Origin of the sequence: Faecalibacillus intestinalis (assembly GCF_003024685.1) — a bacterium.
Taxonomy (GTDB): domain Bacteria; phylum Bacillota_I; class Bacilli_A; order Erysipelotrichales; family Coprobacillaceae; genus Faecalibacillus; species Faecalibacillus intestinalis.
In genome coordinates, this window is record NZ_PYLQ01000003.1 from 1 (window position 1) to 209761 (window position 209761).

Annotated in this window: 209 protein-coding genes, 3 tRNA genes, 8 pseudogenes, 1 riboswitch and 2 other annotated features; of the genes and pseudogenes, 194 read left to right on the top strand and 26 right to left on the bottom strand. The window is 29.4% G+C overall.

Going from position 1 to position 209761, the window contains the following annotated elements; translation table 11 throughout:
- Positions 1-373 precede the first annotated feature (373 nt).
- Positions 374-547 (top strand): HAD family hydrolase, encoded by a 174-nt coding sequence (locus C7U54_RS03040; protein WP_107029274.1) that lies wholly within the window; start codon positions 374-376, stop codon positions 545-547.
- A gap of 49 nt (positions 548-596) precedes the next feature.
- On the top strand, positions 597-1346 hold the full coding sequence (locus C7U54_RS03045; RefSeq protein ID WP_022001173.1) for an arginase family protein: 750 nt from the start codon (positions 597-599) through the stop codon (positions 1344-1346).
- Between the two features lie 12 nt (positions 1347-1358).
- Here the strand turns inward: C7U54_RS03045 and C7U54_RS03050 are convergent, their stop codons facing one another.
- The gene (locus C7U54_RS03050; protein WP_022001172.1) at positions 1359-2108 is read right to left on the bottom strand and encodes a MurR/RpiR family transcriptional regulator; all 750 of its coding nucleotides are present in this window, start codon (positions 2106-2108) and stop codon (positions 1359-1361) included.
- Positions 2109-2250: 142 nt separating this feature from the next.
- On the opposite strand from C7U54_RS03050, the gene C7U54_RS03055 reads away from it, so the two are divergent.
- The 22 genes from C7U54_RS03055 (at position 2251) to C7U54_RS03150 (ending at position 19194) form a co-directional block, all read left to right on the top strand.
- A complete protein-coding gene (locus C7U54_RS03055) occupies positions 2251-3723 on the top strand; it encodes a glycoside hydrolase family 1 protein (RefSeq protein WP_193448602.1) in 1473 nt (490 codons plus the stop codon).
- Between the two features lie 77 nt (positions 3724-3800).
- Positions 3801-4019, top strand: coding sequence for an aminotransferase class V-fold PLP-dependent enzyme (locus C7U54_RS03060; RefSeq protein WP_022001170.1), 219 nt, complete (start codon positions 3801-3803; stop codon positions 4017-4019).
- Positions 4016-4243, top strand: a complete 228-nt coding sequence (locus tag C7U54_RS03065) for a hypothetical protein (protein WP_022001169.1) — start codon at positions 4016-4018, stop codon at positions 4241-4243. The genes C7U54_RS03060 and C7U54_RS03065 overlap by 4 nt, the downstream gene beginning before the upstream one ends.
- Entirely contained in the window at positions 4233-4475 is a 243-nt protein-coding gene (locus C7U54_RS15365; RefSeq protein WP_206603581.1) for an AzlC family ABC transporter permease, read from the top strand. Before C7U54_RS03065 ends, C7U54_RS15365 begins: the two co-directional genes overlap by 11 nt.
- A complete protein-coding gene (locus tag C7U54_RS15370; protein WP_022001167.1) occupies positions 4468-4647 on the top strand; it encodes an AzlC family ABC transporter permease in 180 nt (59 codons plus the stop codon). Before C7U54_RS15365 ends, C7U54_RS15370 begins: the two co-directional genes overlap by 8 nt.
- A gap of 36 nt (positions 4648-4683) precedes the next feature.
- Positions 4684-4911, top strand: a complete 228-nt coding sequence (locus C7U54_RS14850; RefSeq protein ID WP_199676964.1) for a hypothetical protein — start codon at positions 4684-4686, stop codon at positions 4909-4911.
- Positions 4904-5218 carry a branched-chain amino acid transporter permease gene (locus tag C7U54_RS03075; RefSeq protein ID WP_022001165.1) on the top strand — a complete coding sequence of 105 codons (315 nt, stop codon included), beginning with the start codon at positions 4904-4906 and terminating at the stop codon, positions 5216-5218. The genes C7U54_RS14850 and C7U54_RS03075 overlap by 8 nt, the downstream gene beginning before the upstream one ends.
- Before the next feature lie 93 nt (positions 5219-5311).
- On the top strand, positions 5312-6112 hold the full coding sequence (locus tag C7U54_RS03080) for an SDR family NAD(P)-dependent oxidoreductase (RefSeq protein ID WP_107029276.1): 801 nt from the start codon (positions 5312-5314) through the stop codon (positions 6110-6112).
- Between the two features lie 74 nt (positions 6113-6186).
- Complete coding sequence (locus C7U54_RS03085) at positions 6187-7467, top strand: amidohydrolase family protein (protein WP_107029277.1); 1281 nt, start codon at positions 6187-6189, stop codon at positions 7465-7467.
- A 10-nt stretch (positions 7468-7477) separates the two neighbouring features.
- Positions 7478-8263 (top strand): HAD-IIB family hydrolase, encoded by a 786-nt coding sequence (locus tag C7U54_RS03090; protein WP_107029278.1) that lies wholly within the window; start codon positions 7478-7480, stop codon positions 8261-8263.
- A 114-nt stretch (positions 8264-8377) separates the two neighbouring features.
- Entirely contained in the window at positions 8378-9169 is a 792-nt protein-coding gene (locus C7U54_RS03095) for a MerR family transcriptional regulator (protein WP_022001161.1), read from the top strand.
- A gap of 12 nt (positions 9170-9181) precedes the next feature.
- Entirely contained in the window at positions 9182-9814 is a 633-nt protein-coding gene (locus C7U54_RS03100) for a GyrI-like domain-containing protein (RefSeq protein ID WP_022001160.1), read from the top strand.
- Between the two features lie 221 nt (positions 9815-10035).
- Positions 10036-10641, top strand: a complete 606-nt coding sequence (gene rpsD, locus C7U54_RS03105; protein WP_107029279.1) for a 30S ribosomal protein S4 — start codon at positions 10036-10038, stop codon at positions 10639-10641.
- 49 nt (positions 10642-10690) lie between these two features.
- Positions 10691-11041: a DUF3783 domain-containing protein gene (locus C7U54_RS03110; protein WP_107029280.1), complete on the top strand. Its 351-nt coding sequence runs from the start codon at positions 10691-10693 to the stop codon at positions 11039-11041.
- A 61-nt stretch (positions 11042-11102) separates the two neighbouring features.
- A complete protein-coding gene (pyrF, locus tag C7U54_RS03115; protein WP_022001157.1) occupies positions 11103-11813 on the top strand; it encodes an orotidine-5'-phosphate decarboxylase in 711 nt (236 codons plus the stop codon).
- A gap of 2 nt (positions 11814-11815) precedes the next feature.
- Positions 11816-12448, top strand: coding sequence for an orotate phosphoribosyltransferase (gene pyrE, locus C7U54_RS03120; RefSeq protein WP_107029281.1), 633 nt, complete (start codon positions 11816-11818; stop codon positions 12446-12448).
- Positions 12449-12563: 115 nt separating this feature from the next.
- On the top strand, positions 12564-13382 hold the full coding sequence (locus C7U54_RS03125; protein WP_107029282.1) for an ABC transporter permease: 819 nt from the start codon (positions 12564-12566) through the stop codon (positions 13380-13382).
- Positions 13383-13391: 9 nt separating this feature from the next.
- Positions 13392-14219: an ABC transporter ATP-binding protein gene (locus C7U54_RS03130; protein ID WP_022001154.1), complete on the top strand. Its 828-nt coding sequence runs from the start codon at positions 13392-13394 to the stop codon at positions 14217-14219.
- A gap of 10 nt (positions 14220-14229) precedes the next feature.
- Positions 14230-14622, top strand: coding sequence for a glycerol-3-phosphate cytidylyltransferase (tagD, locus tag C7U54_RS03135; RefSeq protein ID WP_022001153.1), 393 nt, complete (start codon positions 14230-14232; stop codon positions 14620-14622).
- Positions 14623-14636: 14 nt separating this feature from the next.
- The gene (locus tag C7U54_RS03140; protein WP_107029283.1) at positions 14637-16868 is read left to right on the top strand and encodes a bifunctional glycosyltransferase family 2 protein/CDP-glycerol:glycerophosphate glycerophosphotransferase; all 2232 of its coding nucleotides are present in this window, start codon (positions 14637-14639) and stop codon (positions 16866-16868) included.
- A gap of 38 nt (positions 16869-16906) precedes the next feature.
- A complete protein-coding gene (locus C7U54_RS03145) occupies positions 16907-18085 on the top strand; it encodes a CDP-glycerol glycerophosphotransferase family protein (RefSeq protein ID WP_107029284.1) in 1179 nt (392 codons plus the stop codon).
- A gap of 8 nt (positions 18086-18093) precedes the next feature.
- Positions 18094-19194: a CDP-glycerol glycerophosphotransferase family protein gene (locus tag C7U54_RS03150; RefSeq protein ID WP_107029285.1), complete on the top strand. Its 1101-nt coding sequence runs from the start codon at positions 18094-18096 to the stop codon at positions 19192-19194.
- Here the strand turns inward: C7U54_RS03150 and C7U54_RS03155 are convergent, their stop codons facing one another.
- Positions 19195-19845, bottom strand: coding sequence for an HAD family hydrolase (locus C7U54_RS03155; protein ID WP_107029286.1), 651 nt, complete (start codon positions 19843-19845; stop codon positions 19195-19197).
- Between the two features lie 115 nt (positions 19846-19960).
- Between C7U54_RS03155 and C7U54_RS03160 the strand changes: the two genes are divergently transcribed.
- The 3 genes from C7U54_RS03160 to C7U54_RS03170 are packed head-to-tail and all read left to right on the top strand — an operon-like array spanning position 19961 to position 21973.
- Positions 19961-20296 (top strand): type II toxin-antitoxin system PemK/MazF family toxin, encoded by a 336-nt coding sequence (locus C7U54_RS03160; protein ID WP_022001148.1) that lies wholly within the window; start codon positions 19961-19963, stop codon positions 20294-20296.
- A gap of 52 nt (positions 20297-20348) precedes the next feature.
- Entirely contained in the window at positions 20349-21224 is an 876-nt protein-coding gene (locus C7U54_RS03165; protein ID WP_158561895.1) for a DUF975 family protein, read from the top strand.
- Between the two features lie 14 nt (positions 21225-21238).
- Positions 21239-21973 carry a CPBP family intramembrane glutamic endopeptidase gene (locus C7U54_RS03170; RefSeq protein ID WP_022001146.1) on the top strand — a complete coding sequence of 245 codons (735 nt, stop codon included), beginning with the start codon at positions 21239-21241 and terminating at the stop codon, positions 21971-21973.
- Between the two features lie 20 nt (positions 21974-21993).
- Here C7U54_RS03170 and C7U54_RS15075 read toward each other — a convergent pair whose 3' ends face one another.
- Positions 21994-22710, bottom strand: coding sequence for a peptidoglycan recognition protein family protein (locus C7U54_RS15075; RefSeq protein WP_107029289.1), 717 nt, complete (start codon positions 22708-22710; stop codon positions 21994-21996).
- Between the two features lie 75 nt (positions 22711-22785).
- Positions 22786-22983, bottom strand: a complete 198-nt coding sequence (locus tag C7U54_RS03180) for a helix-turn-helix domain-containing protein (protein WP_022001144.1) — start codon at positions 22981-22983, stop codon at positions 22786-22788.
- 100 nt (positions 22984-23083) lie between these two features.
- Between C7U54_RS03180 and C7U54_RS03185 the strand changes: the two genes are divergently transcribed.
- The 5 genes from C7U54_RS03185 (at position 23084) to C7U54_RS03205 (ending at position 25451) form a co-directional block, all read left to right on the top strand.
- Positions 23084-23341 carry a hypothetical protein gene (locus C7U54_RS03185; RefSeq protein WP_032091374.1) on the top strand — a complete coding sequence of 86 codons (258 nt, stop codon included), beginning with the start codon at positions 23084-23086 and terminating at the stop codon, positions 23339-23341.
- A gap of 58 nt (positions 23342-23399) precedes the next feature.
- Positions 23400-23475: transfer RNA gene (locus C7U54_RS03190), tRNA-Lys, on the top strand.
- 245 nt (positions 23476-23720) lie between these two features.
- Positions 23721-25202 (top strand): HAD hydrolase-like protein, encoded by a 1482-nt coding sequence (locus C7U54_RS03195; protein WP_107029290.1) that lies wholly within the window; start codon positions 23721-23723, stop codon positions 25200-25202.
- Between the two features lie 74 nt (positions 25203-25276).
- Positions 25277-25367, top strand: a tRNA-Ser gene (locus tag C7U54_RS03200).
- Positions 25368-25374: 7 nt separating this feature from the next.
- Positions 25375-25451: transfer RNA gene (locus C7U54_RS03205), tRNA-Asp, on the top strand.
- A 31-nt stretch (positions 25452-25482) separates the two neighbouring features.
- Here the strand turns inward: C7U54_RS03205 and C7U54_RS03210 are convergent.
- On the bottom strand, positions 25483-26016 hold the full coding sequence (locus C7U54_RS03210) for an NUDIX hydrolase (protein ID WP_107029291.1): 534 nt from the start codon (positions 26014-26016) through the stop codon (positions 25483-25485).
- 253 nt (positions 26017-26269) lie between these two features.
- Here C7U54_RS03210 and C7U54_RS03215 point away from each other — a divergent pair, with 253 nt between their 5' ends.
- From C7U54_RS03215 to greA, 16 genes are all read left to right on the top strand, one after another.
- Complete coding sequence (locus C7U54_RS03215; RefSeq protein ID WP_107029292.1) at positions 26270-27250, top strand: RluA family pseudouridine synthase; 981 nt, start codon at positions 26270-26272, stop codon at positions 27248-27250.
- 48 nt (positions 27251-27298) lie between these two features.
- Positions 27299-28216, top strand: coding sequence for an ROK family protein (locus C7U54_RS03220; protein ID WP_107029293.1), 918 nt, complete (start codon positions 27299-27301; stop codon positions 28214-28216).
- Positions 28217-28307: 91 nt separating this feature from the next.
- Positions 28308-29441 (top strand): tRNA 2-thiouridine(34) synthase MnmA, encoded by a 1134-nt coding sequence (gene mnmA / locus C7U54_RS03225; protein WP_107029294.1) that lies wholly within the window; start codon positions 28308-28310, stop codon positions 29439-29441.
- Positions 29441-31690, top strand: a complete 2250-nt coding sequence (gene recD2 / locus C7U54_RS03230; RefSeq protein ID WP_107029295.1) for an SF1B family DNA helicase RecD2 — start codon at positions 29441-29443, stop codon at positions 31688-31690. The genes mnmA and recD2 overlap by 1 nt, the downstream gene beginning before the upstream one ends.
- A 186-nt stretch (positions 31691-31876) precedes the next feature.
- Positions 31877-32071 (top strand) — a binding site (T-box leader).
- A gap of 40 nt (positions 32072-32111) precedes the next feature.
- Entirely contained in the window at positions 32112-34718 is a 2607-nt protein-coding gene (gene alaS / locus C7U54_RS03235; protein ID WP_107029296.1) for an alanine--tRNA ligase, read from the top strand.
- Between the two features lie 51 nt (positions 34719-34769).
- Positions 34770-35024 carry an IreB family regulatory phosphoprotein gene (locus C7U54_RS03240; protein WP_022001134.1) on the top strand — a complete coding sequence of 85 codons (255 nt, stop codon included), beginning with the start codon at positions 34770-34772 and terminating at the stop codon, positions 35022-35024.
- A complete protein-coding gene (gene ruvX, locus C7U54_RS03245; RefSeq protein ID WP_022001133.1) occupies positions 35024-35443 on the top strand; it encodes a Holliday junction resolvase RuvX in 420 nt (139 codons plus the stop codon). Before C7U54_RS03240 ends, ruvX begins: the two co-directional genes overlap by 1 nt.
- 3 nt (positions 35444-35446) lie before the next feature.
- Positions 35447-35740 carry a DUF1292 domain-containing protein gene (locus C7U54_RS03250; RefSeq protein ID WP_052011100.1) on the top strand — a complete coding sequence of 98 codons (294 nt, stop codon included), beginning with the start codon at positions 35447-35449 and terminating at the stop codon, positions 35738-35740.
- Positions 35741-35823: 83 nt separating this feature from the next.
- Positions 35824-36927, top strand: coding sequence for a lactonase family protein (locus C7U54_RS03255; RefSeq protein ID WP_107029297.1), 1104 nt, complete (start codon positions 35824-35826; stop codon positions 36925-36927).
- A 77-nt stretch (positions 36928-37004) separates the two neighbouring features.
- On the top strand, positions 37005-38075 hold the full coding sequence (gene mltG / locus C7U54_RS03260; protein WP_107029298.1) for an endolytic transglycosylase MltG: 1071 nt from the start codon (positions 37005-37007) through the stop codon (positions 38073-38075).
- Position 38076: 1 nt separating this feature from the next.
- The gene (locus tag C7U54_RS03265) at positions 38077-38667 is read left to right on the top strand and encodes an O-methyltransferase (RefSeq protein ID WP_107029299.1); all 591 of its coding nucleotides are present in this window, start codon (positions 38077-38079) and stop codon (positions 38665-38667) included.
- Between the two features lie 5 nt (positions 38668-38672).
- Complete coding sequence (locus C7U54_RS03270; RefSeq protein ID WP_022001128.1) at positions 38673-39605, top strand: peptidase U32 family protein; 933 nt, start codon at positions 38673-38675, stop codon at positions 39603-39605.
- Positions 39592-40845, top strand: coding sequence for a peptidase U32 family protein (locus C7U54_RS03275; RefSeq protein ID WP_107029300.1), 1254 nt, complete (start codon positions 39592-39594; stop codon positions 40843-40845). Before C7U54_RS03270 ends, C7U54_RS03275 begins: the two co-directional genes overlap by 14 nt.
- A complete protein-coding gene (udk, locus tag C7U54_RS03280) occupies positions 40835-41464 on the top strand; it encodes a uridine kinase (RefSeq protein ID WP_022001126.1) in 630 nt (209 codons plus the stop codon). Before C7U54_RS03275 ends, udk begins: the two co-directional genes overlap by 11 nt.
- A 3-nt stretch (positions 41465-41467) precedes the next feature.
- Positions 41468-41929, top strand: coding sequence for a DUF4234 domain-containing protein (locus C7U54_RS03285; RefSeq protein WP_107029301.1), 462 nt, complete (start codon positions 41468-41470; stop codon positions 41927-41929).
- Positions 41930-41988: 59 nt separating this feature from the next.
- A complete protein-coding gene (gene greA, locus C7U54_RS03290) occupies positions 41989-42474 on the top strand; it encodes a transcription elongation factor GreA (RefSeq protein WP_022001124.1) in 486 nt (161 codons plus the stop codon).
- A 9-nt stretch (positions 42475-42483) separates the two neighbouring features.
- On the opposite strand, the gene C7U54_RS03295 is transcribed toward greA, so the two are convergent.
- Positions 42484-42834, bottom strand: coding sequence for a hypothetical protein (locus C7U54_RS03295; protein WP_032091361.1), 351 nt, complete (start codon positions 42832-42834; stop codon positions 42484-42486).
- Between the two features lie 54 nt (positions 42835-42888).
- Between C7U54_RS03295 and C7U54_RS03300 the strand changes: the two genes are divergently transcribed.
- Positions 42889-43515, top strand: coding sequence for a DUF421 domain-containing protein (locus C7U54_RS03300; protein WP_107029302.1), 627 nt, complete (start codon positions 42889-42891; stop codon positions 43513-43515).
- Here the strand turns inward: C7U54_RS03300 and C7U54_RS03305 are convergent, their stop codons facing one another.
- Complete coding sequence (locus C7U54_RS03305; RefSeq protein ID WP_107029303.1) at positions 43516-44295, bottom strand: ZIP family metal transporter; 780 nt, start codon at positions 44293-44295, stop codon at positions 43516-43518.
- A 48-nt stretch (positions 44296-44343) separates the two neighbouring features.
- Positions 44344-45597, bottom strand: a complete 1254-nt coding sequence (locus C7U54_RS03310; protein WP_107029304.1) for a hypothetical protein — start codon at positions 45595-45597, stop codon at positions 44344-44346.
- 111 nt (positions 45598-45708) lie between these two features.
- Here C7U54_RS03310 and pnp point away from each other — a divergent pair, with 111 nt between their 5' ends.
- Together pnp and C7U54_RS03320 are read left to right on the top strand one after the other, a co-directional pair.
- Entirely contained in the window at positions 45709-47850 is a 2142-nt protein-coding gene (pnp, locus tag C7U54_RS03315; protein WP_022001119.1) for a polyribonucleotide nucleotidyltransferase, read from the top strand.
- Positions 47840-48394: a Maf family protein gene (locus C7U54_RS03320; RefSeq protein WP_107029305.1), complete on the top strand. Its 555-nt coding sequence runs from the start codon at positions 47840-47842 to the stop codon at positions 48392-48394. Before pnp ends, C7U54_RS03320 begins: the two co-directional genes overlap by 11 nt.
- 102 nt (positions 48395-48496) lie before the next feature.
- Here C7U54_RS03320 and C7U54_RS03325 read toward each other — a convergent pair whose 3' ends face one another.
- The 4 genes from C7U54_RS03325 to C7U54_RS03340 form a co-directional block, all read right to left on the bottom strand.
- Positions 48497-50986: an ABC transporter permease gene (locus C7U54_RS03325; protein ID WP_162297485.1), complete on the bottom strand. Its 2490-nt coding sequence runs from the start codon at positions 50984-50986 to the stop codon at positions 48497-48499.
- Positions 50979-51656 carry an ABC transporter ATP-binding protein gene (locus C7U54_RS03330; RefSeq protein ID WP_032091355.1) on the bottom strand — a complete coding sequence of 226 codons (678 nt, stop codon included), beginning with the start codon at positions 51654-51656 and terminating at the stop codon, positions 50979-50981. Before C7U54_RS03330 ends, C7U54_RS03325 begins: the two co-directional genes overlap by 8 nt.
- 84 nt (positions 51657-51740) lie before the next feature.
- Positions 51741-52727 carry a sensor histidine kinase gene (locus C7U54_RS03335; RefSeq protein ID WP_158574236.1) on the bottom strand — a complete coding sequence of 329 codons (987 nt, stop codon included), beginning with the start codon at positions 52725-52727 and terminating at the stop codon, positions 51741-51743.
- On the bottom strand, positions 52720-53391 hold the full coding sequence (locus C7U54_RS03340) for a response regulator transcription factor (RefSeq protein ID WP_022001114.1): 672 nt from the start codon (positions 53389-53391) through the stop codon (positions 52720-52722). The genes C7U54_RS03335 and C7U54_RS03340 overlap by 8 nt, the downstream gene beginning before the upstream one ends.
- A 129-nt stretch (positions 53392-53520) precedes the next feature.
- Between C7U54_RS03340 and C7U54_RS03345 the strand changes: the two genes are divergently transcribed.
- Positions 53521-53721 carry a hypothetical protein gene (locus C7U54_RS03345; protein WP_241522562.1) on the top strand — a complete coding sequence of 67 codons (201 nt, stop codon included), beginning with the start codon at positions 53521-53523 and terminating at the stop codon, positions 53719-53721.
- Positions 53722-53763: 42 nt separating this feature from the next.
- Here C7U54_RS03345 and C7U54_RS03350 read toward each other — a convergent pair whose 3' ends face one another.
- Positions 53764-54177, bottom strand: coding sequence for a hypothetical protein (locus C7U54_RS03350; RefSeq protein ID WP_107029308.1), 414 nt, complete (start codon positions 54175-54177; stop codon positions 53764-53766).
- A 48-nt stretch (positions 54178-54225) separates the two neighbouring features.
- Here C7U54_RS03350 and C7U54_RS03355 point away from each other — a divergent pair, with 48 nt between their 5' ends.
- From C7U54_RS03355 to C7U54_RS03370, 4 genes are all read left to right on the top strand, one after another.
- Positions 54226-55275 (top strand): serine/threonine protein kinase, encoded by a 1050-nt coding sequence (locus C7U54_RS03355; protein WP_107029309.1) that lies wholly within the window; start codon positions 54226-54228, stop codon positions 55273-55275.
- A gap of 83 nt (positions 55276-55358) precedes the next feature.
- Positions 55359-55568 (top strand): hypothetical protein, encoded by a 210-nt coding sequence (locus tag C7U54_RS03360; protein ID WP_107029310.1) that lies wholly within the window; start codon positions 55359-55361, stop codon positions 55566-55568.
- 24 nt (positions 55569-55592) lie between these two features.
- On the top strand, positions 55593-55955 hold the full coding sequence (locus C7U54_RS03365) for a hypothetical protein (RefSeq protein ID WP_107029311.1): 363 nt from the start codon (positions 55593-55595) through the stop codon (positions 55953-55955).
- Positions 55952-56467, top strand: a complete 516-nt coding sequence (locus tag C7U54_RS03370) for an LptM family lipoprotein (RefSeq protein ID WP_022001108.1) — start codon at positions 55952-55954, stop codon at positions 56465-56467. The genes C7U54_RS03365 and C7U54_RS03370 overlap by 4 nt, the downstream gene beginning before the upstream one ends.
- A 32-nt stretch (positions 56468-56499) precedes the next feature.
- On the opposite strand, the gene C7U54_RS03375 is transcribed toward C7U54_RS03370, so the two are convergent.
- Positions 56500-57042: a TetR/AcrR family transcriptional regulator gene (locus tag C7U54_RS03375; RefSeq protein WP_107029312.1), complete on the bottom strand. Its 543-nt coding sequence runs from the start codon at positions 57040-57042 to the stop codon at positions 56500-56502.
- A 112-nt stretch (positions 57043-57154) separates the two neighbouring features.
- Between C7U54_RS03375 and C7U54_RS03380 the strand changes: the two genes are divergently transcribed.
- From C7U54_RS03380 to C7U54_RS03390, 3 genes are all read left to right on the top strand, one after another.
- Positions 57155-58030: an SDR family oxidoreductase gene (locus C7U54_RS03380; protein WP_107029313.1), complete on the top strand. Its 876-nt coding sequence runs from the start codon at positions 57155-57157 to the stop codon at positions 58028-58030.
- An 84-nt stretch (positions 58031-58114) separates the two neighbouring features.
- A complete protein-coding gene (locus tag C7U54_RS03385) occupies positions 58115-59233 on the top strand; it encodes a 6-phosphofructokinase (RefSeq protein ID WP_022001105.1) in 1119 nt (372 codons plus the stop codon).
- Positions 59234-59346: 113 nt separating this feature from the next.
- Positions 59347-59838 carry an AAA family ATPase gene (locus tag C7U54_RS03390; RefSeq protein ID WP_107029314.1) on the top strand — a complete coding sequence of 164 codons (492 nt, stop codon included), beginning with the start codon at positions 59347-59349 and terminating at the stop codon, positions 59836-59838.
- Here the strand turns inward: C7U54_RS03390 and C7U54_RS03395 are convergent.
- Together C7U54_RS03395 and C7U54_RS03400 are read right to left on the bottom strand one after the other, a co-directional pair.
- Positions 59829-60215 (bottom strand): transposase zinc-binding domain-containing protein, encoded by a 387-nt coding sequence (locus tag C7U54_RS03395; protein ID WP_158562093.1) that lies wholly within the window; start codon positions 60213-60215, stop codon positions 59829-59831. The two genes, C7U54_RS03390 and C7U54_RS03395, sit on opposite strands and share 10 nt — an antisense overlap.
- An 85-nt stretch (positions 60216-60300) precedes the next feature.
- Positions 60301-61185, bottom strand: coding sequence for a MurR/RpiR family transcriptional regulator (locus tag C7U54_RS03400; protein ID WP_107029316.1), 885 nt, complete (start codon positions 61183-61185; stop codon positions 60301-60303).
- Positions 61186-61343: 158 nt separating this feature from the next.
- On the opposite strand from C7U54_RS03400, the gene C7U54_RS03405 reads away from it, so the two are divergent.
- The 10 genes from C7U54_RS03405 to C7U54_RS03445 all read left to right on the top strand — a co-directional run bounded on the left by C7U54_RS03405 (position 61344) and on the right by C7U54_RS03445 (position 68709).
- The gene (locus C7U54_RS03405) at positions 61344-62756 is read left to right on the top strand and encodes a glycoside hydrolase family 1 protein (RefSeq protein WP_032091338.1); all 1413 of its coding nucleotides are present in this window, start codon (positions 61344-61346) and stop codon (positions 62754-62756) included.
- A 271-nt stretch (positions 62757-63027) separates the two neighbouring features.
- Positions 63028-63438 (top strand): hypothetical protein, encoded by a 411-nt coding sequence (locus C7U54_RS03410; protein WP_107029317.1) that lies wholly within the window; start codon positions 63028-63030, stop codon positions 63436-63438.
- A gap of 143 nt (positions 63439-63581) precedes the next feature.
- Entirely contained in the window at positions 63582-63944 is a 363-nt protein-coding gene (locus C7U54_RS03415) for an RpnC/YadD family protein (RefSeq protein ID WP_107029318.1), read from the top strand.
- 358 nt (positions 63945-64302) lie between these two features.
- Positions 64303-64554, top strand: coding sequence for a nitroreductase family protein (locus C7U54_RS14865; RefSeq protein ID WP_206603582.1), 252 nt, complete (start codon positions 64303-64305; stop codon positions 64552-64554).
- A complete protein-coding gene (locus C7U54_RS14870; protein ID WP_206603583.1) occupies positions 64532-64813 on the top strand; it encodes a nitroreductase family protein in 282 nt (93 codons plus the stop codon). The genes C7U54_RS14865 and C7U54_RS14870 overlap by 23 nt, the downstream gene beginning before the upstream one ends.
- A 70-nt stretch (positions 64814-64883) precedes the next feature.
- Entirely contained in the window at positions 64884-65099 is a 216-nt protein-coding gene (locus tag C7U54_RS03425; protein WP_107029319.1) for a hypothetical protein, read from the top strand.
- A gap of 271 nt (positions 65100-65370) precedes the next feature.
- A complete protein-coding gene (locus tag C7U54_RS03430) occupies positions 65371-65844 on the top strand; it encodes an LURP-one-related/scramblase family protein (protein ID WP_022001735.1) in 474 nt (157 codons plus the stop codon).
- Between the two features lie 119 nt (positions 65845-65963).
- On the top strand, positions 65964-67853 hold the full coding sequence (gene htpG, locus C7U54_RS03435; RefSeq protein WP_107029320.1) for a molecular chaperone HtpG: 1890 nt from the start codon (positions 65964-65966) through the stop codon (positions 67851-67853).
- A 53-nt stretch (positions 67854-67906) separates the two neighbouring features.
- Entirely contained in the window at positions 67907-68443 is a 537-nt protein-coding gene (locus C7U54_RS03440) for a nitroreductase family protein (RefSeq protein ID WP_107029321.1), read from the top strand.
- Positions 68443-68709, top strand: a complete 267-nt coding sequence (locus tag C7U54_RS03445) for a hypothetical protein (protein ID WP_022001738.1) — start codon at positions 68443-68445, stop codon at positions 68707-68709. Before C7U54_RS03440 ends, C7U54_RS03445 begins: the two co-directional genes overlap by 1 nt.
- 28 nt (positions 68710-68737) lie before the next feature.
- On the opposite strand, the gene C7U54_RS03450 is transcribed toward C7U54_RS03445, so the two are convergent.
- The 3 genes from C7U54_RS03450 to C7U54_RS03460 form a co-directional block, all read right to left on the bottom strand.
- Positions 68738-69742 carry a DUF2812 domain-containing protein gene (locus C7U54_RS03450; RefSeq protein WP_107029322.1) on the bottom strand — a complete coding sequence of 335 codons (1005 nt, stop codon included), beginning with the start codon at positions 69740-69742 and terminating at the stop codon, positions 68738-68740.
- 54 nt (positions 69743-69796) lie between these two features.
- Positions 69797-71470 (bottom strand): Na/Pi cotransporter family protein, encoded by a 1674-nt coding sequence (locus tag C7U54_RS03455; RefSeq protein ID WP_107029323.1) that lies wholly within the window; start codon positions 71468-71470, stop codon positions 69797-69799.
- A gap of 79 nt (positions 71471-71549) precedes the next feature.
- Positions 71550-72497 (bottom strand): Na/Pi cotransporter family protein, encoded by a 948-nt coding sequence (locus tag C7U54_RS03460; protein ID WP_107029324.1) that lies wholly within the window; start codon positions 72495-72497, stop codon positions 71550-71552.
- 94 nt (positions 72498-72591) lie between these two features.
- Here C7U54_RS03460 and C7U54_RS03465 point away from each other — a divergent pair, with 94 nt between their 5' ends.
- From C7U54_RS03465 to C7U54_RS03495, 7 genes are all read left to right on the top strand, one after another.
- Complete coding sequence (locus C7U54_RS03465) at positions 72592-74331, top strand: ABC transporter ATP-binding protein (protein WP_107029325.1); 1740 nt, start codon at positions 72592-72594, stop codon at positions 74329-74331.
- Between the two features lies 1 nt (position 74332).
- On the top strand, positions 74333-75097 hold the full coding sequence (locus C7U54_RS03470) for an HAD-IIB family hydrolase (protein WP_107029326.1): 765 nt from the start codon (positions 74333-74335) through the stop codon (positions 75095-75097).
- Positions 75098-75130: 33 nt separating this feature from the next.
- Positions 75131-75385, top strand: coding sequence for a hypothetical protein (locus tag C7U54_RS03475; protein WP_107029327.1), 255 nt, complete (start codon positions 75131-75133; stop codon positions 75383-75385).
- A 50-nt stretch (positions 75386-75435) separates the two neighbouring features.
- Positions 75436-75640 (top strand) — a binding site (T-box leader).
- 47 nt (positions 75641-75687) lie between these two features.
- On the top strand, positions 75688-76452 hold the full coding sequence (locus C7U54_RS03480; protein WP_022001745.1) for a transporter substrate-binding domain-containing protein: 765 nt from the start codon (positions 75688-75690) through the stop codon (positions 76450-76452).
- 25 nt (positions 76453-76477) lie between these two features.
- Positions 76478-77161, top strand: a complete 684-nt coding sequence (locus C7U54_RS03485; protein WP_107029328.1) for an amino acid ABC transporter permease — start codon at positions 76478-76480, stop codon at positions 77159-77161.
- Complete coding sequence (locus tag C7U54_RS03490; protein WP_022001747.1) at positions 77154-77879, top strand: amino acid ABC transporter ATP-binding protein; 726 nt, start codon at positions 77154-77156, stop codon at positions 77877-77879. Before C7U54_RS03485 ends, C7U54_RS03490 begins: the two co-directional genes overlap by 8 nt.
- A complete protein-coding gene (locus C7U54_RS03495) occupies positions 77879-78991 on the top strand; it encodes an aminotransferase class I/II-fold pyridoxal phosphate-dependent enzyme (protein WP_022001748.1) in 1113 nt (370 codons plus the stop codon). Before C7U54_RS03490 ends, C7U54_RS03495 begins: the two co-directional genes overlap by 1 nt.
- Here C7U54_RS03495 and C7U54_RS03500 read toward each other — a convergent pair.
- The gene (locus C7U54_RS03500) at positions 78983-80284 is read right to left on the bottom strand and encodes an oligosaccharide flippase family protein (RefSeq protein ID WP_107029329.1); all 1302 of its coding nucleotides are present in this window, start codon (positions 80282-80284) and stop codon (positions 78983-78985) included. The genes C7U54_RS03495 and C7U54_RS03500 overlap by 9 nt on opposite strands.
- Positions 80285-80344: 60 nt before the next feature.
- On the opposite strand from C7U54_RS03500, the gene C7U54_RS03505 reads away from it, so the two are divergent.
- Genes C7U54_RS03505 through C7U54_RS03520 form a run of 4 tightly spaced genes read left to right on the top strand, consistent with a single transcriptional unit; the run spans position 80345 to position 85142 of the window.
- Positions 80345-80635, top strand: a complete 291-nt coding sequence (locus C7U54_RS03505) for a post-transcriptional regulator (protein ID WP_022001750.1) — start codon at positions 80345-80347, stop codon at positions 80633-80635.
- A gap of 34 nt (positions 80636-80669) precedes the next feature.
- Complete coding sequence (gene recJ / locus C7U54_RS03510; RefSeq protein ID WP_022001751.1) at positions 80670-82298, top strand: single-stranded-DNA-specific exonuclease RecJ; 1629 nt, start codon at positions 80670-80672, stop codon at positions 82296-82298.
- A gap of 51 nt (positions 82299-82349) precedes the next feature.
- Positions 82350-82868, top strand: coding sequence for an adenine phosphoribosyltransferase (locus C7U54_RS03515; protein WP_022001752.1), 519 nt, complete (start codon positions 82350-82352; stop codon positions 82866-82868).
- Positions 82869-82913: 45 nt separating this feature from the next.
- The gene (locus tag C7U54_RS03520; RefSeq protein ID WP_107029330.1) at positions 82914-85142 is read left to right on the top strand and encodes a RelA/SpoT family protein; all 2229 of its coding nucleotides are present in this window, start codon (positions 82914-82916) and stop codon (positions 85140-85142) included.
- A gap of 347 nt (positions 85143-85489) precedes the next feature.
- Here the strand turns inward: C7U54_RS03520 and asnA are convergent, their stop codons facing one another.
- Positions 85490-86497 carry an aspartate--ammonia ligase gene (gene asnA, locus C7U54_RS03525; protein ID WP_107029331.1) on the bottom strand — a complete coding sequence of 336 codons (1008 nt, stop codon included), beginning with the start codon at positions 86495-86497 and terminating at the stop codon, positions 85490-85492.
- 169 nt (positions 86498-86666) lie between these two features.
- Between asnA and proB the strand changes: the two genes are divergently transcribed.
- The 8 genes from proB (at position 86667) to C7U54_RS03565 (ending at position 96036) form a co-directional block, all read left to right on the top strand.
- Positions 86667-87788: a glutamate 5-kinase gene (proB, locus tag C7U54_RS03530; RefSeq protein ID WP_107029332.1), complete on the top strand. Its 1122-nt coding sequence runs from the start codon at positions 86667-86669 to the stop codon at positions 87786-87788.
- Positions 87789-87792: 4 nt separating this feature from the next.
- Positions 87793-89022 carry a glutamate-5-semialdehyde dehydrogenase gene (locus tag C7U54_RS03535; RefSeq protein ID WP_107029333.1) on the top strand — a complete coding sequence of 410 codons (1230 nt, stop codon included), beginning with the start codon at positions 87793-87795 and terminating at the stop codon, positions 89020-89022.
- 105 nt (positions 89023-89127) lie between these two features.
- Positions 89128-89592, top strand: a complete 465-nt coding sequence (locus tag C7U54_RS03540) for a MarR family winged helix-turn-helix transcriptional regulator (RefSeq protein ID WP_158548221.1) — start codon at positions 89128-89130, stop codon at positions 89590-89592.
- Complete coding sequence (locus C7U54_RS03545; RefSeq protein WP_107029335.1) at positions 89579-91801, top strand: ABC transporter ATP-binding protein; 2223 nt, start codon at positions 89579-89581, stop codon at positions 91799-91801. Before C7U54_RS03540 ends, C7U54_RS03545 begins: the two co-directional genes overlap by 14 nt.
- Positions 91794-93644: an ABC transporter ATP-binding protein gene (locus tag C7U54_RS03550; protein WP_107029336.1), complete on the top strand. Its 1851-nt coding sequence runs from the start codon at positions 91794-91796 to the stop codon at positions 93642-93644. The genes C7U54_RS03545 and C7U54_RS03550 overlap by 8 nt, the downstream gene beginning before the upstream one ends.
- A 76-nt stretch (positions 93645-93720) precedes the next feature.
- Complete coding sequence (locus tag C7U54_RS03555) at positions 93721-94437, top strand: GntR family transcriptional regulator (RefSeq protein WP_022001760.1); 717 nt, start codon at positions 93721-93723, stop codon at positions 94435-94437.
- Positions 94438-94497: 60 nt separating this feature from the next.
- Positions 94498-94956 carry a COG2426 family protein gene (locus C7U54_RS03560; RefSeq protein WP_022001761.1) on the top strand — a complete coding sequence of 153 codons (459 nt, stop codon included), beginning with the start codon at positions 94498-94500 and terminating at the stop codon, positions 94954-94956.
- A gap of 39 nt (positions 94957-94995) precedes the next feature.
- On the top strand, positions 94996-96036 hold the full coding sequence (locus C7U54_RS03565) for a molybdopterin-binding protein (RefSeq protein ID WP_022001762.1): 1041 nt from the start codon (positions 94996-94998) through the stop codon (positions 96034-96036).
- On the opposite strand, the gene C7U54_RS03570 is transcribed toward C7U54_RS03565, so the two are convergent.
- Entirely contained in the window at positions 95999-96880 is an 882-nt protein-coding gene (locus C7U54_RS03570; RefSeq protein ID WP_107029338.1) for a LysR family transcriptional regulator, read from the bottom strand. The genes C7U54_RS03565 and C7U54_RS03570 overlap by 38 nt on opposite strands.
- Positions 96881-96990: 110 nt before the next feature.
- Between C7U54_RS03570 and C7U54_RS03575 the strand changes: the two genes are divergently transcribed.
- The 16 genes from C7U54_RS03575 to C7U54_RS03645 all read left to right on the top strand — a co-directional run bounded on the left by C7U54_RS03575 (position 96991) and on the right by C7U54_RS03645 (position 121848).
- Positions 96991-98268 (top strand): adenylosuccinate synthase, encoded by a 1278-nt coding sequence (locus C7U54_RS03575; protein WP_107029339.1) that lies wholly within the window; start codon positions 96991-96993, stop codon positions 98266-98268.
- A gap of 15 nt (positions 98269-98283) precedes the next feature.
- Positions 98284-99831, top strand: coding sequence for a glutamine-hydrolyzing GMP synthase (gene guaA, locus C7U54_RS03580; RefSeq protein ID WP_107029340.1), 1548 nt, complete (start codon positions 98284-98286; stop codon positions 99829-99831).
- A 72-nt stretch (positions 99832-99903) separates the two neighbouring features.
- Positions 99904-100347, top strand: coding sequence for a LacI family DNA-binding transcriptional regulator (locus C7U54_RS03585; protein ID WP_022001896.1), 444 nt, complete (start codon positions 99904-99906; stop codon positions 100345-100347).
- Positions 100344-100916: a sugar ABC transporter substrate-binding protein gene (locus C7U54_RS03590; protein WP_022001895.1), complete on the top strand. Its 573-nt coding sequence runs from the start codon at positions 100344-100346 to the stop codon at positions 100914-100916. The genes C7U54_RS03585 and C7U54_RS03590 overlap by 4 nt, the downstream gene beginning before the upstream one ends.
- A 443-nt stretch (positions 100917-101359) precedes the next feature.
- Positions 101360-103006 (top strand): helix-turn-helix domain-containing protein, encoded by a 1647-nt coding sequence (locus C7U54_RS03595; RefSeq protein ID WP_107029341.1) that lies wholly within the window; start codon positions 101360-101362, stop codon positions 103004-103006.
- Between the two features lie 176 nt (positions 103007-103182).
- The gene (gene lepB, locus C7U54_RS03600; protein ID WP_107029342.1) at positions 103183-103731 is read left to right on the top strand and encodes a signal peptidase I; all 549 of its coding nucleotides are present in this window, start codon (positions 103183-103185) and stop codon (positions 103729-103731) included.
- 46 nt (positions 103732-103777) lie between these two features.
- Entirely contained in the window at positions 103778-104920 is a 1143-nt protein-coding gene (locus C7U54_RS03605; protein ID WP_107029343.1) for a DUF7601 domain-containing protein, read from the top strand.
- Between the two features lie 76 nt (positions 104921-104996).
- Positions 104997-105881, top strand: a complete 885-nt coding sequence (srtB, locus tag C7U54_RS03610; RefSeq protein ID WP_107029344.1) for a class B sortase — start codon at positions 104997-104999, stop codon at positions 105879-105881.
- A 1-nt stretch (position 105882) separates the two neighbouring features.
- A complete protein-coding gene (locus tag C7U54_RS03615; protein WP_107029345.1) occupies positions 105883-106545 on the top strand; it encodes an FctA domain-containing protein in 663 nt (220 codons plus the stop codon).
- A complete protein-coding gene (locus C7U54_RS03620; protein WP_107029346.1) occupies positions 106545-109298 on the top strand; it encodes a DUF7601 domain-containing protein in 2754 nt (917 codons plus the stop codon). The genes C7U54_RS03615 and C7U54_RS03620 overlap by 1 nt, the downstream gene beginning before the upstream one ends.
- A 35-nt stretch (positions 109299-109333) precedes the next feature.
- Positions 109334-110737 (top strand): Rrf2 family transcriptional regulator, encoded by a 1404-nt coding sequence (locus C7U54_RS03625; RefSeq protein WP_107029347.1) that lies wholly within the window; start codon positions 109334-109336, stop codon positions 110735-110737.
- Positions 110738-111040: 303 nt separating this feature from the next.
- On the top strand, positions 111041-118771 hold the full coding sequence (locus C7U54_RS03630) for a Cna B-type domain-containing protein (protein ID WP_107029348.1): 7731 nt from the start codon (positions 111041-111043) through the stop codon (positions 118769-118771).
- 12 nt (positions 118772-118783) lie between these two features.
- A complete protein-coding gene (locus tag C7U54_RS03635; RefSeq protein WP_107029349.1) occupies positions 118784-120229 on the top strand; it encodes a SpaH/EbpB family LPXTG-anchored major pilin in 1446 nt (481 codons plus the stop codon).
- Positions 120230-120268: 39 nt separating this feature from the next.
- Positions 120269-120622: a sortase family protein gene (locus C7U54_RS15080; RefSeq protein WP_241522563.1), complete on the top strand. Its 354-nt coding sequence runs from the start codon at positions 120269-120271 to the stop codon at positions 120620-120622.
- A 7-nt stretch (positions 120623-120629) separates the two neighbouring features.
- Positions 120630-121118, top strand: a complete 489-nt coding sequence (locus C7U54_RS15085; RefSeq protein WP_241522564.1) for a class C sortase — start codon at positions 120630-120632, stop codon at positions 121116-121118.
- A 1-nt stretch (position 121119) separates the two neighbouring features.
- On the top strand, positions 121120-121848 hold the full coding sequence (locus C7U54_RS03645; RefSeq protein WP_107029350.1) for an isopeptide-forming domain-containing protein: 729 nt from the start codon (positions 121120-121122) through the stop codon (positions 121846-121848).
- A gap of 86 nt (positions 121849-121934) precedes the next feature.
- Here C7U54_RS03645 and C7U54_RS03650 read toward each other — a convergent pair whose 3' ends face one another.
- Entirely contained in the window at positions 121935-122099 is a 165-nt protein-coding gene (locus C7U54_RS03650) for a transposase domain-containing protein (protein WP_158560162.1), read from the bottom strand.
- A gap of 41 nt (positions 122100-122140) precedes the next feature.
- Here C7U54_RS03650 and C7U54_RS03655 point away from each other — a divergent pair.
- From C7U54_RS03655 to C7U54_RS03690, 8 genes and pseudogenes are all read left to right on the top strand, one after another.
- Positions 122141-122341: pseudogene (locus C7U54_RS03655) on the top strand (transposase domain-containing protein); the annotation flags it as partial.
- Positions 122342-122652: 311 nt separating this feature from the next.
- Entirely contained in the window at positions 122653-122988 is a 336-nt protein-coding gene (locus C7U54_RS03660) for a ParB N-terminal domain-containing protein (RefSeq protein ID WP_107029352.1), read from the top strand.
- Positions 122955-123152 (top strand): annotated as a pseudogene (locus C7U54_RS03665) (phospholipase D-like domain-containing protein); the annotation flags it as partial. The gene C7U54_RS03660 and the pseudogene C7U54_RS03665, both read left to right, overlap by 34 nt.
- 178 nt (positions 123153-123330) lie before the next feature.
- Positions 123331-124764: pseudogene (locus C7U54_RS03670) on the top strand (phospholipase D-like domain-containing protein).
- Positions 124765-124781: 17 nt separating this feature from the next.
- Positions 124782-125453 carry a response regulator transcription factor gene (locus tag C7U54_RS03675; protein ID WP_396135295.1) on the top strand — a complete coding sequence of 224 codons (672 nt, stop codon included), beginning with the start codon at positions 124782-124784 and terminating at the stop codon, positions 125451-125453.
- Complete coding sequence (locus C7U54_RS03680; protein WP_107029354.1) at positions 125453-126496, top strand: HAMP domain-containing sensor histidine kinase; 1044 nt, start codon at positions 125453-125455, stop codon at positions 126494-126496. The genes C7U54_RS03675 and C7U54_RS03680 overlap by 1 nt, the downstream gene beginning before the upstream one ends.
- A 32-nt stretch (positions 126497-126528) precedes the next feature.
- On the top strand, positions 126529-127575 hold the full coding sequence (locus C7U54_RS03685; protein ID WP_107029355.1) for an FUSC family protein: 1047 nt from the start codon (positions 126529-126531) through the stop codon (positions 127573-127575).
- A gap of 6 nt (positions 127576-127581) precedes the next feature.
- Entirely contained in the window at positions 127582-128154 is a 573-nt protein-coding gene (locus tag C7U54_RS03690; RefSeq protein WP_005335451.1) for a CDP-alcohol phosphatidyltransferase family protein, read from the top strand.
- A 177-nt stretch (positions 128155-128331) separates the two neighbouring features.
- On the opposite strand, the gene C7U54_RS03695 is transcribed toward C7U54_RS03690, so the two are convergent.
- Positions 128332-128796, bottom strand: coding sequence for an ImmA/IrrE family metallo-endopeptidase (locus C7U54_RS03695; protein WP_107029356.1), 465 nt, complete (start codon positions 128794-128796; stop codon positions 128332-128334).
- Between the two features lie 192 nt (positions 128797-128988).
- Between C7U54_RS03695 and C7U54_RS14675 the strand changes: the two genes are divergently transcribed.
- From C7U54_RS14675 to C7U54_RS03730, 7 genes and pseudogenes are all read left to right on the top strand, one after another.
- On the top strand, positions 128989-129132 hold the full coding sequence (locus C7U54_RS14675) for a hypothetical protein (protein WP_162297484.1): 144 nt from the start codon (positions 128989-128991) through the stop codon (positions 129130-129132).
- A 46-nt stretch (positions 129133-129178) separates the two neighbouring features.
- Positions 129179-129523, top strand: a pseudogene (locus C7U54_RS15495) (GNAT family N-acetyltransferase); the annotation flags it as partial.
- A 324-nt stretch (positions 129524-129847) separates the two neighbouring features.
- Positions 129848-130528: pseudogene (locus tag C7U54_RS03705) on the top strand (class I SAM-dependent methyltransferase); the annotation flags it as partial.
- A gap of 59 nt (positions 130529-130587) precedes the next feature.
- Positions 130588-131097 (top strand): GNAT family N-acetyltransferase, encoded by a 510-nt coding sequence (locus C7U54_RS03710; protein ID WP_107029357.1) that lies wholly within the window; start codon positions 130588-130590, stop codon positions 131095-131097.
- A 380-nt stretch (positions 131098-131477) separates the two neighbouring features.
- Positions 131478-131972, top strand: coding sequence for an HD domain-containing protein (locus tag C7U54_RS03720; protein WP_008981870.1), 495 nt, complete (start codon positions 131478-131480; stop codon positions 131970-131972).
- Positions 131973-132055: 83 nt separating this feature from the next.
- A pseudogene (locus C7U54_RS03725) lies at positions 132056-132277 on the top strand (GNAT family N-acetyltransferase); the annotation flags it as partial.
- A 48-nt stretch (positions 132278-132325) separates the two neighbouring features.
- Positions 132326-132523, top strand: coding sequence for a DUF6019 family protein (locus C7U54_RS03730; protein ID WP_004613229.1), 198 nt, complete (start codon positions 132326-132328; stop codon positions 132521-132523).
- A 205-nt stretch (positions 132524-132728) separates the two neighbouring features.
- On the opposite strand, the gene C7U54_RS03735 is transcribed toward C7U54_RS03730, so the two are convergent.
- Entirely contained in the window at positions 132729-133397 is a 669-nt protein-coding gene (locus tag C7U54_RS03735; protein WP_227359133.1) for an aldo/keto reductase, read from the bottom strand.
- 172 nt (positions 133398-133569) lie between these two features.
- Here C7U54_RS03735 and C7U54_RS03740 point away from each other — a divergent pair, with 172 nt between their 5' ends.
- The 23 genes from C7U54_RS03740 to C7U54_RS15385 all read left to right on the top strand — a co-directional run bounded on the left by C7U54_RS03740 (position 133570) and on the right by C7U54_RS15385 (position 151965).
- On the top strand, positions 133570-134439 hold the full coding sequence (locus tag C7U54_RS03740) for a DUF362 domain-containing protein (protein WP_022001578.1): 870 nt from the start codon (positions 133570-133572) through the stop codon (positions 134437-134439).
- 139 nt (positions 134440-134578) lie between these two features.
- Entirely contained in the window at positions 134579-135703 is a 1125-nt protein-coding gene (locus C7U54_RS03745) for an aldo/keto reductase (RefSeq protein ID WP_107029358.1), read from the top strand.
- Between the two features lie 272 nt (positions 135704-135975).
- Positions 135976-136113, top strand: a complete 138-nt coding sequence (locus C7U54_RS14550; RefSeq protein WP_155522445.1) for a hypothetical protein — start codon at positions 135976-135978, stop codon at positions 136111-136113.
- 48 nt (positions 136114-136161) lie between these two features.
- Positions 136162-136317 carry a hypothetical protein gene (locus C7U54_RS14555; RefSeq protein WP_155522446.1) on the top strand — a complete coding sequence of 52 codons (156 nt, stop codon included), beginning with the start codon at positions 136162-136164 and terminating at the stop codon, positions 136315-136317.
- Between the two features lie 288 nt (positions 136318-136605).
- On the top strand, positions 136606-137013 hold the full coding sequence (locus C7U54_RS03750; protein WP_022001580.1) for a DUF3842 family protein: 408 nt from the start codon (positions 136606-136608) through the stop codon (positions 137011-137013).
- Positions 137014-137165: 152 nt separating this feature from the next.
- Positions 137166-137969, top strand: a complete 804-nt coding sequence (gene larE, locus C7U54_RS03755; protein WP_107029359.1) for an ATP-dependent sacrificial sulfur transferase LarE — start codon at positions 137166-137168, stop codon at positions 137967-137969.
- Positions 137932-138678 (top strand): nickel pincer cofactor biosynthesis protein LarB, encoded by a 747-nt coding sequence (larB, locus tag C7U54_RS03760; protein ID WP_227359135.1) that lies wholly within the window; start codon positions 137932-137934, stop codon positions 138676-138678. Before larE ends, larB begins: the two co-directional genes overlap by 38 nt.
- Complete coding sequence (larC, locus tag C7U54_RS15500; RefSeq protein WP_256186556.1) at positions 138678-139472, top strand: nickel pincer cofactor biosynthesis protein LarC; 795 nt, start codon at positions 138678-138680, stop codon at positions 139470-139472. The genes larB and larC overlap by 1 nt, the downstream gene beginning before the upstream one ends.
- Positions 139473-139474: 2 nt before the next feature.
- Positions 139475-139873 carry a nickel pincer cofactor biosynthesis protein LarC2 gene (gene larC2 / locus C7U54_RS15505; protein WP_022001584.1) on the top strand — a complete coding sequence of 133 codons (399 nt, stop codon included), beginning with the start codon at positions 139475-139477 and terminating at the stop codon, positions 139871-139873.
- A gap of 10 nt (positions 139874-139883) precedes the next feature.
- Positions 139884-140591: a class I SAM-dependent methyltransferase gene (locus C7U54_RS03770; RefSeq protein ID WP_146137616.1), complete on the top strand. Its 708-nt coding sequence runs from the start codon at positions 139884-139886 to the stop codon at positions 140589-140591.
- Positions 140591-141529 (top strand): ABC transporter permease, encoded by a 939-nt coding sequence (locus tag C7U54_RS03775; RefSeq protein ID WP_022001586.1) that lies wholly within the window; start codon positions 140591-140593, stop codon positions 141527-141529. The genes C7U54_RS03770 and C7U54_RS03775 overlap by 1 nt, the downstream gene beginning before the upstream one ends.
- Positions 141507-142319 carry an ABC transporter permease gene (locus C7U54_RS03780; protein WP_022001587.1) on the top strand — a complete coding sequence of 271 codons (813 nt, stop codon included), beginning with the start codon at positions 141507-141509 and terminating at the stop codon, positions 142317-142319. The genes C7U54_RS03775 and C7U54_RS03780 overlap by 23 nt, the downstream gene beginning before the upstream one ends.
- Positions 142316-143833 carry an ABC transporter substrate-binding protein gene (locus C7U54_RS03785; protein ID WP_107029362.1) on the top strand — a complete coding sequence of 506 codons (1518 nt, stop codon included), beginning with the start codon at positions 142316-142318 and terminating at the stop codon, positions 143831-143833. The genes C7U54_RS03780 and C7U54_RS03785 overlap by 4 nt, the downstream gene beginning before the upstream one ends.
- Positions 143830-144561: an ABC transporter ATP-binding protein gene (locus C7U54_RS03790; RefSeq protein WP_022001589.1), complete on the top strand. Its 732-nt coding sequence runs from the start codon at positions 143830-143832 to the stop codon at positions 144559-144561. The genes C7U54_RS03785 and C7U54_RS03790 overlap by 4 nt, the downstream gene beginning before the upstream one ends.
- Before the next feature lie 13 nt (positions 144562-144574).
- Positions 144575-145303, top strand: coding sequence for an ABC transporter ATP-binding protein (locus C7U54_RS03795; RefSeq protein WP_158560045.1), 729 nt, complete (start codon positions 144575-144577; stop codon positions 145301-145303).
- A gap of 100 nt (positions 145304-145403) precedes the next feature.
- The gene (locus C7U54_RS03800) at positions 145404-146024 is read left to right on the top strand and encodes a TetR/AcrR family transcriptional regulator (protein ID WP_107029364.1); all 621 of its coding nucleotides are present in this window, start codon (positions 145404-145406) and stop codon (positions 146022-146024) included.
- Positions 146024-146785, top strand: a complete 762-nt coding sequence (locus C7U54_RS03805) for an ABC transporter ATP-binding protein (RefSeq protein WP_081918938.1) — start codon at positions 146024-146026, stop codon at positions 146783-146785. The genes C7U54_RS03800 and C7U54_RS03805 overlap by 1 nt, the downstream gene beginning before the upstream one ends.
- Positions 146785-147966, top strand: a complete 1182-nt coding sequence (locus C7U54_RS03810) for an ABC transporter permease (protein ID WP_107029365.1) — start codon at positions 146785-146787, stop codon at positions 147964-147966. Before C7U54_RS03805 ends, C7U54_RS03810 begins: the two co-directional genes overlap by 1 nt.
- Positions 147953-149098, top strand: a complete 1146-nt coding sequence (locus tag C7U54_RS03815) for an ABC transporter permease (protein ID WP_107029366.1) — start codon at positions 147953-147955, stop codon at positions 149096-149098. The genes C7U54_RS03810 and C7U54_RS03815 overlap by 14 nt, the downstream gene beginning before the upstream one ends.
- 142 nt (positions 149099-149240) lie before the next feature.
- Positions 149241-149483 (top strand): DUF3781 domain-containing protein, encoded by a 243-nt coding sequence (locus C7U54_RS03820; RefSeq protein ID WP_107029367.1) that lies wholly within the window; start codon positions 149241-149243, stop codon positions 149481-149483.
- Positions 149484-150041: 558 nt separating this feature from the next.
- On the top strand, positions 150042-150485 hold the full coding sequence (locus tag C7U54_RS03825) for a MarR family winged helix-turn-helix transcriptional regulator (protein ID WP_107029368.1): 444 nt from the start codon (positions 150042-150044) through the stop codon (positions 150483-150485).
- On the top strand, positions 150485-151831 hold the full coding sequence (locus C7U54_RS03830; RefSeq protein ID WP_107029369.1) for an MATE family efflux transporter: 1347 nt from the start codon (positions 150485-150487) through the stop codon (positions 151829-151831). Before C7U54_RS03825 ends, C7U54_RS03830 begins: the two co-directional genes overlap by 1 nt.
- 5 nt (positions 151832-151836) lie before the next feature.
- Positions 151837-151965 carry a hypothetical protein gene (locus C7U54_RS15385; protein WP_277738083.1) on the top strand — a complete coding sequence of 43 codons (129 nt, stop codon included), beginning with the start codon at positions 151837-151839 and terminating at the stop codon, positions 151963-151965.
- A 74-nt stretch (positions 151966-152039) separates the two neighbouring features.
- Here the strand turns inward: C7U54_RS15385 and C7U54_RS03835 are convergent, their stop codons facing one another.
- The gene (locus C7U54_RS03835; protein WP_107029370.1) at positions 152040-153050 is read right to left on the bottom strand and encodes a WYL domain-containing protein; all 1011 of its coding nucleotides are present in this window, start codon (positions 153048-153050) and stop codon (positions 152040-152042) included.
- A 115-nt stretch (positions 153051-153165) separates the two neighbouring features.
- Between C7U54_RS03835 and C7U54_RS03840 the strand changes: the two genes are divergently transcribed.
- The 52 genes and pseudogenes from C7U54_RS03840 to C7U54_RS04095 form a co-directional block, all read left to right on the top strand.
- On the top strand, positions 153166-154029 hold the full coding sequence (locus C7U54_RS03840) for a hypothetical protein (RefSeq protein WP_107029371.1): 864 nt from the start codon (positions 153166-153168) through the stop codon (positions 154027-154029).
- Positions 154030-154040: 11 nt separating this feature from the next.
- Positions 154041-154700 (top strand): SIMPL domain-containing protein, encoded by a 660-nt coding sequence (locus tag C7U54_RS03845; protein WP_107029372.1) that lies wholly within the window; start codon positions 154041-154043, stop codon positions 154698-154700.
- Positions 154701-154957: 257 nt separating this feature from the next.
- Entirely contained in the window at positions 154958-156970 is a 2013-nt protein-coding gene (locus C7U54_RS03850; protein ID WP_107029373.1) for a hypothetical protein, read from the top strand.
- A 232-nt stretch (positions 156971-157202) separates the two neighbouring features.
- Entirely contained in the window at positions 157203-157424 is a 222-nt protein-coding gene (locus tag C7U54_RS03855) for a helix-turn-helix domain-containing protein (RefSeq protein WP_107029374.1), read from the top strand.
- Positions 157424-158023, top strand: a complete 600-nt coding sequence (locus C7U54_RS03860; protein WP_107029375.1) for a DUF1819 family protein — start codon at positions 157424-157426, stop codon at positions 158021-158023. Before C7U54_RS03855 ends, C7U54_RS03860 begins: the two co-directional genes overlap by 1 nt.
- An 11-nt stretch (positions 158024-158034) precedes the next feature.
- Positions 158035-158589, top strand: coding sequence for a DUF1788 domain-containing protein (locus C7U54_RS03865; RefSeq protein ID WP_107029376.1), 555 nt, complete (start codon positions 158035-158037; stop codon positions 158587-158589).
- Positions 158590-158602: 13 nt separating this feature from the next.
- The gene (gene brxC / locus C7U54_RS03870) at positions 158603-162139 is read left to right on the top strand and encodes a BREX system P-loop protein BrxC (RefSeq protein ID WP_107029377.1); all 3537 of its coding nucleotides are present in this window, start codon (positions 158603-158605) and stop codon (positions 162137-162139) included.
- 14 nt (positions 162140-162153) lie between these two features.
- Entirely contained in the window at positions 162154-165711 is a 3558-nt protein-coding gene (pglX, locus tag C7U54_RS03875) for a BREX-1 system adenine-specific DNA-methyltransferase PglX (RefSeq protein ID WP_107029378.1), read from the top strand.
- A 15-nt stretch (positions 165712-165726) separates the two neighbouring features.
- Positions 165727-166365, top strand: coding sequence for a hypothetical protein (locus C7U54_RS03880; RefSeq protein ID WP_107029379.1), 639 nt, complete (start codon positions 165727-165729; stop codon positions 166363-166365).
- 31 nt (positions 166366-166396) lie between these two features.
- A complete protein-coding gene (gene pglZ / locus C7U54_RS03885; protein WP_107029380.1) occupies positions 166397-168982 on the top strand; it encodes a BREX-1 system phosphatase PglZ type A in 2586 nt (861 codons plus the stop codon).
- A 106-nt stretch (positions 168983-169088) separates the two neighbouring features.
- Complete coding sequence (brxL, locus tag C7U54_RS03890) at positions 169089-171128, top strand: protease Lon-related BREX system protein BrxL (RefSeq protein WP_107029381.1); 2040 nt, start codon at positions 169089-169091, stop codon at positions 171126-171128.
- Between the two features lie 66 nt (positions 171129-171194).
- Positions 171195-171458: a hypothetical protein gene (locus tag C7U54_RS03895; RefSeq protein WP_107029382.1), complete on the top strand. Its 264-nt coding sequence runs from the start codon at positions 171195-171197 to the stop codon at positions 171456-171458.
- Positions 171451-172332, top strand: coding sequence for an FRG domain-containing protein (locus C7U54_RS03900; RefSeq protein WP_107029383.1), 882 nt, complete (start codon positions 171451-171453; stop codon positions 172330-172332). The genes C7U54_RS03895 and C7U54_RS03900 overlap by 8 nt, the downstream gene beginning before the upstream one ends.
- A gap of 133 nt (positions 172333-172465) precedes the next feature.
- Positions 172466-173563, top strand: a pseudogene (locus C7U54_RS15095) (NADH:flavin oxidoreductase).
- A gap of 402 nt (positions 173564-173965) precedes the next feature.
- Entirely contained in the window at positions 173966-174397 is a 432-nt protein-coding gene (locus C7U54_RS03910; RefSeq protein WP_048923777.1) for a hypothetical protein, read from the top strand.
- 17 nt (positions 174398-174414) lie between these two features.
- Positions 174415-175257, top strand: coding sequence for a spermidine synthase (locus C7U54_RS03915; RefSeq protein WP_107029384.1), 843 nt, complete (start codon positions 174415-174417; stop codon positions 175255-175257).
- Positions 175258-175288: 31 nt separating this feature from the next.
- Positions 175289-175361: riboswitch (Fluoride riboswitch) on the top strand.
- A gap of 34 nt (positions 175362-175395) precedes the next feature.
- Positions 175396-176034, top strand: coding sequence for a chloride channel protein (locus C7U54_RS15390; RefSeq protein WP_206603585.1), 639 nt, complete (start codon positions 175396-175398; stop codon positions 176032-176034).
- The gene (locus tag C7U54_RS15395) at positions 176031-176582 is read left to right on the top strand and encodes a chloride channel protein (RefSeq protein WP_206603586.1); all 552 of its coding nucleotides are present in this window, start codon (positions 176031-176033) and stop codon (positions 176580-176582) included. Before C7U54_RS15390 ends, C7U54_RS15395 begins: the two co-directional genes overlap by 4 nt.
- Positions 176583-176650: 68 nt before the next feature.
- On the top strand, positions 176651-177625 hold the full coding sequence (locus C7U54_RS03925; protein WP_107029385.1) for a sensor domain-containing diguanylate cyclase: 975 nt from the start codon (positions 176651-176653) through the stop codon (positions 177623-177625).
- 69 nt (positions 177626-177694) lie between these two features.
- The gene (locus tag C7U54_RS03930; RefSeq protein WP_107029386.1) at positions 177695-178996 is read left to right on the top strand and encodes an amidohydrolase; all 1302 of its coding nucleotides are present in this window, start codon (positions 177695-177697) and stop codon (positions 178994-178996) included.
- Between the two features lie 11 nt (positions 178997-179007).
- Positions 179008-179259, top strand: a pseudogene (locus C7U54_RS03935) (kinase to dihydroxyacetone kinase).
- A gap of 94 nt (positions 179260-179353) precedes the next feature.
- Positions 179354-180706, top strand: a complete 1353-nt coding sequence (locus C7U54_RS03940) for a Wadjet anti-phage system protein JetA family protein (protein ID WP_107029387.1) — start codon at positions 179354-179356, stop codon at positions 180704-180706.
- Positions 180699-181337 carry a DUF4194 domain-containing protein gene (locus C7U54_RS03945; RefSeq protein WP_022002533.1) on the top strand — a complete coding sequence of 213 codons (639 nt, stop codon included), beginning with the start codon at positions 180699-180701 and terminating at the stop codon, positions 181335-181337. Before C7U54_RS03940 ends, C7U54_RS03945 begins: the two co-directional genes overlap by 8 nt.
- A complete protein-coding gene (locus C7U54_RS03950) occupies positions 181306-184542 on the top strand; it encodes an ATP-binding protein (protein WP_162297486.1) in 3237 nt (1078 codons plus the stop codon). The genes C7U54_RS03945 and C7U54_RS03950 overlap by 32 nt, the downstream gene beginning before the upstream one ends.
- Positions 184535-185728, top strand: a complete 1194-nt coding sequence (locus C7U54_RS03955; RefSeq protein WP_162297487.1) for a Wadjet anti-phage system protein JetD domain-containing protein — start codon at positions 184535-184537, stop codon at positions 185726-185728. Before C7U54_RS03950 ends, C7U54_RS03955 begins: the two co-directional genes overlap by 8 nt.
- A 368-nt stretch (positions 185729-186096) precedes the next feature.
- On the top strand, positions 186097-186807 hold the full coding sequence (locus tag C7U54_RS03965) for a DUF969 domain-containing protein (protein ID WP_107029390.1): 711 nt from the start codon (positions 186097-186099) through the stop codon (positions 186805-186807).
- Position 186808: 1 nt separating this feature from the next.
- On the top strand, positions 186809-187747 hold the full coding sequence (locus tag C7U54_RS03970; protein WP_107029391.1) for a DUF979 domain-containing protein: 939 nt from the start codon (positions 186809-186811) through the stop codon (positions 187745-187747).
- Between the two features lie 11 nt (positions 187748-187758).
- Positions 187759-188403 (top strand): pyroglutamyl-peptidase I, encoded by a 645-nt coding sequence (pcp, locus tag C7U54_RS03975; protein WP_022002525.1) that lies wholly within the window; start codon positions 187759-187761, stop codon positions 188401-188403.
- A gap of 128 nt (positions 188404-188531) precedes the next feature.
- Complete coding sequence (locus C7U54_RS03980; RefSeq protein WP_022002524.1) at positions 188532-189467, top strand: GTP 3',8-cyclase MoaA; 936 nt, start codon at positions 188532-188534, stop codon at positions 189465-189467.
- A gap of 1 nt (position 189468) precedes the next feature.
- The gene (gene moaC, locus C7U54_RS03985) at positions 189469-189948 is read left to right on the top strand and encodes a cyclic pyranopterin monophosphate synthase MoaC (RefSeq protein ID WP_107029392.1); all 480 of its coding nucleotides are present in this window, start codon (positions 189469-189471) and stop codon (positions 189946-189948) included.
- A complete protein-coding gene (locus C7U54_RS03990) occupies positions 189933-190874 on the top strand; it encodes an MOSC domain-containing protein (RefSeq protein WP_022002522.1) in 942 nt (313 codons plus the stop codon). The genes moaC and C7U54_RS03990 overlap by 16 nt, the downstream gene beginning before the upstream one ends.
- Positions 190849-191544, top strand: a complete 696-nt coding sequence (gene modB / locus C7U54_RS03995; RefSeq protein WP_241522565.1) for a molybdate ABC transporter permease subunit — start codon at positions 190849-190851, stop codon at positions 191542-191544. Before C7U54_RS03990 ends, modB begins: the two co-directional genes overlap by 26 nt.
- Positions 191545-192192 (top strand): ATP-binding cassette domain-containing protein, encoded by a 648-nt coding sequence (locus C7U54_RS04000; protein ID WP_107029393.1) that lies wholly within the window; start codon positions 191545-191547, stop codon positions 192190-192192.
- Complete coding sequence (modA, locus tag C7U54_RS04005) at positions 192189-192968, top strand: molybdate ABC transporter substrate-binding protein (RefSeq protein ID WP_107029394.1); 780 nt, start codon at positions 192189-192191, stop codon at positions 192966-192968. Before C7U54_RS04000 ends, modA begins: the two co-directional genes overlap by 4 nt.
- Position 192969: 1 nt before the next feature.
- Positions 192970-193986, top strand: coding sequence for a molybdopterin-binding protein (locus tag C7U54_RS04010; RefSeq protein WP_107029413.1), 1017 nt, complete (start codon positions 192970-192972; stop codon positions 193984-193986).
- 2 nt (positions 193987-193988) lie between these two features.
- A complete protein-coding gene (locus C7U54_RS04015) occupies positions 193989-194339 on the top strand; it encodes a winged helix-turn-helix domain-containing protein (protein WP_107029395.1) in 351 nt (116 codons plus the stop codon).
- The gene (locus C7U54_RS04020; RefSeq protein WP_048923032.1) at positions 194332-194562 is read left to right on the top strand and encodes a DUF3343 domain-containing protein; all 231 of its coding nucleotides are present in this window, start codon (positions 194332-194334) and stop codon (positions 194560-194562) included. Before C7U54_RS04015 ends, C7U54_RS04020 begins: the two co-directional genes overlap by 8 nt.
- Positions 194563-195582 (top strand): selenide, water dikinase SelD, encoded by a 1020-nt coding sequence (gene selD, locus C7U54_RS04025; protein WP_107029397.1) that lies wholly within the window; start codon positions 194563-194565, stop codon positions 195580-195582.
- A gap of 9 nt (positions 195583-195591) precedes the next feature.
- The gene (gene yedF / locus C7U54_RS04030; RefSeq protein WP_193448603.1) at positions 195592-196161 is read left to right on the top strand and encodes a sulfurtransferase-like selenium metabolism protein YedF; all 570 of its coding nucleotides are present in this window, start codon (positions 195592-195594) and stop codon (positions 196159-196161) included.
- 7 nt (positions 196162-196168) lie between these two features.
- A complete protein-coding gene (gene yqeB / locus C7U54_RS04035; RefSeq protein WP_107029399.1) occupies positions 196169-196978 on the top strand; it encodes a selenium-dependent molybdenum cofactor biosynthesis protein YqeB in 810 nt (269 codons plus the stop codon).
- The gene (locus tag C7U54_RS04040) at positions 196965-198089 is read left to right on the top strand and encodes an aminotransferase class V-fold PLP-dependent enzyme (protein WP_107029400.1); all 1125 of its coding nucleotides are present in this window, start codon (positions 196965-196967) and stop codon (positions 198087-198089) included. The genes yqeB and C7U54_RS04040 overlap by 14 nt, the downstream gene beginning before the upstream one ends.
- Positions 198079-199464, top strand: coding sequence for a selenium cofactor biosynthesis protein YqeC (gene yqeC / locus C7U54_RS04045; protein WP_107029401.1), 1386 nt, complete (start codon positions 198079-198081; stop codon positions 199462-199464). The genes C7U54_RS04040 and yqeC overlap by 11 nt, the downstream gene beginning before the upstream one ends.
- 113 nt (positions 199465-199577) lie before the next feature.
- Positions 199578-200972: a uracil-xanthine permease family protein gene (locus tag C7U54_RS04050; RefSeq protein WP_107029402.1), complete on the top strand. Its 1395-nt coding sequence runs from the start codon at positions 199578-199580 to the stop codon at positions 200970-200972.
- 13 nt (positions 200973-200985) lie between these two features.
- Positions 200986-201783: an FAD binding domain-containing protein gene (locus tag C7U54_RS04055; RefSeq protein WP_107029403.1), complete on the top strand. Its 798-nt coding sequence runs from the start codon at positions 200986-200988 to the stop codon at positions 201781-201783.
- A complete protein-coding gene (locus tag C7U54_RS04060) occupies positions 201773-202240 on the top strand; it encodes a (2Fe-2S)-binding protein (RefSeq protein ID WP_107029404.1) in 468 nt (155 codons plus the stop codon). The genes C7U54_RS04055 and C7U54_RS04060 overlap by 11 nt, the downstream gene beginning before the upstream one ends.
- Positions 202240-204522 carry a xanthine dehydrogenase family protein molybdopterin-binding subunit gene (locus C7U54_RS04065; RefSeq protein ID WP_107029405.1) on the top strand — a complete coding sequence of 761 codons (2283 nt, stop codon included), beginning with the start codon at positions 202240-202242 and terminating at the stop codon, positions 204520-204522. The genes C7U54_RS04060 and C7U54_RS04065 overlap by 1 nt, the downstream gene beginning before the upstream one ends.
- A complete protein-coding gene (locus C7U54_RS04070) occupies positions 204522-205115 on the top strand; it encodes a nucleotidyltransferase family protein (RefSeq protein WP_107029406.1) in 594 nt (197 codons plus the stop codon). Before C7U54_RS04065 ends, C7U54_RS04070 begins: the two co-directional genes overlap by 1 nt.
- Complete coding sequence (locus tag C7U54_RS04075; RefSeq protein WP_107029407.1) at positions 205108-205533, top strand: GNAT family N-acetyltransferase; 426 nt, start codon at positions 205108-205110, stop codon at positions 205531-205533. Before C7U54_RS04070 ends, C7U54_RS04075 begins: the two co-directional genes overlap by 8 nt.
- Before the next feature lie 66 nt (positions 205534-205599).
- Complete coding sequence (locus C7U54_RS04080) at positions 205600-206268, top strand: response regulator transcription factor (RefSeq protein ID WP_022002504.1); 669 nt, start codon at positions 205600-205602, stop codon at positions 206266-206268.
- The gene (locus C7U54_RS04085; RefSeq protein ID WP_107029408.1) at positions 206265-208211 is read left to right on the top strand and encodes a HAMP domain-containing sensor histidine kinase; all 1947 of its coding nucleotides are present in this window, start codon (positions 206265-206267) and stop codon (positions 208209-208211) included. The genes C7U54_RS04080 and C7U54_RS04085 overlap by 4 nt, the downstream gene beginning before the upstream one ends.
- Positions 208212-208334: 123 nt before the next feature.
- A complete protein-coding gene (locus tag C7U54_RS04090) occupies positions 208335-208997 on the top strand; it encodes an adenylate kinase (RefSeq protein WP_107029409.1) in 663 nt (220 codons plus the stop codon).
- A gap of 98 nt (positions 208998-209095) precedes the next feature.
- A partial coding sequence (locus tag C7U54_RS04095) for a family 4 glycosyl hydrolase (protein WP_455737472.1) occupies positions 209096-209761 on the top strand: 666 nt, incomplete at its 3' end.

A 209761-nucleotide genomic window follows, 5' to 3' on the forward strand; every position in this document is an offset into this window, starting at 1 on the left:
ATTGCCTTTACTAATGAAATGAGTGCTGCCACATGTAGGACATGAAAATCTAGATGGCTTGAATCTAATATCGATTTCATAATTAGATTCTTTATGATCTACAGTAAATGTTTCAACAACATCATCCTTGATATCAAATAGTTTTAATAATTCGTTGTTCATAATAATAATTTAATCAGGACCAGACAGTAAAATTGTATCAAAAAAGGGGATGATTCACATCCCCGCGAGAATTTAGAGGGTACTCCGCCTAATAATTTAGAGTGAACCTCTAAGCACCGGATAATTTAATATACCCTTTTTTCTAAAATGGAAAGAGACTTTTTTAATTGATTAAAAATGATACACTACCATTTGTAGTGGAGAAAGTCGTATGGAATATAAACTAATAGCTTTTGATATGGAAGGAACATTATTAAATTCTAATAAACAAATTTCAAAGAAAACTCAAGAAGCAATTGCTAGAGCGGTTGCGTATAATAAAATTGTGATTTTAAATACAGAAAGAAACTCTGCAGAGCTTGAAAAATATTTATTAAAAGAGTAACGGAAGTTACTTTTTTTGTGCTAGGATAAAAACAAAGGAAGTGTTTAAGATGTTTAAAAAACAAAATAACATGACGGTCATGGATTTTACAGGAATTTATGAAAATGAAAAGTTTTATAAACATAAAAATATTAGATGGCTTGATTTACATGAATTACAAGGTGTTTATGGTTATTGTAGTCAAGAAGCAAGAAGAACAATAGAAGCTAAAATAAGTAATCTATCTCCTGAAGGCATACATTTTATAGATTCTGGTAATTTTCATTATGTTAGTGAGTTTTGGATAGAAAAAATGAAACATGATTTTATTTTAGTTGTTTTTGATCATCATAGTGATATGATGCAACCGCTGTTTGATGATATTTTAAGCTGTGGATCTTGGATTTTAAATAGTTTAGAAAATAATAAATATTTAAAAAAAGTGATTTTAATAGGTATTGATGAAAAACAGGTTTCATTGATTAAACGTCAAGATCAGGTTCTCTATTTAACAGATGATGATTTAGAAAATAGAGAAGTGTGGAAAAAAGTTGATGATTTATTACGTCAATATCCTTTATATATTTCAATTGATAAAGATGTTTTGAGTCAAAATGTTATTCAAACAGATTGGGATCAAGGTTCTATGCAACTCATGGAATTTAAAATATTACTCGCTTATTTATTTAAAAACAGTCAAACAATTGGAATTGATATTTGTGGAGAATGTGCTAATGAAGTAGGACAATTAAATGAAATTAAAGAAGATGATGCTTTTAATGAAAAAATACTTTCATTTTTAAAAAAAGAAGAGGATTAAGTAAAAAAAATCTTAATCCTCTTTTAAAGTATTATGAAACATATTTAAAAGTAATTCTACAAAGATTACAACAATCGATTGTAAATCAACAATTGATTGTTTAGATAAAGTATATCCTGGAAGAATAAGTGTATTTTCAATCAATAATTTAGGCTTTGGATTTAAAGTAATCATATACGTATTTTTAGAGGCGTTTGTAAGGTCAAAAAAACGAGAAACATTATTTTGATTGCCTTCAATAGAAAAATAAATCAAGAGATCATCTTCATGAATTGTATTATAAAGATGACTTGCTTGCATATAATCATAAGCAAAATAAGTATTAATACCTAAATCTTGTAATCCTAAAACTAAATGTTTTGCTGGTAAAGATGAATAATGAACTCCAATGATATAGATGTTTTTGGTGTTTTTTATTTGTTTAATAAGTTGGTTGAGCTTATTTTGACCAATGTTATTGAATTGACGAATGACTGATAAATATTTAGATGTTAATTCATCAAATAGATTTTCAGGATTTACTTCAACATGTTCTTGATGTAAATAATGAAGCATGTCAAAACGAAAATCTTTATAACCTTTATAACCTAAAACTTGACAAAATCTTAAAATTCCAGAAGTTGAAACCTGGCATAGTTCAGCAATTTTAGTAATCGTCGCTGTTTCAATAGCTGTAGGGTTTTGAACAATATAATCGTAAACTTTATGTTCTGTTTTAGAAAAATCATTTTTATGTAAGTGGATGGTTTCCATTAAGTTCATAGTCTCACCTCATGTTTATTTTATATAAAAATGATAAAATTGTCAAAATAATATGTAACTATTGACAAAAGAGAATAATAAGATTATGCTTTGTTTGTAAAAATTATCAAAACAAAATGTAAAAAGTAACAAGGAGACTATTATGAAACAATTACCAGAAGGATTTTTATGGGGTGGCGCAACTGCTGATTTCCAATATGAAGGAGGATTTAATGAAGGAGGAAGGGGACTTTTATCACATGACTTTGAAACAGATGGATCAATGGAAAATCCAAGACATCATACACTTCAAATGCCTGATGGAACAATTTTAAAACCAAGAAGTTCATTTTTCTATGCTGATCCTGTTCCTAATGAAGCAAAGCCAGTTTTTTTAGATGATGAATATTATCCAAGTCATCAAGCGGTTGATTTTTATCATCATTATAAAGAAGATATTGCTTTAATGGCAGAAATGGGATTTAACGTTTTCCGTTTTAGTATTTGTTGGAGTCGTATTTATCCTTTAGGGGATGAAGAAATCCCTAATGAAGAAGGATTAAAATTTTATGATGAAGTTATTTCAGAGCTTGAAAAACATCATATGGAACCACTTATTACTATTTGTCATGATGAAATGCCAATGCATTTAGCTTTAAAATATGGTGGATGGTCAAATCGTTATGTTATTGATTGTTATGTAAAATATTGTAAAACACTCTTTGAAAGATATGGAAAACGTTGTAAATATTGGTTGACATTTAATGAAATCAATGCTGTTAGAGGATTTGGGCCATGTGGAACAAGAGAAAGTGATGGAAAAGTGAGATATCAAGCAGATCATCATATGTTTGTTGCTAGTGCTAAAGCTGTTATTTTAGGACATCAAATGATGCCAGGTAGCATGTTTGGAACAATGTATGCAATGAGTGAACTTTATCCAGCAACGTGTAAACCAGAAGATATGTTTAAACGTCTTCAAGCAAGAAGAGAAAACTGGTATTTTATTGATACGATGGCAAGAGGTTATTATCATCCTTATGCTAAAAGTGTGTGGAAACATCATGGTTTTGATTCATTAGAAATCACAGAAGAAGATAAAGAAATTTTAAAAGAAGGACAATTAGACTTTGTTTCATTTTCTTATTATCGTTCAAATACAGTAAAAAAAGATGATCCATGGTTTAATGTTGGAGGTTCTTCAAATCCTTATTTAGAAAATACACCTTGGGGATGGCCTGTTGATCCACTTGGGCTTAGACATTGTATGAATGAAATTTATGATCGTATTCAAAAACCAATTTTTATCGTAGAAAATGGTATGGGAGCTATTGATCAAGCAGATGAAAATGGATATGTTGAAGATGATTATCGTATTGATTACTTACAAAAACATTTATCAGCTATGGCTGATGCGATTAATGAAGATGGTGTTGAATGTTTAGGATATACGATGTGGGCACCAATTGATCTTGTTTCTTTATCAACTGGAGAAATGAAAAAACGTTATGGATTTATTTATGTTGATATGGATGATAAAGGAAATGGAACTTTAAAACGTACAAAGAAAAAATCATTTAATTGGATGAAACATATTATTGAAACAAATGGGAAAGCCCTTGATGAAAAGCTCTAGCAATCAGCTAGAGTTCTTTTCATTATTGACACTTCTTTATAATTCCTATAATATTAGTAGGAAAAGAGAGGTACCTTATGATTTATTTAGACTATGCAGCCAATACACCAATAGAAAAAGAAGTACTTGATACGTATTATCAAGCAACCATGAAATATTTTGCTAATCCTAATGCAAATCATACACTAGGATCACAAGCAAAAGAAGTTATTGATCAAACAACAAAGCACATTGCTGAACAATTACATGTCTTACCTGAAGAAGTATTATTTCTTGGCGTAAACATAATGATTTGACTTTTATCAATTGTGCATGTCGTTTTACTGAAGGATGTTCTTTAATTAATGATGGAACAAGTAAAAGAAAAGAAGTCAAAGAACTCATTAAAACAATGAAACAAGTAAACCCAAATGTTGATCAAAATATTTTTAAAGCTTTAGATAATGTTAATTTAGATTGTATTTTAGGAACGAAAAAGGATAAAGCTTATCATAGCTTTTTAGAGAATTATGAAAAATAAAGAAATTATAAAAAAAGCTTTTGAAAAATCGATACCTATTATGTGTAGTTATCTTTTTGTATCGATTGCTTATGGAGTGATGATGAACGAGGCGGGCTTTGCTTGGTATGTAGCAATACTTGTGAGTTTTTTGATTTATACGGGTGCTTTTCAATTTCTTTTGATTACTTTATTAATTGGGGGGGGGAACTTCTTTACTTACAATTGGTGTTACAGCTCTTTTAATGAATAGCCGACAACTTTTTTATAGTTTATCTTTTATAGATGTTTTTAATAAAATGAAGCAAAAATGGTATATGATTTTTACCATGACTGATGAAACTTATGCGGTTAATTGTAATCTAGAAGATCAAGATAAAGAACAAGTTATGTTTTATGTTGCGCTTTTTTCAAGATGTTATTGACTTATTGGAACTGTTTTAGGAGCGGTACTTGGTCATTTGATTCCGTTTGATTTAACAGGGATTGATTTTTGTATGACAGCCTTGTTTATTATTATTTTTATGGATCAATTAGAGAAAAATAAAGATCATTTTCCTGCTGTTGTAGGAATTGTTATCGCTATTATTTGTTCGATTGTTTTTGGCAGTCAAAACTTTATGTTCCCTTCATTGATTATTTCTTCAATGATTTTACTTGTTAAACAAGGAGGAACATCTTATGAATAGTTATGTACTTTCAGCAATTATTCTTTCTGCTTTAATTACTTTTTTATTAAGAGCTTTTCCTTTTCTTTTATTTAAAGAAAAAGAACTTCCTAAATGGTTAGAAAAACTAGAAAAGCATTTACCAATGACTATTATGGCAGTTCTTATTGTTTATTGTCTAAAAGATTTAAAAACGCAATTAACAACACTTTTTATTCCTTATCTTTTAGCGTGTTTAACAGTTGTTTTTACTTATAAATGGAAGAAAAATACTTTTTTAAGTATTATTTTATCAACTCTTGTTTACATGATTTTTATCCGTCTATAGTTTGTTAAAAATATCACAAGCTATAGATTTTTTGCTTTGATAGTGCTATAATTATGTTAACGCTTAAAAATTGTATTTAAGGAGGAAATGTAAATGGGATTTTTAACAGGTAAAACAGCAATTATTACAGGAGCAGGACGTGCTGTCTTAGAAGATGGAAGCTGCGGTTCTATTGGTTATGGAATTGCGACAGCTTATGCTAAAGAAGGAGCAGATCTTGTCATTACAGGACGTAATGTTAAAAAATTAGAAGCTGCTAAAGAAGAATTAGAAAGATTATATGGTATCAAAGTTTTAACAGTTCAAGCAGATGTCAATGCTGGTGCTGATAATGAAGCCGTTGTCAACAATGTTGTTAAACAAGCAATGGATACTTATGGAAGAATCGATGTTTTGATCAATAATGCGCAAGCATCAGCATCAGGGGTAACATTAGCTAATCATACAACAGAACAATTTGATCTAGCAATGTATTCAGGACTCTATGCAGCCTTCTATTATATGAAAGCATGTTATCCATATTTAAAAGAAACAAAAGGATCAGTTGTCAACTTTGCTTCAGGAGCAGGATTATTTGGAAACTATGGACAATGTTCATATGCTGCTGCCAAAGAAGGAATCCGTGGATTAACACGTGTAGCTGCTAATGAATGGGCAAAAGATGGAATCAATGTCAATGTGGTATGTCCTTTAGCTTGGACGGCACAATTAGAACAATTTGAAAAAGCATATCCAGAAGCCTTCAAAGCAAATGTTAAAACACCACCAATGGGACATTTTGGAAATAATGAATTAGAAATTGGACGTGTCTGTGTACAACTTGCTAATCCTGATTTTAAATATATGACAGGAGAAACACTTACATTAGAAGGTGGACTTGGTTTAAGACCTTAATAATTAATCACTCATAAGAGTGATTTTTTTTATGTATTCTTTTATAATGAATATATAGGAAAGAGGGAATGGTTATGAAGTATGCATTAATTAATGGAAAAATTTTAAATGGTCATCAGGATATGGAAGTAGAAACAGGGAAAGCAATTTTTATTGAAAATGAAAAAATTGTGGCTATTGAACCTTATCGTAATTTAGATAAATCTTATCAAATTATTGATTTACAAGGAAAATATATTTTACCAGGACTCATCAACATGCATGTTCATCTTGCAGGAAATGGAAAACCACAAAAGAAACAAAAAGATAATGAAAAGACAGTTAAAATGTTGATGTCTAATCCATTATCACGAAAAATTACGTATAAAGTGGTTTCTAATTTCGCTAAGATCGAATTAATGAGTGGGGTAACAACAATTCGTACAGTTGGAGGAATTGCTCATTATGATTCTAAATTAAGAGATGAAATTTTAAAAGGAAAAGTTATTGGTCCAAGAATTGTTGCCAGCAATGAGGGAATTTCTGTTCCTCATGGTCATATGGCAGGATCAGTCGCCATTGCTGCTCATAATAATGAAGAAGCTCTAGCTTTAGTGGATAAAGCAAAAAGTCAAAATGTTGATTTGATTAAACTTATGATTACTGGTGGGGTTTTAGATGCAAAAGAAAAAGGAGTGCCTGGCGAATTAAAAATGCCTTCTGAAATGGTAAAAGCTGTTTGTGATAGAGCACATCAACTTGGTTATAAAGTAGCTGCTCATGTTGAATCATCTGAAGGGGTACGAGTAGCTTTAGAAAATGGTGTTGATTCGATTGAACATGGAGCAAAATTAGATGATGAAATGATTGCTTTATTTAAAGAAAAGAAGGCTTTTTTATGTACGACGATTTCACCAGCACTTCCGTTTGCATTGTTTGATCCAAGTATTTCCAATGTTTCAGAAATAGAAAAATACAATGGTGAACTCGTTTTCAATGGTATTATTGATTGTGCAAAGCAAGCATTAGAAAATGATATACCTGTTGTTTTAGGGAATGATGTAGGATGTCCATGGGTGAGTCAATATGACTTCTGGCGAGAACTTTATTATTTCCATAAATATATTGGTGTTTCTAACCGTTTTGCTTTATATACAGCAACATCACTTGCTTCTAAATACACTGGTCTTGAAAATATTACAGGAAGTATTGATGTTGGTAAGGATGCAGATATGATTGTTGTAAGTGAAAATCCTTTAGATGATTTAAAAGCTTTAAGATATGTTGAAAAAGTATTTACACGTGGTAAATTAATTGATCATCCAAAGGTAAAAATCAATAAAACAGTAGAAACAGAATTAGATAAGTATTTATAAGGAGTTAGTTATGAACAAAAAATTTTTCTTTTTTGACATTGATGGAACACTGGCAGTAGGAACACCAGGAAGACAATACATCCCTGAATCCACAAAAAAAGCAATTCGCATGTTAAAAGAACAAGGACACTTTGTAGCTATTGCGACAGGAAGAAGTTATGCAATGGCAGTTGATCATATGAGAAGTCTAGGTTTTGAAAATATGGTGAGTGATGGTGGTAATGGAATTACCATCAACAATGAACTTATTACAATTAAACCATTAGATTATCAAAAATGTATAGACTTAATAGATGAATGTAAAGAAAAAGGATTTATTTGGGCTATTTCACCAGATAATAAAACAAGAAGATTGGCACCGGATTCTCGCTTTTATGATTTTACACACGATGTTTATATGGATACTGAGGTTGTAGATGGATTAGATCCTAGAAATTATGATCAAATCTTTAAAGTTTATGTGGCATGTTTTGCTCCAGAGGAACAAAAATTAGAAACACTAAAAGAATTACCTTGGTGTCGTTTCCATAAAGAATATTTATTTGTAGAACCAGGTGATAAATCAGTTGGTATTAAAATGATGGTTGATCATTTTAAGGGTAATTATAAAGATGTTGTTGTCTTTGGTGATGAAAAAAATGATTTAAGTATGTTTAGAGACGAATGGACAAGTATTGCGATGGGAAATGCTATCGATGAATTAAAAGAAAAAGCAACTTATGTAACGACACCATGTGATCAAGATGGTATTTATAATGCTTGTGTTCATTTTGACTGGATAAAAGAAAAAGATTAAAAGTAATAAAATGACGGAGTGAACACCACTCCGTATTTTTTAATCATAGAAAAATTGTTGACTCTCCCCTTAGGGGACAATTCATAATTTGAAAGAGGAAAGGAGAATCAAATCATGTTAAAAATCGGAGAATTTTCAAAGTTGTCTCATTTAACAATCAAAGCACTTCGTTTTTATGAAAAAAGAGGTCTTTTGATTCCGCAAAAAGTAGATGAACAAACAGGGTATCGTTTTTATGAAACGAGTCAACTAAAAGAGGCAGCACGAATTAAGTCGTATCGTCAATTAGGATTATCAATTGAAGAAATACAAGCAATTAATAAAGGTACTAATCTAAAGGAAGTGCTTATTTCTAAAGCAAAAGTATTAGAAAGTCAAAAAGAAGAAATTGAAAGCCGTCTTTTGATGATTCATCATCTTTTGGATGATAATGAAATACAATATCAAGTAATAGAAAAAATGATACCGAAAACAATTGTCTATTATAGTGAAGTAAAGGTAAAAAGTTATTCGGATATGATGAAAATTATTCCAAGCTTAAAAAAAGAATGCAAGGAATTGAATCCACATGTAAAATGTACAAAGCCACCATATGAATTTTGTGAATATTTGGATAATGAACATAAAGAAAGTGATATTTGGATCCGACATAATGAAGCAGTGGAATGTATGGGCGAAGAAAGTACACGAATTATGTTTAAAAAGATACCAGAAACAAAGGTATTAAGTATCTTTTATAAAGGAGCTTATGATGAAATTGGTGTGGCGTATAGTTTTCTTATGAAATATGTAGAGGATAATGGTTATCAAGTATCGGGACGATCAAGAGAATGTTATATTGATGGTATTTGGAATAAAGAATCAGTTGATGAGTGGCTTACAGAAATTCAAATACCTATTGTTTAGGAGAAAAGAAAGATGATTTTTGATTTAAAAAAAGAATATAAAGAATATTATAGGCCTAAAAATAAACCGGAAATTATTAATATACCTTCATTCAATTATATCGCAGTAAGAGGAAAAGGCAATCCTAATGAAGAAGATGGAAGTTATCAACAAGCCATTCAGGTACTTTATGCAGTGGTGTATACTTTAAAAATGAGTTATAAAACAGATTATCAAATTAAAGGTTTTTACCAATTTGTTGTACCGCCACTTGAAGGTTTTTGGTGGCAAGAAAATGTTGATTATTTACATAAAGAAAATTTTAACTGGATTTCAGTAATTAGACTTCCTGACTTTATTACAAAAAAAGATTTTGATTGGGCAGTAAAAAGAGCCACTATTAAAAAGAAGATAGATTGCTCAAAAGCGGAATTTTTTACTTTTGAAGAAGGATTATGTGTGCAAATGATGCATCAAGGATCTTTTGATGATGAAATAAATACAGTAGAAATAATGAATCAATTTCTTCAAGAAAAGGGTTACCGTAATGATTTTAACAAATCAAGGCTACATCATGAAATTTATTTATCAGATGCAAGAAAAAATGCTCCGGAAAAATGGAAAACAGTGATTCGTCATCCAATATGTAAAATCGACAAAAAATAAAGATTTTATGGATGAAAATAATGTTTGACATTGGTATAAATATATAGTATGATGACAAGGCAGTAAATGAATAGCAGCACATAGAGGATTGAAAAAATGCGTTAATATCAAATGATTGCAAAGTACCTGGCTGCAATGGGAAATGCTTAATATTAACACTTATCGATTGATCTATGCAATGTTATTGCTTTATGCAAATAAAACAATACGGAGGAAAATTTATGGCACGTTATACAGGACCACAATGGAAAATCTCTCGTCGTTTAGGATTCTCAATCTTAGAAAACGGGAAAGAATTAAACAGAAGAGCTTATGCTCCAGGTCAACATGGACAAAAAAGAAAAAAACAAACTGAATATGGATTACAATTAGCAGAAAAACAAAAAGTAAGACATATGTATGGAGTTAATGAAAAACAATTCCACAACACATTTAATCAAGCAGGTAAAATGGAAGGTATCCATGGTTACAACTTCTTATGCTTATTAGAAAGAAGATTAGACAATGTTGTTTATAGATTAGGTTTTGCTTCTACAAGAAGACAAGCTAGACAATTAGTAAACCATGGTCATTTCTTAGTAAATGGTGTTAAAACTGATATCCCATCATACAGAGTAAATATTGGAGATGTTATCGAAGTAAGAGAAAGATCATTTAATTTAGCAGTTATTAAAGAAGCTTTAGAAAACAAAGTTGCAACTCCAGCTTTCGTTGAAGTTGATACTAATAAATTAACTGGTAAATTAACTCGTTTACCTGAAAGATCTGAATTAAACTCAGAAATCAATGAATCATTAATCGTTGAATACTACAACAGACTTGGTTAATAAGAAAAACAGCTTTTATAGCTGTTTTTTTGTATATAAAGGAGAATTTATGAACGCAAAGCTCATTATTTATCGTAAGGAAAAGATTCAAAATTATGAATCATTAAAACAATTATGTTTGTTGATGAACATTGAAATAATTTTATTGAATGAACAGATGACACAAAATAAAGTTAAAGATATTTTAAATAAAAAGATTAAAAAAACAAAAAAGAATAATTTAGAACCAGCAGTTGTTGTTTTTTCAAACGTTGCATCTTTACAAATGGATCAAATATTATCAAAATTAAAAAATAATTCAACACTTTGTTTAAAAGCTGTTGTAACAGCAATAAATTATAATTGGACATTTGAAAAGTTAGTTTTACATTTACTAGAAGAATATCAAAAAAATAAATAAATCGTGTAGAATAGAGGTAGTAATTTTGGTATAATAGTAAAAGAATAATAAGGAGGTTTTTATGAACGAAAGTAGAATTTGTATTGCTCTTGATTTTAAGACAAAAAGTGATGTTGAAAACTTCTTAAAACAATTTGAGGGAGAAAGTCTTTATGTAAAAGTAGGGATGGAATTGTTTTATGGAGAAGGAATTGAAATCATTAAAATGATTAAAGAAATGGGACATAAAATCTTTTTAGATTTAAAATTACATGATATTCCAAATACTGTAAAAAGTGCCATGAGACAACTTGCTAAGTTAGATGTCGATATGGTCAATGTTCATGCTTCAGGTGGTATTGAAATGATGAAAGCTGCTATTGAAGGATTAGAAGAAGGCAAAACAAGTGGTAAAAGACCATTATGTATTGCTGTAACATGCTTAACATCTTTAGATCAAGATGTTTTAGATAATCAGTTACTTATTCATGAACCATTAGAAAATGTTGTATTAAAATGGGCTGAAAATGCAAAAGCTGCAGGATTAGATGGGGTTGTATGTTCACCATTAGAATCAAAAATCATTCATGATCATTTAGGAAAAGAATTTTTGACAGTTACACCAGGAATCCGTCTTGCAAGTGATAATGTCAATGATCAAAAACGTGTAACAACACCAGCTATGGCAAAAGAACTTACTTCAAGCTATATTGTTGTTGGTAGAACAATTACAGGAAGTCAAGATCCTTTGGCGACATATAAAAAAGTTTATCAAGATTTTCAAGGAGAATAGAAATGAAAAAAATTATTGCTAAAGATTTATTAGATATTAAAGCTGTCTTTTTAAGACCAAATGAACCATTTACTTGGGCAAGTGGTATTAAATCACCAATTTATTGTGATAATCGTTTAACTTTATCTTATCCAAAAGTAAGAAAAGATGTTGAACAAGGACTTGCTCAACTTGTAAAAGATAATTTCCCAGAAGCAGAATGTTTAATGGGAACAGCTACTGCTGGGATTGCACATGCTGCTTTAGCTGCTGATATTTTAGATTTACCAATGGGGTATGTTCGTGGAGGAGCTAAATCTCATGGACGTAATAACCGTATTGAAGGTGTTGTTAAAGAAGGAATGAAAGTTGTTGTTGTTGAAGATTTAATTTCAACTGGTGGTTCTTCTTTAGAATGTGTTGAAGCTTTAAGAGAGGCTGGATGTGAAGTTTTAGGATTAATTGCTATCTTTACTTATGGTTTAGATAAAGCAACAGTTAATTTTGAAAATGCACATTGTCCTTTTGTGACTTTATCAAATTATGATACTTTAATTGAAGTAGCAAAAGAACATGACTATATTAAACATGAAGATATGGAAAAATTAAAAGCTTGGAAAGTTGATCCAAGTGATGAATCATGGATGAATAAATAAGTATTTTTAGGGAATGATGGTTATTTAAAGCCATTGTTCCTTTTTTTTGTTTTTATTTGCAAAAAATAGTGGTATGATGTAAAAGTAATAGTAGGTTTACTTTTTGGAGGTAAGTATGTTTAAAAGTATTCGATATGTATTAAAAGAAAACTTTACAAATTTGTATCGTATATATTGTATTTCAAAATATGAATTGCTTTCTGATATGCGAGATTCAAGATTAGGTGTTTTTTGGAATTTTGCTAATCCAGCAATTCAAATTATGACGTATTATTTTGTGTTTGGTTTAATTATGAATAGAAAGGCTGTAGGAAAGATTCCTTTTATTCAATGGATGTTATGTGGGATGGTGGTATGGTTTTTTATTAGTCCATGTATTACTAATGGTGCCAATGCCATTTATGCTAAACGTAATGTCATTACAAAAATGAAATTTCCGGTATCCGTTTTACCAGCTACAGTTGTTGGAAAAGAATTGTTTAATCATTTTTGTTTGATGGCTATCTTAGTTGCCTTTTTGCTTACACAAGGGATCATGCCTTCACTTTATTGGCTTGAACTTATTTATTATCTTTTTGCAGCAATTTGTTTAACAATTTCACTTGCGATGATTACATCTGTTTTAAATATGTTAGCTCGTGATACAAGAAAGCTTATTTTAGCGTGTATGCGTTTATTACTTTATTTAACACCAATTTTATGGCCAATTTCACGTTTACACAAATATGGGTGGCAAATGACAGTAAGATATATTATGAAAGCTAATCCAATTTATTATGTTGTATGTGGTTATAGAGATTGTTTCTTATATCATCATGGAATCTTATTTTATTGGAAACAAATGCTTTTCTTTTGGGTGTTTGTCATTGTGATTTTTACAATTGGTAGTATGATGATGTATAAATTTAAACATAAATTTATTGATATGATTTAGGTGGTAATAATGGAAGATTATGCAATTAAATTTGAACATGTTTCAAAAATATATAAATTAAAAAAGAAAAATGATGGTAAATCAAAAAGCTCAGTTACACAAAGATTCTATGCTTTAAATGATATTACTTTTACAATTCCTAAAGGAGAAGTTGTAGGAATTTTAGGAACAAATGGTTCGGGTAAATCAACATTATCATTGATTTTAGCAGGTATTTCACAAATTGATGAGGGTACAATGGATATCAATGGAGAACAAGCTTTAATTGCAATCAATACAGGATTGGATATGCAACTTACAGGGCTTGAAAATATTAATGTTAAAGGAGCATTGCTTGGACTTTCTAGAAAAAGAATTCAAGAAATTACGGAAGGTGTTATTGAATTTGCTGAAATTGGTGATTTCTTATATCAACCCGTTAAGAAATATTCAAGTGGGATGAAATCAAGATTAGGTTTTTCAATTTCACTTTATTTAAATCCTGATATCATCATTGTCGATGAAGCTTTATCGGTTGGGGATAAAGGATTTGCTCAAAAGTGCTTAGATAAAATGAATGAACTTAAAGATCAAGGAAAAACAATTGTCTTTATTTCTCACTCTTTGCCACAAGTAAGAGGATTCTGTCAAAAGGCTATGTGGATTGAAGGTGGACGTTTAAAAGAATATGGTGACGTTGAAGAAGTATGCGATGAGTATGCCGAATATGTTGATTTTTATAATAGTTTAAAGAAAAAAGAAAAGAAAAAATTAAATGATGAAAAATTTGAAAGTCGAATTGTTCAAAATCCTAAAATTGGTTTTTGGGAAAAATTATTAGATAAAATGAAGAGATAGGAGAAATAGGATGAAGAAAGTTATCACATATGGAACTTTTGATTTGTTTCATGTTGGTCATTTAAATATTTTAAGACGTGCTAAAGAATTAGGAGATTATTTGATTGTAGCAGTCAGCAGTGATGCTTTTAATGCCCAAAAAGGTAAGAAAGCTTATCATAGTGATCAAGATCGTATGGCTATTTTAAAAGCTATTAAATATGTAGATGAAGTTATTTTAGAAGAATCATGGGATCAAAAAATAAAAGATGTTCAAGAACATGATGTTGATGTTTTTGTTATGGGTGATGATTGGAAAGGCCAATTTGATTTCTTAAAAGATTATTGTGAAGTAGTTTATTTACCTCGTACAGAAGGTATTTCTACAACTAAAATCAAAGATGATTTAAAAGATAAATTATAATAAAGGAGAGTTGTATGAAAATTAGTGTGATTGTCCCTTATGAAGGATATTATCAATATTTAAAAGATTGTTTAGAAAGTTTAAGTGAACAAGAAAATGTTGAAATTGAAACATTATTAGTGGGAAGTCAAGATGACCAAAAATTTCAACAATTAGTAGATACATATAAAGATAAAATATCTTTGAATGTTATTCCTTGTTCAATAGAAGAAGGCGTTGCTAAAAAAAGAAATCTTGGTTTAGAAAATGCAACAGGAGATTATATTTATTTCATTGATAGTGATGATTATATTATGCCTCAAACATTATCTTGTTTGCTTCAAGATGCTATGCAAAAAGATTTAGATTTAGTTGTTGGTAGAAGATGGATCACATGGTTTAAAAAACAAGTTTTTGAAACCATGGGTGATGAAAAAAATGAAGAATTAAATTTGAAGGATAAAGATGATGATCGTAATCATAAATTCTTAGAAAAAGATTATTCTGACATAGATGATAGTGATGAACAAAGAAGAATTGATTTATTAATTAGAGCGAAAAAAGGGATTCGAAATATTTCAGTTTTAAATATTTTAATTAAACGTTCTTTAATTGAAGAAAATCATTTACGTTTTAATGAAGGTTTCATTTATTATAGTGATTTACCTTTTGTAGAAGGACTTGTTATGTATGGTCATAAGATAGATTTCAATGACAAAACACTCTATGCAAAAAGAAAACATAATGATCCAATCAATACACCTGCCTTGTCGCAAATTAAAGATGAAACTAAATTTGATGAATTTATTAATGTCTATAAGTATGCTATTTCTTTAGTAGATAAAGAAAGTAGAATTCGTTATTATTTAGATTCTAAAATGATTAAATATTATAGTAATTTCTTTGCTAAGAAAATTAGACGATCTAAAGATGATTTTTGGAGAGATGAAAGATTTGATCAAATGTCTATTTTAATGCAGGATGTAAGAGATGATTTATTGAAAAATATGTCTCATTATCAAAGAAAAATGGTGAAACTTGCTAGAAATCATGATCTACAACAAACACAAAAAGTAATTGCTAAACATCTTGCTAAAAATAAGATGAAAAAGATATTAAAAAATAAAAATGAAATTAATAAGTATTTATATCGTCATAAATATATCAATGAACCAATTGAAGAAAATTGGATCATGTTTGAAACTTTTATGGGTAAAAGTTATGCGGATTCACCAAAGTATATTTATGAATATTTAGCTAAAAATTATCCAGGAAAATATAAATTTATTTGGGTTTTAAATGATTCTAAAGAAAAACTGCCTTATGAAGGAATCATTGTTAAAAGATTTACGAAGAAATATGCTTATTATTTAGCTAAATCTAAATATTTTGTTTTTAATATCAGACAACCTTTATGGTTTAGAAAAAGAGAAGGTCAAATTTTCTTAGAAACATGGCATGGAACACCACTTAAACGTCTCGCTTTTGATCAAGAAGAGGTGACTGCAGCTTCTCCAACTTATAAATCTCAATTTTATCGTCAAAAACAAGAATGGGATTATTTAATTGCAGCAAATAAATTTTCAAGTGATATTTTTAAAAGTTGTTTTATGTATACCAATGGAACAATGCTAGAAATTGGATATCCTCGTAATGATTTATTGTATGCACCAAATAAAGATCAAATTGCATTAGATTTGAAAAAGAAGCTTCATATTCCATTAGATAAGAAAACAATTTTATATGCACCAACATGGAGAGATGATGAATACTATGGAAAAGGGCAATATAAATTTAAGTTAAAATTAGATTTAGAAATGATGAAAGAAGAGTTAGGAGATGAATATGTCATCCTACTTAGAACACATCATTATATTGCGGATGCGTTAGATGTTACAGGAGTTGAAGATTTTGCCTATAATCTATCTAAATATGATGATATTACTGAAATTTACTTAATTTCTGATATTTGTATTACAGATTATTCAAGTGTTTTCTTTGATTATGCTAATTTAAAAAGACCAATGTTATTCTATACTTATGATATAGATAAATATCGTGATGTTTTAAGAGGTTTTTATATTGATATGGAAAAAGAACTTCCTGGTCCACTAGTTTATTCGACTAAAGAAGTGATTGATCAAATTAAACATCTTGATGAAATGAATCAAAAATATGCTCAACGTTATGAAGTATTCTATGATAAATTCTGTTCTATTGATGATGGAAATGCCTCACAAAGAGCAGTTGAAGCAGTTTTTAAATAAGGGGGGGGTTACCCCTTATTTTTATAAGGAGGTTTAAAATGCTTAGATTAATAAAAAATATCTTAGGTAAAACAATTAAGTTTATCTATCGAATGACTTATAAGTTAATACCAACTCATAAAAAAACAGTCTTGTTTATTGCCTTCCATGGTAGGGGGTATAGCGATAATCCTAGAGCTATTTATGAGTATATGAGACAACAAGATCAATTTAAAGATTATCGTTTTATATGGGCTATTAAGCATCATAAAAAGAAAAATATTACTATTGAAAATGCTAAAGTGATTGAATATTTTTCAATTCCTTATTTCTTTTATCTTGCAAGAAGTCAATATTGGATTGCAAATTGTAAATTACCAATGTATGTTTTAAAAAAGAAAAATCAAATATATTTACAAACATGGCATGGGACACCGCTTAAAAAATTGGCTTTCGATATAGAAGTTCCTGAAGGAACTACTTTTTATCGAAGTGGCATGAATGAAGAAATGATGCATGAAACATACGCACAAGATGTTAAAAAGTATAACTATATGATTTCTCCAAGTGCTTTTACAACTGAGGTTTTCCAAAGTGCTTTTAGAATTAATAGAGAAAGATTGATTGAAACTGGCTATCCGCGAAATGATTTTTTAACAAATTATACAGAAGAAGATGTTTTAAATATTAAGAAAAAATTAGGAATTCCTCTTGATAAAAAGGTACTTCTTTATGCACCAACGTGGAGAGATAATTCTTATATAACCAAAGGGTATACTTTTAAATTAGAAGTTCACTTTGATAAATGGCAAAAAATATTAGGGGATGAATATGTTATTGTATTTAAACCTCATTATTTAATTGTTAATGATTTTGATATTGATCAATATCAAGGATTTGTTTATTTTGTAGAAGCTAATGAAGATATTTCTAATTTATATATTATTGCAGATGCTTTAGTTACTGATTATTCAAGTGTTTTCTTTGATTATGCTATTTTAAAAAGACCTATTTATTTTTATATGTATGATTTGATTCATTATCGAGATGAATTAAGAGGTTTTTATTTAGATATTTATCATGATTTACCTGGAGATATTATTGAAGATGAAAATCAACTATTAGAAGAAATTAAAAAAGGTTACGATTATCAACGTTTAGATAAGTTTAATCAACGTTTTAATAATCATGAAGATGGTAAAGCTTCTAAACGAGTAGTTGATATTGTTTTTAAGTAGGTGCTAAGATGGGATTACAAAAATTAATATTAAATATTATTTTGGGATTTTTAAATATTTTTGTTAAGAGATTTAAAATAAAAGAAAATCAAGTTGCCTTTGTTTCTTTGGAATCTAAATATTTAGATTCTGATATGAAATTGATTTATGATGTTTTAAAACAAGATAAACAATTAAATCTCAAAAAAGTTGTTATTGAGTATGATCAACAAGGAATAAAACAAAACTTTTTATATATGCTTAATTGTATTCAACAGCTTTTTATAATTAATACATCAAAAGTGGTTATTATAAGAGATAATAATTATGTTGTTTCTACGTTTAAAAGAGAAGGAGTCAATGTGATACAAGTATGGCATGCTTGTGGTGCGATAAAAAAATTTGGGAATGCACTTGCTAGAAAATATCCAATTAAAAATTATGATTATGTGATAGCAAATAGCTCTTATTGGAAAAAACCGTATAGTGAAGCTTTTTCTGTTAAAGAAGAAAATGTGGTTGTTACTGGTATGCCAAGGGTAGATTGTTTATTTGATGATAATTATTTAAAAGTATCTAAAAATAAATTGTTAGCTAAGTATCCAATGCTGAAGGATAAAAAAATTATTTTATATGCTCCTACTTTTAGGGGAAATATTTACCAAGGTTTTTCAATGCTTCCATTTGATGGTGAAAAGTTAATAAATTCTTTTGATGAAAATACGTATCTCATTTATAAATTACATCCATTGTTAAAAAATGTTTGTCTTCCGCAACACCCTCGTATTATTGATATGTTTAATGAAGATACACATGAATTGTTTGCTTTAAGTGATCTCTTGATTTCAGATTTTTCATCGATTGTTTTTGATTATTCTATTTTAAATAAAACAATGTATTTTTATGTTCCAGATTTAAATGATTATTTAAAAGATGTTGGATGTTATGTAAATACAGATTTATTTCCAGGAAAGATTTGTAAAAATATTGATGAGTTGATTCAAGGAATACAAAAGAATGAAGTGGGAAATTTAGAAGCTTTTAAAAATGTATTTTTTGAATATCAAGATGGTAAAAATACAAAACGTGTTGTTGAATTGATTTATGATATATTAAAAAAGTCTCTTTAATTAGAGACTTTTTAAATACGCTGTAACTTCAGTTAAATCTTTTAAAATTTTAAATGTTTTTTCTTCATATTGTTTTTCTGGATATTTCATATCAGGAATGCAAATTACTTTGATGTTTGCATCATAGCTTGCTTGAATTCCTGCTTCACTATCTTCTAAAACAATAGCTTCATCAACATTAACGCCAAGTTTTTGACAAGATTTTAAGAAAACTTCAGGATTTGGTTTTCCTTTAGTAACTTCGTCACCACAAATAGAATCATCGAAGAATTCTGTAATTTTAGCTTGTGCTAAAATTTTATCTACACGATCACGATTACTTGAAGTAGCAACAATTGTTTTATAATTATTATCTTTTAAATAATGTAATAATTTAACAAGTCCTTTTTTTACAGGAACTCCTTCTGTTTCAAAACGTTCAGCCATTAATTGATGTACATCTTGAATCACGTTTTCAATAGGAAAATCATTTCCATAAACATCATAAAATCTTTGATAGATTCCTTTAATAGGTTTCCCTAATAATGTTTTATAAAATTCTTCATCCATTGTTAAATTCATATCTTTTAATCTTTCTTGATAACATTCAAAAGTAACACGTTCGCTATCAATCATTAAACCATCCATATCAAATATTATTGCTTTAATCATTTTAGTATCTCCTCTTTTTATTATTCGTGATATATCATAGCATAAATCAAGGTGTTAAAGAAGCGATTATCATAATTTGAAAAACGACTCATAAAATTCAATAGGAGGTTATTTTATGATTAGTAGGGGAGATATTTATTATGCTGATCTTTCACCGGTTATAGGAAGTGAACAGGGTGGAATAAGACCTGTTTTAGTATTACAAAATAATAAAGGAAATAAATTTTCAACAACTGTTATTGTTGCTCCGATTTCGTCAAAACTCACCAAAAATCCTATTCCCACGCATGTCATTATTCGTTGTGATTCTTTAGAAAAGAAATCTGTTATTTTACTTGAACAAATAAGGACGATTGACAAAGTTCGATTTCAAGAAAAATTAGGTACTTTAGATGATTATTTTATGAAGAAAGTCAATGAGGCTATTAAAACAAGTTTGGATTTAAAATAGTTTTCATCAAATATAATATTTGTTATAATGCCTTTATAGGATGGTGAAAGAAATGAATATATATGATATCAAAAATAAAGCAAATGAAGTATTAAGACAACCTAATCAGTTATTTAAGGTTATTTTATATGTTGGTATTATTCAAGCTTTGTTTTCGGCTTTATCAGGATTATTTGATGGCATTTTAGGAAGTATTATAAGTTTAATTTTAAGTATTTTAACAGTTACTTTGGGACATGGAATTATTGTAGCGTCTTTAAAGGTTGTTAATAATAATGGAAATTTAGTTGATGAAAAAGAAGATTCACTTGTAGGAATTAAACGATTTGGTCAACTTTTTCCAACATATTTTTTGTATAGAGTTGTTGTTGCCTTAGCGGGTATTGTTGTAGGGGTTATTGGAATGCTTTTGATGTATACAATGATTACAGATGCACAATTTTCAAATTTATCTCAACTTGTTTTAATGTATGTTAATAAATCAACGATTTCTCAAGATGAAATTGTTAATATTGTTGCTTCATTATCAAATGTGTTTTCATTTGTTTTTATACTCGTAATTATTATTTCGATTTTATCTGTTTATTTATCATTAAAATTTGGATTATTTAACTACATTTTACAAAAATATAATTATACTGGATTAACAGCCTTAAAAGAATCCAGTCGCTTAATGAAAGGAAATAAATGGACTTTGTTTAAATTAGAATTTTCTTTCTTTGGATGGATGATTTTAGCTGGTTTGGTTTCAGGTGTTGTGGTAATGTTTGTAGAAACGATTATGCCTATTCCTTTTTTAGCAACATTTATAACAGTGGTTGTTTCTACTTTCTTTAGTGCTTATTTTTATGATGTAAAGCGTAATACATGTTTGGCTGTTTTCTATGAAGAATTAGATTATGCTGATAAAAATAGTGTTGAGCTATAGTTGAAGGGATGTTTATGATGACTGAAAGCTTTGCAGGAAAGATTAATGGAAAACAAAAAGCAATTGGATTTATTCTTTTATTTCCGTTATATTTATATGTTATACCAAGGTTTGCTAATTTTGGTATTTATCTTTTATTAAAGTATACAAATATTACAAGAGATACGACAGTTTTAGGAATCTACTTAAATTTGATTTGTTCATTATTGAGTTTTGTTTTGGTTGTATGGCTTTTAAGAGATTTTTTGATAGATAATATAAAAAGATTTAAAGAACATTTTACAGATAATTTTGTTTATTCTATTACAATTGGTATTGTAATGATTTATGGAATTTCAATTGTTGCTAATATGATTATTAATTTTGTATTGGGTGGAGGGTCAAATGATTCTGCCAATCAATTATTATTTGAAGATTATCTAAATAACGGTGCCTTATTGATGGCTTTTCAATCGGTTATTTTAGCACCTATATTAGAAGAACTTTTATTTAGAGGACTTGTTTTTAGAAGTCTTAGAGATAAAAGTAAATGGTTAGCTATTTTTGCAAGTTCATTCTTATTTGGCTTTTTACACATTTATTCTGCTTTATTTGCTGGTGATCTATCGCAACTAATTTATTTGTTTTCCTATGGTGGAATGGGGTTTGCTTTTTCCTATGCTTATGAAAAAAGAAAAACAATTTGTGTACCTATTTTAATGCATATGATCAATAATTTGGTTGCTATTATATTATTAGTTTTTATGTAAAACTCCTTATAGGAGTTTTTTTATACTTTTATACCTTTTATTAGATAAGACCATGTTTTTTTACCAACGATGCCATCTACTTTTAAATTTCTATTATTTTGAAATTTCTTAACAGCTTTTTCGGTATTGATACCAAAGATACCATCAATTTTTAAGTTGAATCCTACAAAGTTAAGGCGTTCTTGAATGAGTCTTGTAATTTTTCCTTGGGCATCTCTTTTAACAGTAGGATACGTGCGAAAACCTTGTTTTTTAATTTCTTGATTTAAACGTTGCAACCAAGTATCTTCTAAAACAATATGATTTGAAGAAATAATTGTAGAAAATGGAAAATGGGTTCCTGGACAATCTGTAGAAGCAACATCTTTATGTCTTTTAATGCTAGAAAGGTGATATTTATTTTTTATATAAGAAACTAAATCAATTAAGGCATTGAGTTGTAAAGGATTCATTTCTTCTTTCATGAAATCTCCTTCAGCACAAATACCGATTGAATCATGATTTGCACCTTTAGCATGCGCCCCGATTGTATCTTCAGGTCTACCTTGATAAATCGTACCATCTTTTCTTACTAAGAAATGATATCCAATTCCACTCCAACCTTTTTTTAAATGCCACTGATGGATATCTTCTACACTACATGTTTTTGCTTGTGCATGATGCAAAATAATTCTATTTGTTTTATTTCTTTTGAACAATGGAGAAGCCCAGTTGTATTTTTTACGAATGATTTGCATAGTTCACCTCCCTATAGTACTTATATGCTTAAGATATAAGATGATATAGGTAAAATAAAAAATAGTTTATTAAAACTATTTTTGTACAAAGGTAATTACATCATTAGGTTGACAATCAAGAATCAAACATAATTTCTCAAGAGTGAGAGCTGTAATATTACTATTCTTTTTTAATCTGTCTAAAGTTTTATGATCAATACCACTTTTTAGAAGAACATATTGAGAAATCTGCTTTTCTTCCATTGTATGCCATAACGGTGAATAATCAATCATTGTTATGTCCTCCTTATATGTATAATTATATAGAATTATTCTTGCAAAAATATTGTGAATATATACACAATAACGTATAATATGATTTAGGTGATCAAAAATGGCAATGTATACTTTAAAAGGGATTGGTGAAATATCAACAGATGCTTTTGATGAAAAAATTACTTTAAGAAATTTATTACAACATTTTAGTTTTTATGATTTTATTATTGTAGATACAAAACAAAATATTCTTTTTCAATATAATTCAAATGATGATTGGTTTCATAATCTAATTAGTTTAAAGAAGTTTTATAATCAAGAAGTTATTACAGTATATAAAAAAGAAAATCATTTTTATATTTCAATAGATTTTTAAGAAATTTAATGATTTTCCTTGATTTTAAAAATAGATTGTATTAGAATATCATTGTTATCTCTCCGTAGCTCAGTTGGTAGAGCATCTGACTCTTAATCAGAGGGTCCACGGTTCGAGACCGTGCGGGGAGACCAATTGATAAAATGGCTTAAACACTAGGTTTTACTAGAGGTTTGAGCTTTTTTTATATCTTGTTTTAGATACTTTGCTTGGTTAAACTAGGGCATATTAGGTTGAACTAAAAGTGTGCAAAAAAATGAAATATAATCTTATAACAAAATATTTAATGAAAAAATGTAATTCTAAGTGAAAGTTCTACATTTTTTTATCATATATTTAATAAAATGTATGCTATAATTACAAAAGGGAGGGTGATTTTATGTTTTATAGTCAAACATGTGAAAATATAAAATTGATTATTTTTACGTTAGATGGTGGCTTATTAGATCTCAATAGACTAAGATATAATTATTATCGAAGTACATGTGAAACCTATCATAAAGTTGCTACTCGTGAAGATTTTTCTAAAATGCTTGGAAATATGAATACGATGTATGATCATTCTTTACTGTCTGATTATATTTCTGCTAAAGATTTTAATAGAATGGTTGAAAAGGATTTATTTGAATATATTAAATTAAAACCTAATATTAAAAGAGAAGGTGTTGATGAGTTGATTCAATATTGTAAACAAAAAGATATCAAGATTGCAGTATATACGACTCATAAAACAAAAAGAGCTATTCAATATTTACAACTTGCAAAGATCTATGAAAAAATTGATTTTTTAATTGGTGGAGATTCACGACTTAAACCTTTACCTGAAGTGGATATTTTAGAGGTGACGTGTCAACGAATGAACATTGATCCTTCTCATACAATGGTGGTTGCTAATTTTGAATCAATGGTTGAAGCGGCTAATCAATTACTTGCAAATGTTATTTACATGCCAGATTTAGTGCCAGCCAGTGATAAGATAAAGGCCAGTGTTTATAAAATAACTAAAAATCATTTAGAAATTATGAATATGTTTTTATTTTCTAAGTATGATTCTGTGGAATTGTTTTCACCGCTTCTTGGAATGAATGCACAAATGGATTTGGAAACTTTGACACATACTCGAGATCAATTATTGGATAAATATAAAGATGACGAGCAATTAATTGCATTGGTTAATAGAACATATGATTATTTCAATGAAATCTTATCAAAACAATTTTTAATTAATGAGTTAGAAAAACAAGAAACAAAGAGATTTTCATTTGATGATGAACAAAATGATAACGTTCAAGAGGTTCATGATAAATTTAATGATGTTGTTTTAGAACAAGAGCAAGAAGATGAAATTTTACCTGATGAACAGGATGATACGTTTCTATTTTCTAAGGCATCTTCTTTGGATCCCCAAAGAATGAGTGAATTAATGGATATTATAAATGGAGATGCCGTAGATGAAAAAAGTCATGAGGAGAATAAAACAAATGAAGAAAATAAAAATAATACGTTAGAACAAGAACATTGGTTAAATAAAGTAATTGATGTTGTTTATAATTTATTGATTTCGGTTATTATTGTATTTTTTGCTTTAATTGTACAAATTTTATTTCAAGGAGATTCTTCTAAACTTGCACAAATTATCAATATGATAATCGATGGTTATGTAGGAATTATAAATTTTATTTTTGGTGTGTTGTTTGATATTTTACATAGTTTTATAAGTGTAATACCATCATATAAAATGTTTGTTTATCATAATTCATCGCTATCATCAATGGCGGTAATTGCGCTATTGACTATTATTTCAAATTTTATTTTAATAACTTTAATTAAGAAAATTGTTCAAATGTTGAAAAAAGACTAAAAAATAGTCTTTTTTTTAAAAAACTATTTACAAATGTAAAATTAGATGATATTATAAATGGGCACTGATGCGATGGAGACATACTCAAGAGGCTGAAGAGGCGCCCCTGCTAAGGGTGTAGGTCGGGAAACTGGCGCGAGGGTTCAAATCCCTCTGTCTCCGCCATTTTTTTGGTCTGGTAGTTCAGTTGGTTAGAATGCCGCCCTGTCACGGCGGAGGTCGCGGGTTCGAGTCCCGTCCAGACCGCCAAATAAAAAATAAACTGCTTATACAGCAGTTTTTATTTTATATATTTATCATTGTATGCTTTCATAACAGCGATGATCGTTTTAGAATCATGGATTTCATTATTCATGATTTTTTTATAGGCTTCATCTATTGGCATAGAGATAACGTCTATAAATTCATCTTCATCTCCTTCAAGGGGATTTTCAACTTTAAATAGACCTTTTGCTTCATATAAATGAATAACTTCATCACAATATCCTGTTGTTGGATATATTTCATTAATAAGTTCCATGGATTTACAACTATAACCAGTTTCTTCTTCCAATTCTCTTTTACCGGCAGGTCCAGCTTCTTCCCCTAATTCTAATTTACCAGCAGGAATTTCTAAAGTATCTTTATTGTAGGCATATCTAAATTGTTTGACGAGCAAGATACAATCATCGACGACTGCTAAAATACCTACACCGCCATGATGTCTTACGATTTCTCTTGTTGCGAGCCTTTTGTTAGGACATTCTACCTGATCTTTATAGACTTTGATGATTTTTCCATCGTAGATCATTTCACTTTTAACTTTTTTTTCCATCTTTTTTACCTCGTTTATATTTTATAATTCTATTATACGGTATTTTGAAATGAATAAAATAAAAAAAGTATGCGGGGGTGCATACTTTTTTTCGTCTATTATTTACGTAAGGATGATAATAGGGGGTATGTTAGAGTGAATGCATTTCACTTAACAAGTATATTATAACATGCTTATTTTAAATGTAAAGGGTTTCATAAAAATAAAAGCTAACTTTAGCTTAGTCTATGTTATAATGACGTTGGTGATAGAAATGAAAAAAATAGTAATTAAAGAAAATGATACAAATCAAAGAATCGATAAATATTTAAAAAAATTATTATGTAATGCACCTAGTAATTTTATATATAAGATGTTTAGAAAAAAAGATATTAAAATTAATGGTAAAAAAGTAAATGAAAAATATATTCTACAAAAAGATGATATTTTAGAAATGTTCCTTTATGATGATAAATTTAATGAATTTACAAAAGAAAAAGATATTTATGATTTAAAAAGAGAATTTAAAGTATTATATGAAGATCAAAATATTTTAATTGTTGATAAACCAGTAGGTTTATTAGTTCATGGGGATGCTAAAGAAAATGTAAATACGCTTTCTCATCAAGTTTTAAGTTATTTAAAAGAAAAAGGTGAATTGGATGTAGGCAGAGAGAGTACGTTTACTCCAGGACCAGTCCATCGTTTAGATCGTAATACAAGTGGGATCGTTATTTTTGGAAAGACTTTAGCTGCTTTACAGGATTTAAATGAAATGATGAAAAAACGACATCATATTGAAAAATCATATATGACGATTTGTAAAGGAAAGCTTACTAAACAACAAGAACTCGTAGGATATGTTAAAAAGATAGATAATGAAGATCGTGTACGTTTTGTTAAAAAAGATGATAAAGATGCTCTAATGATGAAAACAATTGTAAAGCCAATAAGAACTACAAATGATTTTTCTTTAGTTGAAGTTAAAATTATTACAGGAAGAATGCATCAAATAAGGATACATTTATCAAGTATTGATCATCCGGTTATAGGTGATCGTAAATATGGTGATTTTGCTTTAAATAAACAAATGAAACAACAATTTGGATTAAATAATCAACTTTTACATGCCTATAAAATTAATTTTGTTGATCCGTTTGGTTCACTTAGTTATCTAAAAGGAAAAATAATTATTTGTTCTAAGCCAACACAATTTAAAAAAATCGAAAAAAGTTTATTTGAAAGCGTTCTCTAAATACATATTTTATTGTATAATTTATTTATAGTTTTAGGAGGAAATAGAATGAAATATTATATCGGTATCGATTTAGGTGGAACAAATGTAAGAACACTATTAGTAGATGAAAATGGTGAATCTTATAGTGAAGTTAAAGGACCTACTGAATGTGGAAATGGTCCGGATTATGTATGTGATAAGATAATAAAACAAATCGAATCATTAGATACATCTGTATGTGGTGGTTTGCAAGGTGTTGAAGGTATTGGAATTGGTGCTCCAGGGCCAGTAGATACAGAACTTGGTATCATGATTATGGCAAGTAACTTACCAGGATTTGAAAACTATCCAATTTGTCATAAATTAAAAGAAAAATTTGGATTACCAACTTTTATTGATAATGATGCCAATGTTGCAGGTTTAGCGGAAGCTGTATTAGGTGCAGGAAAAGATTATAAAACAAATTATTTTATTACTTGTTCAACTGGTGTTGGTGGAGCATTTGTTGTTGATAAAAAATTAGTATCCGGTGGTAGAGGTCACGCTGGTGAAATTGGAAACATGATTCTTGTACCAGGTGGTTATAAACAAGGTGCTTTAAATCCAGGAGCTGTTGAAGGAGAAATTTCTGGTACTGCTCTTACAAGAAAAGGTAAAGAAGCTAAAGGCGATTTAGTAAAACATGCAGGTGATGTTTTCAAATTAGCCGCTGAAGGAGATGAAGCTTGTCAAAAAATTGCTGAAGAATTTATTGATGGTTTCTCTACATTACTTGCTAATGTTGCTCATACTGTAGATCCACATTGTTTTGTATTAGGTGGAGGAGTTTTCAAATCTAAAGCTTATTTCTGGGATGAACTTGAAAAAAGATTTAATAGTAAAATTCATGTAGGTATGAGAAATCATATTCCTCTATTATTTAAAGAAATTGATGATTGTGGTGCAATCGGTGCTGCCATGTTACCAATGTCTCAATTAGATTAATAAAAAATAGCCCCTTTAAGGGGCTATTATTGTGTCTTATTGTTTTACTTTAATTTTGTTTTTGATATAATACACGAGAAGGAGGACGATTATGAAAAAAAGAGTCGTTTTAGGATTAAGTGGAGGTGTTGACTCTGCTGTAGCAGCTTATTTACTTAAACAACAAGGATATGAAGTTATTGGCGTATTTATGCGAAACTGGGATAGCCAATTAAATAATGATATTTTAGGTAATCCCACAAATGATAACGATATTTGTCCTCAAGAACAAGATTATAATGATGCTAAAGCAGTAGCTAAACATCTTGGAATAGAAATTAGAAGAGTCGATTTTATTAAAGAATATTGGGATAAAGTTTTTACGTATTTTATTGATGAATATGCTAAAGGAAGAACACCAAATCCTGATATTTTATGTAACAAACATATTAAATTCAAAGCGTTTTTAGAATACGCTGAAGAACTTAATGCAGATTTTATCGCAACAGGACATTATGCGCGTGTTGAACATCATGAAGGTAAAGATTCAGTGATGTTAAAAGGAATTGATCAAAATAAAGATCAAACATACTTTTTATGTCAACTTAATCAAAAACAATTACAAGCTTCTTTATTTCCTTTAGGAAATATTACAAAACAAGAAGTTAGAAAAATTGCTGAAGAATTAGATTTACCGGTAGCTCATAAAAAAGATAGTACAGGAATTTGTTTTATTGGAGAAAGAGACTTTAAACAATTCTTACAAAATTATATTCCAGCAAAACCTGGAAAGATGGTTGATATTCAAACTGGTAAAGTGATTGGTGATCATATTGGAATTATGTACTATACGATTGGTCAAAGAAAAGGTTTAGGTATTGGTGGTTCAGGTGATGCTTGGTTTGTTGTTGGGAAAAACTATGATCAAAATATTTTATATATTTGTCAAGGTGACCAAAATGATTGGTTAATGTCTACAGGTGCTTTAATTACAGATGTTAACTGGATACCAAGTATTAAACCTCAAGAAGCTATTAAATGTAATACAAAGTTTAGATATCGTCAAAAAGATAATCCGGTAACTCTTACTTTTATTGATGAAAATACTGTAAAATTAGAATTTAATCAACCTGTTAAATCTGTAACTCCAGGACAAGCAGCTGTTTTCTATGATGGAGATGTTTGTTTAGGTGGAGGAACGATTGAAAAAGTCTATAAAGACGGAAAAGAGATTGAATATCTATAATGTTAAAATATACAGGATATATTAGAAAGATTCGCTATTATAGCGAATCTTCTCATTATATAGTTGCATTATTAGAAGTAGAGGAAGATCAGGAACTTTTGACAATGAATGGTTATATGTCAAATTTTAATGATTATGATAAATATGCTTTTTATGGTGATTTTGAAATTCATCCTAAATATGGTCAACAATTTAAGTTGGATCATTATGAAATAGTTTTAAGTACAGATGAAGAAGAAATTATTAAATATTTATCAAGTCCCTTATTTAAGGGAATTGGTCCTACACAAGCAAAATACATTGTTGATGCATTAGGAGAAAATGCACTTTCTTTAATCAAAGAAGATAAACATCATTTAGATTTAGTTAAAGGAATGACAGTGGCTAAAAGAGAACTTATTTATGAAGTATTGACTTCTAATGATTATGATCAAGAAGTCACACAATTCTTTATGGGACATGGTATTTCTTTAAGGCATATTGGTATTATTCAAGAAACTTATAAAGAAAAAACATTAGAAATCTTACAAAATCATCCATATCAATTAGTAGAAGACATTGATGGTATTGGTTTTAAAACAGCAGATGAACTTGCTTTAAAAACAGGAGGAACTTTAAATAATCCGGATCGTTTAAAAGCAGGAGTTATTTATAGTATTAAACAAAGTTGTTTTTCATCAGGAAGTACATATGTACTTTATGATGAAATAAAAAAAGCTTTTCATAAAATTATTTATCATATTGATGATGAGGTTTTTGATGAATATCTCAATACTTTAGTAGAAGAAGGAAGAGTCATCAAAGAAGGAGAATATTATTATGATGAAGAGCTTTATGAAAGTGAAGAAATCATTGCAAATTTTTTACACAAAATAAATGATTATCCAGAAGAATTTTATGATGAAAATGAATTAGAAAGACTGCTTGATAACTATCAGGATAAATTTGGTATTGTCTATTCAACAAAACAAAAAGAAGCAATCGAATACTTTTTAAAATATCCAATGATGATTTTAACCGGAGGACCAGGAACGGGGAAAACAACGGTTGTTAAAGCACTGATTCAAATCTATCGAACACTTTATCCAGAAGATGTAATTTCTCTGGTAGCACCTACAGGAAGAGCAGCGAAAAGATTAAGTGAATTAACAGGTTTGGATGCTTGTACGATTCATCGAGAACTTAAATGGGATTTACATAAAAATTCATTTGCGATGAATCGAAATAATCCTTTAAGTAGTCAAGTTTTAATTATTGATGAGTTTTCGATGGTTGATAGCTTACTTTTATCTAAATTGTTTGATGCAAGCAGACGTGTTCATAAAGTGTTGTTTATTGGTGATTATCATCAACTTCCTTCAGTAGCACCAGGAAATGTTTTAAAAGATTTTATTGAAAGTCAATTAAAAGTTATTGAATTGGATGAGATTTATCGTCAATCAAAAGATTCAGGAATTGTGCAATTGGCACATCAATTAATTCATCAAGAAGTGAATGATTTATCGTTGTTTGAACAATATAAAGATATTCATTTTTATAATAGTACCAATTTTGAAATTATTAAAAATGTGACAACAATTGTAAAAAAAGCAATAAAAAATGGCTATGATCAAAATGATATACAAGTTTTAGCACCAATTTATCAAGGCGTTGCAGGAATCAATGCTTTAAATTTGGCTTTACAGGAAATTTTTAATCCTAAGAATCATCAAGAAGAATATCGTATTGGACAGAAAGTTTATCGAGAAGGAGATAAAATCTTACAATTAAAAAATAGACCAGATGATGATATTTATAATGGAGATATTGGTGTTTTAGTTGAAATTAATCGTAAAGATGGTTTTGAATATTTAGAAGATACGCTTATTGTTGATTATGATGGTAATTTAGTCGAATATACATCAAAAGATTTTATGACTTTTACATTGGCTTATTGTATGTCAATTCATAAAGCTCAAGGAAATGAGTTTAAAATTGTTATTATGCCTGTTTTAAATGATTATTATATTATGCTTAAAAGAAATTTGATTTATACAGGTCTAACAAGAGCTAAACAAGCTTTATTTATTTTAGGTAATCCACAAGCTTTTCTTTATGGTATAAAAAATATTTCTGATAGTAAAAGAAAAACAACATTAGTAAATAAAATCAATCAAAATAAAAATGTTGAAACATATGAAGAATCTTCATATAATCAAGAACTTAAACAAAATATTACAGATTTTTTAAATGATGATGAAACTGTATAATTTTGTAAAATAAAGACATACTCAAATAGAGGTGATAAAATGAAACGCAATAATATTATTATGGCATTAACTCTTACATCATTAGCACTTCTATTTAGTGAAACTGAATGTGGTTGCCATGTTATGGAAACAATTAAAGAAAAAATGTAAGATATTGAAATACTTTTGTATTTCGTGTATAATGCAAATAAATCGTTGAAAAAGATCAGTACTATATAGAATATTTTAGAGAGAACATGGTGGGTGAAAATGTTTATAGGATATATAGGAAAGCTACTTTGGAGAGTAATTAATGATTACCGTAGAACTGCGTTAAAGTTTAATTAAGGGCATGTATTTTTACATGAACTAGGATGGTACCGCGATAAAGTCGTTCCTAGATAAGGACGACTTTTTATATTGTCAAAAAAGGAGAAAAGAAATGAAACAATTAACCGGAAATCAAGTTAGACAAATGTTCTTGGATTATTTCAAATCTAAAGGACATATGATCGAACCAGGTGCATCACTTATTCCTCATAACGATCCAACTTTATTATGGATCAATGCAGGGGTTGCTGCACTAAAAAAATATTTTGATGGTAGTGAAAAACCAGCATGTAATCGTATTGCAAATGCACAAAAATCAATTCGTACAAACGATATTGAAAATGTTGGTAAAACAGCAAGACATCATACTTTCTTTGAAATGTTAGGAAACTTCTCAATTGGAGATTATTTCAAAGAAGAAGCAATTCCATTTGCTTGGGAATTTTTAACAAGTCCAGAATGGATTGGTTTTGATAAAGAAAAATTATATGTTACTGTTTACACAGATGATGAAGATGCTTATCGTATTTGGACAGAAGTATGTCATGTAGATCCAAGTCATATTTTAAAAACATATGAAAACTTCTGGGAAATTGGAGAAGGTCCAGGTGGTCCTGACTCAGAAATTTTCTATGACCGTGGAGAAAAATATGATCCTGAAGGTTTAGGAGAAAAATTATTCTTCGAAGAAATGGAAAATGATCGTTATATTGAAGTATGGAACGTTGTTTTCTCTCAATATGATTGTAATCCAGCGATTGATCGTAAAGAATATAAAGAACTTCCACAAAAAAATATTGATACTGGTATGGGACTTGAAAGATTAGTAAGTATTATTCAAGGTGGAGAAACAAACTTTGATACTGATTTATTCTTACCAATCATTCATGCTACTGAAAAATTAGCCAATGTTTCTTATGAAGAAAATAAAATGGCTTATCGTGTTATTGCTGACCATATTCGTACTGTAACTTTTGCTTTAGCTGATGGAGCAATGTTTGACAATGCTGGTAGAGGGTATGTTTTAAGACGTATTTTAAGACGTGCTGTTCGTTATGGTAAACAAATTGGTATTGAAAAAGCATTTATGTATGATTTAGTACCATTAGTTTGTGATATGATGAAAGAGTTCTATGATTATTTACCAGAAAAACAAGATTTTATTTCAACAATGGTTAAAAAAGAAGAAGAAGCTTTTCATAAAACATTATTAAATGGTGAAAAATTATTAAAATCATTAATTGATAAAAATGAAAATGGAGAAATCAGTGGAAAAGATGCTTTCAAACTTTATGATACATATGGTTTCCCATTTGAATTAACATTAGAAATTGCTGAAGAATCAAATTTAACAGTTAATGAAGAAGATTTTAAAGAAGAATTAAAAATTCAACAAGAAAGATCTCGTGCATCACGTGATAACAATGAATCAATGGCAAGTCAAAAACCTGATTTAATGGCTTTTGTTGAACCTTCTACATTTGTTTATGATCCTACACCAATCCAAGGAAAAGTTATTGGATTATTCAAAGATGGTGTTAAAACAGATGAAATCACTGATAAAGGAGAAGTTATCTTTGATACAACTCCATTCTACGGTGAAATGGGTGGACAATGTGGTGATACTGGATCATTAGATAATGAGACAACACATGCAAATGTTGTTAATACTTTAAATGCACCAAATAAACAACATATGCATTTTGTTGAAGTAAAAGAAGGAGCTATTCATTTAGGTGATACTTTTACATTATCAATTGATCAACAAAAACGTCGTCAAATTACAGCAAACCATAGTGCAACACATATTTTACAAAAAGCTTTACAAGAAACTTTAGGTGATCATATCAGCCAAGCAGGTTCTTATGTTGATGATAAAGTTTTAAGATTTGACTTTACTCATTTTGAAAAAATTTCTGCTGAATTATTAAAAGAAATTGAAGAAAAAGTTAATCAAATTGTTTTTGAAGGACGTCCTGTTGTTATTAAAAATATGACAAAAGAAGAAGCTTTAGCATCAGGGGCAATGGCTTTATTTGATGAAAAATACGGAGATGTTGTTCGTGTTGTCAACATTGGAGATTACTCTATTGAATTATGTGGTGGTTGCCATGTTTCAAACAGTTCTGAAATTGGTTTATTTAAAATCGTGAGTGAAGAATCTGTAGGTAGTGGAATTAGACGTATTGTGGCACAAAGCGGTTTAGCTGCTTATAATGCAATGGTTCATGAAAAAGAAACAGTAGATACAATTGCTTCAACATTAAATCTTAAAAATAGAAAAGATGTTGTAAACAAAGTAGAAGCATTAAAAGAAGACTTAAAAGAAGCAAAAGCAGAAATTGAACAATTATCAGCTAAATTAAATGCAATTCAAGCTGCATCAAAAGCAAATGATATTGAAGAGATCAATGGAGTTAAAGTTCTTTATGTTGAAGAACAATTAGAAAATTCCAAAGCAAAACAATTAACATTTGATTTTAGAGATCAATTAGAAAGTGGAATCGTTGTTTTAGTTTCAAAATATGAAGAAAAATGTTCATACTTTGTTTCTGTGTCAAAAGATTTAGTTGGTCAATATAAAGCAGGAAATATCATTAAAGCAATCAATGAAGTTGTTGACGGTCGTGGTGGTGGAAAACCTGACTTTGCTCAAGGTGGATGTGCTATCAATGATAATATTTCTAAAATCAAAGGTGCTTTAAAAAATATTTTGTAATTTAATACAGTATAAGGTATAATATATATTATAGAAAAGAGGGTGAGTTAGATGGAAGATTTAACAAAAACAAGAGTATTTAGTTCAGAAGATATGCGTAGAGAAATGATACGCAGTAATCTTAAAACAGTTATCAATGCTTTAAATGAAAGAGGATACAATGCTGTACATCAAATCGCGGGTTATCTCATATCTAATGATCCTGCATACATCTCTTCTCATAAAAATGCAAGAAATATTATTCAACAAGTTGAAAGAGATGAAATTATTGAAGAATTAGTAAAATCTTATTTGGAGAAAGAATAATGAAAAAAGTATTAGGTCTTGATTTAGGGTCTAGAACTTGTGGTATTGCCATGTCAGACATTCTAGGAATGATTGCTCATGGTGTTGAAACGTTTCGTTTTAAACCTGATGATTATTTAACATGTGCAAAACATGTTAAAGAAATTGTTGAAGAAAATGAGATTGAAACGATTGTTTTAGGTTTACCAAAACATATGAATGGTGATATTGGTGAAAGAGGACAAATTTCAATTGAATTTAAAAAACAATTAGAAGAAATGATTGAAGGAATCAATGTGATCTTAGTTGACGAGAGATTAACAACGGTAGTTGCTGAAAATCAACTTCTTTTTGCGGATGTATCAAGAAAGAAAAGAAAACAGGTAATTGATAAAATGGCGGCAGTTGCTATTTTACAAGGTTACTTAGATAGAGGATAAGTTATGGATGAAAATACAATTGTTGTAACTGATGAATTAGGAAACGAAGTAGAGTATGAAATTTTATTTACATTTGAAAATGAAGAAAATGGACATCAATATGTTGTTTACTTCGATCCAGAAAAAGATGAACCAGAAGCACAAGCAGCAATCTTTGATGATGAAGGTGGACTATTTCCAATTGAAACTCCTGAAGAATGGGAATTAGTTGAAGAAGTTTTCCAATCATTTGTTTCAGAAGAAGATGAAGATGAAACTGAATATTGTGAAGGAGAAGATGAAGATTGTAATTCATAAAAGCTAATGAAAATTAGCTTTTTCCTTTTTTAGACATGAACAGTTCATGGAAGGAAATTAGAATAATCAATGAGGTGAAAGAAATGGCATTTAATTTATTTGGAGGAAAAAGAAGAATTACGAAAGGTTTTTTTGCTAATTCTTTAGGAAATAAACAAACAAGAGGAATCTATACATTTCAAATCGATGTGGAAAATGGAGAGTTGATATTTAAAAAATATTTTGTAACACCAACGGATCCAGTTTATGCATTCAATTATGGACGTTTTTCATGTATTACTTATAGAAATAGAACGGGTTCTGTAGATGATGGAGGAATTTGTTCTTATGCAGCAACTGCTGAAACATTAGCACTTGCTTCACGTGTGACAGATAAAGGAAAGACATATGTGCATGCTTGTGCAAATGGTGATGTAGAAACTGCTGATAAAGTATTCTGTGTCGATTATTTTAATAGTGAAATTTCGGTAATTTCTGTTATTAAGAAAAAACTTGTAAAATGTATTTCTCATTTTAAGTTGAATGGAAGTGGAAAAGATCCTGTTAAACAAGCACAACCATATCCTACATATGTGGGCTTTTTACCAGATGAAGATAAACTTTATGTTGTTTGTTTAGGATTAGATCAAGTATGTTTCTTTGATGTTGGTGAAGATGGAACATTAACATTAGATAATGTACATACATTACAATTAGAACCAGGTTGTGGTCCTAAAAAAATGATTTTTAATCAAAAAGGTGATCGTGCTTATGTAATGAATGAATTAAACAGCACAATTTGTATTTATAAATATGATCATTTAAACTTTGAATTAATTCAAACAATCGATAGTTATCCAAAAGATGATGATCCTGAACTTGTAAGTTCTTTAAGTGATATTAAGTTTAATAGTGATGATAGTCATTTATATGCAATTAATAAAGGACATGATTCTCTTGTGTTGTTCGAAGTCAATGAAGATGGAACTCTTACATATATTGACTTTGAAGATACTTCTTATGATCCAGTAGATATGCTTGTTTATAATGAGGAAGGAAATGAATGGATCGTTGTGGCTTGTCAAAAAGGTGGAATTGTTGAATCTTATCGTTTTGGTAAGGAAAAAGGCGGACAAGTTTATGAAACTGAATATAGCTGTATGGTAAATGAGCCTGTTTGCTTAACACCATTTATTAATAATTTCTAAGGCAATTTATTTGCCTTTTTTCTTTGGTTGAATATCGACAAAAAATAACATATAATGATACAAGGTGAGGACTCAACATGGAAAAAAAGAAATTGAATATTAAAGTTAAAATAGCAGTAGGCATTATTATTTTTATTGTTGCTTTGTTTATTGGAAGTTTTGTATATTATAAGCAAGGAATCAAGGCTACATCTTCTAAAAATAAGGAAGTGATCGTCACTATTCCTAAAGGTAGTAGTGGAAATGATATTATTAAGATATTAGATAAAAATAAACTTATAAAAAGTTCTACATGTGCCAAAATATATTTAAAAATGAATCAACATGATTTTAAAAGTAATGTTTATATTTTAAATAAAAAAATGGATTTAAAAACAATTTTTAAAGCAATTGAAGGAAAAGAAAAAAAATATATTTCTAATACTAAAATAACAGTTTTAGATGGACAAACAATTCCTGAATATGCTTCTATTATTTCTAAACAAACAGGAATAGATTATAATGAGATCATTCAAAAATGGACAGATCAAACATATCTTCAAAAGTTAATTAAAAAATATTGGTTTTTAACAGATGATATTTTAAGTGATGGTATTTATTATCCGTTGGAAGGATATTTAGCACCAGAAACTTATTTTCTAACACAAGAAGATACGATTGAAAGTATTACAAAAATGATGTTAGATCAAACACAAAAACATCTAGAAAAATATAAAACACAAATATTAGATTTTAAAGTGAACTCACAACCATTAACAGTTCACCAATTTATGACATTATCATCTATTGTTCAAAGAGAATCACCAGTCAATGACGAAGATAGGCAACTTGTTTGTGGTGTTTTAATTAATCGTTTAAATAAACAAATGCCATTACAATGTGATGTCACTGTTAATTATGGAAATCAAGAAGTTAAAATTGATGTTAAACATACTGATTTAAATAAAGATACAAAATATAATACATATAAATATAATGGTTTACCTGTTGGCCCTATTAGTTCTATTTCAACAGGAATTATAAAAAATGTTTTAAATTATAAGGAAAGTGAGTATTATTATTTCTTTGCGACACAAGATGGAAAAGTTTTATATGCGAAAACATATCAAGAACATCAAGCAAATGTAAATAGTAATAAGTGGTATTAAAATGAAGTATTTTGATGAAATAGAAAAAAGTGCAAGAGAAAGACATATTCCAGTCATGGAAAAAGAGGGCTTGGAATTTTTAATACAAACATTCAATGAACATCAATGTCATCGCTGTCTTGAAATTGGCAGTGCCATTGGTTATTCAGCAATGATGATGGTTTCAAATATAGATGATTTTGTGGTTGAAACAATTGAGTTAGATGATGCACGTTATCTTGAAGCTATTCAAAACATTAAAGAACAACAATTAGAAGATCAAATAGAAATCCACCATGATGATGCATTAACATTTGATATCAATGATTTAAAATACCAAGAATTTGATTGTTTATTTATTGATGCAGCGAAAGCGCAATATCAAAAATTCTTTGAAAAATACATGCCTTTAGTTCAAAAAAATGGAATTTGCATTGTTGATAATCTAGATTTTCATGGGATGATTTTTGATATTGACCATATTAAAAATAGAAATACAAAACAACTTGTTAAAAAAATTAAAAGATTTAAAGATTGGATTTTCAATCATGAAGAATATCAAGTCACTTATTATGGCATAGGTGATGGAATTTGTGTAATAAAAAGGAAGTGAAATAAGTGTCATTAATAATTAATATAAATAGTTTATCATATCTTTATGATTATTTGGATTTAGGTGTCCATGATTTTATTGTAGGAACAAATCAATTTTCATGTCGACAAGCTTTAACAGTTGATTATATAGAATTAAAAGAAATAAAGGAAAAATATCCAATGATTCGTTTATTTGTTTTAGTTAATGCGTTAGTTGAACAAAAATATTTAGATGATTTAAAGAATCATTTAGATAAATTAAATGAATGTCAAATAGATGGGATTATTTTTCAAGATTTTGGAGTTTTACAAATTTGTAATGAAAAAGGATATTCATTTGAAAAAATCTATGATCCAGAAACATTAAATACAAATCATCTCACATTATCTGTTTTAAAAGAACAAGGAATAGATGGCGCTTTTCTAGCAAGAGAAATCCCGCTAAAAGAAAAACAAATGATTGGACAAAATTGTAAATTAAAAACAATGGTTCAAGTACATGGGGTTGAATATATGGCTTATTCAAAAAGAAAGTTATTGTCTAATTATAAAGAGTATACACATCTTGATTTTAATGTAGATAAAGAGGCACAAATTGAAATCAAAGCCAATGGTGTAGAGGACCATTGTCATATTTATGAAGATCAATATGGAACCCACATTACTTCAACTAATCAAATGTGTGCACTAGATGTTCTTAATCAATTCAATGATTTTGATTATTTATATATTGATGGTCAATATATAAATGAAACAGATTTATTAGAAATTACACATCTTTATATACAAGCTATAGAAGCAATTAAAAATCAAACATACAATAAAGAATCAATAGAGTTGATGCAATTACTTTATCGTTTAACACCAAATGTTCATTATTATCATAGTTTTTTATTTGATTCAACTGTTTATAAAATTTCTGATGTAAGAAAGAGAGAAGAAAATGAGAGAAGTTAGTCAAGTTATTAATGGAAAAAGAGTCATTGTTAAAAAGCCTGAATTATTAGCGCCAGCAGGAAACTTAGAAAAACTAAAAGTGGCTATCCTCTATGGTGCAGATGCAGTGTTTATTGGGGGTAAAGAGTTTTCTTTGCGTTCAAGTGCTTCTAATTTTTCTTTAGATGATATTAAAGAAGCTGTTGAATTTGCGCATGCACATCGTGCGGCAATTCATGTAACATGTAATATTATTTTACATGAAGATAATTTAGAAGGGTTAGAAGATTATCTTTTAAAGCTAGATGAAATTGGGGTTGATGCCATTATTGTAGCGGATCCTTATATCATGTCACTGGCTAAAAAATTAAACTTAAAATTAGAAGTTCATGTTTCTACACAACTTTCAACCATGAATACCAGTGCGATTCGTTTCTATGAAAATTTAGGAGTTGATCGTGTTGTTTTTGCTAGAGAAGTGGATTATCAAGATTTAAAAGAAGTTAGGGAAAAAGTGGATATTGATTTAGAATATTTTATTCATGGAGCTATGTGTATCCATTATTCAGGAAGATGTATGTTATCTAATTATTTTTCAAGAAGAGATGCCAATCGTGGAGGATGTTCGCAATCATGCCGTTGGTATTATGATATTTTTGAAAAGGATCAACAATTGAATCATGATGAAATTGTACCGTTTAGTATGTCAAGTAAAGATATGTCACTCGTTGATGAATTGCCTAAGCTTATTGAATTAGGAGTTGATTCTTTTAAAATCGAAGGAAGAATGAAATCTCTTCATTATATTGCTACTGTTGTTTCAACTTACCGTAAATTGATTGATACTTATTGTGCTGATCCAGATCACTTTAATAAAGAAGGTTATCGTAGGGAAATTGAAAAAGCAGCGAATCGTGCTTTATGTACAGGATTCTTTAAAGATTTTCCAGACAGCCAATATCAACTTTATAATCAAAGAGATGAACATCCAACACAAGATTTCTGTGCGCGCGTTCTTCATTATGATGCTTCAAAACAAGAAGCGATGATTGAACAAAGAAACTATTTTAAAGTGGGAGACACAATTGAATTTTTCTCACCACATCATGAAAATATTTTAATTCAAGTAAAAGAAATATATAATGAAGATAGAGAAGCAGTAGAAGTAGCAAATCATCCAATGGAAATTCTTTATTTAAAATGTGATCAACCATTGTTTGAGTTCGATATGGGAAGGAAGGTTATTTTAGATGAAAAATAGTATTATTATTGGAATCGCTGGAGGAAGTGCTTCGGGAAAGACATCTATTTCTAGACAAGTGTATGAATTTTTTAAAGGAAGTCATACAACATGTATCATTAAACAAGATGATTATTATAAAGATCAAAGTCATCTTTCTTTTGAAGAAAGAGTGAAAACAAACTATGATCATCCTTTTGCTTTTGATAATGATTTACTTGTAGAACAATTAAAACAATTAAAAGAAGGAAAATCAATTTCTAAACCTACATATGATTATACTCAACATACAAGAAGTGATGTTGTTGAAACAATTACACCAAGAGATGTTTATATTTTAGAAGGATTATTTGTTCTCTATGATGAAAAAATTAGAGATTTATGCGACATTCTTGTCTTTGTAGATACAGATGCTGATATACGTTTTATCCGTCGTTTAAAACGTGATATTGAAGAAAGAGGACGTTCTATTGATTCAGTATGTAATCAATATTTAGAAACAGTAAGACCAATGCATGAACAATTCGTTGAACCTTCAAAAAAATATGCACATATCATTATCCCTGAAGGGGGAAATAATACAGTAGCTATCGATCTTTTAATTACTAAGATTTCAAGTGTTATTGATGCTAAGGAGTAAAAGATGTATTGTACAAATTGTGGTCGAAAAATTAAAGATGGAGAACGTTATTGCCCTTATTGTGGAACGAAAACATTTAATGAATATGAATTTAATCAACAAAGAGTAGATTATGCAATTTCTAGACGTAGTATTCCAATGTGTATTATTTTATCAATTGTTACGTTTGGAATTTATGGACTTTATTGGCTTTATTGTCTTGCTAGTGATGTCAATACACTTACTGGAGAAGAAGATTCTTCAGGTTTTAAAGTCTTGATTTTAAGTATTATTACTTTAGGTTTATATGAACTTTATTGGTTGTATAAAGTTGGAGAGAGATTAAGTGATTTTCAAACTTATCAAGGAGAAATGGTAGATAGTTATCGTGCTCTTGTTTATTTGATTTTAGGAATATTTGGATTAAATATTGTAGCAAGAGCACTTATTCAAAATGAATTGAATAAATATGCTTATGATTCATAAAAATAGACTAGATATTTAGATATAAATATGCTATATTATTGATTACGAGGTGACTTAAAATGGATAAAGATAAAGTATTACTTACGAAATCTGGTGTAGAAAAACTTGAAGAAGAAAGAGATAATTTAATTAATGTTGAAAGACCTAGAGTCATTGAAGAATTACAATTAGCTCGTTCTCAAGGTGACTTATCAGAAAACGCTGATTATGATGCAGCTAGAGATAAACAAGCTCAAATCGAACAAAGAATTAAAGAAATTGAATATATGCTTCAAAATGCAGAAATCATTTCTGAAGAACAAATGGATTTAAATGTTGTTAAACCTGGGACAACAGTTACAATTTTAGATTTATCTTTAGATGATCCTGAAGAAGAAAAATATACAATTGTAGGTTCTTTCGAAACTGATCCTGTTAATGGTAAGATTTCAAATGAATCACCACTTGCTAAAGCACTTATTGGTCATGGAGTTAATGAAATCGTGACTGTTGGGGTTGCTGAAGCATATGATGTAAAAATTGTAGATATTGAATTTACTGCATAAAACAACAAGTTATTGTTGTTTTTTCTTTATATAATAAAGTAAATAATAAATAATAAAAACAAATAAAGGTTTTATTAAAATTTGAATATTTATATCTTTTAAATGAAATATAAATTGAATAATTAAATAAGTCATTGAAAGGGTCATTCCGTGGATCAATGGCTTTTCTTTTACCATTTTATAAAAAATAAAAGTGAAAACAACTAAGATAAGATAACTAAAAAAAGTAATCAGTAATTGATAAATAAAAGATGAAACATGCATAAAAGAAAAAAGAATAGCCATAATAAAACTAATGATTAAATAACTTACAAATAAAAATGCATAAGATAATAAATAAGGCATTAACTTTCTTTTCATAGAAACCTCCTAATAGAGAATATGAAAAAAAAGAGTAAGTAGAACGGAGAACATATGTTTAAAATATTTATCATTAGTATTTTTATGTATATCTATCTAACAGTTTTACTTAGGCTTTTTGGAAAAAAAGAATTTAGTCAACTCAATGTTTTTGATTTTGTTGTTTTTTTAGTGATTTCTGAAATCACGACAATGTCTTTAGAAACACAAGATTTGTCTGTTTTAGATAGTGTGATAGCCACACTGACACTCATTATTTTAGATAGAATAGAATCTTTTATTACGATGCGTTCAAAAAAATTGAGAGATTTTTTTGAAGGAAGACCGTGTTATATCATTTATAGAGGAAAAATACAATATCAAAATATGAAAAAATTACGCTATAGTATAGATGATTTATGTCATCATTTAAGAGTAAGTGATATCGATAGTGTTTCTAAAGTGGATTTTGCTATTCTAGAAACAAATGGTTCTTTATCGGTTATTCCAAAACAAGAAAGTCAAACACTTTTACCTGATGCATTGATCAGTGATGGCTGTATTAATCAAGAAGCACTTCAAATTTTAAATAAAGATGAAGCGTGGTTGAAAAATGAATTAAAGAAAAAACACATTTCTCATATAGAAGATGTGCTTTATTGTGTTTTAGAAAAAAAGGGTCTTTATGTGATAAAAAAATAACTATCCAAACATAACATCCAACATCATCATAATCATAAAACCTACCATAAAACTCATTGTACCGACATCTACTTCTTTTAAGGCATTTGCTTCAGGAATCAGTTCTTCGATACAAACAAACATCATCGCTCCTGCTGCAAAACTTAAAGCAAAAGGGAGAATGCTACTAAAAAGTTGAGCAAATAAAAACCCTAAAAGTGCACTTGGAATTTCTACAAGGGCAGAATATTGACCATACATCATTGCTTTAAAACGTGAGATACCACTTTCATGTAAAGGCAAAGAAATGGCTGTACCTTCAGGAAAGTTTTGGATACCAATACCAATAGATAAAATAAGGGCAGGAACAAGATTAGTTTTAACGCTTGCAATAGCAATTCCAACCGCTAAACCTTCGGGAATATTGTGTAAGGTCATTGCTAGTAATAAAAGTTTATTTTTAGAAAGAGTATTTGTAGGACCTTCTTTTTGATGAGAAATAATATGTTCATGGGGAAGAAATTTATCACATAGTCTTAAAAATAAGCCACCGCTAAAAAAGACAAGTGGAATCAAAAAAAGTAAAAGTAGATGATCTTCAACTTGTTGGATTGCTGGAAGAAGCAAAGAAAAGAAAGTGGCAGCAATCATAATACCAGCAGCTAAACCTAAAGCAATACTGACAAGTTTTTGACTTTTACTTTTAACAAAATAAACAAGACTTGACCCTAAAAAAGTCATGAGCCAGTTAAAAATAGAAAGTACTAAAGCAAGTAAAAAAAGTTGTAAATTTGATAACATAAAAGACCTCCATAGTATCCTATGAAGGTCTTATCATTTTATCTAGGCTTATCTATTAATAAAGTCATAGTCACTATCATCAATAGTTACTAAAATTGCTTTTTCAGTTAATCTTTGTTTTTTACTATCATAAGTAGGTAAAACAGTATAATTAACACGAATATTTCTTTCTACTTCTTCATCGTAAGCAAAATCTGCTTGTCTAAAGAAGATAGGATCATGATCATAAACAGAAATATTACCAAATTGATTTTGTTCATTGTAATAAACAACTTTACCTGATTTACGAGTAACTAAACTATCAAGATGTGACATGATCAAATCATACATTTCATCATAAAGAGTGCTTGAATCTTTATCTTGATATTTTTCATCAATGACAAAATCACAATCTTTTTGATTTTCATTACATAATGCTTTAATAAATGAATGAACAACTTTGATCAATAATTCATTACCACTATTTTCAACAGCTTCATTTAATCTTTGATATAAAGGAAGTTGTTCAAGGGCATAACCATTTTCAAAGAATTCATAAAGTAAATAAGCATTTGCTTCTTTTACTTTACCAACAGTAGCATTTGTTTTATATAAAACTTCGTAGAAGTTAACTCCTTTAATACGATTATGTAAAGAAATAAATTCTCTATTAGCTTCATCATATTCTTTTAATTCTAATAAAGCACATCCTCTATAATATTTGATCCATTGTAAAGCGTTATAATGCCATTTAAGTGGTGTAGCTAATGCTTGATTTGCACATTCTACACATGCTTTATATTGTTTTGTTTCAAATAAAGCACGTACTTTTAATCTAAAGTATCTTTCTTTGAAAGATTCAAATTCTCTACCTTCGTTATTAATAAAAGGTTTATCAGATAATAATTTAACATCTAATTTGTTAAGCATTTTAATCATTAAATCATAATTGATTGGAGTTTGATTTAATGCATATTTAATTGCTCTATTAATTGCTGGTTCAACAGGAGAATATTTTTCTTGTTTACAAATACCTAAAATATCTTCAAGGATATCAAAGAATAAACTTTCTTTTTCTTTGATTTTTTCATCATCAATATTAATAAACTTATTATATAAAGCATACCCATATTGATTAATATATCCTTTTAAAGAAGGAGCCATTTGTAAAAATGTATTTCCTACTTCAATTGCATCATCATTTCTACCATTGTTTTTTAATAATTTAATAAAATCATTCGCTTCAAATTCATTGAAAGAAGCAGCATCTTCATTGAATTTATTGAAATATCTTTCAATACTTTTTAATTCGTTTTCGTTCATAAAATTCACCTCATGCATTATTATATCATTTATTTATCATGAATAACATAAAATGTTTTTAAAAACATTTTTTATATGCTATAATAATGCAGAAAATTAAGAGGTGAAAAAATGAGTAAACAAGTGTTTAGTACAGATTTTTACGGGAAAAATCTGACAGTAGAAGTAGGAGAGTTAGCAAAACAAGCTAATGGTAGTGTTTTAGTAAGATATGATGATACAGTCATCTTATCAACAGCTGTTGCAGGAAAAGAACCAAAAAGTGTAGATTTCTTTCCACTAACAGTTACATATGAAGAAAAATTATATTCTGTAGGTAAAATTCCTGGAGGATTTCTAAAAAGAGAAGGACGTCCAAGTGAACATGGAACTTTAACTGCAAGAATGATTGATAGACCAATTCGTCCATTATTTGCAGACGGATTTAGAAATGAAGTACAAGTTGTTAATACTGTTTTATCAGTAGATCAACAAGCTTCTCCAGAAATGGCAGCAATGTTAGGGGCTTCTCTTGCATTATGTGTTTCTGATATTCCTTTCAATGGACCAATTGCTGGTGTTAATGTTGGTTTAATTGATGGTGAATTTACCATCAATGCTGGTCCTGAAGAAATGGAAAGAAGTTTAATTAACTTAGAAGTAGCAGGAACAAAAGATGCTATCAACATGGTTGAAGCAGATGCTAAAGAAGTTGATGAAGATACAATGCTAAATGCTTTAATGTTTGGACATGAAGCTATTAAAGAATTAATTGCTTTTGAAGAAAAAGTTGTTGAAGCATGTGGTAAAGAAAAAATTGAAATTCCATTATTTGAATTAGATGAAGCTTTAGTTCAAGAAATTACAGATTTATGTAATGATGAAATGGTTGCTGCTGTATCTATTCCAGGAAAACTTGAAAGATATGCAGCCATTGATGAAATCATGGATCGTGTAACTGCACAATATGATGAAAAAGAATATGCAGATGAAGAAACAAAAGAATCTGTGATGAAACAAGTTGGAATTATCTTACATGATTTAGAAAAAAATGAAGTAAGACGTTTAATTACGGAAGAAAAAATTAGACCAGATGGTCGTAAAATTGATGAAGTGCGTCCATTAAATGCACAAGTTGATTTATTACCAAGAGTTCATGGTTCTGCTTTATTTACAAGAGGTGAAACACAAGTTTTATCTGTATGTACATTAGGAGCTATGGGAGAAGTTCAAAAAATCGATGGTTTAGGATTAGAAGATCAAAAACGTTTCATGCATCATTATAACTTCCCACCATATTCAGTTGGTGAAACAGGAAGAATGGGTGCTCCTGGACGTCGTGAAATTGGACATGGTGCTTTAGGAGAAAGAGCTTTAGCACAAGTTATTCCAAGTGAAAAAGACTTCCCATATACAATCCGTGTTGTTTCTGAAGTCTTAGAATCAAATGGTTCAAGTTCACAAGCTTCAATCTGTGCATCATCAATGGCATTAATGGCTGCTGGTGTACCAATTTCAAATCCAGTTTCTGGGGTTGCGATGGGACTTGTTAAAAAAGGTGACGATTATACAATCTTAACAGATATCCAAGGTATGGAAGATCACTTAGGAGATATGGATTTCAAAGTAGCTGGTACTAAAAATGGTATTTGTGCTTTACAAATGGATATCAAAATTGATGGTATTACAAAAGAAATCTTACAAGAAGCTTTAGCACAAGCAAAAGTAGGACGTGCTCAAATCATGGATTGTATGTTAGGAGCTATTCCTGCACCACGTGATCATTTATCTAAATACGCACCAAAAATGCATGTTATGCATATTGATCCAGAACAAATTAGAGATGTTATTGGACGTGGTGGAGAAACAATTAATGAAATCATTGAAAAATCAAATGATGTTAAAATTGATATCGATCAAGACGGTACAGTGGTTATCTACCATAGTGATCAAGAAGCAATCGACACAGCTGTTTCTTTAATTGAAAGAATTGTTAAAAAAGCTGAAGTTGGTGAAATCTATGATGGAACAATTGCACGTGTAAATGATAATTATGCATTCGTTACTTTATTTGAAGGAACTGATGGATTCTTACATATTTCTGATTGGTCTTATGAAAGAACAAGCAAAATGCAAGATGTATGTAAGGTAGGAGATGTCATCAAAGTTAAGGTAACTAAAGTTGATGATAAAGGTAAAGTAAATGTTTCTAGAAAAGCTTTACTTCCAAAACCAGTTAAAAAAGAAGAAAAAACTGAAAAAAATGAAAAATAAAATCATACTTGCAAGTAGTTCTCCAAGAAGAAAAGAACTTTTCGATAAATATGGAATAGACTACACAGTAGATTTTGTAGAAACAGAAGAAGTGTTAGACGAAAGTTTAACACTTTTTAAAAGACTAGAAAACATTGCTTTACAAAAAGCCAAACCACTTCAAATAAAATATCCAAACAATATCATTGTCTCAGCAGATACCATGGTAACCTTCCAAGATGAAATGTTAGGAAAACCAAAAGATCGAGAAGACGCTAAAAGAATGCTTAATATGTTATCAAATAATAAACAAGTTGTTATTACAGCAGTATGTATCATTAAAGATCAACAAAGCACAACATTTACAGATGCAACAACTGTTACATTTAAAGAATTATCTAATCAAGAAATTGAAGATTATCTTGATACAAATGAATGGCAAGGCAAGGCGGGTGCTTATGCAATCCAAGGGGTTGCTTCAAAGTTTGTAGAAAAGATTGATGGAGATTTAGAAAATGTCATTGGGATGCCAATGTATAAAGTCATTAAATATTTAGAAGCTTAACAATATAACACGTATATATCTTTATAAGATTAAAAGAGGCATAGAAATCTAATAATTTACGATAGATTTTATGCCTCTTTTTATTAAATAAATTTAAATTGTTTATTTATTTTTTTTTGTTTTTGTATAATATATTCTTGGTGTAATTAAACAAATTATAAATAGTATGAAATTAATTAAAAAATATAAAAGAAATGAAAAATGATATTTAAAATAATAAAGCGTATTTTGAAATAAAGAAACAATCATCTTCGATAACGGAATTCCTATAATTGTCAGTAGTACTAGAGATATTACAAAATAAATAATACCTTCTAAAGAAAGCAACTTATACAGTTGTTTTTTTGTCATTCCAATTGCTTCTAATGTAGCCAATTCTTTTTTTCTTGAATTGATATTCATGATAATAATATTAATAAAATTGAAGATTCCTAACATAAGTAAAATACATGCAAAAAGAATACCTACAAACATAAAGCAATTTATAATTGGTTGTAATTGCTTGATGGTGTTGATTTGACTTTTAAAAGCGATAGTACAGTTTTTAAAAATACTTAAAAGTTTTTCTTGAAGTTTTTCATTATTGACATTTTTAGTATTGATTTTTAATTCTTCATAAATTGGATCTATTTGTAATTTTTCAAGACCTTTTTCGCTCATATAAATGCAGATATGATCACTATCAGAAATCAAATAATTTTGGGCATCTTGTAGAAAATTAGAATCTTCTTTAAATAAATTTTCAATTTTATAATCGATAAGTTCACCGTTATTATTTTGTATTGAAAGGGAATCCTTTATATACTTACGTGATACAGATGTATCTAAAAGATAGATGCTATCACCATTTAAAAATGATATGTTATCTGTTTTATTTGTTTTAGAAAAATGAGAAAGATCATCTTCATTTAAAAGAATGATAGTTGCTTTAAAATGATTGCTTTCTTTAGCAAAACTATTCTTCTTACCTAATTCTTTTTGCAAAAATTTAGATGAACCTGTAACTGTTGAATAAGCAGTTTTAACGATTTTTAATTCAGTTATTTCTTTTAAAGATTGTACTTTTGAGATTTCTTTATTGGTTATATCACTTTGCTTTCCTTCGTTATTTGGATTATTTGCCTCGATATTAAAAGAATAAGGCTGTTGTCTAGCAAAAAGAATATTATAATCTGGCTTTGAAATGGCAGAATAAATTGTTAAACAAGAAAATAATCCAATAAATAGTGAAAGTATAACAGAAATATTTCTTTTACCGTTTCCTAAAATATTTTTAATAGCGAGAGACAGTATGCGATTTTTTTTGAAAATAGAAAATGATCTATTTATATATGATGTATTACCTAGACCGTTATATCTAATTGCCTCAATAGGTGATATTTTGCTAGCAATCTTTGCTGGTTTTTTACTGCTTACCCAAATAGTAAGCAAGACATAAATAATAACAATTAAAAACAAGAAAGGGCTAAATGAAACATTGCATGGAAAGATGTTTTCAATAGCTGATCCCGATATTAATCGCCGAAGTGTATAAGGTACTAAAAAATATGAAAATAGTGATGCAAACACTAATCCCATAGGAATTGCTAATAAAGCATAAAATAGTGTTTCTTTTTTTACAATCGATTTTATTTGTTTTGGGGTCGTTCCTATTGTTTTAAGTTGTCCATAAAAATAAATATCATTATTGATAGACAATTGCATAATATTATTGATAATAAAATATCCGCTTAACACAATTAGAATTGCTAGAAATGCACATGCTACAATAGACAACAAACCGTCTGTTTTATTTGCTAAAAGACCGAAACTATAGAGTTTTTGATTTTTTGCTAAGTTTAAGTCTTTATTTAATTGGGACATAATCTTATCAGCATCTTGGTGTTTATCTTTAAGAGAGACCATTGTGACTTGATAAAGAGACGAATGTGATTTAGCGTACATATTCGAAATAATAATATTTCCTATTTGATTAATTTCTTGATGATGATCTTTGAAATAAAAAGTTGCTGCAGCAACATTAGCACTTTTGGTTTTTTGATCTCGACCAATTAAATAATCAGTAAAAATAGCACTAATATTAAATCTTTGTTTTTGATGATTTATATTTAAAGTAATATAATCACCAATTTTTTTGTTTTTATAACCTAATTTATTTAATGTCCATCTTGACAAAGCAATTTCATTTTTCTTTGTAGGATAATTTCCTTCAAATGAAGCAATTGTAGGCAAGATGTCTTCTTTCCATTCAATATCATCATAATTAGAAAGAACGATTTGACTATCTGAATAGGAATTTTCAAAATTAATACGACCATAATAGTGTTGATTACCAATATTTTTAATATAATCTAAATCATTTAATTTGTTTTTTTGTTTTTTAGTAAGATTCGTCATCATGATTTGACTTGTTGTCCCTGCACTTCGTAGATTATAGGTTTGATAATTGTCATAGTAACTGAATCCAATTGAAAAAATACTATAAATCATAAAAGTAACAAGAATGATAGAGACAAACATAAAAAGTGTTTTTGTTTTATTTTTTAATGTTGATAATGTGAGTTTATTGATTGCTTTTTTATTATTATTCATCATTGTTTTCACGCAACTTTCCGTCTTCAATTTTTATAATACGATCAGCTAATTGAGCAATATCCTCATTATGAGTAATCATGACGATTGTTTGTTTAAATAAATGACTTGTTCTTTTAATTAATCCTATAACTTCCTGAGTAGTTTTTGAGTCAAGATTTCCAGTGGGCTCGTCTGCAAGAATAATAGATGGTCTTGTTGCCAGCGCTCTAGCGATAGCAACACGTTGCTGTTGACCACCTGATAGTTTATTGGGATATATATTTTTTTTATCTTCTAGTTTTAAAACATGAAGTATTTCGTTTATAAAATCATATGGAATCTCATTACCATCAAGTTCAATAGGTAAAGTGATATTTTCTAAAACAGTGAGATTACCAATAAGATTATAATTTTGAAAAATGAAACCAATGTTTCTTCTTCTAAAAATAGCCAGTTCATCTTCATCCATTGATGTAATATCAATATTATTAATAAATACTTTTCCACTGGTAGGTTTATCTAATCCACCAAGTAAATTTAAAAGAGTAGATTTTCCACTACCAGAACTTCCAACAATTGCAATAAATTCATGATTGTTAATATTCAAGTTAATGTTATCCACAGCTTTTACAGTATAGTTATCCATTTTATAATATTTTTTTAAGTTTATTGTTTTTACGATTTCCATAAGCACTCTCCTTAGATTATCTATATTCTACAAAATAAATATCACAAACTTGTTACAAAAAAGATAATGAATTAAAAAAATCCATTATCTTTTTAAATAGATTGTAAAAGTCGAACCTTTTCCATATTCGGATTGAACAGTGATATAGCCTTCTTCTCTAGATAAGATTTCTCTTGTCAAATAGAGTCCAATCCCAATACCATCTTCATCTTGCACTTCTTGTGCTCTATAAAATCTTTGGAAAATATTATTATAGTTTTCTTTTTTTATACCAATTCCTTGATCAGTAATTGTAATTTTAGAAAAGAAAGTATTTTTTGATATTTGAATTGTTATGGTTGTATTTTTATTTGAATATTTTATGCAATTTTCTAAAACATTAAAAATAGCTTCTTGAGTCCACTTTTCATCATATAGGGCAGAGATATGTGTATTTTTGGATAGTTCGATATTAATATGTTTTTTTTCAGCAAGTAAGAAAACATGATTAATTACTTCAATTAGAGTAGAATAAAGATCATTTTTTTCAATATTTAATTGAATGATATCTGTTTCTAATCGAGACATTTTAATAAGAGATTCCATTAGGAAATCAAGTTTATTAATTTGTTGATTAAGCATTATATGAAAGTCAATAGCTTCTTCTTTAGATAAGTCATTACGTGCTAACAAATCGTTGTATATTTTAATGTTAGCTAAAGGTGTTTTTACTTGATGAGAAATATGAGTGACTAATGACTGAATTTCTTGTTTAGAATGGATTGTTTCTTCTTTTTCGATATCCAATTCTTGTTTATATTTATTAATTTGATGTAATAATTTTGAGTCAATCGTTTCTTCATATTCTTTATTGCTTTGAGTTGCTGTTTTATCAAAAGTATTAAAAATATAATGTGTCAAATGATTTATTCTTGATTTGAAAGAAAAGATGTTTAGACAGTACATAAGAATACTTACTAATGAATTTAAGATGATTAAGCATTTTATTAAGATAGAATTTGTTGAAATAAAAATGATTATTGAAATAGAAAATAAAAATAAAACATAAAGAGTTGCAATGATTTTATTCATCATGACACCACCTGTAACCTAGGCCATAAACAGTTTTAATATAATGGTGTTTATCATCTTCTATCTTATTTCTTAATCGAGATATATTAACAAGCAATGTATGCTCATCAACATAATTTTCATTTGAATCCCATATTTTTTCAATGATTGTTTCTTTTAAAATTATTTGATTTTGATTTTCTAAAAATAAAGATAATAATTTGAATTCTAGAGGTGTTAATTTGATTTCTTTATTATCGATTACTAATTTAGATGTATTCTTATCAAAAAATAGATGGTCATCTTTGTAGAAAGTGTTTTTTGTATTTCTTTTTAAAATAACATTTATTTTCTTGTGAAGAATTTCAATATTAAATGGTTTTGTTACATAATCTTCTGCACCTAAATTAAAACCATGTAAAATAGCTGAATCCAAATCACAGGCAGATAAAATAAGAATAGGAATATTTGAATTAATAATTTTTATTTGTTCAATAAGATCAAAACCAGATAAATCAGGGAGATTGATATCTAAAATAATAAGATCAAGATTATTTTGAAAGAGTATGTCAAGTGCTTCTTGACCGCTAAAAGAAGATAATACATAAAATTTTTCTTTTTTAAAATAAACAGAGATTGCTTTATTTAAAGGTCTATCATCTTCAATTAATAAAATATTATACATTTTTCATCACCTGTTAATTAATTATCTATGTTATGACATGATTGTCAACTTATTAAATAGTAAAAAATGAAAAGCTTATTAATGTGGTTTTATCTTTTAAATTGAAAATAATTTAAAGGAGAAAGTTCTATGCATGATATTTACTATTTTAATGGGCAAGATATTACGATGAATATATGTATTCAAATTCATAGAGTTATTAATCTTATTCAGGAACAAGAAAAAATTGATTTTGAAGAAGCAGTAGGAAATTTTATCGTTTTCAAACGTATAAAACACTTACTCAAGTTGAAAATGGCTTATGGGCAGAAAATGCTGAATATATTTTAGATCGTTATAATGAAGACTAATAGGACTTCCTTAGAAGTCCTATTAGTCTTTTAGAGGCTCTAAATCATGATTATAAAGTTCAATGTTGACTTCTTCTACGGTTTGTTTTTTTAACAAGCCATTTAATAAAATAAGATCTCTGGCATTATGAGGATATAAGTCACCTGCATTATTTAAAGATAATAAATGATTTGTCTCTTTTTGGGTTAAATTCATAGCAAGAGCTAAGCGATAGATTTTATCCTTTGCATTTTTTCCTTTTTCGCCACGGATAATTTTATAAGCATAAGTTCTTTCTAATCCTGATTTTCGTATAATATCTGCTTCTTTTAAACGATACTTTTTAAACAAATGATGGATATATTCAGAAAAATCCATATCATGAATTTGTTTTAAAAGATCATCAATATCTGCTTCGTTTTTTAAAGAGTTTTCTATTTCTTCTGTTAAAATCATATCATCACCTAAAAATATGATATACTATATTTTACGGAGAGACAAGATATGATAGTTTTAGAATTAGAAGTTATTAAAGAAACACCCCAAAAAAGAATTACATTAGTAAGAGAATTAGATAAAAGAAATATTTATATAAAAAAAGAATTGAAAACATATAATAAAACAATTTGGGAAAAGTTAAAACAATTAGATATAGAAGGAATACCACATATTTATTCAATAGAAGAAAATGAAGACGGTTTAGAAATCATCGAAGAATATTTAGCTTGTCAAACATTATCTGATATTTTAGATGAACATACTTTTTCAAATTTAGAAGCTTATCAAATTATAAGACAATTATGTATTATTTTAGATGTATTGCATCAACAAGATCCACAAATTATTCATCGTGATATTAAACCCGAAAATATCTTTTATGATGGAAAACAAGTCTATCTTTTTGATTTTGATATAGCTAGAAATTATAGTGAAAATCAAAAAAGAGATACTACGGTGTTAGGAAGTCAAGGTTATGCAGCTCCTGAACAATTTGGTTTTTATCAAACAGACATAAGAAGTGATATTTATTCTTTGGGAGTTTTATATCATGTTTTACTTACTAATAAGTTGCCTAGAGATTATGACTTACAAGGAATAGAAAAGAGAATAATTGATAAGATGATTGCTATTGATCCTCAAGGCAGATATCAAGATGTAAAAGAAATTATTAAAGATTTAGATCAATTATTTCATATTGAAAAAAAGAAAAAAAAGAAAATCAAACATCCTAAAGCTTTACCGGGATTTAGAAGTGGTAAGCTTTGGAAGATGATTGTAGCGATTATGGGTTATCTTTTATTTATATGGATTTTAATAAGTTTTAAGATTGAAAATCAACCAATAAGTCAGTATCAGTATTTTGTTTATCGCTTGATTTTAATTTCTTGGTTTATTATAACACTTTTATTTTCTACAAACTATTTATCTGTTAGGGACTATTTACCTTATTATAAAAATCATGGGATTGCTGTAAAAGTTTTAACAACGATTATTTCTTGGCTTATTTTATTATTTATTTCTCTTATTATTGGAACTCTTTTAATGTATCTTTGATTGTGCCCCGAGGGGGCACCTTTTTTTTTGTCTTATAAGATACATTATAGATGTAGTCTATTTCTAAGATAAGGAGGTTATGTATGGATATAGAAGAATACCAAAGTAAAGATATAGCTGGGAAGATTCTTTATTTAGCATCATTGTTTAAGGGGATAAAAGATCATTTGGATGTATTAAATGAAAGAGAAGAGTTTAATCAAGTTGAATCACAAATATTTACGATTTTAAATGATTTAGAATTAGGTATTCATGAATTATATATTTTATATGAGGTATTAGAAAAGGAATAGACAAAAAAGAAAGGAAGGGGAAATATGAAAATTTGGAAATTAGTAGCAGGAATTTTATCAATTATTTTTAGTGTGATTGTCTTTTTTCAATCTGTATTAGTAGGGACTGCTAATACAATGTCAGCTAATGGAGAAGTAGGAGGAAGTGCTGGTGTTTTTGTCTCTATTTTTATGTTAGCAGGAGGAATTGTTTCAATTGCTGTAAGAAATAGTCAAAAAAATGGAGGAAATATTGCAGTTGTTATTTTATTTTTACTAGCAAGTTTTTTAGGTATAGGACTTGCTGGAAGTTTTAGTGATTTAAATGTTTGGGCAGGATGGTGTTTAATAAATGCTGTTCTAGCAATTATTTCAATTTTTAAACAAAATAAAGGAGTACAACAATGAAGAAAATAATCAAGATAGTTTTAGTTTTGTTTGTAACACTTACATTAGGAGCATGTGGAAGTAGTGAAGAAAAAGATACAAATAAACCTACAAAAACAGAAGAAAAGAAAGAAGAAAAAATATATACGATAGGTGAAACTGTAACATATACTAAAAATAGTAAAGATTTGATTCATTTTACAGTTGATTCAGTAAGAAATACAGATGATCGTAATGAATTTGCAGATAGTCAACCAGAACAAGTCATTATCATACATTATTCTTATGAAAATATAGCAAATGAAGATGATATTTATTTTTCAAGTATTAACTTTAAAGTGATTGATGAAGGTGGAAATGTTTGTGAAACTTATCCAGCTTCTATAAATACTTATCCCCAAACAGCACCTATAGGGACAAAAAGTGAAGGGGAAGAGGCTTATGGTTTAAAGCAACAAAGTTCTAAGATTAAGTTGATTGTAGAATTGGATTATTCAGGAACAAAAGCTACTTATGAATTACCTATTCAATAAGAAAGAAATCCATATATGTAATTGTATATGGATTATCCTTTTTGATTATATACAAATTTTATTTTTTCGAATTCTTTAATCATTTTAAAGAGTGTATCTGAAGATTCTTGCTTACCACTTGCAATCCAATAGGTACAAATATTGAACAATGAACCATGATAATAACTTATAAAATAAAAAGCATGTTCACGTATGAATTTATTTTTATAGTGTTGAGTATAACTAAGCACGATTTCGGTATTATATTTTGCAATAAATTCTATAAGATTCCATTTTATAAGAACAAGGAGTAATTTACTGTTTTTATCAAAAAAGTGAATCATATCTTTAATATGTTCATCACTATAGACATAACTAAGATGAGAATATTTGTCTTTGAAGACTTGTTTATGAGCGTTTTGGTAAATATATTTAAGAACATCCTCTAATGTATGAAAGTTGTTATAAAAAGCTGTTCGACTCACATTTGCTTTTTCTGTAAGTTCTTTTATTGTAATTAAATCAAGCGGTTTATAATTTAATAGTTTAATAAGTGTTTTTGATACTTGTTTTTTTGTCTTAATTGATTTATTCATGATATCACCTATCTTTTTTATAACATAATCCTTACATAATGTCTAAATATGTTCATATTTATTTGTAGAAAATCTACAAAAAAATATAATGAAGTTAAGGAGGAATGATTAAATGAAAGATTATTTTGGTTATCAAAACAAAAATGTTGTTGTAACAGGAGCAAGTTCAGGAATGGGAAAGGCAACAGCAGAAATGTTAGTAGATTTAGGTGCGAAAGTATATGCACTTGATTGGAATGAATGTGATGTAAAAGGAATAAAACAATATGTACATGTAGATTTATCAAAGAAAGAATCTATCGATCAAGCGATGAAAGAGTTGCCTAGCCATATAGATTCATATTTTGGAATTGCAGGAGTATCAGGTATGAAAAATGATTTTATGACAACGGTCAGTATAGATTTTATTGCTAATAAATATATTTGTGAAGAATATCTTATTCATAGTATGAGTGAAAATGGTACAATTGCATTTATGACTTCAACTGGTGGAAATGGTTGGGAAAAGGAAGAAAATAAAAAATATTATATAGATGCTATTTTAGCATCAGGTTGGAATGCAACAGTAGAGGCGATTATGAAAACCGGATTCCAATATTTACCAGGTACGTTAGGCTATCCTTATTCTAAATTAGCAATGAACTATTATACAGCATATTTACAAAAATCTTTTGCTAGTAAGAAAATCAGAGTGAATGCTGTATTACCTGGATCGACAGATACAGGTATGAAAAGTGAATTTACAGAAATGGCGCATGGTGAAGAAGGACTATTATCACATTGTGGATATGCTAATCGTTTAGCATATTCAAAAGAAATGGCTGGTCCTATAGTGTTTTTGAATAGTGAAATGGCAACTTATGCTTCAGGTGTTTTGATGGAAGTTGATTATGGAAATACAGTAGAAGAAAGAGCAAATATTAAACCTGTTCAACAAGTTATTTCTTTAGAAGGTATCTACCAAATGATGCAAAAACAAAGCAAATAATAAAATAACTGTAAACGCTTACAAAAAAGTATTGTTTTTTCCTCTAGGTGAATTTATAATTATATAGTATGGAGGAAGAAAATTATGGGAAGTACTGTCAAAAAAATTGCATTATTATCTGGTGGAGGTGATTGTCCAGGGTTAAACGCTGTTATTCGTACAATTACTAAAACTGCAATCTCTAAATATGGTTATGAAGTGATTGGATTTGTTTATGGTTATAGAGGTTTATACCATAATAATTATGTAGAACTTACTGAAGAATCGGTAGAAGATATTTATAAAGAAGGAGGAACTATTTTATATAGTTCTAATAAAGATAATTTATTTGATTATTTAGTAGATGATGGTCATGGTGGAAAAGTAAAGAAAGATGTTTCTGATGTGGCTGTTGAAAATTTGAAAAAAGATGGTGTTGATGTTTTAGTTATTTTAGGTGGAGATGGAACGCTTACAAGTGCACGTGATTTTTCAAGAAAAGGTGTCAATGTTATTGGTGTACCTAAAACAATGGATAATGATTTAGCAAGTACAGATGTTACATATGGCTTTATATCAGCCATGTCAGTAGGTACAGAATTTATTGATCGTTTACAAACAACAGCAAAATCACATCATCGTGTTATTTGTTGTGAGTTAATGGGTAGAGATGCTGGATGGATTACATTATATGCAGGTCTTGCAGGAAATGCTGGTGTATGTTTGATTCCTGAAATTCCATTTACAATTGAAAATGTTGCTAAAGCAATTAAAAAACGTGATGAAATGGGATTACCTTATACTGTTGTTGCTGTTGCTGAAGGAGCTAAATATGCAGACGGAACAAAAGTCATTGGTAAAATCGTAGAAGATAGTCCAGATCCAGTACGATATTCAGGACTTGCTGCTAAAGTAGCTGATGATCTTGAAAAAGTAATTCCAAATCATGAAGTACGTTCAGTTAATCCAGGACATATTATTCGTGGTGGAGATATTACAGCATATGATCGTATTTTATCTATTCGTTATGGCGTGGCTGCAGTTGAACTTATTAATGAAGGTAAGTTTGGTAATGTTGTTACAATTAATGGTGATAAGATGGGATATACTTCATTAGAAGAAGTAATTGGTGCTGCGAAGATTGGTCAACAAAAACATGTTGATCCAAATGGTGAACTTGTTAAAGCAGCTAAAGCAATTGGTATTTCATTTGGTGATGAATAATAATAGTAAAAAGAAGTTTCTTGATGAGACTTCTTTTTTATTGGACAAATAATCCAATATAAATCAGGGTTTATATCATATATAATATGTAAATAAAGAAATGAGTTGATTATATGAAGCTAATACCTACAGGAATAGAAAACTTTAAAGAAATGATTGATAAAAATGCATATTATGTAGATAAAACAAATCTAATTATAGATGTATTAAATGAACAAGTTGTCTTTTGTACAAGACCGCGAAGATTTAGTAAGACACTTAATATGTCGATGCTGTATTATTTCTTTTCTATTAAAGAAAAAGAAAATGCTTATTTATTTGATTATTTAAATATTTCAAAAAATAAAAATGCTTTAAAAGATCAAAATAAGTATCCAACAATATTTATTTCTTTGAAAGATATGACAAAAAGTTCTTATGAAAAACAAATGAACCGCTTTAAAGAAGTTATTTGTTTATGTGCTAAAAATTTTCTTGAATTACTTAACAGTGACATTTTATTGGATTCTGAAAAGAAACTTTTTCAAAAGTATGTCGATAATGAAATACAAGATAATGAACTAGAAAGTGCATTATTTAATATTTCATATTTTCTTTATAAATAGTGTTTTGGGATAGTAAAGACGATATGACGATGCCTGGCATCAAGAGCGATAGAGGAAATATGAACAGCACGTAATTTAGCCTCTTTGGTACCACAAGAAGTACAGAGCTTGGAGTGACATTTGTGAGGGACGATAGATTCGTTACCGCAATGAGGGCAGACAAAAAGATCATAGCCAAGATAGATGAAACCACAAAGAATAGTTTTCTGGATGGTATCATAGGTAACGTTTCTGATCTTACCTCTATTATAAAGAGAGCGGATATAGTTGATATTGTCATTAAAGATATAGGAAAAAGATTCCTTGCCTTTGATCTTATCGACATGATCAAAATTGTATAAAGCAAGGCAGTCAGCATAGTTAGTATCATCAATCATAAAATCACCAACTAACATTTTAAGGAAAAAGGTAATAATCTTCAAAGATTATTACCATGTGGACAAAATTTATTTTGTCCCTTTTTTATTCTATGATATCATTAACAGGGCTATGTAAAGGATGACGAACGTCATTTTCTTTATCATAGCTTATTTTATTTTGGATGTTTTTTTGATAATTCTTTTTGAATAAACAAGAAAAGATCACATTTAAAATATATTCAATCGATGTTTGTGAAGCAAAAGGGGCTATCTTGGTAAAAATCTTTTCCCGTGATCCAATATTTAAAATATAGCTTGCATAATGGGAAAGTCGATTATCACCAATTGAAGTTAAAACAATGATAGGTGTTTTCTTTTCTTTTAATATTTTTGCTATTTTAATAAGTTCATTGGTTTCCCCTGAATAAGAAATAATCATTGCTATTTTGTTTTCATTGGAATTATAAGACATAAAGACTTGTTCTCCAGCGAGCATTTTGAGATTAACGTTTCTTTGTATTCGCATCATTTTATGTTGGAAAGACATAGCTGCAAGTAATGAATTTCCTGTTCCATAGATATCGATATCTTTGTTTTGATCAAGTAGTTCAACTATTTGATGAAGTTGTTCAAAATCAATCAATTGGATGGTTTCCGCGATGACTTCTTGATTTAAACTAGCTAGTTTATAAGCAACCATGGAATCATTATCTTCTTCATTAAAGGGAAAATTAACATCTATACGATCTGTATGAGCTAAATCAAATTGTAATTCAGCAGAATATTTGATTTTAAAATCACCATAACCTTCCAAACCTAATTTATGACAAAGTCTTACGATAGTAGCTGGAGAAGTATATGTTTTTTTAGCGAGTTCTTTGATAGAAAGATTTAAAACTTTTTCTCCCTCGTTTAATATATAATGGGCGATTTCTTTTTCTGAATGAGAGAAATCTAACTCAAATTCTAATTGTGTCATTATACTCATTTTATATCACCATTTATAGTATAACATGGAACAAAGTTTCATGAAATGGGTTTTATTTTAATTAAATATGAAACATTATAAAAAGGAATATCGAAGATATTTACTTTCAAGATGAGATGATTAAAATGTTAGGTGGATATAAAAAAGGAGAACATTTTATGGAAAGAAAATTACCAAAAGATTTTTATTGGGGTGGATCAGTTTCATCATTCCAAACAGAAGGACATAGAAATGAAGGAGGAAAAGGTTTATGTGTTTATGATGTAAGACCTATGAATCCTGAATTTTCTGATTGGAACGATGCTATTGATGAATATACTCGTTATGATGAAGATATTGCATTAATGAAAGGAATGGGATTCAACTTTTATCGTTTCTCTATTTGTTGGTCTCGTATTATTCCTAATGGAACATTAGATGAACCAGTAAATGAAGAAGGAGTTAAATTTTATAGTGATTTAATTGATAAATTATTAGCTGCTGGTATTGAACCAATGATTACATTAGTTCATTTTGATATGCCTTATCATTTAGTAAAAGAATATAATGGATTTGCATCTCGTTATGTTGTAGATTGTTTTGAAAGATATGCTAAAGTTTGTATTGAAAGATTTGGAGATCGTGTTAAACATTGGATGTCATTCAATGAACAAAACTTACACAGTATGATGTTACGTGTTTCTAATGCTGAAGTTATTCCTGAAGGAGTTAGCTATCCAAAACACTTATATCAAGTAAACCACAATGTTATGATGGCTCACTGTAAAGCAGTACGTGCTTTAAGACAAATGCAACCAGATGCTAAATTCTGTGGTATGGGTGCTATTACTAATATTTATGCTTATGAAAATAGTCCAGAAAATAATTTCTTTGCTACTAAAGGATATAATTTATTAAATGGTTTCTTAGTTGATACATTTGCTCAAGGTAAATATCCTGATTATTGGAATGCTTATCTTGAAAACAGAGGATGGATGCCTACTTTTGAAGAAGGTGACGAAGAATTATTAAAATACACTGTTGATTATATTGCTTTCTCTTATTATCGTTCAAACACTGTTAAAACAGGTGAATTTGATTATGAAAGACCAGCTCATGAATGTGTAAATGAAAAACAAATTAAAAATCCTCATTGTGAAGCAAATGAATGGGATTGGGAAATCGATCCAGTTGGATTTAGATGGACATTAAATGATTTACATCATAGAACAGGTCTTCCAGTATTCGTTCTTGAAAATGGTATTGGTTGGCGTGAAGATATGAGTCAAGAAGAAGTAGATCAAATGTTAGCTGAAGGTCGTACAATTGAAGATGATTATCGTATTAATTATCATAGAGATCATATCAAAGAAATGGAAAATGCAATCTTTGAAGATGGTGTTGATTGTTTAGGATATATTACTTGGGGACCAATTGATATTCTAGCAAGTATGTGTAATATGGATAAACGTTATGGATTTGTTTATGTAAATAGAACAAATAAAGATTTAAGAGATATGAAACGTATTCCTAAAAAATCATATCAATGGATCAAAAAAGCATTCGAATCAAACGGTGCTGATTTAGATTAATAATATGTATTTAGCCTGTTGACAAAATAATTTGTTGACAGGCTTTTATTATATAAGAAACAATTATTCATTGGACTATCCGTCCATTGAAAGAAGGAAAAAGGAAAGATAAAATAATAAAAAAAGAAATATTTGTGAATTAAATTTGAGACAAAACTGAGACAAATACGAAACAAATTCGAGACGAAATAGAGAAGGACATATGATACAATTTATTTGTAACCAATCTAGATAAGTTACCTCAAATAAAAAAGAAAGTAGGTAATAATAATTGATCCTAACAAATAACTTAACACCCGATAGTGCCTGTCGTTCCTTCTTCAGTAATGATACCTATTTTACTTCTTTTTCTAATGCCATCTTGTTTGATGGCAAACAGGTCATTCATCCTGAAAGACTTGTTCGTTATGAAAATAATATGTCACTTATTATCGATGATACAAAGAGTGCAGAAGATAAAAAAAGAAGAAGGGACATTGTCGTAAAAACAGATGTTGATGGTGTCTGTTGTCTCTTCAGTATTGAACATCAAAGTACGATCGATAAGAATATGGTGATACGATGTGGCAACTATGAAATGTTGGAGTATTTAAAACAGTTAAAAAACAAAAAGCTTAAAAGATTAGTTCCTCAAGTTATGATTGTTTTTATACAGGAGATAAAAAATAGAATACCCCTTTAGAATTAAATGATTACTTTGATATACCAGAAGAATTAAAAGAATATGTTAATGATTGGAAAATCAAAGTTGTCGATGTCAAAGAAATAGATGCCAGTAAGATCAAAGATGAACAAACAAGATATTTTATAGAAGCTATCCAAGAAATGTATAAAGGAAACTATGAAGGATTACATCGAAGAATAAAGATGAATAGAGATAACTTTATTTATGCAGCCATCATTACAGGAAGTTTAGATTTAATTAGAGACTTACCAGAAGGAGATGAAATCGATATGTGTGAAGGAATGGAAAGAATGGCAGAAGAATTTAGAAATGAAGGTAGAAGTGAAGGAAAACTTGAAGAAAAGAGAAGTACACTAAAAGAACAATTAGAAATCAAACTAGGAACTATTTCAAATAATCTAGAATTACAACTAACCAATGCAACATTAGAAAAACTAAATATATTAACACGTAATATATTTAATATTACAAATGAAGAAGATGTTTTAAAAATCATTAATTAATAAGTTAATATATAAGTAAAAAAGCAAATCAAATAAAATGATTTGTTTAGACTGTTGAAAAAAATAAAAAATCAACAGTTTTTTCTTTTGTTAAGTTGAAATATATACTATTATATATATGTCGTGGATGACTTCGTTCCAATTACGTAAAATTTGAAGCTCCACGGCTTTTTATATAGAAATTAAACCAATAAAAAGTAAGAACATGATAAGAGGAGAGTTTGAAAGTAAGAAAAATTTTTAAAGTTATTTAGTAAACTTTTTTCTATAGAGAACATCAAGTATTTGATAATTTTTCTTTACCAAATGTACTCAAATATTTAATATATTTATTAGAAAATAAAAAAGGAGATATATTATGGAATTTAAAGATGTTATTCAAAACAGATATTCATGTAAAGATTTTTCTACACAACAAATAGAAAAAGAAAAATTAATGGAAATATTGGAAGCAGGAAGAGTTGCTCCAACGGCTAAAAACTTGCAAGAACAAAAAATCTATGTTGTTCAATCAAAAGAATATTTAGATAAAATAGATGCATGTACACCTTGTCGTTATCATGCACCTACTGTTTTAGTTGTAGCTTATGATAAAAACAATGTTTTTTGATTATCCAGGTAATGAAAGAAATTCAGGAATTGAAGATGCTACCATTGTAGCCACTCATTTAATGTTGGCTGCTTATAATGCAGGAATTGATAGTTGTTGGATCAATTTCTTTGATCCTCAAGAAATGAAAAAAGCTTTAGATTTACCTGAAAATGAAGAAGTTGTTATGATGTTGGATTTAGGATATGGAAATCAAAAAGAACCACTTCCTAATCATCATTTAAAAAAAGAATTGGCTGAAACAGTTAAATACTTATAATTTTTATAACAAAATAAGCTTTGCTTGTTTTGTTGTTTTTTTGCTACAATATGGATAAGAGGTGAGTTCTATGAAGTTGTTATTTAGACAACAACCATCTTTTATTTTTCGCTTTTATGTAACAAATCAAAATAATGAATTGTTTTATATTATAAAAAGAAAAATGGCAATTATGTATCAACTTTATATATATGATGCTCATGAAAATATTGTTGCTAAGATTGAAGAAAATCCTAGATCAGCTGTTTTTTTATTTATAAAAATGAGGAATATATTAGTGCTGTAGAAAAAGAGTTTTCTTATTTTATTCCTTATTTTTTAGTGGATTATCGAAAATGGAATGTTGGTGGAGAATATGTTGAATATAATTATGAAGTAAAAGATGAAAATGATTATCTTATTGGAAGAATTGAAAAAAGATTATGAAATATTTTAGATACATATGATATTTCAGTTGATTTAAAGGAAGATATTTTAAATTTCGTCATTTTAACAACTGTAATAGATATTGAAAAAGCAAGAAGAAATAGACATTATTAAAAATTGGAGGGAATCTTATGAAACTATTATTTAAACAGCGTATTTTTTCATGGCTAGACAGTTATGATATATATGATGAAAAGGGGGAAACTGTCTATACAGTGAAAGGACAACTCAGTTTTGGACATAAACTTTTTATTTATAATAAGTATGGTGAACATCTTGGTACGATCAAAGAAGAAATATTAACGTTTTTACCACGTTTTGCTTTATATGAAAATGATGAATATATTGGTAAAATTACCAAAGAGTTTACTTTCTTTAAACCTAAATTTATTTTAGATTATAAAGATTGGCAAATAGAAGGAAATTTTTGGGAATGGGATTATCAGATCGTGGATTATTCAGGAAATATTATTGGTTTAATTAATAAAGAAATCTTTCATATGAGTGATACATATTCTTTAACAATAGAACATGACGAAGATGCTTTTTATGTTTTAATGATTGTTCTTGCGATAGATGCTCAAAAATGTAGTCGAAATAAATGATTGTAAGTCAATCATTTTATTTTCTTAAAAAATTAGCACTCTGTGCTTGACTATGCTAAAACAAAGTAATATACTATCTTTAGCATTTAAACGACAGGAGTGCTAAAGGAGGATATATTATGGCAGAAAAAAAACAATTTAAAGCAGAATCGAAAAGATTATTAGACTTAATGATTAATTCTATATATACACATAAGGAAATCTTTTTAAGAGAATTGATTTCTAATGCAAGTGATGCAACAGATAAACTTTATTATAAAGCGTTAACAGAAAATATTTCTGAAATCAATAAAAGTGATCTTACAATTGATTTAGCTTTTGATAAAGAAAATAGAACATTGACTGTTACTGATCATGGTATTGGAATGAATAAAGAAGAACTAGAAGAACATTTAGGTACGATTGCTAATAGCGGTTCTTTCAAATTTAAAAATGAAACTGAAAGTGATGATATTGATATCATTGGGCAATTTGGAGTTGGTTTCTATTCAGCATTTATGGTAGCTAAAAAAGTTGAAGTTTCATCAAGAGCTTATGGTAGTGATCAAGGATATACTTGGGTATCTGAAGCAAGTGATGGTTATGAAATCTTTGAAACAGATAACTTACCAACAGGAACAACAATTAAACTTTATTTAAAAGATAATACAGAAGAAGAAAATTATGATGATTATTTAGATCAATACCATATTGAATCTCTTGTTAAAAAATATTCTGATTATGTACATTATCCAATTAAAATGGATGTGACAACATCTAAGAAAAAAGAAGATAGTGATGAATATGAAGATGTCGTTGAAAATAAAACATTAAATTCAATGGTTCCTTTATGGAAAAGAAATAAAAAAGATATTAAAGATGAAGAATATAATGAATTCTATAAAGATAAATTCAATGATTTCTCTGATCCAATGAAAGTTATTCATACATCAGTAGAAGGAAATGTTTCTTATGATGCATTGTTATTTATTCCAAGTCAACCACCGATGAATTTCTATTCAAATGATTATGAAAAAGGTTTACAACTTTATAGTCGAGGTGTCTTTATCATGGATAAAGCAAGTGATTTAATTCCAGAACACTTTAGATTTGTTAAAGGGTTAGTTGATTCACAAGATTTATCATTAAATATTTCAAGAGAAATGTTACAACATGACCGTCAATTAAAAGTCATCGCTGATCGTATTGAAAAGAAAATCCAAAGTGAACTTACAAATATGTTGAAAAAAGATCGTGAAACATATGAAAAATTCTTTAAAAACTTTGGGTTACAATTAAAATTTGGTATTTATCAAAGCTATGGAATGTTAAAAGATAAATTACAAGATTTACTTTTATTCTACTCTGGTAAAGAAGAAAAAATGATTACTTTAAAAGAATATGTTGAAAACATGAAAGAAGGACAAACAGAAATCTACTTTGCAAGTGGTGAAACAAAAGAAAAGATTTCTCATTTACCTCAAGTAGAAGCTGTTAGAGATCGTGACTGTGATGTTTTATACATGATGGATAATGTTGATGAATTTATGATTCAAATGATGAGAGATTATGATTCTAAAGCTTTCAAAAACGTTGCTCAAGGTGATTTAAACTTAGATAGTGAAGAAGAAAAGAAAGAATTAGAAAAAATCAATGAAGATAATAAATCATTATTAGAATCATTAAAAGAATCTTTAAAAGATAAAGTAGTGGATGTTAAAGTATCAAATAGATTAAAATCTCATCCAGTATGTTTAGTATCTGATCAAGGTGTATCTTTTGAAATGGAAAAAGTATTAAATGCAATGCCTGATGGTCAAGATGTTAAAGCAGGTAGAATTCTTGAAATCAATCCAAATCATGATATTTTCAAGGCAATTCAAAATGTTTATCAAAATAATGCAGATAAGATCAATGATTATGCTTCATTGTTATTCGATCAAGCATTATTGATTGAAGGATTATCTATTGAAGATCCAGTAGCTTTTTCAAATAAGATTTGTGAGCTTATGATTGAATTAAATAAGTAAGGCTATCATTCGATAGTCTTTTCTTTTATAATAAAAGTAGGAGAGTGAAAATTATGGAGTTACAAAATGTTTTACAACAAAGAAGAAGTATTCGTAAATATAAACAACAACCTGTGGAAAAAGAAAAAATTGAAGAAATGATTCAAGCAGCTATCTATTCAGAAAGTTGGAAAAATAGTCAAACACCACGATATCATGTTATTCAATCAAAAGAAATGTTGGAACAATTTAAGAAAAAATGTTTACCTGAATTTAATCAAAAAAATATAGCTGATGCGCCTGTTTTAATTGTGACAACATTTGTTAAAGATCGAGCAGGTTTTCAAAGAAACGGAAGTCCTGACAACGAATTACAAAATGGTTGGGGTGTTTATGATTGTGGACTAGCTAATCAAAACTTAATTCTTAAAGCAACTGAACTTGGTTTAGGAACACTTGTTATGGGAATCAGGGATGAAAGAGCGATCCGTGATCTTTTAGAAATACCTGTACAAGAAACAATTGTTTCTGTCATAGGTGTGGGTTATCCAGATATTGAACCAAGTATGCCAAAAAGAAAAACAATAGAAGAAGTGAGTACGTTTTATTAATGAAGAAATTACTGTATAAAATTTGCAAACCACATCATAAATATAAAATCAATTTGGTTGATGTTTTATTGCTTATTGAACCGGTGGTGATGAATACGTCTTATTTTATGGTTGGAAGAATCTTTTTGCTTATAGCGTTAGTTCTTAACTATTTAGCACACTATCTTTATCATGATGATTATAGCGAATTTGAAAGACGTGTCCTTATTTCAACAATGATTATTATTGCTTTACTTCTTATCTATCTTATTATTACAGGTAAATAAAAAATCCACTTTGGAGTGGATTTTTTGTTTATTTATAAAACTCAATAATATTTTGATAATCATTTTTTAAACTGAAGTTTGCAGAAACAAAATAGAAATGATTTTCTTTTTTATACAGTAAAGTATCATACGATGTATCAAGTTTAAAGAGATAAGTGTTTTTATCAATTTTAATAACAGGAACATCATCATACGTTTTTAAATAACGTTTAAAGAAAGTGTTTGTTTTGTCAGTTGATTTAAAACAATAATCTTTACTATACATGAGATTACCTTGGTTGTTTTCTTCAAAATAAGAAGTAGATTCAACAATAAAACTTTTAGTATATTTGTAGTTTGGATATTTTTTTAAATTTGTTTCTTTATCAAATGTTTGCAATGTTAAAATATTTTGATTTAAAGGAATATCTTTTCTATCAGTAATATCTAAAATACATCCAAGTATAGCAACTACACAAGTAACTATAGTCATAGCGTAGAAGATATGTTTAATAATCTTTCCAAAGCTTTTTTGACAGGCTAAAACAATTTTATAAAGGCAACGAATAAGAATTGTCGCAAAGAGAAGAAGAGGTAAGTAATGAATTAAAATACTTCCATTTGTAAGAAATTCTTGAATTTGATTTTTTTGTAAAACAAGCTGTGCGACAAAAAAAGAAAAGAAAATCCATAAAACAAAATAAGTGGTTACAGAGATTTTACGAGTACTTAAGTATTCATCAATTTCTTTTTGTCTTTCTTTAGGTAAAGCACGTTTATTATCTGTTGTAAAAATAATAAATTTTCCTATTTTACCATAATAATCAAACATTTGTTTTTCATATTCATTAATAAAATCATGTAATGCTTTTCTTTTAGGAGTTGCCGGTTTTTTGATTAGTAAACCTACATGGAAGTAGTAGTGTTTCTCATTTTTTTCAAAACGGCTGATTTTACCTAAAGAAGTAGGATTGTAACCTTGTTTAGATAACTCATTTAAAGTATTTTCTAATTGTTTATATTCAGTTATATCATAATCTAATAATTTATACATATGTGACTCCTTTGACTGTTACATCATAACAAAAATAGTCATGGAAATCCATGACTATTGATTAAATGCAGAATCAACTTCATAATCTGGTTTGAAGTTTTCTTCTTCTAACATATATGATTCAGCAATGTTTTGGCAATGATCACCAATACGCTCTAAGTTAGATAAGATATCAACGTATGTAGAATTGACAATAACTGATTTTTCAGTTTTATTAGTAACACGTTGAATATGTCTTTGTTTTGCTTTTTTATTATAATAATCTAAATTACTTTCATGATCATCAACATAAATAATATCATCTAAATCATGTTTATCAAAAGCAACCATTGCATGATTCAACATTTCAATATCCATATTGATCATGGCGATAATGTCATCTTTAGCTTCTGATGAAAAATCATCTTTTTCATCATAAACAGCTTCAAAGAATTGAGTTAAGTTAATACATAAATCACCGACACGTTCTAGATCTTTAATTGATTTCATATCAGCAAAATATTCTTTTGAATCATGATCGTTTAATTGTTCGTGTGAAATAAGTAATAAGTATTCTGAAATCTTTTTATCTAATAAGTTGATTGCATTTTCTAATTCTTCAACTGTTTCTTTTGCAGTAGAACTTTTAGAAATAAAGTATTCTTTAACATTTTCACAAGCTTCAACAGTAATAGCACCCATTTCTAAAATCTTGTTTTTAGCGATAGCTAAAGCATGAGAAGGGAACAATTGAACCACATGAGGATCTAATTCTGATAAATCCATTTGTAATTCTTTTGAATGATTTGGAATGATTTTTTTAATAATAACAACAATCTTATTAATAAATGGAAAGAACAAGATGGTTGTTACTATGTTAAAGATACCATGAGCTACTGCAAGTTGTAATTCAGGAGACATGGTACTTACTGAATTAATATATTGAATCAACATTGTAAATGGTGATAAAACAATCATAAATAAAACAGAACCAATGACGTTAAATAAAACGTGGAAGAACGCTGCTCTTTTAGCGGGAATAGATCCCCCAATAGAGGCAAGAACCGCTGTAATCGTTGTTCCAATATTTGATCCAAATAAAAATGGTAAAGCAATATTTAAACCAATAGCGCCGGCACCATACATTTGTTGAACAATGGCAATCGTTGCAGCTGATGATTGAATCGCACATGTAAGAATTGTTCCACCAAGTAAACCAAGCCAAGGACTTTTCATTAAGAATTCTGTAATTTGTGTAAATTCTGGAACTTCAGAAATCATTGATAAATTGTTACCCATTAAATCTAATCCATAGAATAAACAACCAAATCCAAAAATAATTTGTGATAAGTATTTTGACTTTTTATTTTTAGAAAACATAGAAACAAACGCACCAATAATAATGAAATAAACCGCATATTTAGAAATCTTTAAACCAACTAAAACAGAAGTAATAACTGTTCCAATATTGGCCCCCATGATAATTCCTACTGCTTGATTTAAATTCATTAAACCAGAACGAATCAATCCAATTGTAAGGGCTGTTGTTCCTGAACTTGATTGAATTAAACACGTAACTAAAGCCCCAATTAAAATTCCTTTTACAGGACTTGAGGTGTATTTATCAATAATGTCCTTTAATTTATCTCCGGCATAACTTTTTAAACCATCACCCATATAATCGATACCAAATAAAAATAAGCCAAGCCCTGCCAGAATTAAAGGCCAATTGATATCTGCTAATGTCATAAAATCACACTCCTATACGTCTCATTTTAAAGGAATGTTAAATTTGTGTAAAGATTATGTTAAGTTTCTTTACAAAACCTTAACAATTCTTTTTGAAACAACTTTCAATCAATGTAATTATAGGCTTATAAAAAGGAAAAATAAGGAGTGTAGTAACAATATTGAAGAAGCCATGAATAAAAGCGAGTTGCAGACGAGGTGAAATAGGAATATAAAAGCGAAATGTTAAAAAAAGATGATAAAAAGGAGTCAGGAAAATCATAAAAAAAGTAGTTCCAATTACATTGAAGAGAAAATGAAAGAGGGCGGCTTTTTTGGCAGATGAATTGGTTTTAAGGGCAGAAAGAAAAGCGGTAATGGTTGTACCGATATTACAACCAAAGATATAAGGAATAGAAACATAAAGGGAAATAGCTTTTAAATGATACATTTGTTGGACAATAGCAATCATGGCACTTGATGATTGAATAAGAGCAGTTGTGATGGCTCCACCAAACATGGCTAGAATTGGATGATTTGTAAAAAGTGTTACTAATTTCATAAATTCAGGAAGTTTAGTAATAGCTTCAAGATGCATTGACATAAGTTCTAATCCATAAAATAAACAACCAAGCCCAAAAAGAATTTGTGCAAGGCCTTTTATTTTAGGATGATTAGAAAATAATAAACAAAAAGCACCAATAATCAAAAAGAAAGAAGCATATTGAAAAAGATCAAAACCTACAATAATCGCTGTTATGGTTGTGCCAATATTGGCTCCCATAATAATGCCAATACTTTGCGAAAAGGTCAAGAGGTTTGCATTGATTAAACTCACTGTTAAAGCAGTTGTGGCAGAACTTGATTGAATGATACAAGTTATAAAACAACCAATTAGAATAGCCTTAAAAGTAGAAGAAGTACATTTAGCAAGAAGATTTTTTAAACGGGTTGGTGAAAGTTCTTGTAAAGAAAGAGAAAGATAGTCGATACCAAATAAAAAAAGTGCCAGACCGATTAGAATAGAAGTCCAAGAAACTTGGTTCATGAAAAAGCCTCCTTTTTCATATTTTAAAAATAATCATTTTTAACTAGAAAAAATAATCATTCTTTGTAAAAATATATGAAGGAGGTGTTTTAATATGAAAGGAAGATGGAAGAAATTTTTATCTTATTATACAAACTATAAGGTTTTGTTTTTTAAAGATATGTTTTGTGCGATGGTTTCGGCAGCTATCACACTTGTTTATCCTATGATTACACGCTATATTACAGGAACGATTTTAAATCAACCAAAAATTGATTATTCTAAAATTTATTTATTAGGACTTTTTATGCTTTGTTTGATCGTTGTTGAATATTTTTGTAATTATTTTATAGGTTATCTAGGACATGTCATGGGTGTCTATATGGAAAGAGATTTACGTAATGAGTTATTTAGTCATTATCAAAAATTATCTTTTCGCTTTTATGATGAACAAAACACAGGACAATTGATGTCACGTCTAACGAATGATTTATTTTCTTTAACTGAACTTTATCATCATGGACCAGAAGATATTGTCATTTCAATTATTAAGTTTATAGGGGCCTTTATTTTACTTTCCTATATTAATGTTAAGCTGACTTTAATTTTATTTGCAATCTTACCATTTATGTTTTTATTTGCTTGGTATTATAATAAAAAGATGAAAACAGCTTTTAAAAGAAATAAAGAGAGAATTGGTGATATCAATGAACGCATTGAAGACAATTTATCAGGAATTCGTGTTGTTAAAAGTTTTGCGAATGAAGATCAAGAGTTAGAACGTTTTGATAAACAAAATGGACATTATGTAAGTGCTAAGAAAAATAGTTATTATTATATGGGAAGATACAATGCAGGACTTACTTCTTTTACAAGTTTAATTACAGTATCGGTTATCTTTTTTGGAACCTTATTTATTTCTTATGGAAGTATTAATGTTGCAGATTTAATTGCCTTTTTACTTTATGTCACGAACTTAATAGATCCTGTAAAAAAACTTTTAAACTTTACTGAACAATTTCAAGAAGGTGTTACTGGTTTTGAACGTTTTATGGAAATATTAGAAATTGAACCAGATATTCAAGATACAAAAAATGCAGTTGTATTACAACATGTTGAAGGGAATGTCATGTTTGATCATGTTTCATTTCGCTATAATGAACAAACACCTTATGTGTTAAATAATATTAACTTGGATGTAAAACCAGGAGAGTATATTGCTTTTGTTGGTTCATCAGGAGTTGGTAAAACAACGATTTGTTCTTTGATTCCTCGTTTTTACGAAGCAACGAAAGGAAATGTCTTGATTGATGGAATCAATGTCAAAGAAATCAAACAACAATCTTTAAGAGAAAATATTGGGATTGTTCAACAAGATGTTTACTTATTTACAGGAACCATCATGGATAATATTCGTTATGGAAATTTAGAAGCGAGTGATGAAGAAGTCATTGAAGCCGCTAAAAAAGCGAATGCTCATGATTTTATTATGGAATTAGAAGAAGGTTACGATACGGATTGTGGACAACGTGGAGTCAAACTTTCAGGTGGACAAAAACAACGTATCTCGATTGCACGTGTTTTCTTAAAGAATCCACCAATTCTTATTTTTGATGAAGCAACAAGTGCATTAGATAATGAAAGTGAAAGTATTGTACAAGAATCTTTAGAAAAATTATCTCAAGATCGTACAACTTTTGTTATTGCGCATCGTTTATCAACGATTAAAAATGCCAAACATATTTGTGTTTTAACGGAAAATGGCATCGAAGAACAAGGAAACCATGAAGAATTGATGAAATTAAATGGAAATTATGCAAGATTATATAATATGCAATTTAAAGGAGAAAAGTAACATGGAAAGAAAATATATTTTTTTTGATATTGATGGAACACTTTTAGATGATAATCCAGGAGGAAAGATTTTAGAAAGCACATATCGTACGTTAGATAAGTTAAAAGAAAATGGGCATTTTGTTGCTATTGCGACAGGAAGAGCACAATATATGGCGATGGATGCTGCTAAAGAAGCCCATATTGATTGTTTAGTAACAGATGGGGGAAATGGTATTACTTTACATAATGAACTTCAATATATTAAACCGATAGATTTTGTTCAAGCCAATCGTGTCATTGATCAATGTATTGAACATCATTTCCCATTTGCAGTTGCTTTAGGAAATGAAGCTGTTTTGTATACGAATCAAAGTGATCAAAAAGATCAAAAACTTCCGGTAAAATTAGTTGTTGATGAAAGTATAGATTTTCATCAAGTAAAGGAAATTTATAAGGTTTTTATTGAATGTAGTGAACAAGAAGAAAAATTATTGGATTTAGGAACTTTGGAATATATGCGTTATTTTAAAGGACAAATCATCATCGAACCAGCAGATAAATATAAAGGTATTTTAGAAATGGTTCATTTATTAAAGGGAAACGAAAAGGATATTGTGGTCTTTGGGGATGGCTTAAATGATATTTCTATGATTGACCAAGCTCCTTTAGGTATTGCTATGGGTAATGCAATCGATGAAGTCAAAGCAGTCGCAAATTTTATAACCAAAAGAAATGATGATGACGGTATTGAATATGCTTGTCGTCATTTTGGCTGGATTGATTAAACAAAATAGGCTATACTAAAGATGGGTGAGATTATGGAACTAATTAAAGATTTTTTAATCATTATTGGTATTTTTGTATGTATGTCTTTAGGTATTTTCTTTTTACTTCATAGTGGTGATGCCAAAAAGAAAACCAAGCAAACAGTTCAAGATACAAGAGACAGTATTCAAGAAACCAATCAACAACTCGATGATGTTTTAGAACAATTACAAGAAATGAATGCTCCTTTAGAAAAAGCAATGAAGGCAGTACGTTCTTTTAATGAAAAAGTTTTATCAAAAAAATAATCGAGGAATGTTGACAAAGCTTAAATATTATCTATAATACAGGTATATAAATAAACTCAATGAAAAAGAGAGTAGTTTTATTGGATATGTTAGAGAGTCTATGTTGGTGGAAATTAGATATTGAAAATAAAATGAAGCGCACTTTGGAGGGGGTTATCTGAATACATAGGATAACAAGCTAACCAGCTTTAACGGTGAGGTGGATATGTTTATCATATCAACAAGAGTGGTACCGCGGAATCTTTCGTCTCTTAGCAATCGCTAGGAGACGTTTTTTATTGGGTAGAAAAGGGGAAAAGAATATGAAAAAAGTATTAAAATTAATGTTAGCACTTGTGATGACTTGTGCTATTGCTGGATGTTCATCAAGCAGTAAAAATGATGCCGATGTGACAATTACAATTGGGACATCACCTGATTATGCACCTTATGAATCATTAAACAAAAAAGGTGAAATCGTTGGTTTTGACGTGGATATGGCCAAATTATTTGAAGGTTATTTATCTGATATGGAAGGTAAAACTTATTCTTTAGAATTCAAACAAATGGATTTTGATAACATTGTTACTCAAATTCAAGGGGATCAAATTGATTTGGGTATTTCTGGTTTTACTTATAGTGAAGATAGAGTTGTTGAATGGTCTGATCCATATTTAGGAACTCAACAAGTTGCTGTTGTACCAAATGGTTCTTCAATTACTTCAAATGATCAATTGGTTGGTAAAAAATTAGCTGCTCAAACTGGAGCTACTGGTGAACAAGCTGCCAAAGAAGTTGAAAATGCTGATGTTGTTTCAATGAAAAACGTACAAGATATTTTCAATGGTTTAGCAAGTAATCAATATGATGCAGCAATCGTTGATTTAGGTGTTGCTCAACAATATGTATCTAGTGGAAACTTTACACAATTAAATGGTTCATTAATGGATGAAAAGAACTATGTTATCGCTAAAAAAGGTAATACAAAAATGATCAAATTAATGAATAAATGTATTAAAAAATTCGTAGCTTCAAAAGATTACGATAAATTATGTAAAAAATATGATTTATCACCATTAGAAAAATAAAAAATTATAGAAAAGGGGTATAGAAATGTTTGTAGCTTTTTCAAAAGTGTTTACTCCTGAAAACTTACTTTACTTTGCTAAGGGTGCAGTAGTATCACTTTTACTCGCTGCTGTATCCCTTTTATTTGGTATTGTTTTTGGGATTTTAGGATCTTCAGCAAAAAGATCTAAATATAAAATTTTTAGAATTATTGGAAATGTGTATGTTGAAGTCATTCGTGGGACACCAATGTTACTTCAAATCTTGATTTTATTCTCAGTTATTCCATCTATTTATACAGCGTTTACAGGAAATGTTTTAAGAATTAATGTCTTTTTAATTGGTGCTGTTGCTATTTCTATTAACAGTGGGGCTTATTCGACAGAACTTATTCGTAGTGGAATTAATGGAGTTGATAAAGGACAATGGGAAGCTTGTGAAACTTTAGGACTTTCTCATAAACAAACAATGAGACTTGTTATCTTACCACAAGCGTTTAAAAGAATTATTCCACCAATGATCAGTGAATTTATTACATTGATTAAAGATTCTTCATTGATCAGTTGTATTGGTGCCGTTGAATTATTAAAATCAGCTCAAGTAGTGGGGGCACAATATTATGATGTTATGTCACCTTATTGTATTGTTGCAGTTTATTATTTAATTATGACAATTAGTATTTCTTATTTAGGTAGATATGTAGAAAAGAGGTTAGCTGAAAGTGATTAAAGTTGAACATATATCAAAACAATTTAAAAAAGTAAAAGCAGTTGATGATGTTTCTCTTGAAGTAAAAAAAGGAGAAATTGTGTGTTTAATTGGACCTTCTGGTTCAGGTAAGAGTACAGTTTTAAGATGTATTCATGGTTTAGAAGTACCAGAAACAGGACATGTATACCTTAATGGGGAAGTATTAGATCCAAAGAAATCTAATTATCAAGAATTAAGAAATAAAATGGGATTTGTTTTCCAACATTTCAATTTATTTCCACATATGACAGTCTTAGAAAACTTAACACTTTCACTTACAAAAGTACGTCACATGGAGGAAGAAAAAGCCAATGAAATAGCTTGTAACTATCTTACAAGAGTTGGTTTATTAGATAAAAAAGATGAGTATCCAAATAAACTTTCAGGTGGACAAAAACAAAGGGTAGCGATTGCGAGAAGCTTATGTACAAGCCCTGAAATCATGCTTTTTGATGAACCAACAAGTGCCTTGGATCCAGAAATGGTTATTGAAGTATTAGAAGTTATGCAACAACTTGCTAAAGAAGGAATGACAATGATTGTTGTTACTCATGAAATGGGCTTTGCTAAAACAGTTGCAGATCGTGTTATTTTCTTAGAAAATGGTAAAATCGTTGAAGAAAATGATGCAAAAGCTTTCTATGAAAATCCTAAAACTGAACGTGCTCAAGATTTCTTAAAGAAGGTTATGCACTAATGAAACTACAACGTTTTGAAGTAGAGTCTTATATGACTTTGCATGAAAATAACTGTCGCTATAACTTGGCAGATACAGTTGCTAAATCTTTAACTTTAAAGGAATTATTAGCGTATGATAAAAAAGATTCATTAGAAGATTTAATGAATCTTTCTTTAGATTATGGTGCTATTGAAGGTTCTCATGAATTAAAAAAAGGTATTTTAAGTTTATATCAAAGTGGTGATGATGAAGAAATTGCTATTTGCCATGGTGGTGTCAATGCCAATGAACTTGTTTTAATGACATTACTTTCAACAAATGATCATATTTTATCATTTTTACCAACGTATCAACAACTTTATAGTTTTCCTGAATCTTTAGGGGTAGAAGTTGATTTTATTCATTTAAAAGAAGAAAATGAATGGAAAATCGATTTTGAAGAATTAGAAAAAAATATTAGAGAAAATACAAAAATGATTTGTTTGAATTTACCAAACAATCCTACTGGAACAACTTTAAATCATGAAGAAATGCAACAACTGATTCAAATATGTAAAAAGCATGATCTCTATGTTCTTGTGGATGAAATCTATCGAGGACTTTATCAAGAAGAATCCATTAGTGATCTTTATGAAAAAGGAATAGCAACCTCAGGACTTTCTAAAGTTTTATCAACTCCTGGACTTCGTATTGGTTGGATCAAAACAAAAGATAAAGAACTTATTCGTTTAATCAATGAAAGACGTGATTATTCAATTATTAGTAGTGGACCAATCAATGATTATTTAGGGGCACTTACTTTAAAATATAGTAAAGAGATTTTAAAAAGAAATCGTGAGATTTTAGAAGAAAATAAGTGTTACTTGAAAGAATGGTTAAAAGCTCATCCTCATCTTTCTTGTGTTATTCCAAAATATGGAACAGTTTGTTTCCTAAAATACGATTATCAAATAGATTCAAATACTTTCTGTGAAAAGTTACAAGAAGAAACAGGGGTCTTCTTTGTACCGGGATGTTGTTTTGATGTGGAAAATCATTTGCGTTTTGGACTTGCAAATGATCCACAAATTGTTAAAGAAGGTTTAGAAGTATTTTCAAATTGGTTAAAAAAATTAGACACTTCAAGATAAAGAAGTGTCTGTTATTATTTTAAAACAATAAATTGCACTTAAAGTTAAGGTTGTAATCAATCCTGTAAATAAACTAATCAAAATAGCGTTAACATAAAGATAATGAGATAAAGTATAAGTTAAGATAATTTCTAAAGTACATTCAATCATAGAGATGATAAACATCACTTTATTTTTATTTTTAGCTTGTAGGATAGTTGAAAGGGGCGTTTGTAAATAAAAGAGTAAAAAAGGAAAAGACATGTATTTTAATTGTTGATAGCCACTTGTTGTATTGTAAAGAATCATAAGGGATCGTTTTGGAAAAAAATAGAAAATTAAAGTAAAAGGAAGACCGATAAGAAAACAAATAAGTAAAGCATAAAGAAGATGTAAAAAAGTATTACTTTTATGATAATAAAGATCATCTGTAGCAATAGGCAAATAGAGGCGATAGATGATCGTACAAAAAAAAGTAGGCGTGACAAGCATCGAGACGACATAGCCAGAAAGGATGGCATATTGGTCTTGGATAAAGTTTTGAGTTAAACCAAGTCGAGTTAAAACATGAATTAAAAGAATGGGCTCTAAAAAATTCATAAAACAATGGTAAAGACGTGAACCTGTCAAAGGTAAAGAAATGTTTAAAAGATCTTTCATAATCAAGTTTTGCTTGTTTATGTTTTTTAAAGGAGTAAAAGAATATCTTTTACGACTTAAAAGGAGTAGATAGATAATTGACATCAATTCACCAAAACTCATTGATAAATAAGCGATTGTTACTAAAAAAGGTAAGGATGAACTTAAAGGAGTTTCTAAAAATAAATAGGTAAATAATAAGCGTGAAGTTTCTTCGACAATTTGGCTTTTAGCAATGACATAGACATGCCCTTTGGCTAAATAATAGTTTTTAATAATACCACTGATAGCAATCAATGGAATAAAAATTAAAAAGGATAAAATGGGATAAAGAGTATAATCGTTTTTTAATAAAGAATGAGCAATGAAAGGACTTAAAATAAAGAGGGTTCCACAAATAACAATGACAGAAAAAAAGGATAGAATAATTGCGGTAATAATGACTTTGTAGTTTTTATATTTTGGATGTAATATAAGACGAAAAACAGCAGAAGGAATCCCAACCTGTCCAAGTGTTAAACACAAAGAAAGTGTTGGCATAATGACAAGATATAATGACATAGCTTCTAAAGGAAGAAGCCTGGAAAGCAACATTCTATTTAAAATACTAAATATTTTAGAGATAGCTGAACTAGCGGAAAGAATAATGAATGAATTGATAAGTTTTCTTTTCATAAAAGACTTCCTTTATGTCGAATTTTCATCTATAATAGACGAAGTGGGAGTTGGTTTATCATGAATGAAAAACTGGATTATAAATTTGGTAAATATGATTTAGATTTTCTAATCAAATTAAAAGCTCATGAGTTTCGTAAGCAAAAAATAGATAATATATCCGAAAAAGAAATAAGAGATTATTTATTCAATATTAAATGGAAATCTCAAAAGAGTCTACCAATGTGTGATATTATTGATAATGTAATGAATTTACAATTTTCGGAAATTTTTGATTATTTAAGTATACAAGCAGTTAAAGAAGCAAGTACACTCGATTTAGCAGCATTTCAAGAATTCATTTCAAAATAGTTGGTAACAACTATTTTTTATTTAAGGAGATTTTATGAACTGGGATATAAAAGAAATACATAACTATAATGAATATATGCAAAAGTATTCAATACATTCTTTACTTGCAAAGATTTTTGCACAAAGAAAATATAATGAACAAGATGTTCAAGGACATACTTCAAAAAGATTGATTTATCATGATTTTTCATTGTTTTTAGATGCGGATTTAGTTTTAGATCGTATACAAGAAGCTTTGGAAAATGATGAAAAAATATGTATTTATGGAGATTATGATTGTGATGGAATCTTGTCAACAGCCATTCTTGTTCAAGCTTTTTTAGAATTAGGGAAAAAAGTAGGGTATCATATTCCTAATCGTTTTGAAGATGGTTATGGACTAAATAAAGAAAGAGTTCAACAAATGTATGAAAAAGGGTATTCTTTGTTAATTACAGTAGATAATGGTATTAAAGCGTATGAAGCTATTGATTTAGCGAATGAACTTGGTATTGATGTTATTGTTATTGATCATCATGATTATGACGAATTGCCGGATGCATGTGCAATCATTCATACAAAAATGTCACCGGATTATCCATTTAAAGAAATATGTGGAGGTTTTTTAGCGTATAAACTTGCCAGTAGTTTGCTTGGAAAACATGATAAATATTTATTTTCTTTAGCAGCTATTACGACCATTTCAGATATGATGCCTTTAGTTGATGAAAATAAATCGCTTGTTTCGCGAGGTCTGCAATTTATGAATGAAGAAAAATATCTTCAATTAGAACTTTTAATTGGTGAAAATCAAAAATATAATACAACAACTTTAGGTTTTAATATTGCACCTAAAATCAATTCCTTTGGAAGACTACCAGAACTTGTTAATCCAAATCATTTAGTACGTTATTTTTTAAAGGATGTCGATCAAAAATTTGCAATCCAAATTTCTCAATACGCTAAAAAAATCAATAGTAAAAGACAATCTCTTACAAATGAACAATACAAAAACATTTTAGAAAATAGCCAAAAAGATGAATTTTTATACAGCTATGATCAAGAAGTTCATGAAGGAATCGTAGGTTTAATTGCGGGAAAGTATACTCATGAATTTCAAAAGCCGAGTTTTGTGATGAAATACGATGAAAAAAATGAAGTGTATCGAGGAAGTGCCAGAAGTATTGAAAGTATTCCTTTAAATCAAATCTTTGATGATTTAAAAGATTATTTTGTACAATATGGTGGACATGCTTTAGCGGGTGGCTTTCAAGTAGCTAAAGATGAAGTGTTAACTTTAAAAGAAACATTGCATACCTACTTAACAACACATACTTTTTCTAATGAAAAAGTTCTTGAAGGGATTCAAATTGAATTAAATGAGCTTACTTTACCAGCTGTTAAAGAATTAGAGTTGTTAGAGCCGTATGGTCAATGTAATGAAGAAATGAAATTTGTTTTAAAAGATATTACGAATTTTACCAGTCGTGTATTATCTGATGGGAAACATTTACGTTTCGATATTCCTTTAAATAAAGGTAATTTACAAGCACTTTATTTTAATTGTTCGAATGAAATTGAGCAATTACAACAAAAAAAGACAATTTCTTTAATAGGAACTTTAAAAATTAATAAATATTTAAATACAGAATCAATAAATATGATTATAGAGGATATGAAATAGTTTCCTTGATAATAAAAGTTTGTTATAATAGAAATAGGAGGAGTACATAAAATGGACTTTAAAAAATATATTGAAGATATTAAAGATTTCCCTGAAGAAGGAATTATCTTTAGAGATGTAACACCTTTATTAAAAGATAAAGAAGCTTATAAAGAATCAATTGACACATTCGCTAAATGGATCGATGGACTTGGAGTTCAAGTAGATGTTGTTGCTGGTCCTGAAGCAAGAGGTTTTTTATTTGGATGTCCTGTTGCTTACAAAGTAAATGCAGGGTTTGTACCTGTTAGAAAACCAGGAAAATTACCAAGAGAAACAGTTTCAGCAAGTTATGATTTAGAATATGGAAAAAATGAAGTTCATATTCATGCCGATAGTATCAAACCTGGTGAAAATGTTGTTATTATTGATGATTTACTTGCTACAGGTGGAACAGTTGAAGCAACTATTCAACTTGTTGAACAACTTGGTGGTAAAGTTGTAGGAATTGCCTTTTTAATTGAACTTGAAGCTCTAAAAGGTAGAGAAAAATTAAAAGACTATAATGTCTATTCAGTATTAACTTATTAAATAAAAGAGAGGAAACTCTCTTTTATCATATGAGGGGGTTATAATATGAAAGAGTTTAAAAAAGCTGGAGATAAAGTCACTATAGAAGATGTCTATGAATCATGTAGACGCTATATTACCAATGAAGATGATATGAAGCTTATTAAAAAAGCTTATGATTATATCATGGTTAAACACGAAGGACAAAAACGTAAAAGTGGAGAACCTTATACAATTCATTTGATTTGGGTTGCTTATATTTTATCAACATTACAAACAGGACCACTTACCATTACAGCGGGTCTTTTACACGATGTCATGGAAGATTGTGATGTATCACGTGAAGAAATGGTGAAAGAATTTGGAGAAGAAGTAACGACCCTTGTTGAAGGTGTTACGAAGATTTCTAAAATGCCATTTAAAGATGAAGCAGATGTATATGCTGAAAATCATCGTAAAATCTATATTGCGATGGCTAAAGATATACGTGTTATCTTGATCAAATTTGCCGATCGTTTACACAATATGCGTACATTACAATTCATGCCCCCAGAAAAACAAAAACGTATTTCTCGAGAAACTTTAGAAGTCTATACACCGATTGCTCATCGTTTAGGGTTGAGCGATATTAAAACAGAATTGGAAGATCTTTCTTTATCTTATTTAGATCCAATTGCTTATCATGATATTGCGAGACTTCTTCAAACAAAACAAGATGAGCGGAAAGAATCTGTGGCGAAGATGATGGAAGAAGTTGAAAACTTATTAAAGGAAAATCATTATCAATATCGTATTTTAGGTCGTGCGAAATCTATCTATAGTATTTATAAGAAGATGTTTAAAAAACATAAACGTTTTGATGAACTTTATGATCTTTATGCACTCCGTATTATTTTACAAAATAAACTTGATTGTTATAGTGTTTTAGGATTGATTCATGATCATTATCGTCCAATTCCAGGACGTTTTAAAGATTATATTGCTATGCCTAAACCAAATATGTATCAATCACTTCATACTTCTGTTATTGGTGAAGATGGTAATACTTTTGAAATCCAAATTCGTACTGAAGAAATGGATGAGCTTGCTGAACTTGGGGTTGCTGCTCATTGGCGTTATAAAGAAGGCAAAGGTTATTCTGCCAAAGCGGAACAAAAAGAAATTGGAGAAAAACTTCAATGGTTACGAGAATTTATTTCTTTGTCAGATGATATCAAAGATGGCGATGCCAAAGAATATTATGACTCCATTTCTCGTGATATTTTTGAAGCCAATGTTTATGTTTTAACGCCACAAGGAAAAATTGTTGAACTTCCTAACGGTTCAACACCAGTTGATTTTGCTTATCGTATTCATACAGAAGTAGGACATCATACAGTTGGTGCGATTGTCAATAATGTCATGGTGCCTATCGATACAAAATTAAATACAGGGGATGTTTGTGAAATCAAAACCAACAAACAATCCGCTGGACCAAGTGAAGATTGGTTGAAATTTGTAAGAACCGCAGGAGCTCGTAATAAAATTCGTACTTTCCTCGCTAAAAAAGAAGCTGAAACTAAGAAAGATACGATTGAAGATGGTAAGAAAATCTTAAAAGATGAAATCAAAAAACGTGGACTTGATGAAAAGAAATTCTTGGATCCAGAAACTTACAAAACATATTTAGGTGCTTTTGGAGCAAGAAGTTTAGATGATATTTTCTATTTTATTGGAAAGAAAAATCTTTCAGTAGCAACACTTTTAGAAAAAGTAAATCCAAAGAAAACAGGTTTCTTTGATAACTTATCTAAAATCTTACAAAGAAATAATGAACAAAGAGAAAAATTAGAAAAAACGACATCTAATAATGGAGTTGTTGTTAAAGGTGTTTCAGGATTAAAGATTCAACTTTCTAAATGTTGTAATCCAATTCCTGGAGATCAAATTACTGGTTATGTTTCTCAAGGACAAGGAATCAAAGTTCATCGTGTGGATTGTCCAAATATTAAACAAAAAGAAATTCAAAGCCGTTTAATTGATGTTTATTGGGATTTTGCATCACTTTCTAATTTGAAATTTGATGCTGATTTACAAATTGATGGCTTAGATCGTACAAATTTATTAAATGATATTATTACGGTTTTAGGACAAATGAAAATCAATATTTTAAATATTCATGCGGATGCATCAGATGATGGTAGAGCTTTAATTAAATTAAAGATTGGTGTTGATGATGCTGAACATTTAAATCGTGCAATTGCTAATCTTGAACGTATTCAAGGAATTTATGATATAAAAAGAGTGATACATTAGAATTATAGCTTTAAGCTATAATTCTTTTTTTTGAGAAAAACTATGAAAGAAGAAAAAGTAATTATTCATTTTGAAGATGAAACAACAAAAACAAAACAAACAAGTTGTTGATGATTTTAAACAAGAGATAAAAAAAGAAACAAAGAGTACATTTCCTAAAGGAAATGGTAGGAAATTTAAAAAATATTTCTTTTAGTTTATATTATAATCATATTATTGATGACAGTCTTACTTTGTGGAGTTATAAGTGGGTTATTTGCTTTCTTTATTTTAGGATTCCTTATTTTTGTAGGAATCCTTTATTATTTATTTAGACATAAAAAATCTATCGCATGGATAGATTTTTTTTATAATAAATGAATATTATTTTTTTCACATTCATCAATCATTTCTTGAGGCCAAATACTTGCTTGTACTTCACCAATATGAGCACGATTTAAAAGTAACATACAAAGTCTTGATTGACCAATACCACCACCGATAGTGTAAGGTAATTCTTTATTCACGATGGCTTGATGATATGGAAGATTTAAACGATCTTCACAGTTTTCTTTCTTTAATTGTTCAACTAAAGAATTTTCATCCACACGGATACCCATTGATGAGATTTCTAAGGCACATTGTAATGGTTCGTACCAGAATAACAAGTCACCATTGAGTTTCCAATCATCATAGTCTGGTGCACGTCCATCATGCTTTTGTCCACTTTGTAAAACATTACCGATTTGCATAACAAAGACACACCCGAATTCTTTGCAAATTTTATTTTCTCTTTCTTTAGCTGCTAAATCAGGATATTGATTTTCTAATTCTTGTGCAGTAATGAAATGGACACGATCTGGTAAACGATTAACAACATGAGGGTATTTATACCAAACTTCATGTTCCATATGTTTAATGACTTTAAAAATCTTTTTAACATGATTTTTTAATGTTGTAATATTGCGATCTTCTTTTTCGATGACACGTTCCCAATCCCATTGATCAACATAGTAAGAATGTAGGTTATCAACTTCTTCATCTTTTCTAATAGCGTTCATATTTGTATAAAGTCCTTCACGAACACCAAAACCATATTTTTTAAGTGCCATTCTTTTCCATTTAGCAAGAGAATGAACGACTTCAATATCATCGTTTTCAAAACAACTGATTTGGAAAGAAACAGGTTTTTCAACACCATTTAAGTTATCATTTAAACCACTGCTTTTTTGGACAAAAAGAGGTGCTGAAATTCTTTCTAACATTAAAGCTCTTCCAAATTCTTTTTGAAATGTATCCCTTATGTATTTAATTGCTTCTTGTGTTTGTCTTAAAGATAACACAGGATCATATTTTTCTGGAATAATGAGATTCATTTTAATTTTTTCCCCCTTAATAATATGTTCTATTTTATCATTTATCTAGATATATGAAAGATAATAATAAAAAATTATAATAGCTATAAAAGTGTTTCAAATGTATTCACTTGTTGTCAATTGCCTTTCTTTTCTGTATAATAAGAAAAAATGAAAAGTAGGTGTAAACATGAGAAATTTAGAACATGTCAAACATGTTATTATAAAGATTGGTTCGACTTCTTTGTGTAATGAAGATGGACAACTAGATAAAGAAAGAATTTTAAAACTCATCCAACAAATAGCTATTTTAAAACGTAAAGGGTTAAAAGTAACACTTGTTTCATCAGGAGCGATTTCTTCAGGAATGGGTGTTTTAAATTTAAGTGAAAAACCTAAAGAAATTTCTAAAAAACAAGCACTTGCGGCTATTGGACAAGCTCATTTGATGCAAATTTATGAAGATTTATTTTCATTGTTTCATTTAAAATGTGCACAGATTTTATTAAATCATGATGATTTTGATCATCGTAAACGTTTGATGAATTTAAGCTATGCTTTATCTTCTATTTTAGATTATGATGTGATTCCTATTATTAATGAAAATGATACATTAGCGGTAGATGAAATCAAAGTAGGAGATAATGATACATTATCTGCCTTACTATTACCTATTGTGGATGCACAATTACTTGTTTTAGTTTCAGATATTGATGGACTTTATAATGATAATCCTCATACCAATTCCAATGCAAAATTATTAAGTGATATTGAACTTGTGGATGATAAAATTATGAACTATGCGAAAGATTCAAGTAGTCAATTTGGTACAGGTGGGATGGTGACAAAATTACGTGCTGCAAAAATCGTTAATGATTATGGAGGAGATATGGCCATCGTTAATGGCAATAATGAAACAGCTCTTATTGATTTATTAGAAGGAAAACAAATTGGAACATATTTTAGTGGAAAAGCGGGGCGTACTTTAAGTGCTAGAGATCATTGGATCATGTATCGTAGTTCTCCTAAGGGAAAAGTCATTGTTGATGATGGTGCATGTGAGGCTTTAAAAACACATACAAGTTTACTACCTAAAGGAATCAAAGAAGTTGAAGGTTCATTTATGCAAGGTAGTATCATTGATGTTCTTTCTTTTAAAGGACAACTCATTGCTAGAGGTATTACGAATTATTCAAGTGATGAGTTAAAATTGATTAAAGATCATCATAGTAATGAAATAGAAAGTATTTTACATTATAAAGATTATGATGAAGTGATTCATGCAGATAATCTAGTCATTAATAAGGGGTGAAATTATGATTAAGGAACAACTTAAAGAAGCTAAAAAAGCATGTCGTTTTATGCAAAATGTTAAACCGAAAGTAAAAAATAAAGCTTTAAAAAATATTTCTGAGGCATTAATTCAAAAAAGTGAATTGATCATTCAAGAAAATCAAAAAGATATTGCAGAAGCTAAAAATAATGGTATTAAAGAATCGATGGTTGATCGTTTATTATTAAATAAAGAACGTATTGAAGCGATGGCAAAAGATATTTTAAAAGTAATTGATTTACAAGATCCTATTGGAACTCTTGTAAGAGAAATTAAAAGACCCAATGGTTTAGTGATTCAACAAATCAGAATTCCTTTAGGAGTGATTGGGGTAATTTATGAATCAAGACCTAATGTAACAGTAGATATTGCCAGTTTATGTATTAAAACAAACAATGTTTGTGTTTTAAAAGGTGGTAAAGAAGCCATTCATTCAAATCGCATCTTAGTTCAAATTATAAATGAGGCTATTCAAGATGTTTTACCAACACATACGGTTACTCTTATTGAAACAAAAAAGCGTGAAGAAACTTTAGATTTAATTCAAGCCCATGATTATGTAGATGTCATTATTCCTCGTGGAAGTGCAGGGCTTATTCAATATGTTGTTAAAAATGCAACTGTTCCAGTAATTGAAACAGGAGCAGGAATTTGTCATCTTTATGTTGATCAAGATGCTAGTCTTGATATGGCTTTAGAAATTGCAAAAAATGCAAAGATCCAAAGACCATCTGTATGTAATGCAATTGAAACGATTCTTGTTCATCAAAAAGTAGCTCAAGAATTTTTACCAAAACTTCAAGAAATATTTAAAAATGTACAAATCTATGGTGATGAAAAAACAAGAAAAATCATTGATTGTTTAGAAGCTGCTGAAAAAAGTTATGCTACAGAATATGATGATTATATTTGTAATATAAAAGTTGTAGATGATATTGAAGAAGCGATTGAACATATTTATAACTATTCAACAAAACATTCAGAATCGATTATTACCGGAAATAAAGAAACAGCAAAATATTTTATGGATTCTTTAGATTCAGCTTGTGTTTATCATAATGCTTCTACACGTTTTAGTGATGGGGGAGAGTTTGGTTTTGGGGCAGAAGTTGGTATTTCAACGCAAAAGCTTCATGCCAGAGGCCCACTTGGTTTACAGGAAATTACTTCTACAAAATATATGATTTATGGAAATGGACAAGTAAGGAGTTAAGACTCCTTCTTTTTTTATAAAAAAATAATTAGTGTACTAAATATATTGACATTGATTAGTGCGCTAACTATAATGTTTAGTATACTAACTAATAGGAGGTGTCTTATGGAACTATTGGAATTTGAGGATATTAAAGAAATCTTTTTACAATTTAAATCTCTCCATAAAAATATTCAAGAACTTACTAGTAAAAAAAGCAATAGGGAAGGATTATCTGCTGATCAGTGTTATTTGTTAGGTCTTATTGATCATTTTGGTCATCCTAATCAAAAAATTCTTGCAGAACGTTTAAAAATTACACCAGCTACTTTATCAGTAAGATTACAACGTTTAGAAAAAGCAGGTTTTATTGAAAAAGTTGTAAGTAGACATGATAAAAGAAATGTCTCATTACATATTACGGAAAAGGGAAAAGAAGAAATTAAAAGTTGTAAAGATGATATGAAAATGTTTACAACACGCTTATTTGGAGGAATAAATAAAGAAGATTTAGATAGAATGAAAACGTATTGTCAAATCTTTGAAAAGAATATTCGTTTAATGAAGGAGGAGTTAGATGTTCAAGATTAAAGGATATTTAAAGAAATTCTGGTACTTGATTTTAGCTTGTATTTGTTTGTTGTTTGTACAAGCGCAAACAGAATTAACTTTACCAGATTATATGAGTGATATTATTTCAGTAGGAATTCAAGCGGGAGGATTTGCTTCACCTGTTTCAGATGTTTTAACGGAAGAAACTTATCAACATTTATTATTGTTTGTTGATCAAAAAGATCAAAAAACAGTAAAAAAAGATTATAAAAAAATTAGTAAAGTCAATCAAGATATCATTGATACATTTCCTAAGGCTAAAGGCAAAACAGTATATCAATTGAAAGATTTATCAAGTGATGAAGAAAGTAAGTTAGAAAGTATTTTAATGAAACCGATGTTAATTATTACTTCGCTTGATAGTATGGATACTTCTAGTAAAGAGTATCAAGAAAAATTTGGACAATTACCTCCAAATATGACGATTTATGACGCTATTTCTTTTATGGATGAAAGTCAAAAAGCAAAGATGTTTGAAGACATTGATAAAAAGATGGATACCATGGGAGAAAGTACTTTAAAAATTGCTGCTGGTAATGGTGTTAAAGCAGAATATAAAAAATTAGGTGCTGACATTGACAAAGTACAAACCGATTATATTTTTAAAACAGGTTTAAAGATGTTAGGAATTGCTTTACTTGGAACAGTGGCTGCAATTTCAGTTGCTTTCTTTGCGACAAAAGTTGGGGCTGGAGTTGCTCGTGCTTTAAGAAAAGATGTCTTTGAAAAAGTTGAAAGTTTTTCCAATGAAGAATTCAATCATTTTTCTACAGCTTCATTAATTACCCGTACAACAAATGATATTACTCAAGTACAAATGGTGACAATGATGCTTTTACGTATTGTATGTTTTGCACCAATTATTGGTATTGGGGCTTTAATTAAAGTTTTAAAAGAATCACCATCAATGACATGGATCATTGCAGTTGTTATTCTTGTTATTTTTGGTGTGATGGCGGTTGCGTTTGCTGTAGTTATGCCAAAATTCAAAATTATTCAAAATTTAATTGACCGTTTAAATCTCACAATGCGTGAAAATTTATCAGGAATGCTTGTTATTCGTGCTTTTGGTAACGAAAAACATAGCGAAGATCGTTTTGATAAAGCCAATAAAGATGTTACAAATTTAAACTTATTTGTTAATAGATCAATGGCTTCTATTATGCCAATTATGATGTTTATCTTTAATGTCGTTACTTTAGTCATTGTCTATTATGGTTCTAAACAAATCGATTTAGGTAATTTAGCAATTGGACAAATGATGGCCTTTATGCAATATGCAATGCAAATTATTATGGCCTTTTTAATGATTGCAATGATTGCTATTATGTTACCTCGAGCTAGTGTTGCTGCTAATCGTGTTTATGAAATTATTGAAACTAATCCAACAATTCAAGATCCAACAAATCCAGTTGCTTTAGATGAAAGTAAAAAAGGACTTGTTGAATTTAATCATGTTTCATTTGCTTATCCAGGGGCGAGTGAACCGGTTTTAAAAGATATTGATTTTGTTGCTAAACCAGGACAAACAACAGCTTTTATTGGCTCTACTGGTTCAGGAAAATCAACACTTATTAATTTAGTACCTCGTTTTTATGAAGTCAGTGAAGGAAATATTAAGGTTGCAGGGGTTGATGTTCGTGAGATGACACAACATGAATTACGTGATCGTATTGGACTTGTTCCTCAAAAAGGAAACTTATTTTCTGGAACAATTCGTTCTAATTTAAAATATGGTGCACCAGAGGCAACAGATGAAGAATTAGAAGAAGTGATTCGAATTGCTCAAGCAAAAGAATTTATTGATCAAAAAGAAGAACGTTTTGATATGGAAATTTCACAAGGTGGAACAAACGTTTCTGGTGGTCAAAAACAAAGACTTGCGATTGCTCGTGCTATTGCGAAAAATCCAGATATTTATATTTTTGATGATAGTTTTTCAGCACTTGATTTCAAAACAGATGCTAAACTTCGTCAAGAATTAAATCAACTTGTTAAAAAGACAAAAAGTACAGTTTTATTAGTAGGACAACGTATTGCTTCTATTATGGATGCAGACCAAATCATTGTCCTTGATGAAGGAAGAATTGTTGGTAAAGGAACACATGAGGAATTAATGAAATCATGTCAGGTTTATCAAGAAATTGCCTATTCTCAATTATCTAAGGAGGAACTAAGTCATGAGTAATGAAAGAAGAAGACAAGGGCCTCGTGGACCAATGGATCATGGAATGAGAGGTAATGGTGAAAAAGCCAAGAATTTTAAAGGAACATTAAAGAAATTATTTGTTTATTTAAAACCTTATTATTTTAAATTAGCGGTTGTTATTATTTTTGCAGCTTGTTCAACAGTATTTACGATTGTAGGACCAAAGATCCTAGCAAAAGCAACAGATAAATTATCTGAAGGAATTATGGCGAAGGTAAGTAATACAGGAGAAATTGATTTTGATTATATTGGTATGATCTGTTTGATTCTTGTTGGTTTCTATCTTGTCAGTGCACTTTTTAGTTTTATTCAAGGATTTATTACATCTTCGATTTCACAAAAAGTTGCTTATGATTTAAGAAGTTCTTTATCTAAGAAGATGTCAAGAATGCCTTTGAGTTATTTTGATAAACATTCTAGTGGAGATACTTTAAGTAGGGTAACAAATGATATTGATACAATTGCCCAATCACTTAATCAAAGTTTATCACAAGTGATTACATCTTCTGTTACAGTTGTTGGAATCTTTATTATGATGCTTACCATTTCTGTAAAAATGACATTGATTGCGGTACTTGTTTTACCACTTTCGATGTTACTTATTATGTTTGTTATGAAACATTCACAAAAGTATTTTAGTAGACAACAAAAAAGCTTAGGAGATGTCAATGGTCATATTGAAGAAATGTATGGTGCTCATGATGTTGTTAAAGCCTTTAATGGGGAAGAAGATTCTGTTAAAACTTTTAATGAATATAATGATGCACTTTATGATTCAGCATGGAAATCTCAATTTTTATCAGGTTTAATGCAACCTTTAAGTAACTTTGTAGGAAACTTAGGATATGTAAGTGTTTGTTTATTAGGTGGTTTTTTAGCAGGGGGTAATACGATTACAATTGGTGATATTCAAGCGTTTATTCAATATGTACGCCAATTCAATCAACCAATTGCCCAACTTGCGCAAACAATGAATATGTTACAAAGTACAGCTGCCGCAGCTGAACGTGTTTTTGAATTCTTAGAGGAAGAAGAATTAGAAGCTGAAACCGTTAAAATTGAAACAGATGAAGTTGAAAAATTACATGGTTCAGTTACTTTCAATCAAGTTAATTTTGGTTATTTATCAGAAAAAACAATTATTCATGATTTCAATATGCATGTTCATGCTGGACAAACAGTTGCTATTGTTGGTCCAACCGGTGCAGGAAAAACAACGATTGTTAAATTATTAATGCGCTTTTATGAATTAAATAAAGGTTCAATTATGATTGATGGTCATGATATTAAAGATTTTTCAAGACATGATTTAAGAAGTTTGTTTGGAATGGTTTTACAAGATACATGGCTTTTTAATGGAACAATTAAGGAAAACTTGATGTATGGTAAATTAGATGCCAGTGATGAAGAAGTAAAAAATGCCTGTGAAATGGCGTATGTAGATCATTTTGTCAATACCTTAGAAGATGGTTATGATACGGTTCTTGATGAAGAAACATCAAATATTTCACAAGGACAAAAACAATTATTGACGATTGCTAGAGCGTTTCTAAAAGATCCTAAAATTCTTATTTTAGATGAAGCAACTTCTTCAGTTGATACACGTACAGAAGTGCTTATTCAAAAAGGTATGGAAAAATTAATGGAAGGACGTACAAGCTTTGTTATTGCACACCGTCTATCAACGATTCGTGATGCTAATACAATCATTGTCATGAAAGATGGCGATATTGTAGAAATTGGTAATCATGATGAATTGTTAGAAAAAGGTGGATTCTATGCCTCACTTTATCAATCACAATTTGAAGGTAGCGAAATTTAGAAGCAAAGAAATTTGCTTCTTTTTCTTTTCAAAACATGTTTATATATGGTATAGTACAAGCCGAGGGGATGATGTTATGGTGAAAAGAAAACCACAATATGTCAAAATTAAAGAATATATTATTCAAAATATTGAAGATGAAAAATATAATGAAAATGAACAAATTGAAAGTGAACATGCTTTGTGTGAACTTTTTGGTGTTACCCGAATGACAGTGCGCCAAGCTTTAACAGATTTAATCAATGAAAACATAATCTATTCTGTTCCTAAAGTTGGCTCATTTGTTTGTAAAAAATCCAGATTTAAAAGTTTTGATGGATTAAACAGTGTTACAGAAGACTGTGCTAAGAAAAAAGAAGATTGTACAAGTCATGTTGTTTTAAATGAACTTGAAGAAGCTACAGATTTAATGAAAAAAGAAATGGCTTTAGAAGATAATAAAGTATGGCACGTTAAACGTGTAAGACTTGTAAACGGAGAGCCTTTATGTTTTGAAGATGATTACTGTAATTATGATTTAACAGGAGATATTCCTTTAGAAGTATCCAGTACATCTTTATTTAATCATTTTGAAAATGATCTCAATTTACATATTGCTTTTTCCGATCAACAAATTGATGCGGTTTTAGCGGGTGAAGAACTAGGAAAATATTTACAAGTCGATCCAGTGACACCTTTGCTCAGAGTTTTATCGATTACATGCTTACATAATGGTAAATGTATTGAATATGGGTATACTTATTATCGTGTAGACAAGTATACTTTTAACCAAGTTGCATATCGTAGAAAATAAAAGGATGTTGTCAAATCCGTTTGGTTTGTTATAATGAGAATGTTAAAAAGGAGATTTTAGATGAATTATTTATATATTGCATTAATATCAATGGTACCTTTAATTGAACTTAGAGGAGCAATTCCTGTTTCTCAAGGATTAGGATTACCAATTATTCCATCTTATATTGTTTGTATTTTAGCAAATATGGTACCTGTACCTTTTATTTACTTATTTGCTAGAAAGGTTTTAGTATGGGGTTGCGATAAACCAGTTATTGGTAAATTTTTCACTTGGTGTTTAGACAAAGGTGAAAGAGGTGGAAAAAAACTTCAAGAAAAAGTAGGAAGAAGTACTTTTGTTGCTTTATTATTATTTGTAGGAATTCCACTTCCAGGGACAGGTGCATGGACAGGAACACTTGCAGCTAGTATTTTAGATATGGATTTTAAATCAACAACGATTGCTGTTATGCTAGGAGTTTTACTTGCTGGTGTAATTATGATGGTGGTTAGTTTTTTAGGATTTTCATTAATTTAGAAGTGTTTTACGCTTCTTTTTTTGTAAAGGAGGACGGTTATGAATGTAGAAATTATTAACGTTGGAACAGAGTTATTACTTGGAGAAATTGTCAATACAAATGCAACTTATTTACAAAAAATGTGTAAGGAATTAGGTTTTAATGTTTTCTTTCAAACGGTGGTAGGTGATAATCCACAAAGATTTTTAGATTGTTTAAATATTGCTTTTAATAGAGGATGTGATTGTGTTATTACTACAGGTGGGCTAGGACCAACTGAAGATGATCTTACAAAAGAATTATCTGCAAAATATTTAGGATTAGAAATGATTTTTAATGAAGCAGAAGCCAAAAAAGTGAATGATAAATGTTGCTTTGTATCACAACTAGATCAAGTTACGGATAATAACTTTAAACAAGCTTATTTTCCAAAAGATTGTTATGTTTTAGATAATCCTATTGGAACAGCCAATGGTTGTGTGATGTCTAAAGATAAAAAAATGATTGTTAATCTTCCTGGACCACCAAAAGAAATGACATATGTTGTTGATCATCAACTTCAACCTTATTTAGAAAAATATCGTCAAGCTAAAATCTATACGTATGATATTTTAACTCAAGGTGTTGGTGAATCGGCAGCAGCTACTTTGATTGATGATATTGTTCAAAGTCAAAAAGATATTTCTATTGCTTTGTATGCTTCTGAAGAGTATGTAAGAATTCGTTTAGGAGTTAAAGCAAAACATCAAGATGAAGCAGATGTTTTAGTGAAAGAAACAAAAGAATTGATTGAAGAAAGATTAAAGGATTATCTTGTTGAAAATCCTAATTTATTTGAAGAAGTGATGAAAAAGATTAATGGTTTTACGATTTTAAATGAATGTGATTTTTCTTTAAGTGATTATTTTATTAATAATGGAGGACCTGTTTTTATTCATTTAACGTTAAAAGAACATGCTCTTGGAGAAATTGTTCATGTGTTATTAAAATACAAAGAAAAAGAAATATCTTTCGATATTCCTTTACTTGTTAAAGCAAGTCTTTCTTTATCTAAACTTGAATCTAAATTGATTTATCAAATTGATCAATTAATTCGATAAATTTTAAAGTAGCTTGTGATAAGCTTCTTCTTTTAAGATAGCCATAACCGATGCTTCTTGAAGGAAGAGGCTTTTTGAGTTTTAACTCATAAACTTTATTTTTATCTAAAAAATCATGAGAAAACTCTTTGACAACACAAGCATTTCCTAAATTAGCATGGGTAAATTCTAATAAAAGATGATGTGCTCCGAGTTCCATTTCGGGTTTTAATAAAATACCATGTTTCGCAAAATATTTATCAATATAATTTCTAGAATTACTTGATTTTTCTAAAAGAATAAGATTCTTTTTTGAGATTTCTTGATAGGTATACAAATGTTCATCTTTTTTTTTGGAAATAAAGATATCATGTATGGTCAAACATTCTTTTAAAACTAAACTTTCATCATCATAGGGAAGATTGATAAAGGCAAGATCAATCGTTCCATTTTTTAAATGTTCAACTGTTTCAATAGAAGTTCCATTGACAACATTGATTTTGATTGTTGGATAAAGATGATGAAATTGTTTTAATAGGTCAATTAAGTAATTTTCACAAATTGAATCACCAGCACCAATATTTAACTGTCCTGAAAGTAATTCATTATAATGAGAAAGTTCATTTTCAACACTGGTAATTAAAGCAAGGGCTTCAGTAATGTTTTTATGAAGGAGCATACCTTCTTTAGTAAGAGTAACACCTTTGTTTAAACGAATGAAGAGTTGAGTGTTGAGTTCTTTTTCTAAAGCATGAATTGTTTGAGAAACAGCGGATTGGGAAATGAATAAATTTTTGGCTGCTTTTGAAAAAGATAGGGTAGAAGCCGCTTCGTTAAATATCTTATATTGTTCTAGTTTTATCATATTAGTACTCCTTATATCAAATATATTATATATTAATTTTACTTATATTAAAATATAGCATATAATAAAAATGTATGAAAAAGCCAATGATAGAAAGGTGGAAATGAATTATGGCTGGTGTAGTTGTTGTAGGAAGTATGTGGGGAGATGAAGGTAAAGGAAAAGTTACCGATTATCTTGCACAAAAAGCAGATGTTGTATGTCGTTATGCTGGAGGTAACAATGCAGGTCATACCATTGTTTATGGTGGTAAGAAATTTGCTTTGAAATTAATACCATCAGGTATTTTCTCTGGGCATGAAGTAATTATGGGAAATGGGATGGTTGTTAATCCTAAAGCATTTTTAGAAGAAGTGAAATATTTAAATGACGGTGGTATTGATACAAGCAAAATCAGAATTTCTGATCGTTGTCATGTGATTTTACCTTATCATCTTGAAATTGATGAATTACAAGAAAAGAGAAAAGGTGATAAAAGTATTGGAACCACAAAAAGAGGTATTGGACCTGCTTATGTAGATAAATATAGTCGTATTGGTATTCGTATGGGAGAATTCGTTGATGAAGAATTATTCTTAGAAAGATTAAAAGAAACTTTCCCAATGAAAGTTGCAGAATATCCTGAATTAAAAGACATGTTTACTGTAGAAGAAATTTTTGAAGAATACAAAGAATACGCTAAAATTATTAAGCCTTTAGTTTGTGATACAGGAATGTTATTAGATCAATATTTACAAGAAGATAAAAAGGTTTTATTTGAAGGGGCTCAAGGAGCAATGTTAGATATTGATTATGGTACTTATCCATTTGTTACATCATCACATCCAGGAGCTAATGGGGTATCTGAAGGGGCTGGTATTGGACCTTTATATATCAAAGAAGCAATTGGAATTATTAAAGCTTATACAACTCGTGTTGGATCAGGACCATTCCCAACTGAATTAAATGATGCTACAGGTGATTTAATTAGAGAAAGAGGACATGAATATGGTACTGTAACTGAACGTCCAAGAAGAACTGGATGGTTTGATGCTGTAGTTGTTAATCAATCAAGAAGAATGTCTTCTTTAACAGGTATTTCATTAATGTTATTAGATGTTATGAGTGGATTTGATACAATTAAAATCTGTAAAGCTTATAAATTAGATGGTAAAGAAATTTATGGTTTACCTGCAACTGTTAAAGATATTGAAAGATGTGAACCTGTTTATGAAGAATTACCAGGATGGAAAGAAGATATTACACATGTAAAATCTTTTGAAGAATTACCAGTAAATTGTCAAAATTATATTCATAAAATCGAAGAACTTGTTCATTGTCCAGTAAGAATGTTCAGTGTTGGACCAGATAGAGAACAAACAGTTGTTTTAAAAGATATTAAATTTTAATAAAGGAGGTCTTTCATGAAAAGAGAATTAGTCATTGTCATGGATTTCGGTGGGCAATATAATCAATTAGTTGCGCGTCGTGTTCGTGAATGTAATGTTTATTGTGAAATCTATTCTTATAAAACACCTTTAGAAAAAATTAAAGAAATGAATCCTAAAGGAATCATTTTAACAGGTGGACCAAATAGTTGTTATTTAGAAGATTCACCAACTTATTCTAAAGAATTATTTGAATTAGGTATTCCTGTATTAGGTTTATGTTATGGTGCTCAATTAATGCAACATGTTTTAGGTGGAAAAGTTGAAAGAGCAAATGTAAGAGAATATGGTAAATCAATTTTATTAGTTGATCAACCACAATCTAAAATTTTAAAAGATGTTCCTGAAACATCTACAGTTTGGATGTCACATTTTGATTATATTTCAAAAATTGCACCTGGTTTTGAAATTACAACACATACAAAAGATTGTCCAGTAGCATCTTGTGAAAATAAAGAAAAAGATTTATATGCGATTCAATTCCATCCAGAAGTTTTACATAGCGAATATGGTAAAACAATGCTTTCTAACTTTGTTTTAGATGTATGTAACTGTGCTGGTGATTGGCGCATGGATTCTTTCGTTGAAGAACAAATCAAAGCGATCAAAGAAAAAGTTGGTAATGGTAAAGTATTATGTGCTTTATCAGGTGGTGTTGACTCATCTGTTGCAGCCGTTTTACTTTCTAAAGCCATTGGTAATCAATTAACTTGTGTCTTTGTAGATCATGGTTTACTTCGTAAAAACGAAGGGGATGAAGTAGAAGCTGTCTTTGGGCCTGATGGAAATTATGAATTAAATTTCATTAGAGTAAATGCACAAGAAAGATATTATGAAAAGTTAAAAGGTGTGACTGAACCAGAAGCTAAACGTAAAATCATTGGTGAAGAATTTATTCGTGTTTTTGAAGAAGAAGCAAAGAAAATTGGAGCAGTTGATTTCTTAGTACAAGGAACAATTTATCCAGATGTTGTTGAAAGTGGTCTTGGTGGAGAATCTGCCGTTATCAAATCACATCATAATGTTGGTGGATTACCAGATCATGTTGACTTTAAAGAAATCATCGAACCATTACGTGATTTATTCAAAGATGAAGTACGTAAAGTTGGTTTAGAATTAGGAATTCCTGAATACTTAGTATTTAGACAACCATTTCCAGGACCAGGTCTTGGTATTCGTATCATTGGTGAAGTCAATGCTGAAAAAGTAAAAATCGTACAAGATGCAGATGCAATCTATAGAGAAGAAATTGCAAATGCTGGACTTGATCGTTCTATTGGTCAATACTTTGCTGCTCTTACAAATATGCGTTCTGTAGGAGTTATGGGTGATGAAAGAACTTATGATTATGCAATCGCCTTACGTGCGGTTAATACTATCGATTTCATGACAGCAGAAGCTGCAGAAATTCCTTATGAAGTATTAAATAAAGTCATGTCACGTATTATAAACGAAGTTCGTGGGGTAAACAGAGTAATGTATGATATTACAAGTAAGCCACCAGGAACAATTGAGTTTGAATAATTGAAGTGAGATAGTTGGGGTTGTTATTGAAACAATCCCACTATTTTATATTCACTAAAAAGAAAAAATTCTATGAGTATTACAATTACACAAATCGCAAAACTTGCAGGTGTTTCTAGAGGAACCGTTGATCGTGTTATTCATCAACGAGGACGCGTTGCTCCCGAAGTAGAAAAGAGAATACGTGATATTATGGATGAAAATGATTATCATCCAAATATGTTAGGAAGAGCTTTAGCTGTTTCTAAAACACCACTTACAATAGGAATGATTATGATTGAAAAAGGAAATCCATTTTTTCAATTGATTCATTCAGGAATGAAAGAAGCAATCTCTCAATTTAGAGATTATCCAATTTTAGTTTATTTTAGACATATTAATGGTGTAGGCGAAGAAGAATATTTAAATGTACTTGATGAATTAGAAAATAACGTAAATGCTTTAATTATAGCGGGGTTACAAACAAAACGTATTGTAGAAAAAGTAAATCAAATTGCAAAAAAATTTCTGTTATGACTTTAAATATTGATTTAGAAGATTCTTATAGAATAGGTTTTATTGGAATTGATGATTATAAAGCAGGAACTTGTCTTGCAGGACTTGCGCATAATCTGACAAGATCAGGAGAAAATGTGTCGATTCTTTCTGGTTCAAAAACAATTCATTCACAATCACAAAGAATCAATGGATTTCTTGATACAATGAAACAATATCCAGAAATTCTATTAAGTAATGTAATTTATACAGAAGATAAACTTGAAATATCAAATAAACTTTTAAAAGAAATGCTTTCAAAGAAATACTATAAGACAATTGTCATGGTAGATTCATGGCTTGCAAATGCGGGAGAAGTTATAGCACAAACAGGTTATGATGATATCAATATTTTAGGATTTGACTTAATGCCACAAAATAAAGAAGCATTAAAACAGGGGAAAGTTACTTATATCATTGATCAAAGTGCTTATATGCAAAGTTATGAATGTGTACATAAAGTATGCGAACATTTGATTTATGGAACAGAACTTCCAAAAGGAAAAAACTATCTTCCTATTCATATTTATAATAAATATAATCTAGACTGATTCTTTAGGTTTTACAAAAGATGAAATTGGATTTTTATTCTTAAGAATTATTTGGACTTTTGACTTTATTAATTAGTAATTTTATTTTAAAAGATTATAATGAAAAACATCATATTAAGTAAGTAATCTGAAAAAGATTGCTTATTTTTTTAATATCAACAAAAATCTATTTTTTGAACACAGTAGTTGTTTATGAGAAATTTTTTTCAGTTATTAAAAATAATTATAATTACTTTTAGTAATATGTTATTATATTACTATATTGTGAATTTAATCTGTCTGTTATAGAGTATCATGTTATTAATGAAAAAATGCATTTTTTATATAAATCATAAAAAAATTATTTACATTATGCATGGTCTATAAATACAATTATTAAATAACGCAATATTAATGATGAAAAGAATATCATAAAATTCGTGGGGGGGGGGGGGAGAGAATAGATGGTATTATTGGTACAAGAAATGAAAGATTTACAAAGAAAATTCCATTTAAAACTGTTAAGTGAACAAAAAGGATTGGATAATGAAATAAAAGGTATTAAAATCATAGAAGTTGAAAATATGGAAAAGTACATAGAAGGAGGAGAAATACTTCTTACAAGTTTTTTCATATATGAAAGTTGTACAATTTCTCAGTATGAAACACATATACAAAATTTGATAGATAAAGGTGTATCTGGATTTATTATAAAAAATAGTGGAAACATAAAAAATTTTAATATCAAACTAGATATACTTAAAAGATTATGTATTGAAAATGAGGTTGCCCTGTTTGAATTACTTCGACAAAATTATTATTGGGATATTATTAGATATATATTAGATAATGTTTTTGATCAAGAAATGGCATTATTAAAGTATCACAAAGTTACAAATGATAACCTTAAAGAATATATTTTCCACAAGGAGGCAACACCTAAAAATATTATAGAGCTTCTTTATACAATAATTGATAATCCAATTTCAATGTATTATGAAAATTTGAGTTGTCTTGCTACAACATATGAAGAAAAAAGTAGTTTTGATTTATTAGATAACATTAAAGAATATAGTCCAGAGATAAGATTGAGGTATAATTATTTAAAACAAGATGCTGGAAAATATAATCAATATATTATACCTATTACTTTTATAGGAAATATACCTATTAAAATTGTGATTGATGAAAAAAATAGAAAGTTAACAAATTTTGATTTTGTTGCGATTGAAAATGCGATTGATGCATTAAGGTATTCATTCACATTTGACTTTGCAAAAAACGAAATCCATAAAAAGTATCATCGAGATATTTTCTTTAATTTAGTAAATAGTCAGTTAAATTATGATGATACTACTGAAGCAGCCAATATGTTAAATCTTAAAGAGGATGCTTATTATCGAATTGTATCATTTCATTCTATTTCAGAAGATCAAAAGGAAAAGTATTCTTTGGAACAATTAGATGAAGTTGACATTATTGCTAATGAAATATCAATGTTTTATCCTAAAGAGCACATCTATAAAAATGTATCTCAAATTGTTATGTTACAAAAAATGGATTCTGATAAAGAGGATGATGCTAGTATAAGATGTTTAAATGAACTGATAGATATTGTAAAAAAAAGTATCAGCAAAAGAGATCAAAACACAAATTTTAATGTTGGTGTAGGAGAAATCGTTAAAGGATATAGAAATTTAAAAAACTCATATAAACAATCAAGAATAGCAATGAAATTTATGAAAATAGCTAGAAGGATTACTGGAGATATAAATAAATCAATTGTTTATTATTCAAAATTAGGAATATTCCAATCCTTTATTGAATTGGATGACATAAATAAATTAAAAAAATATGTACCATGCACAATTACTAAACTTGATAATTATGATAGAAAACATAATACAGAGTTATTACATACTTTAAATTCATACATAAGAAATAATTTAAGTGTCAAAAAGACATCTCTAGATTTAATGATTCAATATCGATCAGCTTCTTATCGCATTAAAAAGATAAAAGAGATTACAAATATTAATTTTGATGACAACATAGAATTACTTTCATTACGGAATGGATTAATCATTTTTGATATAATACATAACATGTAATAAAAAACAATGGACAAAAATATTGTTCGTTGTTTTTTATTACACTAAATTGACAAAATAGCAGTAAAAGGTTTGCCTATTTAGTGCATTACTTTTTTTTCTTGTATGGACATACAATAATAGTGTCAAAGAAATAAAACCTTACATATCCAAGTTTATTAGAAAGAAAGGTTGCTATGAATGAAACAAAACAAGAAATGAATAAGATTCAAGAAATAAAAAAGGTAAATAAATATTCATTCAAAAAAGATTTAATTTTTTTACTCCTTAAAATTTTATTAATAATTTGTGTAATGTTTTTGATATTTTCATTTGTTTATGGCATTGCTAGAACGAATGATATATCGATGAAACCAGCAATTAAAGATAGTGATTTAGTTTTATACTATCGACTTGATAAAAACTTTGTTTCTGGAGATGTGGTCGTTTTTAAAAAGAATAATCGAATAATGATGTCAAGGGTAGTTGCAGTTGCAGGTGATCAGGTTGATATCACTAAAGATGGTCTGATGATTAATGGAGCTGTTCAAATATCTCAAGATATTTATTCTGATACTACTCAGTTTAAAGATGGAACTGATTTTCCTCTTACAGTAGGACAAGGACAGGTTTTTGTATTAGGTGACAACAGGACTGTTGCTTCGGACAGTCGAATCTATGGGTGCCTTAACATCAATGATATTAAAGGCAAAGCCATAGCGGTTATTAGAACTAGAGGTATATAAATAAAAGTTCTTTAATCATTAATCGAAAAACAGGGAGGACAAAAAAATGAATATCAAACAATCGATTAAGAAAATACTTGCCTGTGCAACGGCAAGTGCAATGACATTATGCTTAACGATGCCAACTGCTTTTGCAGATGATACTACAAATAATGCTAAAGAAGCGTATATCAGTAAAACTTATAATACTGAAGTAGGAAAAGCTGAAACATTTAGTTTTACAGCAACACAAGTAACTGGGGAAGGACTTGTAAGTGATTCACTAAATCCTACAATGCCAAGTATTTCATTTACTGCTGATGAAACTGGAACAAAAACAAAGAGAGATAAAATTACATTTCCTGCTTTTAGTCAAGAAGGTAAATATGAATATACAGTGACTGAATCACAAACTGCTAATCCAGCTGTAACAAATAATGAACATGAAAAAATGATCATGTCACAAGCTGAGTATAAGATGGACGTTTATGTTTCAAATATTAATAATAAATATGAAATTAGAAAAATAATTGTAAACAAAACAAAAGACGATAAGGGTGTTATTGATAATGAAACTGGTAAAGTTGATATAGGTAATAGTGATACAAATGGATTTAGTTTTACTAATACTTATGTTCAAGAAGCAGGTACTGGTACTGATCCTACTAATCCAGGTGAAGACTATGAAAATTATGGTTCTTTAAAAGTAACAAAAACAGTAAATCCTAATGGAGGTACTATTAACACAAGTGCATCATTTAGATTCACCGCAAAATTTGATTTTCCTAAAGGAACTGACGCTAATACTTTAGGTAAAGTCAAAGGTAATGATATTGCAATTGAATTAGAAAATGGAAAATATGGATTTAATTTGAAACATGGTGAAAGCATGACGTTTACTGGATTACCTGTTGGAACTACTATGACAGTATCAGAATCTAATACTCCAAATTACAAAGGAAGTGCCAGCTACGTTATTAATGGTGGTGAGTCCCAAAGTAAAACAGCTTCAAAATATAATGAATCTTTTGAGGTAGAAAATGAAAAATTAGGACAAAAGAAAAATACTGTAGATGTAACAAATACATATAATAATGTACCAACTACAGGTATCATCATGAATACTTTACCATATGTTATGATGATTGCTTTAGGCGGAGTTGCATTATTAGGATATATTTATTTAAAAAATAAAAAATATAGCGATTAAATAAAATGAAGGGATGACAGTTTATTTAACTGCATCCCTCTTTTCAATATATACAATTAGGAAAGGAAGATAAGCAATGGATAAATTAAAAAAAATGATTAAAAATTTTATCCAAATAACTGATCATCTCGTAGATCTTATCGCTTTGATTCTTATTCTTTCAATGATGTCTTTATCTGGGTACATGTTATGGGACTCAAATCAGATATATGAAAAAGCTGATGCAAAAGTTTATGAACCTTACATGCCAACAAGAAATCATAGTAAATCTTTTAAAGAACTACAACAAATTAATAATGATGTCATTGGGTGGCTAAAGGTAAATAATACGCATATTAATTATCCGCTCGTTCAATGTGAAAATGACGATAAATATATGAATACGGATGTAGAAGGCAATTATTCATTAAGTGGATCTATTTTTTTACATGCAGAAAACAATCCGCATTTTACAGATTTCAATAATATTATTTATGGACACCATATGGAAAAACATATGATGTTTGGAGACATTGGAGAATTTACTAATCAAAATTTTTTTAATAAACATCATTACGGAAATCTTTATTATGATGGCATAAATCATGGTATTGAATTTATTGCGATTATGCAATTGGATGCATATAACGAAAGAGCATTTAATGTCTGTATAAGTGAAGAAGCAAAACAGGAATATATCAAATTGATTGATAGTAATTCACTTTATAAAAGAAATGTACAAATAAGTCCAAATGATCATCTTGTTATTTTGACAACTTGTACTTCTGATATGACAAATGGACGAAATGTTTTGGTAGGAAAGATAACAAATAAGACATATCCAGAAAAAATAAAAAAGAACAAAGGAATTGGAATTGATATTTTAAATAATAATACTTATTTAGAATTGATATTAATACTAATTGCTTTGATAATTGCTGTTTTTGTTAAGAAAAGAAAAAATAATGGAAAGGAAGGATAGTATGAAAAAAATAATGTGTTCAACTCATTATAAAAAAGTAATTTTACTATTTTTCGCAATTTTTGGATTTATGATTATGATATTAAATAATCAAAATCCTATATATGCTTTGCAAAATGACCATACTGTTTTAATACCCATAAAACAAGTACTTGATACAAATGACAAAGATAATAGTGTGGAGTTTACATATGTTCTGAAGGCGGAAAAAAGTGGAAGTCCTATGCCAGCAAATAGTGAGGGTAAGGAATATAAATGGATAATGAGAAATGATTCTCATGTTAATTTAACCATAAATGTCAATCAAGAGGGATCATTCAACTATAAAATATATCAAGAAACAAAAGACATAAATAGTTATGTTATTGATCATCATATTTATTCATTATGTATTAAAGCAAATAATGATAACAATGATTTGATTACGATTACAACCGTAACAAATGAAAATGGTGAGAAAGTGGAAAATGTTACTTTTAAAAATCAATTTAAATCATTTGATACAGATACACAAAATAAAGAATTATATATGTTAAAAAATAAAATAAAAACAGGAGATTCTTATTTGACAGGAAGTTATATGTGTATGTTTCTTGTTTCAAGTGTTATTTTGATTCTATTTATAATAAAGTTTTCAAATAAGAAGAAAGGAGATGTTAAATAATGTTGAATAAGATACAACAAAAACATTTAAAAGTGATTTGCATCTTCTTTTTGACTTTTACACTCGTTTTTTCTATGTTTAAAACAGTTTATGCAGATAATGTTGATGTTTTGAATGCTCCAGAGACTGTCAGTGTTCAAACTTTAGAAAATGAACTTAAAACAGCAACAAACGAAACAAATACAGATCGAGTAAAATATGTCGATGTAAAAGGAAATCCTATTGAAAATGCACCGACAACAATTCCATTTGGAACGATTTCCGACCATAAAGATTTAAAAATCACAGGAAAGAATTATGAATTCAAAAGTGCAAAAGTAAATGATAAGGATTGCGTTTACATAGGAAAATATGAAAACACAATTTATTACAGTACAGATGGAAATATTGCTATTAAACTCGAAGATGATCAAAAACTTATCATGACCTATCAGGAATACTATAATATTACAGTTAAAGAAGATATCCCAGAAGGTGGAGTTGCTGGAACGATTACTACAAAAGAAGGAACATTGGATACTTCAAAAACCGTACGTGTAAATGCTGGAGATGATTTGAATATTACGGTTACACCGGCAGTAGTAAATAAAATAAGATATAAAATTTCTTCGGTTGAATCACAAAATAATTCAACAATCAATAGAAGTTCTGGAGATGAATATGGAGCAGCATATACAATTCAATTTCAAAAAGATGATGTAATAACAATTGCTTATAGTAGAGAAGGAGTCTATCGTGTAACGATAAATAAAACAGCAAATGATGGAACAAAATATCTAAATGAAGAACATAGCAAGGATGCACTGAATTTTACTTTTACAGAAAAGGATTTGGATGCTGACGGTGCAATTAGAATACCAGTTATTCATACAAAAAGAGGATATCGTTTAATAAATATGGCGATAAATGGTACAACTTTAGCAGAAACAACAGACAACCATAGAGAAATTCCAACTGAAAAAGGGATTGGTCATGGGATAACAATGGATGCAAATTGTGGTAACACGTCTTATCTTGTAACCGTGGTGATGGAGAATAGTTATACTACGAATTTTGGTGATGAAAAAAATTGTTCTTACGCATACTCTATTAAAGTGAAACCTAGAAGAGGAAGCTGGCAGGATATAAATTTAAATCTGGTTCCGTATGCAATAGGGGAACAAGTATTAACTGCAAAACTATATACAGATGGACATAGAAGTGGTGATGGACTAGATGTGGCAATGTGGAATCCTGACACTAAAAAACTGGATCCGATTCAAGACAGTGACACAGTAAATATGGATTCTGTTGGAAGTGGCGCTGAAACACTTCATAAAAGACAAGTAAGAATTTTTTTCGCGAAAAGTAAAAACGGATATTCATCTCCTATTGGAGCTTATAAGGCATTTGCGAATGAGGGCTCAACAGGTGGAAAAGTAATTGCGGAAACAGGAAAGGTTGCTCAGTTATCAGCTACCACAATGGGGGAAACAGGTACTCTTGAAATTTATGATAAGATATGGCAAGAGGCAAAAAATGCTGCACAGGCTGCAGGATATACGGAATATGTAGCATTTGCAGGAGAAAAGACACTCAATACGGATTGGGAAATGTATGTAGTGAGTTTTACAACGGCTGGAATAGATTATTATGTACATTATAAATCAGGACTGGAAGATGATTTAGATGTTAGTAATATTCCGGATAACCAGGAATTATACCATAAAATACCAATGCATTCCTATGGCAATAATCCGTCAACAGCCAAAGGAGGAAGAAAAATAGGTGTATCCTTTACAGTAGGAGAAGGCAATGAGGAACCGACTTGTAGTGGATATGAGTTTTTAGGATGGAAATTACAGAAAAAAGATGGAACGCTAAGTAATGAAACTTATCAAAATAAAGATGTATTTACGGTTTCGTTGGATAATATTGAATTTGCCGATAATATAAATCTTCCTTTTTGTTCAAGAAATAATGAGAAAGGTTATCAATTCGTTGCACAATGGAAGAAAATAGGAAGCAGGAATGTTATTGTTAATCATTATTTGAAGACACCTGATGGAAATGAAAAACTCAAAAAGACAACAGAGGGGTCAATTACATTTGCTGAAGATAATGAAACAGTAACGGCAATTTCTATTCCTGAAAATGATGGAACTTTTCCGGGCTATGTCTTTGATAAGGATGATACTCGAAATGAATTAGAAAAAGAAGTTACTAATGATGACTCAACTGAAACGATTAAATTGAATCTTTATTATAAGCCTACTACATTGACGATAAAAAAATCAGTTGAAGGATATATTTTAGATGAAAATAAATCCTACAACTTTATTATAAAAGCTACTCCTCCCTCAAATGATTCAGGAAAAAGCTTAGATTCTGCAGATATTTATATAGGTCAAGATAAAAAAATTACTTTTACAAACAATCAAGCAACATTTGCTTTGAAAAAAGATGAATCAATTAATTTAAACTGTTTACCAATAAAGTGGACTTATACAATTACTGAATCAGATCCTGGCTCTAATTTTAAAGTTTATTATAAGCTTAATGATAGTTCAAAATCCGAAGGAAAAACTGTAGATTGCATTATGGATAATACAGGTAAGATGACGGTTGAGTTTATTAATACTTCAACAATCGCACCACCAGAAACAGGAATTTCATCTAATGAAAAAGAATATTTAGCTATGATGATTGTAGGTTTAGTTTTATGTTTTGTTATGTTGTTCTATTTAAAAAATGTAAAAAGAAAGAAAATGTAATTAAGAAAATAAATTCTTAATTTAAGGTAAAAATTATGCAATTAACAAGTACAACAGATTATGCTATTCGAATTATAAGTTATCTTACTGAAAAAAACGGAAGTGCTTCAGCTAATGAATTATCGGATGAACTTAATATACCAAATAGTTATATTCCAAAAATAATAAAAAATTTAAAAAATAATCATTTGATTAATGCAACAGAAGGCATGAAGGGAGGTTATTCATTAGCAAAATCTTCCGATGAAATCAGTTTATATGATGTCATATCTTCGACAGAGGTGACAATGGCAATAAATAAATGTTTAGAAACCAATGGTGTGTGTTCAAGAAATTGTATTGGTACATGTCGAATAAGAAAAATACTATTTAATTTACAAACATCATTTAATTATAAACTTCAAAGTATAACATTTAGAAATATATTAAATGATGAAAGTAAACAAAATCAGTATCTTTTGTTAAAAATTGATTTAAATACAGAAAAAATAGAAATTATTAATAGAAATAACATCGATTATGATTTTCTTGACGATATTAAAATATATACAGAGTTCGTGACTGAATTTCTTAAGCAATGTGTTTGTAGAGAAGATAAATTTTTAGTTAAAGATTTTTTACTAAAATCAATAAACGATAATTTTGATTATCAAGATATTGATATCAGATTTAAAACAAATAATAATTCATGTATGAATATCAATAAACACATCAACCAAAATATTATGTTTCTTACGTTTAAAATAGCAAATATTTTTACAACAATTGATACTAGAATTAATAGGTCTTCTTCAGAACAAAATGATATGATTGAAAATGAATTTTGGAATATGATTTCATTGTTGGAACTAGTGTTGGCTCATAATAAACTGGAAGAACCTCAAAGTATTCATAATATTTCTTATTTCACTGAACAGATTTATAAAGAGGTGCAATTAAATTATCCCAAATTAAATATATCAGATGAAGAAATAGAAAATGTTTCTAAACTAGCAACTATTCATGATATTGGTAAACTTTTCACACCATATGAAATTCTTAATAAAAAAGGTAAACTAACAAAAGATGAAATGGATATTATAAAAAAGCATCCTTTAAACGGTGCAAACATGGCATTAAAACTTCCTAAATGCGGAAAAGCAAGTAAACTTGTCCAATATGCATATAATATTTGTTTGTATCATCATGAAAGATATGACGGCCAAGGATATCCTAAAGGACTTATTGGTGATGAAATTCCTCTTTGTGCACAAGTAGTTGGACTAGCTGATGCCTATGATGCATTAATCAGTGAACGTCCATATAAAAGAAAAATTAATCATGGTGAGGCTGTGAGAATGATTGTTAATGGTGAGTGTGGAAGTTTTTCACCAAAAGTTATTCTTTCGTTTATTATTGCTTCTATGAATAAAACGTGGATTGAAAAAGTAAGTAAATAATTTAAATATTAAAGAGTAATCTAATTTTGTAAATTATGATTGCTTTTTTTATTACATTGCTTTTTACACATAGTTTACAAAAAATGCATGAATTCTTTTCCTATTCTGTGCATTATAGAAAGATTGTGAATATATTAGAATAATATTCAGAAATAATTATTATTTAAGATAAATTTTGCAATTTTATAAAAAAGTCGATATAAGAGGTAGCGTATAACTAAATCATCAATCACTTTATTGTAGAAAAACGAAGATATCTAAAATTTTAAAAGTTTTCTAGTTTCAGGAAGTAAGGTGATTTGTTTGTTAAACAAAATTAAAAAAATAATTTGTATAGACATAATGGTTTGGGTATGTGTTATCTCTTTGTTTTTACAAACTGTTGTTGTCTATGCGTTAAATTCATCTGATGATTCAATTTCAAAGGAAACTATTGTTGAAAATAACACAAGCTCACAATCAGATGATTCAATAGATATCAGTGATATTTATGAAAATAATGTAATAAAAATTTATAATACAAAACAGCTTCAAGCAATTGGCTCAAATTCAATTGTTACATCTACAGATAATGATGAAAGTAATTACGGTACTGGTCAACAAATTTCAGTAAATGATGAATATATAACATATTCTCTTTCTTCCAAGTATCAACTTATGAAAGATATTTCATTAAATGGAAATGACATATGGACTTTACCAAGCAACTTTACAGGCACATTTAATCATGGAACTGTAGATGAAAATTCAACATTGTATGATTCATCAACAGATACAATCTATATTTATAATGATTATCAATTAAAAATTATTCAATCGGATAATTCTGAAAATGAACCTGTCATGTCTCAAGATATGTTACCAGAGTGTGTTGGGATGGGACAACCTGTTTATTCAGATAATAGTTCTAATTATCTAACTTATAGCAAATCACATAACTATGTGTTATCGAAAAACTTTACAGGTGAGATGCCAGAAACTAAAGCAAATCAAATATCAAATATAAGTACTGAAAATTGTGAAGGACGAGATTTTAATGGTCAAGTTGTTAAAACGATTGGTGACAAAACTTATATTCTTATAGGCAATGAAGAACAGTTACGAAAAATAGGATCTGATGAAACTGTTTATGGTGCAGTTTATCAAGTTTATTTACATGCTGCCAATTGGTATGTAGATGAAGATGAAAATGGTAATCCGATAATGCTATATGGTGGAGATGCTGATTTAAAAAAATCTCAAAATGGTAATGCAAATTTTGAATTTGGAAAAAATAATATACATGATAAGGATAAAAAACAAAGTAAATATAGTTTGTATCCATATGTATGGGGAAGATGTGGAGTCAATCAATCTACTGGTGAAATTGATCCAACATTGGATATAGATAAAGCTACCAATCAAAAATATTCAACAAATGCTAATTACATTATCTTTAGAAATATTGATTTATCTAGTGATAATTGGACACCGTTGATGTTTCAAGGAACAATGATTGGTTCAAAGGGCGATGGTAAATCAACGTTATGGAATAATGATACTAGCGTTATCGATTATAGCAAAGCGACTGATTTAAATATAGGAGAAAAGCCTGTTATTTCTAATGTGAATGTTAGTCAAACATCTGAGTTGGATGTTGGAAAGCAAATGGGAGTTGGTTTCTTTGCTACATTATCAAACGAAGCAAGTAGTAGTGATTTGGGATTAAGTAAAGGAACTGTAACTGTAAAAAATCTTAAATTCAATAATATAACTGTTGATAATGAAACAACAAAAACAAAATTTGATCAAACGTTAATAAATGGATTAATTAGAACTTTAGGATCAACATTAGGAGCACTATTAGATGGATTAACATGGTTACTTACTTTTGGAAGTGTTGATGCTGGATTAACAAAAACACTCAGCAGTATTTTAAATGCTCGTAAGAATGACCCAACAGCTTTAGCTACGGGATGTTTTGCAGGTCGTGTAGTGGGGGATGTAGCAATATCTGACTGTGAACTGGATGATGTGAAAGTAACAAATGTCAATAGTAATACAGGTGGATTTATTGGATATATTTCAGGAAAGACGGAGTATGATGGTTTATCAAAAGGATTAGGTGGAACGGCTACTCTATTGGCAAAAATTTTAAATGTGATTCCTGGTCTTGGCTTAGGTGATTTGATTACTATTCTTTTAGGAAACGCTATTCCAGTAGATAAATTGATTCCTACAAAGTATATCAATGCCTATGTTGAAAATTGTTCAATCAATAATTTAACAGGAAATATAGGAACAAATAATGATAAGATTGAAAATTCTGGTGGATTTATCGGTCAACAAAAAGGAACTGTCGTAAAAGATTGCCAAATTACAAACAGCAACTTCAATGTCAAAGCTAATAATTATAGTGGCGGATTTGTAGGATTAGCTAGAGATGATGTCATAGAAGGTACCTTATCGGGTGCTTTAGATATAGAAACTCAATTGCCTAAAATGAATCCTGAAAATTTGTTTTTAAATTGTTCAGTATCTGCGAGTGATTTGACAATTTCGGGCAATGGATATCAAGGTGGTTTTGCTGGAGCAATGGCCAACACGTCGGCTATAAATTGTAATGTTAATGTTAGTGATAAATTAACGGTATCTTCCGGTGGAGATAATTCTGGTGGCTTTGCTGGAATCGCAACAATTGGATGGGTTGCTGATTTAGGAAAAGGTGATACGAAAGATAACTTATTAGGTGGAGTTGTTGACTTAGTTGTGAAACTTTTAAGCAGTAATCAAAATGCAACATCATCATTACTTTCTCTTGCTGGTGTGAGTCCTTCTCATATATTAGGATGTCAAATAAATGCTCCATGCAGTGTTGAAGGAAAAAATTACACAGGTGGATTGATAGGCAGAGGTGATGGTGTTTATCTTACAAAATCTAATACCGATAATTTAAATAAGGTTTCATATTTTAAAAATAATATCTTTTCAATGGATGGAATCGAAGAAAAAAATATCATTATTAATGGTTTGAAATCCGTGGATGGTGAAAATTGTGTTGGTGGTATTTCTGGCTCAGTGGGAACAGCAAGTGTAGCAGGACTTTTAAATACAACTTTAGGTGTTGCAGAATATTTAGGATTTAATGCTAATTCTATTTCACTTACTGGTTCTACAGAAGGTATAACTATTGGTGGTAAAGGAAAAAGAGTTGGTGGTGCTTTTGGTGAAGCAATCGGTGGTTCTATTAGTTCGGTTACAGTAACAAATTTAAATAATATTTCAGGAGAAAATATTGTAGGTGGATTTATAGGCGTATCTGGTCCAGGTGATCTTGCAGGAACTGATAATGGTTTGACAGTAAATCTTTTAGGATTAAATTATATTTTAAAATTAAGCAATCTTCTTTCTTTGGGACAAGCAGTTGAAGTCAATATAGATTCTTCGTCTGTAAGTGGTATTAATTCTGGATTTACTGTAGAAGCTACGGGATCAAGAGAAGATAATTCAACAACTGATTATGTAGCAGCTGGATTTGTTGCTAAAAGTAATAGTACAAAAATAAATGATGCAAAAGTTAATAATTTGAAAACAGTAACTTCTACAGATGATGGAGGTTACTCTGGCGGATTTATTGGTATTTCAAAAACAGGCGGTTTAGCTGAAGTTGGAGATGAAACGGAAATAAAAAAATTGATTTCGGCTAATGGATTATTAAATGCTGTAGGATATTTAATTCCGTCATATCAACAATGTTATGTAAGTTATGTAGATAATGGTGGTGTACGAGGAGATATTGCAGGAGGATTTGTTGGAGATTTCCAAAGTGGTATTGTAGAAAATGATGAAAATAATGCTTATGCAATACAAAATATTTCATATGTTAAAGGAAAAACTTATGCAGGGGGCTTCGGTGGAAAGGTTTATTCTGGAGCTTTAGCAGATTCAACAAAAGGAATAAGTATTTTAGGCGGTTTAGCAGATTTGAATATTCAAATCTCTGATTTATTGAGTTTAATACAGGTTTATATTCCTATTATTAAAAATGCTGGTGTTCAATCTAATGGATTGGTCGTTAGCTGTGATACATATAAGTCAACGGATTTAAATTCAGGTAGTGCTGGCGGATATATAGGTTATGGTAGTGCTGTAAGAGTTTCTAATAGTAGTGTAACTAAGTTAAAACATACAACAGTAAAAACACCTAATGCAAATATTAATGATACAGACAGTTCTTCTTATTTTGGAGAGTCTTCAAGTTATGCCATTTCAGCACCTAAAAATGCTGGAGGCTATGTAGGAAAATTAGATATAGGTTCTACGGCATCTGTTGGTGGTGGATTGAAGGCATTGGGAACAAATATAAATTTGGCAAATATTTTATCTGCGTTAGATGTAACAGCTTCTAAAATTGAAAATTCAGATGTAACTGGTGCGGTTGGTGGTTTTTCTGTTAAAGCAAATGGTTTGGCTGAAAATAAAACAATTGGTAATGCAGGTGGCTTTGTTGGAACTGATTATGGTTCACAAATTCAAAATAGTAATGTCAATAATTTCTCTTACATCATAGGTCAAGAAACTGCTGGTGGTTATGCAGGAAATATTCAACCAGGAAGTGTTGCAGATGTATTAGGTAAAACGGAAATCTTAAAAGGATTAATTTCAGTAGATAGTTTAACAAGTGTTCTACAATCATTTATTCCTATGATTTATAACTCTCAAACTACTTGTATTCCTTGTGGTGGAGCAGTTCGTGCAGATGCCATAAGCAATGAATCATTAAGAGGATGTGCAGGTGGTTATGTAGGATATAACCTTGGTGGGCGTATTGAAGGTAATTCTACAAGAAAATGGAATGGTGAAATACCTACAGTTCAAAAAGAATGTGCAGTCTATAGATTAAGAGCTGTTTATGGATATGAATATGCTGGAGGATTTAGTGGCAGAACGGATTGTGCCAATACAGTTGATACGGGAAATATCAGTGTTCTTTATGGACTCATTAATTTAGATAATCCATTATCAGCTTTGAGTGCTGTTTATCCAACTGAAACGAATACAGCAACTTATGGACCACTTCGAGGTTTAACAACTGAAGTATGGAATTCTTGGGTAAAAGCAGTAGGAGTAAATGGTGCTTATGGTAAAAAATTCCAAGAACTTGGAGAAGTTGATAATCAAGACGAGTTAGATAAAATTATTGATCAATATGCCTATGGCTATGAAGTAAAAGCTGGAAGAACAAATGCTGGTTCAAACGATTATCAAGGCGGCATTGCTGGTGGTTATGTTGGTCAAATGAATGGAGGAGAAGTAACTTTTGCTAATGCTAGAGATTTAAAAGATGTTACAGCTTTAAAAAGCAGTGGAGGTTTTGCTGGTGAAATGATTTCAGCCGGAGTTGCGAATGTTGGAGATGTAAACTTAGAAAAGAAATTAAATGTGGTAGGCTCACTTCCAATATTGCAAAGTTTCATTCCTGTGGTAAAAACTTCGTCTGTTATAGGTTATCAATCAGGAGCAACAATATCTACTACTGGAACTGATTTTGATAATGATGAAGGAAACAGTGGTGGATTTGTTGGAAAAGTTGTTGGTGGAAAAATAGAAGGAACACAAGATCAATATTGTTTGGCTGATCAATTAAAAGTAATCAACGGTAGTCAAAATGTCGGTGGCTTTGCTGGTAATATTCAACCAGGAAGTGCTGTGACTTTGAATACTTCATCCAATACAGGATTATTATCAAAACTGCTTAAGTATTTATTAGGCAATGCAGGAGATCTTGCCAAAGTATTGAATGCAACTCTTTCAATAGTTGACTATGCTAAGGTGGATGCATGGAATGATTATGGATTAAGTGTTAACGGTTCATATACATTAGAAAACGATGAAACTACAAAGTATGCAAAACAAGTAGGTGGTTTTGTAGGTAATGCGGGAGGAGCAATTTTTGGTGATAAAGATGCAACTTCAGTGAGAGTTGAGGTAAATAATATTAGAAATGTTGTTGGTGGAAGAGATGTTGGTGGGTTCTTTGGATTGGCGGATGTTTCTTCTGTTGCTCAAGTTGGAAATGATGATTCTGATCAAATTCTAAATCTGATTAAATTAGGAAATATTGATGTATTAGATGCCTTTAGAACTTATGTTTATCAAGCAAAAGTAACTGGATCAAATGATAATGGACTTTCAGTATGTGCAAATGATGAAAGTCAGGAAGGAACATTGGACAGTAAAGTACAGACAGGAAATGCAGGTGGATTTGGTGGAAGCTTGCTAGATGGTTCAATAAAAAATTCGAGTGTTACTGGATTAAATAAAGTCAAAGCTAAAAACTATGCCGGTGGTTTTGTTGGTCACATGGGAAAGAGTGGTGTGGTTGATCTAGATGAAGCTGGTGTTGGTACAGGAAAATTATTAAATGCCACAGCTGGTGTCTTAGATATTTTTGGTTCTCATAGTGACAACTGTTCAGTTATTGGTATTCCAGTTGGATTTACTATTTCAAGTGAAAGTGGTAAGGAACCTATTTCTGGTGGTTTTGTTGGTTATGCTGATTTAGGAAGAATGAGCAATTGCAATGTAGAAAACATAAAGAAAGTGGCTAGTGATCAAATAGCAGGAGGCTTTGTTGGTAAAACAAGTTTTGAATATTTAGCTAATATTGACTTAGGTTCTAGCTATTTATTGGATCCGATACTTTCAATCGTCAATAAACTTCTAGATATTCTATATGTGGGAGATTTAGAAAATGTTGGCCTTATAGATATCAATTTAGGTTCACTATTAAAATTACAAGTTTTAGCTAAAGGAAATGCTTTATCAGTTACTTTGTTAGGATTAACTATTTCAGTAGCACTTGATAAAGATAGAGGAGATGGAACAAGTGACCTGGCAAAAATAACAATTGGTGATTCTTATATAGAAATCCCATGTTCAAATATTGATGGAAATCATATTGCTGACAGTGAGAAAGAAAATATTAAAGTAGGACTTATCAAATCAAACAGAACAAAAGTAGATGGATGCTCGATAACAGGTATTCATGATGGATATGATGTTTTTGGTGGAAAAGCAAATGATTCACATGATGGAAGTGAAGAAAATGGTCAAGCAGGTGGATTTATTGGTTATAACAATGAAGGATTGATTGAAAACAATGAAATGTATTTAGCTGATACGATTAGAGGAACAAGTAATCAAATAGGACCTTTTTCTGGAACAACGTCTTTAAATTCTAGTTATGACTTTAATACAAAGAAGAATATTGAAGGTAAAGATAATACGTACAGGATTTATAGAACAAGGAGTGATTCCTTGATTGATATTATAAAAAATTCATCTTTGTATAGTAAAAAGGATTCAGATTTTGATAATTGGAATGTCTTCAAAATAAGCCATTATGATAAGGTACAAAAATATGATGACTTAAAAGATGCCAAATTAGCAAATGAAACAGAAAGTGAAACCGTTGATTTAAATGCCTATGTCTCTCCAGCAAAAGCTGTATTGATGGATGATACAGAAGTATCTGATAACGAAGAAGGTACGACACCTGTCCCTTCAGATACACAAGATCCTTGCAATGAAAAAGTAAACATTACTATCAATAAGCTATGGAAAGATTTAAGTGATAAACAAAAAGAACGTCCAGATACGATTACAGTGACGTTAACAAGAACATATATGAAAGGAAGTGATGAAATATCAGAGAAAGTAGGGGATTATACTTTATCAACTAATGATGTAACTGATTCTAAAAACACTTGGCAAACAATTATTAAAGGATTAGATGCCTATACAACATTAGATGATGGAAGTAAAGCTTATTATACTTATTCAGTTACAGAGTCCGAAGTAGAAAATTATATAACGTCTATTGAAGAATCTGATGATGGATATACGTTTACGATAACAAATAAAGATATGCCTCTTTTACCAAACTTAGGTGGAAAAGGAACAATGTTATTTGTTTTAGTAGGTATAGTAGGTGTATTAGCAGTTTTGTTATCGTACAAAAAAAGTAAAAAAGCGAATAATATTAAAGAATAGAGGAATATGAAAATGAAAAACAAATTAAAAAAAGTAATAGCATATGTACTTTCGTTCATGATGTTATTTACTATGTCAGCAATGAATATCAGTTCAGTATCTGCAGCAAGTACAGGCAGTATAACTGTTCATACTGGTAAACATGATGTAAATGGTGTTAATTTCAATGCTTACAGATTAATGGATGCAACTGTATCAGGAAATAAAGTAAGTTATTCAATTAGTTCTAATTTTACAGGATTTTTCACAGAAGAATTACTTAATGGGACAACTGGTGATGATATAGATATCAAAGCTTATAATTATATTAAAGCGAATGTTTCTACAACAAACTTTCAAAATAAGTTAAAAACATATATTGCAACAAATCAAATAAGTGCTGATGGTGCAGCAACAGGAACAACAGATACAAAAGAATATACAATTGCTGGATTGGCATATGGTTATTATGCAGTTATTCCTTCTGGTGAAGGATATACTCCTTCTTTTACAACAGTAAAATCAAGTAATGCAGTTGATGTTTATTTAAAAGGTAAAACACCTGATCCAGAAAAAACAATCAATAATAAAAAATATGATTCTGCACAAGTTGGCGATACTGTAGATTTCAAGGTTGAATCAATGGTTCCAAACATGACAGGATATAATCAATATTATTATATTTTTAAAGATACTATGACTGAAGGTCTAACAGTATCAAAAGACACATTAAATTTAGTAGTTAAAATTGGTGGTACTGTAGTAGACACTAGTGAATATACTTTAACAGTTGATAAAACAAATAGAATATTTACAGTTGAATTCAAAAATTTCTATACTAATCATGCTAAAGACGCAAATGAATCATTAACATTTACATATTCAGCAGTTGTTAATGAAAAAGCAATCAATGATACAAATACATCTACCAACAAAGCAGAAGTTAGTTATGGTAATGACCCAGATCATTTAACAACAGGAGCCCCAAGTGAAGTTAAAGTGTTAACTCATACATTAAAAATCAATAAAGTTGATGAACAAAATAAACCATTATCTGGCGCTGAATTTGCTTTATATAGAAATAATGTTGATAGTGGTAAATTAAAATTTGTTGATGAAGGAAATGGAACTTATAGAATTGCTACAATAGATGATGAAACTACTACTGATACATTAGTTTCTCCTGAAGAAGGAGTTATTACTGTAAAAGGATTATCAGAAGGAGATTACGTTATTGAAGAAACAAAAGCACCTGATGGTTATGCAAAATTAAAAAATACAATTAATAAAACAATTAGTGTAGATGGAAATGCTCCACAAACAGTAAATGTTGAAGAAAAAGTTACAAATAAAACAGAATCATGGTTACCAGAAACTGGTGGTATGGGTACAGTTATCTTTACAGTAGTAGGGGTTGTTGGTGTGTTAGCTATTCTTTCAACTTACTTTAAAAAAGGTAAAAAAAGAGAAGAAGCTTAATTGAAATATTAATTAAGATCTCTCATAGATATTAAATGTATGAAAGATATATTAAACAAAATTAAATTATTTGATGTTATTAGAGCTGTTTTATTAGTTTTTTTCCTAGGAATATTGCTTTATCCAACAGTAAGTGATTACCTGGGAAGAATTCACAGCTCACAAGCAGTTTCTTCTTATAATAATGAAGTAAAAGGAATAGATGAAGCTACAAAAAAACAAATGTTGGAAGAAGCACAGGAATATAATCAGTCATTGGTCAATACCACGAAATTATATGATCCATTTTCTACAACAGGTAAACCGAGTAAAGAGTATATGAATCTGCTCAATGTTTCTAAAGATGGCATGATGGCATATCTTCAAATACCTAAGATATCTTCAAATACCTAAGATAGATGTGAAATTGCCTATATATCATTCAACAAATAATGGTGTTTTACAAAAAGGTGTGGGGCATATGGAAGGTTCTTCTTTGCCTATAGGTGGAACTAGTACTCATGCAGTTTTATCTGGACATAGAGGATTGCCAAATTCAAAGCTGTTTACAGATCTTGATAAAATAAAGGTAGGAGATATTTTCTATATTTCTGTTCTAGGTGATACGTTAGCTTATGAAGTAGATCAAATTAAAACAGTATTGCCTTCTCAAACGGATGATATAGAAATTGTAGATGGAGAAGATTATGTTACGCTTGTTACATGCACACCTTATTCCGTTAATACTCATAGATTGCTTGTAAGAGGAAAAAGAACGGATTACAAAGAAGCAATAAAGAAAACACCGAATAAGGTCAATAATGGTATACAAATTCCTTATGAGGTAAAATTAGCATTTTTAAGTTTTATTATTATAGGAATTATTATATTTATTTGGAGGAGGCGATAACATGATAAATGCAAAAAGAATATTTATTATTGTATTTACATGCTTATTGTCTCTTTCAATTAATAATGTTTATGCTCAAAATCATGGTTCTTTAACGATTCACTGTCATTATTTAGATGTACACAACCATATTTTTAATATTAGTCAAGATCATATTGCGTTGATAAAAATAGCTGATTATGATGGTAATGACTATCAAGTTTTAGATAAATACTCTAAACTTGTTACAATTAAAAAAGATATGTCAGCTTCTGAACAAAATGGAGTTACTACTAAATTGATGGATTATATTAAAAAAAATAATATTGATTATGATGAAGAATTAATAACCAATCAAAGAGGAGAAGCTACTTTTAGAGATTTAGACTATGGAATATATATAATCTATGAACATAATGAAAGTGAATTTGCATATAAGATGGAACCTTTTATTATTTCAATCCCACTTCTTGAAAAAGAAGATGACGGATCATATGAAAAGGATTATGATGTAGATGTTGAACCGAAGTATTCAAGAATGAGACCTGGAATTGATGAAGAACCAGATGATAAAATTCCTAGTAATGATGAGAATTTTAAGAAAGAAAAAAATTTCAGTCAAACATCTAATTACAAGGATAATCAAAAATTAAAAACAGGAGATTATTATAATCCTGAATATTGGTTATTACTTATGATTATGTCTATTATAATATTTATAATGTTTAATAGGGAAAATATTAAACATTAAAATTTTTAATATTATGTAGAGGAAAAGTAAGCGCCAAATAAAATAGTGTATTTAAAGAAGTCGATTGAATTGATATAATAATCAATTTAGTCGGCTTTTATTTCAAATTCTTCTTTTATTTCTTCACTCCATGGTAAGAACCAATCCAATTTCTTTGGATCTTCAACCAGATCTTGTTGAGGTAAATAATCCAGAATGAATTCAATATAATCATATGGATTAAGTTTATTGGATTTAGCTGTTTCAATCAAGCTGAAGACTGCAGCACTTGCTTCAGCTCCTTTAGTAGAAGTTGAAAACAGCCAGTCCGAAAGGAGCTACTGCTAGTGCTATTGTGTATACAATGGTTGAGATGGCAAAAGCGAATGATCTGAATATCTATAAATATCTGACATATCTCTTATCACAACGGCCAAACGATAAAATGTCAGATGAACAGCTGGAACAACTTGCTCCATGGAGCGAGACTGCAAAAGTGAACTGTCAAAACTAAAATAAAGTAAAACGCTTGCATCTATCATTTTGGTGCAAGCGTAATTCATGAGTAACGTAGCAATATTTTGCACTTACAACATTTGGGTTCCGCTCCGTTGTCACCCCTTATTCGGGGATGTAAATCAGAGAAAAGGCGGGAAAAGAAACAATCTCTCCCAAATCTGCAAACATAAATTAGCTGAAACAGTATTCAATTCTATTAGCTACAGCTAATGGTCAAACAGCAATGTCTGTTTGGAACTTTACTATTTATAAAAGTTCCAGGCAGGCATTTTTTAGTATCCTGAATCCTGGAGGAAAGGAGTCAAGATGACTGAACCAAACAGACAATCAGGAGAAAACGAAGAAAGAATCATAGAAATTGAGATTGAGCGTCTTCGGCCGTTCAAAGAGCTCCCCCCGTTTCAGATAAAAGATGATAAGGAAATGTTTCTTCTGCAGGAAAGCATTGAGAAGTATGGTATTTTAAATTCGCTGATTGTCAGACCGGTACTGGATGGATACTATGAGATCATATCCGGCCACAGAAGAAAATGTGCTGCGGAGAAACTGGGATACCGAAAAGTACCGGTGATTATCCGGGTATTAAGTGAAGATGATTCCATTTTAAGCATGCGTTATGTCTGGCTGCTAAGCGAGGGGTAGACGTAAGAATTATCACACCTGGTATCCCTGATAAAAAATTCATTTATAATATAACTCGTTCTTTTTATCATGGATTAGTTAAACATGGTGTTCGTGTTTATGAGTGGACTCCTGGTTTCGGTCATGCGAAAATGAGTGTGACAGACCAATATCAAATCGGATGAAGTGCATATTTGCGACTGGGACAATTATTTATGAGATTATTTGCTGGATTGCTATATCTAACAATCTGTTGTACAAAGAAGATTTTGCATGGATGAAAAAACAAACCTTGTTGAGGTTAAATTGAGATTGACTTTGTATTGTATAAGTATGAAATAAAAAGGAATCAGGTAATGTACAATGAAAAAGCATAAAATATGTAAAAACCTTCTTGTTATACTGGCAATTTTTTTATGTGTGGCTTTTTATGAATTGCTCGGAATCTGCGTTGCATATAAAAAGCAGCCGGAAGTGTCCAATACAACCAAAAAAGAAACAAAAAATGGGTCATGGAACGAATGCAGTGAAAATACAGAACGGGCAGTAATCATAGAAAAGAATCCAGAAGCGCTTTTACAAAGAGTGCGTTTGATCAAGAATGCAAAAAAGGAAATTATTCTTTCTACTTTTGCATTTCAATCCGATGAAAGTGGAAAATTGATTTTAGGAGCACTACATGATGCGGCAGACAGAGGTGTACATATTCGTCTGTTAGTAGATGGAATGGAGAGCTGGATTGATATGGAAGGAAATCCGTATTTCTATGGATTATCTTCCCATGAGAATGTTGAAATTAAACTGTATAATAAGGCCAATCCGTTGAAATCGTGGAAAATGATGGGTAGAATGCATGATAAATATTTGATTGCAGATGGAAAGAGATATATTCTTGGGGGAAGAAATACATACAATTATTTCTTGGGTGATTTTCCGGGACATAAGAACTATGACAGAGACGTGTTAGTGGTTTGCGATGAACCTGAGAAAGAAAATTCAGTTAACCAGTTGTCAGAGCATTTTGAAATCATATGGAATCAGGAAGACAGTGGTTATTTTCATAACAATAAAAAACTGGCAAATAGAAAATCTGTAAAGAACGCAGTTTTAGAGCTGCAGAACAGCTATCAGAAATATTTTGAAGAGAATAAGGAAAGAATCTGCGAGACCGATTATACGGACGAAACTTTTGAGACAGAAAAGATTACATTAGTGTCAAATCCTATTCACACAGGTTCCAAAGAACCAGTAGTGTGGTATCAGTTAGGAGAATTGATGAAAAATGCACAAAATCGTGTGAAGATCCACACGCCATATATTATCTGTAATGATATGATGTATAATACATGGGAGGAGATTGCAGAGAACGTTTCAGATTTTTCTATCATGACAAATTCAGTTGCGAATAATGGGAATCCATTTGGGTCTGCCGATTATGCGAAAAACAAAAATAGAATCTTAAGTACAGGAATTAATATCTGAGAATATGAAGGCGGTTATTCATACCACGGAAAAAGTATTCTGATTGACGATGATCTGTCTGTAATCGGTTCCCTTAATATGGACATGAGAAGTGCATATCTGGATACGGAACTGATGCTTGTAATACGCAGTAAAGATATTAATAAACAGTTGGAAGAGGGCATGATGGAATATGAAAAAGTATCCCGCCAGATATTAGAAGGCGGAACTTATAATGATCCATATCATGTAGAGCCGATCGAATTAACAAAGAAACGTCAGAGAAAAATATTTTTGGTACAGCATCTGCTTGGATGGGCAAGGTGTCTGTTTTAATAAGGAGGAAGGAAAACGTGTTTCAAATATTGATTGTAGAAGATGATAAAGAATTAAGCCAGCTATTCCAAAAAGTGCTTGAGAAGAATGGATATCAAGTCAAAAGTGCATCGGATGGAGTACAGGCATTAGAAGTATTGGATAAGGAATATATTGATCTGATCATTTCTGATATTATGATGCCGGTTATGGATGGCTATGAACTGGTGTCAGAACTTCGTTCAGCAGGATATCAGATACCAGTGCTTATGATCACTGCGAAAGGTTCCTTTGATGATATGCGTCAGGGATTTTTTTCGGGAAGTGATGATTATATGGTAAAACCGGTAAATGTGAATGAAATGGTTTTAAGAGTCGGAGCACTGCTTCGCCGTGCACAGATATTGAGTGAACACAAAATTGTGATCGGTTCAACAGAGTTTGATTATGATGCAATGACGGTTACAACTGATAAGGAAAGTCTTGTTTTACCTAAAAAACAATTCCTGCTTTTATATAAGCTTGCAGCTTCGCCAGGCAGAACATTTACAAAACAACAGTTGATGGATGAAGTATGGGGATACGAGACGGAGGCAGACCCACATACAATAGAGGTACATATAGGAAGACTCAGAGAGCGTTTTAAAGATAACCCGGATTTTGAAATCGTAACAATGCGTGGAATTGGATACAAGGTGGTGAAAAAATAATGGAACAAAAGAAAAAAAAAGGATTGCGGATCCGATCCTGTCTGACTGGTGCAATCTGGCTGGCACTTGTATTTTCAACAGTCATATCTGCTTTATTATTTGTTTTTTTGAATCATTTTTTTAATCTGCCGGGCAGCATACCTGTGCTTGGCTGGCTTTTGATTTTCAATACATTGATTGCAGGGCTGATCACTTCCTTTATCAATGCAAAGTTACTGGAACCAATTGCCAGACTTAGTAAAGCAGTGAAGGAAGTTTCTCAGGGAGATTTTGAACAGCATTTGGAAACGAACAGCCGTATAGCAGAAGTTGGAGAATCTTATCAAAGTTTTAACGTTATGACAAAAGAACTTCGTGCAACAGAGGTGCTGCAGATGGATTTTGTATCTAATGTTTCTCATGAGTTTAAGACCCCGATTAATGCCATTGAAGGATATACAATGCTGCTTCAGGGAGAAGAACTGTCTCCGGATCAAGAGGAATATGTAGAAAAAATCTTATTTAACACCCAAAGACTTTCCGGATTGGTTGGTAATATTTTGCTGTTATCCAAGTTAGAGAATCAGAATATACCAATGAAAAAAACAGAATATCGTCTGGATGAACAGATCCGTCAGGCATTTCTTTCATTGGAAACAAAATGGACAGAAAAAGAAATTGGTTTTCAGGTAGAATTGGAGGAAGTTAAATATACTGGGAATGAAGGACTTTTTATGCATATCTGGATAAATCTTTTGGATAATGCGATTAAGTTCAGCCCTTCAAAGGGGACAATTACGATGTTTCTGAAACAAGAACAGGATTTTGTTAAGTTCATTCTGGAAGATGAAGGACCAGGAATAGAGGATGATGTAAAATCCAGAATATTTGACAAGTTCTATCAGGTAGATGGATCTCATAAAGCAGAAGGAAATGGCCTAGGTCTTGCACTTGTAAAACGGATTGTAGATAGTGCCGGAGGAACAATCAAAGCAGAAAACCGTGAATATGGTGGATGCAGATTTGTTATAGAGCTGCCAAAGCAGAAAGATGAGATTATATAGTTTTAAGATAAATTAGAAGATGGGAGATTTATATGACATTTTATCAGGAGTTGCAGTTAAATCAGGCGGGTTCTAAAAACCTGTTGAAAAAGAGTGAAACACTAAAAGAAAAATTATATCATATGTGGGTATATCTGGTGAAGATAGCTGTTACAATGGCATTTTGTTTTTTCTTTGTTAGTATTTTCAGCATCCTATTTGGAAATGAGAACAGCATTGTAGGTGTAGTAGTCTTATTATATCTCATGGTGTTTAGAAATGCGGATCTGGGGATCCACACCGGACAATCTACGATGCTTTTGGCTTTGTTCTTTGTAATTATGACTGTATGTCCGCATTTAGCAAATCAGTTTTCACCGGTATTGGGAATGCTGTTAAATATTGCGGCACTGGCTGTGTTGATTCTGTTCGGATGCCATAATCCATTCATGTTTAATCAATCTACATTGGTTCTTGGGTATCTGCTGCTATATGGTTATGATGTTACGGGAAAAAGCTATCAGATGCGATTAACCGGAATGGCTTTAGGTGCAGCACTTACCTGCTTTGTATTTTATCGAAATCATAAAAACAGAACTTATAAAAGAAATCTGAAAGATCTGATACAAGAATTTGATATCACTTCTTCCAGAACAAAATGGCAGATATGTCAGATTTTATGCGTACCGATTGTCCTTTGCATTGCAGAACTTTGTAATATGCCACGTGCAATGTGGGCTGGTATTGCGGCCATGTCCGTAATTTTGCCGTTTATGGAAGATATGCACTACAGAGTCCGTAAAAGGATTGTCGGAAATATTTCAGGTGTTATATGTTTTACAGTATTATATTTTCTGCTTCCTTCGTCAATCTATGCATATATAGGAATCCTTGGCGGAATTGGTGTAGGACTTTCTGCAAAATATGGCTGGCAGGCAGTATTTAACACATTTGGTGCTTTGGCCATTGCTACAGAGAGTTATGGACTACAAGGAGCGGTTAGTCTTAGAGTGATTCAAAATGTTTTTGGTGTTGTGTTTGCTTTAGCATTTTGTGTTATATTTTATTGGTTTATGTCTAAAAAAAGGAAAGTGAGGTGACCGTACATGCAGAGTGAAGTGAATCAGGAAGAAAATTTGAATAGAATTATTACGGTTCCTAATCTTCTTTCTTTTTTTCGGCTTTGTCTGATTCCGGTAATTATATGGAGTTATTGTGTAAAGAAAAATCCTCTGTTAGCTGGTGAAATCTTATTGCTGTCTGGTCTTACGGATCTTGCTGATGGATATATCGCAAGAAGATTCCATAGGATTAGTAATTTAGGAAAAATACTTGATCCGGTGGCTGATAAGCTGACACAGGCAGCGATGTTAATCTGTCTGTTTACTCGTTTTCCGCATGTGCTTCTTTTAATCGTAATAATGGCAGGTAAGGAGCTGTATATGGTAGTCAGTGGATGTCTTGTGATACGAAAGACAGGAAAAGTACATGGTGCAGACTGGCATGGAAAGATAGTAACCTTTTTATTATATGGAACTGCAGCGGTGCATATTATATGGTTCCACATTACACCGATGGTATCAGATCTGTTGATTGGTTTGTGCGCTATAATGATGGTCATATCGGTCGCTCTGTATATTATCCAGAATACCAGGACTCTTAAGGGAGAGACTGTATAAGCAATTTTATATTGCAATGACTAGAAAAATATTTAGGAGAAGATAGATATAAACAGTAAGTCAAACACACAAACTATGGAGTATTTAGTCGGTTTAATAAAATTTTAGATAGAAAATAAATCATTATAAAAAGATCCTGTTCATACTATGATATATAGAATAGGATCTTCATTTACTTTATTTCGCCAGGAAATTGCTCTGAATCTCCATCGGCATATGATAAGCCTGGCCTCGTTTTGTCAGGCTGTATAATTTAAAGCTCATTAGTTCCGGAGTCGCATTCAATGAACTGCAGAGTCCGAAATAATCCAGGTCCTCGTTCTGAACCATATCTTCGATTTCCTCATCTTCAATCAGCAGATCGGCAGCAAACAGATTGGCCTGGTATTCTGTATTATCCGTCATATTGTAGAGTGTATCATCTTGCATCGGAGCCATTTTCAGCTGGGAACGATGCAGGATGATGCGCCCTAATTCATGGGCGGCAACGATCATCTTCTCTTCTTCTGAAGGGAAACTGCTGATCATGACATAGACCGTCTTACAGCTCATAAAACAGTATCCTTTCAGTGTCTTATCTGTAAGACGTAATCCTATAAAATGTCTGTGATTTAGTTCTTTATCTTTGTTTTCTGTTCTCATATTCCTCCTTTCGCTGTGACTATTCCTCCCACCGGGAGTCCACGTATTTTAGTATCGGCTGTCCCTTCCGATATTAGAAATAGTGCTGTGAACACCTTTAGGTGGAACCAACAGACAAGTGAAACGTCTGTTATGAAGAGAGTATGGGGAGATCCCCATCAAGATAAAACCCATAGGTTGACGGGAGGCTAAATGGCAATACCGTTAAACATGGGTGGATCTTGCTCTGTATGTGTACCCCTCTATATAACGAAACGCTCAGAGGCTGTTTTACAGTGGGGGAAAAGAAAAAATATCAAAAAAATGATGATTAATGGTGAGCTTGTGATAGAATAGAAAAAAGAGAAAAGCATAAAGGATGTAGTTGTGGAGAATTTTTGTTATGATTAGAAAGTTGCCGAACGGAGATATCGATAGAGTCGCTGACATATGGTTAAAGACAAATCTGAAAGCACATTATTTTATTTCCAATCAATACTGGAAAAGTAATTATGAATTAGTGAAAGAAATGATGTTACAATCCGAAGTCTATGTGTTTGAAGTGGATAAAATGATACAAGGAGTTGTAGGACTAAATGATGAATATATCGAAGGTATTTTTATCTCTGATGAAATGCAGTCATGTGGCATAGGGAAGCTTTTATTGGATTATATTAAGGATAAAAAAGAAAGATTACAATTAAATGTATACCAGAAGAATGCCAGAGCAATTTCTTTTTACCAAAGAGAAGGGTTCATTATTGAAGGTGAAGGTTTGGATGAAGCCACTGGTGAAAAAGAATACACCATGCTATGGAAACAAAATAGAAATCGGAATTTTTATAAAGAGCTGATCCAAAAAGCAGGCGCTGAAACGGAACTTGTCTATATGAAAGCCAGTAAGGAGCTTTTGAAAAAAAGACTATATAAAAGAAATCAGGTCTTAAATGCCAATTCGCCGTTTGTGATAACAGATGAAATATTGGAACATCATTATCACGCATTTCAGGAGCCATGGGGCGAAGGAGAAAAAGTAATTTTGCAGAAAGGGGATATTATGCAGTATTCAAAGGAAGAAAGTAAAGCAATCTGGAATCAAAACGCTGAATTTTGGGATTGTGCAATGGGGGATGAATCAAATGATTTTCACAGAGAAGTTGTCCGCCCCAAAGTAACAGAGCTTCTAAATCCTGATTCAACAGACTATATTTTAGATATTGCCTGTGGAAATGGAAATTATTCTGCATATCTTGCAGAAAAAGCTGTCTCTGTTTTGGCTTTTGATTATAGTGAGAAAATGGTGGAACTGGCAAAAAAGCGCCAAAAACGGTATGCTGATCACATTGAGTTTTGTGTAGCAGACGCCACGAATGAAACAAGTCTGATGGCATTAAAAAGAAATAAGCCGTTTACAAAAGCAGTCTCCAATATGGCGATCATGGATATTACCAATATTAAGCCGCTTTTTACCTCTGTTTATAAATTGCTTGAGGATAACGGAGTATTTGTATTTGCGACACAGCACCCCTGTTTTGTAACGCTTACAGAAAAATATATGACGCCGCACAGCTATTACGATATTGCGATTGAAGGACAGCCGCAAAAACAATGTTATTATCATCGTTCTTTACAGGATATTTTTAATCTGTGTTTTGATACCGGATTTGTCATAGACGGATTTTACGAAGAATGCTATTTTAATAAAGAAATCCCGGATATTATCATTGTCAGAGCCATAAAAATTGAGAGGTAGATAGTAGATTTGCCATTTCCTGTAATTGTAAAAAGCTTAAAACTATGTAGGTATCTATTTTGATTATAAGACAAGAAAGACCAGAAGATTATGATACGGTATATCATGTTGTAAAAGAAGCATTTGAAAATGCTGAATATACAGATGGAAATGAACAGAACTTAGTTGCTGCGTTAAGAAAAAGCAAATCGTTTATTCCGGAACTTTCTCTTGTTGCTGTCGAGGGCGAAAAAATTGTAGGACATATTCTTTTTACAAAAGCAGTTGTTCAAGGGGTTGAGGTTCTTGCGCTTGCCCCTCTTTCTGTATTACCCGATTATCAGAACAGGGGAATCGGATTATCTTTGATGAAAGAAGGACACAGTATAGCACATAAATTGGGATATGAATATTCAGTTGTTTTGGGACATTCCAAATACTATCCAAAGGCAGGATATATTCCGGCAAGTGTGTGTGGAATAAAAGCGCCATTTGAAGTTGACGATGAAAGTTTTATGGCACTTAATCTTAACGGAAGTCAAAACAAATTAAATGGAGTTATTGAGTACGACAAGGCTTTTGGGATATGATGTAAAAAATTAGAAGTTGGGAAGGTAAAACATAGATCCTGTTTTTACTGCCTATGGAACACAAGACTGGCATTATAACGAAAAAGGAGAAATACTGCATTTTCCGGTGGATAATTATTATTATGAGGGCAAACGGACAGCTGTGTTTTTGGAAGAAAAGGTTACAAAATATCATAGAACACTGACCACATATCTAAATACACTGCTTTCAAATGGTTTTATAATAAATCATATTGTGGAGCCACAGCCGCCGGAATACATGATGGATATTCCGGGGATGCAGGATGAAATGCGCCGTCCCATGATGCTGATTGTATCGGCGAACAAAAAAGTGGATAGATAGAACTAAAACACCTATAAGGTATAAATGGAGGTAATTTATGTTTAAAGAAAAAATTATTATAGAGATGAAAGAAGTATTCAAAGAAATTCCTTTTGGCATAGAGCATACTCTCAAAGTTTTGAAAAATGCAGAAGATATAATGAAAGGAGAAAATATCGGAGAGGAAGAAAAAGAATTCATCAGTATTATTGCTATACTACATGATATTGGTGCGGTTGAAGCACAAAAAAAATACGGTTCTATTGATGGTGTCTATCAAGAAAAGGAAGGACCAGAAGTAGCGAAAGAAATATTAAAAAAGGTAGGCTATAACAAAAATATTGATAGAATATGCTTTATAATAGGCAACCATCATACTCCATCTAAAATTGATGGACTTGATTTTCAAATACAATGGGAAGCTGATTTGCTTGAAAATTTAACGGTTATGGATAAAGAAAAAGAACAGGAAAAGATAAAAAAGTGTATAGATGAAAACTTTAAAACAAACACAGGAAAAAGGATAGCTTATAATCGCTTTATTTTAGATTAGTAGTAGATTATTACAGTTATGTATTTTATATCGCAAAGAAAAAATAGTAGTTAAGTTTAACCCTAGGGTTAAATGATGAATATGTTGAGGGCATTTTTGTTTCTGGTGAAATGCAATCGCAGGGTCTAGGTAAAATTCTGCTGAATTATGCAAAGGATAAAAGGAATAAGTTGTACTTGAACGTATACCAAAAGAACGCACGTGCAATATCTTTTTATAAGAGAGAAGAATTTGAGATTCAGCATAGTGGCTTAGATGAGGCTACCGGAGAAAAAGATTATGTAATGACATGGCAACACAAATAGAAATTCCAGTTTTTGAAACTGAGGAATTTGAATTTGGAGGATTGAATTATGTGGAATGAATTAGGCATAAGCGGAGGAACCGCAATTGTTATTTTGATAGCACTATATTTTGTCATTAAGTGGGCTGTGAAGAATGGTGTGAAAGAAGCATATAAGGATATTACCGGAAAGAAACCTGTTGAAGATGAAAAAAATGAAAAAGAGCTAGAAGGACTGGTAAATGATTCACAAGACGCAAAAATTTAATATGAAATCTGAACGTAGAGCGTATAGAGAAATCTGTTACTTGTTTAACAGCTTCTTGTTCTTTTAAAGATAATGGTTGAAAATCTTTCATAAAACTTAAGTTATCTTTCATTTGATTCATATCACTCATTCCCGATAAAACCATCATCATACCATCAAATCCAACCGCAAAGCGTAAAGCATAACTTGCATAAGACATTGTTCCTCATTTATCATAAACAACTTTTTCTTCTTTTGGAAGATTTACAAGGTTACCACCTTTAACAGGTTCCATTACAATAACAGGTTTATTGTGTTTACGACATACTTCATAACATGCCTTTCTTTGGATGGCAGGATCTTCATAATCAACATAATTAAATTGAATTTGAACTACTTCAATATCAGGATTTTCAGTTAGAATCATGTCTAAAACATCAGCGTTATCATGAAAGGAAATTTCAAAGTGTTTAATTTTTCCTTCTTCTTTTAATTTACTTGCTTCATCATAAGCGTGTAATTTTTTATATTTTGCATAGATTTCATCGCTTTGAGCATACATTAAATAAAAATCAAAATAATCAACACCACAAGCTTCTAATTGACTTTCAAATAAAGGAAAAATTTCTTCTTGTTTATTGAAATGATGTGTTGAAAGTTTGTTTGTAAGAATATACTGATTTCTAGGATAACGTGAAGTTAAACATTCTTTTAAGGCAATTTCACTTTTTCCTCCTAAATAACCATGGGCTGTATCAAAATAATTAAATCCTTGTTGGATAAAGTAATCAACCATTTTTGAAGTTAATTCATAATCGACTTCTTCACTATTCATTGGAAGTCGCATGCAGCCAAAACCAAAATTTTTCTTTACTTCGTTAAAATATGTATTCATTTTTCCTTTCTCCTTTAACGACTATTAAAAAGAAAGATAACTGAAGAAACAATCTTTTCTTAATAGATGTAATAAGTAAAACTTATTAAAGGAATATTTAAAAATATGAAAATAATTCTTGCTCCTAAAGTGGACTTTAGGTTTATAGTGAAATAGAGATAGGAGGATTTTTATGAAATCAAAAGTATATTTTACAAAAACAATAACACCGGAAAAAGTTTTAGAAATGTATGAAGTTTTAGGTAAAGAATTAAAAGGTAATATTGCAGTAAAACTTCATTCAGGGGAAGAAGGAAATCAAAACTTTTTAAAACCTGATTTTTGGAGACCAATTATTGATAAGTTAAATGGAACAGTTGTTGAATGTAATACGGCTTATGAAGGGTCTAGAAATACAACAGAAAAACATTTAAAGACTATTGAAAAACATGGATGGTCTAAATATTTTAATGTTGATTTAATGGATGCTGAAGGTCCTGATATGGTTTTAGATATTCCTGAAGGAAAAGTGATTCAAAAAAACTATGTGGGAAAAGATATGGTTAAATATGATGGAATGATTGTTTTATCTCATTTTAAAGGACATCCTATGGGTGGTTATGGTGGTGCTTTAAAACAACTTTCAATTGGTTGTGCATCATCTTATGGAAAAGCGTATATCCATGGAGCTGGTGAACCTGAAAAAATTTGGACAGCAGAGCATGATTTATTTTTAGAATCGATGGCCGATGCGGCTAAATCAGTTCATAAATATTTTAAAGATAATATTGTTTATATCAATGTGATGAAAAATATGTCTGTTGACTGTGATTGTTGTGCAGTGGCAGAAGATCCATGTATGGATGATATTGGTATTTTAATTTCTACTGATCCAATAGCAATCGATCAAGCATGTATTGATCTTGTTTATGCTTCAAATGATAAAGGAAGAGATCATTTGATTGAAAGAATTGAATCACGTAATGGTGTTCATACCATTGAAGCAGCAGCAAAACTTGGTTATGGTTCAAGAGAATATGAACTTATTGAAATTGATGATTAATCTGTTCCATGCTTAAAAGACATAGTGCGCTATTTAAAAGAGGTATTTGCCTCAACTATGCAAGAATGATAAAATAATAAAAGGTAAGAATACTTACTTGAAGGCTAATTTAAGGAAAATAAATAGGAGGAAAAAGGAAATGAGTCAAAAGAAATTAGGTTTTGGTTTAATGCGTTTACCATCGTTAGATCCAAATGATGCTTCAAAAATTGATATTGAACAAACCAAAAAGATGGTTGATACATTTATTGAAAGAGGTTTTACATATTTTGATACAGCATGGATGTATTGTGGATTTAATAGCGAAAATGCGACTAAAGAAGCATTAGTTTCACGTTATCCAAGAGATGCTTATACACTTGCTACAAAATTACATTCAGGGTTTATTAAAACAAAAGAAGATCGTGATCGTATTTTTAATGAACAATGTGCAAAAACAGGTGTTGATTATTTTGATTACTATTTATTACATGATATCAATACCCATAGTATTGAAGTTTATAATGAATTAGATTGCTTTAACTGGATACAAGATAAAAAAGCAAAAGGTTTAGTTAAAACTATTGGTTTTTCTTATCATGATGGTCCTGAATTGCTTGATCAAGTTTTAACAGAACACCCAGAATTTGAATTTGTACAACTACAAATCAACTATCTTGATTGGGACAGTGTTGGCGTTCAATCAAGAAAATGTTATGAAGTAGCTACAAAACATCATAAACCTGTTATCGTTATGGAACCTGTAAAAGGTGGAACACTTGCGAAAGTACCAGAAGAAGTTGAAAAGATGTTTAAAGAATATCATCCGGATATGTCAATTCCTTCTTGGGCTATTCGTTTTGCAGCAAGTCAAGAAAACGTTATGATGGTTTTAAGTGGTATGTCTAATATGGAACAATTAGAAGATAACTTAGGTTATATGGAAAATTTTAAACCATTAAATGAAGAAGAATATGCTTTAATTAAAAAAGCGGTTACTGCCATTAATTCAACAATTACTGTCCCATGTACAGGATGTGCTTATTGTGTTGATGGTTGTCCTATGAATATTGCCATTCCAAAATACTTCTCATTATATAATGCAGATTTACAAGAAGTAGAAGAAAAAGGATGGACACCACAAGGAGAATACTACAACAACTTAACAAAAACATTTGGTAAAGCCAGTGACTGTGTTGAATGTGGTCAATGCGAAGGCGTATGTCCACAACATTTATCAATTATTCAATATTTAAAAGATGTTGCAGGTCATTTTGAAAAATAACGGAATATAGAAAATTGCTACATAGAAATGAAGAAATAAATATTATTAGTTTAGGGGTAGGTTCTTTAGAATAAGTAAGTCAAGAAGTAATCAAATTTACTTACAAATTCATTTTAGTGTTGAATATTCATCAGAAGAGTACGGTTGGACAACGAATTTAAAACCTATTATGGTGCTTTAGATTATATATTAGATTAAAAAAAGCAATTATTTATCATATTGATTTATCATCACATTCGCTAAAACTTGTTCATCAAGTTTTAGATATTGACATGTTTAGTATTGATTCAACTTATGATTTGAAGTTTGAAGACTTCGCCATTGATGAACGTATGGATTTATATCGTTGTCTTAAAAAAGAAGGCGTAGGTATTACTGTAATGAAAGCCTTTTGTGGAGGAAAACTTTGAGAAGAAGATGAGTCACCATTTCATTAAGCCTTGACAGAAACTCAATATATGCAGTATGCTTTAGATAAACTGTCTATTTTAACAGTTTTGCCAGGAATTAGAAATGATGATTTAACACGTATTCTTCATTATTTAGAAGTATCTGATGTAGAAAAAGATTATTCAATTTTAAAAATATTTCCAATATTAGAAAATTGTAATTAATTTGTTTATTATAAACATTGTCATCCTTGTTCAAAAGGGTTAGACACTACCTTGATTAATAATATTATGATCTTGCTCGTTTAAAAGATGAACTTGCTACAGATCATTATCATCATTTAGCTTTAAAAGCAAGTGATTGTATTGTTTGTCACCATTGTGATAAACGATGTCCATTTCATGTTCAACAGAGTAAACATATGCAAGAAATTACTGATTATTCTCATAAATAAGATATAGAGATACGAAATCGAAAATAAACAAGAAGTTTATTATATATCAGGAGGGAAAATGGAAATTGTTGTTATTGATGGACAAGGTGGCGGAATTGGAAAAAATATTATACAAGTTTTAAAAGAAAAGCATCCAGAATATACCATCATTGGTGTTGGAACCAATAGTATGGCAACAACACAGCTAAAAAAGGGTGGTGCTGATATTATTGCAACGGGGGAAAATGCTGTTGTTTATAATGTTAAACATGCCTCTATTGTTGTTGGTCCGATTGGAGTTGCTTTTGCAAATTCAATGTATGGTGAAATTACACCAGCTATGGCAAAAGCTATTGGAGAAAGTGAAGCGCGTAAATATTTTATTCCTGTTTCTAAATGCAGTGCTCAAGTCGTAGGTGTTGCATCAAAATCAATATCTGAATATATTGATGACCTTGTTGTTATGATTGAAAAATTAGAAAAATAGAGGATATCGTATACATGAAGTATCGATTATAGTTGAAACTATAAACTACTTATGTATACGATATTTTTTTGAGTAAAATAATAAATATAACTTTTTTCAATGTTAAATGAAGCCTTTAAGTAGAAGTCATAGAGGAGTTTAGGGAGATTTATATGAATAAATTAGAATTATTACAAGAAGAATTAAGAAATTATGGAAAAGTTGCGATTGCTTATAGTGGGGGTGTTGATTCCAACTTTTTATTCCATGTAGCTCTTGAAACATTAGGAAAAGAAAATGTTTTACCTGTTTTATGTCGAGGAGCAATGATGTCAAAAGAAGACATTGAAGGTGCTCTTGAACAATTAAAAGATTCAAATCATGTGGTTTTATCAGTCAATCCATTAGACGTAGAAGCTTTTCATTTTAATCATAAAGATCGTTGTTTTCATTGTAAAAGAAGCATTATGTCAAAAGTTATTGCCGTTGCTAAAGAACATGACTTTGCTTATGTTTTAGATGGGAAAAATAAAGATGATGAAAAAGTGTATCGACCAGGATTAAAAGCTTGTGAAGAATTAGGTATTATTTCACCTCTAGCGAACAATGATTTAGCAAAACAAGAAATTAGAGATTATTCTAAACAGCTTGGTATTGTTACTTATAATAAACCATCCAATGCCTGTCTGGCTTCTCGTTTTGACTACAATACAGAGCTTACTTTAGAAAAATTAAAACTTGTTGAAACAGGTGAAAAATATTTACATGATTTAGGAATGCTTCATGTACGTTTAAGAGTACATGGAGATGTGGCACGTCTTGAAGTTGAACCACAAGATTTTATGAAAATCATTGAAAATAAAGAATTGATTCAAAATATTAAAAATCTTGGATTTAGATTTGTAACACTTGATTTAGAAGGAATTAGAAGTGGAGGTTATGATATTGAAAACACTAGAAATTCTACAAAAGGTTAAAAATAATGAACTAACAATTGAACAAGCTCAAAAACTGATTGAACAACCCTTAGATTATGCAACGATTGATTATAATCGAAAAAAAAGAACAGGAAATAATGAAGTAATCTATGGTGCTGGTAAAACCAAAGAACAAATTATTGGGATTGTAAAAAATATGTTAGACCATGATATCCATTCTATTTTAATTACACGTGTCGACCAAGAAAAAAGTGAAGCTATCTTAAAAGAATTTCCACAAATGATTTATGATTCTTTATCGCACATTTGTTATATCGATGAAGATCAAAAAGAAATCAATAAAGGAAAAATTGTTGTTGTTTGTGCGGGAACATCAGACTTGCCAGTTGCTCGTGAAGCTATGCTTACAGCTCAATTTTTAGGTAACGAAGTTGAACTTGTCAGTGATGTGGGTGTTGCCGGTATTCATCGTTTGTTTCATCGTTTAGATATCATTCAAAGTGCAAATGTTTTAGTTGTATGTGCAGGAATGGAAGGGGCCCTTGCTTCCGTTGTTGGAGGACTTGTGGATAAACCAGTTATTGCTGTACCGACATCCATTGGTTATGGTGCTAATTTTGAAGGATTATCAGCTCTTCTTGCGATGCTTAATAGCTGTGCGAGTGGGGTTAGTGTTGTTAATATTGATAATGGATTTGGGGCAGGATTTATGGCTCATACCATTAATTGTTTAGGAGGAAAGAAATAGTGAAAGTATTATATTTTGATTGTAGTAGTGGAATTAGTGGAAATATGACTTTAGGAGCGTTATCTGAATTGATTGATGACCCTCATTATTTAGTTAATGAATTAAAAAAATTAAATGTAGATGGGTATCATATCCATATTTCTAAAGAAAAGAAAAATGGGATTACAGGAACTTATGTTGATGTTCATTTAGAACACGAACATCATCATGAACATGAGCATGAACACTTACATCATGAACACGCTCATCACCATCATCATGAACATCGTAATTTATTCGATGTTAATAAAATTATTGATGAAAGTGAAATTGACGAAAAAGCAAAAGATTTGGCTAAACGTATCTTTTTAAGAGTTGCCAAAGCTGAAAGCAAAGTTCATAATGAAACATTAGAAAATGTTCATTTTCATGAAGTAGGAGCCATTGACTCTATTGTTGATATTATTGGAACAGCGATTTTATTATGTAAAATTAATCCGGATGTTATTTATAGTAGTGTCGTTAATGATGGTTATGGATTTATTGAATGTGCTCATGGAATGATTTCTGTCCCTGTACCTGCAACATCTGAAATCTTTGCAGCAAGTAATGCTATCACTCGACAAATTGATGTAGATACAGAACTTGTTACACCAACAGGTGCTGCAATCATCGCAGAAATTGCGAGTGAATTTACTACAATGCCTGCTATGAATGTTCAAAAAGTAGGTTGGGGAACGGGTACAAAAGATTTGGTAATTCCAAATGTTTTAAAAGTATCCCTTGGAGAAATTAAAAAAAAAACGAAATTATAGTCATGGAAACCAACATTGATGATTGTAGTGGAGAAATGCTAGGTTTTGTAATGGAACAGCTTTTAGATCAGGGAGCTTTAGATGTTTTCTTTACTTCTATCTTTATGAAAAAAAATAGACCAGCTTATCGCTTGACGGTCGTTTGTAATGAAGAAAAGATGGGTCTCTTACAAAAAGTGATTTTTACGCAAACAACAACTATTGGTATTCGGTATCGTAAGGAACAAAGAACTGTTTTAAAAAGACAAATTAAAGAAATCGAAACACCTCTTGGAAAACTTCAAGTAAAAGAAGTAGAAATTGATGGTGAAAAAAGATGTTATCCAGAATATGAAAGTGCTAAAAAATTAGCGTTAAAACATCAATGTTCTTTACAGGAAATATATCATCTTGTTAAATAAAGGAGAATTTATGACAAGTCAGTTAAATAAAATTGCAGATTATTGGAATCAACGTTCTTTTGGTTATTCTTTGGATAACCAAGAAGAACTTTTACATGATCAAGAAAAATGGATAGAATTAATAAATCGTTATCTAAAAATAAATAAAGGAATGAAAGTGTTAGATTTAGGGTGTGGCCCAGGATTTTTTTCTGTTATGCTTACAAATTATGGATGTCAAGTTATCGGTATTGATTACAGTGACAAAATGTTGGAGGAAGCAAGAAATAATGCAGGTAAATTTAAAGCGAATGTCGAATTTCAAAAAATGGATGTTCAAAATTTAGCTTTTCAGGATGAAACTTTTGATTTGGTTATCACACGTAATGTGACATGGAATTTAGAAAAGCCAGTACAAGCTTATAAGGAAATATTGAGAGTCTTGAAAAATAAAGGGCATCTTTTAAATGTTGATGGTAATCATTATTATCACTATCAAGATCGAGATTATAATAGGTCAGGGCATAGTGATCATCAACATATGGAAGGAATTGATGTTTCTATTATTGATAATATTGCTAAAGAATTAAAGTTATCTTATGTTTTACGACCTCAATATGATATAAAAATTCTAAAGGAAATCGGTTTTCAACAAATTGAAAGTGAAATACTTTCAAAAGAAAAAACAAAGGAAGGAAAAGAATTGATTCGTCAATTCTTAATACATGCGATTAAATAATGAAAAGAATTTTATCATTATTTTCAGTTCTTTTCTTGGTGACACTTGTTACCTTTATTATGACAAATTTGGCACCAAGTGATAGTGCTGAAATGTATTATTTATCTAAAGGAATTACACCTAGCGAGGAAGTTTTAAATGAAACACGACATGAAATGGGTCTCGATAAAAATATTGTTGTTCGCTATGTTGACTGGTTGAATGATTTTGTTCATGGTGATTTAGGTTATTCTTATCATTATGGACAAGATGTGAATCAACAAATGTTATCAAAGTTACCAAATACTTTAAAATTAGCGATGTTTTCATTTGTTGTTGTTTTAGCTTTTTCGATTCCTTTAGGAATTTATAGTGCTACTCATCGTCATAGTTTGATTAATTCTATTTTAAAAAATATCTCTTTTTTAGGTTTATCTTTACCTAATTTTTGGTTAGCGCTTCTTTTAATTCTGCTTTTTTCAGTAAAGATTCAATTGTTTCCTGTTATTAGTGGAAGTAGTTTAAAAGGTCTTGTTTTACCTGTTTGTTGTTTAAGTTTTCCGCTGATTTGTTCTTATACAAGAATGATTCAAAATGCTATTTTAGAACAATTAAATCAAGATTATATTATTGGACTCAAAGCAAGAGGAATGAAACAATCAGAAATTTTATTAAAGCATGTTTTACCTCATGTTTTTACGACACTTTCTTCTTTATTAGGTCTTTCTATTGGACATTTACTTGGTGGAACGGCAATTATTGAAACGATTTTTTCATATCAAGGTTTAGGTAACATGGTTGTAGAAGCTATTCGTTATCGTGATTATCCAATTATTCAAGCTTATGCAATTTATATGGCATTGATCTATGTTTTTGTTAATCTATTTGTTGATATTTTTCAACAAGTATTAAATCCACGATTAAGGAGGCGTTTCAATGAAAAGAAAGTTAAAAATTGAGATTGGTCTTGCTGTTTTATTATTACTTATTGCTCTATTTGGTTCTTTTTTAGCGCCTTATGATCCTTTAAAAGTTAATTATGATTTCTCTTTACAACCACCAAGTTTCTTACATATTTTTGGTACAGATAAATTAGGAAGAGATGTTTTTAGTCGTATTCTTTGTGGTGCAAAAACTTCTTTTGGTTTGACTTTTTTGATGTTGTTTTTAATTGTTTTTATTGGAATGATTGTTGGCTTAATTGCAGGCTTGTCTAATGATAAAGTTGAATCTTTTTTTAATAATATAATTAATGGATTACTTGCTTTTCCTGATACGATTTTTGCCATTGCAATAGTAGGAATCGTCGGGGCAGGTCTCTTTAATACAGTATTTGCTTTAGCACTTATTTGGTGGACAAAATATGCAAGATTGACTCTTGCTCTTGTCAAACAAGAAAAGAAAAAGAATTATTTAGTGATATCTAAAATGTCGGGTGTCCCACCACTGCAAAGAATCATTCGTTATCTATTACCTAATATTTTATCACAAATACTTGTAACAGCTTTTTTAGATATTGGAAATATGATGATTTCACTTGCAGGTTTAAGCTTTTTAGGACTTGCTAGTCAGCCACCACAACCTGAATGGGGAGCGATGCTTTATGAAAGTAAACAATTTATGCAAGTGGCTCCTTGGATGATGTTTTTTCCAGGGCTTGTTTTATTTATTTGTGTGCTTATTTTTAATTTATTATCAGAAGATATAAGGGATTATTTAGATCCTAAACATTATGAGGAGAAGTTATGAAGAAAATAAAATTATTACTTTGTTTATTTATGTTAACAACTTTATGTGGATGTTCTAATTCAAACAAAAATGAATCAAGTAAAACACTTAATGCTGCTATGTTTTGGATTTCAACATCTTTAGATCCTACAAATAATTATGATGGTTGGGTTTTAAGTCGTATTGGGGTAGGAGAAACATTGTTAAAACTTAATGAAAAATATGAAGTGGAACCATATCTTGCAAAATCCTATGAACAAATTGATGATACAACTTGGAAATTGACTTTAAAAGATTCTATTACTTTTTCAAATGGTAAAAAAGTAACAGGAGAAAATGTCAAATCATGTTTAGAAAGAGCTTTTGAAAAAAATACAAGAGCGATTGATTATTTTGATTTAAATCATGTTGAAGCAAAGGGGCAAGATATTTATCTTTATTTAAATAAATCAAGTGGGGCAATCTTAAATAATCTTTGTGAACCACTCTTTACTATTTATGATGCAAGTCAAAGTGAAGAAGATATTGCGAGTCATCCAATTTGTACCGGCCCTTTTGTGGTGGATGATTTTGTTTCAGAAAAAACAATCGATACAAGCAAAAATAAAAAATATTACGATGGTAAAGCAAAACTTGATCATGTTCATTTTAGTCAAGTGGCAGATTCTGATGCACGTGTTTTAGCGTTACAATCGGGTGAAGTTGATCTTGCTAATACGATTGATTATTCAAGTTTAAAATTATTTAGAAATAATAAAGATTATCAGGTTTTAGAAGTTTTAGGGCCACGTACAAATGTTATTTATATGAATAATGAAACAACATTTTTAAGTGATTTAACGATTAGAAAAGCTTTATCTTATAGTGTAAATCGTAAAAGTATTGTTAAATTGATTGGGGGAAAAGAAGCAACTGGTCTTTATTCAAGTGCATTACCTTATGGAGATGTTTCTAATGGCTATAGTCTTAATTTAAAAGAAGCCAATCGTCTTTTAGATGAAGCGGGCTATGTTGATACGAATAATGATGGTATCAGAGAAAAAGATGGACAAGAAATCATTTTAAATTATTATGAAAGCGCGGATCATGGTTCAGCAGATGCAAATATTATTGCGCAATCTATGCAAAGTGAAGCAAAAAAGATTGGTATTAAAATTAAACTTAATCAAGTTGAAAATGTGAATGATATTAAAGCAGCAGGAACTTTTGATTTATGTTCGGCTAATGATTCAAGTGCACCTACAGGTGATCCAGAAATCTTTATTCAACAACGTTATTTATCAACGGGTTCAAGTAATACAGGACGTTATAAAAACTCAAATCTTGATAATTTGATTCAACAATTTTCCACAACTTATGATTTAAAACAAAGACAACAACTTGCTATTCAAGCAAGTGAAATGATTTTAGATGATGCTGCCAATATTTATGTTTCTTATGTTCCTTTAAATACGGTAACTTCTTCTAAGGTCAAAGGAGCTATTTGCCATCCGGTTGATTATTATATGATTACAAAGGATATTGATCTTAAATGAGTATATTAAATTATCAAAATTTAACATTGACTTATAATGAACAAGAAATTTTACATCATATAGATTTAATGATTCCTAAAAATCAAATTACAGTTATTGTCGGTCAAAGTGGTAGTGGGAAATCAACATTACTTAAAGCAACAATGGGATTGTTAAGTGATGATGCAAAAATTATAGAGGGTAAAATTTTATTTGAAGAAGATAATTTATTAGAAAAGGATTTAGATTGTTATAGAGGGAAAAAAATAGGCATGATTTTTCAAAATCCTTTAACTTATTTTGATGATTATCAAAATATTGAAGAACATTTCTATGAAAGTTTACATACTCATTTTAAATATTCTAAAAAACAGTCAAGAGAAATAGCTATTCATTATTTAAAACAAATGGGGCTAGAAAAAACTATTTTAAACAAGTATCCTTTTGAATTATCAGGAGGAATGGCTCAAAGAGTGATGATTGCTTTAGTATTATGTTTACAACCTTCACTTGTTTTGGCTGATGAACCGACAAGCAGTTTAGATGTCGTTATTCAAAAACAAATTTTAGATTATCTTTTAAATTTAAAAAAACAAACAACTTTTGTGTTTGTAACACATAATATTCAAGTAGCACGTTATATTGCAGATCAAATAGTTGTTATTAAAGATGGAATGATTGTAGAAAAAGGAAATGTAGAGACTCTTTTTAATGCTCCTAAGCATCCCTATACAAAGTCACTATTATGAAAGGAAAAGAATAATGCGTTTATTTGAAGCTAAAGATCTTACAAAAAAATACGATAAGACTGTTTTAAATCATCTTGATTTTAGCATTGATGAAGGTGAAGTTGTTGGTATTATTGGTGTTAGTGGATGTGGAAAAAGTACCCTTGCAAGACTTGTTTCAGGTATTGAAAAACCTTCTTCAGGTTCTTTATTATATCAAGGAAAAACAGTTGATTTTAAAAAGAGTCGTAAAGATATACAACTTATTCTTCAAAATCCAATTGAAAGCTTTTCGCCACGAATGAAAATCAAACAGTTTCTTTATGAACCTTATCATTATTTTTATCATTTAAATAAAAAAGAAGCGATGACTGCTATTAAAAAGATATTAGAACAAGTAGGTATGGATGAGACTTGTTTGGGAAAATATCCTCATGAATTAAGTGGAGGACAGTTACAAAGAATATCAATTGCTAGAGCATTGATTATACAACCCCAATTACTTATTTGTGATGAAATTACCAGCAGTCTCGATCAAGTGATTCAAAGAGATATTATCGAATTATTAAAACAATGTGTTTATAAATATCATATGGCTATTCTTTTCGTTAGTCATGATCTCTCATTGGTTCATGAGTTTTGCCATCAGGTTCTTGTTTTAAATGATGGAAAAATCATAGAAAAAGGAACAATACAACAATTATATAAAAGTGAAAATGAAGTTGTACAAAACTTATTAAAAGCAGCTTATTTAAATGGTTAGGATATTTTGAAATATCCTTTTTTCTTTACAATGACAAGAAGATATTGTTATAATTATAACAAGAGTTATATATAACGTTAGTTATAGAAAGGAGGCTTTTATGCCAGCAAAAAGAAAAATACAAAAAGAAGATATTTTAAAAGCAAGTATTTCGATTATTAGCCATGAAGGACTCAATGCTTTAAATGCCAGAAAGATTGCAAAGAAATTGGGCTGTTCAACACAACCACTTTTTTATATTTATGAGAATATGGATGTTTTAAAAAAAGATGTGATAGATGAAATTGTAAAGATTTTTGATCGAGAAGTTTTAAAAAGTGAAACAGGTCAATTAGAATACAAGGATATTGGAATCAATTATATTCGTTTTGCTAAGGAAGAGCATGAATTATTTAAAATTATGTTTAACCGAAAAATAAATGAAGGAGCATTTGATTTTATTGATTTAACAGGATCAGCAAAGACAATCCTTGAAACAATCTCTAAACAAACGGGTATGTCAAATGAAGATGCCAAACAATTCCATTTAAGAATGTGGTTATATGTCAATGGGATTGCTAGTTTAGCAGCCAATCAGACCGTTGAATTTAATGATGAAGAAATTATAGATTTGTTGAAGGATCAATATGTTTCAATGCTTCTTTATGAAGTAAAAAAAGGAAATGTAAAAGAAGAAATTTTGGTACAACTTGCAAAAAAGAATAAGGAAGGAAAAGAATGATGGAAAAAGTAATAGAGGTTTCACATCTTACAAAAGAGTATAAAAATTTAAAAGCAATTGATGATTTATCCTTTAATGTTTATCAAGGAGAAATTTTAGGATTATTAGGACCTAATGGTTGTGGAAAAAGTACAACTATTAACTCTATTTTATCATTACTTAAATATCAAGAAGGATTTATTAAGGTTTTTGGTAAAGAGATGAAACCTGATTCTTATGATTTAAAAGCAAAGATAGGAGTTATTTTTCAAGAAGTAGCTGTTTTTGATGAATTGAATGTTTATGATAATATTAATTATTTTTGTGGTTTATATATTCGAGATAAAAAACAAAGAAAACAATATGTTGATGATGCAATTAACTTAGTAGGATTAAATGATTTTAAAAAGTTCTTACCTAAACAACTTTCCGGAGGTTTACTTCGAAGATTAAATATTGCTTGTGGGATTGCCCATAAGCCTAAACTGATTTTTTTAGATGAACCAACAGTTGCAGTTGATCCACAAAGTCGTAATCATATTTTAGATGGTATAAAAAAATTAAGAGATCAAGGGGCTACAATTGTTTATACAACACATTATATGGAAGAAGTAGAAATACTTTGTGATCGTATTATTATTTTAGATAAAGGAAAGATTATTGCTCAAGGAACAAGTGATGAATTAAAGAAAGAAGCAAATATTGAGGAAAAGATTGAACGTGTAGGTCCAACTCTTAATGACGTTTTCCTAAAATTAACAGGAAAGGAATTGAGGGATTGATGTTTATTCATAATCTAAAGTATACAGTTAAAATACTTTTTAAAAATAAAGTTCTTATTTTTTGGATGTTTGCTTTTCCTATTATTTTAGGTATTTTCTTTCACATGGCTTTTGAAAATATTGAAAAAGACGAAGCTTTACAAGTTTTTGATATTGCAGTTATTGACAATAAGGAATATCAAAACCAAACAATTTATCAAGAAACCTTTAAAGAGCTTTCTGATAAAAAAAATAAGGATCAGTTATTTCATATTCATTTTGTAAATAAAAAAGAAGCGAATCAGCTTTTAGAAGATAATGAAATAGAAGGATATGTTCTCTTTAATAAACAAGAACCACAAATTGTGATTAAAGAAAATGGTATGGAACAAACAATCTTGCAATTTGTTATGGATGAAATTAAACAAAATAAGAGGATGATAGAAGATTTAACAAAGAAACAAATTGAAGATGAAATACAACAAGGAAACTATAATTTTAATGTTCAACAAATTGTACATGATATTCTTCAAAAGCTCAATAACCAAGAAGTATCTTTAAAAGACACATCAAGTAGTCATTTAAGTTATATGCAAATTGAATATTATACCTTAATTGCCATGGCTTGTATGTATGGTGGGATGTTAGGTTTAACAGCTATTAATAATCAATTGGCGAATATGTCCGCTAAAGGGAAAAGAGTTTCTGTTTCACCAAATAAAAAAGGAATACTTGTCTTATCTTCAGCACTAGGTTCTTATTTAGTAAGCCTTGTTGGTTTAGCAATTCTTTTAATCTTTTTAAAATTTGGTTTAAATGTAGAATTTGGTAGTCAATGGCTTTATATAATCATTCTTTCTTTAGTTGGTGATTTAGCAGGTATTTCGATGGGAATATTTATTGCTTCTGTTTTTAGAGTTTCTGAACAAGCAAAAACAGGAATTAATATTGCGATTTCTATGTTTTTCTCGGTTCTATCTGGAATGATGGGTGTTACTTTAAAATATGTTATTGATAAAAATATACCTATTGTTAATCTTATCAATCCTAATAATTTGATTACCGATGGTTTTTATGCTTTATATTATTACAATACATTTAATCGATATATCAGAGATATTTGTTGTTTAGGAGTATTTATTATTGTATGTTTATTTATTTCTTTTAGGGCTTTAAGGAGGGAACGATATGATTATATTTAGTACCGTTTTTAAAATCTTAAATAAATTAAAAGGAAACTTAATTCTTTATACAGTGATCTTACTTGCAATTACATTATTTAATACAACTTCTGGTAATATGAATCATTATGAGGCAACAAAACCAGATATTTTGATTGTAAATAAGGATCAAAACAATGAAATAACCAAAGGATTTGTTTCGTATTTAAAAGAACAAGCGACATTAAAAGATATTGACATCAATGATCAAGAAAAAGTAGACGATGTATTGTTTTATCGTGATATAAGTTATGTTGTGTATATTCCTGAAAACTTTGGTGATGATCTTGTAAATGATAAAAATCCAACGATTGAATATAAATCAAATGGTAATGAAAATGCATCTTTTACCCAAATGTTAATTGAAAAATATATAAAGACAGTAAATCTTTATAAAGAGCATTATCAAGGTAAAGCTTTAAATCAAAAAGTCAAACAAGTGATTAACCAAAAAACAAAAGTAAACCTCAACACATCCTTAGATAGTTCTAAATTGAATCAAGTGAATGTTTATTTTAATTTCTTAAACTATGCCTTACTTGCTGGGGGAGTTTATTGTATGACAATGATTCTTGCAAGTTTAAATCAAGAGGGTGTACGTAAAAGAACAATTATGAGCAGTTTTTCATATCGTAAATATAATTGGATTGTTTTTGCTTCATTAGGTCTTGCTTCTTTTATTGTATGGTTAGCCTATATGATTATTAGTTTTATCTTATTTAAAGAAATTATGTTAAGTGGGAATGGGATTGCTTATATTTCAAATTCATTTGTTTTTTCAATATGTAGTTTGGCCGTAGGATTCTTAATTGGAACTATTACCCATAATAAGCAAGCTATTGGAGGTATTGTCAATGTTGTTGCTTTAGGAACATCGTTTCTTTGTGGATGCTTTGTGCCAATGTCATTTATGCCAAGTTATGTTTTAAAGATTGCTCATATTTTACCAACGTATTATTTTGTACAAAATAATGAACTTATTAAAACATTAGAATATTTTAAATTAGAAACATTACAACCAATAATTATTAATGGTATTATTGTTTTAGGATTTACCTTAAGCTTTGTTTTGATTACCTTAATGATTAGTAAAAGAAAACAAAAGATTGGGTGAGTGTATGAAAGAATTTCTATTAATTGTTGTCATTGTTATTTTGATGAATACAAAGAAACAAATATCAAAAGATCGTTATTTAAGTTTAGGAATGTTAATGGGAAGCAATAGGATACTATTTTAAAAAGGACAAGTAATAAAAATGGAAAAGAATGAATTGTTAATAAATATTTACAAAATTCACACAACATATTTAGGTATATCAAGAATTAAAAGAAATTTAGGAATTGAAGAAGATGTTGTAGAATTTTGTAAGAATAAAGTTTTAGATAAAAAGAGTTTGATATATCGTAAAGGGAAAAACTGGTATATTGAAAATGGTGCTATAAAAATAACAATTAATGCAACAAGCTATACCATTATTACGGCACATATAATAAAATAGATTTTCACAAGTTGTGCACATTATGCACATTTTATTCACATTGAAATTAAAATATAAAGTTAGGTTATCATCATTTTGATATAGGACAATCATATGGTAATGAAAAAGGTATAGGCAAAGATATCCGTAAACATGTCAAGTAACCAAAGAAAGTATTGTCCAAACCATTGAAACAACGGGACTAGGTTATTTAGATAGGATGATTATTCATAGAGCTTAACCTTAGGAGAAAGTCAATCAAAGCGATGATCGTTATCTAGAAGGAAATAAAATTGCTTGTAAAGCTTTAGAAGATGTTTATAAGGAAGGAAAGTTAAAAGTAATTTGTGAAATTTTATATGAAGAATTTCGTGCAGAACACATGGATTTTATTGATGGTCTAGCTACTAATACTTCTATTTTAGATGAAGATTAAAAAGTGATGTTATTTGGGTTTTCTATAGAGCGTAACGATTAAAAGATATTGACAATTTGTTAGTATCTTTTTTCTTGACAATCTTTTTTATAATTATATAATTACCAATGATAATTAACATTGGTAATTAATAGGAGAAATTAATGAAAAGCGAAAAAGTAAAAGAAATGTTAGATAGCTGTTACATGGCTAAAAGGATTTTAGATATGTTGCCTAAACTTCCTGAAGGAGTTTTACCATCCTATGTACGTTATTTAGAAACGATTATCGAACTTGAAGAAAAAAATCAAAAAGTGAAGGTTTCAGATGTGAGTGAAGTTTTAAATCTTCCTCGTCCGGGAGTTACACGTACAATTAATGCAATGGAAGAAAAAGGATATTTAAAAAAAGAAACAGCTAAACATGATGGACGTGTCACTTATGTGACCGTTACAAAAGAAGGAAAAATGATTTTTGAAAAATACAATAAAGATTATTTTCAAAAATTAGCCTTGTGTTTGAATCATGTTTCTAATGATGAAGCAGATTGTATGATTCAAACTATTGAAAAGTTTTATGAAATTATGTGTGAAGGGAGAGAAAAATAATGGATCACTCTAAATCGGATTTTACACAGGGAAGTATTTTAAAAAAATTAACGTTGTTTATGATTCCTGTTTTAGGTGCGCTTATTTTACAAGCGGCTTATGGAGCGGTTGATTTACTTGTTGTTGGAAGGTTTGGAACAACAGCAGGACTTTCAGCAGTTTCTACAGGAAGTCAAGTTTTAAACTTGATAACATTTGTGGTAACACAATTTGCGATGGGAATTACAGTTTTAATTGCAAGATATATTGGTGAAAAGAAAATGAATTCGATTGGTGCTTTAATAGGAGGAGCAACGGTAGTTTTTGCAATTATTTCTGCAATTATATTTGTAGTTATGATTACGTTAGCATCACCAATTTCAACTTTAATGCAAGCACCTAAAGAAGCACTTGGTTTAACTGCTACTTATGTAAGAATTTGTGGGGCAGGTATTTTCTTTATTGTTGCTTATAATCTATTATCAGCAATCTTTAGAGGTTTAGGCGATAGTAAATCACCTCTTTTATTTGTGGCAGTTGCCTGTGTTATTAATATTATTGGTGATTTAGTTCTTGTTGCAGGATTACACTTAGATGCAGCAGGAGCCGCCATGGCCACTGTCTTTGCCCAAGCAATCAGTGTTGTGTTTGCTTTAATGTTATTATTTAAAAGAAAATTACCATTTAAAATTACAAAGCATGATTTTAAAATCAATCCACATTGTGTTCAAGCTTTAAAAATTGGATTACCATTAGCGCTTCAAGAATGTTTAACACAAATTTCATTTTTAGCTTTATGTGCTTTTATTAACCGTTTAGGATTAGAAGCATCATCCGGTTATGGTGTTGCTTGTAAAATCGTTAACTTTGCCATGTTAGTACCAAGTTCATTAATGCAATCAATGGCTTCTTTTGTTGCCCAAAATGTGGGTGCTGGTGATGAAAAAAGAGCAAAACATGCAATGTTTACAGGAATGGGTATTGGCTTAATAATTGGTGTTGTTGTTTTTATCTCAGTTTTATTTAAAGGAGATTTACTTACAAGTATTTTTACAACAGAAAAAGCCGTTATTTTACAAGGGTATGCTTATTTAAAAGGATTTGCTATTGAAACAATTGTAACAGCAGTATTATTTAGTATGGTTGGTTATTTTAACGGTCATTATCAAACGGTATGGGTCATGGTACAAGGACTTATTCAAACACTTCTTGTACGTTTACCACTTTCTTACTATATGTCAATTCAACCTCATGCAAATTTAACAAATATTGGTTTAGCTGCACCAATTGCGACAATTGTTGGTATTATACTAAATGTATGTTTCTATATTTATTTAAGTAAAAAAATGAAAAAAGAAAATGCTTAGGAAGTGTGAAAAACACTTCTTTTTTAATAAGAAGAATTTTTTGTGTTGGAGCTACTGTTGCCATTGCTGTTGCAATTGAAGAAGCTATAAATATTGATGAATATTTTATTGCTCTATCTTTACAATTACACTGAAAAATAATGGATTTTCAGTGTAATTGTAAAACACCTGTTATAAGTATATTAGATGAAAAAATGCTGAATACGTTTTAATCAGCATTATTTTTATTTATAAAATTTTCCATTAAAAAATCTCTAAATTGTTTTTTATGTACATCATTATCTGCAATTTGAATACGTCCACCAAAACCGATGATCCATGAATAAAATGTACTATTTATAATGTGTCTTACTTGGACACAATAAAGATTTTCATTTATTTTTTTTGGATGAATATTTTTACCAAATTTATCAATCATATTGGAATAGACATTTGGTGTAAATTCAAGTTCAATAACTTCGATTTTTCCTTCACCATACATGTACGTCATATTATTGAGCTTCTTTTCAAATGAGTTTAATTGATAATCATCAAACTTTACATCACTATCTTTAACGATCTCAACATTTTTTACATAGTCTAAACGATATTGAATGCATGTATTTGGATCTTTTGCACCTTGACATAAAAGATAATATTCATTGTTAGAAAAGACAGTATCGATAGGAGCTAATTCGGTTAATTTATGTTTTTCATTAAATGTTAAAGAAGGTTTTTGATATTCAAAGCGAATTTTTTTCTTTTCTTTGATAGCTTTGGTAATGACTTCTAATTCTTGATAGAAAACTTGTTCATTTTCATTTTTAACAACATGCAGATTTAGTCTTTTTTGAAAATAAGCTTGGTTATGAATACTAAATAGATCTTGCATTCTTTTTTTATAGTTTTCTTTTGTTTTTAAAGTAAAGAAATGAGAACTATAAACAAGATCAATAATCGCTTTGGCTTCCATTAAGTCTAGATTTGGATTTTCATAATAAAAGTAATTATTTCTTCCTTCTTTATAAGTTTTAATGATTGTATCTTCATAATAATTATTATAGTTTTCTACAAATTTTTTAACGATTCTAAAGTCTATTTTAAAATCATAGCCTTTATCATAAATCAAATCTTGAATTTGATTAATCGTGATTGGATTTTTTTCATCACTATTTTTAATAATTAAATCAATCACAGATATATATTTAATATATGAATCATGATCTTTATTTCTATTCATTTAAATCACCTCGTATCAATATCATAAACGAAAACATTCGCTAATACCTGCTTATATAAGACGGTATTAGCTTTTTTATCATTATATAATAGATTCAAAGAAAAGGGGGATTTGCATGTTAAAAAGAATCATAAATAAAATCAAATATCATTTGATTAAAGAAATTGTTTTAGTGGATAGTGAAAATATTGGTTATCAAATACCAGAAGAAATACCCAAGCATACATTAGTTTATCTTTTTATTAGTGATCCGTATATTGATGAAGACTATAAAAATAATAAACATATAAAACTTATCAATATTTCAAATATCAGAAAAGAATGTATAACGAAAAATATTATGGATTTTTGTATTGTTGCAGAACTTACAAATTTACTTTCTTATGTTTCAAAGAAAACAAGAATTGTCATTTGTTCAAAAGATAGAGGTTATGATGCAAGTATCTTATATTTAAAAGAAAAATATCCAAAACAATTAGTTTCAAGACATCCAGGATCATTTTGTTATTATTATAATGAAGGAAATGAGGATTACCTTTCTATTATGTCAAAGACAAATGATTCTTTAAGAAAGAAAATATTAAGTTATACATGTATGGATTCTTTGAAAAATGCTTTAAGTAAAAATGAAAAGAAATTATTTGTTGTAGAAGAATATATTAATACAATTGGTATGGTTAAAACATTTATTGAATTTGATATTTATCAAATGAGTTACGAACTTTATTATTCTGGAACACATGTTGGATCTTTTGAAAATAAAGAAGATGCTTTCTATGAATATCACCAATGTATTGCAAAAATTCATCATATTTATGATAAATATGAATCTCATGAAAGATTTCTAAAATCAAGACATCTTCATATTAGACATTATATTGAAGAAGCATCAATACAAAATCTACCATTAGAAGAATGTTTAATTAATCATTTAGGAAAGGAACAAGGACATTTTGTTTATAAAGAATATGTTAGTTAGGAAAAAATATTATGGAAAGAACAATAAGAGTAACAGGTAAAGGAAAACTTGCAGTCAAACCAGATTTAATAGAGTTAACTTTATCAATAAAAGATATAAAAAAAGAATACGATGAGCTACTAAAAAGATCGTCAAGTGCGACAAATGAAGTAAAAGAATTACTTGAAAAAATTGGCTTTGAACGAAAAAATATCAAAACAAAAAGTTTTGATATCAATATAGAATATGATAGTTATAGAGATAAAAATGATAAATGGGTTGAAGAATTTAAAGGGTATAGTTTTATTCATAAGATGAAAATAGAATTTGAAGCAAATAATAAAATGCTAGGCCGTGTTTTATATACATTATCTAAAAGTACGTCTTATCCATCATTTTCTATATCATATACAGTATCAAATCCAGAAAAATATAAAAATAAATTATTAGAAAACGCCATTAATAATTCTAAGGAAAAAGCAATTGTTCTAGCAAATGCTTCAGGTGTTAAATTAGGAAATATTCTATCAATAGATTATTCGTGGAGTGAACTTAGAATATCGTCATCACCATTTGAAAACAAGAAATGGTTCTTTGAAGAAGATAATGATGAATCTGATTATGTAATAGATGTAGAAATAGATGATATAGATGTTACAGACACAGTAACAGTTATTTGGAATATAGAATAAAGAAGTGATAGACTATGTGGACAATATTTAAATTGTTTTTTTACATCATTATTTTGCCATTAAGAGCAATATGGTGTTTGTTGATGTCACTGTGTGGAATGTATAAGAGATAGAAAACAAGTATAATTGGTGTGTTTTGATTTAAAGAAATTATTGATTTATTAAAAAAGAGCTTTAAACGAAATTACTAAGATATGATGAAAATGAAGAATTTAATGATATAATTGATATTAGTTAAATAGAATTTAGGTGAAATTATGAAAGAGTTTGAAATATCTGAAAAGGTTTATAACGAAATATTAAATTCAAAAATTGTAATTTTTGTTTTACTTGGATATATAGATTCAAAAGGAAATGTGTGTAATAAAAAATTAATTGATTTATTACCTACTTATAAAAGAAAAGAATTAACTGAGTATTATGAGATTAATATTAATGAATTAGCTAATGAAAATGAGGTGATATTTACCTGTGATGATAAAGATCCTGTTTATTGCATGTTTAAATCAAAATTTATGAAATCTGAAAAAGGGTACACAAGAAGTATAAAATATGTTATGCCCAAAAAGGAATGGGAAAAATCTCTAGAAAAAGAGAAAGAAGTATTTTTCAAGAATAAAGAAAAATTTTCTGAAAGAGTAGAAGATAACAAACATAATAGTACAGACTTATCTTATATTAATTTTGAAAATAGTGATAAATTAATATCTTCTCATGTAGAAATAATGAATGATGTTTTTCTTATAGAATTACCAAAAAATATAAAAAAAAACACATTAAAAGATAATTTAAAAACCATTAAGTACCTTATTAATAAAAATGATATCTATTATGTTAATGATATTAAAATAAAATGCTTTACTAAAAAAAATTGCATAGTTGGAAAAATATTAAAAAAAATTACATTCAAAAAAAATATAGCATTTAAATCAAATCATTTAATCTTTTTTCCTATATCAAGCTTGTATAGTGGCACACGTTATTTGTTTTTGAATTTAAAGAATTCCATTCAAAAAGAACAGAATAATTTAACTTCAGTAGATTTTTTCTGTGACAAAGAAGTCATCGATAAAGTGCTTTGTCAAAAAAATATTAATATCAAATATAATAGTAAATTAATAACACTTATTCCAAAAATACAAAATATATGTTTTACCTCAGCAAGTAAATCATACTATTATAAATTGCAAAATGTTCAATTTTTAAATAATTATATTCGATTGAATTTAGAAAAAACTACAGCTGCTGATTTTCTTAACAAAACTGATTTTATAGTTTTTAAACTAATAAAAATGTCTGATTGTTATACAGCACAATTACAAACATCGGATAATAAATTTAAAACGGACAAAAATTCTAAAAGTGAAGTGAATAATTATAAAACCAATATAAAATCTAAGCATAATAAAACTTCTAAAAGAAAAACGGCAATAGAAAATAATTGTTCTGTCAAATATGTGGGAGATGTTCTATTTATTCGTTGCAAAGCTCCTTCTTTTTTCCACGCTATAAAAAATGGAGAAATTACCGAATTGAATCTTATAAAATATAAACATAACCTAATCTCTAGTCGATATTTAGAAAATGTCAAAACTGTTATCAGCTATCCAGAATTAGAAGCGATTCATTGTAAATCGACACTAAGAGATGGACTTGTTCATTTTCAATTACATAATGATGATATAGAAAAGAAACCAATACTTATAAAACAATATAATTATTCGTATGATTATTTTGCGTTTTTTAATTCAAAAGAAACAAAAGAAAAGCTACAACTTATCAAATCATCAAATAATCATGCAACCAAACATCATAATGTAATAGAAAATGAGATACAAATGGTTTATTTTGATAAGAAATTCGAAAAATATAGCACAATAAAAATTATAGCGTTTTATTGTCGAAATTGTGGTATGTATTTTTGCTATTATGAACAATTTTTAGCAGAATTAAAACGGCTTGGACTTACACTAAATGACTTTCTTGGAAAATTTTATGATGAAAATAATACGAATTTGACTTTACAAGTAAACTCCTTAAATGTTAAATCTATACTTACTAAATATGGATATAGTGTTTCTAAGCAAAAGGGATTATCTTCAGCAAAAAGATACCAAATTCTTTCATTCATTATAGATAAAAATATTATGACAAAAGCACACGTTATTTCACATATTCAATATTTGATTCATTATAATGGGAAGAAAAACTCTAATAAAGATGCAGTTGTGAAATGGAAAGAAGATATTGAAAATATTACATTTAAATAAAGGTGTAAGGTATATGTCGAAAGTTGGTCAACAAATAGAAATTATTTCTTATTAAAATGACACAATATTGATATTTGATTTGACTAGAAATAATAACGAAAATTATTAATTTGTAAAAATAAATTTCATAAATAAAAAAAATATTGTACTTCTGCAAGGAAGATTGTTCATATTTAAATAAAATAATTGTATAATTAAATTATAAATCTTAAAGAAGGCAGAGGAATGAAAAATGGATGTGAATTATAATAAATTCTTTAAACTGTTAATTGATAAAGGCTTGAAAAAAATGGAATTTGCTAAGATGGCAGGAATAAGTGCTAATACGATGGCAAAGCTTTCTAAAAACGAAAATGTGTCTTTAGATGTATTATCGAAAATTTGTCGAACACTTAATTGTAAAATGGATGATATCTTAGAAGTGTTACCTGAAGAAAGCAGAGGGGAAAATTAGTGAATATTCATACATCATATCGAACAATTACAAGAGAACAATTTTTATTTCATGAAATGCGAATTGTTGCAAAATTATTAATTGCAGGGAAGAATGACAAACAAATTATAGATGAGGTTGTTTCGAAAAACTTATTTCAATACCCTACAGAAAAATCATTAAATAATATAACAAAAGTTTGCTTAGCGAGATTTCATGAAACAAATAGCAATGAACTTATTAATATTGTAGCAAATGCATCAGCTGATGCAGCAAAACAAGCATGTTTATTTTTAATGATGAATTATTATCGACTCGTTTGGGATTTTATGACTACTGTTATTGGCGAAAAATTTAGAACAAAAGATACTACTTTAACTAAAGTTGATTTCAATTCGTTTTTTACAAGGCTACAAGAGCAAAATGAAACAGTCGCTTCTTGGAGTGATACAACGATTATTAAATGCAAACAAGTTTTAAAGAAAATATTAGTCGAAAATGGTTATTTAGATAACGTTAGATCACAAATATTAAATCCTATTTTAATAGATTTTGATGTAAAAGAAGTAATAGAAAATATAAATCATAAAGATGCGTTGATTGCATTTTGCTGTTTGTAAGGAGAATTGTCATGTCAAGTATTACAGAAAGATTAGATGAACTTAGAAAAAGAATACAAGAAGAAGATTTTCTAAAAGGAAAAGGATTGAGTAATGAAGTTAATATACGAATATTTTGTTATGATCCTAAAAATGAAATGGTTGTTCGTTACTTTGTAGAACAACTAAGTAGTATGGATTTAAAAAGCAATGTACAAATTGTAGATTTATATGAAACTTTCCTATCTATATGCGAGGATAAACGTATTTTAAATCGTATTCCTCAACTAGAAGAAAAACGAGGTAAAGAATTCTTAGAAAAGCAATTTGAAAAAACATGTGATGCAAAAACATTCGCTAAAAAGGTAATAGATAGTTTTGATGGTAATAATGACTTATTAATGATTACAGGAGTTGGTAAAGCATTTCCGTTCATGAGAGTGCATGCATTACTCAATGCTTTACAAGAAGATTTTAATGAAAAGCCAATCGTTGTTTTATATCCAGGAGCATTCGATGGCCATTATGTAAAGCTATTTAATAGACTCAAATCTAATGAATATTATAGAGCATTCAATATGATATAAGGAGATAAGGATAATGGAAATCAAAAAGATGTTTAAGGACGATATTGATCGTACAATAAATGGGGTTGTTCAAGTAGAACAAGAAAAGGAAGAAGTTGTAGAACAAGAAGTCAAAGAATACGTAGTTACAACCGAATTAAAGAAACACTTTACTAAATTTTTTAATGAATATAGTGAATCATTTGATACACCAACTGATAATGTTGGAGTATGGATTACGGGTTTCTTTGGAAGTGGGAAATCACACTTTTTAAAAATGCTTTCTTATTTATTAGAAAACAAAGAAATCAAGGACAAAAAAATAGTAGATTATTTTGAAGAAAAATTTGATGATCAATTATCGTTCATGAATATTCAAAAATGTGTCCAAGTACCAACTGAAACAATTTTGTTTAATATCGATGTTGAAGGATCGATGCATAAAGATGATACAGCTGTATTGAAAGTATTTGCAAAGGTATTTTATGATCATCTTGGTTTTTATGGTAATGATTTAAAACTAGCAAAATTAGAGCAATTCATTTCTAAACAAGGGAAAATGGAAGCTTTTAAAGATGCTTATGAAGAAATCAATGGAGAATCTTGGATTGAATCAAGAGCAGAATATCAATTTTTTGAACAGGATGTCATTGATGCATTAGTACAAGCGAATATCATGAATGAAGTAACTGCTCAACATTGGTTTGATGGAACAGAAACTGCTGATATTTCTATTGCTCAATTAGTTGATGAAATTAAAGCCTATGTTGATACAAAACCTAAAGGTTTTCGTTTATTATTTATGATTGATGAAGCTGGTCAATATATTGGTACTAATACAAGTATGTTATTAAACTTGCAATCGTTAATTGAAAAATTAGGTTCTGTATGTCGTGGCCAAGTATGGATTGTTGCAACTGGACAAGAAGCATTAGATGAAATGATTAAAGTACGTACAGATGAATTCTCACGCATCATGGCTCGTTTTGCAATTCGTTTGAGCTTAACATCTTCTTCAGTAGGTGAAGTTATTGAAAAACGTTTACTTACTAAAACAGATGAAGCAAATAAAGTCTTGAGTCATGTTTATGAAAACAATGAAAATGTATTAAGTAATCTATATGCTTTTGATACTGAACTAAAGGATTTAAAAGGATATTCATCTGAAGATGAGTTTGTTCGTATTTATCCATTTGTACCTTATCAATTTACCATTATGCAAAAAGTATTTAATGAAATTCGTAAACATGGTCATGCTGGTAAACATCAATCAAGTGGAGAAAGATCAATGCTTAATGGGTTCCAAGAATCAGCACAGCGTATCGGAGATAAAAATGAATTAACATTGGTTCCAATGTTTGCATTCTATGATACATTGCATAGTTTCTTAGATACATCTGTTCGTTTAGTTATTGAAAGAGCTGAAAAAGCAGCAATTAATAATAATGGTTTAATAAATGAAGATGTTAATTTATTAAAATTATTATATTTAGTACGCTATATTGATGATATTAAATCTAATATTGAAAACTTAACAATCTTAATGGCTGATTCAATCAATGTGGATAAGTTAGAATTAAGAAAGCAAGTGACAGAATCATTAGATCATCTACAAAAACAAAATTATATTGCTCGCAATGGGGATATTTATCAATTCTTAACTGATGAAGAACAAGATATTACTAGAGAAATCAATAATCAAAATATTGATGCTGCAAATGTTATTTCACAAGTATGTAAAACAATCTTTGATGACATTTACACAACTAAAAAATATAGATATACTAAAAATGGTTATAATTATGACTTTGAATTTGATAAATCGGTAGATGGACAAAATCATGGAAATACAACAGGTGGCATGAAATTAAAGTTTGTCACTGAAGTAAATGATGATGTAAATAATGAATTAAAATTGATTACTGACTCAAAAGATTATGCAGCTATTTGTAAGCTATCAAATCAATATGAAATCTTTGCTGACATTGAAAATGCCTTAAAAATTAATAAATATATTAGACAAAAAAATGTCAGTCAATTACCTGAATCAGTACAAATAATTATCACTAATAAACAAAAAGAAGCACGTCGTTTATTAAATGGAGTAAAAGGTAAAATCACTGATGCTATTGTTAATGGTAAATTCTATATTGATGGGGATGTATCAACAATTGCTGGAACAAATGTAAAAGTCGTATTAGATAAAGCACTTGAAACATTAGTAGATCATACTTATTCAAGTATTACACTAGTTGATACACCTGTAAGTACAGATGCAGATATTAGAGATATATTAAATGGTAATAATATTGGTTTTGATGGATTAGAACCTAACAAAAAAGCATGTGATGATGTTTATAGATATCTATACGCTCTTCATATGAAGAAGATGCCAACATCCATGAATGATATTCAATCACGTTATCAAGGTATTCCATATGGATGGAAAGAAATAGATATTGCAGCTGTTGTGGCAAGATTAGTTCAAGAACAAAAAGTAACGATTAAACATTCAGGAGAAACGATTCGACCTAATGATTATCGGTTAGTTGAATTTTTAAGAAAAAAAACAGAAATAGGTTTTACAAACATTTCAATTCGTGAATCTATCCCTGCTCAAAAAATAAAAACAGTAAGAGACATATTAAAAGATTATTTTGATGTTATGGATGTACCAAGTGATGAAGATGGTTTAGTCGCTTATATTACTAAAGAATATAAAACTGAAAAAAATAAATTAGAATATATGGCAAATCAAAATAATACTTTATTGCATCCTGGTGCTCAAGAAATTCAAAATTTGTTAGGATATGTTAATAAAATATTATCAGCTCAAAGTGACAATCTTGTACTTGTTAATACTCTCTGTGATTTGGAAGGTGATCTATTAGATAGTAAAGATGATATACGTGCTGTAGAAAATTTCTATGATACACAAATTAAACTGTTTGATAATGCAATTGATATCAGAAATGCAGTCATAAATCATGAAAAGGATTATTTATTAGATAATGAAGATATAAAAAAAGCAATAGAAAAAATCGATGATATCACAAGAGTAACAACACCATTTAAATACAATCGTATTCCTGAATTAAATGATTGTATTTCAATCATTAATGATCAAAGAAATAAAGTAATTCAAGCTAAAAAGCATGAATTAAATGATTTTATTGACTCATGTTTACATGAACTAGAATTAAAAGCAACTAATGAAGATAAATTACAATTTGAATTACAAAATGTAAAACATAAATTTGATGCAAAAAAACAAGATGTAGCAAGGCTTAATAATATAGTAGCATTAGATGCTAAAAAGAATACGATTACTTCTTTAAAAGATACAATCATTAATCAAATGGATAATATTCTTAATAATAATGATGATACGGATAATATACCAACTGATATACTTGTTCAACCAAGAAGAAGTGTTCGTCAATTACAACGTACAGTCATATTTAGTCAAGTTAATTTAAAAACTGAAGCTGATGTCAATCGATATCTAGCAAATATAAAAAATAGATTACTAAGTTATATCAATGATGACGAAGAAATTGAAATCAGATAGAAAGGAGACTTACTATGAATAAAACAGCAATTAAAAATTATGCCACATGGGCTCGTACTGAATTAATAAAAAAAATTGCACAAAAAGCCTACCAATTTGAAGTAACTGAAACAAGCTTACCAGAATATAATACTGATTCTGTTCATGGCAATCTTCTTTCTAATGAACAAAAACAACAATTAAATGAATTAATTATTCAAGTAAAAAAACATGGCTATATGCATGTCATTGAAGAAGTTGCTTATACTTGGTTTAATAGATTTATTGCATTGCGTTATATGGAAGTTAATAATTATCTTCCACAAAGGGTAAGAGTATTTACAAATGAAAGTAATGAATTACAACCTGAAATCTTAACGGATGCTATGCATATTGAACTAGATGGGTTGGATAAACAAAAAGTATTTAAATTATTAGAAGATAATAATAAAGATGAATTATATAAATATCTTTTACTTACATTATGTAATGATATGAACAGATATTTACCTGAGATGTTTTCATCTATTAGTGACTATAAAACTTTATTACTGCCTGATAATCTATTAGAACATGAGGGTGTCTTATTTAGATTGGTTAATGATATGGATGAGGATACTTGGAGTGACCAAGTTCAAATTATTGGTTGGTTATATCAGTATTATAATTCCGAACTAAAAGATACCGTCATGAAAAAGAAAAACTATACTAAGGATGATATTCCCGCTGCAACTCAATTATTCACACCTGATTGGATTGTACGTTATATGACTGAAAATTCATTAGGTAGATTGTGGATTGATGGACATCCAAATTTTGATCATTCTAATTGGAAGTATTATTTAGAAGAAGCAAAGCAAAATCAAGACGTTTTAGAACAATTAAACAAAATAAAAGAAGAACATTCGAAATTAAAACCAGAGGAAATTAGAGTCATCGATCCATGTATGGGTTCAGGTCATATTCTTGTTTATGCTTTTGATGTATTAATGGATATTTATAGAGATGCAGGATGGTCAGATCGAGATGCATCAAAGTCAATATTAGAAAATAATTTATATGGTCTAGAAATAGATGAACGTGCTTATCATTTAGCATACTTTGCTATAATGATGAAAGCAAGATTTTATAATAGACGTATTTTATCTTGTAATACAGAAGTTAATTTAGTAGAAATTAGAGAATCAAATTATGATGTCGATGATGACGTAATAGAACATTTAGGTGAATGTAAAAATTTAGGATATTACTTGTTAAACACGTTTAAAGAAGCAAAAGAATTTGGGTCTATATTAAATCTTGATTGTTCAATAGAACAATTAAATGAACTAGTTAATAAACTAGATGAAGTTAATAAAATTTCTAATTATGGATCATTGATAGATCAAGCGGATTTAATTAAATTGATTGATATATTTAATCCATTATTAAAACAAGCTAAATTGTTAGTTCAAAAATATGATGTTGTTATAACAAATCCACCATATATGGCACCTTCGCCAAAACAAAAACCATTTGTTCAAAAGCATTATCCAAATTCAAAGACTGATTTATTTGCAGTTTTTATTGATAGAAATATTAATTTTTCTAAAAATAAAGGTTACATTTCTATGATTACACAGCCTTCATTAACTTCATTAGTATCATTCGAAAAATTAAGAAAATATTTGTTCTCTAAAAAGTTATTTTTATCTGTTTTACATATGGGAAGAGGAATTTTTGGAATAGATTTCGGCTCTTTAGCATTTTGTATTTGCAATGATAAAATCGATGCCTATATAGGTAAATATTTTAAATTATATAACAGAACTTTCCAATATATTACGAGTGACAGTATAAAAGAATTATTTTTAAATGCTAGAAGAGATAATAATGTTAGATTTGATTTTTCAACATATGATACGGCTTTAGAAATTAATAAAACAAATCTAAATACGGGAGATAAAATTTGTTATGATGCGTGTCAAAATTATTTTTTAGATGTTCCTGGAATTCCATTTGCTTATTCAATGACGAGGCAGATGGTTGATTCCTATAAAAATGGAATATTGAAAAACGTTTTCACTACTAGAGAAGGTATGGCTACTGCAGGTAATGATATTTTTTTAAGATTATGGTATGAAGTTTCTTTTTTGGATATTAATTTTAAATGTATGCCATATATTTATAATACAAATACAAAATGGGTTCCTTACAATAAAGGCGGTGATTTTAGAAAGTGGTATGGTAATAATTATTATATTGTTTATTGGCTTGAAGATGGTTTGGCTATAAAGAATAATAAAGACATGAAAACCGGGAGAGTTAGGTCCCACAATTATAATGGTGAATATGCGTTTAGAAAAGGATTAACATGGTCTTCTATTAGCGCTGGAAATATATCTGTCAGATGGTGCGGAGAAGGATTTTTATTTGATTCTAAAGGAGCAAAAGGGTTTGCAGCAAATGATAATATCCTATATGGTATATTAGCCTTTCTAAATAGTTCAGTAACAATGGAATATTTAAAAGTATTAGCACCTACAATGGATTATAAGGTTGGAGACATTTCTATGCTACCATTTAGTAATCATTTGTCCCAAAAATCTTTTTTAACTAACGTAAAACAATGCATTAATTATAGTAAAAAGGATTGGGATTCTTTTGAAACTTCGTGGGACTTTAAAGTACATCCACTTGTAAAGAATCATGCTTCTACTATTGGTGAGGCATATAATCTTTGGTCAAAAGAATGTGAAGATAGATTCAATACATTAAAGAGTAATGAAAAAGAATTAAATAGAATCTTTATTGAAATCTATGGATTACAGGGTGAATTAGATCCTTATGTAGAAGATAAGGATGTAACTGTTCGAAAAGCTGACTTAGCTAGAGATATTAAATCATTCATATCTTATGCTGTTGGTTGTATGTTTGGACGTTATTCATTAGATGTTGAAGGATTGGCATATGCTGGTGGTGAATGGGATAATAATAAGTATTCAACTTTTATACCAGATAATGATGATATTATTCCAATTTGTGATGAGGATTATTTTGAAGATGATATCTTAACAATGTTCATTGAATTTGTAAAAGTTGTGTATGATTCTGATACATTAGAAGAAAACTTGCAATTAATTGCGAATGCTTTAGGTGGTAAAGGAACACCTAGAGAAGTATTACGCAATTACTTTTTGAATGATTTCTTTAAGGATCATTGTAATACATATCAAGTAACAGGATCTGGTAAACGACCTATTTATTGGTTGTTTGATAGTGGAAAGAAAAATGGTTTTAAAGCATTAGTTTATATACATAGATATACACCTGATCTAATTGCAAGAATGAGAACGGGGTATATACATCCCCAACAAGCTCGTTATAGAACTCAAATTGAAATGTTACAAGGACAAATTCATGATGCTTCTAATTCAAGTGAAAAGGTCAAGTTATCTAAACAATTTAAGAAAATTAATGAGCAATTATTAGAATTGAATAAGTATGAAGAAGTTATTCACCATTGGGCAGATAAAATGGAACCAATGGATTTAGATGATGGTGTTAAAGTAAACTATGCTAAATTTCAAGAATTGTTAGCTAAGATAAAGTGAGGAGGTATATTGTTTGTGAAAAAGGTTATAATTAACACTTTCAACGATGACGTTGATAAAAATGCGTACATGAATTGGAGATTAAATCATCATGAACCAATTCAAAATATGATAGTTATGGCTGATGGATACATGACAAGTGTTATAGTAAATGCAAAATCATGTTTAGAAAATACTTTTGATAAAACAGCTGACATCTTAATTTTTCCTATGTTTTTTTCACTTAATCAAGGTATTGAATTATATTTAAAATCTATTTGCTGGTCTTTGAACATTTTATTAAATTACAAGTCAAAATATGGAAAGAATCATGATATAAGAAATATTTGGTTTTTAGTAAAAAATAAAATTAACGAATTTGGATTCAATGAAGAGAGACCTGAAGATTCTTTTAATAAAATGGTCAAGAATATTGAACCTTATCTAAATGAACTTGCCAATTATTTAAAAAAAGATAACATAAATGATTATCATCATAATATAGATTTTAGTCGTTATCCTGTAAATAATAGAGATGAATATCATTTTTTTGTCAATCAATTTGACAATGTAACAGTAGATTTAGAAGTTATAAAAAAATTTGCTACACAGATTAATGGAGATTTAAAGTGCTTAACAGATTACTACTATGGGTTGGTAGTTGAAAGCTGGTAGCAAGAATAGAAAAATAAGTAGGAGGTTCGGTATGGCTATCGAAGATATAAAAAAAGAATTGGAACAAAGGTTTGCTGAACCTTTAGATGAATTCTATAAAAGACGAATTATCTTTTGGAATGATGAAGATAGCGAGTTTATTGATGAAGTTAAAGATTTAGAATTATCTAATGCTAAGGTATTAATATTAGATGATTCTAATCAATTTATTTCAAAAAAGTTATTATCTAATGATGATTTAGAAAATAACTATTTAGTTTACAATTCTTTAAATGTAAATCAAGAACATGATTGGTTTTTGGATATAAAGTTATATAGTGATGAATATCGTGCTGATAAAACTTCAAGATTAATGCAAGAAATGAATATTTTAAATATTCCTGAGTTAAGAAAAGAAGTAAGAAAATTTAAAGGTTTCTTTAAGGCTACCAGTAGGCGTAAATTGATTTCTTCTTTTGAAGGATCAATTGACAGTAAATCTACATTATATATGTCTATATTATCGGCTATTGCATCTGTTAAAGATAGAAAACCAGATTATATTATAAAATCAGTAATGTCATCAGGAACGGATTTAGAAAATCCAATTAAATTAGATTTATTAAAATATGGTGCTACAGGATTATTTTGGTCTATGGTACATAGAACAACAGGATTCAATAAATCAGAAAATATTGATGATTTAACAAATCATGTTGTATTGAGTGCAATTTCTAGAACGATATCTAGTAATGTATTAGATGGCTTAGAAGATAAATATTCTGATAAATATAGTGGTTTTTGTTACGATTTAATTTTTAATTGGTTGCATAGTAGTGATAAGGATTTATTTAAGCATGTCGGTGAGTATGTTACAAGTAATCTTCATTTGATTGATCGTTTTAATCAATTTGAAATTAAAGATTTAGAAGATACAGATGTTTTACCAATTATTGATGAAATCATTTTATCAAAGCTTATGTATTTAATTTTTACTAGAACAATTGATAGTGATTCTATTATTAGTATTGTTGAAAAGAGAAGAACATCTTCTTGGTATGAAGATTATTCTTACTTCTATGATGGTATTTACCAAGTAGCATTAATGAATAAGTTTTACCTAGATCATGTAAATAGTTTCCATCATGTGAATGCTAAAGAAATGTGGGAAGCTTATATAAGTGATTATTATCAAATGGATAGTTTGTATAAAGAATTTCATATTGCTTTTTCGATGTGTTTACAAACACTTCATCCTTCATTGGATGATGGGTTTAAGGATTTAGCTGATTATGTAGAAAAAGAATATAAAAATTGGTATTTAGATAAACTCGCATCTAATTGGAATAAAATCATTGAAGATGATTTAGGTGCTACAGGTAAAATTAAAGGAATACCACAACAAATTGATTTCTTTCAAGATGTTGTTAAAAATGTAGATGGGAAAGTATTTGTGATTATATCGGATGCTATGCGATATGATGTTGCTTATACACTTGCTAAACAATTAGAAATTGAAAAAAGAGCTGATGTTGAAATAAGTGCTCAGCAAGCTATTTATCCAACCATTACTAAATTTGGTATGGCTGCATTACTACCACATAGAAAACTCGAAGTGGTTAACAAAAATGATTCGTTAAAAGTTTTGATTGATGGTCAAATAAGTGAAATGAGTAATCGAGAAAATATATTAAAAAGATATGTTGAAAATAGTATTGTTTTAAAATATAAAGATGTTATTTCTATGAAACGTGTTGATAGGAGAAAAGCTTTTAAAGGAAAAGATGTCATTTATATTTATCATGATATAATTGATGCATATAGTCATAATGATGAATCATTTGTGTTCGAAGCGTGCGATAAAGCAGTTAATGAGATAATGAATCTAATAAGTATTATAGATGCTGATTTGCATGGGATTAACGCAATTATTACATCTGACCATGGTTTTTTATATACATATCAAGAATTAAATGAAGAAGATAAAATGGATAAATCATCATTTAAAAAAGATATCGTTGAACAAAGTCGACGTTATGTTATTACCACTGAACAAGCTAAACCAGACTTTCTAATGCCAATTAAAGGTATTTATAATAATTCTAATTTATTAGGATTTTCTCCAAGGGAAAATATACGTATTAAAGGAAGGGGTGGCTTAAAATTTGTTCATGGAGGTACAAGTTTACAAGAAATATGCGTTCCCATCATAAAATACAAGTCATTGAGATCTACGAATAAGTCATACAAAATTAATAAAGACAAATATGATATTAAACCAGTTACAATTTCATTACTATCTTCAAATAGAAAGATAAGCAATATGATATTTAACTTAAGTTTTTACCAAAAAGAAGCAGTAAAAGATAACTATATTGCATGTAATTATATGACTTATATTACAGATTCGGTTGGTAATGAAGTAAGTGATAGACAAAAAATTATTGCGGATAAAACAAGTACTATACCTAAAGATAGAGAATTTAAATGCATATTTAATTTAAAATCTCAAAAATTTGATAATACTGAAACGTATTATTTAGTTATTGCTGATGAAGAAGGAATTCAAGTTCCTATTAAAGAAGAAATGCAAATTGATATTGCGATGGCAATTGATGATTTTGAGTTCTTTGATTAAAATTAAAGAGCATCATGCTCTTTATATGAAATGATGGGTTTTAATGTTAGGTTCAACTCCTAACCATTTCATCATAGTATATTTTACAAAAATGTAAGGAGGATATATGACAGATAGAGAAGAATTAAAACAAAAACTACGTGATAATTTTGCTGGTAAGATAGTAAGAAAAGATTTAACTAAAAAAATCAAAGAAGGAGCTAATGTTCCCGTCTATGTGTTGGAATTTCTTCTTGGTAAATATTGTGTATCAGATGATGAAGATATCATTGAGCGAGGAATTAGTAAAGTGAAGAAAATATTAGAAAAAAATTTTGTACGTTCCGATGAAGCACAAAAGACTTTATCGATTTTGCGCTCAAAAGGATTTTATTCAGTTATTGATAAAATCACAATCAATTTAAATATCAAAACTGATACATATGAAGCAGAGTTTTCAAATTTAGGTATTAAAAATATACCAATTTCAGCCGAATATCCTGAAAAGTATGATCGATTATTATCAGGTGGTATTTGGTGTATGGTTCAACTTGAATATGATTATAATGAAGAAGATAAAAAATCAAGTCCTATTAAGATTGCTAAATTGAATCCAATTCAAATGCCGCATGTTGATATTAATGAATTAAAAGAAGGACGAAAAGCTTTTACCAAAGAAGAATGGATAGACATACTTCTCCGTTCTATTGGTATGGAACCAGATGAATTAACAGAAAGAGAAAAATGGTTATTATTACTTCGTTTAGTACCATTAGTAGAAAATAATTATAATTTGTGTGAATTAGGTCCTAGAAGTACTGGTAAATCACATATTTATAAAGAAATATCGCCAAATAGTATCTTAGTTTCTGGTGGTCAAACGACAGTAGCAAATCTTTTCTATAATATGGGTAAAAGAACAATTGGTTTAGTTGGATTATGGGATTGTGTAGCTTTTGATGAAGTTGCAGGAATTAGGTTTAAAGATAAAGACGGTATTCAAATTATGAAAGATTATATGGCATCAGGATCCTTTGCAAGAGGAAAAGAAGAAAAATCAGCTAGTGCTTCAATGGTTTTTGTTGGCAATATTAATCAAGATGTTGATATATTATTGCAAACTTCTTCGCTATTTGATCCATTTCCTCCTGAAATGGGAATGGATACAGCTTTTTTAGATCGTATTCATTGTTATTTACCTGGTTGGGAAGTGCCTAAATTTAGACCTGATCATTTTACTGATGATTATGGATTTATTACTGATTATTTTGCTGAATTTATTAGAGAATTAAGAAAGACTCAAGAAAGCGATGCCTTAGATAAGTATTTTAAATTAGGTAAAAACTTAAATCAAAGAGATACGATTTCAGTTAGAAAAACAGTATCAGGATTAGTTAAATTGATTTATCCTAATGGTAAATATGACAAAGAAGAATTAGAAGAAATTATCCGAATTGCTTTAGAAATGAGAAGACGTGTTAAGGAACAATTAAAGAAGATAGGCGGAATGGAATTCTACGATGTTAATTTTTCATATATTGATAATGATACATTTGAAGAAAAGTATGTATCAGTACCAGAACAAGGTTCTAGTACTTTAATTCCTGAGGGAATTTGTAATCCAGGACATATTTATACTGTTTCAAGTGGTAAATCAGGCATGATTGGTTTATTTAGATTAGAAACACAAATATTACCTGGCAATGGTAAATTGACATGCAACGGAATTGGTAATGATAGAGAAGCCAGAGAAAGTACTCAAAATGCTTTTAATTATTTAAAAGCAAATAGTAATAGAATAAGTCAATCAATAAGTACAACAACTAAGGATTATATTATTCAGTATCAAGACTTACAAGGTATTGGTATGACAAATAAATTATCTTTACCAACATTGATTGCAATATGTTCAATTGCTTTAACAAGACCAACACTTAGTTCATTAGCAATATTAGGTGATATTAGTGTTAGTGGAACTGTCTCAAAAGTTGATAATTTAGCTAATACATTACAAGTATGCTTGGATTCAGGAGCAAAAAGGGTTTTGTTACCTATTACATCAGCTGGTGATTTGGGTTCAGTTCCTCCTGAACTTGTTGGATGCTTTAATTTGATTTTCTTTAATGATGCAGAAGATGCTGTTTTTAAAGCATTGGGGGTGGAATAGGCAGGCGGTTTATTTTTTACAAGGATATTACAATAATAAATTATGAATATGTAAAGGAGATATAAAATGTTAGATAGTATTAATACTAAAAGAAAAAGTGATGATTTTGAAGAAAAAATAAAGGAAGTGTATGATAAATATTGTGAGATGGATATAGACGAAAAGTATTTAGAATTATGGAATTCTTTTGTGGAATTAATAGAATATATTCAACAAATTGATTCGGGAAATGAAATGTCTGCTTCTGAAGCGATTAATTTAATGAAGGAATTGGGTATGTCTAATGATGATTTGAAAGATTTATTAATGGCAAGTATGAAAAATGGATAAAAAAAAGATTACTAGTGTTTCAAACTTTATTGAAATAATTGAGCAATTTCAGTCTAAAAATCTTTTAGGGCAAATTTATTATCGAGGACAACACAACGGACTCAAACAAAATTGGAAATTAATACCATCATTTTATAGAAAAAAGAAAACACATGAGAGAATACCGTTCTATAATGATTTAAACGAGGAATTGAATAGTATATATAAATTTGTTGAAAAAAATGTAGATTATTTTAATAATATTGATTTTAGTGATATTATAAGTATATTAAATATTTTACAACATTATGGTTTTCCTACAAGAGTATTGGATGTGACAAATAATCCATTAGTGGCATTATATTTTGCTTTAGAAAATATTGAACCTACTGACAATCCGGTTGTTTATCTTATTAAAAGTAATAAATGTTATTCTGGATATTTTACAAATCAAATGCTGAATGATTTTTATTATGAAGAAAAAGTCAAAGACAAAGTTGTAATGGTCAATGGAAGTGTGTTATCTGACAGAATTAAGAATCAAAAAGGTGATTTTATTCTTTTTTTTGAAGAAGAAGATATTCATTCTATAGAAAATTTCAGGATAGAAGAAATTTCTATAGAAAAAGCTGCACTAAAAAAGATAAAAAAAGAATTAGACATTCTAGGAATAAATAAGAGTACTATTTATCCTTCTTTGGAGGAGGAATCCACAAAATTCACAGCATTGTTAGATAATTCTGAAGAAGAATTTATTAAAATGGCAAAGTATTTTAATTTTGGAATAAACAAAGCTAATAATGTTATAAAAAATGATCTCAACAAAAATAGAAAATATCTAAAAAAGCCTGGTGCTATTGCTACAATTAATACAAAAAATCGAAAAAGAAAATAGAATTATTTATAATGATATTTTATTTTCTTCCGCTTATTAGCTTATGTGTAAACTTCATTTCATTTGATACCACTTTTGCATAATGCTATGATTAAGAGAAAAAAAGCAAACGCTTAGGAGGAAAAAGGAATATTTGAAATTATTTGAACCGATACAGATTCGTGGCATGGAATTAAAAAATCGTATTATGATGTCTGCGATAGGTACGCATGAAAGTGTGGAAAGTGAAGGCAGAAAAAGTGTTATAGATAAGTTGATTGCTTATCATGTAGCACGTGCTAAGGGTGGCAATGGTTTAAATACGGTTGAGGTTACTGCTGTTGACAAAGCAAGTGCACATTTTGGATTTTTATTTATAGCTGAAGATAAGTATACTAATGGCTTAAAAAAATTAAATGATGTAGTACATGATGCTGGTGATAAAACATGTATTCAACTTTGGCAAGGAGGTTTAGCTGTTGCTTTAGATTAAAAAGCAAAAATTCTAGTTCCAAATGATATACCAGTAAATGCAGAATATACTATGCAAGAAATTACTTTTGAGAGATTATTAGATGTCATTAATAAGTTTGGTGAGGTAGCTAAATGTTCAGTTGAAGCTGGATTTGATTTTTTAGAATTTCATTGTGCTCATAATTATTTACCACACTCAATGCTTTCTAGTGGAATCAATCATCGAAGTAATGAATGGGGTGGGAGTTTTGAAAATCAATAGAAATTTCCACTTTAATGTATTAAAGCTATTCGTCAAAATATACCAGAAGACATGCCTCTATTTTTGAAAATAGATTGTCATGATGATATGCTTGAAAGTGGATTAATTCTTAAAGAAGTGATTGACTTTTGTAAAGATGCCAAAGAATATGGTGTCAATGTTTTAAATATATCACGTGGAAATATTATAACAGCTGTAACTCTTTATGAAGTAGCTCCTGTAGATATTAAAAATGGATTCAATGTAGAAGATGGTGAACGTATTCGTAAAGAAACAGGAAAGTTTACAATGCCTTGTGGACGTATCAATACTCCTGAAGTTGCTGAAAAGATATTAGAAGATGATAAAGCAGATTTAATTGTAATGGCGCGTGCGCAACTTGTCGATGCAAATTTTTGTAATAAAGCTAAAAATGGTCAAGTGAATCAAATTCGTTATTGTATTGGATGTAATCAAGGCTGTTATGATTACTTTTGTAATTCTTTGTATAATCCAAGTATCAAACATATTACGTGAATAAGAAATCCAGGATTATTAGAAGAAGCAACAGATAGTCTCTCTATGACTTTACATCCTAAAAAAGTTGTTATTGCAAGTGGAAAAGAATATTTATAAGATGGTGTTATTATGGTAGTTGTTTTAAATCAAATGACACAAGTGATTATGAAAAACTTGACATATCAACTCATATTATTGGTGATTGTAAAAAAGCAAATTTTGCTTTGATGCGTTTAGAGATGCATGTTATGCAGTATTAGATATTAATAAATAATAATAAAACAGGATGAACAACAATTCTGTTGTAATATTCCTGTTTTTAAATTATTTTTAGAATTAGTATGGAACAATTATTAAATATGATAAAATTAGATAAAAGAAAGTTGATTATAATAGTTTAAAACCAAAGGAGATATGTCTATGTATTTTAAAGAACCGTTTGACAAAGAAAAAATTGAAAAACAACATGAAGAATTATTAAATATTTTTAAAGAAGATCTCTCAAATCTATCTGATAAAACAATTAAGAAACATGTACAAAATGTTGATTTTTTTATCAATGAATATTTATTAAATCGTAATAATGCAAATTATGAAGAAGTTAATAATGAAGTTGATTTGTTCTTTAGAGATTTCTTTATTAGAAAATGTATGTGGTCTTCACCAAATTCTATAAAAGAAACAGCAGCTAGTTTTAAAAAGTTTTATAAATCAATGATGAATCATGATAAATTTAAAAAAGATGACTATAAATGTTTATGCGATACCATTAAAGATGAAATGAAATCTTGGCAAGAATCATGTGATTACTATGATAGTGGAAAACCAAATTGGGATCCATTTAAATTTTAAAGGTAGGGTAATAAGAATTGTATAACGATAAGATTGAAATAGAAAGCCCTTATGGACATATTACCATTAGCTATGGTCGACATGATAAGCATCGAGTAAGAGTTCTTGATATAGATGGTGGTATGGAATCAGCAACTTATATAGAAGAAGAATTACAAAATGAATTACTTTTTGAATATATGTATTTATTTGATTTAATGTTTGATGAAAATTATTTAGAAGATAGACAAATTAATGATGTTTTATTAATTGGTGGTGGTGTTTTTCATTATCCCAAATATTTTTTAGCACATCATCAAGGAAATATTGATGTTGTTGAAATTAACAAAGTTCTTTATGATATTTCTAATAAATACTTCTATTTAGAAGAAACTATTAATAAATTTGATAAGAATAAAAATAGATTTCATTGTTATTTTGAAAATGGAAGAGATTATATAAAAAGGAACAAAAAGAAATATGATGCTATTTTAAATGATGTCTTTATTGGTGAAAATTTAGTATTAGAACTTCATTCATTGGAAGCAATCAAAAGAATAAAAGAATCTTTAAACCCACAAGGAATTTATATAACAAATATCATTGGTTCATTAAGTGGTAAATATAGTCAAAATATAAAGAATGTTATAAAAACACTCAAACAATGTTTTAAATATATTTATGTCTTTAAAGCACAAGAAAAGAATGAGCATCAAAAAAGACAAAACTTAATCGTTGTTGCAGTAGATCAAGAAGTTCATTTTAATATTGTAAGTTATCATAATATTAATCAAAAGAGATATCATCAAGGAATGATCGATCATGTTGATGATATTGATTATACAAATGGACGTATTTTAAGAGATAAAAATTTATTATAATTATTGTTTTATCTTAAAAAATATGATAAGTTTAATCCATGGGAATGAGGTTCTCCCTCGATTTATATCGAAACCGCTATTTGGCTAATGACTTCTGTGTAATACACAGGGTGATTAGCTTTTTTTGTAGGAGGAAACATGGAAAATAAAAAAGAATTATTAAAGTATATGATATTTGCAGGTGTTATGGGAATCGTTGTAGGAGGTATTGATACTGTTTTTGGTAAAGGACTTATTTTAATAGGTGAGATACGAAATAAATATTTTTGGTATTTAATTCCTTTTTTACCAATTGCAGGAATAGTGATTACTTGGCTTTACTATCACTTTAATGAACTGAGTTTAAAAGGAATGACACTTGTCTTTGAAACAGGTCAACAAAAAAGAAAAGGGATTCCTTTAGCACTTATTCCTTTAGTTATGATTGGAACATGGTTAACTCATTTATTTGGAGGAAGTGCAGGTAGAGAAGGGGTGGCTGTACAAATTGGAGCGACGCTCTCTCATTATTTTACAAAATATTTTCATTTTCCTAAGAATGGAAAAGTTTTGTTGATTACCGGAATGGCAGCTGGATTTGCTGGATTATTTCAAACACCACTTACTGCTTTGTTTTTTGCTATGGAAGTTATGGTTATAGGTAAAATAGAGTATGAAGCTTTACTTCCAGGGGTTATAGCATCTTTTACTGCTTCTTATACGTCACATTTTTTAGGATTGGAAAAGTTTAGTGTAAATATTCAACAAAGTATTAATATGAATGATTTAAAAATATGATGTTAATGATTCTAGTAGGAATTATTTTGGGAATTGTTGGAAGAATATTTTCAACGTCGTTGAGTGCTTTAAAAACATTTTTTAAAAATAAAATAGAAAATCCCTATAAAAGAATAGGTTATATTTCTATTTTATTGGTGATAGGGCTAATGATTTTTAAAGGAAGATACAGTGGCTTAGGCACAAATTTAATTGATTTATCATTTTATGGAAATGTGACTTATTATGATTGGTTTTTAAAACTTATTTTTACTGTTGTAACTCTTGCAATTGGATTTCAAGGTGGAGAAGTAACACCCTTATTTTCAATAGGAGCAACTCTAGGATTTATACTTGCCCCAATTTTTCATTTGCCTATTGAATTATGTGTAGCTTTAGGATATACGGGAGTTTTTGCTTCAGCAACAAATACACTTTTAGCACCAATGATGATAGGTTTAGAAGTCTTTGGTGGGCATCAAATGATAGCATTTCTTATTATATGTATTTTTTCTTATTTAGTTAATGGAAATAAATCTATATATACTGCCCAAATCAAAAATTTCTAACAAACATTACACGATGAAAGGCTTTACATTTCGCTATGTCAAAGATAAAATAGTAATGGTGATGGAAAATGGAATTTGATGAATTATTTATAAAATTAAAGGTGAATCCATTAAAACTCATTGAGTCAATTGTTCATGCTGGTGGATCATCAGTTATTTTGTTTAAAAATAGAAAAAGTGAAATCTTATATGTTAATGATCAGTTTTATCAAAAACATCCACAGTTTAAAAATAATAAGGAAGCAGTTATTGGTAAAACTGATTTTGATTTGTTTCCGGACTCACAAGAACACGCTAAACAAGCTTTTGAAGATGAACAACGTGTCATGGAAACAGGACAAGCAATTAATGTTGTAGAAACTGAAGGAAAAAATCATGATGGCTATACGCTTATTGCACATACAAGAAAATATCCGTTATATGATAGTCAAGGAGAAACAATCGGTGTTTTTGTTATTACAGAAGATATGACAAGTGATGTAAAGGCACTTAGAGAAAATCAAGAAAAAGCCAAAATTTTAACAAAGCTTAATGTTGAACTTTCACAAGAAAACGCTACAGATGCTTTAACACAACTTTATAATCGACGTTTTATTCATGCAGAATTAGATACATTGCATAAAGAATATTTAGAAAATAATACACCATTTTCTATTTTGTTATTAGATTTAGATAACTTTAAAAGTGTTAATGATAATTATGGACATCATATTGGAGATGAGGTTATTAAACATGTTGGAACTGTTTTAAATAATATTAAACATCAAAAATATCCAACTATGGAGCCATGTCGTTATGGCGGAGACGAATTTTTAGTTATTCTACCAGCTTATCAAAAAGATGGGGCAGTTTCAATTGCCAGAGATATTAAAGATGCCTTTGATCATGTTATTTTACATGCTGGGGCTTATCATGATATCGTAAGATTAAGTATTGGTGTTGCTGGTATTCGCGATGAAGAAACAATACAAGATTTATTAAATAAATGTGATCAAAGAATGTATATTTCAAAAAGAGATGGAAAACATCGTATTACTTATTGATGATAGTGTAAAAAGCTATCATCATTTTTTATTTTGAGATATAATAAAATCAACAAGGAAGTGATAAAAATGTATGAGGCAATCAAACAACTTGCAAAAAAATACCATCAAGAAACAATTAATCAGCGCCGAGATTTTCACCACTTTGCTGAAAGAGGCTGGTTAGAAATACGTACAGCATGTCAAATTGCAACTACTTTAGAAAACTTAGGTTATGAGGTTTTAGTAGGAAAAGAAATTATGGATAAAGATGCGCGTATGGGATTACCGCCAGAAGCGATTTTTAATATTAATTATTTACGTGCTAAAAAAGAAGGGGCAAATCCTAAATATTTAGAACAAGTTAAAAATGGAATGACAGCTGTTGCAGGTATCTTAAAAAACGGTGTAGGGCCTGTTGTAGCTATTCGTTTTGATATTGATGCTTTAGGGCTTGTTGAAGATTCAACAGATGGGCATTATCCAAAACAAGAAGGTTTTTCTTCTTGTCATTTAGGAGCGATGCATGCTTGTGGACATGATGGTCATGCATCTATTGGTTTAACAACTGCTAAAATATTGATGGAGCTTAAAGAACACTTACATGGGACTTTGAAAATTATTTTTCAACCGGCTGAAGAAGGTGTAAGAGGAGCAAAATCCATTTGTGAAAGTGGTTTTTTAGATGATGTCGATTATATTTTTGCAGCGCATATTATGCCTCGTGTTAAAGATTACGATCTTTATTTTGGAATGAATGAATCATTTGCAACAACGAAATTAGATGTCATTTATCATGGAGTTTCAACACATGCGGCAGAATCTCCACAATTCGGTAAGAATGCATTGCTTTCAGCAGCTAACTGTATTATTAATTTGCATTCGATTCCTCGAAACAGTGATGGACAAACACGTGTCAATGTAGGAACGGTTCATGCAGGAACAGGTAGAAATGTTGTTCCTGATACAGCAAAACTTGAAATAGAAGTACGTGGTGTAACGACAGAATTAAATCGTTATATGGAAATTTATGCAAGAGATATTATTAACGCCTGTGCTTTGATGCATGATACTGTTGTTGAAATTAAACAAATGGGGAAAGCATTTGCTTTAAATTGTGATGAAGATTTTATGAATCAAATACGAAATATTTGTGTTAAAGAAATGCCCGATTTAAAATTACCTCCAGAAAATTTAAATCCATTAGGAGGTAGTGATGATTTTTCTTATATGATGGAATATGTCCAAGTTCATGGGGGTAAAGCTACTTATATGAAATTATTGACAGATATTACAGCTTCACCTCATAACACATCATTTAATTTCAATGAAGAAGTACTTAATAAAGGACCACGAATCATGGCGTCTATTGCTTATACATTATTAAAATAAAGAAGATAATTATTTTAGAATTTAAATCTGATACACAATTATTAATTGAAGGAAAAAATTTAAATGAAGATGAAATTAGTGAATACTTTACAACACATTTTAAGGGAGATTGCTTATTAGCTGTTGGAGATGATGAATTGATTAAAATTCATTTTCATACAAATGAACTATAGAAGGTTTTAGAATATTGTTCAACACTTGGTGAAATCTATGATATTCTTATTGAAGATATGGATCGACAATCAAGAGGATTAAAAGGATAAAGATGCGAAAGCATCTTTTTTAAGTTATTAAAAAATGTTATAATTGCAAAGCTATTTATAAATAAAAAAGAGTTTTTAATGATTGGAGGTAACCATGGTTAATATATTTGATACATTACCAAGAAACTTTTTTAATATATTTAATACAGCTGATCGTGTTGTTATCAGTGAATGTATTTGTGTTCTTTATGAGTATATTAAGGATGATGCATCCTTTGCATCTTTAAAAGAAAACTTGATTTATGAGTTAACAAAATATTTTAGTAGTCACTTAATTGAACTTGAAGAACTTCAAAGTCAATCGCCAAGAGAACGTGCTTTTTATGTTTATCGAAGATTAAAAGAATGTGGTTGGTTGAGTGAAGAAGTAGGGGAAAACTATCATGTGTATGCTAGTTTTGAAGATTATGCTATTAGTATTATTGAAACTTTAATGAATTTAGAAGAAGACAGAGACATAGAATACTCAAGTATGGTTTATAGTATTTATTCGCAGTTTAAAAATTTTGATATTGAAAATGGACATAAGATTCTTGATGCACAATATAGTATGACAAAAAGTTTAATGACAAAATTAAAAAATTTGAATACAAATATTAAGCGTTATATCAAACGTCTTGTTCAAGATAATATGAAAAATGATTTAAATCAAATTTTAGATTCTTTATTAAGTGATTATCAATTAAAGATAGTAGATCGTGCTTTTTATAATCTAACAACTAAAGATCATCCTTTAAAATATCGTAATAGTATCATTTCTCAAATTCAAAGAATACAAGATGATCAAGCAACATCTGAAACAATTATAGGAAATATCATGCTTTCTAAAGATTTAACTTATCAAGAGGCAATGGATTTGTTTTATAAACAAACATCTTATATTATTGATGCCTTTGAAAGTATTTTAGATTTAATTAATGAAATCAATCGTAAAAATGAAAAGTTTGTTGCTTCAGCAACAAATCGTATTATGTTTTTAATGAATGTAAAAGAAGATATTGGTGGAAAAATCAATGACATCATTAAAGAAGGGCAAGAATGTCCAGAAGTGTTTGATCAAGTAGCAACGATTTCAATTAATAAATACTTAGATCAAAATTCTTTATATTTACCACGACAAATAAAAAAAGTTAAAAATACGGATTTGATTTTAGATACACAATTAGATGAACAAACACGTTTAATGGCGATTGAAAAACTAAAACAAAATGAAAAATATACAAAAACAGCCATTGAAAAAAATGTTTTACAATGTTTGGATCAACAAGAAACAATATTGGGTTCAAATTATTATGATCAAAATAAAGATTTATCTTTATTTATTTTGACATGGCTTTATGGTTATAGTCAAAATGCTCTATATAAAATAGAACCACAAGAAAATATTATAAAGAAAGATCATTATCAATTTAGAGAATTTATAATAAGGAGAGTTGAAGATGAATAAAAATGAACTGATGAAAAATATGTCACAGGCATATTTGTTATTATCTGAAAAAAGAAAAGAAGAATTTTCACGTATTTTAAATCGGTTATTAGCGGTTAATTTTATTTGTGGTGGAAGAAAAAGAGATCGCGAAGATTATTATTTTATTAGTGAAAATGAACAACTATTTAAAGATTTTTTAATGATGCTTGATTATGATTTTCATTTATATAAAGCAGACCGTGTAATCTATATCCATAATTTAAATAATTACAATCATTTAAATCTTAATCAAATGCAAACAATTGTTTTATTGTTACTTAGAAAACTTTATTTTCAAAAATCACAAGAGTTACAAGATACTGAATTTATTCATATTTCCCTTGGGGAACTTCATAGTGAAATAGAAGCAACTGGTATTTATAACGAACGTCTAAAAAAGACAGATTTAAAAAATATCTATCATTTCTTGTCAAGGTATAATATATGTGAACGTATTGGTGATTTAAACGAAGATGATACACGTTTAATTATTTATCCAACAATTAATTATATTTTACCAATTCAAAAAATTGATGAAATCAATCAACGTATTCAACAATATAAAAAAGGAGATCACGATGAAAACATTAACGAAAGTGAAACTGATTAATTGGCATACTTTTTCTAATGAAGAATTTGAAATCTATAAAAATGCCTTAATTACTGGAGAAAATGGAACAGGGAAATCTACAATTTTAGATGCGATTCAATATGTTTTAACTGCTGGTAAATGTAAATTTAATAAAGCAGCAAGTGATATTGGAAATCGTACATTAGAGTCTTATATTCGTTGTAAAACAGGAATTGAAGGGCATGAATATGCTAGAAATGGTGATGTGACAACCTATATTGCATTAGAGTTTTATGATGAAAAAACAGAAAAATATCAAATTATTGGAACTGTTATTGATTTACCAGCTGGCGGAAGATTAAATAGAGATTTTTTTCAAATTATTGATTGTAAAATCAGCGATGTAGCATTTATTGAAGAAAGAAGAGTTTTGACGAGAAAAGAATTTAAAAAAGCTTTAATTGATCATCAACAAACAGGTATTTTTAAAGATACAATTAAAGAAGGAGAAAGTTTATTTGGAAATGCTTTAGGTGTTAAAAGTAAATATTTTGATTTAGTAACGAGAGCACTTGCTTTTAAAGCGATTGATAATGTTTATCAATTCATTGTTGACTTTTTATTAAAAGAAGACTTTGTTGATATTCAAAATTTAAGAGACAGTATCAAACACTATAAAGTTCTTGAAGAAAAATTAAAAATATCTAAAAAAGAATGTGAATCATTAGAAGGTGTTGTAAGTCAATATGACACTTATTTAGATACGCACTTTCAAATGGATGTTTTAGAATGTTTAAAAGAGAAATTACAAGAAAAGCAATTACAAGCTATTATTGATAATAGTCAAAAGAAATATCAAAAAATAAATGATCAACTCAATTTTGTACAACAAAAACTTACACAATTAAATCAAGATGAAGAAACTTATCAAGAAAGATATCATCGTTTAGATGAATCATTAAGAGAAAACGAAACCTATAACTTAAAAAATGAATTACAAAAAGAAAGTGAACAACTCAAAAAAGAAAAAGAAAAAAAAGAAAACAGTTATCAAACTCTTATAACAGAAATTAAACAAGAAATACAATTATTAAAGAAAGTAAAAATACCAAATAGTTATATCCAAATTCTTCAAAATCAAGATTATCAAACAGAAACATTGACACATGCATTTAGAAATATTGTAGAAGAAGTTTCTAAAAGAACAAAGGATGTTACTGAAAAAATATCACATTTAAAAATTGAAATGACACAAACAGTTGATCGTTTTAATGAATATTGTAAAGAATATGATTCTCTTAAAGAAAATCAACTTTATTATAGAAAAGAAATTCAAGAATTAATTCAATTATTAAATGAAAAACTTACAAGTCATTATGGAAAAATAATTGAAGTTAAACCATTATGTGAATATATTGAAGTTAAAGATGAAAAATGGCGAAATGCATTAGAAGGATATCTTAATAGTCAAAGATTTGATTTAATTATTGAACCAGAATATTTTGAATATGCATTACTTGTTTATGAAGAATATAAAAATAAAAGAGGTATATATGGTGTAGGAATTGTTGATGTTGCGAAAATGTCAAGATATGAAGATGTGGATGTTAAAGACACACTTGCAAGTCAATTAGATTGTAAAAATACATATGCTAGATGGTATGTCAACATGTTGCTTTCTAAAGTACAATGTGTCGATGATGTTACACAACTTAGAAATTATGCTACAGCGATTACGCCAACATGTATGCTTTATAAAAATTATACAGCACGTGCAATCAATCCACGTATTTACAATAAACCATACATTGGATTAGGTGCTATTAAAATTCAATTAGCGACAATTGAACAAGAATTGGAAAACCTAAAACAAGAAATCAAATTACAAAAAGCAAATTATGAAGATTTAAAAAATGGTCAAGCATTATTAAATCAATCCAAAGCAGATCATATCTTCTATCGCTTAGATTTAATTGATGAATATCATAATTTACTAAAAGAATATCAAGAAATTAATGATCGCTATGAAAAATTAATTTTAGATGATTCACTTATTTCTTTACAAGAAGAATGTGATGCAGTAAAAAAACAACTTGAAAAAACAAAAAGAGAAAAAGAAGACTCACTTATGAAAAAAGGAAGTCTTGAAAATAATCTAGAAACATTTAAAGAACAACTTGAACAAACGCAAGAAGAATATCAATTATTACATGAAAAAATAGTTCAATTTGAAATGGAGCATGTTGATGTTACTCAAGTAGCTGATCAACAAGTCGTTATTTATTTAAAACGTTTTTCTAAAGATTTTAATGGTATGAAAAATGATATTGAACAACAAGGAAATGGTTATCAACGAAAGGCAAACCAAATTGAAAATCAAATAGTCATGAAAATGAAAGATTATAATGATGATTATAATATTGGTTTTGAAAATGCTTTAACAGATATTGAAAGTTATAAACAAAGATACCATCAATTAAAGGAGATGGATATTGTTTCTAAAGAAGAAAAAACAAGACAAGCAAAACTTAAATGCGAGGAATCTTTTAAAACATCTTTTATTTCTGGATTAAATGAAAAAATTGAAAATGCTAAAAAAGATATTGCTGAATTAAATAAAGGATTAGCACAAAGAGATTTTAATGGTGAAACCTATGAATTCTGTGTTTCACCAACTTCAAGAGATGATTTTAAAGAATACTATAAGATCATCCAATCAGGAAAAGAATATATGGTGAATAATCTTTTATCTGAAACATTAAGTGAAAGTCAAAGAAGAATTATGGATGATTTATTTGTAAAATTATCATCTGTAGAAAATGATCAAGAAACTGAACAAATGCTCATGGAATATACAGATTATCGAAATTATTTAGATTATGATATTAAAATCAAATATGCAAGTGGAGATTATGCATATTTTTCTAAAGTTAATAAAGAAAAATCTGGTGGAGAAACACAAACACCATTCTATGTCATTATGGCAGCAAGTTTTGAACAAGTTATTCGTAATAGAAATCAAAATGAAGATTTTGGTTGTGTCGTTATTTTTGATGAAGCATTCAATAATATGGATGAACAAAGAATACAAGAAATGATTAAGTTCTATAATGAACGTGAAATACAAACATTTATTGCTGTACCACCTTCAAGAGCAGGTACAATTATTCCTTATGTTAATACAAGATTGCTTGTCATTAAACAGGGACAACAATCTTTTGTCGAAGGATTTAGAGATGAATGATTATCGTCAATTGATCTTAATAGAGTTTATTAATCGTTATGAAAATAGTAGTTACTATAAAGGTAAAAGCGATGGTCCAAGGAAAATATCTATTGTATTGCATAAAAGATTTCCAGAATATGGACAAAGCTTCTTTTATGAAATTACTGAAGAACTAGAAAATATATCTTTTCAATTAAAAGAAGAAGGAATAGTTACTTTTTCTAAGAAAAGTATTCCAGGAAATAGAGAAATAATTTTAAATCAAGAAGAAAGCAGTATTAAAAAAATATATCAGGAACTTAAAAGAGTCTCAATTAAAGAAAAAATAATGAATTATCTACATCAGCTTGATGAATATCATGTAGAAGGATTTGTGAAAGACTTTATAGATGAAATGAAAAAGAAAATCATGCATGATCAAAGTCTTTCTCCTTATTTAAAAAGTTATGATTTAGAAGATTTAGATTCTGTTATAAAAATACTTAATGGAATGTATTATCAAGATGAAGAAATTTCATTTAGAAAATTTTCTGAGAAAATATTAAATGATACTAAGAAATTAATAAAGTATAAAAAAAGAATATTACATATTGTACATGATTTTTATGATGATTCTTTAGAAAATGAAGATGAGGTCTTTGAAACTTTTTACATTAGAAAGAATCCAGCTTATGTTTACATTAGAGGAAATGCTATTTTTAAAATTAATAATCAACTGATTGATTTAAAACAAATGAAGCAATATTTTGTTTTACCAAGTTTATGTATTAAAGATTTAACAATTCAAAATATTGATGCAAAACAAGTAATGACAATTGAGAATTTAACATCTTTTCATGATCTTTCTTTAAATGATAATTTTTATATTTATACAAATGGTTTTCATAATCATGCGATTCAACAATTTTTAATAAAACTTTATGATTTTTTAGGTGATGAAGTGAATTATCTTCATTTTGGTGATATTGATGCTGGTGGTTTTCATATATATAACGATTTGTGTAAAAAGACACATATTCCTTTTCAAACGTACCATATGGATGTAGATACGTTAAAAAAATATTATATATATACAAAGAAATTAACTAAAAATGATAGAAAAAGATTAAAATCTATGAAAAATAATGAAGTTATTACTTACATGTTAAAAAATAATGTCAAGTTAGAACAAGAAATAGTAGGAGATAGCTTTAATGAAAGGTGAAACACTAATACGTTTAGAAAGTTTACAGAAGATTGTCTTTCATTCACTAGCTAATTTGGCTAAATCTATATCTATAGAGACAAGCAAACTTTAAGAATGCTACCAATGGGATGATAATAATTACGATTTACAGCAGATAAAAAAAGAATTAGCAGATGTGATTATTTATTGTCAAGATTTATTGGATTGATTAAATCTAGATGTAGATGAAATTGTTCAAATGAAAATGGTAATGAATGAAAAGAAATATCCAATTAAATAAGAGTTGAAAAATGGCAGAATATGTCATTTTTTTCTTATTTTGTGATTATTTGCAAAAAAATGTAATTCAGTATATAATTTGCAAGTCACTAAGGAGGAAAAATATAATGGGAGACGCTATCAAATTAATCGGGATAGTTATTGTTATCATTGGTTTTGCTTTAAAATTTGATACATTAGCTACCGTAGTTGTTGCTGGTATTGTTACAGGTTTAGTTGGTGGAATGTCTATTATGGATATTTTATCAACACTTGGCTCTGCCTTTTTAACAAATAGAACAGCAACATTATTTATTTTAACATTGCCAGTTATTGGATTATGTGAACGTATGGGTCTACGTGATAAGGCCGTTGATTTTATCAGTGGCATTAAAAGTGCGACTACAGGTAGATTATTATCTATTTGGCAAGTTATTCGTACTATTGCTTCTGCATTTTCATTACGTATTGGAGGACATCCACAATTCATTCGTCCTTTAATTAATCCAATGGCACAAGCATGTGCAATTGCTAAATATGGGGAAATTGATGAAAAAACTGAAGATGAAATTAAAGGGATGGCTGCAGGAACAGAAAACTATGGAAATTTCTTTGCTCAAAACTGTTTTATGGGCTCATCAGGAACTTTATTAATTGTTTCGACTTTAAATGAAATCTTCAAATCAAACAATATTGCTCAAGAAGTAACTGCTAATCAAATTGCTTTAAATTCAATTCCAATTGCTGTTATTTCAGTTATTGTGGGTATTGGTTATGCTTTATGGTATGATCGTAAATTAAAAAAACGTTTTGGTAAAAAGCAAGGAGGAGAAAAATAGTATGTTAGAAATAGATTGGAATACAAGTACAATTTTAGCAGAAGTTTTCTATTGTATTATTGGACTTATTTTTGCTTTTACTGGAGTCAATGCTTTAAAAAATAAAGAAGTTGAAAAACGAACAACAACAGCAATCTTTTGGTTTATTTTAGCTATTACTTTCATTGCTGGGCCTTATATTCCTACATGGATTACAGGAGCATGTATTATTGTTTTAGCTATCTTAACTGCTGTTGGTTTAGTACAACCAGCAGCAATGCATATTCCTACTGCTAAAGAAACAAGAGAAAATGCAGATAAATATGGATATAAATCATTTATTCCACCTGTTGTTTTAGCTTTATCAGCAGTAGTTGTGGCTACATTCTTTACAGATTTAGGAGCAAACAATGCCATTGGTATTAGTGCTGCTATTGGTTTAATTGTTGCTTACTTTATTTTCAAACCTAAATTTTCTTTACCATTTAAAGATGGTATTCGTTTAACTGATAATGTAGGAACTACAGGTATTTTACCTCAAGTTTTAGCTGCATTAGGTTCATTATTTACAGCTGCAGGAGTAGGTGCTGTTATTGCTGCAGGAGTAGGTGCTATTATTCCTGAAGGAAATCATTTTATTGCCGTTGCTGTTTATTGTATTGGAATGGCTTTATTTACAATGATTATGGGTAATGGTTTTGCTGCCTTTGCGGTTATTACAGTGGGTATTGGTTATCCATTCTTAATCGCTCAAGGTGCTAATCCGGTTGTTGTTGGTGCTTTAGGTTTAACTGCAGGATATTGTGGTACATTAATGACACCAATGGCAGCAAATTTCAATATTATGCCAGCGGCTTTATTGGAAACAAAAAGTAAATATGCTATAATAATTTCACAATTACCAGTTGCATTAATTATGTTAGCAATACACATTGTTTTAATGTATGTATTAGCTTTCTAGGAGGAAATGAAATGAAATTATTATTAACTGCATTTGATCCTTTTGGAGGAGAAAAAATCAATCCAGCTTTAGAAGCTGTTAAACGTGTTCAAGACAAAATTGGTGATCTTGAAATCGTTAAATTAGAAGTACCAACTGTTTTCTATAAATCAATTGATACAGTTACAAATGCTATTGAAAAAGAACATCCTGATGTCGTTTTATGTATTGGACAAGCAGGTGGAAGATTTGACATAACACCAGAAAGAGTTGCTATCAATATTAATGATGCACGAATTCCTGATAATGAAGGCAATCAACCATTAAGTGGACCAATCTTTGAAGATGGAGAAAATGCTTATTTTTCATCTTTACCAATCAAAGCGATGGTTGCTGAAATTAGAAAAGCAGATATTCCTGCAAGTGTTTCCAATTCGGCAGGAACTTTTGTATGTAATCATCTAATGTATGGCGTTCTTTATACAATTGCTAAAAAATATCCATCAATGTGTGGTGGATTTATGCATGTACCATTTATTACAAGCCAAGTTGTTAATCGTCCAACGAATACACCAAGTTTATCACTTGATACAATTGTTAAAGGAATTGAAGCTGCTTGTAAAGCAATTGCTGAAAATACAGAAGATATTGTTGCTATTGAAGGGCATACACATTAGTTATCAAAAACTAGGGTTAGAAATAATTCTAGTTTTTTTATTTTGTCTAAAATATTTTGTTGAAATTTGTAAGATAATCTATTAAATTATTTATAGGGTTATTCTCATTTGAAAATAACGGAGGGCTTATGTTAGATTCGTATCAAAGAAAAATAGATTATATGCGTATTTCCATTACAGATCGTTGTCATTTTCAATGTGCTTATTGTAAAAGTGATCATCCACAAAAATTAAAACATCAAGATATTTTATCTTATGAACAATTATTACTCATTGTCGACCAAGCTATCCAATTAGGAATTAATAAATTTAAAATTACAGGTGGGGAACCAACAATTAGAAAAGATTATCTTTTCTTTATTAAAGAATTAAAGAAAAGAGAGGTAGAAGTAACTTTAACGACGAATGGTTCTTTATTTACTAAAAAAGATTTAGATTGTTTGAAAGAAATAGGAATAGATGGTATTAATTTTTCAATAGATACACTAGATTTAAGAGAATATTTTTTATTGACGCAACAAGATTGTTTGGAAACAGTTTTAGATAATTTGTTTTATGCTTATCAACTTAAAATTCCTGTAAAAATTAATTGTGTGATGGATGATACTTTTCATTTAAAGCGTTTGAATGATCTAATGGATTTGATTAAAGATAAAAAAATTGCAGTGCGTTTTATTGAACTCATGCCTTTAAATAGAGAACAACGAAATCAAAAAATAAAAGATGTTATAAAGTATTTAAAGGAATATCCAATTCAAGAATATCTAGATAAATTAGGAAATGGCCCAGCACATTATTATACGATAGAAGGTTATGCTGGTTATATTGGTTTTATTGAAGCATTACATTATAAGTTTTGCCACCAATGTAATCGTCTTCGTTTAACAAGTACAGGAAAGATCAAGCCATGTTTGTTCTATGAAGAAATGTATGATTTGAAGCCATATCTTAATAATGAAAAACAATTGCGTTTACATCTTGAAAAAGCAATTAAATTAAAACCAAAAGAACATCATTTCGAAGAAAATATTTCTTATACAAGAATGAATGAAATAGGAGGATAATATGGATTTTACACACTTTGATGAAAATGGAAATGCTATTATGGTGGATGTGTCTTCCAAAGACACCACTCAAAGAAGTGCTATTGCTTATGGTGAAATATATGTTGGTAAAAAAATACTTGAGAAAATTGAAAATCATCAAATGAAAAAAGGTGATGTTCTTTCAGTGGCAAGAATTGCTGGAATTATGGCAGTAAAGAAAACGAGTGAGATTATTCCTTTATGTCATCCTTTACTTTTAAGCAAGATTACAGTGGACTTTAATATTAATCATGAAAAAGAAGTGATTGAGACTTATTGTAAAGTTACATGTCTAGGAAAGACTGGGGTTGAAATGGAAGCACTTCATGGCGTGAGTGCAACCTTACTTACGGTTTATGATATGTCGAAGGCTGTTAGTAAAGAAATGGAAATTAAAAATATTCATTTAGTTAGTAAAAGTGGTGGAAAGAGTGGTGATTTTAAGTGGCAGGAAAAGTAAAAGCAATCTGTTTAAGTAAAAAAAAAGGTACAGCAAAAATACCTGTTGAAAAAATCGAAGTTATTGAAAATTATGGTTTTAAAAATGATGCACATGCGGGTTCTTGGCATCGTCAGGTTTCCTTGTTATCTTATGAAACAAGAGAAGCATTTAAACAAATGGGTTCTACTGTTGAAGATGGTTCTTTTGGTGAAAATTTACTTATTTCAGGAATTGATTTTAATGCAATTGAAGTAGGAACCTGTCTTAAAATAGGTGATGTTATCCTTGAAATTACTCAACTTGGAAAAAGCTGTCATAATCACTGTGCCATTTATCATCAAGTAGGAAAATGTATTATGCCCACAAACGGCTTATTTTCACGTGTTTTAAAAGGAGGAACGATTCAATTGAATGATTCAGTTGAAGTTTTAAAAGAAAAAGACAAACGTTTACGTGTGGCAATTTTAACACTTTCTGATAAAGGCAGTCAGGGCTTAAGAGAAGATTTAAGTGGACCGTACATCCAAGATTATTTTAAAGAAAGAGGCTATTATGTCACTTCTTATGAAATCCTTCCTGACGAACAAGCTTTAATTGAACAAGCATTGATTAATTTGTCAGATCGTTGTCATAATGATTTGATTATTACTACTGGTGGAACAGGGTTAAGTATGCGAGATGTCACACCAGAAGCCACACTAAAAGTAGCAACACGAAATGTACCGGGTATTAGTGAAGCAATTCGCTATGAATCAATGAAATATACTAATCGTGCCATGCTTTCAAGAGGCGTATCTATTTTAAGAAATCAAACATTGATTATTAATTTGCCAGGAAGTTTAAAAGCTGTTAAAGAAAGTTTAGATATTATTATTGATCCTTTAAAACATGGGTTAGAAATTTTAAAAGGAGAGGCACATGATTGTGCTCGAAACGATGGTTGATTTATCACCTCTTTATGTTTCTTTAAAAACAGCAATTATTACAATTATCATTACTTTCTTTTTAGGTTTATTTCTTGCAAAATGGACATTGAATCGAAAACATGATTTAACGAAAATTATTTTAGATGGTATTTTTACCATGCCTCTTGTTTTACCACCAACCGTTATGGGATTTTTCTTACTAATGATCTTTGGGGTTAATCAACCGATTGGAAAACTTTTCTTCTATGTTTTTCATTATAAAATTGCTTTTAGTTTTTCAGCAACAGTTATTGCTGCTGTCGTGATTTCTTTTCCTCTAATGTATCGTAGTGCCAAAGCCGCCATGGAACAAGTAAATCATGATTTGATTGATGCAGGAAGAACACTGGGAATGTCAGAAAAGCGCATTTTCTTTACAGTCATTTTACCTGAAGCTATGCCAGGTATTATTAGTGGGGGTGTTCTATCTTTTGCAAGAGGTTTAGGGGAATTTGGAGCAACGGCTATGCTTGCAGGAAATATAGTTGGAAAAACAAGAACTTTACCTTTAGCGGTCTATAGTGAAGTTATGTCAGGAAATTACGATAATGCAGGTGTTTATGTTTTTATTATCGCTGTTATTTGCTTAATAGCTGTTGTTGGTGTCAATATTTATCAATACTCTCTTAAGAAAAAAAGGAGTTTTTAGATGAAATTAGAAGTTGTAATTTTTAAAAAGTTGGCAGAATACGACTTAGATGTATGTTTTGAAAGTCATGAAGACCGACTTGGCTTAATGGGACCAAGTGGAAGCGGTAAGAGTATGGTTTTAAAATGTATTGCTGGAATTATAACACCTGATGCAGGACGTATTGTTTTAGATGATGAAGTTTTATTTGACAGCAATTTAAAAATTAATATTTCCCCACAAAAAAGAAAAATAGGATATATGTTTCAAAATTACGCATTATTTGATCATATGAATGTTTATCAAAACATTGCTGCGCCTTTAAAAGCACATCATGAAGATAAACAAGTGATTAAAGAAAAAGTGCAACAAATCATGGAAGACTTTCAAATAGATGATTTACAAAAAAGATATCCTCGTCAATTAAGTGGGGGACAAAAGCAACGTGTAGCTTTAGCACGGTTACTTGTTTATGATACAAAGCTTGTTTTATTAGATGAACCTTTTAGTGCTTTAGACGAAACATTGAAAGAACAGTTACTTAATGAAACAAAGAAAAAACTTATTGAGTATCAAAAAAAATGTCTGTTTGTAACACATAGTCCAAAGGAAATAGAAATGATGTGTGGTAATAAATTAAAAATAAAAAGGGGGAGATTGGAAAAATGAAAAAGTTATTAAGTTTAATGTGTAGTTTATTAATAATTGTTACTTTATGTGGTTGTTCCTCAACTCAAGATCAACAAGAAGAAGTAACATTAACACTTGCTGCTGCAGCAAGTTTGGAAAATGTGTTTGAAGATAAACTTATTCCTGAATTTGAAAAAGAAAATCCAAGTATCAAAGTTCAAGGAGTTTATGATTCAAGTGGTAAATTACAAATTCAAATTGAACAAGGTTTAAAAGTAGATGTTTTCTTTTCAGCAGCAACAAAACAAATGGATGCTCTAGTTGATGAAAAATACATCAATAAAAAGGATGTTGTTGATTTATTAGAAAATAAACTTGTTTTAATTACTGGTAAACAAACAACAACAGAAGTAAAAGATTTTGCTGATATTGCAAAAGCAGAAACAATTGCTATTGGTGATCCTGAAGTTGTACCTGCTGGTCAATATGCAAAAATGGCATTAACTCATTTAGGATTATATGATGCTTTAACTTCAAAATATAGTTTAGGGGGAAACGTTACTGAAGTGTTAAACTGGGTTGCTTCTTCTTCAAGTGAAGTAGGTATTGTTTATTCAACGGATGCTAAAAGCAGTAAAGATGTAAAAGTTCTTGCAACATGTGAAAATAGTTTATTAGATGAACCTGTTATTTACCCAGTTGCAAAACTTGCTCAAACAAAACATAGTGATGAAACTGAAAAATTCATAAAATTCATTCAAAAGAAATCTTCTTTAAAACAATTTGAAAATTACGGGTTTACTGTTAATAAATAATATGAAAGAAATTAAAACAGAAGATGCTATTGGCAGTGTTCTCTGCCATGACATCACAGAAATTGTAAAAGATAAAAGAAAAGGCCCTCGTTTTAAGAAAGGCCATATTATTAAAGAAGAAGATATTGAAGTATTATTGAATTTAGGAAAAGAACACCTATATGTTTTTGAAAAAGATGAAACAATGATGCATGAAAATGATGCAGCTGAAATATTATGTAATCTTTGTTTCAATGAATATATGAAAAAAAGCGCTATTAGTGAAGGAAAGATTGAAATTACAAGTACGATTGATGGATTGTTTAAAGTAAATCGAGAAGAACTTTTTAAGGTCAATTCTTTTGGACAAATGATGATTGCGACAAGACAAGGTAATGTACCTGTAAAAAAAGGGGATAAACTTGCAGGCATGCGTATTATTCCACTTGTTATTGAAAAAGAAAAGATGCAACAAATCCAAGAAATAGTTCAAAAACCTATTTTAAAAATCATGCCTTATCAAATAAAAACAGCAGGAATTATTACCACAGGTTCAGAGGTTTATAAAGGGAGAATTAAAGATACATTTACGCCAGTCATCGTAGAAAAATTAAAAGAATACGGGGTAGAAGTTACTTACCATAGTTTATCATTAGATGATCATGAAATGACAACTAGTAAAATCAATGAAGCCTTAAAACAAGGAGTGGATCTTGTTTTATGCACAGGAGGAATGTCTGTTGATCCTGATGATAAAACGCCACTGGCGATAAAAAATACAGGTGCAAAAATTATAAGCTATGGGGCACCTGTTCTTCCTGGAGCAATGTTTTTATTAAGTTATAAAGGAGATGTTCCAATTGTGGGATTACCAGGATGTGTCATGTATTCACGTCGAACAATTTTTGATGTTGTTTTACCAAGACTTCTTGCTAAAGATTTAATTACCAGTGATGAACTTGCCTTGCTTGGTGAAGGAGGACTTTGTTTAAATTGTCCTATTTGCACTTTTCCAAATTGTGGACTTTCAAAAGGATAAAAATGACTTATAAAAATCCACAGAAATTTGATTTAAAGATTCGTCTTTATAACCAAGAAAAAAGCTTTGGTAAAGGTGTTTATGAACTGATGAAAAAAACACAAAGTTTTGGTTCCTTAACAGGAGCTTACAAAGCTATGAAAATGTCAAATTCAAAGGCATGGAAAATTTTAAAAAGAGCGGAAGAGGATTTAGACATGCCTCTTATTGAACGTATTAGTGGTGGTAAAGATGGTGGTGGTAGTAAACTTACTCAAGAAGGCGAAGAATTGTTAGAAAAGTATGAAAAATTTATTCAAGAAATGAATGAATATGCAGGTGCTCGGTTTAAGGAGATTTTTGAAGATGAATAAACAGGAATATTTAATTATTACTTTTCATTCATTAGATGATGCAATGGATTTAGATGCTAAACAAACATCTTCTATGAAAGGACGCTTAATTCCTAAACCATCTGTTATTGATGCAGGATGTGGCATGTGTTTTTCTTGTCAAAATAAAGAAATGGAAAAGTGGAAGATTTTTCTTGAAGAAAATCAAATTCATTATGAAAAAATAGTAAAGGTTGTGTTTTAAATGAAAGAAAAACTTTATTGTAAAAGTGGTGGCTGTAGTGCTAAATTAGGCGCTAAAAAATTAACTCATATTTTAGAAAAAATCGATAAATATCCCAATTCTAATTTACTTGTTGGCTTTGATAGTCATGATGATGCCTCTGTTTATCAAGTAAATGAACATCAAGCCATTGTTTCAACACTTGATTTCTTTCCACCAATGGTAGAAGATCCTTATTTATTTGGACAAATTGCAGCAACGAATGCTTTAAGTGATGTTTATGCTATGGGTGGAACTCCTTTGACAGCTTTAAATATTGTTTGTTTTAACGATCAAGATGATTTAAATATTTTAGGAAAAATCATTGAAGGTGGAAATGATAAACTAAAAGAAGCAAAAGTTGTTTTATCAGGAGGACATTCCATCAAAGATGAATCAACAAAATATGGCTTAAGTGTTACAGGAATAGTAGATCCAAATAAAATGATTCAAAATAATGGCGTACAAGTGGGAGATACATTAATTCTTACTAAAAAACTAGGAGTAGGTTTGGCATTAAATGCTTATCGTTTAAATGATGCGCGTCAAGAAATACTTGATGAGGTTTTTAAGAGTATGACAACACTTAATAAATATGCATTCGATGTTTTAAACAAATATTCACTTCATGCTTTAACAGATGTCACAGGTTTTGGTTTACTTGTTCATTTAGATGAAATGCTAGATGAAAAGGCAAGTGCATTTTTAAACAAGGAAAGTATTCCCTATTTTAAGGATTGCCCTTATTATGTTAATGAATTTTATTTAAGTGGAGGCGGACAGCATAATCGTAATGCTATGAAAAATAAAGTTTGTTTTGACGAGGAAAACTTTGTTTTAGAAGAAATTCTTTATGATCCACAAACAAGTGGAGGACTTCTTGCCAGTGTTGCAAGTAAAGATATAGAAAATATTTTAAATGATTTTAACCAAGCAGGACTTGCTTGTTATGTGATTGGTAAAATTGTTGAAAAAGATCAATTTAATATTTATGTACGTTAGGAGATTATTATGGAAATTTTAGATGCTCGAGGACTTGAATGTCCATTACCAGTTGTTAAAACAAAGGAATTATTAAAAGAAATTGATAAAGTAAAAGTACTTGTTGATAATGAGATTGCGATTGAAAATTTAACAAAATTTGCAGGAGTAAGACATTATCAAATTGTTACAGGTGATGACGGAGATGCTTTTTATGCAATTATTGCTAAAGAAGGTATTGATGAAGAATTAGATTTTAATGAAAAAAGTGGAGATGTTGTTGTTATTTCAAGTGAAACAATGGGAAATAATGAAGAACTTGGTGCTATTTTAATGAAATCATTTATTTTTGCACTTACAAAACAAGATCAGTTACCTAAAGGAATGATTTTTTATAATGAAGGTATTTTTCTTACTACAAATGAGGGAGATATTTTAAATGATTTAAAATATCTTGAAAGTCAAGGTGTTGATATTGTAAGTTGTGGAACATGTCTCGATTTCTTTAAACGTAAAGAGTTATTACAAGTAGGAACTGTTACAAATATGTATGATATTGTTGAAAGAATGGAGAAGGCTGAAAAAATTATTAAGCCATAAAAGATAAATGAAAGATTTAGTTATTGTAAGAGGTGGTGGCGATATTGCTACAGGGACCATTTATAAACTTTTTAAATGTGGATTTAAAGTCTTGATTTTAGAAATTGAAAAACCTAGTGCCATCCGAAGAAATGTTGCTTTTTGTGAAGCTATTTACGATACGCAAAAACAAGTAGAAGACGTCACTTGTTATCTAGCACATGACTATAATGAAGCAAAACAATTTTTAACGGAAAATAAAGTGACGTTATTGATTGATCCAGAGGCTAAAGCCATTGATTATTTCAAGCCAGAGGTTGTTGTTGATGCCATTCTTGCCAAAAAGAATTTAGGAACAACAAAAGAGATGGCTCCAATTACCATTGCTTTAGGTCCGGGATTTATGGCAGGTAAAGATGTTGATGTTGTTATTGAAACGATGCGAGGGCATAAACTTGGAAGAACGATTTATCAAGGAACTGCTTTAAAAAATACAGGTGTACCAGGAGTCATTAAAGGCTATGGAAAAGAACGTGTTATCCATTCTCCTAATGCAGGAACTGTAAAATATGTAAGGCATTTAACGGATATTGTTAAAAAAGGTGAAGTGATTGCTTACGTTGATCAAACACCGATTTATGCGACAATGGATGGATTACTTCGTGGCTTAATTAAAGAAGGTTTTGTAGTCACTCAAGGTTTTAAAATGGCAGATATTGATCCACGTGAAGATGAATATGAAAATTGTTTTACTATTTCTGATAAAGCACGCTGCATTGCTGGTGGAGTCATTGAGGCTATCTTTTATTTAAAAGGACATAGAAATGATTTATCTTGATCAAGCAGCAACCAGTTTTCCTAAAATTAAAGAAGTTCAAGATGCAGTAATTGATTGTATGAATCATTGTACCAATGCGAATCGTTCTACCAGTACGACAAGTTTAAATGCGAGTCGTTTGATTTATCAAACACGCAAACTTATTAAAGAATATTTTCATGTACCTCAAGATGGATGCGTGGTCTTAAATAGTGGAAATACAGAAAGTCTCAATACATGTATTAAAGGTATTCTCAAAAAAGGTGATCACGTGATTACGACCTACGCTGAACATAACAGTGTTTTAAGACCGCTTTATCAATTAGAAAAAGCAAATATTATTACCTTATCTATTACCTCACCTACAGTAGAGGGTATTAAAAAAAATCTTCAAAAAAATACAAAAATGATTATTGTAACACATAGTTCCAATGTGACGGGTGAAATTTATCCAATTGCTGAAATTGGAAAGTTAGCACACGAGCATGGTATTTTAATGATGAGTGATATTGCCCAAAGTGCGGGACATCTTCTCATTGATATGGAAAAGATGAATTTAGATATTTTATGTTTTAGTGGTCATAAAGGGTTGCTTGGAAATAGTGGAGTTGGTGGTTTTTGTTTGGCTCAATCTATAGAAGTAGAACCTTTAATAAGTGGTGGAACAGGAATGGACTCTTTTAATCATTTTCAAAGTGGTTACTACCCTGAACATGTTGAAGCGGGGACACGTAATATAACAGGAATTGCTTCTTTAAAGGCAGGTGTTTTTTATTTAATGAAATATCAAGATGAAAAATCAAAATACACAAATGAATTAGTTGAACTTTTATATGATGGTTTAAAAAATATTCCACAAGTTGTTTTGTATGGCGATTTTAAAGAAAGAACACCAATTCTTGCATTTAATATACAAGGAATGGATAGTTTTCAAGCGGCCGATCTTTTAAATAATAAATATGATATTGCAATTCGTTGCGGTACTCATTGTGCACCTTTGATGCATCAACATCTCAATACAGTGAAAAGTGGAATCGTAAGAGTATCACTTTCATTTATGAATACAAAAGAAGAAATACAATTTTTCATCAAAGCAATTAAAGAAATTAGTGAGGGTAATTATGATAATTAGTGTTATTGGTTCAGGTGGAAAGACAACAAAAATAAAACAGTTAAAAGATCAATACTTAAAAGAAGGTAAGACTGTTTTAATGACAACTTCTACTCATATGAAAATTGAAGAAAATACACTAGTCGATCCGAGTTATGAAGAAATTATAAATGAAATTAAAAAGCATGGTTACGTACATGCAGGTAGTAAAGCCAAAAATCAAAAAATTAAAGCTTTAGATGATGAAGTGTTAGAAAGATTAAAAAAAGAAATAGATGTAATTTTAATTGAAGCTGATGGTTCTCATGGATTACCTTTAAAATATCCAAGAAATAATGAACCTGTTGTAGACAAAGATAGTAATGAAATTATTTTAATTACTTCTTTAAAGGGACTTGGGAAACCTGTTCAAGATGTTGTTCATGGTTATCAAGAAATGAAAGTTGATGGAAATCAAAGAGTAGATAGTCTTTTTATTCAACAACTTATCAACATCTATTTAGAAAAAATTAAAAAATATAATGTTCCTATTAAAATTCAAGTAAACGGAGCAAGTTCACTTTATGAAAAAGCACTAGCTTCGTTATTAGAAAATCAAAAGGAAGTAACACTTATTAATGAAGAATGGTTTTTGCCACAACCGAAACTTGTTATTTTGGGTGCAGGACATGTGAGCCAATATGTAAGTAAACTTGCTTCTATGTTGGATTTCTATACGATTGTTATTGATGAAAGAAAAGAATTTGCATGTAAAGAATTATTTCCAGAAGCAAATGAAATTCATTGTGTTTCTTTTGATAAAGCTGATTCCTATTTTCCTAAGGAAGCAAATACATGTTATGTCATTGTGACAAGAGGACATAAAGATGATCGTTTGTGTTTAAAAAAGACACTTTTTCGACAAAGTCTTTATGTAGGAATGATTGGAAGCAAGAAGAAAGTTAGACAAACCTATGATGCTTTATTAGAAGAAGGGTATCAACAAGTTGAACTTGATAAAGTACATGCCCCTATTGGACTTTCAATAAAAGCGATAACTCCTGCAGAGATTGCTGTCAGTATCATGTCTGAAATTATAGCTATTAAAAATGAACATCAATATTCAAGCATGACAAGTGACTTATTAGAAGTACAAGGTGATGGTGTTTTATGTATTATTATCGATAAAAAAGGATCAACACCACGTACAGTTGGTAGTATGATGTTTATAAATGAAAAAGGAATTATTGGTTCTATTGGTGGGGGAAGAGAAGAATATCAAGCTATTTTAGATGCTAAGAATTGTCATGAGGTAATGATGAAACATTATGAATTAAATAATAGCGAAAGTGCTAATTTAGGAATGATTTGTGGAGGAAGTAATGATGTGTTATTTCTTCCTATAAAGCAGCATTAGCTGCTTTTTTTATGTCTATAAATCTATTTTTTTGTATTATCTTGATGAAAAAATAGAGTTATGCTACAATTTTCTTGTTTTTAGAAGGTTAATTTAAATATGAGGGAGAGAATATGGAGAAAAAAGAGTATACAAGTCCTTATGATTTTGAAGGGAAAATTCCTTTAAAACAGGCAATTATTTTAGGTTTACAACACGTTCTAGCAATGTTCGTTGGTAACTTAACACCCGTACTTATTATTACGGGAGCTTGTGCTGCAACGCATGATGCAGATGTATTTGCTGCAATTCAAGTTTCACTTTTACAAAATGCAATGCTTATTGCCGGTGTCGTTACTTTAGTGCAATTATTTTCAATAGGTCCTATTGGTGGGAAAGTCCCAATTATCATGGGAACAAGTTCAGGATTTATTGGCGTTTTCCAAAGTGTAGCTCATGTTATGGGTGGTGGTGTTTTAGGTTATGGTGCCATTATGGGAGCAAGTATTATTGGTGGTTTATTTGAAACGGTTTTAGGTTTTCTTTTAAAACCATTACGTCGTTTCTTTCCATCTGTTGTTACAGGAACAGTTGTTTTATCGATTGGTTTATCTTTAATTGGTGTTGGTGTTGCTTCTTTCGGGGGAGGAAGTAGTGCTAAAGATTATGGATCTGTAGAAAATCTTTTAATTGGTTTATTTGTTTTAGTTGTTATTTTAGCTTTTAAACATGGTACAAAAGGAATGCTAAGTAATTCGGCTGTTTTAATTGGAATTGTTTGTGGTTATGTTTTATGTATGATTTTACCATTGTTTATTTCAACAACAGGTGTTGCCAGTGATGGAACAGAGTTTGTTAAATCATGGGTTTTAAATTGGGATAAGGTGGCTCAAGCAAAATGGTTTGCTTTACCAAAACTCATGCCAGTAAAACCGGTTTTTGATTTAAGAGCAATCCTACCAGTTTTAATTATGTTTGTTGTTACAGCTGTTGAAACAGTTGGTGATATTTCTGGTGTTATGGAAGGTGGAATGTCAAGAGAAGCTACAGACCAAGAATTATCAGGTGGTGTTATCTGTGATGGTATTGGTTCATCTATTGCTGCTTTATTTGGTGTTTTACCAAATACATCTTTTTCACAAAATGTTGGGTTAGTAACAATGACTAAAATTGTCAATCGTTTTGCTTTAGCGTGTGGTGCGATTTTCCTAATTATTTGTGGGTTATTTCCTAAATTGGCGGCACTTGTTTCAATTATGCCTCAATCAGTATTAGGTGGAGCAGCAGTCATCATGTTTTCATCGATTGTTATGTCTGGTGTTCAATTGATTACCAAAGAACCCCTTACTGCTCGTTCAATGACAATTGTCTCAGTTGCTTTAGGATTAGGTTATGGTATAGGTGCAAATAGTGCAATTTTAGTGCAACTTCCACAAGCTATTCAAATGATTTGTGGAGAATCAGGAATTGTACCTGCTGCTTTTGTAGCAATTATTTTAAATATTTTATTACCAAAAGAAAAACAATAAAGGAGGGCTTTCTTTGTTATCGATTAGAAATTATGTGCGACCTCAAACAATTGAGGAAGCTTATGAATATGCAAAAAAACCGCTGAGTGTTGTTTTAGGTGGTATGTTATGGCTTAAAATGCAAAATAGAAATGTTAATTTTGCTATTGATTTATCTGATTTACATTTAGATCAAATTGAAGAAGTAGATGATGAAATACATATTGGTGCGATGGTTACTTTAAGAGAGCTTGAAACAAATGAACAATTAAACCATTTTACACAAGGAGCTATTAAAGAAAGCGTACGTCATATTGTCGGTGTTCAATTTAGAAACTTAGCGACAATTGGTGGATCTATTTACGGAAGGTTTGGTTTTTCTGATGTTTTAACACTTTTTATGGCGCTTGATTGTGAGGTAGAATTTTATCCAACTGGGCGGGTTTCTATCAAAGAATTTGCAAATATGAAATTTACAAAAGATATTCTTACAAAAGTTATTATTAAAAAAGTACCAACAAATGTGGTTTATTTATCACAAAGAAATATTTCAACAGATTTTCCTGTTTTAACCTGTGCTGTAAGTTGTATTGATCAACATTATACATGTATCATTGGAGCTAGACCTTTACATGCTGTAGCATTTAATGGAAATAGTTATTTTGAAACAGGTATTACTGAAGAAAATATTCAAAATTTTACAAAATGTGTTTTATCAGAATTAAAATTAGGAAGCAACTCAAGAGCATCTAAAGAATATCGTCAAAAGATTGCAAAAGTTTTAATAAAAAGAGCTTTTCTTCAATTAAAGGAGGATGTATATGGAAATTAAATTAACTTTAAATGGAGAAAGAATTGTACAAGATATAGAACCTGATTTATTACTTATTGATTTTGTGAGAAAAAATGGTTGCTATAGTGTTAAACGTGGTTGTGATACAAGTAATTGTGGATTATGTACGGTTTTATTAAATGATAAACCAGTGCTTTCATGCAGTGTTCTTGCAATGCGTGCAAATGGTGCAAAAGTAGTTACTTTAGAAGGATTGCAGGAAGAAGCAAAGCCACTTGCAACATTTATTGCTAGTCAAGGAGCTGAACAATGTGGTTTTTGTAATCCTGGATTTATGATGAATACACTTGCTTTATTAAAAGAAAATCCTCATCCAAGTGATGATGATATTAAAGAATTTTTAGCTGGAAATTTATGTCGTTGTTCAGGTTATGAAGGACAACTTAGAGGAATAAAAAATTACCTAAACTATCTTGAAGAAAAGGGGAATGAATAATGGCTTATAAACATATTGAAAAACCGGTCATGAAAAAAGATGCGATGAATCTTTTGCTTGGTAAACCTGTTTATGTAGATGACATAACAAGTCAAGACTGTTTAGTTGTTAAAGTGTTAAGATCACCACATGCTCATGCTTTGATTGAAGAAATTGATGTTTCTAAAGCTCAAAAAATCCCAGGTATTGAAGCTGTTTATACGTATAAAGATGTTCCTCAAAAACGTTTTACCATGGCAGGTCAAACGTCTCCAGAACCAAGTCCTTATGATCGTTTAATTTTAGATCAAAGAGTTCGTTTTGTAGGAGATGCTGTTGCTATTGTTGCTGGTATTAATGAAAAGGTTGTTGATCGTGCTTTAAAAATTATTAAAGTAAAATATCAAGTTTTAACACCTGTTCTTGATTTTACGAAAGCAAAAGATAATAGCATCTTAGTTCATCCTGAAGAAAATTGGAAAGCTTTATGTCCAGTAGGCGCTGATAATCAAAGAAATCTTGTGGCAACAGATTCTTCAAGTCAAGGTGATTTAGAAAAAGTGTTTGCTTCTTGTGATCAAGTCATTGAAAGAACCTATCATACAAGAGCAAACCAACAAGCAATGATGGAAACTTTTAGAACGTATTGTGAAATTGATCCTTATGGAAGACTTCATGTTATTTCTTCCACTCAAATTGTTTTCCATTGTCGAAGAATTCTTGCTAACGCATTAGATATTCCTCAATCGAAAATTCGTGTTGAAAAACCAAGAATTGGAGGAGGATTTGGGGCTAAACAAACTGTTGTAGCTGAAGTTTATCCTGCTTTTGTAACATGGATGACAAAGAAACCTTCTAAAATGATTTATAGTCGTAAAGAATCACAAATTGCTTCTACACCGCGTCATGAAATGCAAGTGACTGTTAAATTAGGAGCAATGAATGATGGAACAATTCGAGCAATGGACGTTTATACTCTTTCAAATAGTGGTGCTTTTGGTGAACATGGACCAACAACAGTAGGGTTATCGGGACATAAATCGATTCCACTTTATACAAATAATCTAGAAGCCTTTAAATTTTCTTATGATGTTGTTTATACCAATTGTCAAGCGGCTGGTGCCTATCGTGGCTATGGCGCTACGCAAGGACTTTTTGCGGTAGAATCGATTGTTAGCGAAATGGCAGGCATTTTAGGTATTGATCCTGTGGCTATTCGAGAAAAGAATATGGTTAGACAAGGTCAAACAATGGGGGCTTATTATAATGAGGTTGCTCAAGCATGTACACTAGACAAATGTATGGATCATGCTAAAAAACTTTTTGATTGGGAAAACAAATCAAAGGTACGCGTCTTAGAAAACGGTAAAATTAGAAGTGCTGGAGTAGCCATGGCCATGCAAGGATCTGGTATTTCAGGGGTTGATGTGGGTTCTGCTACATTAAAACTTGAAGACGATGGTTATTATACACTTCATATAGGCGCAGCCGATATGGGAACAGGTTGTGACACCATTCTTGCACAAATGGCAGCTGAGTGTTTAGACTGTGATGTTGATCATATTGTTGTCTTTGGGGCAGATACAGATATTTCACCTTATGATTCAGGTTCTTATGCTTCTTCAACAACTTATGTAACAGGAAAGGCAGTAGAGCAAGCTTGTGAAAAATTAAAAAATAATTTATGTGATCTTGCTTTACAAACATTCCATTGTGAAAAAGAAGATGTTGAATTCACCTCACAAGGTGTTAAAAATTTAAAGACAAACGAACTTTTAACTTTAAAGGAGATTGCTTTAAAAGCAATGTGTGGAAATAATATTGAAACACAAGTTACAGTTACACATTCATCTCCAGTTTCACCACCACCTTATATGGTAGGGATGGTTGAAATTGAACTTGATAAAGAAACAGGACAAGTTGATATTCTTGATTATGTTGCTGTTGTCGATTGCGGTACTGTTATTAATACAAATTTAGCACGTGTTCAAACAGAAGGTGGCTTAGTTCAAGGAATTGGTATGGCTCTTTATGAAGATGTTCAATATACAAAACGTGGAGCTATTCCTGAAAACTCTTTTATGCAATATAAAATTCCTACACGTTTGGATATGGGAAAAATTAGAGTTGAATTTGAAAGTAGCTATGAACCAACTGGTCCATTTGGTGCAAAATCGATAGGTGAAATTGTTATTAATACACCATCTCCTGCAATTGCCAATGCTATCTATCGAGCAACAGGTAAATATCTAAAGGATCTTCCAATGACTCCTGAAAAAATCTTAATGGCAATTGATGAGTAATGAAAACATATATTATTTATTTAGCGGCTGGAAATAGTCGTCGTTTTAAGGAAGATAAGTTACATGCGCTTTTTAAAGGAAAAGAGCTTTATCTTTATGGAATTGATACTTTGAAACAATTATTAAAATATCGTAATGATATAGAAATTATTATTGTCTCTAATACAATTGATATACAAGAAGAATGTATCTATAGCTATAAAAGTCCTTTAAGTGAAAGAGGAATTTCTTATTCTATTAAAGCTGCTTTAAACCATATCAATCAAAAAGATGACTATCAAATGATGTTTATGGTTGCAGATCAACCTTATCTTTCTTATCAAACACTCAATAAGATGATTGATATATTTAATCAATCATCTTATTCTATATGTTCTTTAATGTTTAAAGATAGAGTTGGAAATCCGGTAATTTTTTCTAAAGACTATTTCAATGAGTTATATTCTTTAAAAGAAGATCAAGGAGGACGAACGATTGTTAATAAATATCCTCAAGAATGTTTTTATTTTATAATTGAAAATGAAAAAGAACTTTATGATATTGATTATCAAAGTGATTTACAAAAACTTATAAAGGAAGAGGAATATGATTGAAAACGCTAAGTCAGAAGATAAAGAAGAAATCTATAATTTGATTTGTATTTTAGAAAATAAAGAAATTAATAAAGAACACTTTGATTGTGTTTTTGAAAATTCTTTAAAAGATGAAGATATTATTTTTTTAGTTTATCGAGATAAAAAAATTGAAGGATTTCTAAGCTTTAAAATACATCATTATTTACATCATGACCATGATACAGGTGAAATTGTAGAACTGGTTGTTTTTCCAGAAAAAAGAAATTTGAAAATTGGTAAACAATTGATTGAAAAAATTGAAGAAATTGCAAGGAATAAAAATCTTGAACAAATTGAACTTTCTACTTCCACTTATCGTAAAGGTGCGCATCGCTTTTACGAAAGACAAGGCTATGAAAAATTACATTATAATTATACGAAAGCACTAGATGACTAACTGTCATCTTTTTTTCACATCTTTTACACATTATCATGCTACAATAAAGTTAAAGAGGTGGTAGTAATGTATAAAGCGTTGATGATTGAAGATCATAAAGAAGTAAGAGACTTTGTTAAAGAGTATTTTGATCATAAAGAAATAGAAGTTATAGAAGCTCAAAATGGTTATGAAGGATTAGCAATATTAGATGATACAATCGATATCATTTTACTTGACATCATGATGCCAGGAATTGATGGCTATGAAGTTTGTAAACAAATTAGAAGTCAATATAATACGCTCATCGTTTTTATAAGTGCTTTATCAGAAGATGAAAACCAATTAAAGGCTTATGAATATGGGGCAGATGATTATATTACTAAACCATTTAAACCTTCTTTGTTATATGCTAAATGTTTAGCGCTTTTAAAAAGAAATAAAAAAATTAAAACGAATCAACTTCAATCAGGAAAAGTGATTTTGGATTTAGATAAACATATTTTAGTGATTGAAGAAAATAATATTGCTTTAACAGATAAAGAATTTAAACTTCTTCGATACTTAATGGAAAATCAGGGAATTGTTTTATCAAGAGAAAAAATTTTAGATGCTTTATGGGGCTATGATTATTATGGTGATGGACGAGCAGTAGATACGTATATCAAACGTTTAAGGAAACGATTGGGAAAATATTCTTATTATATTCAAACTATTGTTAAAACTGGATATGTGTGGAAAGGAGAAGAATTATGAAAAGAATAAGAAGCATTCAGTTTAAGGTGTTTATTTGTTTGTTTATTTCTTTTATGGTGGTATTTGGATATATTGTAAAGACTAAATATGATCAAAGTTTTAATGAACTGGTTTACAATACTGATTACACGGCTTCAGATGATTATATTAATTTTTGCAATACTATAGATAGTAGAGGACCTCATCAAGTAGAATTAGATTTAGAAAAAATAAAAAAAGAATTAAGTAATTTACCTAAAGATAATATGACTGAAATCTGTCTTTTAGATGCTAAAGGAAAACTTATCAATCAATACGGATATAATAAAAAAGATCGATTACTTATTACCTCTGATTTATGTTCAGAAGGTGATAATTCAAACGATTATTATGATATAAATTACTATATTGACTTATCAGAATTATCAGATAAACAATATAAACTCTTAAAAGACACAATAAAAGATGTTGATGAAAAAGGTTATGATGATATTAATTTAAGTTTTGAAGGTCAAATAGAAGAATTACAAAATTTTAAAAAAACATCGACATTAATGTATAATGCCAAGAGCCGCTATTTTAAAGTCACACCAAGCTTTATTCATTATAATACGGATATTTTTGGAATGAAGCAAGGAAACTCAATTAGTGCGACGTTATATGCATATGTTGATGATGGAGATTATCATTTATCGTGGCATGGAGAAGTAGTCAATGACATAAAAAAAGTTTCAACATTGAAAATGAACCAGTTGACAAAAGATGCTATCGATAATCATTTTTCTAATATTTATGTAAGACTTGCTTCATTTTTAGATAAAGATACTATTACTTCAAAAGAAAATAGAAAAATGACAAATGAAATTGCCACATCTATTAAAGAAGGAACATTAACGTATGCAACGTTTACTAAACTTTTAGATGATTATTCTTATCAAGTATTACTTATGCCTTTATATAAATATCAAGGCTATACTGAGGGGCAAGAACATACACCAGAGGCTTTTATTGCAGTTTTCTATGATTTTCAAAGTGGAGGGAGAAATCAATTAAGAAATGATTTGTTTAAAGATAACTTTCCATTACTTTTAGGTGGTTTCTTATTTATCGTTTTATTTTCATATTTGATTTCTTATATGACAACAAAACGTATTAAAGAAATTGATCGTGTTGCAATGGAAATCACAAATAATAATTTTGAAGGCATTTTAGATACAAAAGGGAGTGATGAGTTATCAAGTCTTTCAAGTCATATTAATACAATGTCTTCTAACTTGAAAAGAAATATAGATGCATTGAATTTAGAAATAGATCAAGTGAAGAAGATGGAACAATTAAAGAAAGAATTTATTGCTCAATTTACTCATGAGATTAAAACACCTCTTGCTATTATTAATGGAAATATTGATTTATTAGAAAATGTCGAGAATATAGATAAAAAAGATAAGTATATAGAGGTTATCAATAAAGAAATTGCTGTTATTAATGATTTAGTATTACAAATGTTAGATTTATCAAAACTTGAAGCAAAGGCGATTACTTTAGATAAAAAAGAAATTGATTTAAGAGAGCTAAGTGAAGATATTATTGATGATTATGAACAATTATTAATGGATAAAAAATTAAAGATAGAAATACAAGGAGAAGGTGTTTTAATTGTAGGTGATAGAAAACGAATAGAAATGGTTATTCAAAATTATTTATCAAATGCAATCAAACATGCATTTATTAATAGTAAGATCAAAATTAAAATCAAAGAAAATGAATTTTCGATTGAAAATAAGGGAAAACAAATTGATGAAAATAGAATAGACACTATTTGGGAATCTTTTGTCAGTGATGATCAAAAAGGGACAGGTTTAGGTCTTGCAATCGTTAGAAATATTTTAGAACTTCATGAAATGAGTTATGGAGTTTATAATTTACAAGGCGGTGTAGAGTTTTATTTTAGATGGAAAAAATAAATGAAAACCCTTTCTTTTTAAAAGAGTTATAGAATCGTTAAAAAAGTCTTCTTTTTTTCATAAATTAGTTCCATTTAATGAAAAAAAAGCATATAATAGTCATTGCTTAAAGGAGAGATAGTAATGAATATAATTTTAATGGGTCCACCAGGTGCTGGTAAAGGAACTCAAGCTGCTAAATTGGTGGAAAAATATGGTTTAAAACAAATTTCTACAGGGGATTTATTTAGAAAAGCAATTAAAGAAGAAACAAAATTTGGTGTTATTGCTAAATATTTTATTTCTTTTGGTTATTTAGTACCAGATGATTTTACAATTCAAATGATTCAAGAATATTTAGAAGAAAATATTAACACTGAAGAATTTAAAAATGGTTTCATCTTAGATGGTTTCCCAAGAACAATCATTCAAGCTAGAAAATTAGCTGATATTTGTTCAATGTTCAATTTTAAAATTGATGCTGTAATCAACTTAGATATTCCTGAAGATGTATTAGTTAAACGTTTATCAGGAAGAAGAACTTGTGCTGATTGTGGTAAATCATATCATATCGTTTACAATCCACCTAAAAAAGAAGGTGTTTGTGACGCATGCGGTGGAGAATTAACACAACGTTCTGACGAAAGTGAAGAAGCAGTTCAAGTACGTATTGATACTTACAATAAACAAACAAAACCTTTAATTGATTACTACACAATGTTAGGTGAACTTACTAATGTTGACGGGAATCAATCAATGGATGAAGTTGCTGAAGAAATCTATAAAGTATTAGATAATTTAAAATAGAAGCTCACGCTTCTATTTTTTTTTCATAAAATGAAATAAGCTTTCTTGTATAGACCTCTATGTTATAATGAATATATCAAAAAATGGAGGATATAAAAATGAGTAAAAAACCCGTAAAAATTGTAACAATTGGTGGAGGAAGTAGTTATACACCAGAGTTAATGGAAGGATTTATTAAAAGATATGATGAACTTCCAATCAAGGAAATTTGGCTTGTCGATATTGAAGATGGGAAAGAAAAATTAGAAATCGTTGGTAAAATGGCACAACGTATGTGGGATGCTTCTCCTTATGATGTTAAAGTTCATCTAACATTAGATCGTCGAGAAGCATTAAAAGATGCAGATTTCGTTACAACTCAATTTAGAGTTGGTTTATTAAATGCTCGTATTAAAGACGAAAGAATTCCATTTAGCTATGGTATGTTAGGTCAAGAAACAAATGGTGCTGGAGGTATGTTTAAAGCTTTAAGAACGATTCCAGTTATTTTATCAATCGTTGAAGATATGAAAGAATTATGCCCAGATGCTTGGCTTGTTAACTTTACAAATCCATCAGGAATGGTTACAGAAGCAGTTATGAGATTTGGTAAATGGGATAAAGTCATTGGTTTATGTAATGTTCCTGTTGGAGCAATGCTTGATGAACCAAAAACAATTGGTAAAACATTAGATCAATTAACTTATAAATTTGCTGGATTAAACCATTTCCATTGGCATAAAGTTTATGATGAAAATGGTAAAGAAGTGACTAAAGATATCATT

Bases quoted from the DNA above. Each gene is read 5' to 3' on its own strand.
- yqeC (WP_107029401.1), top strand. From the start codon at position 198,079: ATGATAATTAGTGTTATTGGTTCAGGTGGAAAGACAACAAAAATAAAA.
- C7U54_RS03415 (WP_107029318.1), top strand. From the start codon at position 63,582: ATGTATAAAGGAAACTATGAAGGATTACATCGAAGAATAAAGATGAAT.
- C7U54_RS03385 (WP_022001105.1), top strand. From the start codon at position 58,115: ATGGGAAGTACTGTCAAAAAAATTGCATTATTATCTGGTGGAGGTGAT.
- C7U54_RS03800 (WP_107029364.1), top strand. From the start codon at position 145,404: ATGCCAGCAAAAAGAAAAATACAAAAAGAAGATATTTTAAAAGCAAGT.
- C7U54_RS03980 (WP_022002524.1), top strand. From the start codon at position 188,532: ATGTTAGATTCGTATCAAAGAAAAATAGATTATATGCGTATTTCCATT.
- C7U54_RS15080 (WP_241522563.1), top strand. From the start codon at position 120,269: ATGAAAGATATATTAAACAAAATTAAATTATTTGATGTTATTAGAGCT.
- C7U54_RS03540 (WP_158548221.1), top strand. From the start codon at position 89,128: ATGGAACTATTGGAATTTGAGGATATTAAAGAAATCTTTTTACAATTT.
- C7U54_RS03340 (WP_022001114.1), bottom strand. From the start codon at position 53,391: ATGTATAATATTTTATTAATTGAAGATGATAGACCTTTAAATAAAGCA.
- C7U54_RS03535 (WP_107029333.1), top strand. From the start codon at position 87,793: ATGATTAAGGAACAACTTAAAGAAGCTAAAAAAGCATGTCGTTTTATG.
- yqeB (WP_107029399.1), top strand. From the start codon at position 196,169: ATGAAAGATTTAGTTATTGTAAGAGGTGGTGGCGATATTGCTACAGGG.
- moaC (WP_107029392.1), top strand. From the start codon at position 189,469: ATGGATTTTACACACTTTGATGAAAATGGAAATGCTATTATGGTGGAT.
- C7U54_RS03090 (WP_107029278.1), top strand. From the start codon at position 7,478: ATGAACAAAAAATTTTTCTTTTTTGACATTGATGGAACACTGGCAGTA.
- C7U54_RS03815 (WP_107029366.1), top strand. From the start codon at position 147,953: ATGATTATATTTAGTACCGTTTTTAAAATCTTAAATAAATTAAAAGGA.
- C7U54_RS14555 (WP_155522446.1), top strand. From the start codon at position 136,162: ATGCAGTATGCTTTAGATAAACTGTCTATTTTAACAGTTTTGCCAGGA.
- brxL (WP_107029381.1), top strand. From the start codon at position 169,089: ATGACAGATAGAGAAGAATTAAAACAAAAACTACGTGATAATTTTGCT.
- C7U54_RS03180 (WP_022001144.1), bottom strand. From the start codon at position 22,983: ATGATTGATTATTCACCGTTATGGCATACAATGGAAGAAAAGCAGATT.
- mltG (WP_107029298.1), top strand. From the start codon at position 37,005: ATGGAAAAAAAGAAATTGAATATTAAAGTTAAAATAGCAGTAGGCATT.
- C7U54_RS03925 (WP_107029385.1), top strand. From the start codon at position 176,651: ATGGAATTTGATGAATTATTTATAAAATTAAAGGTGAATCCATTAAAA.
- C7U54_RS03305 (WP_107029303.1), bottom strand. From the start codon at position 44,295: ATGTTATCAAATTTACAACTTTTTTTACTTGCTTTAGTACTTTCTATT.
- C7U54_RS03400 (WP_107029316.1), bottom strand. From the start codon at position 61,185: ATGAGTATAATGACACAATTAGAATTTGAGTTAGATTTCTCTCATTCA.
- C7U54_RS03820 (WP_107029367.1), top strand. From the start codon at position 149,241: ATGGAAAAGAATGAATTGTTAATAAATATTTACAAAATTCACACAACA.
- C7U54_RS03565 (WP_022001762.1), top strand. From the start codon at position 94,996: ATGAATGTAGAAATTATTAACGTTGGAACAGAGTTATTACTTGGAGAA.
- C7U54_RS03220 (WP_107029293.1), top strand. From the start codon at position 27,299: ATGAAATATTATATCGGTATCGATTTAGGTGGAACAAATGTAAGAACA.
- larC2 (WP_022001584.1), top strand. From the start codon at position 139,475: ATGGAAACCAACATTGATGATTGTAGTGGAGAAATGCTAGGTTTTGTA.
- C7U54_RS03690 (WP_005335451.1), top strand. From the start codon at position 127,582: ATGCAGAGTGAAGTGAATCAGGAAGAAAATTTGAATAGAATTATTACG.
- C7U54_RS03335 (WP_158574236.1), bottom strand. From the start codon at position 52,727: ATGAATAAAATCATTGCAACTCTTTATGTTTTATTTTTATTTTCTATT.
- C7U54_RS03795 (WP_158560045.1), top strand. From the start codon at position 144,575: ATGCGTTTATTTGAAGCTAAAGATCTTACAAAAAAATACGATAAGACT.
- C7U54_RS03945 (WP_022002533.1), top strand. From the start codon at position 180,699: ATGAATAAAAATGAACTGATGAAAAATATGTCACAGGCATATTTGTTA.
- C7U54_RS03395 (WP_158562093.1), bottom strand. From the start codon at position 60,215: ATGATTGATGATACTAACTATGCTGACTGCCTTGCTTTATACAATTTT.
- C7U54_RS03055 (WP_193448602.1), top strand. From the start codon at position 2,251: ATGAAACAATTACCAGAAGGATTTTTATGGGGTGGCGCAACTGCTGAT.
- pnp (WP_022001119.1), top strand. From the start codon at position 45,709: ATGAGTAAACAAGTGTTTAGTACAGATTTTTACGGGAAAAATCTGACA.
- C7U54_RS15390 (WP_206603585.1), top strand. From the start codon at position 175,396: ATGGAAAATAAAAAAGAATTATTAAAGTATATGATATTTGCAGGTGTT.
- C7U54_RS03775 (WP_022001586.1), top strand. From the start codon at position 140,591: ATGAAAAGAATTTTATCATTATTTTCAGTTCTTTTCTTGGTGACACTT.
- C7U54_RS03685 (WP_107029355.1), top strand. From the start codon at position 126,529: ATGACATTTTATCAGGAGTTGCAGTTAAATCAGGCGGGTTCTAAAAAC.
- C7U54_RS03930 (WP_107029386.1), top strand. From the start codon at position 177,695: ATGTATGAGGCAATCAAACAACTTGCAAAAAAATACCATCAAGAAACA.
- asnA (WP_107029331.1), bottom strand. From the start codon at position 86,497: ATGAATCTCATTATTCCAGAAAAATATGATCCTGTGTTATCTTTAAGA.
- C7U54_RS03165 (WP_158561895.1), top strand. From the start codon at position 20,349: ATGAATATATATGATATCAAAAATAAAGCAAATGAAGTATTAAGACAA.
- C7U54_RS03380 (WP_107029313.1), top strand. From the start codon at position 57,155: ATGAAAGATTATTTTGGTTATCAAAACAAAAATGTTGTTGTAACAGGA.
- ruvX (WP_022001133.1), top strand. From the start codon at position 35,024: ATGAAAAAAGTATTAGGTCTTGATTTAGGGTCTAGAACTTGTGGTATT.
- C7U54_RS03050 (WP_022001172.1), bottom strand. From the start codon at position 2,108: ATGAACTTAATGGAAACCATCCACTTACATAAAAATGATTTTTCTAAA.
- C7U54_RS03520 (WP_107029330.1), top strand. From the start codon at position 82,914: ATGAAAGAGTTTAAAAAAGCTGGAGATAAAGTCACTATAGAAGATGTC.
- C7U54_RS03350 (WP_107029308.1), bottom strand. From the start codon at position 54,177: ATGATTTTAACAGAAGAAATAGAAAACTCTTTAAAAAACGAAGCAGAT.
- C7U54_RS03300 (WP_107029302.1), top strand. From the start codon at position 42,889: ATGTTTAAAATATTTATCATTAGTATTTTTATGTATATCTATCTAACA.
- C7U54_RS03425 (WP_107029319.1), top strand. From the start codon at position 64,884: ATGAAGTTGTTATTTAGACAACAACCATCTTTTATTTTTCGCTTTTAT.
- C7U54_RS03560 (WP_022001761.1), top strand. From the start codon at position 94,498: ATGAATTATTTATATATTGCATTAATATCAATGGTACCTTTAATTGAA.
- pglZ (WP_107029380.1), top strand. From the start codon at position 166,397: ATGGCTATCGAAGATATAAAAAAAGAATTGGAACAAAGGTTTGCTGAA.
- C7U54_RS03940 (WP_107029387.1), top strand. From the start codon at position 179,354: ATGGTTAATATATTTGATACATTACCAAGAAACTTTTTTAATATATTT.
- C7U54_RS04070 (WP_107029406.1), top strand. From the start codon at position 204,522: ATGAAAACATATATTATTTATTTAGCGGCTGGAAATAGTCGTCGTTTT.
- C7U54_RS03325 (WP_162297485.1), bottom strand. From the start codon at position 50,986: ATGAATAATAATAAAAAAGCAATCAATAAACTCACATTATCAACATTA.
- C7U54_RS03155 (WP_107029286.1), bottom strand. From the start codon at position 19,845: ATGATTAAAGCAATAATATTTGATATGGATGGTTTAATGATTGATAGC.
- C7U54_RS03365 (WP_107029311.1), top strand. From the start codon at position 55,593: ATGAAAATTTGGAAATTAGTAGCAGGAATTTTATCAATTATTTTTAGT.
- C7U54_RS03570 (WP_107029338.1), bottom strand. From the start codon at position 96,880: ATGATAAAACTAGAACAATATAAGATATTTAACGAAGCGGCTTCTACC.
- C7U54_RS03430 (WP_022001735.1), top strand. From the start codon at position 65,371: ATGAAACTATTATTTAAACAGCGTATTTTTTCATGGCTAGACAGTTAT.
- C7U54_RS03720 (WP_008981870.1), top strand. From the start codon at position 131,478: ATGTTTAAAGAAAAAATTATTATAGAGATGAAAGAAGTATTCAAAGAA.
- C7U54_RS04060 (WP_107029404.1), top strand. From the start codon at position 201,773: ATGGAAATTAAATTAACTTTAAATGGAGAAAGAATTGTACAAGATATA.
- C7U54_RS03605 (WP_107029343.1), top strand. From the start codon at position 103,778: ATGAATATCAAACAATCGATTAAGAAAATACTTGCCTGTGCAACGGCA.
- srtB (WP_107029344.1), top strand. From the start codon at position 104,997: ATGGATAAATTAAAAAAAATGATTAAAAATTTTATCCAAATAACTGAT.
- C7U54_RS03140 (WP_107029283.1), top strand. From the start codon at position 14,637: ATGAAAATTAGTGTGATTGTCCCTTATGAAGGATATTATCAATATTTA.
- C7U54_RS03450 (WP_107029322.1), bottom strand. From the start codon at position 69,742: ATGTATAAATTATTAGATTATGATATAACTGAATATAAACAATTAGAA.
- C7U54_RS03210 (WP_107029291.1), bottom strand. From the start codon at position 26,016: ATGGAAAAAAAAGTTAAAAGTGAAATGATCTACGATGGAAAAATCATC.
- C7U54_RS03645 (WP_107029350.1), top strand. From the start codon at position 121,120: ATGATAAATGCAAAAAGAATATTTATTATTGTATTTACATGCTTATTG.
- guaA (WP_107029340.1), top strand. From the start codon at position 98,284: ATGAAAAGAGAATTAGTCATTGTCATGGATTTCGGTGGGCAATATAAT.
- C7U54_RS03440 (WP_107029321.1), top strand. From the start codon at position 67,907: ATGGAGTTACAAAATGTTTTACAACAAAGAAGAAGTATTCGTAAATAT.
- C7U54_RS03390 (WP_107029314.1), top strand. From the start codon at position 59,347: ATGAAGCTAATACCTACAGGAATAGAAAACTTTAAAGAAATGATTGAT.
- C7U54_RS03145 (WP_107029284.1), top strand. From the start codon at position 16,907: ATGCTTAGATTAATAAAAAATATCTTAGGTAAAACAATTAAGTTTATC.
- C7U54_RS03215 (WP_107029292.1), top strand. From the start codon at position 26,270: ATGAAAAAAATAGTAATTAAAGAAAATGATACAAATCAAAGAATCGAT.
- C7U54_RS03840 (WP_107029371.1), top strand. From the start codon at position 153,166: ATGTTAAAAAGAATCATAAATAAAATCAAATATCATTTGATTAAAGAA.
- C7U54_RS03910 (WP_048923777.1), top strand. From the start codon at position 173,966: ATGTATTTTAAAGAACCGTTTGACAAAGAAAAAATTGAAAAACAACAT.
- C7U54_RS04085 (WP_107029408.1), top strand. From the start codon at position 206,265: ATGAAAAGAATAAGAAGCATTCAGTTTAAGGTGTTTATTTGTTTGTTT.
- C7U54_RS03900 (WP_107029383.1), top strand. From the start codon at position 171,451: ATGGATAAAAAAAAGATTACTAGTGTTTCAAACTTTATTGAAATAATT.
- C7U54_RS03170 (WP_022001146.1), top strand. From the start codon at position 21,239: ATGATGACTGAAAGCTTTGCAGGAAAGATTAATGGAAAACAAAAAGCA.
- C7U54_RS03585 (WP_022001896.1), top strand. From the start codon at position 99,904: ATGAGTATTACAATTACACAAATCGCAAAACTTGCAGGTGTTTCTAGA.
- C7U54_RS03780 (WP_022001587.1), top strand. From the start codon at position 141,507: ATGAAAAGAAAGTTAAAAATTGAGATTGGTCTTGCTGTTTTATTATTA.
- C7U54_RS03730 (WP_004613229.1), top strand. From the start codon at position 132,326: ATGTGGAATGAATTAGGCATAAGCGGAGGAACCGCAATTGTTATTTTG.
- modA (WP_107029394.1), top strand. From the start codon at position 192,189: ATGAAAAAGTTATTAAGTTTAATGTGTAGTTTATTAATAATTGTTACT.
- C7U54_RS03620 (WP_107029346.1), top strand. From the start codon at position 106,545: ATGTTGAATAAGATACAACAAAAACATTTAAAAGTGATTTGCATCTTC.
- C7U54_RS03080 (WP_107029276.1), top strand. From the start codon at position 5,312: ATGGGATTTTTAACAGGTAAAACAGCAATTATTACAGGAGCAGGACGT.
- C7U54_RS04065 (WP_107029405.1), top strand. From the start codon at position 202,240: ATGGCTTATAAACATATTGAAAAACCGGTCATGAAAAAAGATGCGATG.
- C7U54_RS03360 (WP_107029310.1), top strand. From the start codon at position 55,359: ATGGATATAGAAGAATACCAAAGTAAAGATATAGCTGGGAAGATTCTT.
- C7U54_RS03825 (WP_107029368.1), top strand. From the start codon at position 150,042: ATGAAAAGCGAAAAAGTAAAAGAAATGTTAGATAGCTGTTACATGGCT.
- C7U54_RS03790 (WP_022001589.1), top strand. From the start codon at position 143,830: ATGAGTATATTAAATTATCAAAATTTAACATTGACTTATAATGAACAA.
- C7U54_RS03545 (WP_107029335.1), top strand. From the start codon at position 89,579: ATGTTCAAGATTAAAGGATATTTAAAGAAATTCTGGTACTTGATTTTA.
- C7U54_RS14550 (WP_155522445.1), top strand. From the start codon at position 135,976: ATGTTTAGTATTGATTCAACTTATGATTTGAAGTTTGAAGACTTCGCC.
- C7U54_RS03045 (WP_022001173.1), top strand. From the start codon at position 597: ATGTTTAAAAAACAAAATAACATGACGGTCATGGATTTTACAGGAATT.
- C7U54_RS03445 (WP_022001738.1), top strand. From the start codon at position 68,443: ATGAAGAAATTACTGTATAAAATTTGCAAACCACATCATAAATATAAA.
- C7U54_RS03160 (WP_022001148.1), top strand. From the start codon at position 19,961: ATGATTAGTAGGGGAGATATTTATTATGCTGATCTTTCACCGGTTATA.
- C7U54_RS03515 (WP_022001752.1), top strand. From the start codon at position 82,350: ATGGACTTTAAAAAATATATTGAAGATATTAAAGATTTCCCTGAAGAA.
- C7U54_RS03460 (WP_107029324.1), bottom strand. From the start codon at position 72,497: ATGAACCAAGTTTCTTGGACTTCTATTCTAATCGGTCTGGCACTTTTT.
- C7U54_RS03865 (WP_107029376.1), top strand. From the start codon at position 158,035: ATGTCAAGTATTACAGAAAGATTAGATGAACTTAGAAAAAGAATACAA.
- C7U54_RS03375 (WP_107029312.1), bottom strand. From the start codon at position 57,042: ATGAATAAATCAATTAAGACAAAAAAACAAGTATCAAAAACACTTATT.
- tagD (WP_022001153.1), top strand. From the start codon at position 14,230: ATGAAGAAAGTTATCACATATGGAACTTTTGATTTGTTTCATGTTGGT.
- C7U54_RS03495 (WP_022001748.1), top strand. From the start codon at position 77,879: ATGAAACTACAACGTTTTGAAGTAGAGTCTTATATGACTTTGCATGAA.
- C7U54_RS15370 (WP_022001167.1), top strand. From the start codon at position 4,468: ATGAATAGCCGACAACTTTTTTATAGTTTATCTTTTATAGATGTTTTT.
- C7U54_RS03275 (WP_107029300.1), top strand. From the start codon at position 39,592: ATGAGAGAAGTTAGTCAAGTTATTAATGGAAAAAGAGTCATTGTTAAA.
- C7U54_RS03475 (WP_107029327.1), top strand. From the start codon at position 75,131: ATGGAACTAATTAAAGATTTTTTAATCATTATTGGTATTTTTGTATGT.
- C7U54_RS03950 (WP_162297486.1), top strand. From the start codon at position 181,306: ATGAAAACATTAACGAAAGTGAAACTGATTAATTGGCATACTTTTTCT.
- C7U54_RS14870 (WP_206603583.1), top strand. From the start codon at position 64,532: ATGATAAAAACAATGTTTTTTGATTATCCAGGTAATGAAAGAAATTCA.
- C7U54_RS03830 (WP_107029369.1), top strand. From the start codon at position 150,485: ATGGATCACTCTAAATCGGATTTTACACAGGGAAGTATTTTAAAAAAA.
- C7U54_RS03250 (WP_052011100.1), top strand. From the start codon at position 35,447: ATGGATGAAAATACAATTGTTGTAACTGATGAATTAGGAAACGAAGTA.
- C7U54_RS04015 (WP_107029395.1), top strand. From the start codon at position 193,989: ATGACTTATAAAAATCCACAGAAATTTGATTTAAAGATTCGTCTTTAT.
- C7U54_RS03075 (WP_022001165.1), top strand. From the start codon at position 4,904: ATGAATAGTTATGTACTTTCAGCAATTATTCTTTCTGCTTTAATTACT.
- C7U54_RS03150 (WP_107029285.1), top strand. From the start codon at position 18,094: ATGGGATTACAAAAATTAATATTAAATATTATTTTGGGATTTTTAAAT.
- C7U54_RS03835 (WP_107029370.1), bottom strand. From the start codon at position 153,050: ATGAATAGAAATAAAGATCATGATTCATATATTAAATATATATCTGTG.
- C7U54_RS03240 (WP_022001134.1), top strand. From the start codon at position 34,770: ATGGAAGATTTAACAAAAACAAGAGTATTTAGTTCAGAAGATATGCGT.
- C7U54_RS03085 (WP_107029277.1), top strand. From the start codon at position 6,187: ATGAAGTATGCATTAATTAATGGAAAAATTTTAAATGGTCATCAGGAT.
- C7U54_RS03285 (WP_107029301.1), top strand. From the start codon at position 41,468: ATGTATTGTACAAATTGTGGTCGAAAAATTAAAGATGGAGAACGTTAT.
- C7U54_RS03185 (WP_032091374.1), top strand. From the start codon at position 23,084: ATGGCAATGTATACTTTAAAAGGGATTGGTGAAATATCAACAGATGCT.
- C7U54_RS03955 (WP_162297487.1), top strand. From the start codon at position 184,535: ATGAATGATTATCGTCAATTGATCTTAATAGAGTTTATTAATCGTTAT.
- C7U54_RS03130 (WP_022001154.1), top strand. From the start codon at position 13,392: ATGGAAGATTATGCAATTAAATTTGAACATGTTTCAAAAATATATAAA.
- C7U54_RS03735 (WP_227359133.1), bottom strand. From the start codon at position 133,397: ATGAATACATATTTTAACGAAGTAAAGAAAAATTTTGGTTTTGGCTGC.
- C7U54_RS03850 (WP_107029373.1), top strand. From the start codon at position 154,958: ATGAAAGAGTTTGAAATATCTGAAAAGGTTTATAACGAAATATTAAAT.
- C7U54_RS03110 (WP_107029280.1), top strand. From the start codon at position 10,691: ATGAACGCAAAGCTCATTATTTATCGTAAGGAAAAGATTCAAAATTAT.
- mnmA (WP_107029294.1), top strand. From the start codon at position 28,308: ATGAAAAAAAGAGTCGTTTTAGGATTAAGTGGAGGTGTTGACTCTGCT.
- pcp (WP_022002525.1), top strand. From the start codon at position 187,759: ATGAAATTATTATTAACTGCATTTGATCCTTTTGGAGGAGAAAAAATC.
- C7U54_RS03265 (WP_107029299.1), top strand. From the start codon at position 38,077: ATGAAGTATTTTGATGAAATAGAAAAAAGTGCAAGAGAAAGACATATT.
- proB (WP_107029332.1), top strand. From the start codon at position 86,667: ATGAGAAATTTAGAACATGTCAAACATGTTATTATAAAGATTGGTTCG.
- C7U54_RS03405 (WP_032091338.1), top strand. From the start codon at position 61,344: ATGGAAAGAAAATTACCAAAAGATTTTTATTGGGGTGGATCAGTTTCA.
- C7U54_RS03295 (WP_032091361.1), bottom strand. From the start codon at position 42,834: ATGAAAAGAAAGTTAATGCCTTATTTATTATCTTATGCATTTTTATTT.
- C7U54_RS03505 (WP_022001750.1), top strand. From the start codon at position 80,345: ATGAATGAAAAACTGGATTATAAATTTGGTAAATATGATTTAGATTTT.
- C7U54_RS03895 (WP_107029382.1), top strand. From the start codon at position 171,195: ATGTTAGATAGTATTAATACTAAAAGAAAAAGTGATGATTTTGAAGAA.
- C7U54_RS03845 (WP_107029372.1), top strand. From the start codon at position 154,041: ATGGAAAGAACAATAAGAGTAACAGGTAAAGGAAAACTTGCAGTCAAA.
- greA (WP_022001124.1), top strand. From the start codon at position 41,989: ATGGATAAAGATAAAGTATTACTTACGAAATCTGGTGTAGAAAAACTT.
- C7U54_RS04075 (WP_107029407.1), top strand. From the start codon at position 205,108: ATGATTGAAAACGCTAAGTCAGAAGATAAAGAAGAAATCTATAATTTG.
- C7U54_RS03455 (WP_107029323.1), bottom strand. From the start codon at position 71,470: ATGACATTAGCAGATATCAATTGGCCTTTAATTCTGGCAGGGCTTGGC.
- C7U54_RS03470 (WP_107029326.1), top strand. From the start codon at position 74,333: ATGGAAAGAAAATATATTTTTTTTGATATTGATGGAACACTTTTAGAT.
- C7U54_RS03595 (WP_107029341.1), top strand. From the start codon at position 101,360: ATGGTATTATTGGTACAAGAAATGAAAGATTTACAAAGAAAATTCCAT.
- C7U54_RS15365 (WP_206603581.1), top strand. From the start codon at position 4,233: ATGAAAAATAAAGAAATTATAAAAAAAGCTTTTGAAAAATCGATACCT.
- larE (WP_107029359.1), top strand. From the start codon at position 137,166: ATGAATAAATTAGAATTATTACAAGAAGAATTAAGAAATTATGGAAAA.
- C7U54_RS03320 (WP_107029305.1), top strand. From the start codon at position 47,840: ATGAAAAATAAAATCATACTTGCAAGTAGTTCTCCAAGAAGAAAAGAA.
- C7U54_RS03330 (WP_032091355.1), bottom strand. From the start codon at position 51,656: ATGGAAATCGTAAAAACAATAAACTTAAAAAAATATTATAAAATGGAT.
- larB (WP_227359135.1), top strand. From the start codon at position 137,932: ATGATATTGAAAACACTAGAAATTCTACAAAAGGTTAAAAATAATGAA.
- C7U54_RS04010 (WP_107029413.1), top strand. From the start codon at position 192,970: ATGAAAGAAATTAAAACAGAAGATGCTATTGGCAGTGTTCTCTGCCAT.
- C7U54_RS14865 (WP_206603582.1), top strand. From the start codon at position 64,303: ATGGAATTTAAAGATGTTATTCAAAACAGATATTCATGTAAAGATTTT.
- C7U54_RS03485 (WP_107029328.1), top strand. From the start codon at position 76,478: ATGTTTGTAGCTTTTTCAAAAGTGTTTACTCCTGAAAACTTACTTTAC.
- C7U54_RS03745 (WP_107029358.1), top strand. From the start codon at position 134,579: ATGAGTCAAAAGAAATTAGGTTTTGGTTTAATGCGTTTACCATCGTTA.
- C7U54_RS14675 (WP_162297484.1), top strand. From the start codon at position 128,989: ATGGCAATACCGTTAAACATGGGTGGATCTTGCTCTGTATGTGTACCC.
- pyrF (WP_022001157.1), top strand. From the start codon at position 11,103: ATGAACGAAAGTAGAATTTGTATTGCTCTTGATTTTAAGACAAAAAGT.
- C7U54_RS03095 (WP_022001161.1), top strand. From the start codon at position 8,378: ATGTTAAAAATCGGAGAATTTTCAAAGTTGTCTCATTTAACAATCAAA.
- modB (WP_241522565.1), top strand. From the start codon at position 190,849: ATGATTGTGCTCGAAACGATGGTTGATTTATCACCTCTTTATGTTTCT.
- C7U54_RS03660 (WP_107029352.1), top strand. From the start codon at position 122,653: ATGACTGAACCAAACAGACAATCAGGAGAAAACGAAGAAAGAATCATA.
- C7U54_RS04040 (WP_107029400.1), top strand. From the start codon at position 196,965: ATGATTTATCTTGATCAAGCAGCAACCAGTTTTCCTAAAATTAAAGAA.
- C7U54_RS03100 (WP_022001160.1), top strand. From the start codon at position 9,182: ATGATTTTTGATTTAAAAAAAGAATATAAAGAATATTATAGGCCTAAA.
- C7U54_RS03855 (WP_107029374.1), top strand. From the start codon at position 157,203: ATGGATGTGAATTATAATAAATTCTTTAAACTGTTAATTGATAAAGGC.
- C7U54_RS04020 (WP_048923032.1), top strand. From the start codon at position 194,332: ATGAATAAACAGGAATATTTAATTATTACTTTTCATTCATTAGATGAT.
- recD2 (WP_107029295.1), top strand. From the start codon at position 29,441: ATGTTAAAATATACAGGATATATTAGAAAGATTCGCTATTATAGCGAA.
- C7U54_RS03770 (WP_146137616.1), top strand. From the start codon at position 139,884: ATGACAAGTCAGTTAAATAAAATTGCAGATTATTGGAATCAACGTTCT.
- C7U54_RS15075 (WP_107029289.1), bottom strand. From the start codon at position 22,710: ATGCAAATCATTCGTAAAAAATACAACTGGGCTTCTCCATTGTTCAAA.
- C7U54_RS03355 (WP_107029309.1), top strand. From the start codon at position 54,226: ATGATAGTTTTAGAATTAGAAGTTATTAAAGAAACACCCCAAAAAAGA.
- C7U54_RS03810 (WP_107029365.1), top strand. From the start codon at position 146,785: ATGTTTATTCATAATCTAAAGTATACAGTTAAAATACTTTTTAAAAAT.
- C7U54_RS03965 (WP_107029390.1), top strand. From the start codon at position 186,097: ATGGGAGACGCTATCAAATTAATCGGGATAGTTATTGTTATCATTGGT.
- C7U54_RS15395 (WP_206603586.1), top strand. From the start codon at position 176,031: ATGATGTTAATGATTCTAGTAGGAATTATTTTGGGAATTGTTGGAAGA.
- C7U54_RS03480 (WP_022001745.1), top strand. From the start codon at position 75,688: ATGAAAAAAGTATTAAAATTAATGTTAGCACTTGTGATGACTTGTGCT.
- C7U54_RS03970 (WP_107029391.1), top strand. From the start codon at position 186,809: ATGTTAGAAATAGATTGGAATACAAGTACAATTTTAGCAGAAGTTTTC.
- C7U54_RS03550 (WP_107029336.1), top strand. From the start codon at position 91,794: ATGAGTAATGAAAGAAGAAGACAAGGGCCTCGTGGACCAATGGATCAT.
- C7U54_RS03465 (WP_107029325.1), top strand. From the start codon at position 72,592: ATGAAAGGAAGATGGAAGAAATTTTTATCTTATTATACAAACTATAAG.
- udk (WP_022001126.1), top strand. From the start codon at position 40,835: ATGAAAAATAGTATTATTATTGGAATCGCTGGAGGAAGTGCTTCGGGA.
- C7U54_RS03310 (WP_107029304.1), bottom strand. From the start codon at position 45,597: ATGAACGAAAACGAATTAAAAAGTATTGAAAGATATTTCAATAAATTC.
- C7U54_RS03255 (WP_107029297.1), top strand. From the start codon at position 35,824: ATGGCATTTAATTTATTTGGAGGAAAAAGAAGAATTACGAAAGGTTTT.
- C7U54_RS04000 (WP_107029393.1), top strand. From the start codon at position 191,545: ATGAAATTAGAAGTTGTAATTTTTAAAAAGTTGGCAGAATACGACTTA.
- C7U54_RS03625 (WP_107029347.1), top strand. From the start codon at position 109,334: ATGCAATTAACAAGTACAACAGATTATGCTATTCGAATTATAAGTTAT.
- C7U54_RS03500 (WP_107029329.1), bottom strand. From the start codon at position 80,284: ATGAAAAGAAAACTTATCAATTCATTCATTATTCTTTCCGCTAGTTCA.
- C7U54_RS03635 (WP_107029349.1), top strand. From the start codon at position 118,784: ATGAAAAACAAATTAAAAAAAGTAATAGCATATGTACTTTCGTTCATG.
- C7U54_RS03370 (WP_022001108.1), top strand. From the start codon at position 55,952: ATGAAGAAAATAATCAAGATAGTTTTAGTTTTGTTTGTAACACTTACA.
- C7U54_RS03575 (WP_107029339.1), top strand. From the start codon at position 96,991: ATGGCTGGTGTAGTTGTTGTAGGAAGTATGTGGGGAGATGAAGGTAAA.
- C7U54_RS03680 (WP_107029354.1), top strand. From the start codon at position 125,453: ATGGAACAAAAGAAAAAAAAAGGATTGCGGATCCGATCCTGTCTGACT.
- C7U54_RS03805 (WP_081918938.1), top strand. From the start codon at position 146,024: ATGGAAAAAGTAATAGAGGTTTCACATCTTACAAAAGAGTATAAAAAT.
- recJ (WP_022001751.1), top strand. From the start codon at position 80,670: ATGAACTGGGATATAAAAGAAATACATAACTATAATGAATATATGCAA.
- C7U54_RS03740 (WP_022001578.1), top strand. From the start codon at position 133,570: ATGAAATCAAAAGTATATTTTACAAAAACAATAACACCGGAAAAAGTT.
- pyrE (WP_107029281.1), top strand. From the start codon at position 11,816: ATGAAAAAAATTATTGCTAAAGATTTATTAGATATTAAAGCTGTCTTT.
- htpG (WP_107029320.1), top strand. From the start codon at position 65,964: ATGGCAGAAAAAAAACAATTTAAAGCAGAATCGAAAAGATTATTAGAC.
- brxC (WP_107029377.1), top strand. From the start codon at position 158,603: ATGGAAATCAAAAAGATGTTTAAGGACGATATTGATCGTACAATAAAT.
- rpsD (WP_107029279.1), top strand. From the start codon at position 10,036: ATGGCACGTTATACAGGACCACAATGGAAAATCTCTCGTCGTTTAGGA.
- C7U54_RS03785 (WP_107029362.1), top strand. From the start codon at position 142,316: ATGAAGAAAATAAAATTATTACTTTGTTTATTTATGTTAACAACTTTA.
- pglX (WP_107029378.1), top strand. From the start codon at position 162,154: ATGAATAAAACAGCAATTAAAAATTATGCCACATGGGCTCGTACTGAA.
- C7U54_RS03590 (WP_022001895.1), top strand. From the start codon at position 100,344: ATGACTTTAAATATTGATTTAGAAGATTCTTATAGAATAGGTTTTATT.
- lepB (WP_107029342.1), top strand. From the start codon at position 103,183: ATGAATGAAACAAAACAAGAAATGAATAAGATTCAAGAAATAAAAAAG.
- C7U54_RS03195 (WP_107029290.1), top strand. From the start codon at position 23,721: ATGTTTTATAGTCAAACATGTGAAAATATAAAATTGATTATTTTTACG.
- C7U54_RS04090 (WP_107029409.1), top strand. From the start codon at position 208,335: ATGAATATAATTTTAATGGGTCCACCAGGTGCTGGTAAAGGAACTCAA.
- C7U54_RS03695 (WP_107029356.1), bottom strand. From the start codon at position 128,796: ATGAGAACAGAAAACAAAGATAAAGAACTAAATCACAGACATTTTATA.
- selD (WP_107029397.1), top strand. From the start codon at position 194,563: ATGAAAGAAAAACTTTATTGTAAAAGTGGTGGCTGTAGTGCTAAATTA.
- C7U54_RS03750 (WP_022001580.1), top strand. From the start codon at position 136,606: ATGGAAATTGTTGTTATTGATGGACAAGGTGGCGGAATTGGAAAAAAT.
- C7U54_RS04050 (WP_107029402.1), top strand. From the start codon at position 199,578: ATGGAGAAAAAAGAGTATACAAGTCCTTATGATTTTGAAGGGAAAATT.
- C7U54_RS03345 (WP_241522562.1), top strand. From the start codon at position 53,521: ATGCATGATATTTACTATTTTAATGGGCAAGATATTACGATGAATATA.
- C7U54_RS03060 (WP_022001170.1), top strand. From the start codon at position 3,801: ATGATTTATTTAGACTATGCAGCCAATACACCAATAGAAAAAGAAGTA.
- yedF (WP_193448603.1), top strand. From the start codon at position 195,592: ATGGAAATTTTAGATGCTCGAGGACTTGAATGTCCATTACCAGTTGTT.
- alaS (WP_107029296.1), top strand. From the start codon at position 32,112: ATGAAACAATTAACCGGAAATCAAGTTAGACAAATGTTCTTGGATTAT.
- C7U54_RS03125 (WP_107029282.1), top strand. From the start codon at position 12,564: ATGTTTAAAAGTATTCGATATGTATTAAAAGAAAACTTTACAAATTTG.
- C7U54_RS04080 (WP_022002504.1), top strand. From the start codon at position 205,600: ATGTATAAAGCGTTGATGATTGAAGATCATAAAGAAGTAAGAGACTTT.
- C7U54_RS03615 (WP_107029345.1), top strand. From the start codon at position 105,883: ATGAAAAAAATAATGTGTTCAACTCATTATAAAAAAGTAATTTTACTA.
- C7U54_RS03040 (WP_107029274.1), top strand. From the start codon at position 374: ATGGAATATAAACTAATAGCTTTTGATATGGAAGGAACATTATTAAAT.
- C7U54_RS03555 (WP_022001760.1), top strand. From the start codon at position 93,721: ATGGTGAAAAGAAAACCACAATATGTCAAAATTAAAGAATATATTATT.